This is a genomic window from Anaeromyxobacter dehalogenans 2CP-1, assembly GCF_000022145.1.
Classification (GTDB): Bacteria; Myxococcota; Myxococcia; order Myxococcales; family Anaeromyxobacteraceae; genus Anaeromyxobacter; species Anaeromyxobacter dehalogenans.
On sequence record NC_011891.1, the window covers coordinates 4,828,681 to 5,029,329 of the forward strand.

General features: G+C 73.9%; 179 protein-coding genes (1 of these 179 only partly in view). 56 read left to right on the forward strand and 123 right to left on the reverse strand.

Going from position 1 to position 200,649, the window contains the following annotated elements; genetic code table 11:
- The 8 genes from A2CP1_RS21835 to A2CP1_RS21870 all read right to left on the reverse strand — a co-directional run.
- Positions 1-436 carry the beginning of a potassium transporter gene (locus A2CP1_RS21835; RefSeq protein ID WP_015935350.1) on the reverse strand. Its footprint begins 482 nt before the window's first position, so 436 of the gene's 918 nt are visible here — the first part of the coding sequence; it begins with the start codon at positions 434-436; its stop codon lies beyond the left edge, outside the window.
- A gap of 64 nt (positions 437-500) precedes the next feature.
- Positions 501-1,520, reverse strand: a complete 1,020-nt coding sequence (mtnA, locus tag A2CP1_RS21840) for an S-methyl-5-thioribose-1-phosphate isomerase (protein ID WP_015935351.1) — start codon at positions 1,518-1,520, stop codon at positions 501-503.
- Positions 1,517-1,732 carry a hypothetical protein gene (locus tag A2CP1_RS21845; RefSeq protein ID WP_015935352.1) on the reverse strand — a complete coding sequence of 72 codons (216 nt, stop codon included), beginning with the start codon at positions 1,730-1,732 and terminating at the stop codon, positions 1,517-1,519. The genes mtnA and A2CP1_RS21845 overlap by 4 nt, the downstream gene beginning before the upstream one ends.
- A 2-nt stretch (positions 1,733-1,734) precedes the next feature.
- A complete protein-coding gene (gene gatB, locus A2CP1_RS21850) occupies positions 1,735-3,189 on the reverse strand; it encodes an Asp-tRNA(Asn)/Glu-tRNA(Gln) amidotransferase subunit GatB (RefSeq protein ID WP_015935353.1) in 1,455 nt (484 codons plus the stop codon).
- Between the two features lies 1 nt (position 3,190).
- Positions 3,191-4,669, reverse strand: coding sequence for an Asp-tRNA(Asn)/Glu-tRNA(Gln) amidotransferase subunit GatA (gene gatA, locus A2CP1_RS21855; RefSeq protein ID WP_015935354.1), 1,479 nt, complete (start codon positions 4,667-4,669; stop codon positions 3,191-3,193).
- Positions 4,666-4,959 carry an Asp-tRNA(Asn)/Glu-tRNA(Gln) amidotransferase subunit GatC gene (gatC, locus tag A2CP1_RS21860; protein WP_015935355.1) on the reverse strand — a complete coding sequence of 98 codons (294 nt, stop codon included), beginning with the start codon at positions 4,957-4,959 and terminating at the stop codon, positions 4,666-4,668. Before gatC ends, gatA begins: the two co-directional genes overlap by 4 nt.
- A gap of 7 nt (positions 4,960-4,966) precedes the next feature.
- Positions 4,967-5,302 (reverse strand): TFIIB-type zinc ribbon-containing protein, encoded by a 336-nt coding sequence (locus tag A2CP1_RS21865; RefSeq protein ID WP_012528276.1) that lies wholly within the window; start codon positions 5,300-5,302, stop codon positions 4,967-4,969.
- Positions 5,303-5,304: 2 nt separating this feature from the next.
- The gene (locus A2CP1_RS21870; protein ID WP_015935356.1) at positions 5,305-6,465 is read right to left on the reverse strand and encodes a tetratricopeptide repeat protein; all 1,161 of its coding nucleotides are present in this window, start codon (positions 6,463-6,465) and stop codon (positions 5,305-5,307) included.
- A gap of 157 nt (positions 6,466-6,622) precedes the next feature.
- Between A2CP1_RS21870 and A2CP1_RS21875 the strand changes: the two genes are divergently transcribed.
- Positions 6,623-9,418, forward strand: a complete 2,796-nt coding sequence (locus A2CP1_RS21875) for a DNA translocase FtsK (protein ID WP_015935357.1) — start codon at positions 6,623-6,625, stop codon at positions 9,416-9,418.
- Positions 9,419-9,714: 296 nt separating this feature from the next.
- Positions 9,715-10,335 carry a YiaD family glycine zipper/OmpA-like lipoprotein gene (locus tag A2CP1_RS21880; protein ID WP_015935358.1) on the forward strand — a complete coding sequence of 207 codons (621 nt, stop codon included), beginning with the start codon at positions 9,715-9,717 and terminating at the stop codon, positions 10,333-10,335.
- A 385-nt stretch (positions 10,336-10,720) separates the two neighbouring features.
- Here A2CP1_RS21880 and plsY read toward each other — a convergent pair whose 3' ends face one another.
- Genes plsY through A2CP1_RS21915 form a run of 7 tightly spaced genes read right to left on the reverse strand, consistent with a single transcriptional unit; the run spans position 10,721 to position 15,503 of the window.
- Positions 10,721-11,326: a glycerol-3-phosphate 1-O-acyltransferase PlsY gene (gene plsY / locus A2CP1_RS21885; protein ID WP_015935360.1), complete on the reverse strand. Its 606-nt coding sequence runs from the start codon at positions 11,324-11,326 to the stop codon at positions 10,721-10,723.
- On the reverse strand, positions 11,323-11,724 hold the full coding sequence (locus tag A2CP1_RS21890) for a DUF2752 domain-containing protein (protein ID WP_015935361.1): 402 nt from the start codon (positions 11,722-11,724) through the stop codon (positions 11,323-11,325). Before A2CP1_RS21890 ends, plsY begins: the two co-directional genes overlap by 4 nt.
- Positions 11,725-11,731: 7 nt before the next feature.
- The gene (locus A2CP1_RS21895) at positions 11,732-12,808 is read right to left on the reverse strand and encodes a YIP1 family protein (RefSeq protein WP_015935362.1); all 1,077 of its coding nucleotides are present in this window, start codon (positions 12,806-12,808) and stop codon (positions 11,732-11,734) included.
- Between the two features lie 48 nt (positions 12,809-12,856).
- Positions 12,857-13,156, reverse strand: a complete 300-nt coding sequence (gene nuoK, locus A2CP1_RS21900; protein WP_012528283.1) for an NADH-quinone oxidoreductase subunit NuoK — start codon at positions 13,154-13,156, stop codon at positions 12,857-12,859.
- Positions 13,156-13,662, reverse strand: a complete 507-nt coding sequence (locus A2CP1_RS21905; RefSeq protein WP_015935363.1) for an NADH-quinone oxidoreductase subunit J family protein — start codon at positions 13,660-13,662, stop codon at positions 13,156-13,158. The genes nuoK and A2CP1_RS21905 overlap by 1 nt, the downstream gene beginning before the upstream one ends.
- Positions 13,663-13,665: 3 nt before the next feature.
- Positions 13,666-14,991, reverse strand: a complete 1,326-nt coding sequence (gene nuoF / locus A2CP1_RS21910; protein ID WP_012528285.1) for an NADH-quinone oxidoreductase subunit NuoF — start codon at positions 14,989-14,991, stop codon at positions 13,666-13,668.
- Positions 14,988-15,503, reverse strand: a complete 516-nt coding sequence (locus tag A2CP1_RS21915) for a complex I 24 kDa subunit family protein (protein WP_011423246.1) — start codon at positions 15,501-15,503, stop codon at positions 14,988-14,990. Before A2CP1_RS21915 ends, nuoF begins: the two co-directional genes overlap by 4 nt.
- Positions 15,504-15,600: 97 nt before the next feature.
- On the opposite strand from A2CP1_RS21915, the gene A2CP1_RS21920 reads away from it, so the two are divergent.
- Positions 15,601-16,347 carry a TIGR02266 family protein gene (locus A2CP1_RS21920; protein ID WP_015935364.1) on the forward strand — a complete coding sequence of 249 codons (747 nt, stop codon included), beginning with the start codon at positions 15,601-15,603 and terminating at the stop codon, positions 16,345-16,347.
- Between the two features lie 176 nt (positions 16,348-16,523).
- Here the strand turns inward: A2CP1_RS21920 and A2CP1_RS21925 are convergent, their stop codons facing one another.
- The 3 genes from A2CP1_RS21925 to A2CP1_RS21935 all read right to left on the reverse strand — a co-directional run bounded on the left by A2CP1_RS21925 (position 16,524) and on the right by A2CP1_RS21935 (position 18,647).
- The gene (locus A2CP1_RS21925; protein ID WP_015935365.1) at positions 16,524-16,955 is read right to left on the reverse strand and encodes a GNAT family N-acetyltransferase; all 432 of its coding nucleotides are present in this window, start codon (positions 16,953-16,955) and stop codon (positions 16,524-16,526) included.
- 99 nt (positions 16,956-17,054) lie between these two features.
- Positions 17,055-17,342 carry an HU family DNA-binding protein gene (locus A2CP1_RS21930; RefSeq protein ID WP_011423249.1) on the reverse strand — a complete coding sequence of 96 codons (288 nt, stop codon included), beginning with the start codon at positions 17,340-17,342 and terminating at the stop codon, positions 17,055-17,057.
- Between the two features lie 186 nt (positions 17,343-17,528).
- The gene (locus A2CP1_RS21935) at positions 17,529-18,647 is read right to left on the reverse strand and encodes a hypothetical protein (protein ID WP_015935366.1); all 1,119 of its coding nucleotides are present in this window, start codon (positions 18,645-18,647) and stop codon (positions 17,529-17,531) included.
- A gap of 821 nt (positions 18,648-19,468) precedes the next feature.
- Between A2CP1_RS21935 and A2CP1_RS21940 the strand changes: the two genes are divergently transcribed.
- Positions 19,469-20,269: a PilZ domain-containing protein gene (locus tag A2CP1_RS21940; RefSeq protein ID WP_015935367.1), complete on the forward strand. Its 801-nt coding sequence runs from the start codon at positions 19,469-19,471 to the stop codon at positions 20,267-20,269.
- Between the two features lie 184 nt (positions 20,270-20,453).
- Here the strand turns inward: A2CP1_RS21940 and purF are convergent, their stop codons facing one another.
- Positions 20,454-21,911 (reverse strand): amidophosphoribosyltransferase, encoded by a 1,458-nt coding sequence (purF, locus tag A2CP1_RS21945; RefSeq protein ID WP_015935368.1) that lies wholly within the window; start codon positions 21,909-21,911, stop codon positions 20,454-20,456.
- Between the two features lie 33 nt (positions 21,912-21,944).
- Between purF and A2CP1_RS21950 the strand changes: the two genes are divergently transcribed.
- Complete coding sequence (locus tag A2CP1_RS21950; RefSeq protein WP_015935369.1) at positions 21,945-23,303, forward strand: neutral/alkaline non-lysosomal ceramidase N-terminal domain-containing protein; 1,359 nt, start codon at positions 21,945-21,947, stop codon at positions 23,301-23,303.
- Positions 23,304-23,307: 4 nt separating this feature from the next.
- On the opposite strand, the gene A2CP1_RS21955 is transcribed toward A2CP1_RS21950, so the two are convergent.
- The 4 genes from A2CP1_RS21955 to A2CP1_RS21970 form a co-directional block, all read right to left on the reverse strand.
- The gene (locus A2CP1_RS21955; RefSeq protein WP_012528292.1) at positions 23,308-23,760 is read right to left on the reverse strand and encodes an acyl-CoA thioesterase; all 453 of its coding nucleotides are present in this window, start codon (positions 23,758-23,760) and stop codon (positions 23,308-23,310) included.
- A 94-nt stretch (positions 23,761-23,854) separates the two neighbouring features.
- Positions 23,855-25,729: a PEGA domain-containing protein gene (locus A2CP1_RS21960; protein ID WP_015935370.1), complete on the reverse strand. Its 1,875-nt coding sequence runs from the start codon at positions 25,727-25,729 to the stop codon at positions 23,855-23,857.
- On the reverse strand, positions 25,726-27,276 hold the full coding sequence (locus A2CP1_RS21965; RefSeq protein ID WP_015935371.1) for a PQQ-binding-like beta-propeller repeat protein: 1,551 nt from the start codon (positions 27,274-27,276) through the stop codon (positions 25,726-25,728). The genes A2CP1_RS21960 and A2CP1_RS21965 overlap by 4 nt, the downstream gene beginning before the upstream one ends.
- A 10-nt stretch (positions 27,277-27,286) precedes the next feature.
- Positions 27,287-27,940: a hypothetical protein gene (locus A2CP1_RS21970; RefSeq protein ID WP_015935372.1), complete on the reverse strand. Its 654-nt coding sequence runs from the start codon at positions 27,938-27,940 to the stop codon at positions 27,287-27,289.
- A 313-nt stretch (positions 27,941-28,253) separates the two neighbouring features.
- Here A2CP1_RS21970 and A2CP1_RS21975 point away from each other — a divergent pair, with 313 nt between their 5' ends.
- Positions 28,254-30,119, forward strand: a complete 1,866-nt coding sequence (locus A2CP1_RS21975; RefSeq protein ID WP_015935373.1) for a hypothetical protein — start codon at positions 28,254-28,256, stop codon at positions 30,117-30,119.
- On the opposite strand, the gene A2CP1_RS21980 is transcribed toward A2CP1_RS21975, so the two are convergent.
- The 4 genes from A2CP1_RS21980 to A2CP1_RS21995 form a co-directional block, all read right to left on the reverse strand.
- The gene (locus A2CP1_RS21980) at positions 30,113-31,576 is read right to left on the reverse strand and encodes a response regulator (RefSeq protein WP_015935374.1); all 1,464 of its coding nucleotides are present in this window, start codon (positions 31,574-31,576) and stop codon (positions 30,113-30,115) included. The two genes, A2CP1_RS21975 and A2CP1_RS21980, sit on opposite strands and share 7 nt — an antisense overlap.
- Positions 31,577-31,662: 86 nt before the next feature.
- Entirely contained in the window at positions 31,663-33,942 is a 2,280-nt protein-coding gene (purL, locus tag A2CP1_RS21985) for a phosphoribosylformylglycinamidine synthase subunit PurL (RefSeq protein WP_015935375.1), read from the reverse strand.
- A gap of 129 nt (positions 33,943-34,071) precedes the next feature.
- The gene (locus tag A2CP1_RS21990) at positions 34,072-34,875 is read right to left on the reverse strand and encodes a ribonuclease H-like domain-containing protein (protein ID WP_015935376.1); all 804 of its coding nucleotides are present in this window, start codon (positions 34,873-34,875) and stop codon (positions 34,072-34,074) included.
- Positions 34,876-34,992: 117 nt separating this feature from the next.
- Positions 34,993-36,861: an IGHMBP2 family helicase gene (locus A2CP1_RS21995; RefSeq protein ID WP_015935377.1), complete on the reverse strand. Its 1,869-nt coding sequence runs from the start codon at positions 36,859-36,861 to the stop codon at positions 34,993-34,995.
- 24 nt (positions 36,862-36,885) lie between these two features.
- Here A2CP1_RS21995 and arsC point away from each other — a divergent pair, with 24 nt between their 5' ends.
- Together arsC and A2CP1_RS22005 are read left to right on the forward strand one after the other, a co-directional pair.
- Complete coding sequence (gene arsC, locus A2CP1_RS22000; protein ID WP_012528301.1) at positions 36,886-37,245, forward strand: arsenate reductase (glutaredoxin); 360 nt, start codon at positions 36,886-36,888, stop codon at positions 37,243-37,245.
- Between the two features lie 209 nt (positions 37,246-37,454).
- Entirely contained in the window at positions 37,455-39,518 is a 2,064-nt protein-coding gene (locus tag A2CP1_RS22005; RefSeq protein WP_015935378.1) for an ATP-binding protein, read from the forward strand.
- 278 nt (positions 39,519-39,796) lie between these two features.
- Here the strand turns inward: A2CP1_RS22005 and A2CP1_RS22010 are convergent, their stop codons facing one another.
- The gene (locus tag A2CP1_RS22010; protein WP_015935379.1) at positions 39,797-40,630 is read right to left on the reverse strand and encodes a phosphatase PAP2 family protein; all 834 of its coding nucleotides are present in this window, start codon (positions 40,628-40,630) and stop codon (positions 39,797-39,799) included.
- Between the two features lie 25 nt (positions 40,631-40,655).
- On the opposite strand from A2CP1_RS22010, the gene A2CP1_RS22015 reads away from it, so the two are divergent.
- Entirely contained in the window at positions 40,656-40,970 is a 315-nt protein-coding gene (locus A2CP1_RS22015) for a Smr/MutS family protein (protein ID WP_015935380.1), read from the forward strand.
- Here A2CP1_RS22015 and A2CP1_RS22020 read toward each other — a convergent pair.
- Positions 40,958-42,178, reverse strand: a complete 1,221-nt coding sequence (locus A2CP1_RS22020) for an alanyl-tRNA editing protein (RefSeq protein ID WP_015935381.1) — start codon at positions 42,176-42,178, stop codon at positions 40,958-40,960. The genes A2CP1_RS22015 and A2CP1_RS22020 overlap by 13 nt on opposite strands.
- A gap of 110 nt (positions 42,179-42,288) precedes the next feature.
- On the opposite strand from A2CP1_RS22020, the gene A2CP1_RS22025 reads away from it, so the two are divergent.
- Positions 42,289-42,693 (forward strand): HPF/RaiA family ribosome-associated protein, encoded by a 405-nt coding sequence (locus A2CP1_RS22025; protein WP_015935382.1) that lies wholly within the window; start codon positions 42,289-42,291, stop codon positions 42,691-42,693.
- A 106-nt stretch (positions 42,694-42,799) separates the two neighbouring features.
- Here A2CP1_RS22025 and A2CP1_RS22030 read toward each other — a convergent pair whose 3' ends face one another.
- The 5 genes from A2CP1_RS22030 to A2CP1_RS22050 are packed head-to-tail and all read right to left on the reverse strand — an operon-like array spanning position 42,800 to position 49,852.
- Complete coding sequence (locus tag A2CP1_RS22030) at positions 42,800-44,716, reverse strand: hybrid sensor histidine kinase/response regulator (protein WP_012528307.1); 1,917 nt, start codon at positions 44,714-44,716, stop codon at positions 42,800-42,802.
- On the reverse strand, positions 44,680-46,632 hold the full coding sequence (locus tag A2CP1_RS22035; protein ID WP_245529903.1) for an Ig-like domain-containing protein: 1,953 nt from the start codon (positions 46,630-46,632) through the stop codon (positions 44,680-44,682). Before A2CP1_RS22035 ends, A2CP1_RS22030 begins: the two co-directional genes overlap by 37 nt.
- A gap of 16 nt (positions 46,633-46,648) precedes the next feature.
- Positions 46,649-47,266: a hypothetical protein gene (locus tag A2CP1_RS22040; protein WP_015935385.1), complete on the reverse strand. Its 618-nt coding sequence runs from the start codon at positions 47,264-47,266 to the stop codon at positions 46,649-46,651.
- The gene (locus tag A2CP1_RS22045) at positions 47,263-48,000 is read right to left on the reverse strand and encodes a sensor histidine kinase (RefSeq protein WP_015935386.1); all 738 of its coding nucleotides are present in this window, start codon (positions 47,998-48,000) and stop codon (positions 47,263-47,265) included. Before A2CP1_RS22045 ends, A2CP1_RS22040 begins: the two co-directional genes overlap by 4 nt.
- 10 nt (positions 48,001-48,010) lie before the next feature.
- A complete protein-coding gene (locus tag A2CP1_RS22050; protein ID WP_245529904.1) occupies positions 48,011-49,852 on the reverse strand; it encodes a sensor histidine kinase in 1,842 nt (613 codons plus the stop codon).
- Positions 49,853-50,149: 297 nt separating this feature from the next.
- Between A2CP1_RS22050 and A2CP1_RS22055 the strand changes: the two genes are divergently transcribed.
- Together A2CP1_RS22055 and A2CP1_RS22060 are read left to right on the forward strand one after the other, a co-directional pair.
- Entirely contained in the window at positions 50,150-50,785 is a 636-nt protein-coding gene (locus A2CP1_RS22055; RefSeq protein WP_015935388.1) for a DUF47 domain-containing protein, read from the forward strand.
- Between the two features lie 37 nt (positions 50,786-50,822).
- Positions 50,823-51,881 (forward strand): inorganic phosphate transporter, encoded by a 1,059-nt coding sequence (locus tag A2CP1_RS22060; RefSeq protein WP_015935389.1) that lies wholly within the window; start codon positions 50,823-50,825, stop codon positions 51,879-51,881.
- A gap of 3 nt (positions 51,882-51,884) precedes the next feature.
- On the opposite strand, the gene A2CP1_RS22065 is transcribed toward A2CP1_RS22060, so the two are convergent.
- On the reverse strand, positions 51,885-52,901 hold the full coding sequence (locus A2CP1_RS22065) for a radical SAM protein (protein ID WP_015935390.1): 1,017 nt from the start codon (positions 52,899-52,901) through the stop codon (positions 51,885-51,887).
- Positions 52,902-52,929: 28 nt separating this feature from the next.
- Here A2CP1_RS22065 and A2CP1_RS22070 point away from each other — a divergent pair, with 28 nt between their 5' ends.
- Positions 52,930-53,424 (forward strand): hypothetical protein, encoded by a 495-nt coding sequence (locus A2CP1_RS22070; protein WP_015935391.1) that lies wholly within the window; start codon positions 52,930-52,932, stop codon positions 53,422-53,424.
- Here the strand turns inward: A2CP1_RS22070 and A2CP1_RS22075 are convergent.
- Positions 53,366-53,998 (reverse strand): DNA-3-methyladenine glycosylase, encoded by a 633-nt coding sequence (locus A2CP1_RS22075; RefSeq protein WP_015935392.1) that lies wholly within the window; start codon positions 53,996-53,998, stop codon positions 53,366-53,368. The two genes, A2CP1_RS22070 and A2CP1_RS22075, sit on opposite strands and share 59 nt — an antisense overlap.
- 166 nt (positions 53,999-54,164) lie before the next feature.
- Here A2CP1_RS22075 and A2CP1_RS22080 point away from each other — a divergent pair, with 166 nt between their 5' ends.
- From A2CP1_RS22080 to A2CP1_RS22105, 6 genes are all read left to right on the forward strand, one after another.
- Positions 54,165-54,800, forward strand: a complete 636-nt coding sequence (locus A2CP1_RS22080; protein ID WP_015935393.1) for a hypothetical protein — start codon at positions 54,165-54,167, stop codon at positions 54,798-54,800.
- Positions 54,790-55,581 (forward strand): hypothetical protein, encoded by a 792-nt coding sequence (locus tag A2CP1_RS22085; protein WP_015935394.1) that lies wholly within the window; start codon positions 54,790-54,792, stop codon positions 55,579-55,581. The genes A2CP1_RS22080 and A2CP1_RS22085 overlap by 11 nt, the downstream gene beginning before the upstream one ends.
- A gap of 12 nt (positions 55,582-55,593) precedes the next feature.
- Complete coding sequence (gene pyk, locus A2CP1_RS22090) at positions 55,594-57,063, forward strand: pyruvate kinase (RefSeq protein WP_015935395.1); 1,470 nt, start codon at positions 55,594-55,596, stop codon at positions 57,061-57,063.
- Between the two features lie 58 nt (positions 57,064-57,121).
- A complete protein-coding gene (locus A2CP1_RS22095) occupies positions 57,122-58,306 on the forward strand; it encodes a M24 family metallopeptidase (protein WP_015935396.1) in 1,185 nt (394 codons plus the stop codon).
- 34 nt (positions 58,307-58,340) lie between these two features.
- Entirely contained in the window at positions 58,341-59,834 is a 1,494-nt protein-coding gene (locus A2CP1_RS22100; RefSeq protein ID WP_015935397.1) for an MBL fold metallo-hydrolase, read from the forward strand.
- Positions 59,835-59,991: 157 nt separating this feature from the next.
- On the forward strand, positions 59,992-60,516 hold the full coding sequence (locus tag A2CP1_RS22105) for a hypothetical protein (RefSeq protein ID WP_245529906.1): 525 nt from the start codon (positions 59,992-59,994) through the stop codon (positions 60,514-60,516).
- A 226-nt stretch (positions 60,517-60,742) separates the two neighbouring features.
- Here A2CP1_RS22105 and A2CP1_RS22110 read toward each other — a convergent pair whose 3' ends face one another.
- The 3 genes from A2CP1_RS22110 to A2CP1_RS22120 all read right to left on the reverse strand — a co-directional run bounded on the left by A2CP1_RS22110 (position 60,743) and on the right by A2CP1_RS22120 (position 63,369).
- Positions 60,743-61,294 carry a hypothetical protein gene (locus A2CP1_RS22110; protein WP_015935399.1) on the reverse strand — a complete coding sequence of 184 codons (552 nt, stop codon included), beginning with the start codon at positions 61,292-61,294 and terminating at the stop codon, positions 60,743-60,745.
- Between the two features lie 141 nt (positions 61,295-61,435).
- Positions 61,436-61,963: a toxin-antitoxin system YwqK family antitoxin gene (locus A2CP1_RS22115; protein ID WP_015935400.1), complete on the reverse strand. Its 528-nt coding sequence runs from the start codon at positions 61,961-61,963 to the stop codon at positions 61,436-61,438.
- Positions 61,960-63,369, reverse strand: coding sequence for a sigma-54-dependent transcriptional regulator (locus A2CP1_RS22120; RefSeq protein ID WP_012528325.1), 1,410 nt, complete (start codon positions 63,367-63,369; stop codon positions 61,960-61,962). The genes A2CP1_RS22115 and A2CP1_RS22120 overlap by 4 nt, the downstream gene beginning before the upstream one ends.
- 193 nt (positions 63,370-63,562) lie before the next feature.
- Between A2CP1_RS22120 and ftsH the strand changes: the two genes are divergently transcribed.
- The 5 genes from ftsH to A2CP1_RS22145 all read left to right on the forward strand — a co-directional run bounded on the left by ftsH (position 63,563) and on the right by A2CP1_RS22145 (position 69,976).
- Entirely contained in the window at positions 63,563-65,419 is a 1,857-nt protein-coding gene (gene ftsH / locus A2CP1_RS22125) for an ATP-dependent zinc metalloprotease FtsH (RefSeq protein WP_015935401.1), read from the forward strand.
- A gap of 102 nt (positions 65,420-65,521) precedes the next feature.
- Positions 65,522-66,916: a phospholipase D-like domain-containing protein gene (locus tag A2CP1_RS22130; RefSeq protein WP_015935402.1), complete on the forward strand. Its 1,395-nt coding sequence runs from the start codon at positions 65,522-65,524 to the stop codon at positions 66,914-66,916.
- A 251-nt stretch (positions 66,917-67,167) separates the two neighbouring features.
- On the forward strand, positions 67,168-68,001 hold the full coding sequence (locus tag A2CP1_RS22135) for a PilZ domain-containing protein (RefSeq protein ID WP_012528328.1): 834 nt from the start codon (positions 67,168-67,170) through the stop codon (positions 67,999-68,001).
- Between the two features lie 147 nt (positions 68,002-68,148).
- Positions 68,149-69,468 carry a DUF2157 domain-containing protein gene (locus tag A2CP1_RS22140; protein ID WP_015935403.1) on the forward strand — a complete coding sequence of 440 codons (1,320 nt, stop codon included), beginning with the start codon at positions 68,149-68,151 and terminating at the stop codon, positions 69,466-69,468.
- Positions 69,458-69,976 (forward strand): GDYXXLXY domain-containing protein, encoded by a 519-nt coding sequence (locus A2CP1_RS22145; RefSeq protein WP_015935404.1) that lies wholly within the window; start codon positions 69,458-69,460, stop codon positions 69,974-69,976. Before A2CP1_RS22140 ends, A2CP1_RS22145 begins: the two co-directional genes overlap by 11 nt.
- Here the strand turns inward: A2CP1_RS22145 and A2CP1_RS22150 are convergent.
- Entirely contained in the window at positions 69,973-71,388 is a 1,416-nt protein-coding gene (locus A2CP1_RS22150) for a sensor histidine kinase (protein WP_015935405.1), read from the reverse strand. The genes A2CP1_RS22145 and A2CP1_RS22150 overlap by 4 nt on opposite strands.
- Positions 71,389-71,476: 88 nt before the next feature.
- On the reverse strand, positions 71,477-72,550 hold the full coding sequence (locus tag A2CP1_RS22155) for an alpha/beta fold hydrolase (RefSeq protein WP_015935406.1): 1,074 nt from the start codon (positions 72,548-72,550) through the stop codon (positions 71,477-71,479).
- 357 nt (positions 72,551-72,907) lie between these two features.
- Here A2CP1_RS22155 and A2CP1_RS22160 point away from each other — a divergent pair, with 357 nt between their 5' ends.
- From A2CP1_RS22160 to A2CP1_RS22170, 3 genes are all read left to right on the forward strand, one after another.
- Entirely contained in the window at positions 72,908-73,246 is a 339-nt protein-coding gene (locus A2CP1_RS22160) for a P-II family nitrogen regulator (RefSeq protein WP_011423294.1), read from the forward strand.
- Positions 73,247-73,350: 104 nt separating this feature from the next.
- Positions 73,351-74,409 (forward strand): two-component system sensor histidine kinase NtrB, encoded by a 1,059-nt coding sequence (locus A2CP1_RS22165; protein WP_245529909.1) that lies wholly within the window; start codon positions 73,351-73,353, stop codon positions 74,407-74,409.
- Between the two features lie 121 nt (positions 74,410-74,530).
- Positions 74,531-75,982 carry a sigma-54-dependent transcriptional regulator gene (locus A2CP1_RS22170; RefSeq protein WP_015935408.1) on the forward strand — a complete coding sequence of 484 codons (1,452 nt, stop codon included), beginning with the start codon at positions 74,531-74,533 and terminating at the stop codon, positions 75,980-75,982.
- A gap of 60 nt (positions 75,983-76,042) precedes the next feature.
- Here the strand turns inward: A2CP1_RS22170 and A2CP1_RS22175 are convergent, their stop codons facing one another.
- The gene (locus A2CP1_RS22175; RefSeq protein WP_015935409.1) at positions 76,043-76,600 is read right to left on the reverse strand and encodes a hypothetical protein; all 558 of its coding nucleotides are present in this window, start codon (positions 76,598-76,600) and stop codon (positions 76,043-76,045) included.
- A gap of 253 nt (positions 76,601-76,853) precedes the next feature.
- Between A2CP1_RS22175 and glnA the strand changes: the two genes are divergently transcribed.
- The 4 genes from glnA to A2CP1_RS22195 all read left to right on the forward strand — a co-directional run bounded on the left by glnA (position 76,854) and on the right by A2CP1_RS22195 (position 81,317).
- The gene (glnA, locus tag A2CP1_RS22180; protein WP_015935410.1) at positions 76,854-78,278 is read left to right on the forward strand and encodes a type I glutamate--ammonia ligase; all 1,425 of its coding nucleotides are present in this window, start codon (positions 76,854-76,856) and stop codon (positions 78,276-78,278) included.
- A gap of 86 nt (positions 78,279-78,364) precedes the next feature.
- On the forward strand, positions 78,365-78,685 hold the full coding sequence (gene sugE, locus A2CP1_RS22185; protein WP_015935411.1) for a quaternary ammonium compound efflux SMR transporter SugE: 321 nt from the start codon (positions 78,365-78,367) through the stop codon (positions 78,683-78,685).
- A gap of 130 nt (positions 78,686-78,815) precedes the next feature.
- Complete coding sequence (locus tag A2CP1_RS22190) at positions 78,816-80,075, forward strand: MDR family MFS transporter (protein ID WP_015935412.1); 1,260 nt, start codon at positions 78,816-78,818, stop codon at positions 80,073-80,075.
- A gap of 114 nt (positions 80,076-80,189) precedes the next feature.
- Positions 80,190-81,317, forward strand: coding sequence for a DUF2332 family protein (locus A2CP1_RS22195; protein WP_015935413.1), 1,128 nt, complete (start codon positions 80,190-80,192; stop codon positions 81,315-81,317).
- A 6-nt stretch (positions 81,318-81,323) separates the two neighbouring features.
- Here A2CP1_RS22195 and A2CP1_RS22200 read toward each other — a convergent pair whose 3' ends face one another.
- From A2CP1_RS22200 to A2CP1_RS22220, 5 genes are read right to left on the reverse strand one after another with little or no spacing between them, the layout of a single operon-like run.
- Positions 81,324-82,040 carry an ABC transporter ATP-binding protein gene (locus tag A2CP1_RS22200; protein ID WP_012528341.1) on the reverse strand — a complete coding sequence of 239 codons (717 nt, stop codon included), beginning with the start codon at positions 82,038-82,040 and terminating at the stop codon, positions 81,324-81,326.
- A complete protein-coding gene (locus tag A2CP1_RS22205) occupies positions 82,037-82,849 on the reverse strand; it encodes an ABC transporter ATP-binding protein (protein ID WP_015935414.1) in 813 nt (270 codons plus the stop codon). Before A2CP1_RS22205 ends, A2CP1_RS22200 begins: the two co-directional genes overlap by 4 nt.
- Positions 82,846-83,904, reverse strand: coding sequence for a branched-chain amino acid ABC transporter permease (locus tag A2CP1_RS22210; RefSeq protein WP_015935415.1), 1,059 nt, complete (start codon positions 83,902-83,904; stop codon positions 82,846-82,848). Before A2CP1_RS22210 ends, A2CP1_RS22205 begins: the two co-directional genes overlap by 4 nt.
- Positions 83,904-84,836 carry a branched-chain amino acid ABC transporter permease gene (locus tag A2CP1_RS22215; RefSeq protein WP_012528344.1) on the reverse strand — a complete coding sequence of 311 codons (933 nt, stop codon included), beginning with the start codon at positions 84,834-84,836 and terminating at the stop codon, positions 83,904-83,906. Before A2CP1_RS22215 ends, A2CP1_RS22210 begins: the two co-directional genes overlap by 1 nt.
- Positions 84,837-84,863: 27 nt before the next feature.
- Positions 84,864-86,078: an ABC transporter substrate-binding protein gene (locus A2CP1_RS22220; RefSeq protein WP_015935416.1), complete on the reverse strand. Its 1,215-nt coding sequence runs from the start codon at positions 86,076-86,078 to the stop codon at positions 84,864-84,866.
- Between the two features lie 186 nt (positions 86,079-86,264).
- On the opposite strand from A2CP1_RS22220, the gene A2CP1_RS22225 reads away from it, so the two are divergent.
- Both A2CP1_RS22225 and A2CP1_RS22230 read left to right on the forward strand, forming a co-directional pair.
- Positions 86,265-87,620 (forward strand): response regulator, encoded by a 1,356-nt coding sequence (locus A2CP1_RS22225; RefSeq protein WP_015935417.1) that lies wholly within the window; start codon positions 86,265-86,267, stop codon positions 87,618-87,620.
- 129 nt (positions 87,621-87,749) lie between these two features.
- Positions 87,750-88,829 (forward strand): alpha/beta hydrolase family protein, encoded by a 1,080-nt coding sequence (locus A2CP1_RS22230; protein WP_015935418.1) that lies wholly within the window; start codon positions 87,750-87,752, stop codon positions 88,827-88,829.
- Here A2CP1_RS22230 and A2CP1_RS22235 read toward each other — a convergent pair.
- From A2CP1_RS22235 to A2CP1_RS22265, 7 genes are all read right to left on the reverse strand, one after another.
- Complete coding sequence (locus A2CP1_RS22235; RefSeq protein WP_015935419.1) at positions 88,723-89,031, reverse strand: hypothetical protein; 309 nt, start codon at positions 89,029-89,031, stop codon at positions 88,723-88,725. The genes A2CP1_RS22230 and A2CP1_RS22235 overlap by 107 nt on opposite strands.
- Positions 89,032-89,217: 186 nt before the next feature.
- Positions 89,218-90,315, reverse strand: coding sequence for a beta-N-acetylhexosaminidase (nagZ, locus tag A2CP1_RS22240; protein ID WP_015935420.1), 1,098 nt, complete (start codon positions 90,313-90,315; stop codon positions 89,218-89,220).
- 26 nt (positions 90,316-90,341) lie between these two features.
- Positions 90,342-92,495, reverse strand: a complete 2,154-nt coding sequence (locus A2CP1_RS22245; protein WP_015935421.1) for a BatA domain-containing protein — start codon at positions 92,493-92,495, stop codon at positions 90,342-90,344.
- The gene (locus A2CP1_RS22250; RefSeq protein ID WP_015935422.1) at positions 92,492-93,400 is read right to left on the reverse strand and encodes a DUF58 domain-containing protein; all 909 of its coding nucleotides are present in this window, start codon (positions 93,398-93,400) and stop codon (positions 92,492-92,494) included. The genes A2CP1_RS22245 and A2CP1_RS22250 overlap by 4 nt, the downstream gene beginning before the upstream one ends.
- Entirely contained in the window at positions 93,400-94,425 is a 1,026-nt protein-coding gene (locus tag A2CP1_RS22255; RefSeq protein WP_015935423.1) for an AAA family ATPase, read from the reverse strand. Before A2CP1_RS22255 ends, A2CP1_RS22250 begins: the two co-directional genes overlap by 1 nt.
- Positions 94,422-96,062, reverse strand: coding sequence for a peptidase MA family metallohydrolase (locus A2CP1_RS22260; RefSeq protein WP_015935424.1), 1,641 nt, complete (start codon positions 96,060-96,062; stop codon positions 94,422-94,424). The genes A2CP1_RS22255 and A2CP1_RS22260 overlap by 4 nt, the downstream gene beginning before the upstream one ends.
- Positions 96,059-99,274, reverse strand: coding sequence for a DUF4175 family protein (locus A2CP1_RS22265; RefSeq protein WP_015935425.1), 3,216 nt, complete (start codon positions 99,272-99,274; stop codon positions 96,059-96,061). The genes A2CP1_RS22260 and A2CP1_RS22265 overlap by 4 nt, the downstream gene beginning before the upstream one ends.
- Positions 99,275-99,480: 206 nt before the next feature.
- Here A2CP1_RS22265 and A2CP1_RS22270 point away from each other — a divergent pair, with 206 nt between their 5' ends.
- Genes A2CP1_RS22270 through A2CP1_RS22280 form a run of 3 tightly spaced genes read left to right on the forward strand, consistent with a single transcriptional unit; the run spans position 99,481 to position 101,034 of the window.
- Positions 99,481-100,110, forward strand: coding sequence for a sigma-70 family RNA polymerase sigma factor (locus A2CP1_RS22270; protein ID WP_015935426.1), 630 nt, complete (start codon positions 99,481-99,483; stop codon positions 100,108-100,110).
- A gap of 31 nt (positions 100,111-100,141) precedes the next feature.
- Positions 100,142-100,585, forward strand: coding sequence for an anti-sigma factor family protein (locus A2CP1_RS22275; protein ID WP_232288317.1), 444 nt, complete (start codon positions 100,142-100,144; stop codon positions 100,583-100,585).
- Between the two features lie 17 nt (positions 100,586-100,602).
- On the forward strand, positions 100,603-101,034 hold the full coding sequence (locus A2CP1_RS22280) for a hypothetical protein (protein ID WP_015935428.1): 432 nt from the start codon (positions 100,603-100,605) through the stop codon (positions 101,032-101,034).
- A gap of 3 nt (positions 101,035-101,037) precedes the next feature.
- Here the strand turns inward: A2CP1_RS22280 and A2CP1_RS22285 are convergent, their stop codons facing one another.
- The 9 genes from A2CP1_RS22285 to A2CP1_RS22325 all read right to left on the reverse strand — a co-directional run bounded on the left by A2CP1_RS22285 (position 101,038) and on the right by A2CP1_RS22325 (position 111,951).
- Positions 101,038-103,281: a polysaccharide biosynthesis tyrosine autokinase gene (locus tag A2CP1_RS22285; protein WP_015935429.1), complete on the reverse strand. Its 2,244-nt coding sequence runs from the start codon at positions 103,279-103,281 to the stop codon at positions 101,038-101,040.
- Positions 103,281-104,375: a polysaccharide export protein gene (locus A2CP1_RS22290; RefSeq protein WP_245529911.1), complete on the reverse strand. Its 1,095-nt coding sequence runs from the start codon at positions 104,373-104,375 to the stop codon at positions 103,281-103,283. Before A2CP1_RS22290 ends, A2CP1_RS22285 begins: the two co-directional genes overlap by 1 nt.
- Entirely contained in the window at positions 104,372-104,818 is a 447-nt protein-coding gene (locus A2CP1_RS22295; protein WP_015935431.1) for a low molecular weight protein-tyrosine-phosphatase, read from the reverse strand. The genes A2CP1_RS22290 and A2CP1_RS22295 overlap by 4 nt, the downstream gene beginning before the upstream one ends.
- 126 nt (positions 104,819-104,944) lie before the next feature.
- Positions 104,945-106,825: a polysaccharide biosynthesis protein gene (locus A2CP1_RS22300; protein ID WP_015935432.1), complete on the reverse strand. Its 1,881-nt coding sequence runs from the start codon at positions 106,823-106,825 to the stop codon at positions 104,945-104,947.
- A 353-nt stretch (positions 106,826-107,178) separates the two neighbouring features.
- On the reverse strand, positions 107,179-107,790 hold the full coding sequence (locus A2CP1_RS22305; protein ID WP_245529913.1) for a PglD-related sugar-binding protein: 612 nt from the start codon (positions 107,788-107,790) through the stop codon (positions 107,179-107,181).
- Complete coding sequence (locus A2CP1_RS22310; protein ID WP_015935434.1) at positions 107,787-108,842, reverse strand: MraY family glycosyltransferase; 1,056 nt, start codon at positions 108,840-108,842, stop codon at positions 107,787-107,789. The genes A2CP1_RS22305 and A2CP1_RS22310 overlap by 4 nt, the downstream gene beginning before the upstream one ends.
- Positions 108,839-109,810 carry an NAD-dependent epimerase/dehydratase family protein gene (locus A2CP1_RS22315; protein WP_015935435.1) on the reverse strand — a complete coding sequence of 324 codons (972 nt, stop codon included), beginning with the start codon at positions 109,808-109,810 and terminating at the stop codon, positions 108,839-108,841. The genes A2CP1_RS22310 and A2CP1_RS22315 overlap by 4 nt, the downstream gene beginning before the upstream one ends.
- The gene (locus A2CP1_RS22320; protein WP_015935436.1) at positions 109,807-110,781 is read right to left on the reverse strand and encodes an NAD-dependent epimerase; all 975 of its coding nucleotides are present in this window, start codon (positions 110,779-110,781) and stop codon (positions 109,807-109,809) included. The genes A2CP1_RS22315 and A2CP1_RS22320 overlap by 4 nt, the downstream gene beginning before the upstream one ends.
- Positions 110,782-110,787: 6 nt before the next feature.
- The gene (locus A2CP1_RS22325) at positions 110,788-111,951 is read right to left on the reverse strand and encodes a glycosyltransferase family 4 protein (RefSeq protein WP_015935437.1); all 1,164 of its coding nucleotides are present in this window, start codon (positions 111,949-111,951) and stop codon (positions 110,788-110,790) included.
- 186 nt (positions 111,952-112,137) lie between these two features.
- Here A2CP1_RS22325 and A2CP1_RS24010 point away from each other — a divergent pair, with 186 nt between their 5' ends.
- Positions 112,138-113,295 (forward strand): glycosyltransferase, encoded by a 1,158-nt coding sequence (locus tag A2CP1_RS24010; protein WP_015935438.1) that lies wholly within the window; start codon positions 112,138-112,140, stop codon positions 113,293-113,295.
- Positions 113,270-114,379: a glycosyltransferase gene (locus A2CP1_RS23115; protein WP_015935439.1), complete on the forward strand. Its 1,110-nt coding sequence runs from the start codon at positions 113,270-113,272 to the stop codon at positions 114,377-114,379. The genes A2CP1_RS24010 and A2CP1_RS23115 overlap by 26 nt, the downstream gene beginning before the upstream one ends.
- Before the next feature lie 59 nt (positions 114,380-114,438).
- On the opposite strand, the gene A2CP1_RS22330 is transcribed toward A2CP1_RS23115, so the two are convergent.
- On the reverse strand, positions 114,439-115,431 hold the full coding sequence (locus A2CP1_RS22330; RefSeq protein ID WP_041450577.1) for an O-antigen ligase family protein: 993 nt from the start codon (positions 115,429-115,431) through the stop codon (positions 114,439-114,441).
- 860 nt (positions 115,432-116,291) lie between these two features.
- Between A2CP1_RS22330 and A2CP1_RS23540 the strand changes: the two genes are divergently transcribed.
- Positions 116,292-116,747: a hypothetical protein gene (locus A2CP1_RS23540; protein WP_168165131.1), complete on the forward strand. Its 456-nt coding sequence runs from the start codon at positions 116,292-116,294 to the stop codon at positions 116,745-116,747.
- Here the strand turns inward: A2CP1_RS23540 and A2CP1_RS23125 are convergent.
- The 4 genes from A2CP1_RS23125 to rfbA all read right to left on the reverse strand — a co-directional run bounded on the left by A2CP1_RS23125 (position 116,737) and on the right by rfbA (position 120,760).
- Positions 116,737-117,984, reverse strand: a complete 1,248-nt coding sequence (locus A2CP1_RS23125) for an oligosaccharide flippase family protein (RefSeq protein ID WP_081444569.1) — start codon at positions 117,982-117,984, stop codon at positions 116,737-116,739. The genes A2CP1_RS23540 and A2CP1_RS23125 overlap by 11 nt on opposite strands.
- Before the next feature lie 318 nt (positions 117,985-118,302).
- Positions 118,303-119,313, reverse strand: a complete 1,011-nt coding sequence (gene rfbB / locus A2CP1_RS22335; RefSeq protein ID WP_015935443.1) for a dTDP-glucose 4,6-dehydratase — start codon at positions 119,311-119,313, stop codon at positions 118,303-118,305.
- Complete coding sequence (gene rfbC, locus A2CP1_RS22340; protein WP_015935444.1) at positions 119,310-119,876, reverse strand: dTDP-4-dehydrorhamnose 3,5-epimerase; 567 nt, start codon at positions 119,874-119,876, stop codon at positions 119,310-119,312. Before rfbC ends, rfbB begins: the two co-directional genes overlap by 4 nt.
- Entirely contained in the window at positions 119,876-120,760 is an 885-nt protein-coding gene (gene rfbA / locus A2CP1_RS22345) for a glucose-1-phosphate thymidylyltransferase RfbA (protein ID WP_015935445.1), read from the reverse strand. Before rfbA ends, rfbC begins: the two co-directional genes overlap by 1 nt.
- Before the next feature lie 163 nt (positions 120,761-120,923).
- On the opposite strand from rfbA, the gene A2CP1_RS22350 reads away from it, so the two are divergent.
- From A2CP1_RS22350 to A2CP1_RS23345, 5 genes are all read left to right on the forward strand, one after another.
- Complete coding sequence (locus A2CP1_RS22350; RefSeq protein ID WP_015935446.1) at positions 120,924-121,820, forward strand: SDR family oxidoreductase; 897 nt, start codon at positions 120,924-120,926, stop codon at positions 121,818-121,820.
- Positions 121,821-121,926: 106 nt separating this feature from the next.
- Positions 121,927-122,877 (forward strand): GDP-L-fucose synthase family protein, encoded by a 951-nt coding sequence (locus A2CP1_RS22355; protein ID WP_015935447.1) that lies wholly within the window; start codon positions 121,927-121,929, stop codon positions 122,875-122,877.
- Positions 122,874-123,896: a GDP-mannose 4,6-dehydratase gene (gene gmd / locus A2CP1_RS22360; protein ID WP_015935448.1), complete on the forward strand. Its 1,023-nt coding sequence runs from the start codon at positions 122,874-122,876 to the stop codon at positions 123,894-123,896. Before A2CP1_RS22355 ends, gmd begins: the two co-directional genes overlap by 4 nt.
- A gap of 66 nt (positions 123,897-123,962) precedes the next feature.
- A complete protein-coding gene (locus A2CP1_RS23340; protein WP_150106375.1) occupies positions 123,963-124,223 on the forward strand; it encodes a hypothetical protein in 261 nt (86 codons plus the stop codon).
- A gap of 6 nt (positions 124,224-124,229) precedes the next feature.
- Positions 124,230-124,571 (forward strand): hypothetical protein, encoded by a 342-nt coding sequence (locus A2CP1_RS23345; RefSeq protein ID WP_150106376.1) that lies wholly within the window; start codon positions 124,230-124,232, stop codon positions 124,569-124,571.
- 470 nt (positions 124,572-125,041) lie between these two features.
- Here A2CP1_RS23345 and A2CP1_RS22370 read toward each other — a convergent pair whose 3' ends face one another.
- Positions 125,042-126,367 (reverse strand): nucleotide sugar dehydrogenase, encoded by a 1,326-nt coding sequence (locus A2CP1_RS22370; protein ID WP_015935451.1) that lies wholly within the window; start codon positions 126,365-126,367, stop codon positions 125,042-125,044.
- A gap of 317 nt (positions 126,368-126,684) precedes the next feature.
- On the opposite strand from A2CP1_RS22370, the gene A2CP1_RS22375 reads away from it, so the two are divergent.
- Positions 126,685-128,340: an HNH endonuclease gene (locus A2CP1_RS22375; protein WP_245529917.1), complete on the forward strand. Its 1,656-nt coding sequence runs from the start codon at positions 126,685-126,687 to the stop codon at positions 128,338-128,340.
- A 132-nt stretch (positions 128,341-128,472) separates the two neighbouring features.
- On the forward strand, positions 128,473-130,056 hold the full coding sequence (locus tag A2CP1_RS22380; protein WP_015935453.1) for a glycosyltransferase: 1,584 nt from the start codon (positions 128,473-128,475) through the stop codon (positions 130,054-130,056).
- Here the strand turns inward: A2CP1_RS22380 and A2CP1_RS22385 are convergent.
- The 3 genes from A2CP1_RS22385 to wecB all read right to left on the reverse strand — a co-directional run bounded on the left by A2CP1_RS22385 (position 130,040) and on the right by wecB (position 134,191).
- A complete protein-coding gene (locus A2CP1_RS22385) occupies positions 130,040-131,596 on the reverse strand; it encodes a capsule assembly Wzi family protein (RefSeq protein ID WP_015935454.1) in 1,557 nt (518 codons plus the stop codon). The two genes, A2CP1_RS22380 and A2CP1_RS22385, sit on opposite strands and share 17 nt — an antisense overlap.
- Before the next feature lie 163 nt (positions 131,597-131,759).
- Positions 131,760-133,052, reverse strand: coding sequence for a glycosyltransferase family 4 protein (locus A2CP1_RS22390; protein ID WP_015935455.1), 1,293 nt, complete (start codon positions 133,050-133,052; stop codon positions 131,760-131,762).
- Complete coding sequence (gene wecB / locus A2CP1_RS22395; RefSeq protein WP_015935456.1) at positions 133,049-134,191, reverse strand: non-hydrolyzing UDP-N-acetylglucosamine 2-epimerase; 1,143 nt, start codon at positions 134,189-134,191, stop codon at positions 133,049-133,051. Before wecB ends, A2CP1_RS22390 begins: the two co-directional genes overlap by 4 nt.
- A 131-nt stretch (positions 134,192-134,322) precedes the next feature.
- On the opposite strand from wecB, the gene A2CP1_RS22400 reads away from it, so the two are divergent.
- Positions 134,323-135,210 carry an NAD-dependent epimerase/dehydratase family protein gene (locus tag A2CP1_RS22400; RefSeq protein ID WP_015935457.1) on the forward strand — a complete coding sequence of 296 codons (888 nt, stop codon included), beginning with the start codon at positions 134,323-134,325 and terminating at the stop codon, positions 135,208-135,210.
- 127 nt (positions 135,211-135,337) lie between these two features.
- Here A2CP1_RS22400 and A2CP1_RS22405 read toward each other — a convergent pair whose 3' ends face one another.
- On the reverse strand, positions 135,338-136,591 hold the full coding sequence (locus A2CP1_RS22405; RefSeq protein WP_015935458.1) for a baeRF10 domain-containing protein: 1,254 nt from the start codon (positions 136,589-136,591) through the stop codon (positions 135,338-135,340).
- Between A2CP1_RS22405 and A2CP1_RS22410 the strand changes: the two genes are divergently transcribed.
- Together A2CP1_RS22410 and A2CP1_RS22415 are read left to right on the forward strand one after the other, a co-directional pair.
- Positions 136,590-137,606 (forward strand): nucleotidyltransferase family protein, encoded by a 1,017-nt coding sequence (locus tag A2CP1_RS22410; protein ID WP_245529919.1) that lies wholly within the window; start codon positions 136,590-136,592, stop codon positions 137,604-137,606. The genes A2CP1_RS22405 and A2CP1_RS22410 overlap by 2 nt on opposite strands.
- A gap of 60 nt (positions 137,607-137,666) precedes the next feature.
- Complete coding sequence (locus A2CP1_RS22415; protein WP_015935460.1) at positions 137,667-138,977, forward strand: UDP-glucose dehydrogenase family protein; 1,311 nt, start codon at positions 137,667-137,669, stop codon at positions 138,975-138,977.
- A 116-nt stretch (positions 138,978-139,093) separates the two neighbouring features.
- Here A2CP1_RS22415 and A2CP1_RS22420 read toward each other — a convergent pair whose 3' ends face one another.
- From A2CP1_RS22420 to A2CP1_RS22440, 5 genes are all read right to left on the reverse strand, one after another.
- Positions 139,094-139,789 (reverse strand): LON peptidase substrate-binding domain-containing protein, encoded by a 696-nt coding sequence (locus tag A2CP1_RS22420; RefSeq protein WP_015935461.1) that lies wholly within the window; start codon positions 139,787-139,789, stop codon positions 139,094-139,096.
- A 1-nt stretch (position 139,790) separates the two neighbouring features.
- The gene (locus A2CP1_RS22425) at positions 139,791-142,238 is read right to left on the reverse strand and encodes a sodium-translocating pyrophosphatase (protein ID WP_015935462.1); all 2,448 of its coding nucleotides are present in this window, start codon (positions 142,236-142,238) and stop codon (positions 139,791-139,793) included.
- A gap of 198 nt (positions 142,239-142,436) precedes the next feature.
- Positions 142,437-143,021 (reverse strand): ExbD/TolR family protein, encoded by a 585-nt coding sequence (locus A2CP1_RS22430; protein WP_015935463.1) that lies wholly within the window; start codon positions 143,019-143,021, stop codon positions 142,437-142,439.
- A gap of 15 nt (positions 143,022-143,036) precedes the next feature.
- Positions 143,037-143,525, reverse strand: a complete 489-nt coding sequence (locus tag A2CP1_RS22435; RefSeq protein WP_011423354.1) for an ExbD/TolR family protein — start codon at positions 143,523-143,525, stop codon at positions 143,037-143,039.
- 3 nt (positions 143,526-143,528) lie between these two features.
- The gene (locus A2CP1_RS22440) at positions 143,529-144,203 is read right to left on the reverse strand and encodes a MotA/TolQ/ExbB proton channel family protein (RefSeq protein WP_011423355.1); all 675 of its coding nucleotides are present in this window, start codon (positions 144,201-144,203) and stop codon (positions 143,529-143,531) included.
- 262 nt (positions 144,204-144,465) lie between these two features.
- On the opposite strand from A2CP1_RS22440, the gene A2CP1_RS22445 reads away from it, so the two are divergent.
- Positions 144,466-146,127 carry a type 1 glutamine amidotransferase family protein gene (locus tag A2CP1_RS22445; RefSeq protein WP_015935464.1) on the forward strand — a complete coding sequence of 554 codons (1,662 nt, stop codon included), beginning with the start codon at positions 144,466-144,468 and terminating at the stop codon, positions 146,125-146,127.
- 64 nt (positions 146,128-146,191) lie between these two features.
- Here A2CP1_RS22445 and A2CP1_RS22450 read toward each other — a convergent pair whose 3' ends face one another.
- The 20 genes from A2CP1_RS22450 to A2CP1_RS22545 form a co-directional block, all read right to left on the reverse strand.
- The gene (locus tag A2CP1_RS22450; RefSeq protein WP_245529923.1) at positions 146,192-147,844 is read right to left on the reverse strand and encodes a two-component system sensor histidine kinase NtrB; all 1,653 of its coding nucleotides are present in this window, start codon (positions 147,842-147,844) and stop codon (positions 146,192-146,194) included.
- Positions 147,845-148,007: 163 nt separating this feature from the next.
- Positions 148,008-149,195: a nickel pincer cofactor biosynthesis protein LarC gene (larC, locus tag A2CP1_RS22455; RefSeq protein WP_015935466.1), complete on the reverse strand. Its 1,188-nt coding sequence runs from the start codon at positions 149,193-149,195 to the stop codon at positions 148,008-148,010.
- Positions 149,196-149,208: 13 nt separating this feature from the next.
- Positions 149,209-149,952: a nickel pincer cofactor biosynthesis protein LarB gene (gene larB, locus A2CP1_RS22460; RefSeq protein ID WP_015935467.1), complete on the reverse strand. Its 744-nt coding sequence runs from the start codon at positions 149,950-149,952 to the stop codon at positions 149,209-149,211.
- 9 nt (positions 149,953-149,961) lie between these two features.
- Positions 149,962-150,582 (reverse strand): chemotaxis protein CheC, encoded by a 621-nt coding sequence (locus tag A2CP1_RS22465; protein ID WP_015935468.1) that lies wholly within the window; start codon positions 150,580-150,582, stop codon positions 149,962-149,964.
- On the reverse strand, positions 150,579-152,633 hold the full coding sequence (locus tag A2CP1_RS22470; protein ID WP_015935469.1) for a chemotaxis protein CheA: 2,055 nt from the start codon (positions 152,631-152,633) through the stop codon (positions 150,579-150,581). Before A2CP1_RS22470 ends, A2CP1_RS22465 begins: the two co-directional genes overlap by 4 nt.
- A 25-nt stretch (positions 152,634-152,658) precedes the next feature.
- Positions 152,659-153,027 carry a response regulator gene (locus A2CP1_RS22475; RefSeq protein WP_011423362.1) on the reverse strand — a complete coding sequence of 123 codons (369 nt, stop codon included), beginning with the start codon at positions 153,025-153,027 and terminating at the stop codon, positions 152,659-152,661.
- Between the two features lie 90 nt (positions 153,028-153,117).
- A complete protein-coding gene (locus A2CP1_RS22480; RefSeq protein WP_012528402.1) occupies positions 153,118-153,531 on the reverse strand; it encodes a chemotaxis protein CheW in 414 nt (137 codons plus the stop codon).
- An 11-nt stretch (positions 153,532-153,542) separates the two neighbouring features.
- Entirely contained in the window at positions 153,543-154,931 is a 1,389-nt protein-coding gene (locus A2CP1_RS22485) for a methyl-accepting chemotaxis protein (protein WP_041450579.1), read from the reverse strand.
- 88 nt (positions 154,932-155,019) lie between these two features.
- Positions 155,020-156,009, reverse strand: coding sequence for a thiamine-phosphate kinase (thiL, locus tag A2CP1_RS22490; RefSeq protein ID WP_015935471.1), 990 nt, complete (start codon positions 156,007-156,009; stop codon positions 155,020-155,022).
- 6 nt (positions 156,010-156,015) lie between these two features.
- Entirely contained in the window at positions 156,016-157,401 is a 1,386-nt protein-coding gene (locus A2CP1_RS22495; RefSeq protein ID WP_015935472.1) for a sensor histidine kinase, read from the reverse strand.
- A complete protein-coding gene (locus A2CP1_RS22500) occupies positions 157,398-158,090 on the reverse strand; it encodes a GTP-binding protein (protein WP_015935473.1) in 693 nt (230 codons plus the stop codon). The genes A2CP1_RS22495 and A2CP1_RS22500 overlap by 4 nt, the downstream gene beginning before the upstream one ends.
- A 150-nt stretch (positions 158,091-158,240) precedes the next feature.
- Entirely contained in the window at positions 158,241-160,292 is a 2,052-nt protein-coding gene (gene yoaA, locus A2CP1_RS22505; protein ID WP_483458060.1) for a DNA repair helicase YoaA, read from the reverse strand.
- Entirely contained in the window at positions 160,244-160,705 is a 462-nt protein-coding gene (locus tag A2CP1_RS22510; RefSeq protein ID WP_015935475.1) for a hypothetical protein, read from the reverse strand. Before A2CP1_RS22510 ends, yoaA begins: the two co-directional genes overlap by 49 nt.
- A 54-nt stretch (positions 160,706-160,759) precedes the next feature.
- Positions 160,760-161,707 (reverse strand): site-2 protease family protein, encoded by a 948-nt coding sequence (locus A2CP1_RS22515; protein ID WP_015935476.1) that lies wholly within the window; start codon positions 161,705-161,707, stop codon positions 160,760-160,762.
- Between the two features lie 96 nt (positions 161,708-161,803).
- Positions 161,804-163,864 carry an ABC transporter substrate-binding protein gene (locus tag A2CP1_RS22520; protein WP_015935477.1) on the reverse strand — a complete coding sequence of 687 codons (2,061 nt, stop codon included), beginning with the start codon at positions 163,862-163,864 and terminating at the stop codon, positions 161,804-161,806.
- A 125-nt stretch (positions 163,865-163,989) separates the two neighbouring features.
- Positions 163,990-165,114, reverse strand: a complete 1,125-nt coding sequence (gene dnaJ / locus A2CP1_RS22525) for a molecular chaperone DnaJ (protein ID WP_015935478.1) — start codon at positions 165,112-165,114, stop codon at positions 163,990-163,992.
- Between the two features lie 121 nt (positions 165,115-165,235).
- On the reverse strand, positions 165,236-167,065 hold the full coding sequence (dnaK, locus tag A2CP1_RS22530; RefSeq protein ID WP_015935479.1) for a molecular chaperone DnaK: 1,830 nt from the start codon (positions 167,063-167,065) through the stop codon (positions 165,236-165,238).
- 36 nt (positions 167,066-167,101) lie between these two features.
- Positions 167,102-167,836, reverse strand: a complete 735-nt coding sequence (locus A2CP1_RS22535) for a nucleotide exchange factor GrpE (protein ID WP_015935480.1) — start codon at positions 167,834-167,836, stop codon at positions 167,102-167,104.
- A 144-nt stretch (positions 167,837-167,980) separates the two neighbouring features.
- On the reverse strand, positions 167,981-169,042 hold the full coding sequence (gene hrcA / locus A2CP1_RS22540) for a heat-inducible transcriptional repressor HrcA (RefSeq protein ID WP_012528413.1): 1,062 nt from the start codon (positions 169,040-169,042) through the stop codon (positions 167,981-167,983).
- Between the two features lie 14 nt (positions 169,043-169,056).
- On the reverse strand, positions 169,057-169,764 hold the full coding sequence (locus A2CP1_RS22545) for a tetratricopeptide repeat protein (protein WP_015935481.1): 708 nt from the start codon (positions 169,762-169,764) through the stop codon (positions 169,057-169,059).
- Positions 169,765-170,140: 376 nt separating this feature from the next.
- On the opposite strand from A2CP1_RS22545, the gene mfd reads away from it, so the two are divergent.
- From mfd to pdxA, 5 genes are all read left to right on the forward strand, one after another.
- A complete protein-coding gene (gene mfd / locus A2CP1_RS22550) occupies positions 170,141-173,842 on the forward strand; it encodes a transcription-repair coupling factor (protein ID WP_015935482.1) in 3,702 nt (1,233 codons plus the stop codon).
- Positions 173,843-174,045: 203 nt separating this feature from the next.
- Complete coding sequence (locus tag A2CP1_RS22555) at positions 174,046-175,110, forward strand: peptidylprolyl isomerase (protein WP_015935483.1); 1,065 nt, start codon at positions 174,046-174,048, stop codon at positions 175,108-175,110.
- A gap of 1 nt (position 175,111) precedes the next feature.
- The gene (locus A2CP1_RS22560) at positions 175,112-176,065 is read left to right on the forward strand and encodes a peptidylprolyl isomerase (RefSeq protein WP_015935484.1); all 954 of its coding nucleotides are present in this window, start codon (positions 175,112-175,114) and stop codon (positions 176,063-176,065) included.
- Positions 176,062-177,078 (forward strand): peptidylprolyl isomerase, encoded by a 1,017-nt coding sequence (locus A2CP1_RS22565; RefSeq protein ID WP_015935485.1) that lies wholly within the window; start codon positions 176,062-176,064, stop codon positions 177,076-177,078. Before A2CP1_RS22560 ends, A2CP1_RS22565 begins: the two co-directional genes overlap by 4 nt.
- Positions 177,075-178,091 carry a 4-hydroxythreonine-4-phosphate dehydrogenase PdxA gene (gene pdxA / locus A2CP1_RS22570; RefSeq protein WP_015935486.1) on the forward strand — a complete coding sequence of 339 codons (1,017 nt, stop codon included), beginning with the start codon at positions 177,075-177,077 and terminating at the stop codon, positions 178,089-178,091. The genes A2CP1_RS22565 and pdxA overlap by 4 nt, the downstream gene beginning before the upstream one ends.
- A 152-nt stretch (positions 178,092-178,243) precedes the next feature.
- On the opposite strand, the gene ychF is transcribed toward pdxA, so the two are convergent.
- From ychF to atpH, 15 genes are all read right to left on the reverse strand, one after another.
- Entirely contained in the window at positions 178,244-179,356 is a 1,113-nt protein-coding gene (gene ychF / locus A2CP1_RS22575) for a redox-regulated ATPase YchF (RefSeq protein WP_015935487.1), read from the reverse strand.
- Between the two features lie 92 nt (positions 179,357-179,448).
- Positions 179,449-179,988: a F0F1 ATP synthase subunit B gene (atpF, locus tag A2CP1_RS22580; protein ID WP_015935488.1), complete on the reverse strand. Its 540-nt coding sequence runs from the start codon at positions 179,986-179,988 to the stop codon at positions 179,449-179,451.
- Positions 179,989-180,034: 46 nt separating this feature from the next.
- Positions 180,035-180,265 carry an ATP synthase F0 subunit C gene (gene atpE / locus A2CP1_RS22585; RefSeq protein ID WP_015935489.1) on the reverse strand — a complete coding sequence of 77 codons (231 nt, stop codon included), beginning with the start codon at positions 180,263-180,265 and terminating at the stop codon, positions 180,035-180,037.
- 72 nt (positions 180,266-180,337) lie between these two features.
- On the reverse strand, positions 180,338-181,492 hold the full coding sequence (locus A2CP1_RS22590) for a F0F1 ATP synthase subunit A (protein ID WP_015935490.1): 1,155 nt from the start codon (positions 181,490-181,492) through the stop codon (positions 180,338-180,340).
- Positions 181,489-181,854: a hypothetical protein gene (locus tag A2CP1_RS22595; RefSeq protein ID WP_015935491.1), complete on the reverse strand. Its 366-nt coding sequence runs from the start codon at positions 181,852-181,854 to the stop codon at positions 181,489-181,491. Before A2CP1_RS22595 ends, A2CP1_RS22590 begins: the two co-directional genes overlap by 4 nt.
- Position 181,855: 1 nt before the next feature.
- Positions 181,856-182,128, reverse strand: coding sequence for an AtpZ/AtpI family protein (locus A2CP1_RS22600; RefSeq protein WP_015935492.1), 273 nt, complete (start codon positions 182,126-182,128; stop codon positions 181,856-181,858).
- A 132-nt stretch (positions 182,129-182,260) separates the two neighbouring features.
- Positions 182,261-183,415, reverse strand: a complete 1,155-nt coding sequence (locus A2CP1_RS22605; protein WP_015935493.1) for an aminotransferase class V-fold PLP-dependent enzyme — start codon at positions 183,413-183,415, stop codon at positions 182,261-182,263.
- 2 nt (positions 183,416-183,417) lie between these two features.
- Complete coding sequence (gene hemL, locus A2CP1_RS22610; RefSeq protein WP_015935494.1) at positions 183,418-184,710, reverse strand: glutamate-1-semialdehyde 2,1-aminomutase; 1,293 nt, start codon at positions 184,708-184,710, stop codon at positions 183,418-183,420.
- Complete coding sequence (locus A2CP1_RS22615; protein WP_015935495.1) at positions 184,707-185,582, reverse strand: tetratricopeptide repeat protein; 876 nt, start codon at positions 185,580-185,582, stop codon at positions 184,707-184,709. The genes hemL and A2CP1_RS22615 overlap by 4 nt, the downstream gene beginning before the upstream one ends.
- Positions 185,579-188,302 carry a DNA gyrase subunit A gene (gene gyrA / locus A2CP1_RS22620; RefSeq protein ID WP_015935496.1) on the reverse strand — a complete coding sequence of 908 codons (2,724 nt, stop codon included), beginning with the start codon at positions 188,300-188,302 and terminating at the stop codon, positions 185,579-185,581. Before gyrA ends, A2CP1_RS22615 begins: the two co-directional genes overlap by 4 nt.
- Positions 188,303-188,558: 256 nt before the next feature.
- Positions 188,559-188,957, reverse strand: coding sequence for a F0F1 ATP synthase subunit epsilon (locus A2CP1_RS22625; RefSeq protein WP_015935497.1), 399 nt, complete (start codon positions 188,955-188,957; stop codon positions 188,559-188,561).
- A 3-nt stretch (positions 188,958-188,960) separates the two neighbouring features.
- Positions 188,961-190,409: a F0F1 ATP synthase subunit beta gene (atpD, locus tag A2CP1_RS22630; RefSeq protein ID WP_012528429.1), complete on the reverse strand. Its 1,449-nt coding sequence runs from the start codon at positions 190,407-190,409 to the stop codon at positions 188,961-188,963.
- Positions 190,410-190,428: 19 nt separating this feature from the next.
- The gene (gene atpG, locus A2CP1_RS22635; RefSeq protein WP_015935498.1) at positions 190,429-191,301 is read right to left on the reverse strand and encodes an ATP synthase F1 subunit gamma; all 873 of its coding nucleotides are present in this window, start codon (positions 191,299-191,301) and stop codon (positions 190,429-190,431) included.
- Positions 191,302-191,324: 23 nt separating this feature from the next.
- Positions 191,325-192,857 carry a F0F1 ATP synthase subunit alpha gene (gene atpA / locus A2CP1_RS22640; protein ID WP_015935499.1) on the reverse strand — a complete coding sequence of 511 codons (1,533 nt, stop codon included), beginning with the start codon at positions 192,855-192,857 and terminating at the stop codon, positions 191,325-191,327.
- Positions 192,858-192,900: 43 nt separating this feature from the next.
- The gene (gene atpH / locus A2CP1_RS22645; RefSeq protein ID WP_015935500.1) at positions 192,901-193,440 is read right to left on the reverse strand and encodes an ATP synthase F1 subunit delta; all 540 of its coding nucleotides are present in this window, start codon (positions 193,438-193,440) and stop codon (positions 192,901-192,903) included.
- A 147-nt stretch (positions 193,441-193,587) separates the two neighbouring features.
- On the opposite strand from atpH, the gene A2CP1_RS22650 reads away from it, so the two are divergent.
- A complete protein-coding gene (locus A2CP1_RS22650; protein WP_015935501.1) occupies positions 193,588-194,025 on the forward strand; it encodes an Hsp20/alpha crystallin family protein in 438 nt (145 codons plus the stop codon).
- A 247-nt stretch (positions 194,026-194,272) separates the two neighbouring features.
- On the opposite strand, the gene A2CP1_RS22655 is transcribed toward A2CP1_RS22650, so the two are convergent.
- The 10 genes from A2CP1_RS22655 to rpmH all read right to left on the reverse strand — a co-directional run bounded on the left by A2CP1_RS22655 (position 194,273) and on the right by rpmH (position 200,607).
- A complete protein-coding gene (locus A2CP1_RS22655) occupies positions 194,273-194,695 on the reverse strand; it encodes a bactofilin family protein (protein ID WP_012528434.1) in 423 nt (140 codons plus the stop codon).
- 185 nt (positions 194,696-194,880) lie between these two features.
- Positions 194,881-195,777 carry a ParB/RepB/Spo0J family partition protein gene (locus tag A2CP1_RS22660; protein ID WP_015935502.1) on the reverse strand — a complete coding sequence of 299 codons (897 nt, stop codon included), beginning with the start codon at positions 195,775-195,777 and terminating at the stop codon, positions 194,881-194,883.
- Positions 195,774-196,553 carry a ParA family protein gene (locus A2CP1_RS22665; RefSeq protein WP_012528436.1) on the reverse strand — a complete coding sequence of 260 codons (780 nt, stop codon included), beginning with the start codon at positions 196,551-196,553 and terminating at the stop codon, positions 195,774-195,776. Before A2CP1_RS22665 ends, A2CP1_RS22660 begins: the two co-directional genes overlap by 4 nt.
- Before the next feature lie 276 nt (positions 196,554-196,829).
- Positions 196,830-197,477, reverse strand: a complete 648-nt coding sequence (rsmG, locus tag A2CP1_RS22670) for a 16S rRNA (guanine(527)-N(7))-methyltransferase RsmG (protein ID WP_015935503.1) — start codon at positions 197,475-197,477, stop codon at positions 196,830-196,832.
- Positions 197,478-197,485: 8 nt separating this feature from the next.
- Positions 197,486-197,704, reverse strand: coding sequence for a hypothetical protein (locus A2CP1_RS22675; protein WP_015935504.1), 219 nt, complete (start codon positions 197,702-197,704; stop codon positions 197,486-197,488).
- 3 nt (positions 197,705-197,707) lie between these two features.
- On the reverse strand, positions 197,708-198,217 hold the full coding sequence (locus tag A2CP1_RS22680) for a Jag family protein (RefSeq protein WP_015935505.1): 510 nt from the start codon (positions 198,215-198,217) through the stop codon (positions 197,708-197,710).
- Positions 198,218-198,227: 10 nt separating this feature from the next.
- On the reverse strand, positions 198,228-199,868 hold the full coding sequence (yidC, locus tag A2CP1_RS22685; RefSeq protein ID WP_015935506.1) for a membrane protein insertase YidC: 1,641 nt from the start codon (positions 199,866-199,868) through the stop codon (positions 198,228-198,230).
- Between the two features lie 3 nt (positions 199,869-199,871).
- Complete coding sequence (yidD, locus tag A2CP1_RS22690; RefSeq protein ID WP_012528441.1) at positions 199,872-200,102, reverse strand: membrane protein insertion efficiency factor YidD; 231 nt, start codon at positions 200,100-200,102, stop codon at positions 199,872-199,874.
- Positions 200,099-200,449 (reverse strand): ribonuclease P protein component, encoded by a 351-nt coding sequence (gene rnpA, locus A2CP1_RS22695; protein WP_015935507.1) that lies wholly within the window; start codon positions 200,447-200,449, stop codon positions 200,099-200,101. The genes yidD and rnpA overlap by 4 nt, the downstream gene beginning before the upstream one ends.
- An 8-nt stretch (positions 200,450-200,457) precedes the next feature.
- Positions 200,458-200,607: a 50S ribosomal protein L34 gene (gene rpmH, locus A2CP1_RS23130; protein WP_011423406.1), complete on the reverse strand. Its 150-nt coding sequence runs from the start codon at positions 200,605-200,607 to the stop codon at positions 200,458-200,460.
- Positions 200,608-200,649 lie beyond the last annotated feature (42 nt).

Below are 200,649 nucleotides of genomic sequence, written 5' to 3' on the forward strand. Positions count from 1 at the left end.
GCGGGCCGATCACGGCCACCTCGCTGAACAGCACCCGGGCGCGGAGCAGCGAGAACTTCGCGAGGACGATGCCCGCGCCGATCACGAGCTCCGCCCAGCGCACGAACCCCTCGGCGCCCGTCACCAGCCCGGCCGCGAGCGCCCGGGGCGCGAGCGCCGCCCGCACCTCGTCGGCCGAGGCGCCGCGCGCGAGCGCCACCAGCGCCGCCACCGCGGAGCCGCGCGCCGCCGGCCCGGCGTCGCCGAGCGCGTAGTGCGCCGCCTCGAACCCCGCTGCGGTGACGAAGTACACGAGCGCGTACACGGCGCAGAGGCGCGCCCAGGAGCCGGTGACGAGCCGGTGGTACAGGTCGGCGAGCGGGCGGCGCCGCAGGCCGATCGCGACCAGGCCGCGGGTGGCCTGCCCGAACACGCGGGTGTGGGTGAGGTCCGCCATGCGGCCGCGGATCGTAGACGCAGGGTGCAAGGCGCGGCTAGGCGCCGGACCGCCTACCCCGGCGCTACCGCGTGCTGGCCAGCGCCGCCAGCCCGGCCGCGTGCGGCGCGCGCACCACGCCGCGCTCGGTCACGATGGCGGTGACGAGCGCCGCGGGCGTGACGTCGAAGGCCGGGTAGCGCGCCGGGACCCCGACCGGCGCGATGCGCTGGCCGGCCAGCATGACCACCTCGTCGGCGCCGCGCTCCTCGATGGGGATGTCCGCGCCGGTGGGCGTGGCGAGGTCCACGGTGGACCACGGGGCGGCCACGTAGAAGGGCAGCCGGTGGTGCGCCGCGAGCACCGCCAGCGCGTAGGTGCCGATCTTGTTCGCCACGTCGCCGTTCGCGGCGATGCGGTCGGCGCCCACCACCACGCAGCCGATCTCGCCGCGCGCCATGAGCCAGCCGGCCATGCCGTCGGTGAGCAGCGTCACCGGGATGCCGTCGCGGTGCAGCTCCCAGGCGGTGAGCCGGGCGCCCTGCAGGAACGGGCGCGTCTCGTCGGCGAACACCGAGATGGCGTTCCCGGACTCGACCGCCGCGCGCACCACCCCGAGCGCGGTGCCGTAGCCGGCGGTGGCGAGCGCGCCGGCGTTGCAGTGGGTGAGCACCCGGGCGCGGGCGGGCACGAGCGGCGCGCCGAGCGCGCCGATGCGGCGGCAGGCCGCCTCGTCCTCGTCGCGGATGGCGTGCGCCTCGGCGAGCACGTCCGCGGCCGGCGCGCCGAGCCGCGCCGACATGCGCCGCACCGCCCAGGCCAGGTTCACCGCGGTGGGCCGGGCGCGGGCGAGCAGGTCCGCCGCGGCGCGCAGCCGCTCCGGGCCGGCGCCCCGCCGCGCCTCCACGGCCAGTGCGTAGGCCGCCGCCACGCCGATGGCGGGCGCGCCGCGCACGGTGAGGTCCTTGATCGCGGCCGCCACCGCGTCGGCGGTGGAGAGCTCGAGCCAGCGCTCCTCGGCCGGCAGCGCCTTCTGGTCGAGCAGGCGCACCAGATCGCGGGCGTCGTCGTACAGCACCGGCCGCAGGGGTTCACGTACCGTCATCGCTCTCCCTTGCCCAGCCCGGCGAAGAGCCGCAGCGCGAAGTACCCGGCCGCGCAGGCGGCCACGCCGGCCGCCGGCCAGCGCCCCTGCGCGCCCAGCACCCCGGCCACCACCGCCGAGCCCGCCAGCGCCACGCCCAGGAAGATCCGGCTCGGGCCGCCGGTCGCGCCGGCGCCGGCCGGCCCCGCACCCCACCCTGCCCAGCGCGCCACGATCAGTCCCCCAGCTTCCTGCGCAGCAGCGCGTTCACCACCGCCGGGTTGCCCTTGCCGCGCATCTCCTTCATGACCTGCCCGACGAAGAAGCCGAGGAGGTTCTTGCGGCCGCCGCGGTACTTCTCCGCCTCGCCCGGGTTCGCGGCGAGCACCTTGTCCACCGCGGCCTCGATGGCGCCCTCGTCGGACACCTGCGCGAGCCCCTTCGCCTTCACCACCGCGTCGGGCTCGGCGCCGGTGCGGAAGACCTCCTCCACCACCTGCTTCGCGCCCGGGCCGCCGATGGTGCCGGCGTCGACGAGGCGCAGCACCGCGGCGAGCCGCGCCGGCGTCATCTTCCAGGCGGCGGGCGCCTCGCCGGTCTCGTTCGCCAGCCGCGCCAGCTCCCCGGTCACCCAGTTCGCGACCTTCTTCGCCGCCTCCGGGCCGGCGCCGTACGCCCCGAGCGCCGCGTCGAACCAGGCCGCCACCGCGGCGTCCGCCACCAGGTTGCCGGCGTCGTAGGCGGAGAGCCCCAGCCTGCGCTGGTAGCGCTCGGCCCGAGCGCGCGGCAGCTCCGGCAGCTCGCCGCGGATCCGCTCCACCAGCGCCGCCTCGACGATCACCGGCGGCAGGTCCGGCTCCGGGAAGTAGCGGTAGTCGTGCGCCTCCTCCTTCGAGCGCATCGAGCGGGTCTCGCCGCGGTCCGGGTCGAACAGCCGCGTCTCCTGCACCACCGGCTCGCCCGCCTCGATCAGCTCCACCTGGCGGCGCGCCTCGAACTCGATCGCCTGCTTCAGGAAGCGGAACGAGTTCATGTTCTTGATCTCGCAGCGCGTGCCGAGCTCGGAGGCGCCCTTGCGCATCACCGACACGTTCGCGTCGCAGCGGAGCGACCCCTCCTGCATGTTCCCGTCGTTCACCCCGAGCGCCATCAGGATCGCGCGCAGCGCCTTCAGGTACTCGACGGCCTCCTCGGCGGAGCGCAGGTCCGGGCGCGAGACGATCTCGACGAGCGGCACGCCGGCGCGGTTCAGGTCCACGCCGGAGGCGCCGTCCGCGGACACGTCGTGCACGTTCTTGCCGGCGTCCTCCTCCATGTGGATCCGGACCAGCCGCGCGGTGTGGTCGCGGCCCTCGAGCGTGAACGTCACCTCGCCGCCCTCGCAGATGGGCAGCTCGTACTGCGAGATCTGGTAGCCCTTCGGGAGGTCCGGGTAGAAGTAGTTCTTCCGCGCGAACACGCTCTTCGGGCGGATCTCGCAGCCGAGCGCGAGACCGGTCCGCACCGCCATCTCCACCACCGCGCGGTTCAGCGCCGGGAGCGCGCCGGGGAGGCCCAGGCACACCGGGCAGGTGTGCGCGTTCGGCGCGCCGCCGAACGCGGTGGAGCAGCCGCAGAAGATCTTGCTCCGGGTGAGGAGCTGCGCGTGGACCTCGAGCCCGATCACCACCTGGAAGTCGGAGAGGGGCATCTCAGGGCTCCGGGGGCGCGGGCAGCGGCCCGAGCTCGCGCTCGAGCGCGCGCGCCGCGCGGAACAGGGTCGCCTCGTCGAACGGGCGCCCCACCAGCTGCAGCCCCACCGGCAGGCCGCTCGCAGCCTCCAGGCCGCACGGCACCGAGAGCCCGGGCAGCGCCGCCAGGTTGCAGGTGATGGTGAAGATGTCGGCCAGGTACATCCGGAGCGGGTCGCCGGTGCGCTCGCCCAGCTTGAACGCGACCGACGGGGTGACCGGGCCGGCGATGACGTCGCAGCCGCGGAACGCCTCGTCGAAGTCGCGGCGGATGAGCGTGCGGACCTTCTGCGCGCGCAGGTAGTAGGCGTCGTAGTAGCCGGAGCTGAGCGCGTACGTGCCGAGCATGATGCGGCGCTTGGGCTCGGCGCCCAGGCCGCGCTCGCGGCTCTCCGCGTACATCTCCTTCAGCCCCTTCGCGTCCGCGGCGCGCAGGCCGAAGCGCACGCCGTCGTAGCGGGCCAGGTTGGAGGAGGCCTCCGCCGGCGCGATGAGGTAGTAGGCGCCGATGCCGTACTTCGAGTGCGGCAAGGAGACGTCCACCAGCGTGGCGCCCAGGCGGCGGTAGGTGTCGAGCGCGGCGCGGACGGCGGCCTCGACGCCGGCGTCGAGCCCACCCGAGAGCCACTCGCGCGGCACGCCCACGCGCAGCCCGCGCGCGCCGTCCTCGAGCGGCGCGAGGTAGTCGTCCACCGGGCGGGTGGACGAGGTCATGTCGCGCGGGTCGTGGCCGGCGATGGTGCGCAGGACCAGCGCCGCGTCGCCCACCTCGCGGGCGAGCGGGCCCACCTGGTCGAGCGACGAGGCGAACGCCACCACGCCGTAGCGCGAGACGCGGCCGTAGGTCGGCTTCACCCCGACCACGCCGCAGAACGCGGCCGGCTCGCGGATGGAGCCGCCGGTGTCGGTGCCGAGCGAGGCGTGCACCTGCCCCGCCGCCACCGACGCGGCGCTGCCGCCGGAGCTGCCGCCCGGCGTGCGGGAGAGGTCCCACGGGTTGTGGCAGGGCTTGTACGCGCTGTTCTCGTTGGACGAGCCCATGGCGAACTCGTCCATGTTGAGCTTGCCGACGATCACCGCGCCGGCGGCCTCGAGCCGCTCCACCACGGTGGCGTCGTAGGGCGGCAGCCAGCCCTCGAGGATGCGCGAGCCCGCGGTGGTGGGGACGCCCTTCGTGACGAAGAGGTCCTTCACCGCCACCGGCACGCCGTCCAGCTCGGAGCGGCGCTCGCCGCGCGCGGCGCGGGCGTCGGCCGCCCTCGCGGCGGCGCGCGCGCGATCCGCGCTCACCGCCAGGAACGCGCCCAGCTTGCCGTCCGTCGCCTGGATGCGCGCCAGCGAGGCCTCGACCAGCTCGGAGGACGAGATCGCCTTCGCGGCGACGCCCGCCCCCGCCTCGCGCAGCCCGAGGCGGCAGAGCTCGTGCGCCGGCGTGCTCATTCGATGATCCTCGGCACCTTGAAGGCGGTGCCCTCGCGCGCCGGGGCGGCGGCGGTCGCCTCCTCCGGCGTCAGCGACGGGAGCACCGCGTCCTCGCGCCGCGCCGGCAGCTCGCCGGCGGCGAGCGCGTGGGTCATCGGCTCGACCGCCGTGACGTCGAGCTCCTCGAGCTGGCGGACGTGGTCGAGGATGGCCGAGAGCTGCCCGGCGAAGGTGCGCTCCTCCTCCTCGGACAGCCTCAGCCGCGCCAGCACGGCGATGCGCCGGACCTCCTCGAGCGACAGCGCCATCTGCCGCCTACGCCTTCGACTCCGGCTTGAACCAGTTCAGGATCGCGCTCATCACGCCGCGCGACTCCGGCTTCTCGAGGTGCTCGAGCTCGCCCTTGTCGAGGAAGATGCCGCTGCACGAGAAGCACACGTCCACGTCCACGCCGCGGAGCTTCATCTCCTGCATCTGCATGCCGCACTTCGGGCAGTGCATGAAGTGGAGGTCCTTCAGGCGCTTCCGCTCCGACTCCTCCGTCTCCTTCTTGAGCTGGAGCGCGAGCTTCCGCTTCTTCTCGGCGTCCTCGCGGACGAAGTACTCGTCCTCGGTGGTGGACGGCTTCCCCGGCGTTCCCTTGTCGGACATGGTCATCTCCTCAGTGCGTCGATGGCGTTCCGGGCGACCGCGGCCTCCTCGCCGTCGGGATGATGCGCGAGGTACCGCTCGTAGTACCTGATGGCTTCCGCGTCGTTCCCCTGCCACCGGTATGTCTCGGCGAGCCCGAGGGTGGCGTCCGGATTCTCCGGCTCCACCCGCAGCGCCGCCTGGAAGGCCGCCTCGGCGGAAGGGTAGCGGGCGAGATCGAGATAGCACAAACCCTGCCCGGTCAGGGCCGCCACGTTGTCGGGATCCGCGGCGAGCACGCCGCGGTAGAGCTCGAGCGCCCGCGCGATCTGGCCGCGGCTCCGCAGGCGGCCGGCCTGCGCGAGCGCGTCGGCGCCCGCGGGCGGCCTCGCGGCGGCGCCCGCCTGCTCCGGCGCGGCCGCGGGCGGCGCGGCGTCCGGCGAGGGCGCGGCGCCGGGCGCCTCCGCCGGCGCGGGCGCGGGAGCGCCGGTGGGCGGCGGTGCGCCCGGGGCGATGGCGCCGGTGGGCGAGGGCTCGCCGGGGGATCCGGCCGCGGGCGACGGCGAGGTGGGCGCGGCCTCGGGCGCGACCGCGGACGGCGGGGCCGGCTCTGCGCCGGGCTGCGGTCCGGGCGCGGCCGGCTCGGCCTCCGTCGGCGGCGAGGCGGCGTCGCCGCCGAACAGGTCCACCTGGGCGCGCATCCGGTCGAGGAGCACCTTCGCCCCGAGCCCGAGCCCGCCGGCGAGCACCAGCGCCAGGATCAGCTGCGGCGCCCGGCTCCGCCGCAGGCTGGTGGAGGGCGGGCTCCCCGGATCGAACGTGCCGGCGCCGAACGCGGCGGGCGGCTCGATGCGGGCCGCGGTGGGCGGGACGACCGGGCGCGGGACGTCCGGCGGCGCAGGAGGGGCCGCCGCGGGCGAGGCGGCGCGCGCGCCGGGTGTCGCGGGCGCGGCCGGGGGCGCCGGCGGGGCGGGGGCGGCGGGAGGTCCGGCCCGGGGCGGCGGCGCGAGCGGCCTCGCGCCGAGCGCGTGCTCCGGGCGGAGCGGGGTGGTGACGAACACCACCTTCCGTCTCACCTCGAAGAGGTACCCGCAGTTGGTGCACTGAAGGGCCACGCCGGCGGCCGTCACCTGCTCGTCCTCGAGCACGTAGGCCGCCCTGCAGCGCTCGCAGCGGATGTCCATCGGTCCCCGGAGAAAACCTCGCGCTTCCGCAGGATTCTACGCGAGCGCCCCCCGCCCCGCCGAAAAATTGACCCCCCGGTACCCCCCGATATCCTCCCGGAGGCAGGCCCTCGTCCGCGCGAGCGGCGTGTTCCACCCTCGAGGTCCCGTCGTCGCCATGGGCAAGCCCAAAGCCAATCGCCGTGTCTCCCCGAAGGAAAAGGGAAAGCGCGGCGACCCGCCCGCCGAGCGCGCGAAGGGCGGCGCCGCCCCGCGCACCGGCATGGCGCGCGACGTCGGCGCGGTGGTCCTGTTCGCCGCCGCGCTCGGCAGCGGCCTCTCGCTCGCGACCTACTCCTCGCTCGACGCGGCGCTGATCGCGCACGGCATCGCGCCCGCCAACCTGGTCGGCCCGGTCGGCCACCGGACCGCGTCCGCGCTGTACGGCGTGCTGGGCCTCTCGGCCCTGGTGCTCCCGTTCGGCCTGGGCGCCGCGGCCTGGCGCCTCTTCCGCGGCGCGCCCCCGCGCATCACGCTCGTGTCGGCCGGCGCGTACACCGTGCTCACGCTCTCGGTGGCGACGCTCGGGCACCTGGCGCTCGCCGGCAGCGTCTCGCTCCCGTTCCCGCCCGGCGGCGCGGTGGGCGCCGCGCTCGCGCGGCCGAGCGTCCACGCGTTCTCGCTGTGGGGCAGCGTCATCCTGGTGGGCGCCACCGCCACGGTGGCGGCCATCGTGGCCTGCGACCTGAAGGTGCAGACGGTGGGCGCCGCGCTCTGGCGCGCGCTCGCCGCCACCGCCGGCTTCCTCTCGCGCCGCCTCGCCACCGCGGTCGACGAGCACCGCGTCGCCGTCGCCGAGCTGCGCGCCGAGGAGGCCGCCGAGCGCGAGCGCCGGCTCGCGGCCGAGCAGCTCGCCGAGACGGCCGAGATCGAGGCGAACGGCGAGGAGGCGCACGAGGAGGCCCGCGCCGTGGCCGGCGCGCTCGCGCTCGAGCAGCTCCGCCGCGACACGTTCGAGGATCCGGCCTGGGTGGAGGGGCTCGCCCCCGCGCCCGAGCCGCGCGAGGAGGCCGAGGGCGCCGGAGAGGGCGAGCCGGCCGCCGAGGAGCCGCCGCGCCGCCGCCGCAAGGCGCGCGAGCCGGAGAAGGCGGTCGACGTGCGGGCCGAGCTCGAGGACCCCGCCGCGCTGCCGGTCCCGGCGCGCGCCGAGAAGCCGGAGATCGTGGTCTCGCAGGCGATGCTGGAGCGCGCCCGCAAGAAGGAGAAGAAGAAGGAGGCGCCCGCCTTCGCGTTCCAGAAGGCCGGCGACGTGTTCCAGCTCCCGGCCACCGACCTGCTCGACGTCCACGACGAGAAGGCGAAGGACCTCGACACGGCCGGCCTGACGCGCACGGCCGAGGTGATCGTCGCGACGCTCGCCCAGCACGGCGTGGACGGGACCATCAAGCACATCCGGCCCGGGCCGGTGGTGACGCTCTACGAGTTCTCCCCGGTCGCGGGCGTGAAGCTCGCGCGGATCGAGAACCTCGACAAGGAGCTCACCATGGCGCTCAGCGCCACCCGGATCCGCATCATCGCGCCGATCCCGGGCAAGGGCGTGGTGGGCATCGAGGTCCCGAACCGCGACCGCGCCACCGTGTGGCTGCGCGACATCCTCGAGTCGGAGTCGTTCGCCTCGGCGGGCGGCTTCCTGCCGCTCGGCCTCGGCAAGAACATCGAGGGCATCCCGTACTGCGTGGACCTGCAGCGGATGCCGCACCTGCTCATCGCCGGCACCACCGGCTCGGGCAAGTCGGTCGGCCTCAACACCATGATCCTGTCGATGCTCTTCCGCCAGACGCCGGCGGAGGTCCGCATGATCATGGTGGACCCGAAGATGACCGAGCTGTCCACCTACGAGGACATCCCGCACCTGCTGCTGCCGGTGGTCACCGACCCGCAGAAGGCGGCGCGCGCGCTGCAGTGGGCCGTGGACGAGATGGAGCGGCGCACGCAGATCCTCGCCGACACCGGCTCGAAGGACCTCAAGTCGTACAACGGCAAGGTGGAGAAGCTGCGCACCGAGGGCCGCACCTTCGAGGACCGCGACGAGGCCGCGCCGCCCCGCAAGCTGGTGGTGGTGGACGTGGCCGCGGGCGAGTCGGAGGACGAGGTCTCGGCTCGCGCCGCGAGCGACGCGGCCGCCGGCGGCGGGTGGCACCCGCTGCCCGGCGAGGCGGTGGCGGGCTCGCCCGAGTTCGAGGACCCCACCGCGCCGCCGCCCGCCGACCCGGTGGCCGCGCGCGACGAGAAGAAGCTGCCGCAGAAGCTGCCGTACATCGTGGTGGTGATCGACGAGCTGGCCGACCTCATGATGACCGCGCCGCGCGAGGTGGAGATCTCGCTCGCGCGCCTCGCGCAGAAGGCCCGCGCCACCGGCATCCACCTCATCGTCGCCACGCAGCGCCCGTCCACCGACGTGGTCACGGGCATGATCAAGAACAACTTCCCCGCGCGCATCACGTTCCGGCTCGCCTCGCGCCACGACTCGCAGACCATCATCAACGGCCCCGGCGCCGAGACGCTGCTCGGCGACGGCGACATGCTGGTGCTCACCGCCACCGCGCCGGTGACCCGCGTGCAGGGCGCGTTCGTCTCCGAGGAGGAGCTGCACCGGGTGGTCGGCTTCCTGAAGGAGCAGGGCAAGCCGGTCTACGACGAGTCGATCCTGAAGGCGCGCGAGGGCGCCGGCCCGGGCGGCTACGATCCCGACGAGGACGACCCGGTGTACGACCAGGCCATCGACCTCGTCTCGCGCATGGAGGAGGTCTCGGTCTCGAAGCTCCAGCGCGAGATGCGCCTCGGCTACAACAAGGCCGCGAAGATCATCGAGCGCATGGAGCGCGAGGGCATCGTCGGCCCGCCGAACGGCGTGAAGCCGCGCCAGGTGCTGATCCGCCCCGCCGGCGAGACCAGCGCGATCCCGAACGTCTGATCCCGCGCGCCCGCGGCGCATCGCCCGTCCGTTCTCGCGCGCACGCACCGGCGCACGTTCTCCTACATCGGTGCCGGTGGATTTCCCTTCCGCGATGCCCGGAGGGGAAGTCCCGGTGGTGGCGCGGTGTTCCCCTGCGGCGCGGCGATCCCGCGCGGGCGCCGGAGGTTGTCCGGCTCCCCGGGTCCGCGGTACACCCGCAGCGGGGGCGCGCGTCCGCGCTCCGCCGCCGGGCCCACGGCATCGAAGGCGCCGGGACCGGCGCGACACGACTTTCATCCGGAAGGAAGGACCGCATGAACAAGACCTCTCTTCGCCTCACCGCGGCCGTGACCGCGGTCCTGCTGTTCGCCGGTTGCCAGACGGCCGGCAAGCGCACCGCCATCGGCGCCGGCGCGGGCGGCCTCGCGGGCGCGGGCGTGGGCGCCCTCCTCGGCGGCAAGAAGGGCGCGCTCATCGGCGCCGGCGTCGGCGCGCTCGCCGGCGGCTCGGTGGGCCTGTACCTCGACAAGCAGCACAAGGAGCTGGAGAAGATCGCCGAGACCAAGCGGACCGAGAACGGCCTGCTGGTCGAGATGAAGGGCGACATCCTGTTCGACTCCGGCAGCTCCGCGCTGAAGCCGGAGGCGATCTCCAAGCTCGAGCAGATGGGCGACGTCCTCGCCAAGTACGGCGACGACCGGATCCGCATCGAGGGCTACACCGACGCGACCGGCTCGAAGTCGATGAACGAGGAGCTGTCGCTCCGCCGCGCCGACGCGGTGAAGCGCGTGCTCGTCGGCCGCGGCGTGCAGGAGAAGCAGATCACCGCGCTCGGCATGGGTCCGGTGCGGCCGGTGGCGGACAACGGCACGTCGGCGGGCCGCGCGCAGAACCGGCGCGTGGAGCTGCATATCGACGTGCCGAACGCGACTTGATCGTAACGAGGGCTGCGCCCTCGCCCCACGGAGCGCAGCTCCGTGGGGCCCCACTCCTGCTTCGCGGGGCCCGTGACCGCTCGCGCCCGCTTTCGCGGGCTCGCGAGCGGTCCCCGCGGGGAGGGGCGTTGCCCCTCCCCAGCTGCGCTGGGGCCCCTCCCTGATCGGAGACCCCATGAGCCCTTCGACCGGGCCCCGGTGGCGCGAGCTCGGCGCGGCGATCGTGCTCGCGGCGGCTTGCGCGGGGCTCGTGCGGATCTTCTTCTTCACGCACTGAGGGCGGTCGCACCGCGGCGCTCACCCTGAGCGTAGGCGGGCCGCAGGGCCGCCGGAGTCGAAGGGCCGGAGTCGAAGGGCCGGAGTCGAAGGGCCGGAGTCGAAGGCCCTAGACCTTCTTCTCCTCGCCGCGCACCAGCCTGCGGATGTTCTCGCGGTGGCGCACGAAGATGAGGAGCGCGATCGCGAGGCCGGCCCAGGACACCGGGTGGCGGGGGCCGTAGGTCGCGAAGCCGCCGGCGGCGCAGAGGGCGGTGCCGGTGAGCGAGCCCACCGACGAGATCCGCGTCAGGCCGTAGGCGACGGCGTAGCCGACGAGCCCGGCCAGCGCGGCCCAGGGGGCCAGCACCGCGAAGATGCCGAGGCCGGTCGCGACGCCCTTGCCGCCCTTGAAGCCGAGCCACACCGGGAACAGGTGGCCGACGAACGCGGCCACCGCCACGGCGGTCACCCAGAACTCGGCGTGCGGCGTGCCCCCGAGCACGCGGCGCGCCACGAGGATCGGCACGATGGCCTTGGCGGCGTCCAGAACGAGCACCAGCACGCCCATCTTCTTGCCGCCGGCGCGCGCAACGTTGGTCGCGCCGATGTTGCCGGAGCCGACCGTGCGCACGTCCACGCCCAGCACGAGGCGCCCCAGCACCACGCCGAACGGGATCGAGCCGGCCAGGTAGCCGGCCGCGACCAGCAGGGCGCCCAGGAGGTCGGGGCTCACGCGGCGCCTCCGCGGGCGACGAGCCACGCCCAGTTCGCGAGCAGCGCCACCACGCCGAGCGCGACGGCGGCGCGGGCGGCGCGGGGGGATGGGACCGGCAGCGGCCAGCCCGCGGCGGCGCGGACCAGGTCGGCCGCGGAGAGCAGCCAGATCCCGCCCGCCAGCGCGGCGCCGAGCGGGCTCGCGCCGAGCGCGGCGGCGAGGTCGCCGTGGGCGAGGTGCACGAACGCGTGGGTCATGCCGCAGGTGGCGCAGGGGATGCCGGCCAGGCCCTTCAGCGGGCAGGTGTACTGGAAGGAGAGCACCGGGACGAAGCGTGCCACGAGGAACGTGAGCGCGCCGACGAGCGCGAACACCTCCGCGTGCCCGAACCGCGCCGTGCGCCGCCAGCCGATCACGCCCGCCTCACAGGTCGATCGCCGGGCCGTGGCCGAGCTCGGAGAGCCCGCCGAGCGTGCCGCCCAGCAGCATGCCGAGCGGCCCGAGGCAGCAGCAGACGCACAGGAGCAGCGCCGGCGTCAGCACCGCCGCGGCGGCGCGGCCGGTGCCGCAGCGCTGGGCCTCGGAGAGGCCGATCACCACCGCCACCAGCCACCAGATCGGCGCGATCAGGCCGCCGCAGCCCGGCACCGCCAGGAGCGCGAACACGCCGAACGTGTAGCCGACGGTGGTGAGCGTGGCCGGGAAGCCGCGGTGGGCGCCGCCGAACAGGACCAGCAGCAGGTGGATCGCGCCGGCCGTGACGTAGAGCGCGACGAGCCCGAGCAGCGGCGCGAGCAGCACCTCGCCGAGCACGATGGCGCCGGTCCCGCGCTGCACGAAGCTGCGGAGGAGCTCGGCCTGGCCCGGCGGCATGCGGCCGGCGAGCTGCTCCATCACCGCCACCATCTGCTGCCCGGAGAGCCAGTTGAAGACCGACTGGACCGCGACGCCGAACGCGTACGAGATCACCGCGAACAGCACGGCGCTGCCGGGCTGGTCCACCCGCACGTGCCGGAAGAAGCGCGCCGGCTCGATCGCCGCGAGCTTCCAGGTCTCGAAGTACGAGGAGAGGAAGCCGCGCTGCGCCCGCTCGGCGAACGGGGCCGCCAGCACCGGGCCGGCGGGCACGGGCGGGGGAGGCGGCGGCGGACCCCAGCCACCCGGCGCGCCGGAGGGCGGCGGCGGACCCCACGGCGGCGGGGCGCCGTGGCCGCCGGGCGGGGGCGGAGGGGGCGGCGGCAGCTCGCCGCCGGACGGCGGAGGCGGCGGGGCGCCCCACACCGGGCCGCCCGGCTCCGAGGGGCCGGAGACGGGCGCGGGGGCGGGCGGCGAGGTGGGCTCGGCCTCGGGCGGCGCGGCCGGCGGGGGCGGCTCGACGGCGGCCGGCGGCGGCGCGTTCGGATCGGCGAGGAGCAGCTCCGCGCCGCAGTGCGGGCAGGTCTGCCGGCCGAAGCGGTCGGTGGTGAACGTCGCCTGGCAGCGGGCGCAGCGTGCGAGCATGGCGCGGAGCTTACCGCGTCCGCCCGTGCCCGCCCGCGGGAAAGCGCGCTACTCCGAGAGGACCCGGACCTCGTCCACGTTGATGGCGCCGCGGCTGCGGTAGATGGCGATGACCACCGCCAGGCCGACCGCCGCCTCGGCCGCCGCGACCGCGATCACGAAGAACGCGATGGCGTGACCGGCGAGGTCCCCGCTCCGGCGCGCGAACGCGAGGAACGTGAGGTTGGCCGCGTTCAGCATCAGCTCCACGCTCATCATCAGGATGAGCGCGTTGCGCTTGGTGAGCACGCCGAGCAGGCCGATGCCGAACAGGATCGCGGCGAGCCAGAGGTAGTACTCGACCGGCATTAGATCCGCTCCTTGGCCACGACCACCGCGCCCACGATCGCCACGAGCAGCAGGAGGCTGGTGACCTCGAACGGCAGCAGGAACTGGGTGTACAGCACCCGGCCGACCGCCTTCACGGTGCCGAAGTCGGCGGTGAGCGTGGCGAGCTCGCTGGTGCGCGCCTGCGCGATGGCCGAGGCGAGCACCGCCACCAGCAGCACCACGCCGAGCGCGCCGATGAGCTGCATGGCGCGCCGCGGCTCCTTGATCAGGTGCTCGTCGCCGAGCGACAGCAGCATGATCACGAACAGGAACAGCACCATCACCGCGCCCGCGTACACCAGGATCTGCATGAACGCGATGAGGTGCGCGACGAGGAGGACGTAGATCCCGGCCAGGAAGAAGAACGCGGCGACGAGGTTCATCGCGGCGTACACCGGGCTGCGGGACATGATCACGCCGATCGCGGTGGCGACCAGCGGGATGGCGAACACCCAGAAGGTGACCTGCTCTGCCGTGACGCTCATCGCCTAGTACCTCACCGCCCCGACGAGGGCATCGCGCGAGGACTGGTCGAGGCCCCAGCCGCTCTCGCCCATGGGGCAGCGGTGCGCCTCGACGTGCCGCAGGAACTCCGGCTTGAACTTCTTCAGGAACGACTGGACCGGCATGGCGGCCGCGTCGCCGAGCGCGCAGATGGTGTTCCCGGCGATGTTGCCGGCCACCTGCTCGAGCTTCTCCACGTCGGCCGCCGTCGCGTGCCCGTGCTCGATCTTCTCGAGGATGCCCTCCATCCACGAGGTGCCCTCGCGGCAGGGGGTGCACTGGCCGCAGCTCTCCTCGGCGTAGAACTTCGCGATGCGGGCCAGCGCGCGGACCAGGCACACCGACTCGTCGAACACGATCACGCCGCCCGAGCCGGACATCGACCCGGCCGCCTTCACCGCGTCGAACTCGAGCGAGATGTCGATCTCGTGCGCGGCGAGCACCGGCGCGGAGGAGCCGCCCGGGATGACCGCCTTCAGCTTGCGGCCGCCGACGATCCCGCCCGCGTCCTCCATGATCAGCTTCTTCAGGTTGTAGTGGACCGGCTTCTCGTAGACGCCGGGCCGGTTCACGTGGCCCGAGACGCCGAACAGGCGCGTGCCGCCCGACTTGCCCACGCCGAGCGCGGCGAACGCCGCGCCGCCGTTCGCGACGATCCAGGGGACGTTCGCGATCGTCTCGACGTTGTTGATGATGGTCGGCTTGCCCCACAGGCCCACCACCGCCGGGAACGGCGGCTTGAGGCGCGGGTAGCCCTTCTTGCCCTCGAGCGACTCGAGCAGCGCGGACTCCTCGCCGCAGATGTACGCGCCGGCGCCGCGGTGCACGTGGATGTCGAGCGGGAAGTCCTGCTTGCCGAGCAGGCGCGGACCGAGGATGCCGGCGTCGCGCGCCTCCTGGATGGCCTGCTCGAGGATGCGCGCCTGCTTCGCGAACTCGCCGCGGATGTAGACGTAGGCGAGGTGGATGTCGAGCGCGTAGCAGGTGAGCGCGATCCCCTCGATCAGCATGTGCGGATCGTGCTCGATGATGTAGCGGTCCTTGAACGTGCCGGGCTCGGACTCGTCCGCGTTCACGGTCAGGTACCGGGGGCGGACGTCCTTCGGCAGGAACGTCCACTTGAGGCCGGTCGCGAAGCCCGCGCCGCCGCGGCCGCGCAGGTTCGACTTCTTCACCTCGTCCACGATGGCGGCCGGGTCGGCGCCCATGGCCTTGTCGAGCGCGCCGTAGCCGCCGTCGGCCCGGTACGAGGCGAGCGAGGCGGAGTCCGGCTTGCCCCAGCGCTTCGAGAGGATGAGCGTCTCGCTCACTTGAGCCCTCCGACGATCTGGTCGACCTTCTGGATGGTGAGCCGCTCGTGCATCTCCTCGTCCACCAGCATGGCCGGGGCCGTGCCGCAGGAGCCGAGGCACTCCACCTCGCGCAGCGTGATGCGGCCGTCGCGGGTGCTCTGCCCGTTCGCGAGCTCGAGCTTCTTCTTCAGGTGCTCGAAGATGCGCTCGCCGCCGGTCAGGCAGCAGGAGACGTTGGTGCAGACCTCGACCACGTGCCGGGCCGGGGGCTCGGTGTGGAACATCACGTAGAAGGTCGCGACCTCTTCGGCCCGCGCCGGCGACGTCCCGAGCCGCTCCGCGGCCAGGCGCTGTACCGCCGGGGACAGGTAGCCGAAGATCTCCTGCCCCAGTCGGAGGGCGGGAATCATGGCGGCAGCCTTCCGATCGGGCGGGTACCGGTTCAGGATCCCCGCCAGCTCCCGGTCGAAATGCTCGACCTTCTCGCGGGGCAGTTCTTCGACCGCACCAACCGACGCAGGGTTCGTCATAAGGGTCCGGGAAGTCTGGGCGAAAACCGGGGCAGGCTAGTGAGGACATGTAAGATTGTCAAGGAGATCCGCAGCGATATACTCGACTGCTCAAGTCATGACCGAGGGACGGGAGCAGCGCCGCGACCCACGCGTTCCACTCGTCCTTAGGGTCGAGTATCCGGGCGTTCCGAGCGCCGTCCGCGACGCCACCGAGAACCTGTCCGCCGGGGGCCTGTTCATCCGGACCGAGCGGGAGCTCGACCCAGGCACGCGGATTCCCCTGCAGATCTCCTTCCCGGGGCTCCTCGCCCCCTTCGAGGTCGAGGTCGAGGTGGTCCGCCGCCGGCCGCCCGGCGAGGCGGGCCCCGCCGGCGTGGCGGTGCAGATCCCGCCGGACCGGGCCGCCGATCGGCAGAAGCTGGCCCAGCTCGCCGAGACGGCGCGGAGCGCGCGCGGCCGGACCCGGGGCGGCTACCGGGTCCTGGTGGTGGAGGACAACCCGCACGTCGTCGAGATGTACGAGTACGCGCTCCGCCGGCTGCGCAGCGGGAGCGACGCGCTCGACGTCTCGGTCGAGTTCGCCACCAACGGCCAGCAGGCGCTGGAGCGGCTCGCGGCGCCGCCGGCGGTGGACCTGGTGCTCACCGACCTGTTCATGCCGGTGATGGACGGCTTCGCGCTCATCGAGCGGATCCGCGCCGACCCGCGGCTCTCCGAGCTGCCGATCATGGTGATCAGCGCCGGCGCCGCCGACGCGCGCACGCGCGCCATCGACCTGGGCGTGGACGTGTACCTGCAGAAGCCGGTGCAGTTCGTGGACGTGATGAGCACGGTCCGCACGCTGCTGCACGTGCGCGGCTAGCGCTCATCCCGACCCTTCGACTCCGCCCGCTCATCCCGACCCTTCGACTCCGCCCGCTCATCCCGACCCTTCGACTCCGCCCGCTCATCCCGACCCTTCGACTCCGGCGTGCCTGCGGCACGCCTACGCTCAGGGTGAGCGCTGCGGCCGTCAGGCCGCGCGGAGTCGAGGGACGCTCACAGCCGCTTGCGCATCACCACGTGCTCGATCCCCGCCTCCAGGAACGGCGCGCCCTCCGGGACGTACCCGTGGCGGCGGTAGAACGCCTCCACGTAGCGCTGCGCGTGCAGCTCGATCTCGGCGAGCCCCTCGGCCCGCGCCTGCGCCTCGAGCGCCTGGAGCAGCAGCGCGCCCACGCCGTCGCGGCGGCGATCCCGGGCCACCGCCATGCGCCCCACCCGCCCCACCCCGCCCGCCTGCCGGACCAGCCGCCCGGTGCCGACGCAGCGGCCGCCGTCGAGCGCGACCACGTGGAACGCGGTCGCGTCCTCGGCGTCGTGCTCGAGCTCGATGGGCACGCCCTGCTCGGCCACGAACACCTCGTCGCGGAGCGCGAGGGCGAGCCGGCGCAGCGGCTCGGTGTCGGCGGGGACGACGGAGATCGGCATGGCGGGCTCCTCGGGCGCGTTCACGGACGGGCGATTCACCAAAAGGAAACGCCCGCCGGAAGGCTCCGGCGGGCGCGTTTGCATCGGTGTGCCGGAAGGCTACTTCTTGGCCTTCTTGTTGAAGATGTCCTTCAGCGCCTTGGCGGGCGTGAGCTTGATGGCGGTGCGGGCCGGGATCTTGATCTGCTCGCCCGTGGCCGGGTTGCGGCCGATGCGGGCCTTGCGGTCCACGAGCTTCACCGCGCCGAGCCCGCCGAGCGGGATCTTCCCCTCGGCCTTCAGCCGCTTCGTCACCACCTCCTCGACCGCCTCGAACACCGCGCGCACCTGCGCCTTCGAGACCTGCGAGCCCTCGGCCACCGCCTGGAAGAACTGAGCCTGCGTCATGTAGGGGATCCCTCCGTTCGCACCGCCGCAAGGTTTTCGAGGCGGCGAATGGCTTCGGAGATATCGCTTCCGGATCCACACGTCAACTTCATCGCGGCGCGGATCGCCTGGAAAATGGGCCGATCGTGACGATCCGGACCCCGCCGACCCCCGCCCGGAAGGCGGCCGGGAGGGGAGCACCGGGAGTCATGTGAGGGCGGCCACGATCTCGAAGACGATGAGCAGGATGATGGCGAGCTCCAGGAGCTCCGACCGGCTGGTGTCGGCGGCGTCGCCGATGAGGTCGTTCACCTCCGCCAGGAGCCGCTGCTTGCGAAGGACCGACTCCTGCCACGCCGGCAGCCGGAAGCGCCGGACCGCCGACTGGTACAGGCGGGCCAGGTAGAAGTCCCCCACGATTTTCACCGCGTTTTCGAGCCTTTCGATCATCTCCGAGAGCTCGAGCAGCAGCGCGGCGGTGCGCCGCTGGAGCTTGCGGTAGCGGCGCGTGAACACGTTCGCGACCGGGCTGCCCCCCGCCTCGATCTCGTCGTAGATGCGGTGCAGCTCGGTGTCGAGGAGCGCGTCGTAGTAGCGCAGCTCGAGCAGGTGGGCGGTCGCGAACTCGAGCAGGTCGGGGATGTCCTCGACCCCCGAAGGCTCGGAGACGAACGCGCTGTTCCAGTGCACCACCGCCAGGTCGTCCTGCAGGTAGGAGAACCGGTGGGACAGGACCTCCTGCCGCTCGGCCGCCGAGAGCGGCACGGCGCTGGTCTCGCCGAGCAGCAGCTCGGGCACGTGCCCCCCCGAGAGGAGGTCGCTGGCGGAGATCGGCCCCTCCTCGAAGCGGCGCACCAGGAACACCTGGTAGCTCTCCAGCCCCTCCCACGCGTGCGGGCGCTCCAGCGACGACCCGAGCGCGCGCGCCACCGCCTCCGCCTCGCGCCGCGCCGCCGTGTCGAGCGCGGGCGAGGGCTCCACGAACAGCCCCTCGGCGAGCGGCACCAGCGCGCCCAGGCTCGTGCCGGGCGCGATGGGGAGCCGGTAGCGGATCGAGACCACCCCGTAGTCGAACACGTGCGCGCTCGCCTCGGCCGGCCGCGTCCCCTCGGGCAAGGGGAGGTCGCGCGCCCCGAGCGCGAGCTGGAGCGGCGGCCGCGGGAACTCGAGCGCGGAGGCGGACTGGGCGCCCTCCAGGCGGAGGCGGCCCGCCGGCGCCGACGCGGCGCGCTCGGCCGCCACGAGGTCCACCGCGTCCGCCACGTCGAACAGCCGGTAGACCAGCACCTCGCCGTCCGCCACCCGGGGCCCGTCCAGCGTGCGCATGCGTGGACTGTAGACGCCCGGCCGCGATTCGGGAACGCCGGCGAGCGGGGCCTGCGTCAGCGAGGCTGCGTCAGCGGGGCCGCCTCCAGCGGGCCCTGTCCTGGAGGCGGGCCGCCAGGTCGGCGGTTCCGGGCGCTCGCGGCGGCCTGACGTGGATGGGAGGCGTGACGGCGGAGCGTTTTCGCCCAGAAGCTCGAAGCCGCCAGTACGGACCCCCGTCCGCAGCGCATACGCCCTCGCCCGCGACCGCGACTGTCAGCGCAGGCGCAGCCCACGACGACGCCCTCTCGCGCGCGTATCCAGCCGGCGTGCGCGGCGAGCGTGTCTGAGGCCGCGCGTCGCGCCAGCGATAGCCGAGCCCGGCCGGTGTGGTCGCGTCGCGAGGCACACGATGGCGTCGCCGAGCCGGGCACACGAGGACCGAGCAGCGCAGGCGTGCCCGTAGGCACGTCGAGCAGCGCAGGGACGAGTCTGCCCGGCGCAGGCAGCCAGCGTGCGCCGCAGCAGCGATCCAGGCCGGCCGGTCTCGGCGCAGCGCGGCCGAGTTCGCGAGCGCGCCCAGGTGCATCGGACGCGATCCGCGCGCGTCCTACGACCGTAGCCCCGCGCCGAGCATTCCTTCTCCACGTCGCGGGAGCGGGCGAGGGCGGGAGCGCCCACGAGGACCCGCACCCACGGCCCCCCCGGCTTCGAGTCGCGCCGCTTCGAGAGGCTCGGGGTGGGCAACCACGCGTACCCCGTCCCAATGGCCAGGGCCCCGTCATGACCGTTGCGGCCTGGCGGGGTTCGTCGTTGATGGTGCGCGCCCCCTCCGGACACCCGTGAACCTCGACGCCGTCATCCACAACCCGCGCGCCACGCCGCGCGTCCCCGCGCGCTGCGAGGTGCGGGTGCGCCAGCGGCTCTGGCGCTGGTCGGCCGAGACCGCCGACCTCGGGCCGGGCGGGTGCCAGCTCGTGTCGGGACGGCCCGTGCCGCCGGGGCGCTCGCTCCGCGTGACGCTCGCGTTCCCGGCGCTCCGCTGCGAGGTGCGCACCGCCGCGCGGGTGGTGTGGTCCCGGCCCAGCGCGCCGGGACGCCTCGGCCTCGTCTTCGAGGGCGCGCCCTCGCACCGCGCCTGGTTCCAGGCGCTGGCCATCGCCGACCCGGCCGTCTCGGCCGCGGCCCGGCGCACGCCGGACCGGCTCCCGCTCGAGGCGCGCGTGTTCCTCGGCGACCCGCCGCCGGCGATGGGCTTCACGCCGGACGAGCTGGCGCTGCTGCGGCGGGTGGGCTCCGGGGTGGCGGTGCGCGGCCTGCTCGCGTCGCTGGGCGGCACGCCGTCGGAGCGGATCGTCGGGGCGCTGTTCGGCCTGGTGACGCGGGGGCTCCTCGTGCTCGAGGCGGCCGCGTCCCCCGGCCCGGAGCGCTGGCGCGCCGCGCTCGCCGCGGCCGAGGCGGCCGCCGGGGTGCCCGCGCTGGCGCGCCCGTCGGCGGCGCAGCGGCTCTACGAGGAGGGGATGGAGCACCTCGCGGCGGGCCGGACCGCGCTCGCGCTCCGCCGCTTCGAGGAGGCGCGCGCGCACGCGCCCGCCGACCGCGAGATCGCGGCCATGGCGGCGCGGCTCGCGCGCTGGCGCTGATGGCGCCTCCCGTTCGCGGGGGGCCCGTCGCGAGGCACACGATGGCCTCGCCGAGCCGGGCACACGAGGACCGAGCCGCGCAGGCGTGCCCGTCGGCACGTCGAGCAGCGCAGGGACGAGTCTGCCCGGCGCAGGCAGCCAGCGTGCGCCGCAGCAGGGCTCCGCGCGAATGGGCGGCGCCGTGCTACTGGCCGACCAGCCGGAGCGGCGGCGGCGCGGTGCGCTTCGGGAACTGGATCAGGTACTCGCCGGTGAAGCAGGCGTCGCAGAACCCGGACCGCTCCGCGCCCATCGACGCGTACATGCCGTCGAGCGAGAGGTAGCCGAGCGTGTCGGCGGTGACGTAGGTCGCGATCTCCTCGACGGAGTGCGTGCTCGCGACCAGCTCCTGCCGCGACGGCGTGTCGATGCCGTAGTAGCAGGGCCAGGCGGTGGGGGGCGAGCTGATGCGCAGGTGCACCTCGCGCGCGCCCGCGGACCGCAGCATCTTGACGATCTTCCGGCTGGTGGTGCCGCGCACCACCGAGTCGTCCACCACCACCACGCGCTTGCCGCTCAGCACGTCCTTCAGGGCGTTCAGCTTCAGCTTCACGCCGAAGTGGCGGATGGACTGCTGCGGCTCGATGAACGTCCGGCCCACGTAGTGCGACCGGACCAGGCCCATCGCGAACGGGATGCCGCTCTCCTCGGCGTAGCCGATGGCGGCGGGCACCCCGGAGTCCGGGACCGGGATGACGAGGTCGGCGTTGACGGCGTGCTCGCGCGCGAGCTGGCGGCCGAAGCCGTGGCGGACCGCGTACACCGACCTGCCGAACAGCACCGTGTCCGGCCGCGCGAAGTAGATGTGCTCGAAGACGCAGCGCCCGAGCCGCGCCTGCGGGCGCTGGTCCGGGAAGAGCCGCTCGCTGCGCAGCCCGCTCCCGTCCACGATCACGAGCTCGCCCGGCTCGACCTCGCGCACGTACTCGGCCTCGATGAGGTCGAGCGCGGTGGTCTCGCTCGCGAGCACCCAGCTCCCCTTCAGCCGCCCGAGCACGAGCGGGCGGAAGCCCATCGGGTCCCGCGCGCCTACCATCACCTTGGGGGTGAGGAACAGGATCGAGTACGCGCCCGAGACCCGCCCCAGCGCCTGCCGGACCGCGCCGACGAGCTGCTCGGCCGAGCCGGGCGCGCCGGAGGCCCGGGCGCGCGCGATGAGGTGGACGATCACCTCGGAGTCGGTGGACGCGGTGAAGATCGAGCCCTGCGCCTCCAGCTCGGCGCGCAGCGCCTCGGCGTTCACCAGGTTGCCGTTGTGCGCGAGCGCCACCGGGCCGCCGGCGTACTGGACCGCGAGCGGCTGGGCGTTCTTGAGGTGGGAGGCGCCGGTGGTCGAGTAGCGGACGTGGCCGATGGCGGCCCCGCCTTTGAGGGTGGAGAGGACGTCCGCGTCGAAGATGTCCGCGACCAGGCCCATGTCGCGGTGCGTGTGGAGGGTCTCGCCGTCGCTCGAGACGATCCCGGCGGATTCCTGCCCGCGGTGCTGCAGCGCGTGCAGGCCGAGGTAGGTGAAGTTGGCGGCCTCTTCGGACTGGCCGACCGCCCAGATCCCGAAGACGCCGCACTCGTCCTTCATCTTGTCGTAGACGGCGTCGTACCCCATGAGGCGCGGGAGTATAACGATCCGCGCTTGAAAATGCCTCCCGCCAGACGACTCCTCCTCGCGGCCGCGTTCCTGCTTGGAATTCCCGCCGCGATCCTCGCGATCGCCTCCCTGCCGTGGCACGGCGATCGGCCCGCCGAGGCGGCCCGGGTCACGGCCGCGCGGCGCTGCCAGGGGCCGCTGTCGGCCGGCGCCGCCGCGACGACGTTCGACCTGCCGCCGGGCGTTCCCATCGGCGGCTTCGCCCGGCTGCGCTACCGCAGCGAGGGGGTCCGCGACCCGGTGGGCGCACGCGCGCTCGTCCTGTCGGTCGGCGATTGCCGGTACGCGCTCGCCTCGGCGGAGATCCTGCTCGTGCCCGAGTCGCTGGAGGTGGCGGTGCGCGCCCGGCTGGGCGACGTCCCGCTCGACGGGCTGCTCGTCGGCGCCACGCACACGCACTCCGGCCCCGGCGGCTACTGGGATCACGTGTTCGGCGAGCACATCGCCACCGGCCCGTTCGATCCGGCGCTCCGCGATCGCATCGCCGGCGGCATCGCGCAGGCGATCCGCGCGGCGGCGGCGGCGTCGGGCCCGGCGCGGCTCTCGGTGGGCGAGGGGCGCGCCGAGACGCTCGCCTACAACCGGACCGAGGGGCCGGTCGAGGCCCGGCTCACCGTGGTGCGGATCGACCGGCCGGACGGCGCGCCCGTCTCCGAGCTGGCGATCTTCGCCGCGCACCCCACCACGCTCGGACGCGCGAACCTCCTCATCTCGGGCGACTGGCCGGGCCGCTACCTCGCCGCCACCGGCCACGGGGTGCGCCTCTTCTTCCAGGGCGCGCTCGGCGATCAGGCGGCGACGCCGGTGAACGGCCCGGAGGGCACGCCCACCGATCGCTACGGCGACGCGTTCGCGCGCGCGGTGGACGGGCTCGCCTACTCCGCGCCGGATCCCGCCCCCGCGGTCGCCTTCGCCACCGCGGACGTCCCGCTGCCGGCGCCGGATCCCGGGGCCGTGCCGCCGCTGCTGCGCCGCGCCGCGAGCAACGCGTCCTGGGAAACCATGCCGGCGCGCGCCGAGGTGGAGGCGCTGCGGCTCGGGGGGCTCGTGCTGGTGGCCGTGCCCGGCGAGCCGGTATCGGAGATCGGCGAGGGCTGGCGCCGCGCCGCCGGGCCGGGCGCGCAGATCGTCTCGCTCGTGAACGGCTACGTCGGGTACGTGGAGACGCCGCGGATGATCGCCGCGGACCGCGGGGAGACCCCGCGGACCTACTACGGCCCGTCGCTCGCGGCCCGGCTCGAGCCGGCGGTGGCGGCCGCGGCGGCGGCGGTGCGGGCGGAGCCGCCGGCGCACCCGCCCGATGGGGCGGCGGGCCGCGGGCGCACGCCGGCCGCGGCGGGCCGGCGCTGAGGACCTACTCCCGCGGCTTCAGCGGCGCGAGCTCCTCCCACGTCGGGCCCTGCGGCACCTTCCGCATCGCCTCGGTGAGCGCGTCCGGCGGCACCACCAGCCGGCGGGACTCCATGCCCATCCAGGCGCCGCTCAGCACGATGCGCGCCGCGGTCTTCCCTCCGGGCCGCCAGAACTCGTGGGCGAGCTTCCAGCGCGCGCCGTCGGAGGAGAGGCCGAGGCCGGTGAGGTCCACCTCGACCGAGTCGCCCAGGCGCAGCTCGCGCGCGTAGTCGATCTCCTCGCGCAGCAGCACCGGGCCGATCCCGAGCTCCTCGAAGCGCGAGAACGGCCAGCCCTGGTCGGCGAGCCAGCTCATGCGCGTGTCGATGGCGTACTCGCTGTAGGCGGTGTTGCGCATGTGACCGTTCGCGTCGCAGTCGGCCCAGCGAACGATGAAGATCTTCGTGTAGCGCATCCGGTCTCTCGGCTCGGGTTGGGTAGCCGATTGTTTACCCCCGCGCCGGGCTCGACGCGGGGACCCGCTTGGGATGGATCGCAGGATCGCCGCCTCAGAAGCGCACCGACAGCCCGCCGCTCGCGTCGGCGTGCCGGTCCCGGTCCCCGTCCCCGTCCCATGACAGCCAGCCCAGCACGCCGGCGGTGGCCGCGAACGCCGCCGCGACGCCGGCGGACACGAACGCGTTCCGCCGCGCCGAATCGCCGCCGCTGCGCAGGTCGCGGTAGCGGCCGGGATCCGAGCCGGGCAGGAGCTGGCCGTCGGCACCGAGCATGTCCCGCGCGTCGGCGTAGCGCCCGGAGGCGGCGAGGCCCTGCTGCACCGCGACCGCCGCCAGCCCCAGCGCGAGCGCGCCCGAGCCGATGGCCGCCGGACGCATCCAGCGAGGCGCGACCCCGGGCCGCGAGCCTGCTCCCAGCGCGCGGCCCGCAGGATCCAGCGCCGGCAGCGCCGCGCGCGGGGCGGGGGCGAGGATCGACCGCACCGGCGCGGGCGCGTTGGCCGCCGCCAGCATCTGCGTCGGCGCGGGCGTCTGCGCGACCGGCGGAGCGGACGTCGGCGCGGGCGTCTGCGCGACCGGCGGAGCGGAGGTCGGCGCGGGCGTGGCCGAGGCATGGGCCGTAGCGGCGGTGGCGGCGGCAGCGGCGGTGGGTGGCAGGACGGCGGGCGAGATCGGCGCGGGCGCCGCGCCGGTGGCCCGCGCCGCCGGCGGACGGACCGCCGGGAGCGTGGCGGCGGACGCCGGTGCCGCTGCCCCCGTGGCCACTGCTGGCGTGGGGGCGGACGCCAGCGCGGCGACCACGGCCGGGGGCGACGCCGCGGGGACGGGCCGGAGCTCGGCGACCGGCGGCAGGGGCGGCCGGATCTCGCGCGGCCCCTGCTGCGTCAGGTTCTGCACGTCGCGCGAGGACTGGCCCGTGAGCAGGAACGACGCGAGCGCGCCGACCTGCACCGAGGGAAGGCCGCCCGCCACCAGCCGGACGCTGCCCTCGCGCAGCAGCGCGCCCCGGCGCACGTCGAAGATGGAGCCGACCAGGAACTGCGCCTGGCCCTCCTGCGCGCGGCTCACCGTCAGCAGGCGATCGACGCCGAGCCAGGCGCCGGCGCGCACGATGCCGTACCCGCGCGCCTCCGGCGCGAGCGCCAGCCCCGGGCCGGCGTTCACCCGCAGCGCCTCCGCCAGCGCGAAGTCGAGCACCACGCTCCGGTCCTCCGACTCGAGGTCCACGGTGAAGCTCGGCACCCGCAGCGCGCCCGCGCCGCCGCCGACGCGGTAGCTCCCGGCCGGCAGCGTCAGCGTGAGCGGCGTGGTGCCCATGGCGCGGCCGTTCACGTACACGGTGCCGGACCGCCCCTCCGAGGCGACGTGCAGGCGCCGTCGCGGCAGCGCGCGCACCCGCGCCTTCACCTCCTCGAAGCGACGGCGGAAGCCGGGCGAGTACTGGTCCGGATCCGGCTGCAGCGCCGGGTCGGTGCGGGCGAGCGCGAGGAAGGCGCGCTCCATCTCGCGCTCCTGCCCGAGGCTCAGCGACGCGTGGGCGAGGCGGAGCATGGCGCGCTTCCACTGGAAGAAGGCCTCCTCGCCCTCGGGCACCGCCTCCAGGTCGTCCACGATGGCGCGCAGCGTGCGGACCGAGCTGTCGAACTCGCCGTTCTGGTAGACCGCCAGCGCGCCGCCGTAGGCGCGGTCCAGCTCGGAGAGCGTGGCGTCCGAGCCCTGGCCGAGCAGGCGCCGCCGCATGGTGGCCACCTCCTCCACCCCGCCGACCCGGTCGCGGCACGCCGCGCGGAGCTGGTGCGCGAGCTCGGTGAGCTCGGCGTCCGGTCCGGCCGGCGCGTCCGCCACCGCCATCACCCCGAGCCGCTCGACCGCGCCCGCGCCGGAGGCGGCCAGCGCGCAGGCGGCGGCGAGGAGCGCGCGCCTCACGGCAGCGCCCCCGCGTTGCCGGTGTTGCGCGGGTCGTGGAACGCCTTCGGCCACGGCGCGGCGCGATCGAGCTGGCCGTCCACGATCACCGCGTAGAGCTTGCCGTCGGCCCCGGCCACGTAGGCGGTGGAGGTGGCCGCGCCGGGGGCGCCGTGGATGTTGGCGGGCTGGAGGGCCTGGCCGGTGGCGGACAGCTTCACGCTCCAGGCGATCTTCCCGTCGTCCGCGTTCACGGCGTAGAGCCGGCCGGTCGAGGTCGGGACGAGGAGCGCGGGCCGGGTGCCCGCGAGCGCGAGCGGGACGGCCGGCACGCCGTTCAGCGGCTCGCTCTCTGCCCACGGCGGGGCCGACGCGGTGGAGAAGCGCTGGAGCATGCCCGCGCCGCTGCCGACCACGACGCTGCCGTCGGCGAGGACGATGGGGCCGGAGCTGCCGACGGGGACGGTCGCAATCGTGGTGGTGGTTGCGTCTGCGGCAGTCCGGTTGAGGGCGCCGTTTTGCGCGACCGTCCACAGAGCGTCGGTCTCATCCACCGCAAGTGGTTGAACAACCGCATCACCCACGCGCGGCGGGAGAGGGCTGTCGATTCCGGTCCACTCTGAGCGAAGCACGCCGCTCGCTGGCAGTCCGAACTTGAGCAGGGTCCCGGACGATGCGGCGATCACGGATCCAGCCGCGGTGACCACAACGGGAGCGGCGACAGGGCCGAGAGCACTCGTCTGGTTACAGAACCCGGACGTGTCTGCGACGATAACGACGCCCGCTTGCGACCCTGCGACTGCCCGCGCCCCAACGAGCGTGGGTGGACCCGCGATCGGTTCACCTGGCGAGCAATCCGCAGGGCTAACTCCAACGTCGAGCACGTAGAGGCTACCGCCCTGCGTTCCGATCCATGTAGCGCTCCCTTCAACAGAAGGGACTCCAGCCGACCCTCCCGCGAGTTGCACAGGCTCGCCCACCGGCAGGCCTGCGCCGTCGAATCGGTAGACCATTCCGTTGCTGGCACCCAGGACGACGGTTCCGCTGCCGTCGACTGCGGGAGAGCTGAGTGCCACCGTCGCTCCGCTATCCGCAGCTTGGGCCCACCGAAGCCTCGTCACGGTTTGCGCCGCGGCGTCCACGGGAACGCTCGCGTTCCTCGCCCCGTCGCGCGCCGTCACCGTCGCGACCACGGCGCGCTCGAACGCCGGGAACGGGAACTCCTCGAGCGGCACCTGCGCCACCCAGCGCGCGCCGGCGCGGGTCATCGGGACCGCGCGCGACGGATCGAGATCGAGCGCGACGGTCACCTCGCCCACCTCGTGATCGTCGGCGACGGTGGCCTCCACCCGCAGCGTCCCGTCGCGCAGGCAGGGTGGCCCGCAGGTCACCGCCACGCCGGAGACCGCCGGCGGCTGCGCGTCCGGCCAGCACACCGCGCCGTCCGGCGTGGCCGCGCAGGTCTCGCCCGCCGGGCAGTCGGCGCTCCGCGCGCAGCCCGATCGATCCTCCTTCACGCCACTGCACCCCGCGGCGAGCAGCGCCGCCAGCGCCAGCATCCGGTTCATGTCCACCCTCCTAGAAGACGAATCGCCAGGTGAGCCCCGCCGCGAGCGCCGCGCCGCCCGCGCCCAGTGCGGCCGCGCTCCAGCGCCGCCGGCTGCGCCAGTCGGCGCGCGCGCGCGTGTACGCCGCCGGATCCCCGGCCGCATCGGCCCGGTCCGCCGCGCTCGAGGCCGACACGGCGAGCGCCACGCCCGCGATCAGCGAGGCCGCCCCCGCGCCGGCGAGGCTCCAGGCCGCGATCCGGCCCGCGCCCGGCCCCGGCTCGGGCGGCAGCGCCTGGAGCAGCCCGTCCAGCGCGGTGCGCAGCGGCCTCACCGCATCCTTCCCCGGCGGCACGTCCACCCGGCGCTGGGCGCGAGCCTCCTCGGTGGTGGCGTCGGTCAGCACCAGCACGAACCGGCTCCCGTCGGAGCGGCCCTCGGCGCGCGCCACCACCGCGTGCGCCAGCCCGGCCCGCCGCGCCGCGCGCGCGCCCTCCGGCGCGCCGTCGCACGCGACGCCGTAGTCGAGCCAGCGCCCCGCCCGCGCGCGGGCCGCCTCGCCGACGGCGTCGGCGCGCGCCAGCGCCGGATCCCCGTCCACCACCGGCCGGCACAGCAGCAGGCGCTCACCGCCCGAGGCGACCGCTGCCGCGATCACCATGCCCACCACGCCCGAGAGCGCCATCGACACCTCCGCACGAGCCATCACGTTGAGTGCGCCACGCACTATCAGCACAGGCGCGTCGATGGTTGCAAGCGGCGTGCAGCGTCCCCGACGCGTGTGGATCCGCGTGACCCACCCCGCTCCGGGCGCGCCGGATGGTCCGCGCCGCGGACCGCCCACCCGAGACGCGGACTCGACCCACGGTCCGGGGTCCGGGATCACTCGCGAAAGGCGGATCTGCTCCCTGGTACGACACTCGCAGTGCGCCCTCGCCGCTTGAAACCGGATCGCGTGTTCGTACGATCCGTGAACTCGCCATCCAGGAGGACGGTCGATGCGCAGCGCAGGGATCGTGGAGCGGCTCGGGATCATCATCTTCGTCATCGCAGCGGGTGCGGGCTGCTCGGGCGGCGGGGCCACGCCGCGCGCGTGCCAGGCGGACGACGGCTGCGGCGCCGCGGCGCGCTGCGTGGCGGGCGCCTGCGTCGGGAACGCGCCGCCGGTCGCGGCCATCGCCTCGGCGGGCGCGCCGGAGGCGTTCGCGCTCGTCGAGCTGGACGGCGGCGGGAGCGCCGATCCGGACGCGCCGCGCGACGGGATCGTGTCGCACGCCTGGACGATCTCGGCGGTGGACGCGCCCTGCGCGCCGCCCGCCGTGGCCGGCACCGGACCGCTGGCCCGGGTGCGCTTCGGCTGCGCCGGCCGGTACGCGGTCGAGCTGGTGGTGCGCGATCAGCTGGGGGCCGAGAGCGCGCCGGCGCGGCTCGAGCTCGACGTGGCGCCGTACGCGGGCACGCCGCCGGTCACCGCCGGCCCGGACGTGGCGCTCGGACACCTGTGCCAGGGCGAGCCGCTGCGCTGCGCGCCCGACGGGCCGGTCGCGTTGACCGCCACGCTGTCCGCTGCCGCCGCGCAGGGGCCCGTCCGCTGGCGGTGGACGGTGGAGCCGCCCGCCGGCCGCGCCCTCGGCGCCGACCGCCGCGTCACGTTCAGCCCCGGGTCCGACGCCGCGGCGCCGGGCGTGGCGATCGAGACCGACGGCGGCGCGATCTCCGGCGACTGGGTGTTCCGGGTGGAGGCCTCCGACGACGCGGGCGTGCTCGGCACCGGAGCTACGCGGGTGAGCGTCGGGAACCGTGCGCCGGCGATCGCCGCCACGCCGCCCCCCGAGGCACCGCACACCTACGAACCCGCCGGCCCGCGCCTCGTGGCCGCCGGACGGATCCCCATCTCGGTGACCGACCCGGACGGCGATCCGCTCGAGCCGCGCACCGTGACCTGGCACCACGCCGGCGACGGCGACGCCGGCGCCTTCGAGGGCGACGACCTCGGCGACGCGCTCACCTTCCGGGTGGCCGTCCCCTACGCCTCGCCGGCCGACGCCGCCTACCTGACCGGCGGCGCCGGGCTGGAGCGGACCATCGTGGTGACGGTGGCCGACGCGAACGGCGAGCCGGCGCGGGCCGAGCTGCCGGTGACCGTGGGGAACCGCCCGCCCGCGGTGACGTCGGCCCCGTCGAGCGGGGTCGGGATCGACCATGCGTTCGACGCCGTCGCCCGGCGCTACCGCGCCACGCAGGAGGTGTGGCGGGTGGTCGATCCGGACGGCGACCCCATCTGGCCCACCGGCGGCACCGGGGACGCGGCCTGCGACCGGCTCACGCTCCTCTCCGACGGGTCCACGATCATCGAGTGCAGCGGCGCGTACCAGAACCCGTACGACCTCGCGGCCTTCGTCGGGACGCGCACCCTCTCGCCGTCCATCGCGGATCCCTGGACCCCGACCGCGCTGCCCCCGGCGCAGCTCTCCATCGGCACGCGCCCGCCCACCGCCACCTCCTCCACGGTCACGCAGCTCGTCACCTGCTCCCGCCCGCCCGACGACACGTTCTGCTGCCGCTGGTCCGGGTCCATCTGCGTGCAGTACCCGCTCGTCATCCCGGCGCGGACCTACACGGTGACGCCGCAGGTCTCGGACGCGGACGGCGATCCGCTGGAGGTGGTGTTCTCGACCGGCGTGACCCCGACGCACGTGGTGTGCGAGGGCGGCGTGTGCGAGCGCGCCACGGCCCTCGCCCCGGAGGTCGCCACCTGCACGGGGACGCAGGAGACCGTCACGCAGGAGTTCTCGGTGACCGACGGCGTGGCGTGGCCCACCACCCCCACCGCGACCTTCACGTTCGTGCGGACCTGTCAGTGACCGGGCGCGCCGCCGGGATCGGCCCGGCGGCGCTCCACCACCGCGTCGGCCGCCTGGGCGATCCGCTCCACGCCGAGCGCCTTCTCCAGGACCGCGTCGGCGCCGGCGGTCGCGAGCCGCGGCTCCAGGCCTTCCTCGAGCCGGCCGGTGACCGCCACGATGGCGAGGTCCGCCTCGCCGCCCACGGTGCGGATCCGGCGCACCAGCTCGGCGCCGTCCATGCCGGGCATGCGCACGTCGGTGACGAGGAGGTCGAGCGCCAGCACCTCCTCGGCGAGCACCCGCAGCCCCTCGGTCGCGTCGGCCGCCGTGAGCACCTCGAACCCGCGGCCGGTGAGCGCGTCGGCGAGCATGCGGCGGAGCAGGGCGTCGTCGTCCACCACCAGCGCCCGGCGCGGCCGGCCGGAGAGCTGCGCCACGGCCGCGGAGAGGATCGCGTCCGCCTCGGCGTCGAGGGTGAACCGCACGCCCATGCCGCTCGCGCTCGCGAACACCACGCGCGCCGGGGTGGACAGCTCGACCCCGTTCGGCAGCGCCAGGCGCAGCACGAGCTGCGCGCCCACCTCGGCCGGCCGGGCGGTGCGCACGAACGCGCCGCCCTGCGAGAGGTTCTCGATCCAGTCGGACGCGAGCTCGCTCGCGGTCGCGTACTCGATGCGCGCCTGTGCGGCGGGGTCGGGCGGCGGCAGCGCGACGACGGTCACCGGGCCGTTCACCGCGAACCGGGCGGTGGCGCGGGTGCCGGCCCCGACCTCGCTGGCGCCGGCCGCCTTGCGCGCCAGGGCTTCGCGGAGCGCCGGCGGCGCGTCCTCGAGGTGCAGGGTGTAGCCGGCCGGCGCGCCGGGCCGCGCCTGCGCCGGGCCGCGGACGTCCATCACGGTCGCGCGCGCCTCCACCGGCCTCGCCACCCCGGGCAGCCGGAGCGCCAGGGCGAGCACGTCGCCGGGCGGTGGCGCGATGGGCGCCGCGACGAACAGGGTCCCGGCCTTCGGATCGCACTGCACGCCCTGCCAGCCCGGTCCGCCGACGTCCATGCACAGCACCGGGCGCGCGACGGCGCTCCGGTGCCGGCCGGCCGGCGCGCCCGCGTCGCCGAAGAACCGCCCGGCCGCGTCGAGCAGGTCGGCCGGGAGGACGCCCTCGGCGACGAGGTCGCACGCCTCCACCTGCGCGCGCAGCCGCTCGCGCTCGTCGTCCGACGCCTCGGCGGGCGCGAGGAGCCGCCCGCCGGCCCGCGCGGTCCAGAACGCGAGCCGCGCCCGCGCCGCGGCCGTGGCCGCCTCGCCGCGGGCGGCCACCGCCACCGCGAGGAAGCGGGTCGACGCGTCGAATGCGAATTCGCAGCGGTCGAGCCCGACCCCCAGCACGTGCGGCAGGGCGAGCACGAGCCGCTCCGCCGCGAGCAGGCGGTCGCCCTCGGCCCGGACGAAGATGCAGGCGAGCTCGACGGTGTCCATGGGGCGCGTCCAGTCCTTACTCGAGGTGGAAGGCGTGCGCCGCCCACGAGATGGGGGCGCCGGCCGGCGCCCCTCCGAGGCGTGCGCTAGGCCGGCGCGGTCGTCCCGGCGTGCGCCGCGTCGCGGCGGAGGACGGCGGGGATGCCGTCGCGCCACGCGCGGGCCAGGTCCTCGACGGGGACCGAGAGCGCGCCCTGGATCTCCAGCCGGTCGCCGCCCACCGCCCCGAGGCGGATGACCGGCGCGCCGCACTGTTGCGCGAGGTCGACGAAGCGGGCGGCGTTCTCCTTGGGCAGCGACACGAGGATGCGGCTCGCGTCCTCGCCGAACAGCACGAAGTCCTTGCGGACCGGGAACGGGATGCGCACCGCGCAGCCGATCCAGGCCGGCTTCGAGCCGTCCGCCGGGACCTCGTGCATCATGCAGCTCTCGGCGAGCGCCACCGCCAGCCCGCCCTCGGAGCAGTCGTGCGCCGAGGAGAGCAGCCCGGCCCGGACGGCGCGCCGGACGGTCTCCTGCACCGCCTTCTCGCGCGCGAGGTCGAGCGCCGGCGGGCGGCCGGCCTCCTTGCCGTGCTCGGCGGACAGGTACTCCGACCCGCCCACCTCGCCCTGGAGGCTGCCCACCAGCGCGATGACGTCGCCGGCGTCGCGGAACGTCGAGTGGCAGGTGCGCTCCACCGGCTCCACCAGGCCCACCATGCCGACGGTGGGCGTGGGCAGGATGCCCTGGCCCTCGGTCTCGTTGTAGAGCGAGACGTTGCCGGAGACGACCGGGGTGCCGAACGCGCGGCAGGCGTCGCCGATGCCGCGCACGCACTCGGCGAACTGCCACATGATCTCGGGCTTCTCGGGGTTGCCGAAGTTCAGGCAGTCGGTGATGGCGATGGGCTCGCCGCCCACGCAGGCGATGTTTCGGGCGCACTCGGCCACCGCGTGCATGGCGCCAAGGTACGGGTCGAGGAAGCAGAACCGGCCGTTCACGCCGACCGAGAGCGCGATGCCCTTGTGCGCGTGCGCGTCGTGCGAGACCGCGAGCCGCACCACCGCGGCGTCGCCGCCGGGCCGCACCGCGCCGACCAGCCGGACCATGTGGTCGTACTGGCGGTAGACCCACTCCTTCGACGCGATGGTCGGCCGGGCGAGCAGCCGGAGCAGCGCCGCGCCGAGGTCGGCCGGCTCGGGCAGGGCGGCCGCGTCGAACGCGTGCAGCGCCGGCAGCGCCGGGTGCGGGGCCATGGGGCGGTGGTACTTCGGCGCGCCCTCGGTGAGCGGGTCCACCGGCAGGTCGGCCACCACCGCGCCGCGCCAGTGCGCGCGCCAGCGGCCGCTGGCGGTCACCCGCCCGATCACCGCCACGTCGAGGTCCCACTTCTCGCAGATGCTCCGGACCAGCTCCTCCTTGCCCTCGGCCGCCACGAGCAGCATGCGCTCCTGCGACTCGGAGAGGAGGATCTCGTACGGCGTCATCCCCTCCTCGCGGAGCGGCACCTGGTCGAGGAACAGGTCGAGCCCGTTCCCGCCGCGGCCGGCCATCTCCACCGACGAGCTGGTGAGGCCGGCGGCGCCCATGTCCTGGATGCCGACCACCGCGTCGGTCTGGAACAGCTCGAGGCAGGCCTCGAGCAGCAGCTTCTCCATGAAGGGATCGCCGACCTGCACGGTCGGGCGCTTCTCCTCGGTGGAGGCGTCGAACTCGGCCGAGGCCATGGTGGCGCCGTGGATGCCGTCGCGGCCGGTCTTCGCGCCGACGTACATCACCGGGTTGCCGACGCCGGCGGCGGTGCCGCGGAAGATCTTGTCGGCCGGGAGGATGCCGAGCGTGAACGCGTTCACCAGGCAGTTGCCGTTGTACGAGGGGTGGAACGCCACCTCCCCGCCCACCGTGGGCACGCCCATGCAGTTGCCGTAGCCGCCGATGCCGGCCACCACGCCCTCCAGCAGGTAGGCGGTCCTCGGGTGGCTCGGGTCGCCGAAGCGGAGCGCGTTCAGCGAGGCGATGGGGCGGGCGCCCATCGTGAACACGTCGCGGAGGATGCCCCCCACGCCGGTGGCCGCGCCCTGGTACGGCTCGATGTAGCTCGGGTGGTTGTGGCTCTCCATCTTGAACGCGGCGGCGAGGCCGTCGCCGAGGTCCACCACGCCCGCGTTCTCGCCCGGTCCCTGCAGCACGCGCGGGCCGCTGGTCGGGAAGGTCTTCAGGTGGACCCGCGAGGACTTGTAGGAGCAGTGCTCGCTCCACATGACCGAGAACACGCCCAGCTCGGTGAGCGTCGGGGTGCGCCCGAGGTGCTCGAGGATGCGCTGGTACTCCTCCGGCTTGAGGCCGTGCTGCGCGACGATCTCGGGGGTGATCGGCTCGGTCATGAGGCCGCGGATTCTAGCGGCGGCGGCCCGGGAGATCGAGGCTCGTCGTCCGGCCGGGCGCCGGGCGGGCGGACGGCCGCGCGCCGGGGCCCCCCGGGCGCCCCCCGGGCGCGTCACGCCGCGCGATGCCTAGAGCGCGAGGAGGAGCTTCGTCAGGTCGTAGCGGACGTCGCCGCGCTCCGACACCGGCACCGGAGCGGCGGGGAGCCGCAGCCGCTCCACCAGCCGGTTGTAGCCGAGGCCCATCAGCGTCCGGAGGTTCACGGCGTCGTGCAGGTTGTACTCGGCGAACAGGCGGAGCGCGTCGGCGTCGCCCCGCTCCTGCCAGGCGCGCCAGAGCCGCACCGCGTCGAGCCCGGAGAGGCCGTGGAGGTGCGCCGGGCGCCCGACGCCGGTCTCCTCCTCGAGCCGCTTCAGGCCGCCCTGGTGCCCGAGCCGGCGCCAGAGGTGGCAGAGGTCCACGTGCGCCCGCGGCGGGCGCCAGCCGGGGAACGCGCGCCGGAGCACCGGCTCGTCGAAGGCGAGCCCGTTGTAGGTGACGAGCACCTTCCAGCCGCGCGCCGCCTCCGGGAACGCGTCGAGGTCGCGGCCGTCCAGGAACAGGCGCGGCCCGGAGGCGTCGAGCACGCCCACGCAGGTGAGCCGCTCTCCGTCGGTCTCCACGTCGAGGAACGCGGCGTCCTCGGCGAACGCGGGGTAGAGCCGCCAGCGCTCGGCGCGCGGGATCATGGCCGCGAGCGCGTCGGCGTCGCCGGCCTCCAGCGCGGCCTCGGCGCGGACCACCGCCTCGCGCAGCCGCGCGTCGATCCTGGGCGAGAGCGCCACCGCGGGCGCGGCGGGCAGGTCGGCCCAGCGCCGGATGCCGGCGTTCCAGAGCTTCCCCTCGAGGTAGGGGCCGATGCCGGGCGCGAGCCGGAAGGTGCTGCGGATCATGCGGAGGCGGAGCTTACGCGCGGAGGCGCCGGGCACGCAAAGCGCCGGGACGGCGTCCCTCCGCTCGCGGTTCGACGGGGTTCACCACGGGCGCAGTCCGGGCGACCCTGGCCGCGGTCACCGCTCCCAGGCGCTCCGCCACGCGCCGGCGCGCTCGGCGTGCTCGAGGAAGCTCCGGTAGAACGGGTGGCGCGACACGGTGCTCCCGTCGCCCACGACCACCAGCTTCGCCCGCGCGCGGGTGAGCGCGACGTTCATCCGGCGCACGTCGGCGAGGAAGCCCACCTCGCCCGCCTCGTTGGAGCGCACCAGCGAGACCACCACCGCCTCCTTCTCGCGCCCCTGGAAGCCGTCCACGGTGTCCACCTCCAGGCCCGCCTCCACCTCGTCGGCGAGGAGCTGCCGGAGGCGCTGCACCTGCCCGTCGTACGGCGAGATCACCGCCACGTCGGCGGGGGCGAGCCCGGCCGCGAGCAGGCGCCGGACCTCGGCGGCGGCCAGCTCCGCCTCGCCGGTGTTCTGCTTCGAGTCGGAGCCCTCCGGCGTCTCCTCCTCGAAGCCGCGCCCGGAGGTGTCCACCAGCTCGAGCGGCGCGTCGTCGATGGCGCGGCCGGCCGCGGCCGGGTGGGCGCGGAGCGCGCCGCCGTAGAGCGCCTCGGAGGGGAACGCCATGATCCGCGCGTTCATGCGGTGCTGCTCGGCGAGCATCACCCGCGCCCGGTCCCCGTGCGCCTCGACCAGCCGCTCGAACAGCGACACCCCCAGCCCGCCCGCCTGCGCCGCCGCGGAGAGCACGGTGGGCGGCAGCTGCAGGTGGTCGCCGGCCAGCACCGCGCGGTCGGCGCGCAGGAGCGCCAGGTACGCGGCCGGCTCCACGGCCTGGGTGGCCTCGTCCACCACCGCGAGCGCGAAGCGGCGGCCGGCGAGCGCCGGCGCGTCGAGCGAGGTCAGCGTGGCGAGCACCACCTGCGCCCGCTCCAGCACCTCCGCCTCCGCCCGCGCCTCGAGCCGGCGCGCCTCCGCCAGCAGCGCGCGCGCCTCGCGCTCCTGCTCGCGCGAGGCGCTGAAGCGGCCCGGGCCGCGCTTCTGCCGGCGCTTGCGCGCGTCGCGGCGCAGCGCGAGCGCCTGGTCCACCAGGCCTTGCGCGATCCGCGCCGCCTCGTGCGCCTCCACCCGCGCCTCGAGCGTGTGCTCGAGCAGGCCCGGGAGCACGCGCGCCGGGTGGCCCACCCGCACGCAGGCGAGGCCGGCGGCGGCAAGCCGCTCCACCAGGTTGTCCACCGCGAGGTTGGAGGGCGCGGCCGCGAGCACGCTCTCGCCGCGGGCGGCGGCGCGGCGGATCACCTCCACGAGCACGGTCGTCTTGCCCGTGCCGGGCGGCCCGTGCACGAGCGCGAGGTCCTCGGCGCGGTCGGCGAGGTCGAGCGCCGCCTGCTGCTCGGGGTTGAGCCGCGCCTCCAGCACCGGGCCGCGAGGCGCCCGCAGGAAGCGCGGCGGGGCGCCGGAGCCGGGCGCGAGCACCGCGTGCCAGCGCTTCCCGGCGCGGTCGTCGCGGAGGCGGCGCAGGCCGCCGGAGAGGCGCTCCCAGGTGACCGGGGACGGCTCGAGCTCCAGCACCACCCGGCCGTCGGTGACCCAGTCCGGCGGCGGCTCGTCGAACGCCACCGCCACCGCGGTGCGCGTGCGCCGGGCCACCACGCCCTGCGGGGCGTCCGGCGGCGTGTCGCGGCGCTGCGCCACCGACACGAGGCTCCCCGCGCCGATCCGCCCGCCCGGCAGCGGGCGCCCGCCGCGCCCGAACGTCACCAGCGCGCGACCGGCCAGCGCGCCCTCGTCCTGCGCCTCCACGTCGGCGATGGCCAGCCCGCGCGCCTCGCGCTCGGCGAGCGAGAGCCGGCCCTTCGCCTCCGCGAAGCGGGCGCGCTCCTCCTCGCGCTCGGCGGCGAGCAGCGCGGCGAGGCGGTCGAGGTGGTGCGTGAGGTCCAAGCCTCCCGTATAGTCGGCGGCGCGATGTCCGGCGAGTACGTCCTCTGGTTCGACCCGCGCTGCTCCGCCAGCCGCCGCGCGCTCTCGCTCCTGCGCGAGCGCGGGGTGGAGCCGGCGCTGCGGCGGCCGCTCGAGGAACCCCCGTCCGCGGACGAGCTCGCGGCGCTGCTCCGGGCGCTCGGCCTGCCCGCGCGCGCGGTGGCCCGCCGCGACGAGGACGAGTACCAGGTGCTGCGCCTGTCGGACCGCACCCCGGAGGCCGAGCTGGTCGAGGCGCTCGCCGCCCATCCCCGCATGCTGGAGCGGCCGATCCTGGTCGCCGGCGCGCGCGCCGTGCTGGCCCGCCCGCCCGAGCGCGTGCTGGAGCTGCTCGGACCCCCCTGAACGCACCCGGTCGTACCTGTAGACCCTTACGGGGCCTTCGGCTTCAGGGTATATGGCCAACCAGGGAGCCATCCCCGGCTGGCGATCCGGCGGGGAGGCGCGGCAGCCCCGGGTCCGTGTCGCCCCGGGTGCCGCTCGGATGCCCGCGGCGCGGGGCGCGCGCCGACGAGCCGGATCGCGCGACGCCACGGGCCCGAGAGGTTGCGGCGATGAGCGGGCGAGGCGAGGTTCGCGAGCGGATCCCGGGCGAGCGGTCCGGACCGGCGGACGGGGACGCGGTCCGCCGACGCGCGCCGCTCGAGGCGGCGGTCGCGGCGCTCGCCGAGCTCGCCATGAACGCCGAGGGGACCGGGCCGCTGCTCACGGCCGCCTGCGCCATCGCGCGGGACGCGCTCGGCGTCGATGCGGCCGCGTTCCTGCAGCCGGACGACGCCGCCGCCGGCGCGCTGGTGGTCCGCGCCGCGGTGGGGCTCCCGCCCGACGCCGCGGGCGCGCGGGTGGGCGGCACGCCGCCGGACGAGAGCGCGGCGGTGACCGGCGGTCACGGCGGCCGGCCGCCGCTGCTCGACCTCCCCGGCATCGAGGCCTCCGCAGAGGTGACGTTGCCCGGGCGCGAGCGCCTGCTCGGCGTGATCGGTGCCTACGCCCGGCGCCCGCGGGCCTTCCACGCGGACGAGCTGCGCTTCCTCGAGACGAGCGCCAGCGTGCTCGCGGCGGCGCTGGCGCGCGACCTCGCCGAGGCCGAGGTGCTGGACCGCGAGCGCCAGCTGCGGGCGGTGTTCGACGCCGCGCTGGACGCGATGCTGTGCGTGGACGCGTCGGGCCGGGTCCGCGACGCGAACGCGGCCGCGGCCGCGCTGTTCGGGGGCGGGCGCGCGAGCCTGGTCGGCCGCAGCCTGACGGACCTCACCGAGGCGCCGGCGCCCGGCGCCCCGGCGCTCGCCGACGTCCTCCGCGGCGAGCGGGTGAGCGGCGCCGCCGAGGTGGTGCACGCGGGTGGGCTCCGCCGCTCGGTCGAGTTCACCGGCGTGCCGGACATCCAGCCGGGCCGGCACCTGATCGCGCTCCGCGACGTGAGCGAGCGCAAGCAGCTCCACGCCCGCCTCGCGCTCGCCGACCGCATGGTGTCGGTGGGCACGCTGGCCGCCGGGGTGGCGCACGAGCTCAACAACCCGCTCGCGTACGTGATCGCCAACCTCTCGTACCTGGACGAGCAGCTCACGGTCCTCGCCCCGCGCGTGGCCGCGGCGGGGAGCTCGCGCGAGCCGGACCTCGCGAGCGCGCTCCTCGACGCCGTCCACGACGCGCGCGACGGCGCCGAGCGGATGCGGATCATCGTCCGGGACCTGAAGACGTTTTCGCGCCCGGACGAGGAGCACGCCGGCCCCGTGTCGCTCGGGCCGCTGCTCGACTCCTGCGTGAGCGTGGCCTGGAACGAGATCCGGCACCGGGCGCGCCTGCTGCGCGCGCCGACGGACGTGCCGCCGATCCAGGGGTGCCAGGCGCGGCTCGGGCAGGTGTTCCTCAACCTGCTCGTGAACGCCGCGCAGGCGATCCCGGAGGGCCACGTGGACGAGCACCAGATCCAGGTCTCCGCCCGCGCGCTGCCCGGCGGCCAGGTGGCGGTGGAGGTGTCCGACACCGGCTCGGGCATCGCGCCGGAGCACCTGCCGCGCATCTTCGACCCGTTCTTCACCACCAAGCCGCCGGGCGTGGGCACCGGGCTCGGGCTGTCGATCTGCCAGAGCATCGTCTCGGCGATGGGCGGCGAGATCCAGGTGGAGACGATGCTGGGGCGGGGCACCACCTTCCGCGTGATCCTGCCGGCGTCCGGGCCGGACGAGGCCGGCGCGTCGGGAGTGGGGACCGCGCACCTGGCGCCGCGGGTGCGCGCGCGGATCCTGGTCGTGGACGACGAGCCGCTGGTGGGGACGGTGATCCAGCGGGCGCTCCAGGGCGAGCACGAGGTGACGGTCACGTCGAGCGCGCGCGCCGCGCTGGCGCGGGTGGCGGCGGGGGAGCGGTTCGACCTGGTCCTCTCCGACCTGCTCATGCCGGAGATGACCGGGATGGAGCTGTACCGCGCGCTGCGCGAGCGCGCACCGGAGCTGGCGAGCCGCGTGGTGTTCCTCACCGGCGGCGCCTTCACCCCCGCCGCCCGCACCTTCCTGGAGCAGGAGCCGGTGGAGTGCGTGGAGAAGCCGTTCGAGCTGGAGACGATCCGGGCGCTGCTGGCGCGCCGGCTCGGCGCCCGCCGGGCCGACGCCTGCTGACGCTTCTCCGCGCGCCGCAGGCGCGCCCGCGGGGACCTCGCGCGTGCCCGCGCAGGCGGGCACGCGAGGTCACGGGCCCCGCGAAGCAGGGGTGGGCCCCCGACGGCTCCGCCGGCGGGGCGGGGCGGCACGCCCCGCTGGATCGCCAAGCCGTTCGAGCTGGAGACGATCCGGGCGCTGCTGGCGCGCCGGCTCGGCGCCCGCCGGGCCGACGCCTGCTGACGGCTTCTCCGCGCGCCGCAGGCGCGCCCGCGGGGACCTCGCGCGCTGCTCCGCGCTCACCACACCACCAGCAGGCCCATCGGGATGGGGACGACCCGCGCGCCCGCCGGTGACGGGCCGCCGCCCTGCGCCGGCCGGTCCTCCCGGCCGTGCAGGAGCAGCGGCGCGGCGACGCCCACCCCGCCGCCCACCGCGGCGCCGACCAGCACGTCGGTGAGCCAGTGCTTGTCGCCGGCCATGCGCAGGTAGCCGACGCCGGTGGCGAGCGTCATCCCCACCGCCCAGACCCAGGGCGTGCTCCGGTAGCCGCGCAGCGTGGACACAGTGCCGGCGGCGGAGGCGATCGAGAACGCCAGCGCCGAGTGGCCCGAGTAGAAGGACAGGTTGTCGTCGGGCTCGCCCTCGCGGCCCGCCGCGGCCCAGTTCCCGTAGCGGACGAACGGGCGCTGGCGCCCCACCGCCAGCTTCACCACCTGGTTCACCGCCATGGAGAGCGAGGCCGCCTCGGCCACATAGAGCAGGTCGCGCCAGCCCTCCCCGCCGTCGCCGGCGGACCGCGCCGCGAGGAGCTGGTGGGCGGTGACGGCCGCCGGCATCAGCGCGAACGCGAGCACGTCCGACCCGCGCGCGGCGAGCGCGGCGTCGGAGAGCACCAGCCGGTCGCGCGCCCAGACGTCGAGCGCGTTCGCCTTGCAGAAGCGGCACCCGGAGGGCGCGAGCTCCGGCTTCAGCACCTCACCGAGCAGCCAGACGCCCGCGGCCGCGCCGGTGACCGCGAGATCGGTCCGGTCGTCGCCGCGCAGCGGGTGGGGGCCGGCGGCGCGGGCCGGGGTCGCGAGGAGCGCGGCCGCCAGCAGGGCGGCGGCGGCGGGCGGGGAGGCGCGGCGCATCGCCGGACAGTATCATCCGCCCGCCATGGCGCGAGCGCCCGATCCCCCCTCCGGCGGCGACGATCCCTTCTCCGAGCCGGTGCCGCTGCCCATCGACGGCACGCTCGACCTGCACGCGTTCCCGCCCGCCGAGGTGGGGACGCTCGTGCCGGAGTGGATCGGCGCCTGCCGCGAGGCGGGCCTCACCGAGCTGCGCATCGTGCACGGCAAGGGCATCGGGGCGCTGCGCCGCACGGTGGAGGCGCTGCTGGCGCGCGATCCGCGGGTGAAGGCGTTCCGCCCCGCCGGCGAGGACCGTGGCGGCTGGGGCGCGACGCTGGTCACGCTTCACGCATCGTGACGGGCGGCCGCGGCGAGCGCCTCCTCCAGCGCCCCGGCGTCCGGGCCGCTGCCCTGCGCCAGGTCCGGCGCGCCGCCGCCCTTGCCGCCCAGGCGCGCCGCCGCCTCGCGGACCCGCGCGCCCATGTCGACGCCGGTGACGCCCGGCCCGGTGTCGCGGGGGCGCGCGAACGCGAGGTGGGCCCGCCCCTCCTCCTCCGCGCCGAGGAACGCCGCGCGACCGCGCGCGGCCAGCCCCGCGGCCACCGCGCGCAGGTACCCGGCCGCGCCCGGCGCGGGCGGTGCCAGCACCGCCCGCACCGCGCCGGCGGGCTGCGCCGCCGCGAGCCGGTCCGCCTCGCCCTCGGCGAGCGCGGCGGCGAGCCGGTCGAGGTCCTTGCGGCGCTGCGCCGACTCCGCGGCGAGCCGCGCGGTCGCGGCCGGCACCTCCGCCGGCGCGCAGCGCAGCGACGCGGCCGCGGCGGCGAGCCGCCCGCGCGCCTCGGCGAGCGCGCGCACCGCCCGCGCGCCGCACACGAACTCGACGCGCGTGCCGGCGCCCCACTTCTGCGCCCCGAGCACCGCCACGGCGCCCACCGCGCCGGTGCGGCGCGGGTGCGTCCCGCCGCAGGGCGAGGCGTCCACCACCTCGCCGCGCGCGAGGTCGCCCACCACCACGATGCGCGCGCCCTTCTCCGGCGCCTTGCGCAGCGGCAGCGCCGCCAGCTCCGCCGGCGCGAAGTCGCGCGCGGTGACCGGCAGGTCGCGGAACACGAGGTCGTTGGCGCGCGCCTCGGCGGCGCGCAGCCGCGCCTCGCCCAGGCCGGCCGGGGGCGCGTCGAGGTCGATGGTGCAGGTCTCGGCGCCGAGGTGGAACGACACGGTGTGCGCGCCGGCGGTGGCCTCGAACGCGGCCGAGAGCAGGTGCTGGCCGTGGTGCTGCTGGAGGTGGTCCCGGCGGCGGGCCGCGTCCACCTCGCCCGGCACCGGGGCGCCCGCGTCCGGCGGCGTGCCCTCCAGCGCGTGCAGGACCTCGCCGTCCACCTCCTGCACGTCCACCACCGCGGCGCCGCCCAGCCGCCCGCGATCCGCCGGCTGGCCGCCGCCCTCCGGGTAGAACGCGGTCCGGTCGAGCACGAGCGCGGGCCGCCCGGCCAGCGTGCGCACGGCCACCACCCGCGCCTCGAAGGTGAGCCGGTCCGGATCGTCGAGGTACAGCCGCTCGGTCATGGTCGCTCCCGGTGCCCCGCCGGCGCGCCGGGCGCCGGGGCGGGCGAGCATATCCCCGCGGCCCGGCGCGCGGCGTGCCCTCCCGACCCGCGCGCCCCATCGTGAAGGGCATGAAGCTCGTCATCCACGCCCATCACCTCACCCTGCCGCCCGACCTGGGCGCGTTCCTCCGCAAGCACGTGACCCGCCCGCTCGCCCGCCTCCAGGACGACTCCGCGGCGGAGCTGGCCGTCCACCTCGGCGACGCGCGCCGCAAGAAGGGCGGCGTGGACCAGGAGTGCCGGCTCTCGTTCCGGATGCCGGGCACCCGGACGCTGCACGTGGAGAGCGTGCAGGAGGACGTGCACGTGGCCCTGCTCGACGCCGCGGAGCGGCTGAAGCGCCTCGTGAAGCGCGAGCTGGAGAAGATGCGCTCCCGCACCGGCCACCCGATGCACCGGCCGCTCGGCCGCAGCTACCGCCTGAGCGCGAGCCGCCGGGGCGTCACGCCGGACGGCGATCCGGCGGGGTTGTAGGGTCCCTCGACTGCGCGCGGCCTCACGGCCGCGCTACGCTCGGGATGAGCGCGTTCCGCTCACCCTGAGCGTAGGACGGACCGGAGGTCCGTCCGGAGTCGAAGGGTCACGCCGCCACGCGCGGCGGCCCGAGCAGCCGGCGCAGGTGCGCGAGCAGCGCCTCGCTGGTGAACGGCTTCTGGATGAGCTCCACGTCGCCGTCCACCAGCCGGTCCTGCACCAGCACGTCGTCGGTGTGGCCGGTCATGAACAGCACCTTCATCCCGGGCTGCCCCGGCGTGAGCGCCTCGGCCAGCTCCGCGCCGGTCATGCGCGGCATGACGAGGTCGGTGAGCAGCACGTCCACCCGGCCGCCGCGGGCGCGCGCCGCCTCCAGCGCCTCGGCGCCGTTCCGCCCGGAGATGACCTGGTAGCCGCTGCCGGAGAGCACGCGGCCGAGCAGCGTCCGGAGCGCGTCCTCGTCCTCGGCCAGCACCACCGTCTCGCCCAGCCCGCGCGGCGCCGCCACCGGCACCGCGACCGCCACCCGCGCCGCCGCCTCGTCGGCGGCCGGCAGGTACACGGTGAAGGACGTGCCCGCGCCCGGGCGCGACTCCACCCGGATGGCGCCGCCGGCCTGCCGCACGATGCCGTAGACCGTGGCGAGCCCGAGCCCGGTGCCGGTCTCCTTGGTGGTGAAGAACGGCTCGAAGATGCGCGCCCGCACCTCCTCCGTCATGCCCATGCCGGAGTCGCGCACCGTGAGCGTCACGTAGCGCCCGGCGGGCAGCGAGAGCTCGCGCAGCGCCTGCGGCACCTCCACGTTCGCGGTGGCGATGTGCAGCGGCCCGCCGTCGGGCATCGCGTCGCGCGCGTTCACCGCCAGGTTGAGCAGCACCTGCGCGAGCTGGTCGGCGTCGGCGAGCACCGGCCACGGCTGCTCCTGGAGCGTGGTGGTGACCTCGATCCGCTCGCCGATGGCGCGCCCGAGGAGCTTGCCGAGGTCCTGCACCACCTTGTTGAGCGACAGCACCTCCGGCCGGAGCAGCTTCTTGCGGGAGAGCGTGAGGAGCTGCCGGGTGACGCCCACCGCGCGGTGCGCCGCCTCGATGATCCCGTCGGCGCACTCGCGCAGGCGCGGATCGGTGGTCGGCAGGTCCCGCACCAGCAGCTCGGAGTAGCCGAGCACCACCGCGAGCACGTTGGAGAAGTCGTGGGCGACGCCGCCGGCGAGCCGGCCCACCGCCTCCATCTTCTGCGCCTGGCGGAGGTTCTGCTCCAGCTCGCGGCGCTCCGCCTCGGCGCGCTCCCGCTCCGACATGTCGCGCACCGACACCACGCGCAGCCCGCGGTCGTGCAGGCGCAGCGCGTCCACCGTCACCTCGACCGGGAAGGCCGTCCCATCGGCGCGCCGGTGCCGCCCCGGGGCGGCGTGGATCCCCGCCGCCGGGCCGCCCTCGCCGCCGCCCTCCTCGAGCAGGTCGGCGTAGCGCAGGTCGCGGAGCGCGTCGCGATCGCGGCCGTAGAGCCGCTCGGCGGCCGGGTTCGCGTCCTCCAGCCGGCCCGACTCCGCGTCCACCAGCAGGATGGCGTCGGAGGAGGTCTCGAACACGCCGCGGTGCAGCGCCTCGCTCTCCACCAGGCGCGCCACCAGCTCGCGCTGCGAGCGCTTCATCCGCACCTTCTCGACCGCGTTCTCGACCTTGAGGTTGAGCGCGTCGTAATCGGAGACCGGCTTCGTCACGTAGTCGAACGCGCCGATCTGCACCGCCTGGATGGCGGAGTCGAGGGAGGCGTAGCCGGTGACCAGGATCACCTCGACGTCGGGCTTGGCCGCCTTGAGCTGGCGGGCCACGTCGAGCCCCGAGCCGTCGCCCAGGTTCTTGTCCACCAGCGCCACGTCGATGTCGCCGGGCTCCGCCGCGCGCGCCAGCGCCTCGCGCGCCGAGCCGGCGAGGAGCAGGGTGCGCCCCTCGCCTTCCAGGAACCGCCGGAACACGTCGAGGATCACGGGCTCGTCGTCGACGATGAGGATCGTCGCCATGTCGCCTCCGGGAGATCGAAGCGGACCCCGGCCGAGAGGCCCGCCGCCGCGAGCGCGCCGAGCGGCGAGCGCCCGGCGGCCAGCAGCGACGCCTCCAAGAATGGGGTCGCGAAGCGGAACGGCCAGCCCACGCCCAGGGTGGCGTGGAGCGCGGGGGCGGCGCCGGCGTCGCGGGCGGCACCGTCGGGATCGACGCGGCCGAGGAGCGCGCCCGCGGCCAGGCTCCCCCACAGCTCCGGCCCGCGGCGCAGCTCCCGGCGGACCGTGGCGCCGCCGAGGAGCGTCAGGCCCCGCGCCGGCGCGTCGGCGCTGAGCCGAATCGGCTCGCCCCTGGAGCCGGTGGCCCGCAGGTCGCGGTGGTCGTCGAACCCGAGCACGCCGGCCTCCAGCCGCCAGGCGAGCACGTAGGTCGGGGGCAACAGGCCCCGCATCGGCAGCTCCGTCGCGAGCCCCGCGCTCGCGGCGGTGAAGCGCCCCCGCAGGTCCCACAGGACGCCCGCGGTGGGGAGGATCGCCGGCCCGCGGGGGGGGACCAGCAGGAGCTCGGCGGTGGCCCGCGCCTGGCCCACCTGGGCGAGCACGGTCTCGCCGGTCCGCGCCGGGACGGCGGGCGCGCGGTACCGCACCCGCCAGGTCCCCTCGCCGTCCGGCTCCACGCCCAGGATCGACCCGCGCCGCGCCGAGACGGCCGGCACCGCGCGGACCGGGTTGTCGTAGCGATCGAGCACCGTGACCCGGAGCGCGGCGTCGTGGCCGTCGGCGAGCAGCACCGCGTCGTCGGGCGAGAAGCGGGCCCGGGCGGGCGGGCCGGGCTGCAGCGGCAGCGCGCGCGACCCCGAGATCCCGGCCGCGGGCGCGCGGGCGATGATGACCACCTCGCCGCGGCCGCCGAAGCCGGGGCGGACCCGCAGCCGCGCCGCGACCGCGCCGACCCCGGCCGGCGCCGGCGCGGAGAGGGTGCCGCCCGCCGCCGCCAGCTCCACCGGCGCGTCCACCGCGTTGCCGGCGGCGTCGAGCACGCGGGCGGTGACGCCCACCTCCTCGACCGAGCCCGCCACCACCGCCTCGCGATCGAACGTCACCGCCACCGTGGCGGGCGGCCCGGCGACGGCGTCGAGCCGGATCACCGCGCGCGAGGCGGGCGAGCCGGGGAGCCGCACCACCAGCCGGTCCTCGCCCACCGCGCCGGCCGGCAGGGTCCAGATCGCCTCGAACGCGCCCGGCTCGCGGGCCACCGCGCTCACGCTGCCGCGCGAGGCCTCGAACGCCGGCACGTCGCCGCGGCGCGCCGCCCCGTGGGGCGCGACCACGTAGGCGAGCACGCGCACGTGCTCGGCCTGGTCGGCGTGCACCGCGACGTGGTCCGCGACCGCGTGCACGAGCGAGGTCTCCGGCACGTGCAGGTCCACCGGCCGGAAGCCGTGGTGGGCCTCGCGCACGCCGGGCGGGACCACCACCGGGATGACCGCCAGGCCGTCGGGGCCTGCGCGCCGCGGCCCGAAGGTCCGGTCGCCGATGCGCAGCGAGATCTCCTGCCCGGGCTGCGATCGGACCCGCGCGTCCCCCTGCCCGGAGAGCGGCAGCGCCAGCCACCCGTCCACCGGGCCGCGCGCGGTCCGGCCGGTGGCGGCGACGATCGCGACCAGGGGGTAGCGCTCGGCGGGCGGGCGGTAGCGCGCGGCGAAGCCGCCGCCCGCGAGCCGGCGGAGCCCCTCCACCCGGCCGGCGTTGGTGGAGATCGAGAGCTCCTCCACCTCGGCGGGCGCGTGGATGCGCAGCTCGGCGGCGCCGTCGCGCCCGAGCAGCAGGCGCGGCGGATCGGCCACGATGCGCAGCGCGCCGCCCGAGCCGGGCGGCGGCTCGTCCAGCGCGGCGGCGCCGGCCGGACCGAACGCCGCCAGCAGGGCGACGGCCACGAGGGCGCGGGTCGGGCTAGGGCGGCGGCGGCGGCGGCGCATTCCAGTCCATCTCGAGCGACTCGATGTTGCCCGCCCTGGTCGCGGTGGGCGGGCAGCGGCCGTCGGGGGCGGGGGCGGCGCCGGGCCGGCACTCCGGCGCGGCGGCGGGCTCCGGCCGCTCCTGGGCGCGGCGTGCGGCCGCGCGCGCGAGGACGCCCGGCGCCACCTCGGCGGACGGGCGCGCCTTGGCGCGGAACGCCTCCGCGGTGGCCGCGGCGGGCGCCGCCTTGGGCGCGGCCACGGCCGCCGTAGCGGCGGGCGCGGCGGAAGGGGTCGGGACGGGGGCGGCGGCTGGCGCCGGGGTGGCGGGCGCGGGGTCGACCGCGGAGGTCGGGGCGCCGCGGGCGGCCGGGGCCGGGGCTGGACGCGGCGGGCGGCGCGCGGCGGCGGCCGGCGCGGGCGAAGGCGGCGGTGCCGCCGGCGCGGCGACGGTGAGGACCGCCGGGCTCGCCGGCGACCCGGCCGTCACCGCCTCGGCCTCGGGCGCAGGCGGGGCCGCGTGGCGGCGCCCGGACAGGACCGCGCCCGCGCTGGCCGCGGCCACCCCGGACGCGAGCGCCAGCCAGGCGGCGAGGCGCGCGGCGCGGATCACGGCGTCCCCTCCGCCGGCGCGGCCGGGATGGAGACGCAGAACTCGGTCACCGCCCACGGGAGCCGGGCCGGATCGGCGGCGTCCACCAGCGTCACCGCGCCGCCGAAGCGGCTCATCAAGCGGCGCGAGATGTGGAGCCCGAGGCCGGTGCCGTGCCCGGGCGCCTTGGTGGTGAAGCGCGGCTCGAAGATGCGCTCGCGGAGCTCGGCCGGGATGCCCGTCCCCGCATCCGACACGCGCACCTCGATGCCCTCGCCCGCCGCCGCGATCACCCGCACCTCCACCCGCCCCGGGCCCACACCATCCACCGCGTCGAGCGCGTTGGCGATGAGGTTCGTCGCCGCGTGCACCAGCGCGCCCGGCGCCCCGAAGCCGTCGGGCAGGCCCGCCGCAGGCGCGAACGCGAAGCGCGCGCCGAGCGGGCGGACGCGCAGCGCCAGCAGGTCCACCGCGCGCGCGACCACCGGCGCGACCGCGAAGCGCACCGGCTCGGCGTCGCCGGCGCGGAACAGCTCGTCGTAGCCGTTCACGACCTCGCCCATGCGCGCGAGCTGGCTGCGCAGGATCCGCCACGCCTCCTGCTGCGCCAGCCCCGGGCCGGCGGCGCGCTCGAGCAGCGTGGCGGCCGCGTCCGCGCCCATGAGCGGCTGCCGCAGCTCGTGGAGCAGCGCGGGCGCGAGCAGCTCGGCGTCGAGCAGGGCGAGTCCGGCGGGGTCGTCGTGCTTCCTCTTCATGCGCGCTCCGTCAGGCGAGGTGCGCGGCCGTGGCCGCCGGGAGCAGCACCGTGATGGCCGCCCCCGCCCCCTCCTCGCTCTCCACCACGATGCGCCCGTGGTGGGCCTCCACGATGCTGTGCGACACCGACAGCCCCAGGCCGACGCGGCCCGGGTGCTCCTTGGTGGTGAAGAACGGGTCGAAGATCCGCTCGCGGATGGTGACCGGGATGCCCTTGCCGGTGTCGGCGATGCGCAGCCGCAGCGCCTCGCCGTCCACCGTGCCGAGCGACACCTCCAGCGAGCCGCCGCGCGGCATGGCGTTGATGGCGTTCTCCACCAGGTGCGCCACCACCTGCTGGATCTGCACCGGGTCGCCCTGCGCGTCGGGGAGCCGCTCGTCGAAGCGGGTGGTGAGCTCGATGCCGGCGGCGCGCAGGCGGTCCTCGTAGAGCGCCAGCGCGGCGCGCACCGGGGCCACCAGCGAGAAGCGCCGGCCCTGCATCGACCGCTCCTGGTCGGCGAAGCTGCGCAGGTCCTCCACCACCCGCGCCACGCGCGCGGTCTGCTCCTGCGCCCGCCCGATCATCTCGGCGTGCGCGCTGCCCGCCGGCAGCTCGCGCTTCAGGATGGCGAGGTAGCCCACGATGGCGGTCATGGGGTTGTTGAGCTCGTGCGCCAGGCCCGCGCCGAGCGAGCCGAGCGCGGCCAGGCGGCGGGTGCGGAGGATCTGGTCCTGCGCGGTCTTCAGCTCGGCGGTGCGCTCCTCGACGCGCGACTGCAGCTCGCGGTTCCAGCCGCGGATCTCCTCGTCGCGCCGCCGCAGCTCCCCGGTCATGCGGCCGAAGGCGCGGCCCAGGTCGGCGATCTCGTCCCGGCCCTTCTCCGACACCGGGGCCGAGAAGTCGCCGGCGGCGATGGCGGCCGCGGCGCGCGAGAGCCGCTCCACCGGCCGCGTCACCATCCGCGCCAGCACCGCGCCCACCAGCAGCGCCAGCACGAGCGCCACCGCGGACCAGCCCACCGTGTAGAAGCGCAGCCGCTCCGCCGCGCTGAACGCGACCGCCATGGGCTGCGCCACCACCGCGCCCCAGCCCAGCGAGCCGAGCGGCGCGAACGCGGACAGCCAGCGCTCGCCGTCCTGCCGCCGCACCAGCCGCGACCAGGCCAGGCCCTTCCCGAACCCGACCTCGGACAGCCGGCGCTCCTCGTCGGTGAGCGGCCCGGCCTGCACCCCCGCGATGAGCGCGCCCTGGCCGTCCACCAGGTACGCGAGCCCGCCGGCGCCGGACAGCTCGGCGATGCGGTGCTCCACGTCGCGGAGCAGGATCTCCGCCGCGAGCGTCCGGTCCTTGCCGATGCGGAGCGCCACCGCGATGCGGGCCGGGCCGCGCTCGCCGCGGTACGGGGCCGAGAGCGTGGTCGCCCCGGCCTTCGCGGGCGCTCGCGGGATCTGCCGGGCGAAGCGATCGAGGTCGCGGTCGTCCACCGGCTCGCGGCCGGCCAGCGCCGGATCGCGCTCCGGCCGCCGCTCGAACACCGGCCCGGCCACCGGCGTGTTCGCGTCGTCGACGAGCACCAGGATCGAGACGAACGGGAGCTGCCGGTACGGGATGTCGAGCACCGCCGACAGCTCGCCGCGCGAGAACTCGTCGAAGGGCATCGCCGAGACCGCGAGGCGCAGGCTCTCGACCGAGTTCCCGACGAACCGCTCGGTGAACAGCGCCAGGTCCTCGGCGGCCTGGACCTGCATGCGGCCGACGGTGCGCTGCAGCTCGTCGCGGCTCACGGTGTACGAGACGAGCCCGAGCAGCGCGACCGGGAGGACCCCGACCGCCAGGAGCACGAGCCCGATCTTCGCGCCGAACCGCATGCGGTGCCCGGAGTCCTTGCCGAGGGAGCCGTCGAGATCCGCCCCGGGGAACGGCGGTTGCCCGGCCGTCCCTCGCAGGAGGGGGAATATGGTCGCCACCTGGGGAGGTGGACAAGCCTCGCAGGTGGCGGAATGTCCCACAAACCCGGGACGGAGCGAAGGAAAGTCAGGCCGCGGCGGGCGCGCGATCCCCAGATGGGCGCGCTCTCTCAGTGGAATTCCGTGCGTTCAGAGTCGTTTGACTGCCCCGCGGGAATCGGTATGGTGCGCGCGCTTGCCCTCCCAGGGAGACCCTCGATGACGATGCTCGAGAAGCTGATGCCGAAGTCGGACGACTTCTTCTCCGACTTCGAGGCGCAGGCGGCGACCGTGGTCGAAGGGGCGAAGCTGCTGAAGCTGCTGCTCGAGGACTTCACCGACGTCCCGAGAAAGTGCCAGGCGATCAAGGACGTCGAGCACAAGGCCGACGACATCACGCACCGCGCCTTCGCCCGGCTCCACACGCAGTTCATCACCCCGTTCGACCGGGCCGAGATCCACCGGCTGCTGTCCCGCATCGACGACGTGCTCGACCTCGCCGACGCCGCCGCCGAGCGCCTCGGCCTCTACGACATCGACCAGGTGCTCCCCGAGGCGCGGGACCTCGCCGCGGTGCTGGTGGCCCAGGCGCTGAAGATGGAGGAGGCGGTGAAGGGGCTCCGGAACATGAAGAGGGACCCGGGCACCATCCTCGAGGCCTGCAAGGAGATGAACGTCCTCGAGAACCAGGCCGACCACCTCACCCGGACCACCATGGCGAAGCTGTTCAAGCGCGGGAACGACCCGCTCACGGTCATCAAGTGGAAGGAGATCATCGATCTCATCGAGACCGCGACCGACCGGGCCGAGGACGTGGCGAACGTGATCGAGGGCGTGGTGCTGGAGCACGCCTAGACGATCCCACCCTCCCCGCCGCGCCCGGTCCGCCGCCATGCTCATCCTCGTCATCCTCCTCGTCCTGGTCGCGCTCGCCTTCGACTTCATCAACGGGTTCCACGACGCCGCGAACTCCATCGCGACCGTGGTCTCGACCCGGGTGCTCTCGCCGCTCGTCGCGGTGGCCTGGGCGGCGTTCTTCAACTTCATCTCCGCCATGCCGGTGCTGTGGGGCGCGGAGCTGAAGGTGGCCGCCACCATGGGCAAGGGCATCGTCCACTTCGAGCAGCTCAAGGCGGGCGGCATCTCGCTCGTGCTCATGGTGGTGTTCGCCGCGCTGATGGGCGCGATCGTCTGGAACCTGCTGACCTGGTGGTGGGGGCTGCCCTCGTCCTCCTCGCACGCGCTCGCCGGCGGCATGATCGGCGCGAGCCTGCCGCCGCTCGGCTTCGCCGGCCTCATCCCCTCCGGCATCCTCAAGATCGTCGCGTTCATCGTGCTCTCGCCGCTCATCGGCATGGTGCTCGGCTCGCTCATGATGGTGGCGACGGCCTGGATCGTGCGGAAGAACACGCCGGCGCGCGTGGATCGCTGGTTCCGGCGCCTGCAGCTCGTCTCGGCCGCGATCTTCAGCTACAGCCACGGCACGAACGACGCCCAGAAGGTGATGGGCATCATCTCGGTCATCCTCTACGGCACCATCTGGGCGGACCGCGCCGCGATGACGCCGGGGCACTTCCCGGTGCCGTTCTGGGTGGTGCTCTCCTGCCACGCGGCCATCGGCCTCGGGACCATGTTCGGCGGCTGGCGCATCGTCCGCACCATGGGCCACAACCTCACCAAGCTGCAGCCCATCGGCGGCTTCTGCGCCGAGACCGGCGGCGGCGTGACCATCCTCGCGCTCGCCCACTTCGGCATCCCGGTCTCCACCACGCACACCATCACCGGGGCGATCGTGGGCGTGGGCTCGACGAAGGGCACGCGCGCGGTGCGCTGGGGCGTGGCCGGCCGGATCATCTGGGCCTGGGTGTTCACCATCCCGGCCGCGGCGATCGTCGCCGGCGTCATCTTCCTGGTGACGCGCGCGATCGTGGGCGTGGTCGGCGTCGGCTGACGATCAGTCGCCGCGCCGCCGCGAGGCCAGCATCCCGCAGGCGGCGTGCTCGTCCTGGCCGCCGGAGTAGCGGCGCACGACGGGCGTGCCGGGCAGCTCGCGGGCGAGCGCGTCGCGGAACGCGTTCCACTCGTCCTCGTCCGGCGGGCAATAGCGGCCCGAGGCGTCGTTCACGGCGATGGGGTTGAGGCGCACCGGGATCCCGGCGAGCAGCTGGCCCAGCGCCGCCGCGTCCTCCTCGCCCACGTTCACGCCCGAGATCATGACGTACTCGAGCGTCACCCGGCCGCGCAGCGCCGCGTGCTCGCGGATCGCCTCGACCAGCTCGTCGAGCGGGAAGCCCTGCTCCACCGGCATGAGCGCGCGCCGCTTCCAGGGCATGGCGGCGTTGAGCGAGATGCACAGGCGGAACTTGTGCCCCTCGGCGGTGTAGCGGCGGATCATCGGGACCACGCCGGCGGTGGAGATGGAGATGCGCCTCGCGTCGATGCGCGCGCCGGCCGGATCGCAGAGCGCGTAGGCGGCGGTCAGCACCTCGTCGTAGTTCAGGAACGGCTCGCCCTGCCCCATGAACACCACCCCGGTGATGGGCCGCTCCGAGTCGGCCCGCACCGCGAGGAGCTGCGCGACCATCTCCCAGGAGCGGAGCGAGCGGTCCAGGCCGAGCTTCGCGGTGGCGCAGAACGCGCAGCCGAGCGCGCAGCCCGCCTGCGAGGACAGGCACACCACGTGGTGCGTGTCGAACAGCGGGATGCGCACGGTCTCGACGCGCAGGCCGTCGGGCAGCTCGAAGAGGTACTTTCGGAAGCCGTCGCGCGCGTCCACCGCCTCGAGGAGGCGCAGCTCGCCCGGCGTGGCGAGCGCGTCCACCTCGTCCAGCACCGAGCGGCGGACGTTGCGCGCGTCGCGGAGCGGGGCGCCGCGCCCGATGACCGCGCCGGTGATGCGGCGCGCGTCCTCGAGCGAGATGCCGGCACGGCGCGCCAGCGTTCGGCTGTCCTGGCCGGCGAGGTGGAGCACGGCGGCGAGATAGCATAAGTTCGCGCCGATGAGAGCACTCGCCGCCGCCGCACTCCTGTTCCTCGCGGGGTGCGTCACGTACAGCCAGCCGCCGGAGAACGCTCCGCCCCCCGCGCCGGAGGGCGAGGCGCCGCCCGAGGCCTCGCCCCCTCCGCCGCCGCCGCCGCCCGCGCCCTCGCAGGCCGAGCCCGCGCCGCAGCCGACGCCGCCGCGCGCACCGCAGGCTGCGCCCCCGACGGCAACCCCGCCCGCACCCCAGGCGGCGCCGCCCGCGCAGCGCCCGGGCTACCTGGGCCGCGACCAGGCGATCGACGCCGCGTTCCGCGTGGCGCGCGAGCGCAGGCTCCAGGTGGACACGGTGAAGCACGCGTTCCTCGACGAGCCCGCCGCGCGCTGGCACGTGGACGTGGCGGGGCCCCGCGACTTCGCGCGGGTGGTGCTGGACGCGCGCGACGGCCGCCTGCTCAAGGGCCGCTTCCGCGCGGGCGCCGCGGACGCGGGGCCGGAGCAGCGGGCGCCCTAGCCGCGCGCGCCGCGGCGGCGCCGGGCGGCGGCCGGCTCACCCACGGGCTGCCGCGCAGCGCGAAGCGCCAGGGGCGCGCCGCCCAGGCGCCGGCGTAGCCCACGTTCACGCGCGGGCCGGTCACCACCGCCTCGCTCGGCGGCGGCGCGTCCTCGACGAACAGGTCGTCGCCGGCGAGGTCTCGGCCGTTGTCGTGCTCGCGCCGGATGGCGAGCGCGCGGCACAGGTTCCCGGGCCCGCGGGTAGAGTGCAGGCACCCGTCGATCGGCTCGGCCGCGCGGAGCAGCACCGCCGACGGGAACCCCTCCGGCCCGGTCACCACGTTCATGCAGTGGGACGTTCCGTAGATCAGGTACACGTACGCGCGGCCGGGCGGCCCGAACATGATGGCGGCGCGCGGCGTGGGGCCGGCCCGGGCGTGCGACGCCCGGTCGTCGGGCCCGTGGTACGCCTCGGTCTCCACGATGCGCGCGGCGCGACGCACGCCGCCATCGAGGTGCACGAGCACCTTCCCCAGCAGCGCCCTCGCCACGGTGCGCGTGTCGCGCGCGTAGAACGCCTGCGGCAGCTTCATGCGGACCGCGGACGCTACCTCGCGGGAGCGTCCCGCGCCAGGCGGCCGGGCCGGCCTGGTCCGCGCCGCAGCAGCGACCCGGATCAGGCGGTCCCGGCCGGAACCCCACAGGGAGGGCGGACGCCCGCTTCGCCGGCCCGCCGAGTGTGCCAACCTTCGGGCGGACGTGCGCCCGCTCACCGTCATCGCCCTGCTGCTCGCGCTGCCGTGCGCCGCGCTCGCCGCCCCAGCCGCGGCGAAGGACGACGACTTCGAGCCCGACGAGCCGCTGCGATCGCTCGCGCTCGGGCCGCTGCCGCGCGCCCGCGCCATGGTCTCCGGCGACGTGGGCTGGCTGCGGAGCGGCATCGGCATCGGCGTGGGCCTCGGCGCGGCGCTCGACCTCGTGCTCCGCATCGACGCCATGCCGCTGTACGAGAAGGGGTTCGGCGGCCAGCGGGAGCTGCAGGGCGGCCTGCGCTTCTCGCCCATCGCCGAGGAGGACCTGCGCCTCACGGTCCAGGTCACCGGCGGGCAGGTGTTCATCTCCAAGCCGGCCGAGCTGGTGTCGTTCACCACGGTCCGGGGCGAGATCCTGCTCGGCGCCACCTTCGACCTGCTCAGCCCCTACGCGCGGCTCGGGGTCCGGACGCTGAGCCGCAGCGTCGAGGGCGCGGACGCGTGGCAGCGCGAGGAGGAGATCGGGCTCGGGGTGGAGCGGGTGCTCGGGCGCTTCGTGGTCGGCGCCGAGGGCTACGTCCTCGCCCGGCCGCACCGCTCGGGCATGGGCCAGTGGAGGCTGCGGGTGGGCTATGCGCTCTAGCGGATGCGAGCGCGGGTCCCGGCGGCGGGCCGCCCTCGCGGCGGCGCTCGCGCTCGCGGCGCTCGCCGGCTGCGCCACCCGCGACGTCGAGACCACGCCGTTCCGGATCCGCGCGGAGGGCCCGGACGGCGCCTCGCTGGTGGACGCGCGCTCCGGCGCCGGGTTCATCGTGGTGACCGGCCCGGCCAGCCTGCCGTCGCCCACCACGCTCCGGGTCGACCAGGCGGTGGTGGACGACGCGAGCGGCACGCGCACGCTCGACTCGGTCACGTTCAGCTTCGATCCGGCCGCGCTGCCCGACCTGGCCTTCCCCCCGCGCCTGGCCGGGCTGACCGTGACGGTGGAGCTGAACGTCGATCCGCACGGCGCCGGCCCCGTGCGCGAGCCGCTCACCATCCCCGCGCTCCGGATCGCGAGCGGGGACACGGCGCGGAGCTACGAGTTCCTCGTCGGCGAGTCCGCCTACACGCTCGCGGACGGCATGCCCGGCGTGCCCGCGCTGCTCGGCCCGTACGTCGGCACCGAGGACATCCCCTTCTTCGAGGTGCGCCCGAACTGGACCGAGTCCGAGCCGGCGAAGTGCGGCATGGTGTACGACGCCGACATGCTGCGCGTGACGCAGTCCATACCCGTGGTGACGCTGGCGGCCGGGCGGAGGGCCCAGGTGTACGTCGGGCTCCGGGCCGAGCCCTGGAACGTGGTGCACGTCCAGTCGTGGCACCGGCGCGGCACCTGCGCCGGGCAAGCGGGATCGTGGACGCAGTTCGCGGCCTGGCGTTAAAACACTCCTTCCATGCGCCGCGCCAAGATCGTCGCCACCCTCGGACCCGCGTCCGGCGAGCCGGACGTGCTCGCCAGGCTCCTCGAGCAGGGGGTGGACGTCGCCCGCCTGAACTTCTCCCACGGCCGGCACGAGGACCACGCGCGGATGCTCGACAAGATCCGCGCCGCCTCGCGCCACCTCGGCAAGGCCGTGGCCGTGCTGCAGGACCTGCAGGGCCCGAAGATCCGCACCGGCCCGCTGAAGGCCGGGAAGGCGGGCGTGCAGGTGGAGGCCGGGCAGGAGATCGTCATCACCACCGAGGGCGAGCTGGCGGGCGACGCGCACCTCGTCTCCACCACCTACCCGCACCTCGCCGAGGACGTGCGCGCCGGCGACCGCCTGCTGGTGGACGACGGCCTGCTCGAGTTCCGGGTGCTCGCCACCGACGGCGTGCGCGTGCGGGCCGAGGTGGTGGAGGGCGGCTGGCTCGGCGAGCACAAGGGGATCAACCTGCCCGGCGTGGCGCTCCGCACCGAGGCCATGTCCGAGAAGGACCGGGCCGACGTGGCGTTCGGCATCTCCCACGGCGTGGACTACGTCGCGCTGTCGTTCGTGCGCACGCCCCAGGACATCGGCCTCTGCCGCGAGGAGATGGAGCGCGCCGGCCGGGTGGTGCCCATCATCGCGAAGATCGAGAAGCCCGAGGCCATCGACAACCTCGACGCCATCATCGCCGCCGCCGACGGGGTGATGGTGGCCCGCGGCGATCTCGGCGTGGAGATCCTGCCGGAGCGCGTGCCGCTGCTGCAGAAGGAGATCTGCTCGAAGGCGAACGCCTCCGGCAAGCCGGTCATCATCGCCACCCAGATGCTGAACTCGATGATGGAGCACCCGCGCCCCACCCGCGCCGAGGCGTCCGACGTGGCGAACGGGATCTGGGACGGTGCCGACGCGGTGATGCTCTCCGGCGAGACCGCCAGCGGCCGCTTCCCGCTCGCGGCGGTGCAGATGATGGACCGCATCGTGCGCGAGGCGGAGGCGGGCTCGCCGGCCGCGCTCCACGCGCGCGTCCCGCCGCCGGCGCGCCCGGCGCCGTTCAACCTGGTGACCGCGTCGGCCGCCTGCGAGGCCGCCGAGGCCGCCGGGGCGGTCGCGATCTGCTGCTTCACGCTGCGCGGCGAGACCGCGCGGCTGCTCGCGCACTTCCGCCCGCGGGTGCCGATCGTCGCGTTCTCGCCGGACCAGTCCATCCGCCGGCGCCTGGCGCTGTACTGGGGCGTGCTGCCGAAGGTGATGGAGCCGGTGAAGAACGCCGACCTCATGGCCGAGATCGTCTCCGACCGGCTCCTCGAGGAGAAGCTGGTGAAGCCGGGCGACCGGGTGGTGCTGGTGCACGGCTCGCCGCTCGGCCTGCCCGGCCAGACGAACTCCATCCGCCTGCACGAGATCACCCACCCGTCCGATCGCGGGCCCACCCAGCGCTACCGCGTCCCGGTGTAGCGCCGCCGGCCCCATCCGGCCCGCCGCCCCGGCGGCGTCCCCCTCGCAGGAGAACCGCATGGACATCCCCGCCCTGCAGCGCGCGCTGGCCGAGTCGAAGCTCGACGGCTGGCTGCTCTACGACTTCCACGGCCAGAACCCGACCGCGGTGAGCGCCCTCGACCTCGCCGGCCACATGCTCACCCGGCGCTGGTTCTACCTCGTGCCGCGCGCCGGCGAGCCGGTGGCGCTCGTGCACCAGATCGAGCTCGGCTCCTTCCCGCGCCACGTGCCCGGGGCGCGGCGCGGCTACTCGTCATGGCAGTCGCTCCGCGGCGAGCTGAGCGCGCTGCTGGGCGGGCTGGGGCCGCGGGCGCGCATCGCCATGGAGTACTGCCCGGAGGGCGCCATCCCGACCCTGTCGCGGGTGGACGGCGGCACGCTCGAGCTGGTGCGCGGCTACGGCGTCGAGGTGGTGAGCTCCGCCGAGCTGGTGCAGCGCTTCCTGTGCCGCTGGGACGACGCGCAGGTGGAGAGCCACCGGCGGGCGCTCGCGGCCATCGACGCGGCCAAGGACGAGGCGTTCCAGCGGATCGGCGCCGCGCAGCGGAAGGGCGAGCGGATCCTCGAGACCGACGTGCAGCGGTTCCTGATGGAGCGCTTCGCCGCCGCGGACCTCGAGACCGACCACCCGCCCATCGTGGCGGTGAACGGCCACGCGGGCGACCCGCACTACGTGCCCTCCGAGGCCACCCCCACGCCGGTCGAGCGCGGCGACCTCGTGCTCATCGACCTGTGGGCCCGCGGCAAGGGTCCGCGCGACGTCTACGCGGACATCACCTGGGTCGGCTACTGCGGGGAGAAGCCGCCGCCGAAGGTGCAGGAGGTCTTCGACGTGGTCTCCGGCGCGCGCGACGTGGGCCTCGCCACGGTGGAGCAGGCGTTCCGCGACGGGCGCACGCTGCAGGGCTGGGAGGTCGATCGCGCGGTGCGCGACTTCATCTGGTCGAAGGGCTACGGCGAGCGCTTCGTGCACCGCACCGGCCACTCCATCGGCACGAACGTCCACGGCGACGGCGTCAACCTCGACGACCTCGAGACGCACGACACCCGGACGCTCATCCCGGGCCTGGCGTTCTCCATCGAGCCGGGCGTCTACCTGCCGGACGAGGGGCTGGGCGTCCGCTGCGAGATCGACGTGTTCCTCGCCCCCGAGGGCCCCAAGGTGTTCGCGAAGATCCAGCGCGAGCTGGTCCGGATCTGATCGCGCCGCGCCCCGCGCGGCCGGAGGGCCGGCGATGTCGATGACGTTCCCCGGGCTGCCCCCGCCGCCGCCGCCGCCCGAGCCGGTGCTGGCGACGGCGGTGGTGCTCCACCGCGACGGGCCGCGCGGGCGCGAGGCGTTCCTGGTCCGGCGCGGGCGCGACCTCCGCTTCGCGGGCGGCTGGCACGCGTTCCCGGGCGGCCGGCTCGACCCGGAGGACGCGCGCGTGCCGGTGGAGGGCGCGCAGGGCGAGGACGCGCGCCTAGTCGCCTGCGCCGCGCGCGAGCTGTTCGAGGAGACCGGCGTGCTCGCCGCCCGCGGGCGCGAGCGGGTGCCGGCGGCGGCGCGCGAGGCGGCCCGGCGCGCGCTCCTCGACGGGACGCTCGCGTTCGGCGACTTCCTCGCCGCGCACGGGCTCGGGCTCGAGGCGGCGGCGTTCACGCCGGCCGGCCGCTGGGTGACGCCCGAGCACCTGCCGCTCCGCTACGACGCCCGGCTGTTCCTGCTGCCGCTCCCGCCCGGCGAGGCGCCGGTGGTCTGGCCGGGCGAGCTCGCCGACGGCGCCATGGTCCCGGCCGCCGACGCGCTCGGCGCCTGGGGCCGCGGCCAGATGCTGCTCCACCCGCCCAACCTGCACGCGCTGCGCGTGCTCGACCGCCCCGGGCCGATCGACCTCGCCGCCCTGCGCGACCCGCCGCACCGCGACGGACCCATCTGCCGCCGCATCGAGTTCCAGCAGGGCTTCTTCCTCGCCGCGCTGCGCACGCCCACGTTGCCGCCCGCCACGCACACCAACGCGTGGCTGCTCCCGGCGGAGGGCGGCCTCGCGGTGGTGGACCCCGGCGCGCCGGATCCCGCCGAGCAGGCGGTGCTGTTCGGGCTGCTCGACGCGCTCGCCGCCGAGCGGCTCCCGCCGCGCGAGATCTGGCTCACCCACGCGCACCCGGATCACGTCGGCGCGGTGGCGGCGCTCTCGGCGCGGTACGGGCTGCCGGTGCGGGCGCACCCGCTCGCGGCGGGCCGCGCCGGCGCGCCGGTGGAGCCGCTCGGCGAGGGCGACCGGATCGGCGACGGCGGCCGCTTCCGGGTGCTGGAGACGCCCGGCCACGCGCGCGAGCACCTCGCCTTCCTCGACGAGCGGAGCGGGGCGCTCGTGTGCGGCGACCTGGTGAGCACGCTCTCCACCATCGTGATCGACCCGCCCGAGGGCGACATGGCCGAGTACGAGCGGCAGCTCGCGCGGGTGGAGGCGCTCGGGCCGCGCACGATCTACCCGGCGCACGGGCCGCCCGCGCCGGACGCGGTGGGGAAGCTCGCCGCGTACCGGGGCCACCGGCGGGAGCGCGAGGCGCTGGTGGTGGCGGCGCTCGCGGCGGGCGGGACGCTCGCCGAGATCACCGCGCGGGCGTACGCGGACACGCCCGCGCCGCTCCACCCGGTCGCGGCGCGGAGCTGCCTCGCGGTGCTGGAGAAGCTGCGGGGGGCCTCCCGCGCGGAGGAGGCAGGCGGGGTGTGGCGGGCGCGGTGACGGCCGGCCGGGCGCGCCACAGGGGACCCGTCGGATTTCCGAGCGGAAGTCCGCAGAAAGCCGGTATCGGCTGTGTCGCTCCAGACACCAACAGCCGGCAAGGCGTTGAATTCCCTGTCCCCCGTCGAGGGCACATCCGTTGCACAACGCGCCCTCCATGCCTGATCGCGCGAACAAGCTCGCCCGGCTCGCCCTCCTCCTTGCGGGCGCCTTCCTCTTCGGCGGTGCCTCCGCCGAGGTAGCCGTTCGCACGCACCAGGCGGTCGAGCAGCTCAAGGCCGAGCGCGAGATCGGCGCCGCGGGGCAGCTCGTGGCGCTCGAGCTCACCGGCGCCCAGGGCGAGGTGGTGGCGCGCCCGCGCCTGATCGCGCCGCGCGGGAAGGCCGCCGAGCTGGTGCTGCACGATCCCGCCCACCCCGGCGAGATCCGGCTGTCGTTCCGCGTCGAGGCGGACCGCGATCCCACCGGCGACATCGCGCTCGACTACGAGCTGTCGGTCCCCTCGCGCGCGGTGACCGCCCGCGGCAAGATCTCGCTCACCCCGGGCGTGGAGCAGTCGATCCAGCTCGGCGGCGGCGTCCTCGTCGCGACCTGGCTCGCGCTCCCGGTCCCCTCCGCCGGCTTCGACGCCTACCTCGAGTCCGAGGCCGCGGCGCGGCGGGCGGCTGGACGGACGAGCTAGCTGGTTCCCTCGACTGCTCCCTGAACTCCGCGCGGGCCTGCGCGTCCCTCGACTCCGCGCGGCCTGCGCGTCCCTCGACTCCGCGCCGCTGCGCGGCGCTACGCTCGGGATGAGCGATCCTTCATCCGCTCACCCTGAGCGTAGGCGACCCGAAGGGTCGCCGGAGTCGAAGGGTCACCCTGAGCGTAGGCCGCGCCAGAGGCACGGCCGGGGTCGAAGGGCTCCGCTACCTCTCGGCAGCGGCCGCCTCGGCCTCGAGCGCGGCGGCCTCGGCGCGGATGCGGGCGAGGTGATCCACGAGCCGCAGGCGCTGCACCTCGAGGGCGCGCAGCCGGGCGTGGTCCTCGGCGAACGTCGAGGGCTGGGCCGGCGCGCGCGACACCGACGCGCCGCGGGCCACCACCGCGCGCTGCTGGGCGGGGCCGTGCGCGGGCTGGGCGAGCGCGCGGCGCACCTCACCGATGCGCAGGTCCAGCGAGCGCAGCGCGAGGACCACGCGGTCCGCCTCGTCGTGCAGCGCGTCGGCGCGCTCGCGCAGCTCGCCGGCCGGCGCCGCGGCGGGCGGGAGCGCGGCGCGCCCCTCCTGCCGGTCGATCGCGTCCGCGAGCTCCTGCGCGCGGACCAGCAGGCGGCCGAGCTCGCGGCCGACGTCCTCGCCCGCCAGGTGGCGCATCTTGAGCTGCTCGATCCGGGTCGCGATCGCGTCCAGCTCGGCGCGCGCCTCCAGGGCGGGCGTGGCGGTGCCGAGCGTGATGACGAGCGTCAGTTCCGCGAGCATGGTGCGCCCGTCACATGGAGCAACTGCCGTGCCGCGCACGGGACGCGTCCTTACGCGGGCTTGCGACCGTCGGGGCCGCGGAAGGGACGCATTTCCGGGCGGGAACCCTCGGAAAACCGAGCCCTCCGGCACGCGCGCCGGTCACGGGGTGTGCGTCTGCTCGCCGTAGTCCACCGCGCCGAGCTCGCGGCCCGCCTCGTCGTAGCTGGTCCAGCGCCCGCACTGCGCCCCGCCGCAGTGGCGCCCCGCCGCCCTCCGCGCCCCGCCCGGCCAGAACGACGCGAACGCGCCGTCCTGCACCCCGGCGCGCCACCCCGAGGTCTCCTCCACCTGGCCGGACTCGTACCAGATCGTCCAGCGGCCGTGCTTCGCGCCGTGCGCCCAGGCGCCCTCGCGGGCCCGCCGACCGTTGCGGTGGTACTCGACGAACGGGCCGTCGCGCTCGCCCTCGCGGTAGGCGCCCTCGGTCCAGGGCGCGCCGTCGTCGTACCAGGTGCGCGCCGGCCCCTCGCGGCGGTCGTTGCCGGCGGCGTCCTTGCCGGCGCACCACGCCTCGAACCCCTCCGGCGGCGCCGCGCCGCGCGGCTCGGTGCCGGGGGGACAGTCGAGCGGGGCGCCCGCGAGGAGCGCGAGCGCGGCCGCGAGCGCCCAGACGAGCCCGGCCGTCACGCCCCCTCCTCGCCGCGCTCGCCCTGCTTCACGATCCCGTACTTCTCGAGCTTGTAGTAGAGCGCCGACGGCTTGATGCCGAGCAGCCGCGCCGTCTCCGCCTTCACGCCCTTCGCCTTCTCGTAGGCGGCGAGGATGAGCTGCTGCTCCAGGTCCTCGAGGATGTCGGTGAGGCTCCGGTCGCCGCTCGGCACCGGCAGCCCGGTCGGCGCGGGCGCGTGCCGGATCCCCTCGGGCAGGTCCTGCGGCCGCACCGCGTCGCCGTCGGCGAACACCAGCGCCTGCTCCACCACGTTCTCCAGCTCGCGCACGTTGCCGGGCCACGGGTGGCGGCGCAGCAGCTCGAGGGCCTCGGGCGCGAACGAGGTGACGCGCCGCCCGATGCGCGGCGCCAGCCGGGCGAGGAACGCGTGCGCCAGCTCGTCCACGTCCCCGGGCCGCTCGCGGAGCGGCGGGAGCTGGATGGGCACCACGTTCAGCCGGTAGTAGAGGTCCTCGCGGAAGCGCCCCTCCGCCACCATGCGCGTGAGGTCGCGGTTGGTGGCGGAGATCACCCGCACGTCGGTCTCCACCGTCTCCTCGCCGCCGACGCGCTCGAAGCAGCGCTCCTGCAGCACGCGCAGGAGCTTCACCTGCACCGACGGCGGGATCTCGCCCACCTCGTCGAGGAACAGCGTGCCCTCGTGCGCCAGCTCGAAGCGCCCGAGCTTTCGTCGGATGGCGCCGGTGAACGCGCCGCGCTCGTGGCCGAACAGCTCGGACTCGAGCAGGCCCTCCGGGATGGCCGCGCAGGAGATGGACACGAACGGCTTCTCGCGCCGCAGGCTGGCGTCGTGGATGGCGCGCGCCACCAGCTCCTTGCCGGTGCCGGACTCGCCCAGCACCAGCACGGTCGCGTCGGTGGGCGCCACCTTGCGGATCTGGTCGTGCACCCGCCGCATGGGCTCTGAGCTGCCCACCAGCCCGTGCGGCTCGCGCTCGCGCACGCGGTCCTGGTCGAGCACCTCGGCGCGGGCCCGCGCGGTCTGCGCGCCGCGCCGCTCGCGGGCGATCTCGATCGCCTTCTCCACCCGGGCGCGCAGCGCCTCGGTGCTGAACGGCTTCTCCAGGAAGTCGATGGCGCCCTCGCGCATCGCGTCCACCGCGGTGGCGATGGTGCCGTGGGCGGAGATCACCACCACCGTCGCGTCGGGGTCCTCGGCGCGGAGGCGGCGGACCACCTCGATGCCGTCCACCGGCACCATTCGCAGGTCGGTGACCACCACGTCCGCGGCGCGCTTGCGGTAGGCGGCGATCGCCTCGGCGCCGCCGCGCACCGCCAGGACGTCGTGGCCGAGGCGGGCGAGCGTGATGACCATGCCCTCCCGAAGCGCGTCGTGATCGTCGGCCACCAGGATCCTTGCCATCGCGGGGGCAGTCTAATCCGGATCCCCGCCCGCGCGACCGCGCCGCATCCCCCGGACGCAGGGCGGGCGCGGGCGGGCGGGCGCCGGCCGCTCGTTTTTTGGCGTGGATGCTGCGACATTTCGCATTTGTCAGCGGGTGGGCGGTGGTTACGGATCAGGGAATGGCGGCCGGCAGGCCGCCCGGGTGATCCCAATGAACAAGAAGACCGCCGGCTTCAACGTCGCCTACATCTTCCTCGCCGCGCTCGGCGTCCTCATGGTGCAGGACTGGTGGGCCCGCTCGCAGGCGGTCGCCACCCTCCCCTACAGCCAGTTCCAGCAGCTCGTCCGCGAGGACAAGGTGGCGAAGGTCACCGTCTCGCAGGACCAGGTGGCGGGCGAGCTGAAGGAGCCGCTCAACGGCAAGACGCGCTTCGTCGCGATCCGCGTGGACTCGGACATGGCGAAGGAGCTGGACCAGCACGGCGTCACCTACGCCGGCCGCTACGACAGCGACTTCGTGGCGATGCTCCTGTCCTGGGTGGTGCCCATCGCGCTGTTCTTCGGCGTGTGGCTGCTGCTCAGCCGGCGCATGGCGAAGCAGCTCGGCGCGGGCGGGCCGGGCGGTGGGCTCATGTCGATCGGCAAGTCGAAGGCGAAGGTCTACGTCGAGACCGACACGAAGACGACGTTCGCCGACGTGGCCGGGGTGGACGAGGCCAAGGAGGAGCTGAAGGAGATCGTCACCTTCCTCAAGGACCCGAAGTCCTACGGCCGGCTCGGCGCGCGCATGCCGAAGGGCGTGCTGCTGGTGGGCCCCCCGGGCACCGGCAAGACGCTGCTCGCGAAGGCGGTGGCGGGCGAGGCGAGCGTGCCGTTCTTCTCCATCTCCGGCTCGGAGTTCGTGGAGATGTTCGTGGGCGTGGGCGCCGCCCGCGTGCGCGACCTGTTCGAGCAGGCCCGCGCCAAGGCGCCGGCCATCATCTTCATCGACGAGCTGGACGCGCTCGGGCGCGCCCGCGCCAGCATGCCGGGCATGAGCGGCGGCCACGACGAGAAGGAGCAGACGCTGAACCAGCTGCTGGTGGAGCTGGACGGCTTCGACCCCTCCGCCGGCATCGTGCTGCTCGCCGCCACCAACCGGCCCGAGATCCTCGACCCGGCGCTGCTCCGCGCCGGCCGCTTCGACCGGCAGATGCTGGTGGACCGGCCGGACCGGGTGGGCCGCCTCGCGATCCTGAAGGTCCACACGCAGCGGGTGGTGCTCGACGACGGCGTGAAGCTGGAGGAGGTGGCGGCGCTCACCCCGGGCTTCACCGGCGCCGACCTCGCGAACCTGGTGAACGAGGCCGCGCTGGTGGCCACCCGGCGCCAGGCCGACAAGATCTCGATGGAGGACTTCAACGTCGCCGTCGAGCGGATCGTGGCCGGCCTCGAGAAGAAGAACCGGCTGCTCAACCCGCGCGAGCGCGAGGTGGTGGCGCACCACGAGATGGGCCACGCGCTGGTGGCGGCCGGCCTCGCCGGCACCGACCCGGTGCACAAGATCTCGATCATCCCGCGCGGCATCGGCGCGCTCGGCTACACGATCCAGCGGCCCACCGAGGACCGCTACCTCATGACGCGCGAGGAGCTGCAGAGCAAGATGGCGGTGCTGCTGGGCGGCCGCGCCGCCGAGCGCCTCGTGTTCGACCACCTCTCCACCGGCGCCTCCGACGACCTCTCCAAGGCCACCGAGATCGCGCGCAGCATGGTCACCCGCTACGGCATGGGCGAGGCGCTCGGGCCGGTGACGTACGAGACCGAGCCGAACGGCTACCTGGGCGAGCTCGGGACCCGCCGCCTCTACTCCGAGGCGACCGCCCGCGAGATCGACGTGGCGGTGCGCGAGCTGGTGGAGGGCGCCTTCCAGCGCGCCAGCGCCATACTCACCGACAACCGGGCGCTGCTCGACCTGGGCGCGGCCGAGCTGCTCGCCCGCGAGACGCTGGCCGGCGACGAGCTCCAGGCGCTGCTCGGGCGCGTGGCCGGCGACGGGCCGCGCGTCGCCGCGGCCAGCGCGGCGGGGTAGCTCCGGGCCGGGCCGGGCGGCCGGCACGCCATCCCGCACCTCGACGGCCCGTCCGTTCGATGCTTCACTGATCCGGTGTTCCGGGACGCGTGGAGCGCCGCCGTGCTGGTCGTCGCGACGGGCCTGTCGCTGGTCGCGACCGGCCACGCCGTGCTGCACAAGCGCGACGTCCGCGCGGCGCTGGGGTGGGTGGGGCTCATCTGGCTCGCGCCCATCGCCGGCGCGCTCGCGTACCTGCTGTTCGGCGTGAACCGCATCCGCCGCCGGGCGCAGGCCATCGGCCTGCCCGGCGTGCGGAGCCGCGACGAGGACCGGCCGCCGCCCCCGCAGCTCCCGTCCGGCGCCGCGCACCTCGCGCCGCTGGTGGCGCTCGCCGACGCGGTGGTGCGCCGCCCGCTCGTCGCCGGGAACGCCTTCACGTTGCTGCCGGGCGGCGGCGTCGCCTACCCGGCCATGCTCGAGGCCATCGACGCGGCCCGGCGCTCGGTCACGTTCTGCACGTACATCTTCGACGCGGGGCTGGCCGGCGACGCGTTCGCCGACGCGCTGGCCCGCGCGCACGCGCGCGGCGTGAAGGTGCGCGTGCTCGTGGACGCCATCGGCGTCCGCTACGGCTGGCCGCCCATCCACCAGCGCCTGCGCCGCCTGGGCGTGCGCACCGAGCTGTTCCTGCCGCGCCTCACCCCGGCCTGGCTGCCGTTCGTGAACCTGCGCAACCACCGCAAGATCCTGGTGGTGGACGGCCGGCTCGGCTTCACCGGCGGGATGAACGTGCGCGACGGGTTCCTGCCCCGGCCCGGCGGCCCGCCGCCGTTCATGGACCTGCAGGTGCGCATCGAGGGCCCGGTGGTGTCGCACCTCCAGTCGGCGTTCGCCGAGGACTGGCTGTTCACGACGGGCGAGCCGCTGGAGGGCAACGCGTTCTTCCCGCCGCTCGCCGCCGCCGGGCCGGTGCTGGCGCGCGGCGTGGCCGACGGGCCGGACGAGGACTTCGAGGCCATCCGCTGGCTGCTGCTCGGCGCGCTCTCGGTGGCGCGCCGGCGGGTGCGCGTCGTCACGCCCTACTTCCTGCCCGACCCGCCGCTCATCACGGCGCTCAACGTGGCGGCCATGCGCGGGGTCGAGGTGGACGTGGTGCTGCCGGAGCGCGGGAACCTGCCGCTGGTGCAGTGGGCGCAGGCCGCGCAGCTCTGGCAGGTGCTGGACCGCGGCTGCCGGGTGTGGTGCTCGCCGCCGCCGTTCGACCACACCAAGGCCATGGTGGTGGACGGGGCGTGGTCGCTCGTCGGCTCGGCGAACTGGGATCCGCGCAGCCTGCGCCTCAACTTCGAGCTGGACGTGGAGGCCTGGGACCCCGAGCTGGCGGCGCGGGTGGACCGGCTGGTGGAGGAACGGCTCGCGGCGGCGCGGCCGCTCACGCTCGCCGACGTGGACCGGCGCCCGCTGCCGGTGAAGCTGCGCGACGGCGTGGCGCGGCTGCTCTCGCCGTACCTGTGACCGCCGCGGCCGCCGGCGCCCGACCGGCGAGCGGTGCTCACGCGATTCACCCACTGTCAAGCGGGGCGGAAGCGACCGGGGAGGATCGGGGCGGGCGCGCGCGCCGGCGCCCCCTGCGTCCACGAAGTTGCGATGCCACCGCGCGGCGTGGCATGAGGGGTGTGGCTGGTCGGATGGGTCGTCGGGTGGTCGTGGGGCAGCGGGTGGGGGCGGGTGGGTGCAGCGTGCGTCGTGGAGAGGTGTCCAGCCGGATGCGAGGGTTCCCGCAGGCAGACCATCGTCGGGACCCGCGCCTGGCGGTGAGCGCGCCCGCCGTGCTCGCCGCGAGCGACGGCCGCTGGGACGTCATCGCCGAGGACTTCGCCGCCGGCGGCTGCCGCGTGGTGTCGCCGGTGCCGCTCCGGCTCGGCACCGCCGCCTACCTGACGCTGCAGCTCCCCTCCGGCGCCGGCCACGTGGCCGCCACCGCCACCGTCGCCTGGAACACCGCCGCGCCGCCGTGGCGGATGGGCTTCGCGTTCGCGCGCTCGGGCGGCGAGGAGCGCGCGCGCCAGGTCCGGACGCTGCTCGACGCGAACCCGCGGCTCGGCCGCCGCCCGCCGCCGCTCCGTCCGAGCGCGCGGCTGCGGCTCGGCACGCCGCCCGACCCGTGCCCGGTGTTCACGCGCGACGAGCGGGTGGTGCTGCGGGCCGCCCGCGACGCGCTGGCGGCGCGCGAGCTGTTCGGCCGCCACGCGGTCCGCGCGGTCGAGCTCCGCCGCGCGCTGCAGGGGCTCATGCTGCACGGCTGGGTGCAGACCGGCGCGCCGCGCGCCACCGACCGGCGCTGGTCGGCGGTGCTGGCGGAGGCGATCTCCACCGGGGGTGGACGCGCCACCCGCGACCGCCCCGCCGACGGCGCCGGCTACCGCCCGCTGCGCGGCCGCCGGGCCCAGGCGTTCGTGGACCTGGCCCGCGCCGAGAGCGCCGAGGGGCACGACGCGTCCGCGGTGGAGTGGCTGCAGGCCGCGCTGGCCGCGTCCCCCGAGGACCCGTTCATCCTCGCCGCGCTCGACGCGCTCACCGTGGGTCACGCCCGCGGCTGAGGGAGGACGTCACGGGCTGCGCCCCGCCCCTCGGAGCGGAGCTGCGGACCCCTGACTCGCGGGCGCGGCCGAACGCCGCGCGGACCCGTCCCCCTCCCCCGCCCTGGGCTCCGCCGCCTCTGGTAGGCTCCTCCGGAAGGAGGGGTCATGGAGCACGCATCGCGCCGGTTCCGCGAGGAGCTTCGCCGGGAGCTCCCGCGCTGGCAGCAGGACGGGCTGGTCTCGCCCGACGCGGCCGCGGCGCTCTGGTCGCGCTACCGGCTGGCCGAGGCCGAGCCGGCGTCCGGGCCGGGCCTCCTGCCGGTGTACGCGCTGGGCGCGCTGCTGGTGGGCGCGGGCGTGGTGTCGCTGGTGGCCTGGCACTGGGAGGAGATGGGCCCGGCGCTCCAGCTCGCGGTCATCGGCGCGGCCATGGTGGCGAGCCACGCCGGCGGCGTGGCGCTGTGGCGCGGCCGCGCGCCGCGGCTCGGGCACGCGCTCACCCTGCTCGGCACCGTGATCTTCGGCGCGAACGTGGGGCTGGTGGCGCAGATCTTCCACGTGAGCGGCGTGTGGTGGGGCGGGTTCGCCGCGTTCGCGGCGGGCGCGCTCGCCGCAGGCGTCGCCTACCCCAGCCTGCCGCACCTGCTGCTCGGCGCGATCCTCGCGCTGTGGGTGGCGGGGCCCGGCCTCGCCCACGATCACCCCGGGCCCGGCCTCGCCGCCGTCTGGGTGCTCTCGCCCGCGCTGGTGGCGCTGGCCTGGCGCGAGCGGTCGCGCGCGCTCGCGGTGGTGGCGGCGCTCGGGCTCGCGGTCGTCTCCGGGGCCGGGCTGTTCGGCGCGCGCCTGGACCGCGGCTGGGTGCTGGTGGTGCTGTGCCTGGCGGCCGCGCTCTGCGCGACCCCGCTCGCCGCCGCCCCGCTCGCCTCGCGCTCCGACACCGGCGCGCGGCTCTCGGGGGCGCTGCGGGTCACCGGGCGGCTGCTGTTCTACGCCGCCGCCGCGGTGCTCTCCTTCACCGAGCTCGCCCACGAGCTGCGCTTCCGCGGCGCGGTGCCCGGACTCATCCTGGCGGCCGCCGCGCCCGCCGCCGCGTTCGCGGTCGCGGCGCTCGCCATCGGGCTCCGCCGCCCGGAGGTGGACCCGCTCGCGCGCGGCGAGGCGATGCTGGTGGGCGCGACCGTCGTCGCGCTCGCCGCCGGCCTGTCGCTCGAGACCGGCACCGGCACCGCGCTCGTCGCGAACCTGGCCATCGCGTTCCTCGCGGCGGGGCGCATCGTGCGCGGGCTCTCCGGCCTGCGCCGCGCGCCGTTCTGGGAGGGGATGGCGGTCGCGGGCGCGCTCACGCTCGTCCGCTTCATCTCCATCGACACCGGCCTCTGGCTGAAGGGCGCCGGCTTCATCGCCTGCGGCGCGGCGGTGCTGCTCGGCGGCATCGCGTTCGAGCGCCGGCGCGCCCGCGCCGCGGAGGTGACCCATGCTGCGTGACCGCTCGCCGGGCTGGGGCCGCCTCGCCCTGGTCCTCGCCGTCCAGCTCGCCATCCTCGCGGCCATCCCGTTCCGCCAGGCGCGGGCCCGGCTCGCCGGCGAGGACGTGGTGCTGGAGAGCATGCCGGTCGATCCGCTCGACCCGCTGTCCGGCTACTACGTCGCGCTCGCCTGGCGCGCCGAGCGCGACGCCGGCGCGTGGCAGGGCCCGGGCGACGGCGCCTGGCTGGTGATCCGCCGGGGCGCGCCGGCCTGGGTGGGCGAGGCGTGCCTGGGCGAGCGCCCGCCGCCGGAGCCGGACCGGCTCGCCATCCGCGCCGAGCGCGCCGGCGACGGGTGCCGCATCCCCGCGGCGCAGCGCTTCTACATCCCCGAGGCGCGGCGCGCCGAGGTCGAGGCGGCCATGCGCGAGACCGGCCGCAAGGCGCTGGTGGACGCGCGCGTGGACGCGGCCGGCAACGTGGTGCTGCTCCGCCTGCGCGCCGGCACCACGGTCGTCGGCCGCTAGCGCGGCTCGGGCGGCTCCGGCGGCGCCAGCGGGACGGCCAGCCGCGCCACCGTGCCGCCGCCCTCGCGGTCGGCGAGCGCGAGCGCGCCGCCGTGCGCGTCCGCGACCTTCTTCGCGAGCGCGAGGCCGAGCCCGGTGCCCTTCTCCTTGGTGGTGAAGAACGGCCGGAACAGGCTGGCCCGCGCCTGCGGCCCCAGCCCCGCGCCGCGATCCCGCACCTCGAACACCGCCTCGCCGCCCACCGCGCGCACCGACAGCTCCACCTCGGTCGCGGCCGGCGACGCCTCGACCGCGTTCCGCACCAGGTTCACGAGCGCGCGCCGGAGCTGCTCGCGGTCGGCCCGCGCCTCGCCCGAGCCCTTCACGCCGAGCGACACCTGCCGCGCCGCCGCGAGCGGCGCCGCGATCTCCGCCACCTCCGCCAGCAGCGCCCCGAGCTCGACCGCCTCGCGCACCGGCGGGCGCGTCCGGGCGTAGTCGAGGAACTCCTCGACCACCTTCGAGAGCGCCGCCAGCTCGGAGCGGATGCGGGCCACGTGCGCCGCCTCGGGCCGGCCCTCCAGCTCCTCCGAGAGGATCCCGGCGAACAGGTCGAGCGCGCCGAGCGGGTTCCGGACCTCGTGCGCGATCCCGGCGAGCAGCGTCTCGCGCTCCTCGTCGCGGGCGCGCAGCGCCTTGCGCATCTCCTCGAGCGTGTCGCGCAGCATGCCCAGCTCGTCGCGGCGGCGCCGCGGCCAGAGCGGGGTGTCGAGGTCGCCGCGCCCGATGCGCCGCGCGCCGTCGGCGAGGCGGGTGAGCGGCCGCGTCACCGAGAGCGAGGCGCCCGCGGCCACCAGCGCCCCCAGCACCGCGCCGGCCACCGCCAGGGTGGCGAGCAGCCGGCGGAAGCGGCGGAAGGTGGCGAACGAGGCGGCGGTGCCGTCGGCGCCCACCACCGCCACCACCTTGTCCGACGCGTCGCGGAGCGGCGCGTAGCCGCTCTTGTAGAGCAGGCCGTCCGAGCCCTCGAACATCACCTGGCTCGCCACCGGCCGGCCCGCCGCCGCCTGCGCGATCTCCAGCCGGTCGCGCTCCAGCGCCGCCACCGGCTCGCCGATGCGGGTGCGGCCGTCGGAGTCCGCCAGCGCGGTGCGGTCCGGCCGGATCACGTACAGGCGCGTGCCGGTGCTGCGGGCGAGCACGTCGAGGCGCGCGCGCACGTGGCCGTAGGTCCGGGTCCGCTCCTCGCCCGGCTCGAGCCGCGCCACCCGCTCGGCCGGCAGGGCCGAGGCCGCCGCCTGCGCCGCCGCGGTGAGGCGCGCCGAGAGCTCGTCCTCGAGCGCGCGGCGCGCCAGCCGATCGGCGAGCAGCGCCATGGCGGCGAGCGAGACGAGCGCGGGGAGCGCGGCGGCGAGGGCGAAGCGGAGGCGCACGGAGGGGATGTTACAACGTGGGCTGCCGCGCGAGGTCCCCGCGGGCGCGCCCGGTGGCGCGCGACGTGGCCTGCGCCCTCGCGCTGCCCTACCCGCGCTCCTCGAGCGCCGCGGCGAGGCCGGCCGGGCGGGAGTGCGCGAGCAGGAACTCGCGGACCACCGGGAACACCTGCTCCGGCGCGCCGCGCCCGAGCAGCAGGTCGGTGTGCCCGTAGTCGCGCTCGAACACCACGTAGCGCTTCGGGCCGCCCCAGCGCCGGTAGGCGGCCTGCACCACCGCCGGCGGCGCGAGCCCGTCGCGCTCGGCGGCCACGAACAGCGCCGGCTGCGCGCACCGCTCCAGGCCGGCGCGGTAGTCCACCTCGCCGTCCATCGACCGGAACGAGTCCTCGCGGATGAACGCCGCGAACTGCTCCAGCACCCCCGCCTCCAGGTTCTCGAGCCCGTTCGCGAGCAGCCGGCGGTACACGGGCCGCTCCACGTTGCGCATGTTGATGGCGAGGTCGGCCCAGGCCGGGTGCCAGTGGCCCGAGAGCGGCGCGAGCATCCGCGCCGCCACCCGGGTGAAGCGGCCGAGCACGGTGAAGCGCAGCAGCACGAGCTTCTTCAGCCGCTCCTGCACGTCGAAGTGCGCCGGCGCCCCCAGCGCGACGATCCCGGCGACGCGCTCGGGGTAGCGCTGGCAGGCGGCGAGCCCCATGAGCGCGCCCTGGCTGTGGCCGACCCAGAGCACCTGCTCGGCGCCGGTGACGGCGCGGATGGCGTCGAGCGCGGCGGGGACGTCCTCGCGCAGGTACGTGTCGAGGTTCCAGCGGCGCGGCGCGCCCGGGCCGCGCCGGGAGGCGCCGTGGCCGCGGTGGTCGAGCGAGAAGCAGTCGAACCCCGCGCGCGCCAGGTGCGCGGCCAGCGCGTAGCGCTCCACGCCGAACTCGAACGCCTGCCGGTTCATGGCGATGCCGTGCACGAGCAGCACCGGGGGCAGCCGCGCCGCCACCCGCGGCCGGCAGCGGCCCAGGCCGAGCGTCCAGCCGTCGCGGGTGGGGACGGACAGCAGCTCGTCCTCGACCGGCGGCACGGCCAGGCGCCAGGACCAGAACGCGTAGTGGAGGAGGGTCGCGGCGAGCAGGATCCCGGCGGCCGCGATCACGGCGGGGAGGGACATGGGCGGCGCATTCTACGGCGGCCGCGCGCGGCGCGGGCGGCGGCGGGCCGGCGATGCGACCCGGAGCCGCCGCCGGGGCGCGGCCGGACGCCTCGCCCCCTCGCGAGCGTGGCCCAGCCGTTGCACTCGCCGGACGGTGGAACCGACGGACGGTGCACCGGGCGCAACCCGGCGCAGCAGCCGGGCGGGCACCGCGAAGGGAAGCGAGGCGGGGGTCCGGTCGTGACCGGATCGAAGGCAGGAAGGGCCCCGGGACCGGGCAGGGAAGCCGCGCGCCGCAGGGGCGCGGTCTCCTTGACCGGCCGAGCCGACGGGGCGTAGCGTCGATCACCCATTTCCTACATGTCGAGGTGCGCCGTGAAGAAGGTCGAGGCCATCATCAAGCCGTTCAAGCTGGACGAGGTGAAGCAGGCCCTCTCCGAGGTCGGGGTCGCCGGCCTCACCGCCACCGAGGTGAAGGGCTTCGGCCGTCAGAAGGGTCACACCGAGCTCTACCGCGGCGCCGAGTACGTGGTGGACTTCCTGCCCAAGGTGAAGGTCGAGGTCGTGGTGGCGGACAGCCTCGTCGGCCGGGTGGTCGAGGTCATCGAGCGCGCCGCCAAGACCGGCCGCATCGGCGACGGCAAGATCTTCGTGCTGCCGGTGGAGGAGGTCATCCGGATCCGCACCGGCGAGCGCGGGGAGGAGGCGCTCTAGCGCCTCGTCGTCCGCGCGTGCGGACGCCCTCCCGCGTCCGCCGCCGGACGGCCCCATCGCCCGCCGCCCGCATGCGCGCGGCGGCGGACCGGTCCACCGCACCCGTGTCCCGCACCGTCCAGCCCGCCCAGCTCTCCGCCGCGCTCTCCCGCGCCGCGATCGACTCCCTCGCCGACGCGGTCGTGATCGTCGGCGCGGACGGCGGGGTGCTGCACCTCAACCCCGCCGCCGAGGAGCTGTTCGGCCGCTCGCGCGAGCGGACGGTGGAGCTGCCGGTGCGGGCGCTCCCGGGCGGCGCCCAGCTCGAGAAGGTGGCCGAGCGGACGGTGCGGACGCACGAGGGCCAGGCGAGCGAGTTTCCTTCGCCGCAGGACCGCGCGCTCCAGGTCTCGGTCACCGCCACCCCGCTCCTCGACGGCGCGGTGTGCGCCGGGGCGGTGCTGGTGCTGCGGGTGCCGCGCTCCGCCGAGCGCGCGCTCGACTTCGAGGCGCTCGCGGCCGGCCTCGCCCACGAGATCAAGAACCCGCTGGCCGGGCTGCAGGGCTCGGCCGAGCTGCTCGCCCGCGAGGCCGAGGGGCCGGCCCGCGAGTACGCCGCGGTGATCGCGCGCGAGGCGAAGCGCGTGGACGGGCTGGTGCGCGAGCTCCTCGACCTCGCCCGCCCGGCGGCGCTGCAGCAGGGGCCGGTCGCGCTCCACGACGTGCTCGGCGACGCGCTGGTGCTGGCGCGCGGCATCCCCGGCGCCGACCGGATCGCGTTCGTGGAGCGCTACGACCCGTCGCTCCCGCCGGTGCTGGGCGACGAGGAGAAGCTGATGCAGGTGGTGCTGAACCTCGTCCGCAACGCGGTGGACGCGGTCGCCTCCACCGCCGCGCCGCGGGTGACCATCGAGACCTCGGTGTCCCCGCTGCGCCTCCGCGTGGCGAGCGGCCGCACCCGCCCGCTGGCGCGCATCTCGATCCAGGACGAGGGCCCGGGGATCCCCGAGGCCATGCTGCAGCGGCTGTTCACGCCCTTCGCGACCTCGAAGCCGCACGGCACCGGCCTCGGGCTCGCCATCTCGCGGCGCATCGTGGAGGCGCACGGCGGGCGCATCGAGGTGCGCAACCGGGCCGGCGGCGGGGCCGAGGCGAACGTGTACCTGCCCCTCGACGTCCCCTAGCCCGTCCGGCGTAGCGCCGGCGCCGCGGGCCCCGCGCTTGCCGGCGCGAGTTGGCCCCGCGCTTGCTATGAGGTACCGGGATCGGCGGATCATCACGGGATCCCACAGCCAGGAGCGAGCGTTGCGAAAGGTCCTCATCGTCGACGACGAGCCCTCGGTCCGCTTCGTGCTCGCGCGGACCTGCGAGCGCGCCGGCGTGCCCTACGAGGAGGCGGGGAGCGCCGAGGAGGCGCGCACGAAGCTCCGCGCGTCCGGCGGCGGCAAGGACGGCGTCGGGCTGGTGCTGCTCGACGTGCGCCTCCCCGGCGACGACGGGTTCAAGCTGCTCGGCGAGATCGGCGGGCGGGTGGACTCGCCGTTCATCGTGGTGATGACCGCCGAGGACACCATGCGCTCGGCGGTGGAGGCGATGAAGCGCGGCGCCGCCGACTACCTCGGCAAGCCGTTCGACCTCGAGCGCGTGGAGCGGATCGTGCGCGACCTCTCGGCCGCGCCGCCGCCGGGCCACGCCGACGACCCCGCCGCGCAGGCGGAGGAGCGGGGCGAGGCGGGCGCCGAGGCGCGGCGGCTGCGCGAGGGCGGCGTGGCGCTGCCGGAGACGCTCATCGGCCGCTCCGCCGCCATGGTCGAGGTCTACAAGGAGATCGGGCGGGTGGCGCGCACGGAGATGACCGTGCTGCTCATGGGCGAGTCCGGCACCGGCAAGGAGCTGGTGGCGCGCGCCATCCACGCGAACTCCACCCGCGCGCGCGGCCCGTTCGTCACCGTGAACATGGCCGCCATCCCGCGCGATCTCATCGAGAGCGAGCTGTACGGCCACGAGAAGGGCTCCTTCACCGGCGCGGTGGAGCGGCGGCCCGGCAAGTTCGAGCTGGCGAGCGGCGGCACCCTGTTCCTGGACGAGATCGGCGAGATGCCGATCGAGCTGCAGGCGAAGCTGCTGCGCGTGCTGCAGGAGCGCGAGATCGATCGCGTCGGCGGCACGCGCCCGCTCGCGGTCGACGTGCGCATCGTCGCCGCCACCAACGCGGACCTGGCGCGCTCGGTCGAGGAGGGGCGGTTCCGCCGCGACCTGTACTACCGGCTCGCGGTGGTGCCCATCCGCCTGCCGCCGCTCCGCGAGCGCGAGGGCGACGTGATCCTGCTCGCGCGCCACTTCGTCGCGAAGTTCGGCGAGCAGCTGAAGGGGCGGCCGGTCCAGCTCGGCAAGGACGCCGAGGCGGTGCTGCTCGCGCACCCGTGGCCCGGCAACGTCCGCGAGCTGCAGAACGTGCTGCAGCGCGCGCTGCTGAAGCTCACCGGGAACCGGGTGGGCGCGCGCGACGTCGCCACCCTGGTGCCGGCCGCGGCCGCCAGCGAGCGCGCGCTCACCGGCCTCGTGGAGGGGCTGCTCGACGCCGAGCCTCCGGAGGGCGGGCGCTACCAGGCGGCCATCGCGGCCATCGAGGTGCCGCTCATCGCGGCCGCCCTGGCGCGGACCCACGGCAACCAGCTGCGGGCGGCGGAGCTGCTCGGGATGAACCGGAACACGCTGCGCGAGCGCATGCGCGCGCTCGGGATGAAGCCGCGCTAGCGGGCCCACGCCTGCCCGGAACCCGGGCAACCCGGTGCCAGGAAACCGGGCACCCCGCCGCTACATCGCCTCGACCAGGATCGACGCCTGGCGGGTGCCCTCGGGCAGCCCGGCGAGCGCCCGCGCGGTGCGCAGGCCGCTCGCGCCCTCGCGCGCCACCGCGCCCGCCGCCGCGAGCACGCGCGCGTAGTCGAGCCCGTCGTCCGGCGCGCACACCGCGAAGAAGCGCTGCGGGCCGGGCGCCGGCGACGCCTGCACCTGGATGTCGAGCGCGCCGTGCGACTCCGGCGCCGCGACGATCGGGTGGATCCGCTGGACGCGGCCGGCCGCGTCCACCGCCACCACCCACAGCGGGCAGGGGGTGCCGAGCTCGAGCTCGAGGTAGAGGCTCGCTCCGGCGCGGACGGTGGCGCCATCGGGCAGCGGCCGCGCGGCGCCGGGCCGGCCACCCCAGGCCGAGAGGGCGAGCGCGGGCGTCTGCGGCGCCGTGGAGCGGAGCACGGCCACCATGGCGAGCGCCGCGAGCACGAAGGGCACGCCTGGCAGCGCCGCCGACAGCAGGCGGCGCGCGTCGCGGCGCGGGGGCGGGCTGACGCTGGCGTGATCTGCTGCGTTCACGGCGTTTCCTCGTCCCGACCGTCCGCCGGGACGCCGAGCGTACATGGGGTCGGTCACGCGGCACCACGCCGCGCGGGCTTCTGCCGCATCATACACCCATCGAGGTGCCTGGAAATCGAGCAGCGGCTGGCCGGGTTTGAGTCACGACCCGCCAAAGATCCGCGGATCTGGGCGCGTCAGCGGCTCGCCGGCGTGGCATGAGCCGTGCTAACTGGGCCGGCCAACAACCCCGCAGGCCGTGGAGATCCTCGCGATGGCGAAACTCACCCCGAAGGCGGTCCTGGACCTGGCCAAGGAACGCAAGGCCACGTACGTGGACCTCAAGTTCATGGACTTCGTCGGGATCTGGCAGCACTTCTCGATCCCGCTCTACGAGCTCAGCGAGGAAGTGTTCGAGGCCGGCCTCGGCTTCGACGGCTCCTCGATCCGCGGCTGGCAGGCGATCCACGCCTCCGACATGCTCGTGGTCCCCGACGCGGACACGGCCGCGATCGATCCGTTCATGGCGGAGCCGACGCTCTCGCTCATCTGCAACGTGGTCGATCCCATCACGAAGGAGCCGTACTCGCGCGACCCGCGCAACATCGCCATCAAGGCCGAGAAGTACCTCAAGTCCACCGGCCTCGGCGACACCGCGTTCTTCGGCCCCGAGCCCGAGTTCTTCGTGTTCGACGAGGTCCGCTACGACCACGGCGTGAACCACGCGTTCTACAAGCTCGACTCGGTCGAGGGGCAGTGGAACACCGGCCGCGAGGAGCCGGGTGGCAACCTCGGCTACAAGCCCCGCTACAAGGAGGGCTACTTCCCGGTCGGCCCCACCGACTCGCAGCAGGACCTGCGCACCGAGATGTGCCGGGTGATGGAGTCGGTCGGCATCCACGTGGAGCGGCAGCACCACGAGGTCGCCACCGCCGGCCAGGCGGAGATCGACATCCGCTTCGACTCGCTGGTGAAGTGCGCCGACAACCTCCAGTGGTTCAAGTACATCATCAAGAACGTGGCGCGCCGGCACGGCAAGACCGTGACCTTCATGCCGAAGCCGCTCTACGGCGACAACGGCTCCGGCATGCACGTGCACCAGTCGATCTGGAAGGCCGGCAAGCCGCTGTTCGCGGGCGACGGCTACGCGGGCCTGTCCGAGATGGCGATGTACTACATCGGCGGCATCCTCAAGCACGGGCCGGCGCTGGCCGCGCTCTGCAACCCCTCCACGAACAGCTACAAGCGGCTCGTGCCCGGGTTCGAGGCGCCGGTGAACCTGGCCTACTCGGCCCGCAACCGCTCCGCGTCGATCCGCATCCCGATGTACTCGCCGTCGCCCAAGGCGAAGCGCATCGAGTTCCGCTCGCCCGACCCGGCCTGCAACGGCTACCTGGCGTTCGCGGCCATGCTGATGGCCGGCCTCGACGGCATCGAGAACAAGATCAACCCCGGCCAGCCGCTCGACAAGGACATCTACGGCATGTCGCCGGAGGAGCTGAAGGACATCCCGAAGATGCCGGGCTCGCTCGACGAGGCGCTCGAGTGCCTCCGCAAGGATCACAAGTTCCTGCTGAAGGGCGACGTCTTCACCGAGGACGTGATCGAGACCTGGATCCAGTACAAGTACGACAAGGAGATCACCCCGGTCCGCATGCGCCCGAGCCCGATGGAGTTCGCGCTGTACTTCGACATCTAGGCGCGACCGAGGTCCCGCAGCACCGGGCGGCCGTCCGCGAGGGCGGCCGCCCTTCGATTATGTTGGGGGGCAGGAGGAGCGCGCTCGTGCCCTGGATCTACCTCGTCGTCGCCGGCCTGCTCGAGACGGGCTGGGCCATCGGCCTCAAGTACACCGACGGCTTCCGCCGCCCGGTGCCCTCGGTGCTGACCGCGCTCGCCATCGTCGCGAGCATGTGGCTGCTCGGGCTCGCCGCGCGCGACCTGCCCATCGGCACCGCCTACGCGGTGTGGGTGGGCATCGGCGCCACCGGGGCCGCCATCCTCGGGGTGGTGCTGCTCGGCGAGCCGCTCAGCGCGGCGCGGGCCGCGTTCCTCGGGCTGCTGGTGGTCTCGATCGTGGGCCTGAAGCTCACCGCCGCGTCCTGAGGCGATCCGCTCACGTCGATCCGCTCGGGGTTCGGCGGGCTCACCCCGAGCCTGTCGAAGGGCGCGCCTCCCCCGCGCAGGAACGCGCCGTGGCGGCCCGTCGGTCCGTTTGATACATGCACGGAGCGTCGTGATCCCCCCGCCCGCCAGCCTGCGCGCCGCCCTCGGCGGCCTGCCCCGCACCTTCTGGATGGTGTGGACGGGCATGCTGGTGAACCGGCTCGCCAGCTTCGTGGCGCCGTTCCTGGCGCTGTTCCTGGTGCGCGAGCGCGGCTTCGACGCGGCCGAGGCGGGCCGGATCGTGGCGGTCTACGGGCTGGGCGTCATGGTGGCCGGGCCGCTGGGCGGCACGCTCGCCGACCGGCTCGGGCGCCGCCCCACCATGCTGCTCGGCCTCGTCACCGGCGCGCTCTCGGTGGCCGCGCTCGCCCTCACGCGCGACCCGCTCGCGCTCGGCGCGCTCGCGTTCGTGAACGGCGCCACCGGCGAGATCTACCGGCCGGCCATGAACGCGGTGGTGGCGGACGTGGTCCCGCCCGCCGACCGCACCCGCGCCTACGGGCTCGTGTACTGGGCCATCAACATGGGCTGGTCCGTCGGCCTGTCGGTGGCGGGGCTGTTCGCGGAGCGGCACCTCTCCTGGCTGTTCTTCCTGGACGCGACCACCTCGCTCGCGTTCGCGGGCGTGCTCGCGTTCACCGTGCCGGAGACCCGCCCCGCCGACGTCGAGCCCGCGCCCGCGCTGGCCGGGCTCGCGCAGGTGTTCCGCGACCGGGTGTTCGTGGTCTTCATGGTGCTCGCGCTCGGCGGGCTCATGGTGTTCACGCAGTTCCAGCTCGCGGCGCCGCTCGACATGGCCGCGCACGGGGTCGGCCCGTCCGGCTTCGCCTGGCTCATGGCGCTGAACGGGGTGGGCGTGGTGGTGCTCCAGCCGCTGCTCGGGGCGCGCCTGCGCCGGTACGAGCCCTCGCGCGCGCTCGCCGCCTCGGCGCTGCTGTTCGGGATCGGCTTCGGCGTGAACGCGCTCGGCGGCAGCGTGCCGCTGTACGTCCTCGGCGTCATGCTCTGGACGCTCGGCGAGGTGGTCGGGTTCCCGGTCGCGAACGCGGTGGTGGCCGACCTCTCGCCGGCCGCGCTGCGCGGGCGCTACCAGGGCGCCTACTCGATGAGCTGGGGGGTCGCGTTCACGCTCTCGCCGCTCATCGGCGGCGAGGTGATGAGCCGCTTCGGCGCGCGCACGCTCTGGATCGGCACGCTCGTGCTCGGGGCCATCCTCGCCGCCGGCCACCTCGCCGCCGCCCCCGCCCGCCGGCGCCGGCTCGCGGCAGACCGGCCGGTCGCCCAGGGTGGCGCCGCGCTCGACCGCGCGACCGCCGCGCAGCAGGGCTGAGCCTCCCCCGCCGCGCCGTCCACCCGGCGGCCGGCGTCCCTTCCCCGGGGCCGCCGCGGGCCGCGGCCTCGCGGCGTCCGCAGCTTGGGTCCGGGATCGACCGGAGGACGGGCCATGCCGCGCACCGGCATCGACGGGCTGGCGGAGGAGCTCTCCCGCGCGCGCGCGGCGATGCGAGCGCGCTCGCCGGCGGACGCGCGGGCGCTGGAGCTGCTCGTCGACGTGCTCGCCGGCCGCGCCGGGCGTGCCCTCGCGGCTGCCTGGGACGAGCGACGGTTCCAGGGGCCCTGCGAGCGAGCGGGCCTCCTCCTCGCGGCGCTGCGGGCGGAGGCGCGGGCGGCCGGGCCCGGCCACCCGCTCTGGCCCGGGCTCGGGGCGGAGACGCCGCGGCCCGCGGCGCTCGATGCGGCGGCGCTGGAGGCGGTGCTCGCCCGGCCGGACGACCGGCTGGTGGACGCGCTCGCGCGGCGGAGCGCCCGCGAGGAGGATCCGGCGCGCGCGATCGCCTGGCGCTGGCCGGCGGCGCTCGCCGGCGCGGGCGGGGGCGGGCGGCCGGTGGCGCTCGCCGAGCTCGGGTCGGTGGCCGGGCTGGGCCTCGTCGCCGACGACCTCGCGGCCCCGTGGACGTTCCCGGACGGCGGGCCGGTGCCGGTGGCGGCCGGCGTGCGCGCGGTGGGGCGGCTCGGCCTGGATCCGGCGCCGCTCGACGCCGCCCGGGACGAGGACGCGGCCTGGCTGCGCGCCTGCGTCCCCGCCGGCGACCGCGCCGCGATGGCCCGGCTCGACGCGGCCATCGCCGCCCTCCGGGCCGCGCGGCCGCGGCCCGACGCGCCGGTGCTGACGCCGGTGGCGCTCGCGTCGGCGCCGGAGCGGCTGGCGCTCCTGTCCGCCACCGCGCCGGGCGCGCTGGTGATCGCGTGGCAGGCCCTGCTCCGGCCCCGGCTCGGGCGCGAGGAGCGGGCCGAGCTCCACGCCGGCATGCGCGCCTGGCTCGCGACGCACCGGCCCGGCTCGGCGCTGTGGGTCGAGCTGGAGCGGGCGCCGGGCGCGCACGCCCTCGGCCCGGGCCGCGCGGCGCTCCTCACCGCGCACGCGCGGGCGCCCGACGGCGGGCTCCGCTCCGTCCGCCTGGCGCGCTGCGCGCTCGAGCCGTCGGTGGTGGTGCCCGAGCCCGGCGCGGCCGACGCGCTCGCGGCGCTCCTCGCCGCGCCGGCCGCGGGGACGGCGGCGGCGGCGCCCTGAGCCGCGTCACTCCCCGAGGTAGGCCTTCCGCACCTCGGGCGAGGCGAGCAGCTCCGCGCCGGTGCCCTGCATCACGATGTTGCCGGTCTCGAGCACGTAGGCGCGGTGGGCGAGCTGGAGCGCCTTGTGCGCGTTCTGCTCCACGAGCAGCAGCGCCACGCCCTCGCGGTTCACCTCGCGCAGCACGGTGAAGATCTTCTCGACCACCTGCGGCGCGAGCCCGAGCGACGGCTCGTCGAGCAGCATGAGGCGCGGCTTGCTCATGAGCGCGCGGGCCACCGCCAGCATCTGCTGCTCGCCGCCGGAGAGCGTGCCGCACACCTGCGTGCGCCGTTCCGCCAGGATGGGGAAGAGCGCGTAGGCGCGCTCGGCGTCGCGCAGGATGCCGGGCCGATCGCGGCGGAGGTACGCGCCCAGCTCCAGGTTCTCGCGGACGGTCAGGTTGAGGAAGATGCCGCGCCCCTCCGGCGCGTGCGCCATGCCGCGCGCCACGAGCGCATGCGAGGGCAGGCGGGTCACGTCCTCGCCGCGGAAGCGCACCGCGCCGGCGGAGGCGCGGAGCATGCGGGAGACGGCGCGGAGCGTGGTGGTCTTGCCGGCGCCGTTCGCGCCGATGAGCGCCACCACCTGGCCGTCCGGCACCTCGAGCGAGAGGCCGCGCAGCGCCTCGATGGCGCCGTAGTGCACCCGCAGCCCCTCCACCTGCAGGATGGGCCCGCTCACGGGTGCGCCCCCGGCCCGGCGGGCCGCTCGATGTGCTTCTCCTCGAGGTACGCGTCGCCCAGGTACGCCTCGATCACCTTCGGGTCCTTCCGGATCGCCTCGGGCTTCCCCTCGGCGATGGTGACGCCGTGGTCGAGCACCAGCACGCGCTCGGAGACGCCCATCACGAGCCGCATGTCGTGCTCGATCACCAGGATGGCGAGGCCGAAGCGGTCGCGGAGGTCGCGGATGAGCGCCATGAGCTCGAGCTTCTCGGCCGCGTTCATGCCCGCCGCCGGCTCGTCCAGGCACAGCACCTTCGGCCCGGTGGCGAGCGCGCGCGCGATCTCGAGGCGCCGCTGCTCGCCGTAGGGCAGGTTGCGGGCGATCTCGTCGCGGCGGTGCGAGAGCCCCATCACCTCGAGGTAGCGCTCGGCGCGCTCCAGGATCCGGGCCTCCTCCGCGCGGTGGCGCGCGGTGAGCAGCAGCGCGTCGAAGAAGCCGGTGCGCGCGCCGGCGTGGCAGGCGATGCGCACGTTGTCGAGCGCCGACAGCTCGCGGAACAGCCGGATGTTCTGGAACGTGCGGGCGATGCCGCGGGCGCAGATCTGGTGGGGCCGGAGCCCGTTCACCACCTGCCCCGCCACCACCACCTCGCCCTCGCTGGGCCGGTACACGCCGGTGATGGCGTTGAAGGCGGTGGTCTTGCCGGCGCCGTTCGGCCCGATGAGCCCGACCAGCTCGCCGGGCGCGAGCGAGAGGCTGAAGGACGAGAGCGCCTTCAGGCCGCCGAAGCGCATGGTGACCGACTTCACGTGGAGCGGGATCACGGCCGGCCCCCGTGCGTGGAGTCGTCGCGCACCGCGGTGGGCGAGGCGCCCTCCGGGCCGGTGGAGGCGCGCCCGCCGAACGGGCGCGGCCGCGGCAGGCGGCGGAACGGCGCGAGGTCCCACAGCTCGCGGGTGCCGAAGATGCCCTGCGGGCGGAGCAGCATGAGCACGATGAGCCCGGCCGCGTACGCGACCATGCGGTACTGCTGGAACTCGCGCAGGCCCTCGAGCGCCACCGTGAGCACCACCGCCGCCACCACCGAGCCGGTGATGGAGCCGAGGCCGCCCAGCACCACCATCACCACCACCTCGATCGAGCGCACGAACGTGAACATGCGCGGGGTGGTGAGCAGGATGGCGTGCGCGATGAGCCCGCCGGCGAGGCCGGCGTAGGCGGACGAGATCACGAACGCGCGCACCTTGTAGCCGGTGGTGTCCACGCCCATGGCCTCGGCGGCCACCTCGTCCTCGCGGATGGCGAACAGCGCGCGCCCCTGCGTCGAGACCGCGAGGCGCCGCGCCATCACCACCGTGGCGATGGCGGAGACGCCCACCCAGGCGATGTTCGTGTACGGCGGCAGGCCGGAGAGGCCGGTGGCCTGGCCCAGGAACTTCATGTTCTCGATGAGCGAGCGGATGATCTCGCCGAAGCCGAGCGTGACGATGGCGAGGTAGTCGCCGCGCAGGCGCAAGGACGGCATGCCCACCAGGAACCCGGCCGCCGCCGCGGTGGCCATCGAGGCCGCGAGCGCCAGCGCGAACACGAGCTGGTCGGAGACCGCCTCCGGCAGGAAGGCGACCTGCACGCCGGAGAACGCGAGCGTGATCTTGGCCGCGGTGTAGGCGCCCACCGCCATGAAGCCGGCGTGGCCCAGGCTGAACTGCCCGGTGAAGCCGTTCACCACGTTGAGCGAGACCGCCAGGATCACGTTCACGCCCACGTTCACGAGGATGAGCGTGTAGTCGGGCGGCGAGAGCGCCTGGACGCCGAGCAGGATGGGCAGGCCCACCAGGAACGGCAGGACGGAGCGGAGGACGGCCCGGGCGCGCGCCACTAGACCTTCTCCACCGTGGCGCGCCCGAACAGCCCCTCGGGCCGGACCAGCAGCACCAGGATGAGCACCGTGAACGCGATGGCGTCGCGGTACTGCGAGCTGGTGTAGCCCGCCACGTACTCCTCGGTGAGCCCGAGCACGAGCCCGCCCACCATGGCGCCCGGCACCGAGCCGATGCCGCCGAGCACCGCCGCCACGAACGCCTTCAGGCCGCTCATCAGGCCGAACAGCGGCTCGATCTTCGGCCGCGAGGAAGCGTTGATGATGCCGGCCGCGGCGGCGAGCGCGCTGCCCAGCACGAACGTCCAGGAGATGATCCGGTTCACCGGGATGCCCATGAGGCCGGCGACCTGCGGGTCGAAGGAGGCGGCGCGCATCGCCATGCCGAAGCGGGTCCGGTAGACGATGAGCTGCAGGCCGATCATGAGCAGCAGCGCCACCAGCAGGCCGAGCAGGTCGATGCGCGGCACGGTGACGCCGAGGAAGGTGAGCGGCTCGCCCAGCTCGAGGAGCGCCGGGAAGAAGCGCGGGCTCGGGCCGGGCGGGAACTCCACCGGCGAGCGCACGATGGGCGAGAGCTGGAACCCGTACTCGAGCAGGAACGACACGCCGATGGCGGTGATGAGCGCGGTGAGCCGCGCGCGGTTGCGGAGCGGGCGGTACGCGAAGCGCTCGATGACGTAGCCGAGCGCGCCGCAGATCGCCATCGCGCCCAGGGTGACGAGCGCGGCGCCCACCATCCCCGGCGCGCGATCGGTGCCGGTGACGCTGCCCAGGTAGTACCCGGCGAACGCGCCCACCATGTACACGTCGCCGTGGGCGAAGTTGATGAGCTTCAGGACGCCGTAGACCATCGTGTAGCCCAGCGCGATCAGGGCGTAGATGGTCCCGAGCGACAGGCCGTTGACGAGGTGCTGCAGGAACTCGGTCACGCCGGATCGGTCTCCGCGGCCTGGCCGCTACTTCGTGGCCTGCGGCTGGTCCGGCTGCACGGTCGCCACGTAGTGGCCGGCGCTCCCCTTGATCTCGAGGACCACCGCCGGCTTCACCGCGTCGTGGTCGGCGTCGATCGAGATGACGCCGGTGACGCCGGGGTAGTCGCGCGTCGCGGCGAGCGCGTCGCGGATGGCCTCGCCCGAGAGGTCCTTCGCACGGCCCATGGCGTCGGCGGCGATGCGGGCCGCGTCGTAGCCCTGGGCGGCGAGCGAGTCGGGCACGCTGCCGAAGCGCTCCTTGTAGCGCTTCACGAAGTCCTGGATGCGCGGCGCGGGATCCTCTGGCGAGTAGTGGTTCGAGAAGTACGAGCCCTCGAGCGCCTTCCCGCCGATCTCGTAGAGGCGGGCCGAGTCCCAGCCGTCGCCGCCCATGAGCGGCTGCTTCATGCCCAGCTCGCGCGCCTGGCGGGCGATGAGCGCCACGTCGGTGTAGTAGCCGGGGACGTAGATGGCCTCGGGGCTCTTGCCCTTGATGGTGGTGAGCTGCGCCTTGAAGTCCTGGTCGCCGGCCTTGTAGCTCTGGTCGTCCACGACGGTGCCGCCGAGCTCCTTGAACTTCGCCAGGAAGTAGTCGGCGAGGCCCATGGAGTAGTCGTTGCCCACGTCGCGCAGCACCGCCACGCGAGAGATCTTCAGGTGGTCGCGGGCGAACTTCGCCATCACCGTCCCCTGGAACGGGTCGATGAAGCACACGCGGAACACGAACGGCCGCACCCGGCCGTTCTCCTTGGTGACGCGCGGGTTCGTGGACGACGGCGTGATCATCGGGACGTGGTTCGCGTCGGCGATGGGCGCCATGGCGAGCGAGCGGGTGGAGGCGACCTCGCCGAGCAGCACCGAGACGCGGTCCTGGAGGACGAGCCGCGTGGCGGCGATGGCGGACTCCTCCGGCTTTCCCTGGTTGTCGTAGGTCTTGAGCGCGAGCGGCTTGCCCTTCACGCCGCCCTTCGCGTTGACCTCCTCGATGGCGAGCTGGATGCCCTTGTCGGTCGAGTCGCCGAAGGTGGCCTCCGAGCCGGTGAGCGAGCCGACGTGGCCGAGGAGGATCCGGTCGCCGGTCGCGGCCGCCCCGGCCCCGCCGGGCCCGGGGGCGGCGGCGCCCTCCGGCTTCTTCTTCTCGCAGGCGAGGACGGCAAGGGCGACGACGACGAGGGGAAGCGCGCGGGGGAAGCGCAGCATCAGGCCTCCGAAGTGGCAGAGAAAGCACGATTTTTTAGCACACGACCGCGGCCTGGGCCACGTTTGCGCAGTTCCACCCGCGCACCGGTCGGGGCTGACCGCACGGACGGTCCACCTGGTGTGTCCCGTGTTCACACGACGCGGTCGTTGATCGGTGGCCTGACCCGCCGGTATGGTGCCGACCTGATGGCGGCGCCGACGATCCTGCTCGTGGACGACAACCAGGAGCTGCTCACGCTCCTCGCCCGCCTGGTCGAGTCGGAGGGCTGGACCCCCGTGACGGTGACCCGGGGCCGCGCCGCGATCGACCGGCTGGCGCCGGTGCCGCCCGCCGCCGCGGTCGTGGACGTGCTGCTCCCCGACATGATGGGCTACGACGTCGCCCACGCGCTCCGGAACGCGAAGGTGCCGTTCGTGTTCATGACCGGCGTCTTCAAGGGCGGCCGGGCGGCCACCGACGCGAGCGCGCAGCACGGCGCCGCCGGCTACTTCGAGAAGCCGTTCGACGCCCGCAAGCTCATGGACGCGCTCCGCGCCCTGCTGCCGCCGCCGAGCGACACGCCCGCGCCCATGCGCATCCCGCCGCGCGCCGGCGCGACGCCGCCGCCGGTCCGCCGTGCGCCCGCGGTCCCCGAGCCCGACTTCGACGTGGAGGTGGCGGTCGAGAACGACGAGCCGGTGGCGGCGATGGAGCTGACCGGCCGGGTGGTGGTGACCGAGGACGGCAAGGGCCCGGCGGTGCTGCGCGGCGAGGCGGTCAAGGCCGCGCCGGTGGTGCCGCCGCCGCGGCCGCGCGCGCCGGTCCCCACGCCGCGCCCGGCGGCGACGCCGGTCCCGGACCTCTCGCGCACCGAGGGCCGGCTCGAGGACAACCTCCCGCACCTCGTCACCGCGTTCCACCTGGCCCAGCAGACCGGCGCGCTCACGCTGCAGAAGGGCAAGGTGAAGAAGACGCTCTTCTTCGACGCGGGCCGGCCCTGCTTCGCCATCTCCAACCTGGTCACCGACCGCTTCGGCACGTTCCTGGTGCGGGTGGGCAAGCTCTCGTCCGCGCAGCTCGAGCAGGTGCGCGCCGAGGCCGAGCGCAGCCGCCGGCGCAGCGGCGAGATCATGGTCGAGCTGGGGCTCCTGCAGGAGACCGAGCGGCTCTACTACCTCGCACAGCAGGTGAAGTCGATCGCGTACTCGGTGTTCGCCTGGGAGGAGGGCGCGTACCGGCTGCACTTCACCGACCGCGCGGCGCACGAGGCGGTGCGCATCGAGCTGCCGCCCGCCAGCCTGATCAGCCGCGGCGTGAAGAAGCTGTACCGCCCCGAGCGGCTGTTCCGGCTGCTCCAGCCGGAGGACCGCCTCATCCCCTCCGCGCAGCCCGCGTACGGGCTGCACGAGGTGGAGCTCGACCGCTGGGAGGCCGAGCTGCTGCCCAGGGTGGACGGCACCCGCACGCTCGCCGAGCTGGTGCACCTCGCGCACCGGCCGGCGCACGCGGTGTACGCCTTCCTGTACGGGCTCGTGGCGCTGCAGATCCTCGACCGGGCCTGACCGGACCCGCTCCGCCCAGCGCGAACCATCGAACGGGGGAGCGGACGCTCGGGGCGTGGGCGCGCGCACGAGCCGTGTACCGACTCGCCGTCTGCGGTCGCAGGTCGCACCTTTCACGAGGAGCGATCCTTGCACGTCCTCGACGTCCTCTTCGGGCTGACCGCCGCCGGGCCGCACTTCTTCGCGGACGGCTGGGGCGATCGGCGCCTGGTCGCGAAGCTCCGCCCGTTGCCCCTCGCCCGGCGGGCCCCGGCGCGCATCGACGTCTCGCTGGGGCCGCCGCGGGGCGCCCACGGCGGCACGCTCCGCGACGGCTGCTTCCGGAGCCCCGAGTCGCGCCTGCCCGGCTGCGCCCGCGCGGCGCGCATCCAGGTGCTGCTGCCGGCCGGCCCGCTGCGCGGCGTGGCGGTGCACCTCGCGGCCTCCGGCGACCAGGGCTTCGCGATGCGGCTCCGCTTCGCCGCGCCGCTCCTCGCGCAGGGGATCGGCGCGGTCGTGCTCGAGAACGCGTTCTACGGCGCGCGCCGCCCGGAGCGCCAGGCGCGCCACGCGGTGCGCTCGGTCTCCGACCTCTACCTGATGGGCGCGGCGACGTTCCAGGAGGGCCGGGCGCTCCTCGCCTGGGCGCGCGAGGCGCTGGGCGCACCGCGGGTGGGCGTCACCGGCTACAGCATGGGCGGGCAGCTCGCCGCCATGGTGGGCGCGTCGATGCCGTTCCCGGTGGCGACCGTGCCGCTCGCGCCCTCGTGCTCGCCGGACTCGGTGCTCCTCTCCGGCGTGCTGCGCGACGTGCCGGACTGGGCGGCGCTGGCCGGCCGCGCGGCGGATCGCGAGGCGGCCCGGCGGAAGCTGTGCGCCGGCCTCTCGCGCTTCTCGGTGTGCGCGCTGCCGCCGCCCGTCGCGCCGGGCGCCGCCATCGTGGTCGGCACCGCCGCGGACGGCGTGGTGCCGCCGGCGGAGATGGCCCGCATCGCCGCGCACTGGGGCTGCGAGCTGCGCTGGCTGCCGGCGGGCCACGTCTCGGCGGTGCTGCGCCACCAGGGCGCGATGCGCGAGGCGATCCTGGACGCGTTCCTGCGCCTGGAGGCGGCGGAGCGCGAGCTCAGCCCGGCCGCGCCGGGAAGCGCCGGTAGCGCCCGGCGTGCCAGCAGTCGAGCCAGGTCGCGGCGGGCCGGACCGAGAGGCCGGGCGCCGTCGCGGTTGCGGTAGGCGCGAAGCGCGCCGCGTCGTCCGGCGCGGCGCCGAGCTCGATGGCCCCGTCGCCGAGCCGCGCCCAGGCGTCGCCCTCGCAGCGCGGGCAGCGGAGCGTGAGCAGCGGCGCGTCGGGCAGCGCGAGCGTGCCTGCGTCGAGGATCTCGTCGGCGGTGAGCGGCGCGCGGCAGCTCGGGCAGGCGGCGGTGGGCGCGGGCACGCGAGGAACGAAATCTAGTCGAGGCAGGGACCTGCGAACAAGCGGGGCGCGTACCCCGTGCGCGGCACAGCCGCGCCCGCGGGGACCTCGCGCGTGCCCGCGGAGGCGGGCGCGTGAGGTCACGGGACCCGCGGAGCCGGGTGGGGCCCCGCGGAGCTCCGCTCCGTGGGGCGGGGCGCAGCCCCGTCAGACGGTCGGGTCGCGGCCGACCTCGAGCGCCGGGACGTTCTCGACCAGCGCCAGGTGCTCCGGCGTGCGCAGCCGCTCCCGCACCCGGGCCGGGTCCGGCGGCGGACCCGCGTACGCGAGCAGCCGACCCACCCGGCCCCGGGCCTCGGCGACCCGGTCCCCGGGGATGCGACCCGTCTCCACCGCGGCGCGCACCAGGTCGATGGCCCGGTGCTGTACCGCGGGCGAGTGGCAGACGAGCAGCGCGTCCACCCCGGCCGCCACCGCCCCGGGCGCCGACTCCTCGAGCGGGAAGTGCCCGGCCACCGCCTGCATCTCCAGGTCGTCGGAGATGGCGCAGCCGTCGAAGCCGACCTCCTCGCGCAGCAGGCGCATCACCGCCGGCGAGAGCGTGGCCGGGCGATCGCGGTCGAGCGCCTCGAACACCACGTGGGCGGTCATGACCGAGGCCACCCCGGCGCGCGCCAGCGCGCGGAACGGCGCGAGCTCCACCGCCCGGAGCCGCTCCAGCGCGTGCGGGAGGCGGGGCAGGTCGGTGTGCGAGTCCTGGCTCGTGTCGCCGTGCCCGGGGAAGTGCTTGGCGCAGGCGGCCACCCCGGCCGACTGGAGCCCGAGCGCGATGGCGGCGCCGAGGCGGCCGACCGTCTCCGGATCGCGGGACAGGCTGCGGTCGCCGATGACCGGGTTGGCGGGGTTGGTGTCCACGTCCACCACCGGCGCGTAGTCCTGGTCGATGCCGACCGCCCGCAGCTCGCGGCCGAGCAGCGCGCCCACCTCGCGCGCCAGCCCGGCGTCGCCGACCTCGCCCACCGCGCGCATGGGCGGCAGCTCGGTGAAGCCGTGGCGCGCCCGCAGCCGCGCCACCCGCCCGCCCTCCTGGTCCACCGCCACGAGCAGCGGCCGCCCTGCGGCGCGCTTCAGCTCGGCGGTGAGCGCCGCGACCTGCTCGGCGCTCTCCACGTTGCGCGCGAACAGCACCACGCCGTGGACGCCGCGGCGGATGAGCTCGAGCACCTCGGGCGAGGCGGTCTTGCCGTCGAAGCCGACGCAGAACAGGCCGGCGACCTGGGCGTCGAGGGAGGTCGGGGTGGGCACGGGCGGATCCTAGCCGAGGCGGCGGCTCACGCCAGCAACAGCCCCTCCAGGAAGAACGCCGCCACCCCCAGGGCGAGGAGGATGGACCAGAGCGGGAGCTGCCGCACGCCCGCGCGGCGCGCGTCGCCGTCCACCCGGGCGTGCGCCGCGCCGCCGAACCAGGCGGTCAGCTCGGAGGGCTCGAGGCGGCGGGTGTCCGACTCGCGCGGATCGAACGCCACCGCGAAGGCGAGCCGCGGCTCGACCCGCTGCTGCCCGCCCGCCGCGATCTTCACCTGCCACAGCCCGGGCTCGGCCGGCGACAGCTCCACCACGCCCGGCTTCTCCTCGGTGAGCCCCTCGCGCTCCAGCTCGGCGCGGGACCGCTCGCGGCCGTCCGGCCCGATGAGCGCCACGAGCGCCTCGCCCTGGCCGAGCCGGAGCTTCCGCCGCGCGCCCACCACGCTGGGCGGCTCGCGCCGCTCCTCCAGCGCGCCGGCGAGGTAGCCGGCGAAGCGCTGCATGGCGGGCAGGAAGCTGGTGCGGATGGGCCAGTCGGTCCAGTCGCGGTCGGCGCTGGAGGTGAAGAGCAGGACGCGCCCGCGGCCGCGCCGGGCCTCGACCAGCGCCGGCGCGCCGTCTTCGAACGTCATGAGCACCTGCGGGGCGGCGCCGCGGGCCCCCGGCTTCGCCAGCATGTAGCGGGCGGTCCGCACCCCGAGCAGCCCCTCGCGCGCGTCGCCGGTGAAGATCGAGAGCGCCGGGTGATCCCAGGCCACCTCGGCGAAGCGGGCCGCGCGCAGCGCGCCCGCCGGATCGCCGCGCGCGCCGGCGGTCTTCTCCACGTGGAGCGGCATGGGGAGCAGCGGCCCCAGCTCGCGGCCGTACAGCTCCGGATCCACCTGGTCGCCGAGCGACACGAACAGCCCGCCGCCCGCCTCGACGAAGCGCGAGAGCTCCGCGGCCCTGCCCCCGAGCGTCCGGACGTTGAGCAGGAACACCACGTCGAACCTCGACAGGTCGGCGCGCGGGAACGCCTCCGCGTCCACCAGCGTCGGCCGCACCGGCGAGGCGGGCGAGGCGAGCGCCGACTCCACGAAGTACGCCTCGTCGCGGTACTTCACCGGCGAGGGCGCGCCGTCCACCACCAGCGCCCGCACCTCGCGCGGCACCACCACCGTGAGCGCGCGGGCGTCGTCGTCGGGCAGCCCGTCCTCGGGCAGGCTCACCTGCACCACCGCCGGCCCGCCCTCGGCGAACGCGTGCAGGAGCGACTTGCGGGTGGCGCCGCCCGCCGGCACCTCGGTGAAGGCGCGGATGGGCGTCTTCGCGGCGGGCCCGGTGCCGACGGTGAGCAGGAGCGGCGCGTCCTTCAGCGGCGCGGCGGCGTGGTTCGCGAGCAGCGCGGTCACCCGGTAGCCGCGCGGGCCGGCGGCGGGATCCGGCTCGGCCTCGAGCCCCACCACCGCGTGGTTGGGGAGCCCGGCGCCGCGCGCGGCGTCGAGCACGCTCACCTCCGGGCGCACCGCGCCCTGCGGCCCCTCCACCGCGGGCGCGGGCCCGTCGAGGCGCCAGGCCGAGGCGGCGAGGTCGGTCGCGACCACCAGGCGCTTCGGCAGCCCCTCCTGCGCCTTCGCCGAGGCGAGCGCGCGGAGCGCCGCGCCCACGCAGGCGCTGAGGTCGGAGTAGGCCGCGCTCGCCTGCGCCCGCTCCAGCACCCGGCGCACCGCGGCGCGATCGAACGAGGGCGCCTCCGCCTGCGGGGCGCCGGCCCCGCACACCACCGCGGTGGCCGGCTCCTCCGGCGAGAGCGAGGCGAGCGCGCCGAGCGCGTCGGCGCGGGCGCGATCGAACAGCGGGTGGCTGCCGAGCCGGTAGCGCATCGACCCGGAGGCGTCGAGCACGATGGCGGTGGCGCGCGGGCCCCGGGCCACCGCCTGGGCGGCCTCGCCGGGCTGCTCGGCCCGCGGGCGCGCGATGGCGGCGGCGATGGCGGCGAGGAGCAGCGTGCGCGCGGTGAAGAGCAGCACCTTCTTCAGGCGCAGCCGCCGCTGCGTCTCGCGGCGCGCGCGGAGCACGAAGTCGATGGCGGGGAAGGGCGTGGGCCGCGGGCGCCGGCGGAAGAACAGGTGCACGACGAGCGGGATGGCCGCGGCGAGCAGCCCCCAGATCAGCGCCGGGTTCCCGAAGCCGAGGTTCACGCCGCCGACCTCTCGCGCCGCGCCAGGAACGGCAGCAGCACCTCCTCGAGCGGCCGGTCGGTGCGGCAGAGAGCGTAGTCCACGTCGGCCTCGGCGGCGGTGCGCTTCACCTCCTCGAGCCAGCGCCCCAGCACGTCGAGGTAGCCCTTCCGCACGTCGCGCCCGTGCGCCTCCACCTGCCGCGCGTCCTCCATGGAGAGGAACAGCGTCGGGTCGTCGAACGGGAACTCCAGCTCGGCGCGGTCGAGCACGTGGAACAGCGTCACCTCGTGCTTGCGGCGCCCGAGCTGGGCGAGCTGGCGGAGCACCTGCGCGTCGGGGTCGAACAGGTCGGAGAACACCAGCACCGACGAGCGGCGCGGCGCGTGCTCGATGATCCAGGCCACCGCCGCGCCCAGGCGCGTCGTGCCCTCTGCCTTCGCCGCCTCGAGCGCGTCCAGCACCGGCACGAGGTGCCCGGCCGACGCGCGCGGCGGGATCGCGCCGGCCACCTGCCCCTGCACCAGCACCAGGCCGGCCGCGTCCTGCTGGCGCACGAGCAGGTACGCGAGCGACGCCGCCAGCGCGCTCGCGTACTCGAGCTTGGTCATGCCGGCGGGGTCGGAGCGGTAGCCCATCGAGCCGGAGGCGTCCACCACCAGGTAGGCGCGGAGGTTCGTCTCCTGCTCGAAGCGCTTCACGTAGTACTTGTCGAACTTCCCGTACGCCTTCCAGTCGATGTGCCGGATCTCGTCGCCCGGCGCGTACTCCTTGTGCTCGGCGAACTCGACCGACTGCCCGTGGTGCGGCGACTTGTGGAGCCCGGTGAGCACGCCCTCCGTGATGGCGCGCACCCGCAGCTTCAGCGTCCCGAGCCGGGCGAGGACGGCGGGGTCGAGGAGCGGGGGCCGGCGCGGATCCGCCACTACGCCTTCCCCTCCAGCAGCCGCTCGACGATCTTCTCGCTGGTGACGCCCTCGGACTCGGCGCGGAAGTTCGTGATCACGCGGTGCACGAGCACGTACTTCGCGAGCGCCCTCACGTCCTCCTCGCTCGCGGCCATGCGGCCGTCGAGGATGGCGCGGCTCTTCGCGCCGAGGATGAGGTACTGGCTGGCGCGCGGGCCGGCGCCCCAGGAGACGTTCTCCTTCACGAACGCCGGGGCGCCCGGCTCGTTCGGCCGGGTGCGGCGCACCAGCTCCACCGCGTACTGGATGACGTGGTCGGCGGCGGGGACGCGGAGCACGAGGTCCTGGAGCTCGCGGATCTTCGAGGGCGAGAGGATCCGGCGGAGCGCCGGGCGCTTCGCGACGGTGGTGGAGCGGACGATGTCCAGCTCCTCGGTCGCGCTCGGGTAGCCCACCGGCACGTAGAACATGAAGCGGTCGAGCTGCGCCTCGGGCAGCGGGTACGTCCCCTCCTGCTCGATCGGGTTCTGGGTCGCGAACACCAGGAACGGGAGATCGAGCGGGTAGGTCTCGCCGCCGGCGGTGACCCGGTACTCCTGCATCGCCTGGAGCAGCGCCGCCTGCGTCTTCGGCGGCGTGCGGTTGATCTCGTCGGCGAGCAGCAGGTTCGCGAAGATCGGCCCCTGCACGAAGCGGAACGCGCGGCGCCCGGTGGTGTGGTCCTCCTCCAGCACGTCGGTGCCGGTGATGTCGGAGGGCATCAGGTCGGGCGTGAACTGGATGCGGTTGAAGGAGAGGTCGAGCACCTCGGCCACGGTGGAGATGAGCAGCGTCTTCGCGAGGCCGGGCACCCCCACGAACAGGCAGTGCCCGCGCGCGAACAGCGCCACCAGCAGCGCGTCCACCACCTCGCGCTGCCCCACGATGCGCTTCTCGATCTCGCCGAGCAGCATGCGCCGCGCCTCGTGCAGCTCCTGCACGGCGCGCAGGTCGGACTCGGGTTGGCCGGGGAGGGGCGGCGGGGCGTTGGGGACGTCGGTCATGGGTGATCCTCCGGGCGTGCGCCCTGTGCGTCTCGGCCGCCCAGTATCCGCTCGAACCGCGCCTCGCGCGACGCGCCGCCGGGGTCGCCGAGCGCGGTCAGCACGCGGGCCAGGCCGCCGTGGATCTCGGGGTCGAAGGGATCCTGACGGTTCGCGACGAGCAGGCGGTCGCGCGCCGCCGCGAAGTCCTTCCGCTCGAACAGCAGGCGCGCGAGCTGCACGTTCAGCGCCGGGTAGTCGGGGTTCCAGTCGAGCGCGCCGCGGAGCACCTGCTCCGCCTCCTCGCCCTCGCCGGACATGGTGGCGGCGAGCGCGAGCTGCCCCGAGAGGATGGGGAAGCGTGCGCCCACGCGCGCATGCGCCTTCCCGTACTCGATGCGCGCCGCCGCCCAGCGCCCGCGCGCGCGGTAGATCTCGCCCAGCCGCGCGAAGCCGCGCGCCTCCGCGTCGGGGATCTCGGCCCACTCGGCCCAGGCGCCGCCGTGCTTCGGGTCGTCCTTGAAGCGGAGGCGCTTCAGCTCGTGCTCGCCGCCGCGCGGTAACGGGCGCGCGGCCATGTACCTCCGCCACTCCCCCAGGAACCGCTCGAACGGCATCCCGGTGGCCCGCGCCACCGCGTCGTCGGCCTCGACGCCCTCGCCCACCAGGCCGGTGACGCGCGCGAGCACCTCCGGCCCGGAGCGCTTCACCAGGTACTCCACCGCCAGCACCACCTGCGCGTACGCGAGCGCGGCCCGCTCCTGCGACGGCAGCTTCGCGAGCGAGGGGTGCATCTCCTGGAACGTGACGAGCGTGTTCCGCGCGAGCGCGTCCTTCACCAGGGCCGCCGAGATCGGGCTCAGCGGATCGACCCGCCCGCGCCAGGCGGACTCGAACCACTTCGCGAGCCCCTCCTGCAGCCAGATGGGCGCGCGGTTGCCGGTGCGCGCGGTGACGACGTCGTGCGTGTACTCGTGCGCGGCGGTGTCGAGCCAGTCGTAGCCCTTGAGCAGCGCCTTCGGCGACAGCAGCATGAGCTTGCCGAACTTCGCCACCGCCACGGTGCCGCTGGTGCGGATCTCCGCCTCGGTGAGCGTCGAGAGCTTCGCGAGCCCCTTCACGTCGCTCACGATCTCGACCGTGAGCCGGCGCGCCGGCGGCTCGCCGAGCGCCTTCGCGAGCGCGGCGCGCTGCCGCTCCAGCGCGTCCACCAGGTACGGCACCAGCACCTCGTCCTTGCCCTTCGGGTAGGACACGACGAAGTGCTCGCTCTCGGAGCGGGCGTGGTCCTTCGTGACCTCGCGCGCCGCCCGCGCCAGCTCCAGATACCCGCCCGCCTTGCCGGCGCCGGAGGCGGTGATGAGCGCGATGGCGTCGTCGTAGCGCTGGTCGAAGAAGCGCAGCACGCCGCCGGAGAGCTTCACCGCGTCGGGCGCGTCGTCGAACGGCTCGAGCGGCTCGAGCAGCGCGCGGGCCGCCGGCAGGTCCTCCTGGGCGAGGAGCTTCAGGGCCTTGAACGCGGTGCGCTCCGCGTCGCCCTCGCCCTTCCGCTCGCCCGGAGCGGCGGCGCGGCGATCGGGCCGCGCCGGCGTCGAAGGCGCCGCGTGGGCGAACGCCGGGACGGCCGCGAGCGCGATGGAGAGGACGAGCGCCCTCACTTGACCAGCTCCTCGTAGTAGCGCTGCACCTCGCCGCGGTACCGCTCCGGCGCGCCCTGCTTCATGGCGTCGAGCAGGTCCTTGCGAAACTCCTCCGGGACGCGGTGCGCCTCGGCGCCCGGGATCTTCACCTTCTCGCGCGAGGCCTCGCGGCCGTCGCCGTCCTGCTCGCCGCCGGACTCCGCGAACGGGAACGGGAAGCCCTGGCCCCCGCCCTGCCCGCCGCCCTTCTTGGCGGCCTCCTCGAGCCCCTTCTGCAGGCGCGAGAGCGCGTCCATGGCCAGCTCCTGCTGCCCGTGGCCGCGCTGCGGGTTGCGGGCCCCGAGCTCGGCGGCGGCCTCGCCCATGTGGCCGCGCGACTCGGACAGCTCCTGCTGCGCCGACGGCGGGAACACCGGCGCCTTCTGCGCGAGGTCGTAGAGCTGCGACTGGAGCCGCCCCGCCTTGCGCTCGAGCTGGTCCTGCTGCTGCGCGAGCTCGCCCAGCTTCCGCTGCTCCTCCTGGCCCAGCACCTGGCGCGGGTCCGGGAACATGCGCTGCAGCTTCTCGCGGATCTCGCGCACCTTCGGCACCGCGTCCATGGCGTGCTTGCGCGCGTCGGCCACCTGCTCCGGCTCGCGGCCGGTGAGCGGCGCCCCGCGATCGCCCAGCGCCGCGTCCTCGTCCAGCTCCATGGCGAGCCGCTCCACCGACGGCTGCGCCCGCGTCACCGCCTCGGCCGCGCCCTCCAGCTCGCGCATCCCGAGCGCGCGCTCCAGGTCCTTCAGCGCCTCGCGCGACAGCTCGAACTCCGGCTCCGCCCGCATGGTGACGCCGGGCTCGGCGCGGTCGAGGTCCTGCCGCGCCTTGCCGGCCAGCTCGGCGAGCCGCCTCAGGTCACCCTCGGCGCCCTTCATGCGGTCGGCGATCTTCTGCCGGTAGCGCCGGCGCACCTGGTCGGTCTCCGCGGCGGTGCGCCGCTGCTCCGACTGCACCTGCTCGAGCTGCTCCTTGAACGCGAGCATCTCCTTCATGAGCTGCTGCGCCTTCTCGTCCGGGCGGCCCGCGGTGCGCTCGAGGCCGGCCAGCATCTGGTCCATGGCGCCCGCCATCTGGTCGAGCGCCTTCATGGCGCCCTCGACGTCGCCCTGCGCGAGCTTCTTCTCGACCTCGTCGAGCCCGCCCACCAGGTCCTGCGACTTCGCCAGCTCCGCGAGCGCCTCCTCGTTCATGTGCTCGTCGTTGAAGCCCTTCGACAGCTCGGCCATGCGCGCGAGCAGGTCCTTCACCCGGTCCTTCATGCGCGAGATCTGGGCGAGCACCTCCTTCTTCGCCGCCTCGCTGGGCGAGGCCCGGTACTTCTCGAGCAGGCCGGCGAGGTCGCGGCGCCGCTGCGAGAGGTCCTTCGCGAGGCGCACCAGGTCCTGGGCGCGCTGCTTGTCGAGGAGCTGCTCGAGGTACAGGACGCCCTTCTCCATCGTCGCGTCGAGCGCCGCGTCGGCGGAGGTCATGTTCCGCACCAGCGACGCGTCCGGCCTCACCCGCACCCGGATCGCCTGGAGGATGGCGGCGCGCAGGGCGGCGACGCGCTGCTCGGCCACGCGCACGTTGCCGGACACGTTCTGCAGCGCCGCCGCGACCTCGCGGGCGCCGGCGGGATCGCGGCGCAGCTCGCGGGCGGCGTCGCGCAGCGTCTCGGTGAGGCGCCGCGTCCGCGCGTCGAGCTGCTGGGCCACCGGCAGCCGCTCCGCCGTCGCGAGCGGGCCGTCGGCCAGCGTCTCCAGCCGATCGCCGAGCAGCGCCACCAGCTCCTCGAACGCCTGGCGCGCGCGCTCCAGCACCGCGCGGCGGTGCTCGGCCTCCGAGTAGACCTTCACGACCTGGTGCTCGGAGGCGGCGGTCTTCGGGCCCGAGACCGTGTCGCCGTCCGCCGCCTCGATCCAGTACTCGAGCGCCTCGCCCTCGGCGAGCCGCTCCGGGGCGAGCGCGAGCTGCTGCGTGCCACCGTCGCGGCGCAGCCCGTCGCCCTTGCGCAGCACGCGGCGCTGCGGCTCGCCCGCGGGCGGCTTCACCACCAGCGTCACCTCGGACAGGCCCACGTCGTCCTCGGCCTGCCACTCGATCGCCACCACCGCGTTCGCGTCCACCTCCTGCTCGCGCTCCGGCGCGGTGATGCGCACCTGCGGCGGCAGGTCCACCTCGACGGCGATGGGGATGGGCGGGCCCTCGGCCACCAGCCGGCCCTTCGCGTCCAGGTAGCGGAAGCGGTAGCTCCCGCCCTGATCGACCACGAAGCGGCCGGAGAGGTCGCGGCCGCCGGCGACGACGGCGAGGGCGCGGCGCTTCACGATCGGTGAGTCCGGGGCGGGCTGGGCCTGCGCCGGCGGCGGCGCCTGCGCCGGGGTCTCGGAGGATCCGGTCCCCTCGGCGGCGGCCGCGCCCGCGGGCGGGCTCGCCGGCACCAGCCCCTCCTGCTCGATGGCGATCTCCGCCGCGACCACCGGCCGGTCGGCCCGGGTCTTCAGCTCCACCTCGGTGCCGCGCGGCGCGCGCACCTCGCCGCCGGTGCCCGACAGCGTGCGCGGATCGCGCCTCATGTAGGCCGGGTAGCGGTAGGTCAGCTCGATGTCGCCGGTGATCGGGTCCGCCTGCACCGCCGGCGCGCCGGGCGGATCGCCCCCGATCACGCGTCCGTAGGCGGCGCGAAACCCGGGCCCCAGCCCGGCGAGCCCCAGCAGGTGGAGCCCCAGCGCGACCACGAGCGTCCACCCCGCCTGCCGGGCGGCGCGGTCCGGGATGGCCCGGGCGAGGTCGAGCCCGCGGGCCCGCTCGGCGGTGCGGTCGAGGTGCGCGTCGAGCAGCTCGACCGACAGCTCGCCGGACGCGGCCAGGAGCGGGCGGGCGCGGGCCAGCTCCACCGAGGAGAGGAGCGCGGAGCGGAGCGCCGGCTCGCCGGCCGCCACGGTGCGGGCGGCGGCCTCGTCGTCGCGGGCCCCGCGGAGGAGGGCCCAGCCCGCGGCGATCGCGGCCCCGAGCACGGCCAGCGCGGCCCCGCCCAGCGCCACCAGGCGGAAGCCGGTCCGGGCGCCCGCGGAGAGGGCGATCGCGCCGGCGAGCAGGCACAGCAGCGCCGCGGCGCCGCCCCCGGCCGCCGCCGTGAGGAGGACGACCCGGACCTGCCGCCGTCGCGCCCCCTGGAGGACGCGGGCGATATCTGCGTAGGCGCCGGCCATGTGCCCCTGTCGAACCGTGGTAGCCACCGCACATTCCGGCGGTGCCCGGAAGGATAACGCGGGGGAACGCGCCCGGTGAGCCGATCCGCTCCGCCCGGGCGGCCGATCGGCGCGGGCCGTCGGCGTCTAGACCCTCCCCCGGCGGCGCACGTGCTAGCCTGCCGCACCGTCCCGTGAATTTCCCACCCGGACGCCCCGTCCCTCCGATGGAAGCCGACGACCACGCGCTGGTCACGAGAGCCAAGGCCGGTGACGCCACCGCGTTCCGCGCGCTCGTCGTCCGCTACCAGAGGAAGGTCTACGCCGTGGCGCTGGGCATCGTGAAAGATCCGGACCTGGCCTGGGACGTCGCCCAGGAAGCCTTCGTCCGCGTCCACGGCCACCTCGGCGACTTCAAGGGCGATTCGGCCTTCTCGACCTGGGTGTTCCGCATCACCACCCACCTCTCGATCGACGCGGTGAGGCGGGAGCGGCACGCGCAGCGGCAGGACGTGGACGACGTGCAGGAGACGGATCTGGAGGAGGGCGGCGAGGGCATCCTCTCGACCGCGCTCGGGAACGACCCGCGGCAGAACGCGCTCCGGCGCGAGCTGGCCGGCAAGATCCAGGACGCGCTGGCGACGCTCCCGGAGAAGCACCGCACGATCCTGGTACTGCGCGAGGTCGAGGGTCTGTCGTACGAAGAGCTGGCGGAGCGGCTCGGGATCCACAAGGGCACGGTCATGAGCCGGCTGTTCCACGCGCGGAAGAAGATGCAGGCCGCGCTCCGCGAGTACGCGGGGATCGCGGCGGCGGACGGAGCCGAGGGCGGAGAGGACGGGCAGGGCGATGCGTAGGGCCACGAGCGATTGCGTCCGGTACGCGCCGATGATCGGCGCCCGCGAGGGCGAGCTCTCCACCGAGGAGGCGCGCGCGCTCGCGGCGCACCTCGAGGCCTGCGACGCCTGCGGGGCCCGCGCGCTCGATCTCGCCGCCACCGAGGGGCTCGTCTCCGAGGCGCTGCTCGCCCGCGCCGCCGAGCGCGACTTCGCGCCGTTCGTGGATCAGGTGATGGCGCGCATCGGCCACGAGGCGCCCGCCCCCCGCGGCGTCCTGTCCTGGCTGCGCCGGCACTGGCGCGGCACCGCCGCGGCGCTCACGCCGGCGGTGGCGGCGGTGGCCGTGTTCCTGTACGTTCGCTGGGAAGGCAGCCAGCCGGGCGAGATGGCGCTCCTCGAGTTCTCCAGCGAGGGCAACATCTCGACCGTCATCCAGACGTCCGACGGCCCGGTGGTGCTGCTCGACGACGACGACGAGGGATCCGGCTCCTAGAGCCGCCCGGAGAGGTCATGACCCGCCGCTCGTTCCTCCTCGCCCTGCTCGCCCTGGTCACCCTCGCCCCCGCCGGCTCCCGGGCCGACGTGCCCGTGCACGTCCGGCTCATCAAGGGCTCGCGCAAGGGCCCGCCGCACATCGACCCGCGCCTCGCGAACCTGAAGCGGCAGCTCTCGCCGCTCGCGTACGTGCGCTGGGAGCAGACCTCCGAGCAGGAGGTCTCGCTCACCCGCGGCAAGACCGAGTTCGTGAGCCTGCCCGACGGCGATCACGTGGGCGTCACGCTGCAGGAGCAGCGCGGCAACACCGTGACCCTCGAGGTCGCGCTCGCCTCGCGCAACACGCAGTCCCGCCTCACCGTCGAGCGCGGCCAGCGCATCGTCCACCAGGTGACCGGTGAGCGCAGCGGCGCCGCGTTCTTCCTGACGGTGATCGCGGGGCCGTAGCCCCTACTTGTACGAATACTGGTAGTGATACGCGCTGCGCCGGCCCAGGCCGCGGTCGAGGCGCACGTCGTTCATCACGATGCCGTGGACGCGCGCGCCGGCGCGGGTGAGCGCGCGCAGGCCGGCCTGGATCTCGCGGATCGGGTGCTTGCCCGCCTTCACCACGAACAGGTTCACGCCCGCCTGGCGCGCGATGAGCGCGCCGTCGGCCACCGCGAGGATGGGCGGGGTGTCCACCACCACGAGGTCCCACGTCGCCGACAGCTCGGCGAGCAGCCGCTGGAAGCGCTCCGAGCCGAGCAGCTCCGCCGGGTTGGGCGGGATGGTGCCGGTGGTGAGGAGCCGGATGTTCTCGTGCTCGGTCGTGCGGAGGGCGCCCGCGAGCGTGTGGGCGCCGCTCAGGACGTCGGTGAGCCCCGGCGCGCGCTCGCCGCCCAGGAAGCGGTGCAGGTGGCCGCGGCGGAGGTCGGCGTCCACCACCACCACGCGCTTGCCGGCCTCGGCCAGCAGGACCGCGAGGTTCGCGGTGACGAACGACTTGCCGATGCCCGGCGCCGGGCCGCCCACCGTGACGACGTTGGAGCTCGCCTCGAGCAGCGCGAACTGCACGCTGGTGCGGAGGCTGCGGAGCGCCTCGACCGCGAGATCGTTCGGATCGGTGCGGGCGAGCACCGGGTGCTTGCCGGCGTGCCCCGCCGCGCGGGTGGCGATCCCCTCCGCATCGCTGTGCGGCACCGAGGCGTGGACGCCCACCCCGGTGGCCCGCTCCAGCGCGTCCGGATCCTCGACGCCCTGGTCGAGCGCCTTGCGGACGAACGCGAGCGCCACCCCGCCGGCCAGGCCGAGGAGCAGCGCCAGCGCCACCACCGCGCCGCGCTTCGGCGCGACCGGCTTCAGGGGCACGAGCGCGGCGTCGAGGATGCGCACGTTGCCGACCGTGCCCTCCTTCACGACCTTCAGCTCCTGCGCCTTGTTGAGGAGCGTGAGGTACAGCTCGTTCGCGACCTTCACGTCGCGCAGGCGGCGGGCCGACTCCAGCTCCGCCTCCGGCAGCTTGCGCATGCGCGCCTCGAGGTTCCGGCGCTCCTCGTCGAGGCGGCCCATCTTCTGGCGGGCGGCGATGAGCAGCGGGTGGTCCTCGGTGAAGCGCTGGCGCAGGGCGGCGATCTCGAGCTGCAGCTCGGAGGCGGCCTTCTCGATGTCCACCGCGCGGGTGAGCGCGGCCTGCGTCTCCATGGAGACGTCGACGCTGCCCTTCGCCGAGCGGTAGGACTCGAGGTCGCGCTCGGCCACGTCGAGCTTGCCGCGCAGCTCGGGGAGCTGCGTCTCCAGGAACTCGAGCGTCTTCTCGGCCTCGGCGCTCTTGCGCTCCACGTTCTGGCGCAGGTAGGCGCTCGAGAGCGCGTCGAGGATGGCCGCGGCGCGGGCCGGGTCCTCGTCCTCCAGCGCGAGCTGGATGACGCCGGTCTTCTTGCCCTTCTCCGAGATGCGCAGGTCCTCCTGCAGGTCGGCGATGGCCGCGTCGCGCGGCCGGTGCGAGACCCGGAACTGCGTGCCCGGGCGCGCCACCAGCTCCGCCACGAACAGCTCGGTGCGCCGCCCCGAGGCGGCCGCGCCCGCCGCGCCCTCGACCAGCAGCTCGCCGTCCGGATCGAGCAGCGCGAAGCGCCCGCCCTCGCGGGCCTCCAGCGTGAGCGGCTCGCCCTCCAGCTCCTCCGGCACCGCCAGCCGGCCCAGCGTGAGCTTCTCGCCGCCCCAGCCGAAGCGCCCGAACCCGGGCAGCGCCGAGGCCGGCGCGTCGCCCCTGTGCCGGCGCGCCAGGAAGCGGCCCACCACCGGGAAGCGGCGCGGCTCGGCCGAGATCTCGAGCTTCAGCGCGTCCACCACCGAGCCGACCAGCGAGCGCGAGCGGAGGATCTCCATCTCGGTCTCGGCCGGCGAGGCCTCGCTGAAGAGCGCCGAGAGGTCGCCCAGCCCTCCGGTGCCGCCCTTCTTGTCCTCCACCTGCACGAGCGCGTCGGAGCGGTACACCGGCGTGGCGAGGAGCGCGTAGGCGACGCCGCACACGAGCGCGACCGCGGCCGCGCCGGCGATGAGCCAGCGCCCCTGCACCAGCACGTCGAGGTACTCGGCGAGGCTGACCTCGTCGCCGTCGCCGCCGTCGCCCGCGTAGGCCGGCTCGGGCGGCGGCGCGGGGCGCTTGTCGGGGACCATCTCCAGGGCCGGGCCTCCGGGCTTCGGGGTCATCAGTACACTCCGGTCCGGTTGCCGACGTCCACCGTCTGCCAGATGCCCTGTACCGTCGGGAGGATCTGCGTCATGACGCGGTTCCAGTCGGTGAGCTTGTACTGCGAGACGAAGACGACGTCGTAGGGCTCGAGCTGGAACTGCACCGCGAGCAGGAGCGCGTCGGCGCTGGAGGCGTCGAGCTTGAAGACGCGCGGCGCCTCGTAGCGGCCGCGGAGCACGTAGACCTCGCCCGGGTTCGAGGTGAGCGGGTCGAAGCCCTCCGAGTCGCCGATCGCCTCGGCGAGGCTCATGCGCCCCTTCGCCATCAGCTTGGAGGAGGGCTTCCGCACCTCGCCCAGCACGAAGACCTTGTTCTGCTCGCGGCTCGGCACGTTGAGGATGTCGCCGTCCTGCAAGAGCCAGTTCTGCGTGACGTCGCCCTCCTCGTAGAGCGCCTGGAGGTCGAGCGCGTAGGTCCTGCCGGCGCGGGTGAGCGTGACGCCGCGGGTCCAGGCGTCCTTGGTGAGCCCCTTCGCCGAGGCGATGGCGTCCTGCACGCGCACCGGCACGTCGGTGACCGGGAGCGTCGAGGGCTGCACCACCTCGCCGGTGACCTGGAAGCGCTTGCCGCGGAACGCCGCCACGCGCACGTCGAGCTGCGGGTTCGCCACGTACTTGCGGAGCCGCTCGGTGAGGAGCGCCCGGATCTCCGGCAGCGTCTTCCCCGCCACCTCGACCACGCCCACGTGCGGGTAGAACATGGTGCCGTCGGCGTTCACGGGGTTGCCGGTCTGCTCCGGCGGGCGGTACTCGCCGGCCGGGATGGTCAGCTCCGGGTGATCCCAGACGATGATGGAGAGGACGTCGTAGGGAGCCACCCGGTACTGGTAGCCCGCGAGCGTCTCGGCGAGCGGGTCCGCCGCGCGGGCGCCGGCCGCGCGAGCGCGCGCCCCCGCCTGCTCGACCAGCAAGGCCGGCGTGATGGGCAGCACCTTCACGTCGGCGCCCTTCTCGCCGCGCCCCTCCAGCGCCGACTCCCTCATGTGCAGGCCCGGGGAGATGTGCGAGCAGCCGGACAGCGCGACCGCGATCAGCAGGACGCTGCGTCTCACGAGACCTTCCACACCTTCTCCTCGAAGTCGTCGAGCCCGCGCTCGATGAGCGCGAGCGCGCGCTCGAAGGCCGGACGGCCCTGGCGGTAGGGATCCGGCACGTCGAACCCGCCGAAGCGGCCCAGGCGCTGGACCCGCCCGCGCGCGCCCGGGGCGATGGCCTCCACCTCGCGCTTGTGGCCTTCCTCCATCACGAGCACGAGGTCGAAGCCCGAGATGAGCGCCGGGGTGAGCTGCCGGGCCCGGTGCGTCGAGAGGTCGATCCCGCGCGCCGACATGAGCTCGCGCGCCGCCTCGTCCGCCGGGCGCCCGACCAGCGCCGCCACCCCCGCCGACTCGACGCGCGCGCCGGTCCGCCCCTCGAACCGGGCGCGCAGGAGCGCCTCGGCCATCGGGCTGCGGCAGATGTTGCCGACGCAAACCATGAGTACGCGGTCGAGCATGGGGCAAGTCGCGGGAAGGCGAAGTGAATACCGCGATCCGCCCCGGCCCGTCGAGGGCGCGCGCGCCCCACACGCCCAGGGGGAGCATCTCGGACGGTGAGTCCTGGTGCCTTTGGTGGGGGCGCGCTACGCGGTGGCGGCGCGCGGCGCGATCGGGCGGTCGGTCGATGACGCCACGGCGGCGGGGCGGTCGGCGGGCGTGGGCACCGCCGCGACCGGCTGCTTGAACTCGGGGACGATCTCGGCGAAGCGCTTCCGCACGTCGGCCGGGTGATCCACCGACGCGGCCAGGTCGTGGAGCTGGCGCTGGACCTGCTCCCACGCGTGCGGGCGGAAGCGGCCCACGAAGATCTTCGGGTGGCCCGTCCTGTCGGCGCTCTCGGAGTCCACCGACAGCTCCTCGAACAGCTTCTCGCCCGGGCGCATGCCGCTGAAGACGATCTCGATGTCCTCGCCCGGGGTGAGGCCGGAGAGCGTGATGAGCTCGCGCGCCAGGTCCGCGATCTTCACCGGCTCGCCCATGTCGAGGATGAAGATCTCGCCCCCGTTGCCCATGGCCCCGGCCTCCAGCACGAGCTGGCTCGCCTCCGGGATGGTCATGAAGTAGCGGGTCATCTCCGGGTGCGTGACCGTGACCGGGCCGCCGGCCGCGATCTGCTCCTTGAAGATGGGCACCACGCTGCCCGCCGAGCCGAGCACGTTCCCGAAGCGGACCGTGACGAAGCGGGTCTTCGAGCGCTGCGAGAGCGCCTGGACGTAGATCTCCGCCACGCGCTTGGAGGCGCCCATCACCGAGGTCGGGTTCACCGCCTTGTCGGTGGAGATCATCACGAACCGCTCCACGCCGTAGCGGTCCGCCATGTCGGCGAGCGTCTTCGTGCCGAAGACGTTGTTCTTCACCGCCTCGCCCGGGTTCCACTCCATCATCGGCACGTGCTTGTGCGCGGCCGCGTGGAAGACGATGGCCGGCCGGCGGCGCTCGAACACCGCGGCCATGCGCTGCGCGTCGCTCACGTCGCCGATGCAGGGCACCAGCTCGAGCTTCGGGAAGCGCGCCAGCAGCTCGCGGTGGATGTGGAACAGGTTGTTCTCGGCGCGCTCCACCAGCACCAGCGCGGACGGGCCGAACCGGCACACCTGGCGGCAGATCTCCGAGCCGATGGAGCCGCCCGCGCCCGACACCATCACCACCCGGCCCGCGATGGTCGCGGAGATGGACGCCATGTCGAGCTTCACCGGATCCCGACCGAGCAGGTCCTCGATGTCCACGTCGCGGAGCTGGCTCACCGCCACGCGGCCGTCGATGAGCTGGTCCACGCCCGGCATGGTCTTGAAGCGGACGCCGGCGTGCTTGCAGAGGTCCACGATGCGGCGCATCTGCGCGCCGCTCGCGGACGGCACCGCGATGATGGCCTCGTCCACGCGCAGGTCGCGCGCGACGTGCGGGATGTCCTCGATGGTGCCCACCACGCGGACGCCGTGGATCTGCTCGCCACGCTTCGCCCGGTCGTCGTCGACGAGGCCCACCGGCTCGTAGCGGGCCCCGTGGCGCTTCTGGATCTCGCGGAGCAGCATCTCGCCGGCGTCGCCCGCGCCGATGACGAGCACGCGCATGCGGCTCAGCCCCGGCTCGGCGACGACGAAGCGCCGGGCGTAGAGGAACCGCGCCAGGAACCGGGTGCCGCCGATCACGATGACGGCGGTGAGCCACTCGATCGCGACGACGGACCGCGAGAAGCCCTGGAACCCGATGTGGAGGAACGCCAGGTAGGCGACGCTGGAGAGGCTGGTCCAGCGGATGATGCCGACGAGGTCACGTGCGCCGGTGTAGCGCCACAGCCCGCGGAACAGGCCGCCCAGGTAGAACGCGGCGAGCCGGAAGATGAGCAGGAAGGGCAGCGAGACGGCGAGGATCTGCGCGTGCTCAGGCTTGATCCGAAAGTCGAAGCGCAGCGCGTACGCGCCCAGCAGCGACGCCGTCCACAGCGCAACGTGGACGCAGATCATGACCGTACGACGTACGCCGACGTCCGCGGCGACCGGCAACCCCCGAGTTTTCACGATGGTGTCCAAGTAACAGATTGCGTGACTGCGTTCCATACCCGGGGTGCACGACACGCCCCCGCCCAGGGCCTCGCCTGAAGCGGAACGGCCTCGGGATCGTTCGTGACGCGAGCGTGCGAGCAGCCGCTTCGCAGGGTGGGAATCCGTGCGAAGCGCGCGCCGATGTCGCAGATCGATTGCGAACGGAGCGTACGAGATTCACGACGCGATTGAGGTCCTGCGCACCCGGCGCTCCGCGTGAAGTCGTGGGCAGAGACACGGTTGCTCGTCGTGGCTGCGGCGAGCACGGTCCCCATTCAGTGGTAGGGCGCGATCAACGGGTTCGCCGCGTCTCCCACCATGCAGACTCCCGGAGCGACCACGCCGCCTGGCTCCACCCGTGCGCGAACCACCACCGCACCCGCACCGACGACGGCCAGGGCGCCGACCCGGGCCGCACCGGATAGCGTCGCGCTCGACGAGAGGTGCGCGAACGGTTCCAGCACGCAGTCGTGCTCCACGACAGCAGCGGTGTTCACGATCGCGCCGGCGTCCACCACCGCCCCGGCATTTACCACCGCGCGCGCCAGGACCACCGCACCCTGGCCCACGTGCGCGGAGCGCGCCACCGTCGCCGCCGGATGGACGATGGTCGCGATCTGGAACCCAGCCGCCACGAGGCGGTCCCGCGCACGCTGGCGGCGCTCGTTGTCGCCGATCGCCAGCGCCACCGGAGCTTCACCGAACTCCGGACGCCGCGCCACGACCTCGGCCCAGGGCAGGACCGGTGCGTCCATCACCGCCTGCCCGGGCGTCGCGCCGTCGTCGATGAAGGCGAGGAGCTGCAGCCCCGCGCACATTCCTGCGTCGGCGACCACCTTCCCGTGGCCGCCGGCGCCCATGACGAGAAATGGACGTTCGTCTTTCACGCTCGCGCCTCTGGCCGGGGGGCCGCGGCGGCACTCCGGCGCTCCAGGCCCAGAACGACCCCGACGAGTGCGAGGAACACGAGCACGGCGCCACCGACCAGCCCGACGCGCATGGCGAGCGGCTTCGCCCCATCGAACCGAGTCGCCAGCACTCCGACGATCAACATGCCAGCGTAGGCGGTGAGCGTGATCGCCCGATGGTGAACGCCGCAGGTCAGCGGCCGCTGGTACCAGTGCGAGCGATGCGCCTGGTAGAAGCGCTCGCCACGAGCCAGCCGCCGAACGAGCGTCGTGGTCGCGTCGAGAATGAACAGGGCGAGGGCGAGCCCGACCACTTCCACGGGGAGCCTGCCGCCGTCGGCGACGAGCGGCAGGGACGCGAAGAAGAAGCCAAGCGCGGTGGACCCGACGTCCCCCATGAAGATGGACGCGGGCGGGAAGTTGAAGACGAGGAAACCGGCGGCGGCAGCCCCCATGAGCACGGCGAGCCCGCCGACGGCCGGAACGCCCATCCCGAAGGCCGCGACCGCGATCGCTGCGCTCGCGAGCACGGCCTGACCGCCAGCGAGTCCGTCGATCCCGTCCATGAAGTTGTAGAGGTTCGTCAGCCAGACAATCCAGAGCACCGACAGGACCGGCGCGAGCGGGCGAGCCGCCTCGGGCAGAAGCGACCACGCCACCCGCCCGCCATCCGCGGCCCCGAAGACGACCGCGCACGCGAGGACGACCTGGGCGCCGAAGCGCGTCCGGGCTCGCAGCGGGTGCAGATCATCCACGAGCCCGACGATTGCAACGAGCGCCGTGAGCGCCACGACGGCGATGACCCGTGCTCCGAGCTCTTCCACGACTGCGAGGGTGAGGGCCGCGGGAACGAACGCGGCCATGATGCCCATGCCGCCGAGCCGGGGCGTGGGTCGCACGTGCGCGCTCCGCTCGTTCGGTGCGTCGAGGAGATTCCGCCGGAGCGCGACCTGCTTCACCAACCAGGTCACCGCGACGGCGGCGACGAAGGTGAGGCACGCGAGCCCGAATTGCCAGGACATCATGTTCATTCCCCGCCACCTCGATCCAGGAACCAGCGAGCCGTGTCAGCGAGCCCCACCGAAACCGGAACCGGGGCGCGCCACCCGAGCTCCGCCTGGATCTTCGAGAGATCGACCGTGAGCGAACCGATCAACCGCCGAGCTGCGGCACCGAACCTCGGGAGGCGTCGCGCCAGCCAGAGCGCGCCCGGGGGCGCAGGGAAGAGGCGCGAGGGTCGTCCGAGCGCCCCGGCCAGCGTACGGAGCATCTCCGGGGTGGACAGGTCCTCGCCGTCGCTCACGAGATAGGTACGTCCGGCCGCGCGCGCGTCCGCCGCGCACGCCAGCAGCGCGTCCGCGAGATTCTCGACGTAGATCATGCTCCGCCGGTTTCGCACGTTCGCAAGCGGCAGCGGGATCCCGCGATCGACTGCTTTCAGCATCGCGCGGAAGTTGGCCCGTACCCCCGGCCCGTAGACCAGGGGAGGCCGAACGACGACGACGCCGAGGCCCGTCGCGGTGGCCACTGCATCGACGGCGCGCTCCGCCTCCAGCTTGCTGTGCCCGTATGGCTCGCCCGGCGCAGGCGCGTCGCTCTCCCGGTACGCCTCATCGCGTTCCTCGCCGTGCACCTTCACGGTGCTTACCAGCACGAAGCGGTGCACCCCGGCTGCCGCGGCGGCCTGCGCGAGACGCTCGGTTCCGAGCACGTTCACCCTGCGGAATTCCGAGAGTGGATCTCCGGACCGGTCGCGCATGACGTGCACCCGCGCTGCCAGGTGGATGATCGCATCGACCCCGTGGACGGCGGTCGTCCAGTCCGCCGATCCCAGATCCGCCACCACGTGCTCGTGCGCGTGCGGTGGTCTGGGCGACGAGGGGCTCCGCACCGCCGCGCGGACGCACCATCCGCGCTCCGCGGCGTTCCGGAGCACCGCCCGCCCAACGAACCCGCTCGCGCCGGTGACCAGTAGCCTCATCGCAGCCTGGCGGCTCATCGGATCGCGTAGAACTCGCGGTACCACTCCACGAGCTGGCGCAGGCCGTCCTCGAGCGATGTCCGCGGGCGGAAGTCGATGTCGTGCTCCAGATCGGACACGTCCGCGAAAGTCGCCGGCACGTCGCCGGCCTGCATCGGCAGCATCTGCTTCTCCGCCTCGCGCCCGAGGAGCCGCTCGAGCGTACCGATGAAGTGCATCAGGTCCACCGGCGTGCTGTTCCCGATGTTGTACACGCGCGCGCGCACCCCAGCCCCGGGCGGCGGACGCTCGTATACGCGCAGGACGCCCTCGACGATGTCGTCCACGTACGTGAAGTCGCGCTTCATGTTGCCGTGGTTGAACACCTTGATCGGCCTCCCTTCCAGGATGGCCTTCGTGAAGAGCATCGGTGCCATGTCCGGGCGGCCCCAGGGCCCGTACACGGTGAAGAAGCGCAACCCCGTCGCCGGAATCCCGAACAGGTGGCTGTAGGTGTGGGCCATCAGCTCGTTCGCCTTCTTCGTCGCGGCGTACAGGCTGACCGGGTGATCGACGTTGTCGCCCACCGAGAACGGCACCTTGGTGTTCCCGCCATACACGGAGCTGGAGGAGGCGTAGACGAGGTGCTGCACGGCGTGATGGCGACAGCCCTCCAGCACGTTGAGGAAGCCCGTGATGTTCGCATCCACGTAGGCATGCGGGTTCTCGAGCGAGTACCGCACGCCGGGCTGCGCCGCGAGGTGGATGACTCCGTCGGGCCTTACCTCGGCGAAGAGCCGCTCCGCCGCGGCCCTGTCCGCGAGATCCATCCGCTCGAACCGGAAACCCGGGATCCCAGTCAGCCGCGCGAGGCGCGCTTCCTTCAGGGCCACGTCGTAGTAGGGAACGAGGTTGTCGATCCCGACGACCTGTCTGCCCGCGGCCAGAAGACGCTTCGCGACGAAATGACCGATGAAACCGGCCGCGCCGGTCACGAGAATGCCTGCCATCCCGGATCACCCCACCACGCGTCGGTCGACCGACGCGGCGCTCGTTGCCGGAGCGGTACCGTACAGCTCCAGCGTGGACCGCACGACGAAGTCGATTGCGAACTCACTCTCCGCAAGACGCCGCGATTCGGCACCCAGCTCTCGCCGAAGCTCGGCGCTCGCAACGAGCTTCTCGACCGCGGCGGCGACTGCCCCGCCATCTCGCGGCGGGACCAAGAATCCGTTCACCCCGTCGCGAACGATCTCGCGGCACCCGGGCGTATCGGTCGTCACGATGGGCCGCCCGCAGGCCGCCGCCTCGATGAGCACCTTCGGAACGCCCTCGCGGTAGACGGAGGGCAGAACGACGAGGGCGCTCTGGGCGAAGACCTGCGGCATGTCCGACCGCCGGCCCCACCACTCGACGATCCCGCGCTCGTGCCACTCCCGCAGTCGTTCCGCCGGGACGGCGGCAGGGTTCTCGTCGGTGTCACCGACGAGCGCGAACCGCGCGGGCGATCCCTTCGCCTTCAGGAGCTGCGCCGCCTCGACGAACTCGGCGACGCCCTTGTCCCAGAGCATCCGCGACGCAAACACGACGAGCGGCGGGCCGGACGGTTCGGGGTGAGGTGCATACTGCCGCATGTCCACGCCCGAGCCGCGGATCAGGACCGCCTGCTCCGGGCGGATGACGCCTGCGCGGACGAACTCCGCCTGATCGTCCGGGTTCTGAAAGATCACGCGGACCCGCTGGCTGCGAAGCACCGGCCGGAAGATCGCGAGCGCAGCGGCTCGGATGACCGCACCGCGCGCGCCTTCCTGGCTGAACAGGTACCCCAGCCCGGTGACCGCGTTCACGACCCGCGGCACACGGGTGAGGCGCGCGGCGATGGACCCGTAGAGCACGGCCTTGAGCGCGACGTGGTGGACGACCGAGGGCCGGATGCGGCGATAGAGGGCCACGAGCGCGGCGATCGAGCGGAGCTCGGTCCACACGGCCAGGCTGCGGCGCCCGAGCGGGAATGCGTGATGCTCGAAGCCTTCGGCGCGGATGCGGGGGACGCCTACGACGGAATCCGGCGTGGCGACGTGAACCTCAAAGCCCGCGGCACGCGCCGCCATGGCAATAGGCAAGCGGTGCGACAGGAAGAAGTCGGCGGAGTTGACGACGAACAGGACGCGCGCAGGCATGTGTGTGGTGCGACGTGACACTTGGCGGGGAGGGTGCAATCGTATAACACACGCGGAGTTGTACTCGCCATCCTCCGCAACGCACGCGGGTCCCGGCTCCGCCCACCTGCGTGCTTCACCCTGGCGCTCGCCCGCCCGCTTCCCGATCGATACGCGCGCGGGACGCCGCCCGCAGGACTCGCCTCGATGCTAACGATTCTTCACCTAATCACAGGCCTACGTCGAGGTGGCGCTGAGGCGATGCTCCTCAAGTTGCTCAGCGCTTCGGATCGTTCCTCCTTTCAGCACGTCGTCGTATCACTGACTTCCGGCGGGCCATTAGCGACCGAAATTGGTGCTCTAGGGGTTAGGGTCGAATCGCTGGACATGACGCCAGGCATCCCCAGCTTGCGAGCACTGTCGAGCCTCCGCTCCATAATGCGCAAAGAGCGCCCGCACGTGCTTCAAAGCTGGATGTACCACGCGGATCTTCTCGCCGGACTGGCGTCAATCGGGTATCCGCGCATTCCCGTAGTATGGGGCATACACCACAGCACGCTCGATGTTGCCGCCACAAAGCCTCTCACGCGCCTGACTCAACGCGCCTGCGCTCTTTCCTCCCGGTTCATGCCGAGCCGAATCGTGTGCTGCTCGGAGTCGGCACGTGCGGCACATGTCATGGCGGGGTACAGTCCCTCGAAGATGCTAGTGATCCCGAACGGCTTCGATCTCGGTCGGTTCCATAGAGACACGGCGGCTCGGGCTGCATTTCGTGCTTCCCTAGAGATTCCACAATCCGCACATCTCGTCGGCGTAGTCGCGCGCTGGGATCCGAACAAGGACCATCGCTCGTTTGTGGCGGCGGCGACCGAGGTCGCCAACCGCTTACCAACTGCCACATTTGCATTATGCGGCGATGGAATCACCTGGGACAACGCACCGCTCTCATCCATGATCGACGCAACACGCCAGCGCGGTCGCTTCATTCTGCTTGGCGCCCGCTCCGACATGCCGCAGCTGATGGCCTCGCTTGACGTCCTCTGCCTATCGTCAACCAGCGAAGGCTTTCCCAACGTTATTGGCGAGGCCATGGCCGCTGAGACGCCCTGCGTGGTTACGGACTGCGGCGACTGCGCAGCAATCGTTGGCGACGCCGGCCGCGTAGTCGCTCCCCGCGACCCAAAGGCCCTTGCAGGCGCCTTACTTGAGTTGCTCAGTCTCGACGTGGACGTGCGGCGCCGCCTCGGAGTACGGGCACGAGAGCGCATTGCCACATTGTTTAGTCTAAGGTCCGTTGCTCAGCGTTATGAGAACGTCTACCGGGAGGTCGTTGCAACCGATGTCCAGAAGACTTCGCATTGTTGAGATTACGCCAACACTCGGGGTGGGCGGCGCCGAGCGCGTCGTAGTGCATCTCGCTCGCCACCTGGACCGAGCGCAGTTCGAAGTATCAGTCGTTTCACTATATGACCGCCTTGGAACGCACCTGGAGCGCGAACTCGACGCCGAAGGCGTTCCGACAGCCTACTTGGGCAAGGCTCGCGGCTTTGACGCTCGTATGTACTCGCGCCTTTGGTCAACTTTCCGACGCCTTAAACCCGACGTCGTGCACACGCACAACAACTCGCTTCGATATGTTTATCCGCTCAGAGTTCTTGGCGCGGCGCCACGAATTGTTCACACAGTACACAACCTTGCCGAGCATGAGGTCGACGCCCCAGGACGACTGCTTCAGCGAGTTGCCTTCCGGTATGGGGTCGAGCCAGTAGCGATTGGCGAGGCCGTGGCGACCAGCATTCAGCGCCTATATGGACTCAGACCACGATGGTCGATCCCCAACGGCATCCCAGTCGAACACTATCGTCGTTCCGGTGATGTTCGTGAGCGAACCCGTGATGCGCTGAGTATCTCGCCGGACGCGCGGGTGGTTATCAGCGTCGCCCGTTTCTCGCGCCAGAAGAACACCCAGGCACTCATCGAGGCCTTCGCCAGCTCCGGCTTACCCGCGAAAGGCGGACATTTGCTACTTGTCGGGGACGGAGCAGAGCGGTCTGCACTTGAGCTCGCCGTGCAGCGACTTGGTCTCGGCCCCAAGGTACGCTTTCTTGGAGTTCGCTCCGACGTCCCAGACCTTCTCGCAGCCGCCGATATCTTCGCTATCAGTTCATCGTGGGAAGGCAATCCCCTGAGCGTCCTTGAGGCCATGTCCGCTGGGCTCCCCGTTCTTGCCTTTTCCGTCGGGTGTCTGCCTGAACTCGTGACGGCCGACTGCGGCATTCTCGTACCCGGGTCCTCAAGCGAAGGTCTCGGCGCAGCGCTCAAGCGCATGGTGGAAAGCCCGAGCATGCTCCCGACGCTTGCAGCCGGGGCTCTGCGCCGGGCTCATGAGCATTTCGATGTGCGCGTTATGAGTGCAGCCTACGAGAGAGTGTTTCGCGAGTCCTTGTAGAGTCATCCGCGCCTCACCTGCGCGCTTGGGACACTCCTCGTCCGGTCGACTGCTTACTGTCAGACCCCTGTAGGCCGGTTCCGCGTCGCTCGGCACAGCGCGAAGGCTCCGAACAAATAGGTCCACCACACCAGATTCGCAAATGGTGATTTGAAGATCAGCAGATCCGTTATCGCCACGACGCCGGACCCTGCGATTCCGTTCAGCAGCAGCAACGGACCGCCGGCGGCAGCCGCCTGTCGGCGCGCCCTGGAGATGGCTCCAGCCAGAACTATCAAAGTCATTAGGCCGGGCAGCCCAAGTTCGAGCACAAGCAGCAGCGGTGTCGAGTGTGGATGATAGAGGACCAATCCGGCGGGCCTGGACTGCATGTAGTCTTCCCATCCGAAAGCTGACGTGCCATCCGCATCTGGCAAATACCATCTCCAGTAAGCCGCGTATCCCAACCCCGTGAGGTTCGCGTATAGAGGCGCCTCAAGCAGCGCCCTGCCCGCCGTGGCGTACGTGATCGCGCGGCGTTCGTCCTCTAGGCTCGCGATTCTTTCCGTGGATGCTCTCGAGAAGACGATCAGCGCAGCCGAGATGCCGACTGCGGCAAGTACCGCAATGAAGGCGAGCCGCGCTCTGCCTCGAAGGGCAAAAACGCTCAGCAGAACGAATACGCCCACAGCAAGGAGCGCGGACCTAGAGCCCATTGCGAAGATGGCCACGAAGAGCACCGCCGCCGCGACGCCATGTCGGATGCGTTGCCGGCCGCCGACCAACTGTTGAACGGCGTATGCCAGCGCGGGAAGAAGTACGAATCCCCCGATAGATGACCCAAACAACGGCCCGCGTAACCGATGCAGACCAAAGAGCGGATCCACACCGCTGTTTGCCTCGGACCTCAATCCCAACTGCAGAAACGATTCGGCCGCGTAGAGCCCCGCAATGGCTGCCACCAACATGGTCAGATAAGACAGCAGAACGGGAACACCGGTCGCTTCAAGTGCGTTCACAGTATAGAAGGCGCACCACATCACAGCTGCGGCAATCAAGAGCGTGTACGCCATTGCCGGAACGTCAGGCCCTGACGCGTCGCTCCATATGAGCAGCGATGCCGCAGCGTACACAAAGAGCGCAGAGAAGGCGATCGGAGTCCAGTTGCGTCTTGCGCCTTGGCGCCGGCGGCGCAACAGCGCGCTTCCCCACATCACTCCGACCAGAGCGATGAATCCAAGTTCCATTGCGGCCACTGGCGTTCCCAGAACGTCAATCCAGGGCCTGACTCTCGTGGGCGTGACACCCGCGGCAAGCACAACGCCCAAGAGCAGCACACTTTCGGGATAGATCGGTCGGCGCGGCGGAGCAAGTGAGCGCGACGCAGTGGCGCTATTCGTGAGCATCTTGACCGAAGGGTATATGATTTCGGGATGACATGCGGGCAAGCGGGCGGCCTGCCGCTACCAGGCTGGCTTGCCGATGGCTGTGGTTGCGCCTTGGGAGGTCAAGAATGACCGCGTGTTTCCTTTCCGCTCTCCTCGTCGCTTGGTTCGGGACCCCGCCCTCTGATCATTCGACATCGGCTGAGGCGAGCGTACAGTCGTTTGGGGCGCGAGGCGACGGAGTGGCTGACGACTCCGATGCACTCCAAGCCGCGTTCGACTCTGGACCAAGCGTTCTTCCGCGTCCATCTGCGTATTACCGCATCACCCGGACGTTGAGGGTTAGTTCGTCCGTTCGCGGCGTTGGGATGCCCGAACTTCGGATGGTCGGAGCGGATGGTTCGCCTGCGAAAACGCTTCTCGCGGTAATCGGGTACGCGGGACCCATGCCTCTCACGGTAACTGGACTTCATCTAAACGGCGGATGGGACGGCGTGGGAACCGCGGGAGAGTGGAGCCACACCATTTCGATACTTGGCTCCCGGAACGTGGTGATCGAGGGCAACGAGCTCGACAGCCCGTACGGCGACAACGTCTACCTAGGCAAGCTTCCCGTACCACCGCACACTAACAGCGCACGCATCACGATCCGCCGCAATGCAGCGCGGTCTCCGCGTCGATGCAACATCGCCGTTGTCGCCGCACAGGAAGTCGTTATCGAGGACAACTATCTTGAAAAGACCAATGGCTACGTGGCGGCGATCGATCTTGAGCCGAATAACGATCCCCGCGATAGGGTCAGCAGTGTTCTGATCATCAACAACAAGGTGTTCGCCCCCAAATCGCCGTTCGTATACGCGTACACGACCTCCGGCTATCCGTTCAGCATTCGGGGCGTCACTGTAGACGGCAACTCCGGCAAAGCGCGTGCGGCATACGCCGTTGGTAAGCCTCAAACACGGGTCGAACTTCAGGTCGTTCGCAACAACCACATCACCCCTTAGACACCCTGCTTCCGATTAGGCGCGGCGCACCCCAGGCGAACGTCCCTAGCGCTACGGCTTGGCTAATGAATCCGGACGTCACCGCTCCTCTCCAGCCGAAATGAGGGTCGAGAGCGATGTTCAGCCCCAAGCTGAGTGCGAGGGTACCGACCTGGACCGCCGAACGGACCTTCTGGTTGCCGGATCCTGTGAGCGCGTCAGCGAACGGGTACGCAAGACTCTGGACAAGCAATAGCGGAGTCATGCCTCTCAGTGCACCTGCGGTCTCGCCGAAGCCTCCGCCGAGCAATTGCGCAATGGGATCGGCAAACAGCCAGAGTACTGCTCCCGCTACGATGCTGTACGCGACAATGGGCATCGCGAGTTTCAGAGCAACGGCTCTTGCATGGCCGATTCCTCGCTCGCCTGCAGAGAAGAATTTTGGGTAGATCGCGCCTAGCAGCGCGGTGACAGGTACGAACCCTACGTTAACAACTCTTTGAGCCGCGGCGTACACGCCAACGGCTTCGAATGAACTCACGCGCGCGAGCACGGTTTTATCAAGGTCGCCGTAGGCACTTTGTGCCGACAGTGCTACGGCGAAATGAACACCGTCTCTCAGTCGCTCCCGGAGCATCCCCCACTCGCAACGCGGACGCCCCCACCGCACGATCAGCCATGCAAGGCAACAAGCACCTACGATTAGACTTTGCCCGAAGTACAAGACCGCCCACATGGAAACGGTCCCGTTCATGCGATAGAGAATCGCAACACCGGCGAGTTGGACGGCTCCTTGCCCGGCCTCCATCACGGCAATCAATTTCGGACGGCCGCACGCTACGCATACGGCGCGGAATACTGTTGCTAGCCTGGCTCCCACAAAAGCGGCGCCTCCCAGTGCAAGGCCTACGGCCCAGGGCGCACCTGGCAAAATGAGGAGCAGGAGCAGGAGGAGCGCTCCGAATGCAAGCGGGGTAGTCAGGGCCGCGACGAGTAGCGCGTCCCCAACTGCTCGGGACACCGCAGTCCCCCGAGCGATGTCACGGACTACAAGGGAATACGCGCCAAGCTCGACAAAAGGTGCCAGGAGCGTGCACAACGCCAAGATCGCCGCAAACGAGCCAAATCCCGTCGCGCCCAGTACGCGCGCCAGGATCACAAAGACGATGGCTTGCAACCCTATCCGGAGTCCAGACCCCACAAGCATCCACCCGACTCGCCGCATTGTGTCACGCATGGTGCCAGTGGTCAGTCGCATTGTTCCTGAGTACGAGCGCTGGAAGAGCGTTTCGCGATTGTGACGCGGTTCGGCTGGTGTTTCGTGACGCACGCTTCGCTTCCGGTTCCGTTCATGTGACCCGACTCGTCGGGTCTGTGAGCACGACGGATTGACCACCGTGCAAATAGAGCAGGGCGTCTGCTCCGACTAGGGGCGCCTCCACAACTGCGGCAGATCGGTGGCGTGGGTTGTATGTTGCTAATCGCATGGGAGGGCCCGCGCGCTCATCGCCAGCGCGCCGATTCGTCTACACTGGGATCCTGCCGCTGAGCTTAGCCGGGGCGCGCTCGCAGCCGCCTACCCCCGCCCGTACTGCGTCTCGTAATACTTCAGGTACTCCCCCGAGATGATCCGCTCCCACCACGGGCGGTGCTCCCGGTACCAGCGCACCGTCTCGCCGAGCGCGTCCTCGAAGCGATGGCGCGGCGCCCAGCCGAGCTTCGTCCGCGCCTTGGTGGCGTCGATGGCGTAGCGGCGGTCGTGGCCGAGCCGATCCTTCACGTAGGTGATGAGCGTCTCGGGCTTGCCCACGTGGCGCAGCACCTGCTTCACGATGTCGATATTGTGCCGCTCGCTCGAGGCGCCGAAGTTGTAGACCTCGCCGTCGTGGCCGTGCTCGAGCGCGGCGAGCAGGCCGCGGCAGTGGTCCTCGACGTGGATCCAGTCGCGCACGTTCATCCCGTCGCCGTACACGGGCAGCGGGAGGTCCCGGAGCGCGTTCGCGATCATGAGCGGGATGAGCTTCTCGGGGAACTGGTAGGGCCCGTAGTTGTTGGAGCAGCGGGTCACCACCACGGGCAGCTTGAACGTGTGCGCGTAGGCGAGCGCGAGGAGGTCGCTCGACGCCTTCGAGGCCGAGTAGGGCGAGGACGGGTCGAGCGGCGTCGTCTCGGTGAAGTAGCCGGTGGGGCCGAGCGAGCCGTACACCTCGTCGGTGGAGACGTGCAGGAAGCGCTTCACGCCGTGCTGGCGCGCGGCCTCGAGCAGCACCTGGGTGCCGCGCACGTTCGTGTCGATGAACACGGCCGGCGCGAGGATCGACCGGTCGACGTGGCTCTCGGCGGCGAGGTGCATCACCACGTCGATGCGCTCGGTCCGGAAGATCTCGGCCACCAGCTCGCCGTTCCCGATGTCGCCGCGGACGAAGCGGTACTGCGAGCTGCCCTCCACGGCGGCGAGGTTCTCGGCGTTGCCGGCGTAGGTGAGCTTGTCGAGGTTGACGACCCGCCAGCCGGGCCGCTCGGCGAGGAGCAGCCGGACCAGGTTCGAGCCGATGAAGCCGCAGCCGCCGGTGAGGAGGACGTTCATCGCGGGTGCTCCGGGCCCTCGAACACGGCCGCCTCCCGGAACGGCCGCCCGGCGGCATCCTTGGCCGACACGAGCGGGCGCACGCCGCCGGTGGGCCAGTCGATGCCGAGGGCCGGGTCGTCCCAGCGGATGCAGTGCTCGTGCTCGGGGTGCCAGTAGTCGGTGATCTTGTAGACGAACTCGGCCTCGTCGGAGCGCACGAGGAAGCCGTGCGCGAAGCCCTCGGGGATCCAGAGCTGGCGCTTGTTCTCTGCGGAGAGGATCTCGCCGGCCCAGCGCCCGAAGGTGGGCGAGCCGCGGCGGAGGTCCACCGCCACGTCGAACACCTCGCCGCGCGTGACGCGCACGAGCTTCCCCTGCGGGTTGGGGAGCTGGTAGTGCAGGCCGCGCAGCACGCCGCGCGCGGAGAGGCTGTGGTTGTCCTGCACGAACTCGACGTGCCGGCCGACGGCGGCGTCGAACGCCTTCTGGTTGAAGCTCTCGAAGAAGTACCCGCGCGCGTCGCCGAAGACGCGCGGCTCCACGACCAGCAGGCCGGGCAGTGCGGTGGCGCGGGCCTCCATCAGAACACCCGGGTCCCGAGCAGGCTCCGCACGTATTGACCGTACGTGGACTTGCCGAGGGCCGCCGCGCGCGCCTCGAGCTGGGCGTCGTCGATCCAGCCCTGCCGCCAGGCGACCTCCTCCGGGCAGGCGATCTTGAGCCCCTGCCGCTTCTCGATGGTGGCGATGAACTGCCCGGCGTCGAGGAGCGAGTCGTGCGTGCCGGTGTCGAGCCACGCGTAGCCGCGGCCCATGATCTCGACCGAGAGCTGGCCGCGCTCGAGGTACAGGCGGTTGAGGTCGGTGATCTCGAGCTCGCCGCGGGCGGAGGGCCGGATGCTGGAGGCCAGCTCGACCACGTTGTGGTCGTAGAAGTACAGGCCGGTGACGGCGTAGCGCGACTTCGGCTTCGCGGGCTTCTCCTCGATGCTCACCGCGCGGCGCTCGGCGTCGAACTCCACCACGCCGTAGCGCTCGGGGTCGGTCACGGCGTACGCGAACACGGTGGCGCCGTCGGCGCGCGCGTCGGCGGCGCGCAGGATGTTCTGCAGGTCGTGCCCGTAGAAGATGTTGTCGCCGAGCACCAGCGCCGACGGCCCGCCGCGCACGAAGTCGGCGCCGAGGACGAACGCCTGCGCCAGGCCCTCGGGCCTGGGCTGCACCTTGTACTCGAGCCGGAGCCCCCACTGGCTGCCGTCGCCGAGCAGCTCCTGGAACCGCGGGGTGTCCTGGGGCGTCGAGATGACGAGGATGTCCTGGATCCCGGCCAGCATGAGCGCGCTGAGCGGGTAGTACACCATCGGCTTGTCGTAGACCGGCAGGAGCTGCTTCGAGATCGCGAGCGTGGCCGGGTAGAGCCGCGTACCGGCTCCGCCCGCGAGGATGATTCCCTTGCGACTGGTCATGCGGCGGTCTTCCCCCGAGTGCGACCGGACGCCGCCTGGAGGCGCCACGGACGGCCAACCCTACCACCAGGGGGAGCGCCTTTCATGCCCGGGAGGCATGGTGCCCGCGCCGGGTCGGACGGCGCTCGTTTGCCGCAGCGCGGTTCGGCGGTAGGCTCGCCGCGTGCGGATCGCGATCACCGGGGCAAACGGACTGCTGGGCGGCGCCGCGGTCGGGCTGGCGGCGGCGGCGGGACACGACGTGCTGGGGATCGGGCGCGGTCCGTGCCGGCTGCCCCCGGGCGGCCTCGGCTGGGCGGACGCGGATCTCGCCGATGGGCGCTCGGTCGAGAGCGCGCTGCTGGCGTTCCGGGCCGAGGCGGTGCTCCACGCGGGCGCCATGACCGACGTGGACGGCTGCGAGCGCGAGCCGGAGGCGGCCTGGCGCGCGAACGTGGGCGGCACCGAGCAGGTGGCGCGCGCCTGCCGGGCGCTCGGGGCGCGGCTGGTGGCGGTCTCGACCGACTACGTGTTCGACGGCACGCGGGGTGGCTACGGCGAGGACGACCTGCCGAACCCGCGCGGCGCCTACGCGCGCACCAAGCGCTGCGGCGAGGAGGCGGCGCTGGTGATCGCGCCGGACGCGGCGGTGGCGCGGGTGGCGGTGGTGTACAGCGGCCGCCGGGGCGCGAAGCCGACGTTCGCCACGCAGGTGGTGGAGAAGCTCTCGCGCGGCGAGGCGGTGAAGGCGTTCTCCGACCAGGTGGTCTCGCCGACGCTCGCCGAGAGCGCGGCGGAGATGACGCTCGAGCTGCTCCTCGAGCACGGCTACCGCGGCGTGCTCCACACCGCCGGCGCGACCGCGCTCGACCGGGTGGACTTCGCCCGCCGCGTGGCGGCGCGCTTCGGCCTCTCGGGCGAGATCGTCCCGGTGAAGACGGCCGACGTGAAGCTGCTCGCGCCGCGACCGCTCCGGAGCGGCCTCGACGTCTCGCGGGCGGCGGCGCTGCTGCGGTCGCGGCCGCTCCCCATCGACGTCGCGCTGGACCGCTTCCACGCGCAGTGGGCGGCGCGGGGGTAGCAGGCAGCCGGCCCGGCCGCAGGTCCCCGGCGCCGGCTGGCGGCGAAGCGCGGGCGGCGGGTGCCGCAATTGACGCGAGCCGCCCCGCCCCCTACGCTCCGCCCCCATGAAATTCGACTGGTCCTCCGAGCGCGTGGTCGTCACCGGCGGCGCGGGGTTCCTCGGCGGCTTCGTCCAGGAAGCGCTGCGGCGGCGCGGCGCGAAGGACGTCTTCGTGCCCCGCTCGAAGGACTACGACCTCGTCCAGATGGAGGGGGTCCGCGCGCTCTACCGCGACGCCCGGCCGACGATGGTCCTGCACCTCGCCGCGCGGGTGGGCGGCATCGGGGCGAACCGCGACAACCCGGGCAAGTTCTTCTACGACAACCTCATGATGGGCGTTCAGCTCATCGAGGTGGGCCGCCAGGTCGGCCTCAAGAAGCTCGTCGCGCTCGGCACCATCTGCGCGTACCCGAAGTTCTGCCCGGTGCCGTTCAAGGAAGAAGACCTCTGGAACGGCTATCCGGAGGAGACGAACGCGCCCTACGGCCTCGCCAAGAAGATGCTGCTCGTGCAGAGCGAGGCGTACCGGCAGCAGTACGGGTTCCACTCGGTGGTCCTGTTCCCGGTGAACCTGTACGGCCCGCACGACAACTTCGACCTGCGCACCTCGCACGTCATCCCGGCGCTCGTCCGGAAGTGCGTCGAGGCGCGCGAGCGCGGCGACAAGCAGATCGTCGTGTGGGGCGACGGCTCGGCCTCGCGCGAGTTCCTGCACGCGCGCGACGCGGCCGAGGGCATCCTCGACGCGGCCGAGCGCTACGACAGGTCCGAGGCGGTGAACCTGGGCGCGGGGTTCGAGATCAAGATCCGCGACCTCGTGCCGCTCGTGGCCCGGCTGTGCCGCTTCGAGGGCGAGCTCGTCTGGGACACCACCAAGCCGAACGGCCAGCCGCGGCGCATGCTCGACACGTCGAAGGCCCTGCGCGAGTTCGGCTGGAAGGCGCGCATCGGGTTCGAGGACGGGCTGCGCGAGACGGTGGAGTGGTTCGAGGCCAACCGAGGGAGCATCCCGTGAAGAAGGCGTTCATCACCGGCATCACCGGCCAGGACGGCAGCTACCTCGCGGAGCTGCTGCTCGAGAAGGGCTACGAGGTCCACGGCATGGTCCGCCGCTCCTCGTCCTTCAACACGCAGCGGATCGACCACATCTACCAGGACCCGCACACCCCGGGCTGCCGGCTGTTCCTGCACTACGGCGACCTCAACGACAGCTCGTCGCTCAACCTCTTGCTGAAGAAGCTCCGCCCGGACGAGATCTACAACCTGGGCGCGCAGAGCCACGTGCGCGTGTCGTTCGACGTGCCGGAGTACACCGGCGAGGTCACGGGCCTGGGCGCGACGCGCCTGCTCGAGGCGGTGCGCGAGCTGAACCTCGCCGACACCCGCATCTACCAGGCGTCCTCCTCCGAGATGTTCGGCGCCTCGCCGCCGCCGCAGAACGAGGCGACGCCGTTCTACCCGCGCAGCCCCTACGGCTGCGCCAAGGTCTACGCCTACTGGATCGGCGTGAACTACCGCGAGGCGTACGGGCTCCACGTCTCGAACGGCATCCTCTTCAACCACGAGTCGCCGCGTCGCGGCGAGACCTTCGTCACGCGCAAGGTCACCCGCGCCGCCTCGCGCATCAAGGTGGGCCTCCAGCAGAAGCTCTACCTCGGCAACCTCGACGCGAAGCGCGACTGGGGCTACGCGAAGGACTACGTCGAGGCGATGTGGCTGATGCTCCAGCAGCCGAGGGGCGACGACTACGTGGTCGCCACCGGCGAGGCGCACTCGGTCCGCGAGCTGTGCGAGGCGGCCTTCGGGCACGTGGGGCTCGACTACCGCCAGCACGTCGAGATCGACCCGCGGTACTACCGCCCGACCGAGGTGGACCACCTCCTCGGCGACGCCTCCAAGGCGACGCGCCAGCTCGGCTGGAAGCCGCGGACGAGCTTCGCCGAGCTGATCCGGCTGATGATGGAGTCGGACGTGGCGCTGGCCGAGCGCGAGCTGCGCGCCGGCGCGGGGCCGGCGGTGTCGCGGCACGGGTAGCGCGGAGCTGGACGAGCGGAGGCGGTCGAACCCGGCGCCTTGCGCTGCGGATCAGGGCAGCGCGTCATGATGACGGGCGCGACGGCGCTCGAGGTACCGTCTCATCTGTGGGTAACGAACCGTCCGGAACTGCGCCGGAAGGCGATCATCGACGACGATCGCCGTGAAGGCGTCGAGCTGGAAGCGCGCGAAGGCGGCTCGCGCGACCTGGCCCTTCGCAAAGCGGAAGACGCGCTCGTTCAGCTTCCGGACGGCATCGATGTGGCCGGCGCTCAGCAGGTCGAGGAGGAAGCCTCGGGCGCATCGTACGGACATGCGCGCCTGTAGCAGACCGTGTTCGCCTTGGTACTTCTCGTACTCGACGGTGTTGCTGAGGCGGCTCTCCATGCAGACGACCGGGTGTATGACCCTGAACTGCAGACCCTGACGTCGGAGTTCGGGATCGAGCGCGGAGACGCGGAGGGCCGTCCGCTGGAGATCCGCCGTATCGACGCCGCAGATCTTCTCGAGGAAGTCGATGAGGCGCTCGTGACCGCGATGGTCGGTGAAGCGAATGACCGCGTAGTTCGCGGCTGGGTGATCGACCTCGGCAACCATGAGCTGTCCGCCCAGCTTCTCGGCGAGAGTCTGCGGTTCGGGCGGTCGCCCGACGAAATCGATGTCAGGCGCTCGTGAGGGGGATGTTCGCGCGGAGAACGTCGTCGCGATCGCCGTAGTACTCGGCCCAGAAATTGAGGGCCTGCCCACCCACCAGAACGGTTTCCTGAGAGACCCCCGCTCGGAGGAGCAGGGGCTCGACATCTTCTCTGTAGGCGAGGGGCGGGGCGCTACCAGAGCCGCTTCGCGCTATCGAAGTCGACGCTCCACTGCCGTCCGTGGAAGAGGCTATTGTCGCGCGAGAGGTCCTCGCGAGACTTGCGCCCCGAGGCGAGGTCCCGCGCGTCCGCTGCCCGCGACGCCTGCTTTTCACGATCGATCTCCCGCATCAGCGGGGACTCGGGCGGCGAAATCGATGGTTTACTCGCGGGCTTCATGACGGTTTCCCGTCTGGAAACTAGCGCAGGCGGAACGTCGCTTCAAGCAACCGGCGTCGGGCCCGCGGGTATCGTGTATGGCCTTTTCTCTCCGGTGTCCCCCACCGGCGCCTACGCCTTCACCACCCGCGGCCCGCCGCTCCCCTGCACGAGCGCGGGGATCATGTTGCGCGTGTCCACCACCAGGCGCACGCCGCGGAAGAGCTTCGGATCCTTGAACAGCTCGTGCGCGGTCGCGACCACCACCGCGTCGTAGGACGCGAACGTGGCGGCGTCGAGCGGCACGGAGGCGAGGCCGAGGTCGTGCTTGCGGGTCCGGTGCGTCTTCGGGAAGTACGGGTCGCAGTAGTCCACCACCGCGCCGCCCTCGCGGAGCAGCTCGATGATCTCGTACGAGGGCGACTCGCGGTCGTCGTCGATGTTGGCCTTGTAGGCGAGCCCGAGCACCAGCACCCGCGAGCCCTTCACCGACTTGTGGTCGCCGTTCAGCGCATCGGCGACCTTCTGCACCACGTAGCGCGGCATCCGGGTGTTGATCTCGCCCGCGAGCTCGATGAAGCGCGCCCACTCACCGTGCTCGGCGGCCTTCCACGAAAGGTAGAACGGGTCGAGCGGGATGCAGTGCCCGCCGAGCCCGGGGCCCGGGTAGAACGGCATGAAGCCGAACGGCTTCGTGGACGCGGCGCGGATCACCTCCCACACGTCGATGTCCATCCGGTCGAAGATCACCTTCAGCTCGTTCACGAGCGCGATGTTCACCGACCGGAACACGTTCTCGAGCAGCTTGCACGACTCGGCCACCCGCGCGCTCGACACCGGCACCACGTTCTCGAGCGCGGCGCCGTACAGCGCGGCGGCGGCGCGGGTGGACGCCTCGTCCACGCCGCCGACGACCTTCGGGATGGTCTTGGTGCTGAAGTCCTTGCGGCCGGGGTCCTCGCGCTCGGGGGAGAACGCGAGCAGGAAGTCGTCGCCGAAGCGGAGCCCGCTCTTCTCCAGCAGGGGCTTCACCTCCTCGTCGGTGGTCCCCGGGTACGTCGTCGACTCGAGCACCACGAGCTGCCCGGGGCGGAGCTGCTTCGCGATCTTCTCGGCGGTCGAGTGGATGTACGAGTTGTCGGGCTCGCGGTGCGGCCCGAGCGGCGTGGGGACGCAGATGAGGATGGCGTCGCACTCGCGCAGCCGCTCGAAGTCGGTGGTGGCGGTGTACTGCCCGCTCTCCACCGCCGCCTTCACGCGGTCGGGCCCGATGTGCTTGATGTACGACTCGCCCCGCGAGATGGCGGCGATCTTGGCGGGATCGACGTCCAGGCCGAGCACCGGGAAGCCGGCCTCCCGGAACACCAGCGCCAGCGGAAGACCGACGTAGCCCTGGCCGATGACGCCCACGCGCGCGGTGCGCGCGGCGATCCGCGCGTCGAGTTCCTTGATCGGCACGATTTCCCCCTGCGACCGGCCCGGCGGGCCGTGCTGCGTGTCTGCCGGGCGCCCGCCTGCCGGGGCGCCACGGACGGCCGAACCTACCACCGCGGGCGGGGGGTTTCATGCCGGGGGGCCATGGTGCCCCGCGGAGGGGCCGCGGCGTCCGTTTGCCGCAGCGGCGGGCAGGGGCGTCAGCGCCGCTTGCGCGGGGGGCGTGCCAAACGGGCGTCGCCCCGCGCCTGCGCCTCCGCCCCCTGCGGCGAGCCGCCCCCGGCTGCGGCGCTGGGCGAGACATACGCTCAGTGTCAGACACTCACGGTATGGATGCGTGCGTGGACGCCGCCGCTCGCCAGCCCCCGGGCCCTCCGCCACCCGGCCTCGACCTCCAGGCCCTGTCGGCCCAGGCGTGGGCGCTCGAGCTGCCGACCCCGCGCGAGCGCCGCTCGGTGCTGCGCCACGACGCGGCGGAGCTCATCGATGGCCTGTTGGTTCGCGTCGCCCGCGGCCAGGGCGCGCTCGACGTGGCGATCGGCGACGGCCTGGCGGCGCTCTCCCGCGGCCCGGGTCCGCTCGCGCTTGGGTTCTCGAGCGTGGGCGACTACGCGCGCGAGCGGCTCGGCATCGCCCCGAGCACGGCGCAGAAGCTGGCGGGCCTGTCCCGTGGGCTGCGCGACCGGCCGCTCCTGCGCGAGGCGGTGTGGCGCGGCGAGGTGAGCCCGCGCAAGGCCCAGACCATCCTGAAGGTCGCCCGGGGCGCCGACGAGGCGGCCTGGGTGGCCCGGGCGCGCACGGAGACGGTCCGTGCGCTGGCGGCGGCGGCCCGCGGCGCCGGGGCGGGCGGGCCGGAGGAGCCGGAGCGGCTCCTGCGCATCGACCTGCCGCTGACCCCGCGCGGCCGCCCCTGGTTCGACCAGGCGCTCGCGCTGGCGGGCCGGATGCTCGGCGCCAGCGCGCCGCGCTGGGCCCGCGTCGAGATCATGTGCCAGGAGTTCCTCTCGTCGCACCCGGAGCCGCTCGGACCGGACGGCCGGGTGCAGGGCGCGGACGAGGCGGAGGAGGACTGGCCGGGCGGCGCCCGCAGCGAGTGGCTCGCGGCGGCCATGGAGGCGCTCGAGGCGGAGACGGCGCGCTGGTCCTACCTCGAGGTGCTCGACCCGGTCGCGGCGCCGCCCTCGCCGGACGAGGACGGGGCCGATCCGAACGTCCTCGACGCGCGCCTCCGCGCGCTGGCCGGGCAGCGCGACCGCTGGGACGCGCTGCTCGGCCACCTGGGCCTGCTCATGATGAGCCTGCGCCTCTGGCGCGAGGCGGGCTTCGCCTCCTTCTCCCACTACTGCGCCGAGCGCCTGGGCATGTCGGCCCGCGCGGTGGAGCAGCGCGCGGCGCTGGAGCGGCGGCTGTACGAGCTGCCGGCGCTCCGCGAGGCGATGGCGGCGGGGCGCATCTCCTACGAGAAGGCCCGGGTCATCGCCGCGGCGGCGGACGCCGACACGGTCCACGACTGGATCGCGCGCGCCGGGTCCACCCCCTGCGTCGCGCTCCGCCGCGAGGCGGACGCGCGGGAGGACGCGCGCGCGCAGATGTGCGCGCGCGGCGACCTGCCGGTGCGCATGCCTCGCCGGGTGCTCTCGCTCCTCGAGGCGGTCATCCGCGCCGCCCGGGACGCGGCGGGGACCCGGCTGGACGACGAGATCTGCCTCGAATGGATGGCGCTGCACTTCCTCCAGACGTGGCTCGACGCCGTCCCGCCGCCGCGGACGCGTCACCAGCGCGTGCTCGAGCGCGACGGCGGGCTCTGCACGATGCCGGGCTGCTCCCGGAGCGCGGTCCATGCGCACCACCTCCAGCTCCGCTCCCGGGGCGGCTCCGACGATCCCTCCAACCTCACCTCGCTCTGCCTGGCCCACCACCTCGGCGGCGTGCACGGTGGGTTCATCGAGCTGTCGGGGACGGCACCGCAGGGGCTGCGCGTGCGGCTCACGAGCTGACCGCGCGCGCCGTGCCGCCCCTGGGCGGCGCCCCTCGCCGGCCCGCCCTCGGTGGTACGACCCGGCGACGGCTCGCCTGCTCCCCGCCCGCGAGTACCCCGGGTCGCCCGCGTCTGCTAGAACCGCACCGCGATGACCTCCCTCTCCGTCCTCGTCCCCGTCTACAACGAGCAGCACCTCGTCTCGACCTCGCTCGCCCGGCTCGAGATCCTGGAAGGCTCGCCGCACCTCGAGCGCGTCCAGGTGGTGGTGGTGGACGACTGCTCGCGCGACGCCACCGGCGAGGTCCTGCGCGCCTTCGCCGCTGCGCGCGGCGTGCAGTGGCTGGAGAACGGCCCCATCGAGAACGGCGTGGAGCTGTGCGGGCACGGCCGGCAGGGCAAGTTCCACTGGGTGTTCCTCCGCCACGTCATGAACGGCGGGAAGGGCCGCGCCATCCGCACCGCGCTCGCCGAGGCGGATTGCGAGCTGTCGGTGATCCACGACGCGGACCTCGAGTACCACCCGCGCGACCTCGTCCGGATCGTGAAGGTGTTCGTGGAGGAGGAGGCGGACGCGGTGTTCGGCTCGCGCTTCGCCGGCGGCGAGGCGCGACGCGCGCTGCTGTTCCGCCACGAGCTGGGCAACCGGCTGCTCACGTTCCTCACCAACTGGGTGACCAACGTGAACCTGACCGACATGGAGACCTGCTACAAGGCGGTCCGCACCGACCTCCTGAAGTCGATCCCCATCGTCTCGAACGACTTCCGGCTCGAGCCCGAGCTGACCATCAAGCTCGCGAAGCGCGAGGCGCGCATCTTCGAGATCCCCATCAGCTACTCGGGGCGCACCTACCAGGAGGGCAAGAAGATCAACTGGCGGGACGGCGTGAAGGCGCTGTGGGCCATCACCCGCTTCTGGCTCTCCGACCACGTGTACCAGGAGGACGCGTACGGCTCGCAGATCCTGGGGCGGCTCGCCCGCGCGCCGCGCTTCAACGCCTGGATGGCGGACGTGATCCGGCCGTTCTGCGGGCAGCGCGTGCTCGAGATCGGCAGCGGGACCGGCAACCTCACCCGGCGCCTGGTCCCGCGCAACACCTACGTCGCCTCGGACATCAACCCGCTCTACCTCCAGACGCTCCGCGGCCTCACCGTCGATCGCCCCTACCTCGACGTCACGCTCACCGACGTCACCCGGGGCGAGTCGTTCCCGCGGGTGGAGGGCGGCTTCGACACGGTGGTGTGCCTCAACATCATCGAGCACGTGGACGACGATCTCGGCGCGCTCCGGAACGTCCGCGCGGCGCTCGCCGAGACCGGCCGCGCCATCGTGCTCGTGCCTCGCGGCCCGGACCTGTTCGGCACGCTCGACGAGGTGCTGGGGCACAAGCGGCGCTACACCGAGAACGCGCTGGTGGAGCTCGCCACCCAGGCCGGCTTCGAGGTGCAGGAGCTGCTCCACTTCAACCGGGTGGGCACGCCGGCCTGGTGGCTGAACGGGAAGCTCCTGAAGCGCCGCTCCTTCGGCCTGCTGCAGATCAAGGCGCTCAACCTGCTCACGCCGCTGTTCCGGGTGATCGACCGCGCGCTGCCGTTCGCGCCGCTCTCGATCATCGCGGTGCTGCGGCCCACCTCGGCGCGCCCCGCCGCGGCCGGCGCGGGCCCGGACGCCGCCGCCGGGACGGACGGCGAGCCGGGCGGCCCGATCGATCCGGACGTCAGCGCGTCGGCATGATGGGCAGCGCGAGCTGCACGAGCAGGCGCAGGTTGGGCTCGTTGCGGGGCAGGAACGCCCGCGACCAGCGGTAGGACGCGCTCGCGTCCCACGACACCTCGAACGGCCCGGCGAGCAGGAGCTGCCGCGCGCCGGCGGTCACCTCGACGTCGTGCGTGTAGCGATCGTCGCGCAGCGGCTCGATGTTCGCCCAGTAGTACGCGTTGTCGCGGCGCACGCGCTCGAGGTACCCGCCGATCCGGCCGCCCCGCCCGAACACGTCCACGGCCAGCGTCTGGCTGTCCGAGCCGGGGCCGATGGACGCGCCGAGGAGCTGGCCCTCGTTCGTCCAGGAGAGATCGCGCGCGTGCGTGTACCAGGTCGGCATGCCGCGCAGGCTGTCGGTCGGCCGCACCTGCTGCAGCGCGGTGGCCTCGAGCTGGAGGCGCACGGTGCGCCCGCCGGCGGTGAAGAGCTTCTGCAGCCCGAGCAGCCAGGCGGCGGTCTCGTCCGGCTCGCGGACGTACTGGTAGAACGAGCCCTCGTGGTCCTCGCGGCCGAACTCGCCGTAGAGCTCGAGGCGCGACTCGGGGAACACCCAGCGCGCGAACAGCGAGGCGAGCTGGTTGTCGTTCGGGTTGTTGCCGGTGGGATCGTCGTACCAGCCCTTCAGGTCGTTCTTGCGCGGGCTCTGGAACATCGCGAACCAGTCCCGCGTCTGCAGCTCGTCCCACACCTGCACGAAGTGGCGCGAGAGGCCCACCGTCAGGCCCGGCACCCAGCGCGGCGTGTAGTCCACCACCAGGCCGCTCACCATCGGGTGCGTCGGGTGCGTGACGTAGGTCGAGCGCGACAGGCGCCCCCAGTACACCAGCACCTCGGCGGTGCCGATGCCGATGTTCGCCGGGCGCGAGGTCCCCACGAACGCGTGCGGGAAGCCGGGCGCGGCGTTCGTCATGGTGAGCGAGTTGCGGAGGCCGGGCCCGAGCCAGAGGTTCTCGGTGGAGATCCCCACCGCCACGTTCCACGCGTCCGCGCGAAGGTAGCTCTGACCCAGGCTCCAGTCGGAGAACGGCCCCGCCCCGAAGCGCTGCGGGTAGTCGATGCCGTCGCCGTAGAACGGGTTCCGGTAGGCGAGGTCTCCGGCCTGGCCGTTCTGACGCATGGTGAACCAGCGGTTCTGCGACCAGGACACCGCCGGCGCGAGCGCCCCGGAGAACGGGCCCCAGCGGAACGCCGCGCCGCCGGAGAGCATCGAGGAGGTCCCGCGGCCGGCCCAGAGCAGGCCGTCGTTGCCGGTGCCCCCGGCGGCGGTGCCGCCGCCGGACGGATAGTGCGAGCTCCAGGCGGCGTCGAGCCGGAGCGGCACGAGGCGGATGCCGTCCGCCCCGGCGCCGGCCTCGAGCGCAGCGGTGTCCCAGGGGAGCGCGCCCTCCGCGCAGCGCGCCTCCACCCGCGCGCCGCCGCGGCGGATGGCGCGCGGCGAGAGCGGGACCGCGCCGGACAGCTCGCCCAGCCGGAGCAGCTCGTCGGCGGGCGTGCCGATCCCGTCCACCGCCATCAGGACCGGGGTGCAGGCGGTGCCGTCCGCTCGTGGTGAGCCCGTCGAACCACGAGCGGGATGCGCGGTCAGGAGGGCGACGGCAAGGGCGAGGACGGGCGCGCGGGCGGTTCGCATCGGGCCGTCACTCTAGGCGAAGGCTACCCGTGAGTCACTCCGGCGATCAGAGGACGCCGGGCGCGGGCGCCACGCGGCGAGGGGGCGGCCGCGGCGCAGGATCGGCGACCACCTCGGCCATCACCCGGCACATCCGCTCGGACCACACCGGCATCGAGAACGACGCCGCCGCCACGCGGTAGCCGGCGAGGCCGAGCCGGCGCGCCTCCGCGGGACGCTCCAGCAGGCGGGCCACCGCGTCGCGGAACGCGGCCGGGGTCGCCGGCGCGATGACGCCGGTCGCGCCGGGGACCACGAGGTTGCCGAGGCCGCCCACGTCGGTCGAGACCACCGCGGCGCCGGCGCACATCGCCTCGATGGCGGAGAGGCTCGTCCCCTCCGACCACTCGCTCGGCACCACCGCGAGGTGCGCGCGGCGGTGCTCCTCGACCATCTCGGCGTGCGGCCGCTCCAGCACCGCGACGTTCGGGTAGCGCCCGGCGAGCGCGCGGAGCCACGGCTCCCCGGGCCCGCGGCCGACGCAGCGGAACTCGACCTGCGGGAAGCGCGGGGCGAGGTCGGCGAGCGCGTCCGCCCACAGGAACGTGCCGCGCTTCATCACGAAGCGGCGCGCGAACAGGACGGTGACCGGGCGGCCGTGGCGCCACTTCTCGAGCACGTCGGCGCGCGGGAGCAGCGTCCCGAAGTTCGGCACGTAGGTGATCCGGCCCGCCCAGTCGAGCTGCGGGAACATGTAGCGCGTGACGTTCGCGACGTTCGTGTCCACCGAGACGGTGCGGGTGGTCCGCGTGACCAGGCGGTAGTGCTGCCGGCGCCGCCGGTGCCAGACCCACAGCTTCCGCGCGTCCCGGACCCAGGTCATGGGCCAGCGGAGCGGGTGGCGCTCGAACGCGCCGTCGTGGACGATCCCGTGGTGGAGGAAGACGCTGGGCTGGTCCTCGGGGCCGGGGACGAAGTCCTCGATGAACAGGATCGTCACCACCGGCCGGCCCCGCGCCTCCTCCCGCGCGGCCCGCAGCAGCGCCGGGAGCTCGCGCGGGCGCCGCCAGGTGCGCAGCGACAGGCCGGGGCGCACCTCGCGCGGCGCGAGCGGCACGCGGCTGCGCTGCAGGTGGAGCACGTCGCCGCCGAGCGCCCGCGCCACCTCGGTGAGCGTGAGCGCGTAGGTCTCGGTCCCGCCGGTGTTGATCTTCCCGCTCGCCGGATCGACGAGCAGGTAGTCCACGATGGCGATCCGCAGGCCGCGCAAGGACGGGAACGCCTCGGCGAGGCCGGTGGTCCAGGCCGCCGTGCCCGGACCGGCGGCGGGCGCGCGCAGCTCGGCGGAGCCGGGGCTCATGGGCGCGGGTCCGCGGGCCCGAGCAGCGCGTCGGCGATGCGCTGGCTGGAGCGCCCGTCGCCGTAGACGTCCACCTTGCGCGCCATGGCGCGGTAGGTGCCCTCGTCCTTCAGCAGCCGCTCCGACCACTCCAGGATCGCGCCGCGGTCGGTCCCGACGAGGCGCGACACGCCCGCGTCGATGCTCTCGCGCCGCTCGGTCACGTCGCGCATCACCAGCACCGGCCGGCCCAGCGCGGCGGCCTCCTCCTGGATGCCGCCGGAGTCGGTGAGGATGAAGCGGCTCCGCCGGGCCAGCCAGACCAGCGTCGGATAGGGGACCGGATCGACGAGGCGCACGCCGGGCGCGTCGCGGAGCAGCTCGAACACCGGCTCGCGCACGTTCGGGTTGAGGTGCACCGGGTAGACCACCTGCACCGCGTTCCGCTCGGCCAGCTCGCGGATGGCGAGGCACAGGTCGCGGAAGGGCGCGCCGAAGCTCTCGCGCCGGTGGCCGGTGACGAGCACGAGCGGCCGCGCCGGATCGAGCCACTCGTAGCCGCGCGCCACCTCCTGCTCGACCGCGGGATCGTCGAGCTTCGCGACTGCGAGGTGCAGCGCGTCCACCACCGTGTTGCCCACCACCTGGATCGCGCCCGGCGCGTGCCCCTCGGCGACCAGGTTGTCGCGCGCCTGGGCGGTGGGGCAGAAGTGCAGGTCGGTGACCGCGGCCGTCATCACGCGGTTCACCTCCTCCGGGTAGGGCTTGAAGCGGTCGTGGCTGCGGAGGCCCGCCTCGACGTGCGCGACCTTGACGCGCCGGTGGAACGAGGCGAGCGCCGCCGCGAAGGCGGTGGTGGTGTCGCCCTGCACCACGGTCCAGTCGGGCGCGAACGCCTCCAGCACCCGGTCCACGCCCGCGAGCGCGCGCGAGGCGATGCCGTTCAGCGTCTGGCCAGGCTGCATGATGGCGAGGTCCTCGTCCACCACCACGCCGAAGAAGGACAGCACGGCGTCCACCATCTCGCGGTGCTGGCCGGTGAGGCAGACGCGCACCTCGGCGCCGGGCCGGGCGCGGAGCGCCTCGATCACCGGCGCGAGCTTGATGGCCTCGGGGCGGGTCCCGAAGACGACCAGGATCTTCTGGGGGGGGCCGTTCACGTGGGCATCTTCTCGCGCCCGGCGTCCGGGGGCCAAGGGATTCCTGGCGCCGGGCGGGCGCGCGTCTCGCCGCCTCGACCGTTTGCGCGAGGCCGGCGCGCCCGTTAGTCCTTCCGCCCGGAGGAGACACCATGAAGATCTTCGTCACCGGCGCGACCGGGTACATCGGCAGCGCCATCGTGTCCGCGCTCACCCGCGGAGGGCATCAGGTCACCGGCCTCTCGAGGTCGGAGGAGAAGGACGCCGAGCTTCGCCGGCGCGGGGCCACCCCGGCCCGGGGCGCCCTCGGCCACGTGGGCGCGCTCGCCCGCGAGCTCGCGGCGCAGGACGCGGTGGTGCACGCCGCGGTGGACTACGGCCTGGGACCGCCGGCCGACGCCGAGGCGGTCGAGGCGATGATCACCGCGGCCCGCGCGGCGGGCCGGCCGTTCTCGATCGTGTACACCTCCGGCGTCTGGGTGCTGGGCGACACCGGCGGCATCGCCGACGAGCGCGCCCCCACCGATCATCCGGCGGCGGCCACGGCCTGGCGACCGGCGCACGAGCAGCGCGTGCTGGGCGCGGCCGGCGATCGCATCGCCGCGGCGGTGATCCGCCCGGGCATGGTCTACGGCGGCCGGCGCGGGCTCATCACCCCGTGGTTCGACCAGGCGACGCGCGAGGGCGCTGCCACGGTCGTCGCCCCCGGCACGCAGCGCTGGTCGTTCGTGCACGTGGAGGACCTGGCGGAGCTGTACCGGCTGGTGGTCGAGCGGCGCGGGCAGGGCGTGTTCCACGGGGTGGACGGGCGGCCGACGCCGGTCGCCGAGGCCGCCGCCGCGTACAGCCGCGCCGCGGGGAAGGGTGCGGTGCGCGAGCTGCCGCTCGCCGAGGCCCGCAAGGGCATGGGCCCGATGGCGGACGCGCTCGCCATGGACCAGCAGGTGGTGACGGCCCGCGCCGGCGAGGTGGGGTGGACGCTCCGCCACGCCGACCTCGTGTCCACCGCCGCGGACATGTACCGGGAGTGGAAGGGGTAGAGGCCTTCGCACCCTTCTACTCCGTCCGCTCATCCCGACCCTTCGACTCCGGCGAGCCTGCGGCTCGCCTACGCTCAGGGTGAGCGGGAGTTCCAGCTCGTCCCGGCCGGAGTCGAGGGACGGGCTGCTACGGCTGGCTCGCGCCGGGCGCGGTCGGCCAGGGCGGGCTCGCGCCGCGCAGCCCGGTGGCGGCGGTCTGGCGGAGGAACGCGCCCACCCCGCGGTAGCCGTGCAGCCGGTTCGCGTGCGCCACCACCTCGACCTCGCCGCCGCCCGCGAGCGCCCGCGCCACCAGCGCCTCGCCGAGCTGCTGCACGGTGTGCAGGTCGCCGCCGCAGTACGGGCACAGGTCGGCGCCGTGCGACGCCCCGAGCGCGGTGCAGCGGTCGCACTGCCAGCCGGCGCGCTGGAAGTCCTCCTCCAGCACCAGCCGGTGCACCCGGCCCTCGTTCACCGCCTGGACCACGTCCTCCGGCCCCACCACGCCCAGCCCCCCGCGCAGCGCCTCCCCCACCAGCGCCTCGATCACGCGCCGCTCGGCCTCGCGCTCGTGCACGGCCACCGCCTCGGCCGCCCCCGCGACCACGCCGTCGCGCCGGGCCCCGTCGGCGGACTCCCACTCGCGCGGGCGCGGCAGGCGCGCGATCACCCGCGCGCGGAGCCGCTCCGGCAGCGCGCGCTCGAACGCGGCCACGTTGCCGGCCGTGCCCACCAGCACGAGGTGCGCGCCCGGCGTCCGCGCGAGCAGCGCCTGCACCTCCTCGGCGGCGGCCCGGCGGTTCTTCCGGATGAACGTGTCCTGGTGCCGCGCGTCCTTCTCCTGCCGCTCGAAGTGCTGCCCGGGCCGCGCCGCGCCCGGGTCGAACGTGTCCTTCTCGCGCCGGGGCACGAAGCCGCGCAGGCTCGACTCCACCGCCAGGTCGCCGAGGCGCACCTCGTACACGTCGGCGCCCGCCTGGTTCGGCACCACCACCACGGCGGGCTCGAAGTCGTCGGCGAGGCGGGCGAGCTGGGTGAGGTGCGGGATGCCGTCGGTGCACAGCTCGGGCGTGAACGTGCGCCGGAAGGACATGGGCCGCCAGAGCGCGAGCGCCTCGCACGCGAACAGCGCCAGGCCGTGCTTCTCCGGCGCCTCCTCCTGCGAGGTGAGCCGCGCGACGTGGTCCAGCACGCGGTGCAGGGTCCGGTCGAGCGCGGGCCGGTCGGGCGTGCCGGGGGGATAGTGCGCCAGCGTCTGCCGCACGCGCTCGTGGACGAACAGGCGCACCCGCTCGCGCTGCTGCTCGTCGGCCCAGTGGACGTCCAGGTACAGGCTGACGATGGGCTCGCCCACGCTGCGCATCCGGGCGAGATCGGTGAGCGTCCCGTCGAGCTCGGTCATGTCCGTCCTCCGTGCGGTGAACCTGCGCACCCAGGCCGCCCCCGGCGCGCCGGGCGGATTGCCGCCGGGCGCCCGCCGGGTTACATCGGGCGGCGCCGTGGCCCTCCTCGACGCCCTGCGCGCGCTCACCTCCTTCTCCCCGCCGGCGGTCCTGCCCGACTGCGAGCCCGGCCTGCTCGGCGACGTGCTCGTGGCGCACGGGCTCGCGCCGCTCGCCTCCTTCCAGCTCGAGCACACCCGGCTCGGCGCCTCGGCGCCGGAGGGGCTGCGCGAGCGCCTGCTCGCCCAGTACCAGGGCGTGGCGAACGACAACGTGCTGAAGATGGTGACGCTGCGCGGGCTGCTCCGGCCGGCCGACGGCGTGCCGGTGGTGCTGCTCGACGCCGCCGCCTACATCGACTGGCTCTACCCGCACCTCGCGTTCCGGCCCGTGGGCGACCTGCGCGTCGCGCTCGCCGCCGGGGACGCGCAGCGCTTCGCCGACGCGATCCGAGGCGGCATGCAGCTCGAGCGCACCGAGCACGGCGGCCGCACCGCGATCTTCGGGGACGGGCGGCTCACCGTCGCCGCGCAGGAGGGGCTGTTCTCCGGCGCGCCGGCCGATCCGCTGCTGTTCCAGCGCAGCACCCCCTACCTGGCGTTCGGCGCGGCGGCCGCCCGCCCGTCGGCGGAGGACGCGCTCCTCGGCACGGTCGGCGAGCAGGCGCTCCTCGGCCTGCGCGCCCCGCTCATCACGTACGTCGACGTGCGCGAGCTGCTCCGGCTCGGCCTCGACCGCGAGTACGTGCTCGCCCGGGCGCGCGCGCTCGGGCTCGCCCGCGCGCTCCACGGCGTGAGCCGGCTCGCGGCGCTGTTCTTCCCGGACGTCGCCGACGCGGCCGCGGCGGTGCGCCCGGAGCTGGGGGCCGCCGAGCGGCTCGCGGTGGAGCGGGTGGTGGAGGCCGCCAGCGACCCCGCCCGGCTGCGGCAGCTCCGCGGCGAGGACGCCGCGGCGCGCCTCGTGGTCGCGCCGTGATCGGCCCGGGCGGGGCGTGCTAGATTGCGCCCCTCTGCTTTCCGTGAGGGACCGCTCGCAATGAACATCACCGTCGTCGGCACCGGCTACGTGGGCCTCGTCACCGGCACCTGCTTCGCGGAGTCGGGCCACCGGGTCACCTGCCTCGACCTCGACGCCGCCAAGATCGAGACGCTCCGCGGCGGCGGGATCCCCATCTACGAGCCCGGCCTCGAGGAGCTGGTGCGCCGCAACGTGAAGGAGCGGCGCCTGTCCTTCACCACCTCCTACCCGGAGGCCATGAAGGACGCCGACGTGGCGTTCATCGCGGTGGGCACCCCGCCCGGCGAGAACGGCGACGCCGACCTGTCGTACGTGCTCGCCGCCGCCCGCGAGATCGGCCGGCACCTCACCCGCTACACGGTGGTGGTGGACAAGAGCACGGTGCCGGTGGGCAGCGCCGACAAGGTGGCCGAGGCGCTCCGCGAGGTGACCACGCAGCCGTTCGACGTGGTCTCCAACCCCGAGTTCCTGAAGGAAGGGGCCGCCATCGACGACTTCATGCGGCCGGACCGGGTGGTGGTGGGCGTCGCCTCCGAGCGCGCCCGCGCGGTGATGGCCGAGCTGTACGCGCCGTTCGTCCGCGCCGAGCAGCCGGTGCTGTTCATGGACCTGCGCTCGGCCGAGCTGACCAAGTACGCGGCGAACGCGATGCTGGCGACGCGCATCTCGTTCATGAACGAGATCGCCACGCTGTGCGAGAAGCTGGGCGCGGACGTGGACCAGGTCCGCCGCGGCATCGGCTCCGACCGGCGCATCGGCCACCCGTTCCTGTTCCCCGGGGTGGGCTTCGGCGGCTCCTGCTTCCCGAAGGACGTGCGCGCGGTGATGAGCATGGCGCGCCACCTGGGCCTCGACTTCGACCTGCTCCGCGCGGTGGAGCGCGTGAACGAGCGGCAGAAGCGCTGGCTGGTGGAGAAGGCGCACAAGCACTTCGGCACGCTGGCCGGGCGCACCTTCGGCGTGTGGGGGCTCGCGTTCAAGCCGCGCACCGACGACATGCGCGAGGCGCCGGCCATCACCGTGATCGAGGGCCTGCTCGCGGCCGGCGCCCGGGTCCGCGCCCACGATCCGGTGGCCGCCCAGGTGGCGGACGGCATCTTCCGCGGCCGCGGCGTGACGCTGGTGGACGAGCCGTACGCCGCCGCCGAGGGCGCCGACGCGCTCCTGCTCGTGACCGAGTGGAACGAGTTCCGCCAGCCCGACCTGGCGCGCCTGAAGCAGCTCATGGCGCAGCCGGTGCTGTTCGACGGCCGGAACGTGTGGGACGCCGCCAAGGTCCGCGCGGCCGGGTTCACCTACTACGGCGTGGGGCGGGCGGCGGAGTCGTAGGTCCCTCGACTCCGGCCGTGCCTCGCTCGGGATGAGCGATCCGCTCACCCTGAGCGTAGGCGAGCCGGAGGCTCGCCGGAGTCGAAGGGTCGGGATGAGCGGCCGGAGTCGAAGGGTCAGTTCTCCGGCCGCTGCCCCTTCGACAGCAGCAGCACCACCCCCGCGACCTCCTCGACCACGAGCTCGAGGCGGCGCTCGACCTCGAGCGTCTCCAGCACGCGCTGGCGGGCGTGCGGCTCGGACACCGCCGCGGCGGCCACCAGGTCGGCGATGGCGGAGGCGTCGCGCATCTGCGCCACCGCCTCGGCCAGCGCCGGGGCGCCGGACTCGGGCGGGAGCCGGGTCGACAGCTCGAGCACGAGCTGCCGGAGCGAGGCGACGTCCGGCTCGAGCGCCTCGGGCCCCTCGTCCGGCCAGACGTCGTCGAGGACCTCGGCGCGGAACTCGCGGTAGGGCTTCTCGTTCGCGAGCTCCTGGATCAGCCGCACGCGGGCGACGCCGCGCACCACCAGGTCGTAGCGCCCGTCGTCGTAGCGGTCCTCCTGCTCGATGACGCAGGCGCCCGCCACCGGGAACAGCGGCGGGTGGAGCTGCTGCGCCGCCTCCATCGTGGTGAGCCCCGGGACCGCCAGGATGCGGTCCCCGCGCAGCGCGTCCGCCACGAGCGCGCGGTAGCGCGGCTCGAAGATGTGAAACGGCGTGGGCGTCCCCGGGAGGACGACCACGCCGTGGAGGGGAAACACCTTGAGGGCGGCGCACGCCTTCTCGAGCGCCGCCCTCGGTGACGGCGGAGCGATCCGCTCCGCGCACATGCTAGTGCGCCGGGCTGGCCGCGCCGGCCGTCTCGGTGGACTTCACGCCCGTCTCGATGCGCATCCGGTAGAAGGACCGCCAGACGAACACGAGCGCGACCGCCAGGAACACCGCCGCCAGGCCCACGCGCGCCGAGGTCTCCATCTGGATGGCGAGCTCGACGGCCAGCAGGCCGAACAGCGTGGTGAACTTGATGATGGGGTTCATGGCCACCGAGGAGGTGTCCTTGAACGGATCGCCGACGGTGTCGCCCACCACCGTCGCGTCGTGCAGCGGCGTGCCCTTGGCCTTCAGCTCCACCTCGACCACCTTCTTGGCGTTGTCCCAGGCGCCGCCGGCGTTCGCCATGAAGATCGCCTGGAACAGGCCGAAGATCGCGATGGAGACGAGGTAGCCGATGAAGAAGAACTCGTCGGCGAACGCGAAGGCCAGGGTGGCGAAGAACACCACCAGGAAGATGTTGAACATGCCCTTCTGCGCGTACTGCGTGCAGATCTCGACGACCTTCTTCGAGTCCTCGACGCTCGCCTTCTCGACGCCCTCGAGGCGGATGTTCTGCTTGATGAACTCGACCGCGCGGTAGGCGCCGGTGGAGACGGCCTGGGTGGACGCGCCCGAGAACCAGTAGATCACCGCGCCGCCCATGATGAGGCCGAGCAGGAACAGCGGGTTCAGGATGGAGAGCTTGGAGATGAGCTCGGGCTTCAGGCCCTGGGTGAGCACCACGATGATCGAGAAGATCATGGTGGTGGCGCCCACCACCGCGGTGCCGATGAGCACCGGCTTGGCGGTCGCCTTGAAGGTGTTGCCGGCGCCGTCGTTCTCCTCGAGGTAGCCCTTGGCCTTCTCGAAGTCGAGGTCGAAGCCGAAGTCCTTCTTCACCTCGGCCTTCACGTTCGGCACGTTCTCGATGAGCGAGAGCTCGTAGACCGACTGCGCGTTGTCGGTCACCGGGCCGTAGGAGTCGACCGCGATGGTGACCGGGCCCATGCCGAGGAAGCCGAAGGCGATGAGGCCGAAGGCGAACACCGCCGGCGCCATCATGATGCCGCCGTTGACGACGTCGAGGCCGCCCAGCGTGGAGATGTAGTAGCCCGCGCCCATCAGCGCGATGATGACGAGGCCCATCCAGAACGCGGAGAAGTTGCCGGCGGTGAGGCCGGAGAGGACGTTCAGCGAGGCGCCGCCCTCCTTCGACGCGGTGACGACCTCGCGCACGTGGCCGGAGCTGGTGGAGGTGAAGACCTTGATCACCTCGGGGATGATCGCGCCGGCGAGCGTGCCGCAGGTGATGATGGCGGAGAGCTTCCACCAGAGCGTGCCGTCCCCGAGCTCGGCGATGAGGAGCCGGGAGACCACGAAGGTGGCCACCACCGAGACGGCCGAGGTCAGCCACACCAGCGAGGTGAGCGGCGCCTCGAAGTTCATGTGCGCGGCGTCGCCGTACTTGGCCTTCGCCACCGCCTCGTTGATCCAGTACGAGACCACCGACGCGACGATCATCATGATGCGCATCGCGAAGATCCAGATGAGCAGCTGGACCTGGTGGCTCGGGTCGGTCACCGCGAGCAGGATGAAGGTGATGAGCGCGACGCCGGTGACGCCGTAGGTCTCGAAGCCGTCGGCCGACGGGCCCACCGAGTCGCCCGCGTTGTCGCCGGTGCAGTCGGCGATCACGCCGGGGTTGCGGGCGTCGTCCTCCTTGATCTTGAAGACGATCTTCATCAGGTCGGAGCCGATGTCGGCGATCTTGGTGAAGATGCCGCCGGCGATGCGGAGCGCCGAGGCGCCCAGCGACTCGCCGATCGCGAAGCCGATGAAGCACGGGCCGGCGAGGTCCGAGGGGATGAAGATCAGGATCGCCAGCATGATGAGCAGCTCGACGCTGATGAGCATCGTGCCGATCGACATGCCCGCCTTGAGCGGGATGGCGTAGGTGGGGAACGGCTTGCCGCCCAGCGCGGCGAAGGCGGAGCGGCTGTTCGCGTAGGTGTTCACGCGGATGCCGAACCAGGCGACGCCCGCCGAGCCCAGGATGCCGATGAGGCTCATCACCAGGATCAGCGCCACCCGGGCCGCGCCCATCCCGCGGGCGCCGTCGGGCCCGGTGGTGAGGAAGCCGAAGTAGGCGATGATGATCACCGCGATGAACGCCCACAGGATCGCGATGAACTTGCCCTGCGTGACCAGGTAGGTCTTCGCGGTCTCGTAGATGAGCTCGGAGATCTCCCGCATCGACTTGTGGACCGGGAGCGCCTTCAGCTGCTTCGCGACCACGAGGCCGAACGCCAGGCCGAGGACGCAGACCACGATGCCGGCGAGCAGCAGCGTCTGGCCGGACATCCCCAGGAAGCGCTCCGCGCCGTTGAGGTTCGGCAGGATGAGGTTTGCCTCACCGTGGCCGCTCGCTCCGAGCGAGAGGGAGGTGAGGATGCTGGAAAGGTTCATGGCGGGGACGGCTCCGACGTTGGGAGTACCCGTGAAAACTCGGCTCGTTGCGCGATGTTGCGCGGCCGGCGGGAATCCGGGACGGCGGATACTACCGATCCGGCCCGGATCTTGGCAAGTACGCGTTCCCCCGGGCCGGGCCCCGGGGGGCCGGGCGGCGCCCCGCCAGCGGGGGGCGCACGCTCGCCCGCCCCGCGCCTACCCCTCGCCCGGCCCGCCCGGCGCGGTCGCCGCGACGGCGGTGCCGGCGTCCAGGGCGGCGAAGTTCACGCTGAAGTAGCCGGCCACGCCGCAGGAGAACAGGACGCGCTTCACGATCCGGAACGGCACGCCCTTGTCCGCCTGGATGTTCACCGCCCCCTCCCACTTCTTCTCGGGGTCGTTCTGGTGGATGAAGTCCCAGCGCTTCTTCTCGTCGCGCAGGCGCTCCTCCAGGGCGGGGATGTTGAGGTAGCCGCCCTCGCTGTCCAGCTCGCGGACGTCGGCCACCTTCACGCCGGTCACCACCACCTGCTCGGCGCTGATCGCCACCACCGGCGCGATCTCGATGATCTGCCCGTGGCGCGCGTCGGGCAGCTTGATGTCCTTCTGCATGTACAGCACCTCGCCCGTGGACGAGAACTGCTGCAGGAGGAAGATGACGAGCATCGTCATCATGTCCACCATGGGCACGACGTTCAGCTCGGCGTTGGTGGCCTTGTGCGCGCGGGCGAACTTGCCGCCGAGGATCTTCGACTTCTCGAACCGCTTCGCGGGCCGCTTCCCGGGGATGACGATGGGCATGGTCGCGCCTGGCTCTCAGACCCCGGTGACGGACACGGACACGAGCCCCTGGCCCATGCACGTGTCGATGACCTGCACGAGGTCGCCGTAGCTCACGGTGTCCTCCGCCGAGACGGTCACCGCCGCGGCGTCCGGGTGCTCGCTGCGAAGCTGCTTCAGCCGGTCGTCGAGCGCCTTGTAGTCCTGGCGCGCGGCGCCGCCGGCGCGGTCCATGGGGATCTCCACGTTGAGGCCGGCCGAGGTGGTGAGGCTCATGCCGCGCTCGCTCACCGCCAGCGTCACCATGAGCGCCTTCTGCTGCTCGGTGGTGGGCGGCTCGGGCGCGCCCGCGCCGAACTGCTGCACCTGCAGGCGCGAGATCTGCGTCCACACCGCGGTGTAGAGCAGGAACGTGATGCAGCAGGAGAGGAGGTCGATGGCGGGGACGACGTTGATGACCGCGTCGAGCGCCTTCTTCTTGCGCTTGCCGCCGCCGCCCGCCTCCGGGATCGCGCCGCCGCCCATGCGCTACTCCTCCGACGGGACCGTCGCCGGCAGCTTCATCTTGTCGCGGTTCGCGACGATGAGGTTCAGCACCGAGACCGAGGTCTCGTTGATGTCGTCGAGCATCTGCTGCGACTTGCCCTGCAGCACCGAGTAGGCCACCAGCGCCGGGATGGCGGTGAGGAGGCCGAACGCGGTGCAGTTCATGGCCTCGGAGATGGAGTTCGCGAGGATGGTGGCCTTGTCGGCCGGGCTGGCGTTGGCGACCGCGCCGAACGCGCCGATGAGGCCGACGATGGTGCCGAGCAGGCCGAGCAGCGTGGCCACGTTGCCGAGCATGGCGAGGTAGCCGGTGCGCTTCTCGATCTTGGGCGACTCGCGCAGCGTCGCCTCGTCCATGGCGGCCTGCACGTCGGCCTCGCCCTTCGGGACGTTGATGAGGCCGGCCTTGATCACCGAGACGAGCGGGGTCTTCTTCTGCGACGCGCAGAAGCTGATCGCCCGGTCGAGGTCGCCGCGGTAGATGTGCTCCTTCAGCCCGCGGAGGAAGCCCTCCTTGTCCACCGAGGCCTGGAAGTAGAGCGCGAGCGCGCGGTCCACCACGAGGCCCACCACCACGATCAGCGAGGCGAGGATCGGGTGCATCATCCACCCGCCCTCGTGATAGTGCTTCGCGAGCGCTCCGAACATTTCGCCCATTGCGGTCTCTGTGCCTCCGAGGGTGGGCCGCGCGGACGTCCCACGAACATGCGCTTGCCCGGACGTGGTCTCCGTACCACGCGTTTTTCGAGGGCGTCAACGCGACGGGGTACGCCCCACGCGTACCCTCGTCGCCGGATGTCGCGCGCCAATTCCGCCGATCACCGCGCGGCCTCGCTCGATGGTGCGACCGCACGCGCCCGGGGGCAATTGCCCGCCGGCGAGCCGCGTCGTACCCTCACGCCTCCGGACGCACCTCCTCATGCCGCTCGACGACGCCTTCGCTCCGTATCGCCTCGCGCCGGGCGCGCTCCCGGAGGAGGCCGCGCGCGCCGCGGAGGCGCTCTCCGCCGAGCCCCTGCTCGCAGCGCCCGCCGAGCCGCTCCCGGCGCCGCTCGTGAACCGCGCGCTGGCCGACATCCCGGCCGGACGCGCCGCCACCGCCAGCGAGGCCTGCCGCGCCGCCGACGGCAACCCGGCCGGCCTCTCCGGGCCGCTCCGGGCCTGCCTCTCCTCGGACCGCCAGCAGGCGCGCGTGGCCGAGGCCGCCCGCGCCGCGCTGGACGCGGGCTTCGCCGGCGTGTGCCTCGATCGGCCCGACGCGCCGCTCGCGCTCGGGCTGCTCGGCGCCGGCTTCTGCGTGGACTGCCAGCGCGCGGTGGGGCGCGAGCTGGTGCGCGAGTACGGCGACCACTTCCAGCCGGTGGACTACCTCGCCCTGGCGCGCGAGGCGGTGGCCCAGGCGCCGGGCGCGGTCACCTTCGACCACCTCCCCTTCGGGCGAGACTTCTGGAGGGTGCGCAACCGCGCGCTCGCGCTGGCGCTGCGCGGGTACGCCCGTTCGGCGCGCGACGCGGCTCGCGCGGCGGGGCGCGCCTTCGAGGTGGTGGCCCAGTTCGAGGCGCTCGGCCCGGCCCAGCTCGCGGCGGCGCGCCTGGTGGACGCGACCATCTTCCCGGCGCCGGTCGCGAGCGGCGCCGGCCTGGTCCGGCTGCTCCGCGCCGCGGCGGGGCGCCGGCCGGTGGCGATCGCCACCCAGCGCGGCGACGGCGCGCCGGCGGCGCTGGTCCGGCTCGCCGCGGTGGCCGCGGCCTGCGGCGTGGAGCTCTCCGGCCTCGAGCCCGGCGGCGCGGCCGGCAAGGAGGTGGCCGCGATCCGCCGGCTGGCGCGCCAGCTCGCGGTGCGCGCCGGGCGGCCGCCGTCGCTCGCGGTCCCGGTGGCGGAGCTGGCGGTGCTCTACTCGCCCGAGGCCGACCTGTGGACGGGCGGCCGGCACCGGCGCTCGGTGGAGCGGGCCGGCGACGCGCTCGCGGCGCTGCACGCGCAGGCGCCGGTGGTGATGCGCGTCCAGGACGCGCCGCCGGGCGCGGTGCTGGTGCTCGCCGACGCCGGCGCGCTCTCCGCGCTGGAGGCCTCGCAGGCGCGCCGCCGGCTGGAGGCGGGCGGCACGGTGCTCGCGTTCGGCGCGCCCGCCGCGGTGGACGAGGGCGGGCGGCAGACCGGCGCGTTCCTGCCCGCGGGCAAGCCGGGCGGCGTGCGCGTCGGCTCCGGCACGCTGGTGGAGCTGCCGCCGCTCGCGCCGGAGAAGGGCCCGGGCGGCGCGCCCGACCCGGCGGTGCTGGAGCGGACGCTCGCGTCGCTCCTCGGGCGCGGCCGCCGCGCCGCGCGGGTGGCCGGGCGCGCGCCGGTGCTGGTGGTGCTGAGCCGGACCGGCGAGGCGCTCGACGTGCACCTCGTCGCGGCGGAGCGCGCGCAGGGCGCGACGCTGTTCCTGGGCGAGCACGTGGCCGGCGGCGTCCGCCGCGGCCGCTTCGTCTCCTCCGACGGCTCGGACGTGCGCATCCCGCTCAACCCGTCCGGCTACTCGATCTCGACCGTGCTGCCGAGCTTCAAGGGCTACGCGGTGCTGTCGCTGAGCGCGTAGCGCGATCCGCTCGCGCGCCCCGAGCGCAGGCGGGCCGCGGGCACCCCCCGGAGCCGGGGGGCGGCTACCCGCGCGGCGGCCGCGGCAGGCGCGGGTGCGTGGGCGTGTCGCCGGGCGGGCGCTGGCGCGCGTCGGCCGGGCCGACCGGGCGCAGCTCGGTGGCGGTGGCGGCGCGGGCCGGCAGGCGGACGGTCACGGTGGTGCCGCGGCCGGCCGCCGTGGAGAGGCTGACGCTGCCGCCGTGGCGCTCCACGATCCCCTGCACGATGGGCAGGCCGAGCCCGATGCCCACGCCGGCGCGGGTGGTGAAGAACGGCTCGAAGGCGCGCGCCGCCACCTCCGGCGGCATGCCCGCGCCCGCGTCGGCGACCGTGAGCACCACCTCGCCGTCCTCGCGCGAGAGCGCCACCCGCACCTCGGCGCCGGACGGCACCGCCTGGGCGGCGTTCGTCACCAGCGCGAGCACCACCTGCACCAGGCTGGGCCGGTTGCCCTCCACCACGTACGGCCCCTCGCCGCCGTCGCGCACCAGCGCCGCGCCCGATTCCTTGAGCGCGGTCTTCGCCATGCGCCCCGCCTCCTCCACCGCCGGCACGAGGTCCACCGCCTCGGTGCGGGCGCCGGTGGGGCGGGCGTAGGTGATGAGGTCGCGGGCGAGGCGCTGGATGCGCTGGCCCGCGTCCTTGATGGCGCGGAGCTTCTCGACGTCGGAGGGATCCTGCGCGCGGGCGGTGAAGCGCTCGAGCAGCACGTCCGAGTACATGGTCACCGCGGTGAGCGGGTTGTTCAGCTCGTGGACCACGCCCGCCACGAGGCGGCCGATGGCGGCCAGGCGCTCGGCGTGCTCGGCGGCGGCCTGCATGGAGCGGAGCAGGGTGAGGTCCTGGCCGATGAGGATGACGCCCTCGACCTCGCCGCTCGCGCCGGCGATGGGCGCGGTGTTCACCGCCACCCGCACCTCGCCGCCGTCGCGCCGGATGAGCCGCGTCTCGACCCCGTCCACCCGCTCGCCGCCGAGGCTGCGCGCCAGCAGCGCGGCGAGGCGCGGGCGCTCGTCGTCGGGCGCGCGCAGGAGCGCCTCGCCCCCCAGCACCTCGCCGGCGGCGAGCCCGGAGAGCTTCGCCAGGGCGGCGTTCCAGACGATCACCGAGCGGTCGCGGTCCACCGCCCAGATGAGCGCGTTCGCGTGCTCGATCAGCTCCTCGAGGTAGGTCTTGAGGTAGGTGAGCTCGTCGATGGAGCGGACGTTGCGCACGCCCAGCGCGGCGTGGCCGGCCACCCGGCGCAGCAGCGGGCGGTCCTCGGCCGGCGCCCCGGGGCCGCCGCGCGCGTACTCGAGCGAGAGCACGCCGTAGAGCGCGCCCGAGACCGCGAGCGGCACCGAGGTCGCCTCCTCGTAGCCCTCGAACAGCGGCTCCTCCCGCTCGACCACCCGGACGCCGCCGGCGCCGAGGGCGGCCGCCGAGAGCCCGGCCTCCTCCACCGCGCCGCGCCCGAGCACCAGCCGGCCGGGGCGGTCGGGGCGGAGGCGCCCGCTCGCGTAGAAGGTGGTGAGCGCGAGCGTGCGCGGGTCCACCAGCCGGATCGAGAACGCGCGGCCCGGGAACACGGCGTCGAGCGCGCGGGCCAGGGCGCCGCTGATCTGGTCCTCGGCGCGCGCCTCGGCGAGCTCGCGCGAGAGCGTCAGCAGCACCGCGTCGGACGGAGCGGGCGCCACCGGGGCCCGGGCCGGCCGGCGCCTCGGGCCCGGCTTCGGTCGCGGCCTCGGCCGCGCGCTCGGCGCGCGCGCGCGCTTCGCCGCCTTCCGCCCCGGCCTCCTGCGCGTCCCCGCCATGCTCCCCCCCCGCGCGCCACTGTAGCGCGACTGTAGCACGCGCCCGCTACCGTCGCCGGGAACGGTACGCCACCAGCGCGGCCGCCATCACCTCGCGCACGGCCACGCCCGCGGCGCGGGCGCACGCGGCGCAGTCCTCGTACTCCGGGTGCGCGCCGAGCTCCCGGCCGCCGAGCCGCGCCACCTTCACCCGCACGCTGCCGTAGGCGGTCTCGACCGGCTCGAGCGCGCGCTCCAGCGCGTCGCGCTCCACCGGGTGCCGGCGCACGCCGAGCGTGGTCGTCTCGGCGAAGAGCGCGCCGGTCACCGCGGCACGGCGCGCCTCGTCGCAGAGCGCGCCGAGCAGGACGCCGGGGCGCCCCTTCTTCATGGTGAGCGGCGCCGCCCAGGCGTCGAGCGCGCCCGCCTCGAGCGCCGCCTCGATGGCGCGCGCCACGAGCTGCCCCGGGCAGTCGTCCAGGTTCGCCTCCAGCACCCAGAGCGCGTCCGGCCCGGGCCCGCCCGCACCGGCGCCGGGCGCCGGCTCGGCCAGCGTGGCGCGCAGCACGTTCGGGCGATCCGGCCAGGCGCGCGTGCCGACGCCGTAGCCCACCCGCACCGGCACGTGGGCGGGGAGCGGGCCCACCTCGGCGAGCACCGCGAGCAGCGCCGCGCCGGTGGGCGTGACCGCCTCGCCGGGCGGGCCGCCCGGGCGCACCGGCTTCCCCTTCAGGAGCTCCAGCACCGCGGGCGGCGGCACCGGCATGGTCCCGTGCGCGGTGCGGACGAGGCCGCGCCCCAGCTCCGGCGGCGCCGAGCGCACCGCCGGCCAGCCGAGCAGGTCGAGCGCCACCGCCGCGCCGCACACGTCCACGATCGAGTCCACCGCGCCGACCTCGTGGAAGTGCACCTCCGAGATCGGGACGCCGTGCACGCGCGCCTCGGCCTCGCCGATGCGCTCGAACAGCGCGCGCGCCGCCTCGCGCGCCCGCGGCGGGAGCCCGCTCGCCGCCACCAGCCCCAGGATCTCCGCGAGGCCGCGGGAGGCGGGCTGCTCGCCCTCCACCACCACGTCCACGTGCGTGCCCTGGATGCCGTGCTCGGCCTTCCTCGTCACCACGAGGCGCCAGCCCGGGACGCCGAGCGACTCGAGCGCGCGGGCGAGCGCGGCCGCGTCCACCCCGAGGTCGATCGCGGCGGCCAGGAACATGTCGCCGGCGATGCCGCCCACCGGCTCGAGGAGGAGGAGCGCCATGCGGAGCCTCGCTTCACCCGCGGGCGACGAGGCCCGCCACGAACGCCGCGCCGAAGCCGTTGTCCACGTTCACCACGGTGACGTTCGGCGCGCAGGAGTTCAGCATGGTGAACAGCGGCGCGAGCCCGCCCAGCGAGGCGCCGTAGCCGACCGAGGTCGGCACGCCGATCACCGGCCGGCCCACCAGGCCGCCCACCACCGAGGGGAGCGCGCCCTCCATGCCGGCCGCGACGATCACCGCGCGCGCGCGCTCGAGGTCGTCGCGCCGCGCCAGCAGCCGGTGGATGCCGGCGACGCCCACGTCGTAGACGCGGATGGGCTCGACGCCCATCACCTCCAGCGTCACCGCCGCCTCCTCGCACACCGGGATGTCCGAGGTGCCGGCGCAGCACACCGCCACCGGCCCGCGCGCCGGCAGGTCCATCCTCCCCTTGCGCAGCGTGCGCGAGACCGGGTCGTAGACGCTGCCCTTCACCGCGCGCCGCGCCGGGCCGGCCTTCGCCGGGGAGAGGCGGGTGACGAGGAGCGGGCCGCGCGCGGCGAGCGTGCGCGCGATGGCCGCCACCTGCGCCGCGGTCTTCGACTCGGCCAGCACCACCTCCGGCATCCCCACCCGCAGGGTCCGGTGCGTGTCGAGCGTGGCGAGGTCGCCCAGGCGCTCGAACGGCGCGCCCTTCAGGGCGGCCACCGCCTCGTCGAGCGAGGCCTGGCCGCGCTTCACGCGGGCGAGGAGCGCGCGCAGGGTCTTCTCGTCCATGCGCGCTGTCTATCGCAGATCGAGATGCGAGAGGAGCTTCGCGACGCGCGCCGGCTCGGGCATCACCAGGATGAGCCCCTCCAGGGCGGGCTCGCCCGCGACCGACGGCCCGTCCGCGCCGGTGGAGAGGACGAACCGGGTGGCGAGCGCGATGGAGCCGGCGTGCGTGACGAGCCGCTCCACGCACTCGCGGCCGCTGCCGCGCGCGAGCGCCGGCACCGAGAGCAGGAGCTTCTCCCCCACCAGCGCGGCCACCGCCGACACGAACGCGCTCCCCACGATGTTGCCGGACTCGAGGAGCGCGCTCTCCGCCATGCCCGACCAGGCGCCGCCGGGCGGGAACCCGAGCACCGCCGCGAGCGCCTCGGCGTCGCGCTCGGGGAGCGCCAGCAGGAGGTCGCCGGTGAGCGGCCCCTCCAGCTTCACGCCCACCGCGACGAGGTCCTGCCCCAGGCCGCCCAGGAACGCGGCGATGGCGCCGGTCTCGGCGCCCACCCAGGCCTCGGGCACGTCCATGTGGATGGGGCGCCGGGCGAGGCGGCCGAGCGCGGTGATGGCCTGGCCGCAGCCGATGCTGGCGAGCTCCTGGAGCGCGTCCAGCTCGCGCGGGCCGAAGCCGGGGCCGCTCACGCGATCAACCTCTGGACGTCGAGGATGAAGACCGGCCGCCCGGTGCCGAGCACGGTCACCGCGGACAGGCCGGGCACCGCCTCGAGCGGGCTGCCGAGCGGCTTCAGCACCGCCTCGTGCTGGCCGAGGAGCGCGTCCACCGCGAGGCCCACCCGGCCCGGCTCGCCTCCCTCGGCCACCACCACCGCGCGCACGTCGCCGGGGGCCGCCGGGAAGCCGAGCAGCCGGGAGAGATCGCGGACCGGGACGAGCTCGCCGTCGTACGGCAGCACCGGCTCGCCGCGGCTGCGATCGAGCCGCGACAGCTCCACCTGCGCGGCGCCGTGCACCTTGGCGATGGGGAGCCCCAGCACCTCCTCGCCCACGCGGACGAGGAGCACCGGCTGCACCGCCACGGTGAGCGGCAGGCGGAAGGTGACGCGCGCGCCCAGGCCCGGCGCGCTCTCCACCTCGAGCGTGCCCCCGAGCGCCTCGACGGTCCGCTTCACCGCGTCCATGCCCACGCCGCGGCCGGAGAGCTCGGTGACCCGCTCGGCGGTGGACACGCCCGGCAGGCAGCAGAGCATGAGCGCCTCGCGGTCGGAGAGCGCCGCGGCCTGCTCCGGCGCGAGCACCCCGCGCGCCACCGCGGCCTGGCGCAGCCGCTCCGGGTCGAGCCCGCGCCCGTCGTCGGCGAGCTCCAGGATCACGCGGTCGCGCTCGCGGCGGGCGGTGAGCGTGAGCCGGCCGGTGGCGGGCTTGCCGGCGAGCAGGCGCAGGTGGGACGGCTCGATGCCGTGGTCCACCGCGTTGCGGAGCACGTGCTGGAGCGGATCCGACAGCTCCTCCAGGATGGCGCGGTCGATCTCGATCTCCGCGCCCCGCACGTCGAGCTCCACCTGCTTGTTCACCGCGCGGGCGAGGTCGCGGGCGACGCGCGGGAGCCGCTCGGTGACGAGCGCGAGCGGGGTCATCCGCACCGTCATCACCTTGTCGTGCAGGTCCTTCACGATGGCGTGCAGCCGGTCCACGCCCTCGTCGAGCGGCGCGCGCGCGTCGCGCGGCAGCCCGCGGCCCACCTCGCGGATGCGGGCGGTGGCGAGGATGAGCTCGCCCACCGCGTCGAGGAAGCCGTCCAGGATCTCGGTCTTCACCCGCACGGTGCGGGCCGGCTCGCTCGGCGCGTCGCGGGCAGGCGCCGGCGGCGGGGCGGCCGGGGCCGCGGGCGCGGCCGGCGCGGCGGCCGCCTCGCGGACCGCCACCGCGGCGAGGTCGGAGATCTGCGCGAGCGCCCGCTCCAGCGCGGCGACCGGCTCCGGCGTGTGCAGCTCCACCTCGAGCCGCTTCCCGGGGATGCGGCCCGCCTTCAGGTCCTCGACGGTGGGGGCCGAGCGGGCCACCGCGCCGAGCGCGGCGAGCTTCTTCACCACCAGGAACGCGCGCACCGCCGGCACCGGGCAGCCGGGTGCGATGTCCACCTCCACCTGCACCCGCCGGTGCGCGCGTGGCGCCGCCGGCCCGGTGGGCGCGGGGCCCGCGGCGGGATCCACCGCCGGCTGCGGCGCCGCGGGTGCGGGTGCGGGCCGCGGGGCCGGGGCCGGGGCCGGGGGCGCCGCGGCGGGCGGCTCGGCGAAGGGATCGCCCTGCGGCGCCCCGGCCGGCGCGGCGGGCTCGCCCGCGCGGCACCGGCGCGCCGCCTCCGCCACCCGCGCCACCAGGGCCGCGTCGGGCTCCGGCTTCTCGCCGCGCCCGGCCGCCTGCACCATGGCGGCGAGCGCGTCGCCGGCGGCGAGCAGCACGTCCACCGCGCCGGCGTCGAGCCGGCCCGGCTCGCCGCGGAACACGTCCACCAGGTCCTCGGCCTTGTGGGCGAGCGTGGCGATTCCGTCGAACGCCATGGCGGCGCTCATGCCCTTCACGCTGTGTGCGTGCCGGAACAGGTTGTCGATGGTGGCCTTGACGGCGCGCCCCTCGCGCACCGCCCGCTCGATCTCGACCAGGTCGCGCCCGTAGCCGGCGAGGTGCTCGCCCGACTCGGCCACGTAGAGGGAGAGGTACTTCTGGAGGTCCACGGCGTGCCCGCCCCCGGGCCCGCGATCAGGCGTCGCCCATCACCTTCTTGACGACCGACAGCACGTCCTCGGCCTTGAACGGCTTCACGATGAAGTCGCTCGCGCCGGCCTCGATCGCCTCCATCACCAGCGACTCCTGGCCCAGCGCGCTGCACATCACGATCACCGCCCGCGCGTCGTGCTTGATGATCTCGCGGGTGGCCTCGATGCCGCTCTTGAACGGCATCACGATGTCCATGGTGGTGAGGTCGGGCTTCAGCTCCTTGTACTTCTCCACCGCCTCGAGGCCGTTCGCGGCCTCGCCCACGACCTCGAACCCGGACCCGGAGAAGATGTCCTTGATCATGTTCCGCATGAAGATCGCGTCGTCGACGATCAGGACTCGCTTCGCCATGGACTCAGGGCCCTCCCGGGAATCCGGGGACGTTACCATCGGTCTTGCGCGCCGGACAAGGCGCCGCCCGCCTGCACACCTCGCCGCACGTCACCTCCCGCCGAACAGCGCGGAGGCCTGCTCGGCCAGCGCCTCGGCGCCGAGCACCGTCACCGCCCCGGTGCGCGCCTCGGCGAGCCCGCGCACCAGCCCGCCGCCCGCCTCCGGCGGCGCGAGCGGCTCGACCCCGAGCACCCCGCCGATGAGCAGGCCCAGCGTGCGCTTTCCGTGGTCCAGGATGAGCACCATCCCGGCCCCGTCGCGGAGCGGCTGGGCCGGCAGCCCCACCAGCGCGGCGAGGTCCACCACCGCCACCACCCGGCCGCGCAGGTTCATGACGCCGCGCACCGCCTCGGAGGCGCGCGGCACCCGCGCGAAGGGGGGCTGCGGCAGCACCACCTCGCGCACCGCCGCGAGCGGCAGGGCGTAGCGCTCGCCGGCGACGCGGAAGACGACGTGGCGCACGCCTGGCGACCTCAGCCCAGCCGGAACCGCGAGACCACCGTCTGCAGCTCGACCGAGAGGTTGGTGAGCTCCTGCGCGGCGCTCGCCATCTGCGACACGGCCGCGATCTGCTCGGCGGTGACCTTGCGGACCTGCTCGGTGGCGCTCGCGTTCGACGAGGCCACGTCGGAGATGTGGTCCATGGCCTGGACCATGTCGGCCGAGCCGTTCAGCTGCTCGCGCGCGTCCTGCGAGATGACCCGGACCTTCTCGGCGCCGCTCGCCGCGATGGTGGCGATGTCCGAGAGCGTGCGGATGATCGCGTTCAGGTCCTCGCGCCCGTCGCCCAGCTCGGCGACCGACTCCTTCATGGTCTCGACCACCTTCGCGGCGCGGCCGGAGATGTCGGTCGCGAGCGACGAGATCTGCTCGGCCGAGCGGCCGGCCGCCTCGGCGAGCTTGCGCACCTCCTCGGCCACCACCGCGAACCCGCGCCCGTACTCGCCGGCGCGCGCCGCCTCGATGGTCGCGTTCAGCGCGAGCAGGTTGGTCTGGTTGGCCACCTGGGTGATGGCCTCCGCGATCTTGGAGATCTCCTTGGTGCGCTCGCCGAACGCGAACACCTGCTCGCTGGCGGCCTCGATGCGGGCGAACACCTTCTTCACCTTCTCGCCGGCGAGCCGGGCCGCCTCGCCGCCGGACGCGGCCGAGGTGCTCGTCTCCACCGAGGCGCGGGCCGCCTCCTCGGCGCTGCGGGCGGTGCGCTCGATGGAGGCGGCGATCTCGCCGATCACCTTCGAGGTCCGCTCCACCAGGTCGGACTGCTGCCCGGCGCCCACCGCGATCTTCTCCATCGACGAGGCCACCTCGTCGGTGGAGGCGTTCACGTCCTCGGCGCTCGTCTGCAGGTCGTTGGCGCTGTCCGAGACCGACTGCGCGGTCCGCTGGATCCGCGAGACGAGGTCCCGCAGGTTCTCCTGCATGGTGCGGATGGCCTCGGTGAGGTCGTCGATCTCGTCGTGGAACGCCTTCTGCTCCTCCGAGACCACCGCGCGCGAGAGGTCGCCGCGGCTGATCTCCACCGCGCTCGCCTTCAGCCGGCCGACGCGCGCGACGCGCGCGATGGCGAGCGTGAGCCCCTGCCCGAGCGCGAGCGTCAGCACGAGGATGATGACGACGCCCGCGGCGCGGCTCGCCACCCAGGCCTGCACGAGCGGCACCGCGAACAGCAGCACGCCGCCCACGATGAAGTAGGAGACGAGGATCTTCGTCTGGAGCGAGACGGTCAGGCCGGCGGCGGCCGGCGCGGGGCGCAGCGGCGGCTCGGCGGCCCGGCCGCGCACCGCCACCAAGTGCGGCGCGTCCTGCCAGCGGGCGCTCGGGCGGGTGGACTGGAGTCGCTCGTCTCTCGCTCGGGCCACGATGCCTCTCTCGTCTCGCCGCTCGGGGAAGGGGTCGCCCCGCGGGGCGGTGACCGGCGGGCCGATCCTAGACCCGCGGGAGGTGATGTCAAAGAGGGCGCGGTGCGCGGAGGTGGTCGTGGCCGGAAGGCGCCGGGCGCTCGGCGCCGTCGGCGCCGAGGATGCGCACGCCCGACCCTCGCTCGACCCGCCCGATCACCGCCAGCGGAACCCGCGCCCGCGCGGCGGCGCGGAGCGCCCTCGCCAGGCGGGCGGGCGGCAGCGCGGCCACCAGCTCGTAGTCCTCGCCGCCCCCGAGCGCCGGCCCGAGCGGATCGGGGAGCGAGCGAGCGACGCGCCGGTAGGCCGCCGAGGTCGGGACCGCCGCCGCGTCGAGCACCGCCGCCACGCCGGACTCGTCGCAGAGGTGGCCGAGGTCCTGGACCAGGCCGTCGGAGACGTCGATGGCGGCCCGCGCCACCCCGGCGAGCGCCCGCCCCAGCGCGAGGCGCGGCGCGGGCCGGCGCTGCCGCCGGACCAGCGCGGCGGGCGCGCCGGGCGCGAGGCCCAGCGCGGCGTCGCCGAACGTGCCGGAGGCGACGAGGAGGTCGCCGGGCCGGGCGCCGGAGCGCAGCAGCGCCCGGCCGCGCCGGACCGCGCCGACCGCGGTCACGGTCACCGACAGCTCGGAGGCGCGCGAGACGTTCCCGCCCACCACCGCGATCCGGTGCGCGCGGGCGCAGGCACCCAGGCCGCGCGCCACGCCCTCGAGCCGCTCGGGCGGCGTGCCGCGCGGGAACGCCAGGGCGACGAGCGCCCAGAGCGGGCGCGCGCCCATCGAGGCGAGGTCGGAGAGGTTCACCGCGAGCGCCTTCCAGCCCACGTCCTCCGCGGTGAAGCGCGCGTCGAAGTGGACGCCCTCCACCACCGCGTCCACGGTGGCGGCGAGGTCCTCGCCGGGCGGCGGCGCGAGCAGCGCCGTGTCGTCGCCGGGGCCGAGGCGCACGCCCGCGCCGGCGAGCGGCAGCGCGCGGGTGAAGCGCTCGATGAGCTCGAACTCGCCCGGGGGCGGGCGCGGCGCGGCGGCGCGGCGCGGCACGGCGCGCTAGCGCCCCACCGCCGGGGACGGCCCCACCGGCGTGAGCGCCGGCGCCGGCGCCGCGCGGATGGGCAGCAGCACGGTGAACACCGAGCCGGTGCCGGCCGCGGAGCGGACGCGGATCTCGCCGCCGTGCGCCTCCACGAAGCTCTTCACGATGGCGAGCCCCAGGCCCGCGCCGCCGTACTCGCGCGTCGAGGAGCCGTCCACCTGGTAGAAGACGTCGAACACCTTGCCGAGGTGCTCCTCGGGGATGCCGATGCCGCTGTCCACCACGTGGATGGCGAGCCGCTCGGCCGGGAGGACCTCGGCGCTCACGGTGATGCTGCCGCCGGGCGGCGTGAACTTCACCGCGTTCGAGCAGAGGTTCACCAGGCACTGGCGGAGCTTGTCGCGGTCGGCGTGGATCCGCGGCAGCGGCGTCGTGTCGCAGGACACCTTCAGCCCCTTCTTGCGCGCGATGGGGAGCAGCGTCGCCACCGCGTCGCGCATGAGCTGGACCGCGTCCACCTCGGAGAGCACGAGCCGCACCCGGCCCGCCTCGATCTTGGAGATGTCGAGGATCGAGGTGATGAGCTGGAGCAGGTTCTCGCCCTTCTCCATGATGATGCCGAGGTACTCGCGCTGCTCGGCGGTGAGCGGGCCGCCGAGGCCCTCCAGCATCATCTCGGAGTACCCGATGACGCTGGTGAGCGGCGTCCGCAGCTCGTGGCTCATGGTGGCGAGGAAGTTCGACTTCAGCCGGTCGAGCTCCTTCAGCTTCGCGTAGCTGTCCTCGAGCTTCTGGTTCTTGTCCTGCAGCTCGCGGTAGCTGTCGGTGACCGCCTCGATGTGCAGCTTCGCCGCGATGAGGTTCTTGTGGCCGGTGAACACCATCACGTCGAGGAGGTCCATGAAGTGCTTCAGGATCTTCTCGGCGGTGGGCACCGACACGCGGCGGATCTTGGCGAGGTAGCCGGTGGCCTGCGCGACGTCGAAGTCCTCGGCGATGCCGGTCAGCGCCGCCGGCAGCGCGGCCAGGTCGTCGGGCACGAACGGGCCGAACACCACCCGGCCGATGAGGTCGCCCTCGTACATGATCGGGTGGACGAGGTAGCGGCAGCCGGAGAAGCACGCGAAGGTGACCGGGGCCGGCTCCTCCGGCACGGCCTCCGCCTTCACCCGCCCCACCGTCTCGATGCACTGCTCGCGGCCGGCCGGCTTCGACCAGATGTAGCCGCAGAAGTCGGCGTTGCCGACCTTCACGTCCACCAGCTTGTTGCCGGCCTCGTCGAACACCTTCAGGCCGATCCGGTACAGGTCGGAGAAGGAGTGGCAGACCTCCGCGAAGGCGCGGAGGTCGAGCAGGTCGGACAGCGGGATCCGCTGGTTGAGGAACGACGCGCCGATCATGGCACCGTCGCCTCGGGCGGCAGCCGCGCGCCGCGCAGGTCCACGTGCGAGAAGATCTGGCCCAGGAACTCCTTCTCCGGGATCTGCCAGACCGCCTCCAGGCCGAAGGCCCGGTCCAGGCTGCGGTAGCAGCGCTGCAGCACGAGGTAGAGCGTCTCCACCACCCCGTCGCCGCGGATGGCCGTCGCCGGCACGAACGGCGGCTGGATCACCCTGCGCAGGTCGTCGAGCTCGTGGTCGGCGCGCGCGTCGGGCAGGTCGCGCTTGTTGAGCTGGACGACGATGGGCAGGGTCCGGTAGTCGAGCCCGTTCGCCTCCAGGTTCGCGAGCATGTTGTTCCAGTACGCGAGCGTCGAGCCGGCCTCGCTGCGGCGCGAGTCGGCCACGAACGCCACCGCGTCGGTGCCCTGGAGCACGATGCGCCGGGTGGACTCGTGCATCACCTGCCCCGGCACCGTGTACAGCTTCAGCTTCACCTTCACGCCGGCCCGGGTGCGGAAGAACACCGGCATCATGTCGAAGAACAGCGTGCGATCGTCCTTGGTGTCGAGCGTCATCAGACGCCCGCGGACCTTGGGGTCGATCTTCTGGAAGAGCGACTGGAGGTTGGTCGTCTTCCCGGAGAGCGCGGGGCCGTAATAGACGACCTTGACCGCGATCTCCCGGCTGTCTTGGTTGAACTGGACCATGCGCGTGGGGGCGCGCCGCACCGACGGCGGCCGCGGCGGCCATCCTAGCCCAACGGCGCCCCGGCCGAACCTTTCCGCCGCCCGCTCGCCCGCTTCGGGAGCCCCGGGCCGGCGGGACCCTGTCCCCTCGCCCGGGGGAACCGTCTCCCGCTACCCGCCCAGCCACCAGCGCCGGGCGTCCTCCACCGTCCGCAGCAGCGGGCAGCGCGGCAGGGTGGCGAGGAAGGCGCGGCCGTAGCCCTTCGTGACCAGCCGCCGATCGAGCACCGCCACCAGGCCCCGGTCCTCGCGCGTCCGCACCAGCCGCCCGAAGCCCTGGCGCAGCGCCAGCGCGGCGGCCGGGACCTGCAGCTCGGAGAAGCCGTCGCGCCCCTCCTCCTCGAGCGCGCGGAGCCGCGCCGACATGACCGGATCGCCCGGGGGCGCGAACGGGAGCCGGTCGATGATGACGAGCGAGAGCGCCTCGCCCGGCACGTCCACGCCCTCCCAGAAGCTGGCGGTCGCGAACAGCACGCTCGGCTCGGAGCGGAACTCGTCGAGCAGCCGCGACTTGGGCCGGTCGCCCTGCCGCAGCACCTGGTACGGCAGGTCGCGGCAGGCCTCGTGGAACGCGTTCATGTTCCGGTTCGAGGTGCAGAGCACGAAGGCGCGGCCGCCGGTGACGGCGGTGAGCGCGCGGATCGACTCCGCCGCGGCGCGCACGAACCCGGGGTCGTTCGGCTCGGGCAGCCCCTCCGGCGAGACCAGCGCCGCCTGCCGGGCGTAGTCGAACGGCCCCTCGAAGCGGCGCTCCTCGACCTCCAGCTCCGGGAGCAGGCCGACCTGCCGGCGGAAGAAGTCGAAGCGGCCCTGCGCGGCGAGGGTCGCGCTCGTGAACACGGCGGTGTCGGTGCGCTGGTACAGCCGCTCGCGCAGCTCCTCGGCGACGTCGATGGGCGCCGCCCGCAGGAACACGCCGCGCCCGCGCACCTCGCCGAAGTACACGCGCGACGGCTCCTTCATGGCGGTGACCGCGGCCACCTCGACCCGCAGCTCGCCGGCGCGCCGCGCGATCTGCGAGAGCGCCGGCGTGACCGCGTCGCCGAGCAGCTCGCGGAGCCCGGCCAGCGACTCGTCGAGGCGCTGGAGGTCGCGCTGCGCCGCGTCCATCACCGCCGGGGTGAGCGCGGCCTTCACGCCCTCCTCCTCGTCGCGCCGGGCCGGGCGCCGCCGGGGCGGGGGCCCGAAGCCGCGGCCGCGCGCGGGCGTCCCGCCCTGGCGCAGCCCGTCCGCGACCGCCTGGAAGAACCGCTCGCCCGCCTTGCGCAGCTCGCCGGTGGTCTCGCGCATCATCGAGGCGAGGTCGGGCCGGTCCGCCACCGCGCGGAGCGCGTCGCGCGACAGCTCCTCCACCCGGTAGGACGAGACCTGCAGCCCGAAGTACTCGGTGGCGACGTCCTCCACCGCGTGCGCCTCGTCGAAGATCACGACGTCGTGCTCGGGCAGGATCTCCACCCCGGCGCGCGAGGTGCGCATGGCGAGGTCGGCGAAGAACAGGTGGTGGTTGACGAGCAGGACGTCGGCCTGCGCCGCGAGCGCGCGGGCGCGGGTGACGAAGCACTCCTCGTAGCGGGCGCACTCGCGGCCCAGGCAGTTCTCGCTGGTGGCGGAGAGGTCCTTCCAGGTGTGGAACTGGTCGGGCAGGTCGATCTCGCTCCGGTCGCCGGTCTCGGTGCGGCGCGCCCACGCCTCGATGCGCGGCCAGAGCGCCGCCTCCTCGCGCGCCGGGAACGTGGCGGCGCGGGCGAACTCCTCGCCGCGGGCCAGGCAGAAGTAGTTGGACCGGCCCTTCAGGTAGGCGGCGCCGAACTCGAGCCCGCAGGCGTCGCGGAGCAGCGGGATGTCCTTCTGCCAGAGCTGCTCCTGCAGCGTCTTCGTCGCTGTGGAGACGATCACCCGCCGGCCCGAGAGCACCGCCGGCACGAGGTACGCGAGCGTCTTGCCGGTGCCGGTGCCGGCCTCGGCCACGAGGTAGCCGCGGCGCTCGATGGCGCGCTCCACCGCGCGCGCCATCTCGAGCTGGTCCTCGCGGTGCTCGTAGCCGGGGAGCGCCGCGGCCAGGCGTCCGCCGGGGCCGAGGATGGCGTCCAGCGAGGGGTGGGCGGGCAGGGGGATCAGGACGGGCTCCCGGTGAGCAGGACGGCGAGGCGGAAGGCGGCCCAGGCGGCCGCGGCGCCGAGGGCGACGAGCGCGGCGACGACGAGGCGGCGGTGGAGCTTGCCGGCCTGGCGCGGCACGGTGCGCGGCAGCGACGCGAGGCCCTGGACGGTGGCGCGCTTCACCACCTCGTCGCGCAGGCGCGCGGCGGTGGGGTCGCCGGGGCGCTCCGCGAGCACCGCGCGGTAGCGCCCGCCGGCGACGGCCAGCCCCTCGAGATCGGCGAAGCGCGCCAGGTACGCGCGGTGCGCGCCCTCGTCGTCCCAGGCCGCGACCACCCGGGCCCAGGCCTCGGCCTCGGCCTCGTCGGGGGCGGCGGCCGGCGCTGCTGCGGCGGCGGGCGCCTCGGCGGGCGCGGGCTCCGGCGCGGGGCCGGGCGCCGCCGGTGCGTCCGGGCGCGGGGTCTCGGGGGTGGACATCGGGGGCGCGAGTCTAGCCGAAAGGCCCGCCGGCCGGAGCAGCCGGCCGGGCCGCTAGAGCGAGATGGGGACCGGGACGAAGGTGACGACGAACAGGAGCAGCGTCGCGACCGCCAGGACGCGCCGTCCGGGCGACAGCGGCTCGTCGCGGAGCGGGGGCGGGTGGCGCGCGCCGATGAGGAACCGGGTCAGCAGCCACCAGAACAGCCAGTTCCAGGACAGCGTCAGGCCCGCGACGAGCAGCCCCGCCGACACCACCTCGGAGCCCGCGCGCGCGCCGCGCCGGCCGAGCAGCGCGTAGAGCACGTGGCCGCCGTCGAGCTGGCCCATGGGCACGAGGTTGAGGCTGGTGACGAGCAGGCCGAGCCAGGCGGCGAAGCCCACCGGGTGCACGAACACCTCGTGGCCGGCGGGCAGCGTCCCCCACACCAGCCGCTGCGCGGCCCAGGTCACCAGGCTGTCGCCGTAGACGCGCACGCCGGTGTCGGGGCCGAACAGCTCGCGGCCGTCCATCCAGGCGCGGAGCGCGTCGAGCGGCGAGGCCACCGTCGAGCCCGCCACGCCGGCGGCCACCTGGTGGACCTCGGAGTGCGCGAGCCCCCACACCAGCAGCGGCACCGCCACCAGGAACCCGGCGATGGGGCCGGCCGCGCCGATCTCCAGCGTGGCCTGGCGCGAGGGGAGCGCCGAGCGGATGCGGATCACCGCGCCGAGCGTGCCGGCGCCGAACGGCACCGGGATGAAGTAGGGCAGCGTCGTGTCCACCCGGTGCCGGCGCGCCAGCACGTAGTGGCCCATCTCGTGGGTGAAGAGGATCGCCACGAGCGCGCCCGCGAACGGCAGCCCGCCCTCGAGCACGCGCCCGAGCGTCGGGCCAAGCGGCGCGAGCGGCGAGAGGGTGAAGCCGGCCCACAGCGTGGTGGCCAGGGTGGCGAGGAACAGCGCCAGGTTGGCCGCGGGGAAGCGGCTCCGCGGCCGCGGTCGGAGCACGAGCTCGTCCATCCGGAAGGTAAGCTAATGGCCGCCCGCGGCGCGGGCCAAGGTTCGGCGCGCCCGGGCGCCGCGGGTCGCGCCGGCGCCGGCTCGCCCAGGGTTCGCCTAGGGTTGCCCGGGGCCCGGGCCGGCCAGCTCCTCGGGCGTGAGCTCGCGGAGCCCGTCCCTGTCGACGGTGAGGAAGAACAGCGGCTTCTCGGGCGTGCGCCGCGGGCCCATGGTGATGTCGCCGGTGGCGCCGACGTAGCCCTTCACCGCCGCGAGCGCGTCGCGCATCTGGTCGCGGGTCTGCGCCTTGCCGAGCTGCGCGCGCGCCATGCCGGCCGCGTCGAACGCGCTCGCCTCGAGGATGGTGGGCACCTGGCCGGCGTGGCGCCGCTCGAACGCCTCCACGAACGCCTTGGTGGCCGGGCGCGACGAGCCGGCGTAGAAGCCGTCCACGAAGATGGCGCAGCGGACGTAGCGCCCGGCGCCGCCCGGCGCGGTGTCGAACAGCGACGGGTCGCTCGACCAGCCGTTCGCGCCGAGGAGCTGCACCGGCCGCAGGTCGGCGCGCCCGGTGGTCCTGCGGATTCGCTCCACGTCGTCGGGCAGGCAGGTCTGGGTGACCACGTCCTCCACCGCCAGCGCCGGCGCGATGAGCTTCACGCTCCGGGCGAAGTCCGGGATGAAGATCGCGTCGAAGTCCACCACCGGCGCGAGGCGGTCGCGGGCCTTCTCGAGCGCCTTCTTGCGCCGGAACGGGTCTTTCTCGGCCTTCGCGATGTCGCGCTGCTGCTCCTGCCAGTCGCTGCGCTCCTCGAGGTGGAGCTTGCCGACCATGTCCTTCACGAGCGGCGTGAAGGTGGTGCGGTCCGGCGCGTAGGTCTCCGCCCCGCGGATCTCGCCGCCGCGCCCCTCCACCTCGTCCCAGAACGCGTTCGCGAGCTCGGTGCCGTAGGTGATCGACGGGTACATCACCGCGAAGCGCCGCATGCCGCGCCGGCCCATGGCGAAGTCGGCGAGCGCCTTCGCCTGCGCCGACGCGGTGAGCATGTTCTGGAACACGTGGGGCCCGGCGTCGGTGAGCCCCTCCTGCTTCGAGAGCGAGATGAAGGGGAGCTGCAGCTCCTCGGCGGTGGCCGCGGCCCGCTCGGCCTCGGCGTTCGTCACGCCGCCCACCACCGCGATGGCGCCCTCCTCGAGCGCCAGCGCCTCGAGCGCCTGCGCCGCGCCGTCGGGCTCGCCGCGCGTGTCGCGCACCGCGACGCGCACCCCGCCCCCCTCGGCGGCGAGCTGCACCGCCCGCACGATGGCGACGCCCCACGGCTGGTAGTCGCCGGACAGCGGGACCGCCACGCCGATCACGTTCGGGCGGACGAAGGTGAGCCGGGCGATGCGGTCCACGATGGCGCGCGCGTCCTTCGCGTACGGGCCGGCCGGCCAGCGCAGGAACACCTCGCGCGCCGCCTCCTGCGCGCGCGGGTAGTCGCGCAGGTGCAGGTGGATGCGGGCCGCCTTCATGGCGAGCGGCTCCTGCAGCGGCGCCTCGCGGGGCAGCTCCCGGCGGAGCCGCTCCACGTCCGGGAGCGCGAGCCGGTCCACCGCGTCGGCGCCGCGGGCCAGCACCGCGCGCCGCTCCTCGCCCTGGGTGAGCTCCGCGAGCTCGCCCAGCCAGCGCACCGCGTCCGGCCAGGCCCCGGCCGCCTCCGCCGCGGCCGCGGCGCGCGCCGCCGCCTCCGGCCGGCGCGACGGCTCGAGCTGCGGGTAGATCGACGCGAGCGTGCGCAGGCCGTCGGCGGCGTGGCCGCGCTGCACGTCGGCGAGCGCGAGCCCGTACTTCGCCTCGGTGGCGCGGGAGTGGAGCGGGTACTCGGAGACGAGCGTGCCGTAGGCCTGCGCGGCGCGGTCGGCCTTGCCGGCCGCGAGCAGGAGGTCGCCGGCCTGGTGCAGCGCGTCCGCCGCCGAGGGCACGCCGCGGAACCGCTGCGCGAACGCGAGCAGCCGGTCCGCGCCCGGCTCCGGCGGCAGCGCGGCCACCTCCTGGCGCACCCGGGCCAGCTCGACGCGGGCGACCTCGTCCGCCTGGGCGACCGGCATCTCCTGCCCGTTCACGACCACCCGCTTCGGGCAGCCGGCGAGCGACAGGACGAGCAGCAGCAGGAACCGGCGGCCGAGGACGCGCATGGCTTCGGGATCTACTGCGGAACGCGCGAGCGTGGAAGAAAGTCCTGGGAGTGACGCGCCCGAGCGCGGACCCGCGTGAGCGGGCGCGCGAGGTCACGGGACCCGCGAAGCAGGGTGGGGCCCCGTCACCGAAGGATGTCGCCGACCTTCTCCCAGAAGGTCCGGGCCTGCGGGTTCGTCTCCTCGCCGGAGAGCGCCGCGAACCGCTCCAGCAGGTCGCGCTGCTCCTTGGTGAGGTGGGTGGGCGTCTCCACCAGCACGCGCACGTGCTGGTCGCCGCGGCCGCTGCCCTGCAGCGACGGGATGCCCTTTCCCTTCAGCCGGAACATCTTGCCGCTCTGCGTGCCCGCCGGGACCCGCAGCTTGGTGGGCCCGTCGAGGGTCGGGACGTCGATCTGCGCGCCGAGCGCCGCCTGCGTGAAGGAGATGGGGATCTCGCAGAGGACCTCGGTCTCCTCGCGCTTGAAGATGGGGTGCTCGCGGACCTGCACGACCACGTACAGGTCGCCCGGGATCCCGCCCGGCGTCGGGGCCGGCTCGCCCTCCCCGGAGAGCTTCAGGCGCGTGCCGGTGTCCACGCCGGCCGGCACCTTCACCTCCACGGTGGCCTGCTCGCGGGTGGCGCCCGCGCCGCCGCAGCTCTGGCACTTGTCCACCACGACGCGCCCCGTGCCCTGGCAGTGGTGGCAGGTGCGGGCGATGGAGAAGAAGCCCTGCGTCAGCCGGATCTCGCCGGCGCCGCCGCAGGTCGGGCAGGTGCGCGGGCTGGTGCCGGGCTTCGCGCCGGAGCCCTTGCAGGCCTCGCAGGTGCGCGGGCGCGGGATGGTGACGCGCGCGGTGGTGCCGAAGGCGGCGTCCTCGAAGGCGAGCTCGAGGTGGTAGCGCAGGTCGGAGCCGCGGGCGCGGCCGCGCTGCCGCCGGCCGGGGCCGCCCCCGAACATCTCGCCGAAGATGTCGCCGAAGATGTCGTTGATGCTGGCCGCGCCGCCGAAGCCGAAGTCCTCGAAGCCCTGGCCGTTCGCGTGGCCGAAGCGGTCGTAGCGGGCCCGCTTGTCGGGATCCGACAGGACCGAGTAGGCCTCGGAGGCCTCCTTGAAGCGCTCCTCTGCCTCCTTCGAGCCCTCGTTCTTGTCCGGGTGGTACTTGTGGGCGAGCTTGCGGTAGGCGGTCTTGAGGGTCTGCTCGTCCGCGTCCCTCCCCACGCCGAGGACTTCGTAGTAATCGCGTTTTTCCACTGTGTTCCCGGCCATTTGTGTGAGGAGGTCCCGTGGGCCGTGCGCAATATAACGCACGGGAGGGCGCTGACAATTCGCGCTCGGACGGCCGGCGCCGCGCGGCGGGCGGCCGTGCGGGCGATCGCCCGGCGGGTCGCTAGCTGGTGCTGCCGCCCTGCTGCGCGTAGATGGCGTCGGCGATCCGGTACGCCGAGCCCTCCAGGCGCGTCAGCGCGTCCTTGATCGCCGCGGGGTCCACGCCCGGCAGCACGGCCTTCAGCGCCTCGAGGTCGGCGCGGATCTCGGCGAGGTCCTCCGCCTTCAGCGCCGAGGCGTACTCCTCCAGGCTCTTCTCGGTCGTGTAGATGAGCCCCTCGGCGTTGTTCTTGAGGTCCGCCAGCTCCTTCTTCACCCGGTCGTCGGCCTTGTTCGCGTCGGCGTCGCGGATCATCCGCTGGATCTCCTCCTCGGAGAGGCCCGAGGAGGCGGTGATCCGGATCTGCTGCTGCTTGCCGGTGCCGAGGTCCTTCGCCGACACGTGCACGATGCCGTTCGCGTCGATGTCGAACGTGACCTCGATCTGCGGCACGCCGCGCGGCGCCGGGGGAATGCCCACCAGCTCGAAGCGCGCCAGCGTCTTGTCGTCGGCCGCCATCTCGCGCTCGCCCTGGAGCACGTGGACCGAGACGAGCGGCTGGTTGTCCACCGCGGTGGAGAACACCTGCGACTTCTTGCAGGGCACGGTGGTGTTCTTGTCGATGATCTTGGTGAACACGCCGCCGGCGGTCTCGACGCCGAGCGACAGCGGCGTCACGTCGAGCAGCAGGACGTCCTTCACCTCGCCCTTCAGCACGCCGCCCTGGATGGCGGCGCCCACGGCCACCACCTCGTCCGGGTTGACGCCCTTGTGCGGCTCCTTGCCGAAGAAGCGGCGCACCACCTCCTGCACCTTCGGCATGCGCGTCATGCCGCCGACCAGGATCACCGTGTCGATCTGGCCCACCCCGACGCCGGCGTCCTTGAGCGCGGTCTTGCACGGCCCGATGGTCTTCTCGACCAGGTCGCCGACCAGCTCCTCCAGCGTGGCGCGGTCGATGGTCTCGGCGAGGTGCTTCGGCCCGGTCGCGTCGGCGGTGATGAACGGGAGGTTCACCTCGGTCTCGCCGGCGCTGGACAGCTCGTGCTTGGCGCGCTCGGCGGCCTCCTTCAGCCGCTGCAGCGCCATGCGGTCGCGGCGCAGGTCGATGCCGTTCTGCTCCTGGAACCGCTTCGACAGCCAGTCCATGAGCCGCTGGTCGAAGTCCTCGCCGCCCAGGAACGTGTCGCCGTTCGTGGCCTTCACCTCGAACACGCCCTGGTTCAGCTCCAGGATGGTGATGTCGAAGGTGCCGCCGCCGAGGTCGTACACCGCCACCCGCTCCGACTTGCCCGCCTGCTGCTTGTCGATGCCGTAGGCGAGCGCGGCCGCGGTCGGCTCGTTGATGATGCGCAGCACGTTCAGGCCGGCGATGCGGCCCGCGTCCTTGGTGGCCTGACGCTGGGCGTCGTTGAAGTAGGCCGGGCAGGTGACGATCGCCTCGGTGACCGGCTCGCCCAGGTAGTCCTCGGCGGTCTGCCGCATCCGCCCGAGCACCATCGCCGAGACCTCGGCCGGCGAGTAGCCCTTGCCGCCCACGTCCACCCAGGCGTCGCCGTTCTCGGCGGGCACGATGCGGTAGGGCACCAGCCCCGCCGACCGCTGCACCTCGGGGTCCTCGAACTTGCGGCCGATGAGCCGCTTCACCACGTAGACGGTGGACTCGGGGTTCGTGATCGCCTGCCGCTTCGCGATCTGGCCGACCAGCCGCTCTCCACCGTCGGTGAACGCGACCATGGACGGCGTGGTGCGCGATCCCTCGCTGTTCGGGATCACCACCACCTCGCCGCCCTCCATCACCGAAACGCAGCTGTTGGTGGTCCCGAGGTCGATGCCGATGACCTTGCTCATCTGGTGGGCTCCGGCTTCCGTCGTGCGGGGCGGCCGCTACTCCGGGCCGGCCTCGCCGTCCGCCGGCGGCGGCGCGGCCGGCGGGGGCGCGACGGCGACCCCGACCATGGCGGGCCGGACCAGCCGGTCGTTGAGGGTGAACCCGCGCGCGTGCTCGAGCACCACCGTGCCCGGCGCCGCGTCCGCGGTGGGGACCTGCATGAGCGCCTCGTGCACCGCCGGGTCGAACGGCTGGCCCATGGCGGAGAAGCCCTTCACGCCGTGCTTCGCGAGCGCCTGCTCCAGGGTCGAGCGCACCATCCGCACGCCCTTCGCGACCACGTCGTCCTCCGGCGCCGCGGCGAGCGCGCGATCGAGGCCGTCCAGCGCCGGGAGCAGGTCCTTCAGGATCCGCTCGTTCCCGAACTTCTGGACCTCGTCGCGCTCGCGGGCCGCCCGCTTCTTCGCGTTCTCGAGGTCGGCGGCGGCGCGGAGCAGCCGGTCGTGCTCGTCCTTCAGCCGCTCCAGCGTCTCGCGCGCCTTCGTCTGCGAGAGGTCGAGCTGGGCCTCGAGGAGCTGCACCCGGGCGGCGAGCGCCGCCGGATCGCCCGGCGCGGCGCTGGCGTCCTCGGCCCCGGGCGTGATCTCGACGCCGGGCTCGCCCGCCGCGGCGGGCTGGCCGGCGGAGGCCTCCTCGCCGTGCGAGATGCGCTCCACCGAGCGGAGCGCCTCCTCGACCGCGTTCGCGGGGATGTCCGCCTGGAACGCGCCTTTTTCGTGGCTCTCTGCCATCGCCTCTTTCGCCGTGATCGAGCGGAGTTGCGGCCCGGAGGGCCCCCGGACCGGGAGCCCGCATCATGGCACGCGGGCGCCGCCGCGAACAAGGCGATCCGCCCGCAGCCGGGGCGCGCCGCGACGGCCCCGGCGGGGGTTTGCTCAGCCGCCCTCGGACAGGGCCGCGAGCGCGCGGGAGATCTGCCGCGCGGTGAGGTCCACGAGCGGGATGACCCGCGCGTAGTTCATGCGCGTCGGACCCACCACCGCCAGCGTGCCGAGCACGCGGTCCCCGCGGCCGTAGGGCGCGGCCACCACCGACACGTCCGGCACGGTCGCGAACTCGCTCTCCGCGCCGATGAAGATCTGGACCTCCTGCGCGGTGAGCACGCGGTCCAGCACGCGCAGGATCCGGTCCTTCTCGGCGAAGCCGCGCAGGAGCGCGCGGGCCTTCTGCACGTCGGAGAACTCGGGCGCGTCGAGGAAGCTCGACTCGCCCTCCATCACCACCTTCTCCACCCCGGTCCCGGCGAACGACTGCTCGGCCAGCACGAGCGCCTTCTGCAGCAGGTCGTGCAGCGCGCTCTGGTCGGCGCGCATGTCGGTGAGGATGGCCGCGCGCAGCGCCGCCAGCTCCGCGGCGTCGGCGCGGGCGTGCAGCTTCTCGTTCAGGTAGGCCGCGGCCCGCTCCAGCTCCGCCGGCTCCATGGCGAATTCGAGCTGCACCAGCTTGTTCGTGACGATCCCGGCCTCGGACACGAACACCACCAGCACCCGGTTCTCGCGCAGGCGCACGAACTCGAGCTGGCGCACCGGGTCGGCCTGCGGCCGCGGCGTCGTGACCACGCCCGCGTGGTGCGAGAGCGAGTGGAGCAGGTCGGCGGTGCCCTCGATGAGCGAGGACACGTCCGGCGCGGCCTGGGCCAGCCGCTCGATCCGGTCGCGGTCGGCCACGCTGGGCGGCCGCACCTTCAGCATGGTGTCCACGAAGAGCCGGTAGCCGCGCTCGGTGGGGATCCGGCCCGAGGACGCGTGCGGCTTCTCGAGGAAGCCGAGCGCCTCGAGGTCCGCCATCACGCTCCGCACCGTGGCCGGCGACCACTCCAGCTCATGGCGCGAGAGCAGCGGCTGGCTCGCGACCGGCTCCCCGGTGTGGATGTAGTCCTGGACCAGCGCGCGGAGGATCTCGCGCTCCCGCCTGTCCAGCTCGTCCGCCGAGGCCATCGCCGTGTCCGCGTCTACTCGCCCGCGAGGTGCCGCTGCGCCGCCCCGGCCAGCACCGGGAACCGCCCCTGCGACAGCTCCCGCCAGCGGGCCGCCGCGCCGGCCGGGTCGCCCGCCTGCTCGGCGAGCAGGGCCTCGAGGTGCACGCGCTCCTCGGCGTAGACGTAAGCGAAGCCGGCCCGCGCCGCACCGCCCGCGTCGAGCCTGAGCGCCTCGCGGAGCGCCGCGCGGGCGCCCGCCAGGTCGCCGCGCGCGTCGGCCAGGATGGCGAGCGCGTACCACGGCCCCGGGCGAGCCGGATCGAGGTCGCGAGCGGTCTCGAGGTGCGCCTGCGCCGCGGGCAGGTAGCCCTCGAGCGCGTACAGCTCGCCGAGGTTGACCAGGGCGGCCTGCTGCTCGGGCGGGCTGCCGGTGGACACCACCTCGTCGAGCAGCCGGCGGGCCGCGTCGGGGTGGCCTTCCACGAGGTAGGAGACGGCGAGGTCGTTCAGCGCGCCGAGCTGGTCGGGGCTCGCGTCGAGGGCCGCCTCGAAGGACGCGCGCGCCGCGGCCACCTCGCCGGCGCGCAGCCGCTCCGCGCCGCCCGACGCCGCCGTCGCGAGCGTCGACACGAGCGGCGCCGCGTCCTCGCTCGGGCGCGGCTCCTCCGCCCCGCCGCAGGCGGCGAGCAGCAGGGCGACGAGCGCCGCGGAGGATGCGAGGCGTGGATGCGGGTACCGCACGGGGTCCCTCTGCCAGCAGTCGAGGATCGCGTCCGAGTGTACCGGCCGCCTCCGGGTGGATCAAGGAACGGCCGCGTCCCGCGAGCGCGCGTCCTGCCGCGGGCTTACACTATTTCCGCGGTGGGCGCCGGGCGCGACGAGGATCGGCGCGGGCGCACCTCCGAAGTCCCCGGCCGGTGACGCGGCCCCGCGACCTCGGGGGTGCGGGCGCGGCGAAGGTCGATCGCAGCCCGGCGCCTCCGCTTCCTGCCGCAGACGGGCGGCGCCGCGTCCGCCCCATCCCACCCCGCGCCGGCCCGCCGCGCCGCGCCCGTCGCCGTTCGTCGTGACAGCACCCGCCCGCGCCCCTAAGATGCCGCCCGCTCCGAGCCCCACCATGACCGCAGCATCAGGAGAGACCCCGGGCGCGAGCGCGCGCGATCGCGTGCGCCGCGCCCTCGAGGAGAAGCGCCGCGCCGACGTCACCGGCCTGGTCGGGGCCGCGCGCGGCCTCCTCATCCGCGACCTGCTCGCCCCGGGTCCGGGCCGCGCCCGCTCGGTGCTGGCGGTGGCGGCGGACGAGGAGGAGGCGGACGCGCTCGCGCGCGACCTCGCCTTCTTCCTGGGCGAGGGGGCCGTGCTCCGCGTCCCCGCCGACGCGGTGCTCCCCTACGACGACCTCTCACCCGACCGCGGCGTGGAGATGGAGCGGCTCGCCGCGCTGGCGCGCCTGCACCTCGCCCCGGAGCAGGCGAAGGCGGTGGTGGTCTCGGCCCGCGCGCTGGCGCGGCGCACCGTGCCGCGCCGGGTGTTCGAGGCCGGCTCGGATCTGCTCGGCAAGGGCGTCGAGGTGGATCGCGAGGCGCTCGCCGCGAAGCTCGTGCTGCTCGGCTTCGCCCGCACGCCGCTCGTGGAGGACCCGGGCACGTTCGCGGTGCGCGGCGGCATCGTGGACCTGTGGAGCCCCGCCGACCCGAAGCCGGTCCGGCTCGAGTTCTTCGGCGACGAGATCGAGAGCTGCCGCGCGTTCGACCCGTCCACCCAGCGCAGCGAGGGCGACGTGGAGGAGGTGCTGCTCTGCCCCTCGCGCGAGGCGCTCTTCACCGAGGAGGGCAAGGAGGCCGCCAAGACCGCGGTGCGCGAGGCCGCCGAGCGGGTGAACCGGCCCACCTCGCGCGTGCGCGAGGTGCTCGACGCCATCGACGCCGGCACGCCGTTCTTCGGCCTCGAGGCGCTCCTGCCCGGCTTCCACCCGGGCGGCCTCGGCACGCTGTTCGACTACCTGCCGGCCGGCGCCGCGGTCTACGTGGACGGGGTGGCCGCGGTGGAGGACGCGCTCGCGGAGCTCGACGAGGCGCTGGCCCGCGAGCACGCCGCCGCGCTGAAGCGCGAGGAGCTGGTGCTGCCGCCGGCGGCGCACTTCCTCCCCGGCGCCGAGGCCCGCGCGCGCGCGCTGGCGCTGCCGACGGTGGTCCGGCACCGGGTCTGGCTCGGCACCGAGGAGCCCATCCGCTACGCGCTCGAGGAGACCGCCGGCATCCGCGGGGAGATCGAGGGCGCGCACGGCGAGGAGGGCGCGCTCGCCCCGCTCACCCGGCGCCTGGAGGACTGGCGCAAGCGCGGGATCGCGGCGGTGGTGGCGGCCGGGACCGCCTCGGCCTCCGAGCGGCTCCGCCGCCTGCTCGAGGACCGGCGCCAGCAGTCGCGCGTCCACACCGGCCCGCCCGGCGCGCCCCGCGAGATCTACGACCCGGCGGTGCACGTGCACGTCTTCGCCGGCGAGATCTCGGCCGGCTTCGTGGACGCCGGCGCCGGCCTGGCGGTCGTCTCCGACGAGGAGATCTTCGGCCGCCGCGTGCGCAAGAAGGCGCGCCGCGCCGCGGAGGAGAACGCGTTCGCCGCGGCGTTCCGCGAGCTGAACGAGGGCGACCTGGTGGTGCACGTCGAGCACGGCATCGCCCGCTACCTCGGCCTCACCAAGATGCAGATCCGCGGGGTGGAGGGCGACTTCCTCGTCCTCGCCTACGACGGCGCCGACCGGCTCTACCTGCCGGTCGCGAAGCTGCGGCAGGTGCAGAAGTTCACCGGCGCGTCGCCCGAGACGATCCGGCTCGACAAGCTGGGCGGCAGCTCCTTCGCGCTCCGCAAGGCGCGCGTGAAGGAGCAGCTCCTCAAGATGGCCGCCGAGCTGCTCGACATCTACGCCGCCAGGGCTGCCCACCCGGGCTTCGCGTACCCGGAGCCGGACCAGCTGTTCCGCGAGTTCGAGGCGGAGTTTCCCTGGGAGGAGACGCCCGACCAGGCGAAGGCCATCGAGGACGTGGTCCGCGACATGCGCAAGGGCCGCCAGGGCCCGGCCGCGGCAGCGCCCATGGACCGGCTGGTCTGCGGCGACGTGGGCTACGGCAAGACCGAGGTGGCGATGCGCGCCGCCATGCTGGCGGTGCTGGCGAAGAAGCAGGTGGCGGTGCTCGTCCCCACCACCGTGCTCGCGGCGCAGCACGAGCGCACCTTCCGCGAGCGGTTCAAGGGCTATCCGGTGCGCATCGAGGCGGTCTCGCGCATGCGCACCTCCGACGAGGTGAAGCACGCGCTGAAGGCCGCCGCCGACGGCAAGGTGGACATCCTCGTCGGCACGCACCGGCTGCTCGCCGCCGACGTCTCGTTCAAGGACCTGGGCCTGGTGGTGGTGGACGAGGAGCAGCGCTTCGGGGTCGCGCACAAGGAGCGCCTGAAGAAGCTGCGCAGGCTCGTCGACGTGCTCACGCTCACCGCCACGCCCATCCCCCGCACCCTGCACATGAGCCTCGCCGGCGTGCGCGACCTCTCCATCATCGCGACGCCGCCCGAGGACCGCCGCGCCATCCGCACGTTCGTGATGAAGTTCGACCCGGCCGCGGTGAAGGAGGCGATCGAGACCGAGCTGAAGCGCGGCGGGCAGGTGTTCTTCGTCCACAACCGCGTCCGCTCGATCCACGCCATGCAGCGCTTCCTGAACGAGCTCGTGCCGAAGGCGCGGGTGGGCGTCGCGCACGGCCAGATGGGCGAGGGGAAGCTCGAGCACGTCATGACGCAGTTCGTGGACAAGGAGCTCGACGTGCTCCTCGCCACCAGCATCATCGAGTCCGGCCTCGACATCCCCAGCGCGAACACCATCATCGTGAACCGCGCGGATCACTTCGGCCTGGCGCAGCTCTACCAGATCCGCGGCCGCGTCGGCCGGAGCCGCGAGCGCGCCTACGCGTACCTGCTCGTGCCGGCGCGGCGCCCGGTCACGAAGGACGCGCAGAAGCGGCTCGAGGTGCTGCAGCGCTTCAGCGAGCTCGGCGCGGGCTTCAAGATCGCGAGCCACGACCTCGAGCTCCGCGGCGCCGGCAACCTGCTCGGCAAGGACCAGTCCGGCCAGATCGAGGCGGTGGGCTTCGAGCTGTACCAGGAGCTGCTCGACGAGGCGGTGCGCGAGCTGAAGGGCGAGGCGCCGCGCGAGGAGATCGACCCGGACGTGCAGCTCCCGGTGCCGGCGTTCATCCCCGACCCGTACATGCCGGACGTCCACCAGCGGCTGTTCTTCTACAAGCGGCTGGCGCAGGCCTCCACCGACGAGGACCTCGACGAGGTCCGCGCCGAGATGGTGGACCGCTGCGGCGACCCGCCGGACGAGGTGGACGCGCTGTTCGAGGTGATGGCGGTGAAGGTCCGGCTGCGCGCGCTGCGCATCCGCGCGCTCGAGACCGGGCCCGGGCGGCTCGTGCTCACGCTGGGCGAGTCGGCCGCGCTCGACCCGTTCCAGCTCGCGAAGCACGTGCAGGCCTCGGCCGGCGCGCTCCGGCTCACCCCGGACATGAAGCTCGTGGCGCAGCTCGGCGGGCCGCCCGCCGCGAAGGCGGCCGCGGCGCGCCCGGCGAAGGGCGCCGCCGTCCGGCAGAGCCCGCGCCAGGCTGCGGCACAGCGCCGCGTCGCGGCCGACGCCGCCCGCAGGGCCCAGCCGCCGCCGGCCGCGCCGCCGTCGCCGGCGATGCAGGCCGCGAACGGCCGCGAGCTGCTGCAGGCCGTGCGCGTGGTGCTCGCCGGGCTGGCGCGCTGCGCGCGCCCGGAGTGAGGGTCCGGCGGGCTCCAAGCAGGCGGGGGCACGCCGGATTTCCGGGTGGCCGGGCGGGCCGGCGCGTCCTTGATCGCCGCCCCGTTCCGTGCTCTTTTCTGCGGCTCGGAAAGCGCGCGCTCCGCTGCTCGCCGGGGGGAACACGGCAGGCGCCCCGCGCGTTCGCACCCACGGTCCTTTTCCCACCTCAAGGAGCATCGACCATGCTGCGTCGCATCGTCCTCCTCGGCCTCGTCGCGCTGGCGGCCACCGCCTGCCAGCCCGGGTCGAAGGACTCGAAGAAGTCCGGCCCCGCCGTCGCCACCGGCAACGGCTTCACCATCACCGCCGGCGAGCTGAAGGCGCGCCTCGACGAGCAGTCGCCGTTCATCCGCGCCCGCTACTCCACGCTCGAGCGCAAGAAGGAGTTCCTCGACAACCTGATCCGGTTCGAGGTGCTGGCGCGCGAGGCCGAGCGGCAGGGCCTGGCGAACGACCCCGACGTCCAGCTCACGCTGAAGAAGGTGATGGTCCAGAAGCTCGTCCAGAAGAACTTCCAGGACGCGAACGGCGCCGCCGCCGAGGCGCTGCCGGAGGCCGACCTGCAGAAGTACTACGACGAGCACAAGGCCGAGTACTACCGGCCGCGCCGCGTGCGCCTCGCCGCCATCGTGTGGAACGCGCCCGCCGGCAGCCCCGAGCGCGCCGCGAAGGTCGCGCTGGCGAAGAAGGCGCTCGCGAAGCTGAAGGCGGAGGAGAAGAAGAACACGCTCGCCTTCGCGCAGCTCGTGAACGAGTTCTCCGAGGACGCGGTCAGCAAGGCCACCGCCGGCGACCTCGGCTTCAAGTCGCGCGAGGACCTCGAGAAGGCGTACTCGAAGGAGTTCGCCGACGTCACCTTCAACCTGCAGCCCGGCGCGACCAGCGGCGTCCTCGAGACCGCGAACGCCGTCTACCTGGTGAAGGGCACCGGCGAGCAGGACGAGCTGAACCGGACGTTCGAGCAGGTGAAGGCGCAGATCCAGACCAAGCTCTATCGCGAGAAGAAGACCAAGGAGTTCGACGGGTGGCTGAAGAAGCTGCGCGACGACGCCAAGGTCAGCATCGACGAGAAGGCGCTCGAGGCGGTGGAGGTCTCGGCCGCCGCGCCGGCCGGCATGGGCGGCATGCCCGGCATGCCGGGGATGCCCGGCGGCCACGGCCCCATGGGCGCCGGCCCCCGCCCCATGGGCGCGCCCGCGCCCGCGCCGGCCGCCGCGCCGGCCCCGGCCCCCGCCCCGGCGAAGTGACGTGCGCCCGGCCCTCGCGCCCATCCTGATCGCGACCGCGCTCGCCGCCGGCTGCGGCCGCTGCGGCGGCGCGCGCTCCGGCGAGCGCCCCGCGCCCGGCGCGGTGGCGGTCGTGAACGGGGAGCCCATCGCCCCCGACGCGGTCGCGCGCGAGCTGCGCGACGCGCAGGCGGGCGCGGAGGGCCAGGGCCAGGCCACTGGCGACGTGCTGCGGCGGCGCGTGCTCGACGACCTCGTCGATCGCGCGCTGCTCCTGCAGCAGGCGCGTGCCCGCTCGATCGTCGTCGGCCAGGACCAGGTCGAGCGGGCCTTCCTCCGCCTCCGGGCGGAGTACCCCGGCACCCACTTCGACGACCTGCTCGCGCAGGAGCGGCTCAGCCAGGCCGAGCTGAAGGCCCGCCTCAAGGACCAGCTCACGGTGGAGCGCCTGTTCGAGCAGGAGGTGTTCCCGCAGGTCCAGGTGGTGGACGCCGAGGTCGAGCGTTACTACGCGGAGCACGGCGCCGAGTTCCAGGAGCCGGAGCGGGTGCACGTGCTCCAGATCGTCGTCGCGAGCCGCGAGGAGGCCGCCCAGGTGCGCGAGAAGCTCCGCCGCAACCCGCAGACGTTCGCCGAGGTGGCGCGCCGGTCCTCCATCGCCCCCGAGGGCAAGAGCGGCGGCGACCTCGGCCTCATCGGGCGCGGCGCCGGGTTCCCGGAGGTGTTCGACACCTGCTTCTCGCTGCCGGTGAACGTGATCTCCGACGTCACCCCGTCCCCGTACGGCTTCCACCTGTTCAAGGTGGTGGAGAAGAAGCCGGCGCAACGGCGCACGCTGGAGCAGGCGCGCGCCGAGATCGCCGAGAAGCTCGGCCGCGAGAAGCGGGCCGGGGCGCAGGCGGAGTACCTCGAGGCCCTCCGCAAGCGCGCCCAGATCGACATCGACGAGAAGGCCCTCGCCGCGGTGACCCCTTGAACCTCTCCCTCGCGCTCCTCGCCGTCACCCTCTCGAACGCCGCGCCCGCCGCCCCGGCCGCGACGCCGCCTCCGGCTGCCGCGGCCCAGCCGCGCCGCGTGCTCGACCGCGTGGCGGCCATCGTCAACGGCGACGTGGTGACGCTGCAGGAGCTGGAGCAGCGCGCCGCCGCGCTCGGGCTGGCCGCCGCCGACGCGCTCCCCGCCGGCCCGGCGCGCGACAAGGCCCGCGCCGACGCGCTCCGGCGCGCGTTCGACCAGGTGGTCTCCGACAAGCTCTTCGCCGAGAAGGCGAAGGAGCTGGAGATCGAGGTCACCGAGAAGCAGGTGGACGACGCCATCGAGGGCGTGAAGAAGCAGAACGGCTTCACCGACGCCCAGCTCGAGTCCGCCCTCGCCTCCGAGGGCTACTCCATGACCGACTACCGGGCCCGCATCCGGCGCGAGCTGCAGAACTTCTCGCTGCTCCAGTACAAGGTGGCGGGCAAGATCAAGACCTCCGAGGAGGACCTGCGGAACTACTACCAGTCCCACCCCCAGGAGTTCGACGGCGAGGACGAGGTGCGGGTCCGACACATCTTCATCCCGTTCGCCGAGGGCGGCGGTGCGCAGGCCGAGGCGCAGGCGCGCGCCGAGGGTCGGCGGGTGCTGCAGCGGCTGAAGACCGGCGAGGACTTCGGCGCGGTCGCGAAGGCCGTCTCGCGCGGCCCGTCCGCCGAGGAGGGCGGCGAGCTGGGCTGGCTGAAGCGCGGCACCATCCACCGGACGCTCGAGGACGCCGCGTTCGCGCTGAAGACCGGCGAGATGTCCGGGCTGGTGGAGGCGGGCCCCGGCGTGCACATCCTCAAGGTCGAGGAGCGGCGGCGCGGCGGCGGCAAGAGCTTCGAGCAGGCGCGCGACGAGATCCGGCAGCGGCTCGGCGAGGAGCAGGCCGAGAACTACCGGCAGCAGTACGTGGCCGAGCTCCGGCGCGACGCGCTCATCGACGTGAAGCTGCCCGAGCTGCGGCCGTGAGCCCCGCGGCCCGCCCGCGCGCCGGCCGCCCCCGCATCGCCATCTCGCTGGGCGATCCCTCCGGCGTCGGACCGGAGGTGACCGCCGGCGCGCTGCGCGCGCTGCGCGGCGAGCTCGTCCCGCTGGTGTTCGGCGACCGCCGGGTGCTCTCCCGCGCGCTCGGCGGCCTGGGCCTGCCGGTGGTCGAGCCCGGCGCGCCGCTGCCGCCCGGCGGCGCGCTCGTCGCCACCACCGCGCTCCCCGCCGCCCAGCTCCGGCCCGGCCGCCCCGCGCCGGAGGCGGGCGCGGCCCAGCTCGCCTACGTGGCGGCCGCGTTCCGCGCGGTGCGCGAGGGCGCGGCGGCGGCGCTCTGCACCGCGCCGGTGTCGAAGGCGCAGGTGGCGCGGGCGCTGCCCGGGTTCGTGGGGCACACGGAGTGGCTGGAGGCCGCCTGCGGCGCGCGCCGCTCGGTGATGATGCTGGCCGGCGACCGGCTCCGCATCGCGCTCGTCACGAACCACGTGGCCTTCTCGCGGCTGCGGCGCGCGCTCACCGTCCCCCGCATCGTCGACACGCTCGCCATCACCCACCGCGCGCTCCGCGAGGACCTGGGCATCGCCCGGCCGCGCCTCGCGCTCGCCGCGCTCAACCCGCACGCCGGCGAGGAGGGCGCCTTCGGCGACGAGGAGTCGCGGCTGCTCGCGCCCGCGCTCGAGGCCGCCCGCGCCGCGGGCGCGCCCGCCGTCGGCCCGTTCCCGGCGGACTCCGTGTTCTTCCGCGCCGCGCTGGGCGAGTTCGACGCGGTGGTCGCGCTCTACCACGACCAGGGGCTCATCCCGGTGAAGCTGCTCGACGCGGTGGGCGGGGATCCGGCGGTGAACGTGACGCTGGGGCTGCCCATCGTCCGCACCAGCCCGGACCACGGCGTCGCCTACGACATCGCGGGCAAGGGCAAGGCGAGCGCCGCCTCGATGATCGCGGCGCTGCGGCTGGCCGTGCGGATCGCGAACGTCCGCGCGCGGGCGGCGCGGTAGCGAGCAGAGCGTTGCGCGGCGAAGCCGCGCCCGCGGGGACCTCGCGCGTGCCCGCGCAGGCGGGCGCGCGAGGTCACGGGCCCGCGCAGCAGGGTGGGGCCCCGCGGAGCTCCGCTCCGTGGGGCGGGGCGCAGCCCCGTCAGATCACCCCGTCAGACGTTGAACCTGAAGTGCATCACGTCGCCGTCCTGGACGACGTAGTCCTTCCCCTCGATGCGCAGCTTGCCCTTCTCGCGGCACGCGGCCTCGGTCTTCAGCTCGAGGAGGTCCTCGATGCGGATGACCTCGGCCTTGATGAAGCCCTTCTCGAAGTCGGTGTGGATGACGCCCGCCGCCTGCGGCGCGCGCGAGCCCTGCCGCACCGTCCAGGCGCGGCACTCGTCCTCGCCGGAGGTGAAGTAGGTCATGAGGCCGAGCAGCCGGTAGCCGGCGTGCACGAGGCGGTGCAGGCCGGGCTCCTCGAGGCCGAGCGAGGCGAGGTACTCGGCGCGCTCCGGCGGCGCCAGCTCCACCAGCTCGGACTCCACCTTGCCGGAGATCTCCACCATGGGCGCGCCCTCGGCGTCCGCGAGCGCCTTCACCGCCAGGATGCTCGGGTCGGTGGCCTCCTTGCCGAGCTGCGACTCGTCCACGTTCGCGATGTACAGCACCGGCTTCGAGGTGAGCAGGAACAGGTCCTTCACCGCGGCGCGGTCGTCATCGGAGAGCGGCTGCGCGCGCACCGGCGTGCCCGCCTCCAGCCCCGCCTTCACCCGGTCGAGCGCCGCCACCTCGAGCTTCGCCAGCTCGCCGGCCTTGCCGGCGGCCTTGGTGTTCTTGAGCGCGCGCTCGCGCTTCTTCTCGACCGAGTCGAGGTCCTTCAGCATGAGCTCGGTCTCGACCACGTCGCGGTCGCCGCGCGGGTCCACCTTGCCGGCCACGTGCACGACGTCGGGGTCCTCGAAGCAGCGCAGCACGTGGGCGATCGCGTCCACCTCGCGGATGTTCGCGAGGAACTGGTTGCCGAGCCCCTCGCCCTTGGACGCGCCGGCGACGAGGCCGGCGATGTCCACGAACTCGAGCGTGGTCGGGGTGGTCTTCTTCGGCTTGAACAGGGCCGAGAGCGCGTCGAGGCGCGCGTCCGGCACCGGCACCACCCCCACGTTCGGCTCGATGGTGCAGAACGGGTAGTTGGCGGCCGCCGCCTGCGCGGCGCCGAGCAGCGCGTTGAAGAGGGTGGACTTCCCGACGTTGGGGAGGCCGACGATGCCGATGGAGAGGCCCATGTCCTGCTCTCTCTATCCCGCAAGAAACGAAAACGCTCCGGCGGACGCGGGGGCCCGCCGGAGCGCGATGCGAGCTCGGGAACCGGCGCGGCCTAGGCCGCGCGGTTCGCCGGGAGCTGCGCGATGTACTCCTCGACGAGCGCCCGCTGGGCCTTCTCGTCGAGGTTCGCCTTCACCAGCCGCGAGGCGGCGTCGATGGCGAGATCCACCACCTGCGCCTTGAGCTCGGCCTTGGCCTTCACCAGCTCCTCGGCGATCTGGCGGCGCGCCTCGGCCACCAGGTCGTCCGCCTCCTTGCGCGCCTTGGCGGTGAGCTCCTGGCGGAGCACCTCCACCTCCTGCTGGTTGCGGCGCGCCAGCTCGGCGGCCTCGCGCTGGGCCTTCGCGAGCGACTCCTTCTGCGCGGCGAGCAGCCGCTCCGCCTCGGCCCGCTCCTTCTTGGCCGAGTCGATGGCCTCGCGGATCGAGCGCTCGCGCTCGGCCAGCATCTTGACGATCGGCCCCCACGCGAACTTCGCGAGCACCGCGAGCATCACGAGGAACGTGATGGCGGTCCAGAGCGTGAGGCCGGGGTTGATGTCGGCGATGCCGCCGGCGGCGAGCACCGGGACCGGCGAGAGGAAGGAGGCCATGGCAGTCACTCCCAGGGGACGCTGGGCTCCGCGGATCGCGGAGCGGTTACTTGGCGAGGGCGAGGAGGAGGCAGACCACGATGGCGAACAGCGTCGCGCCTTCGATGAGGGCGGCGGCGATGATCATCGAGGTCCGGATGTCACCGGCGGCGGTCGGCTGGCGGGCCGAGCCCTCCATGGCGGCGGCGGCGAGCTTGCCGATGCCGAGGCCGGCGCCGAGGACGGCGAGGCCGGCGCCGAAGCCGGCGGACAGGTACGCGAGGGCGAAAGAGGTCATGGCTGCGTTCTCCGATGCTGCGTGGGCGGTGTTGCCGGGCCGCTCGTTTCCCGGGGCGCTTACCGCGCTCGACTACCCATGGCCGGGGGACGCCCCCGCCACGTGTGAACCGTGCTCCGAGCCCATGCCGGGCCCGGCGTGACCGTGCTCCTCCGCGTGCCCGTGGTCGTCGCCGTGGTGGACCAGGCCGGCGCCGATGAACAGCGAGGAGAGCATGGTGAAGATGTAGGCCTGCACGAACGCCACGAAGAGCTCGAGCAGGAAGATGCCGAGGGCCATCGGCACCGAGCCGAACGCCACCCAGGGCGTGCCCAGCGCGAAGATGAGGCCGAGCAGCGCCAGGATCACGAAGTGGCCCGCCACCATGTTGGCGAAGAGACGGACGGTGAGGGCGAAGGGCTTCGTGAACAGGCCCAGGAACTCGACCGGGATCATGATGATCCACAGCGGCGCGAGCGACTTCGGCACGCCGCCGGTGAGGTGGGCGAGGTAGCCGCCCACGCCCATGGCGCGGATGGCGGCGTACTGCGTGATGAGGAACGTGAAGAGCGCGAGCGCGACCGTGACCGAGAGGTTCGCGGTGGCGGTGGCCGAGAACGGGATGAGGCCGAACAGGTTCAGGAACAGGATGAAGAAGAAGGCGGTGACGAGGTACGGGACGAAGCGGTCCGCGTCCCGCTCGCCGATGTTCTTCACGGCGATCTCGTTCCGGACGAACGCGACCAGCACCTCGATGAAGTTGTAGAGGCCGCGCGGCACCAGGCTCTTCTTGCGGACCGCGGCGAGCACCACCACGAGCAGCAGCGCCGAGGCGAACCACATCATCATGACGTGCTTGGTGGGCGTCATGTCGAGCGCGCCGAACCTGAGCGCGTCGCCGAACGTCTCGCGGAGATCCCACTCGCAGTTCCAGGCGAGGGCGCCGTGGCAGAAGCCGGGGTGCTCGATCACGTAGCCGTCGGTGACATGGTGCATCATCACCGCGCCCAGGCTCTCGTCGTGGCCACCCTCGTGACCGGCGGCGTCGCCGTGCTCGCCGGCGGCGGCGGCATGCGCCTCGACGGCGGCGCCGTGCTCGCCCGCCGGGGCGGCGTGGGCGTCGGGGGCGGCGGCCTCGGGGGCCGGCGCGCCGTGCTGCTCGACCGGGGCGGCGGCCGGCGCGGGCGCGGCGTCGTGCTGGGCGAGCGAGAGGCTGAGGGCGAGCGTGACGAGCGTGGCGGCGGTCATGCGGTCGTTCCCGTTCCTCGGTTGAGCGAGTGGACGAAGGCGCCTTCGATGGCGCTGAAGACGAAGTAGGGCACGAAGAAGGCGACGACGAAGGCGTAGATGCTCTCGCCCGCGCGCGCGATGGCGACCGTCCCGAGCGCGACGAGGAGGATGCGGACGAGGAACGCGGAGGCCATCACCGCGAGCGCCCGCTGCACCGGCTTCGACCCGCGCGCGAACCGCGCCATCGCGACGATGGACGCGAGCGCGGTCAGGCCGGAGATCGAGGCGCCCACCAGCGCGCCACGGCGGTACGCCCCGGAGGCGAGCGCGAGCGCGACGAACGCGGCGGCGAAGGCGGCGGTGACGAGCGGGTGCTTCAACTCAACGGTCCTTCTTCCCCGATCCGAGTACGGTCCTGAAGAAGCTGACGAACCCGCCCACCATCCCGAGCAGCGAGCCGAGGAGCAGGAACCACGGCGTCTCGTTCCCCAGCTTCCCGTCCAGCCAGTGGCCGGCCCAGGCGAACAGCCCGATGGAGGCGACCAGCGTGGTGGAGGCGCCCATGTACGGCGCCGCCTTGCGATAGCCCTCCGCAAGGTTCGAGAGCCCCTTCGTCTCCGGATCCCGGCGCTCTCGATCGCTCGGTCCCGGCACTGCGCGCCTCCGCCCCTCGTCCCCGGAATCACCGGAGGTTACCGACGTTTCGGCGAGCCGAAGGGCACGCCCGTATAGCAGGCGGGACCGGCGGCGTCAATGGCCGCGACCCCCGCCCGGAGCCATCCCGCGTCACATCGCCGGCGGGAGGGCCGCCGCCAGGCGGTCCACGTCGTCGGGGGTGCTGTAAAGGTGCGGCGCGACGCGGATCCTGCCGCCCCTGAGCGAGGTCCAGACCCGCGCCGCGCGGAGCGCGTCCTGGCCGGCCTCGGTGGCGGCCGCGCCGGCCATGGCCCGCAGGCACACGAGGTGGCTGCGCGCCTCGGGCGCGAGCGGGCTCGCCGCCTCCCACCCCGGGGGCAGGGCCGCGAGCAGCCGATCGCCGAGCGCCCGGGCGTGGGCCTGGATCCGGGCCGGCCCGGCCTCGAGCACGAGGCGCAGCGACTCGGCCAGCGGAAGCAGGTTGTTGAAGCTCGCGGTCTGGTGGGCGTCGTAGCGCCGGGCGCCGGGCTTCAGCTCCGGCGCGGTGGGCAGGTGCTCGAAGTCCTCCGAGCCCTTCACCGCCCACCAGTTGAGGTCGCCCACCGCCAGCCGATCCAGCGCGGCGGAGGAGAACAGGCCGAGCGCGGTGCCGTAGGGTCCGAGCAGGAACTTGTAGGCGGCGGCCGCGTAGACGTCCACGCCCGAGCCGCCGAAGTCGAACGGCAGGGCGCCCGCCGCCTGGCTGCCATCCACCACCGTGAGCGCGCCGGCCCTGCGCGCCGCCTCCACCACCGGTCCGGGATCGATGCGGCCGCCGTGCAGGTACGAGACGTGGGCGAACGCCACCACCCGCGTCCGCGGACCGATCTCGGCGGCGAGCCGCGCGGCCGAGACCGCGCCGCTCGCGTGGTCCGGCTCGACCACCCGCACCCGCACGCCGCGCCGGGCGAGCCAGCGCCAGGGGAAGTCGTTCGAAGGGTACTCGTGGCGGGCCACGAGGAGCTCGTCGCCCTCGGCGAGCTCGAGCCCGCGCGCCACCGCGTTCACGATCTGCCCGGCGCCGGTCGCGATGGCGACGGCCTCCTCGCGGGCGCCGAGCAGGCGGGCCGCGAGCGCGCGGACCTCGTCCACCGCGCTCACGTAGGTGCGCGGGCCGATGCGCCAGGGCTGCTCCTTCAGCTTGAGCGCCTCGCGCCCGGCGCGCGAGGCGGAGAGCGGGAGCGGGCCCTGGTTCGCGGCGTCGAGGTAGGCGATCCCCTCGAACGCCGCGAAGCGATCGGAGAGGAGCGGGTCGAGCTCCCCCAACGTCAGGCCACCTTCGCCGCCTCGGCGAAGGCCAGGCGCGCCGCGGCCACGGTGCGCGCCACGTCGTCGTCGGTGTGGGCGGTCGAGAGGAACGCCGCCTCGAACTGCGAGGGCGGCAGGTAGGCGCCGTGCTCGAGCATGGCGTGGAAGAACGCGCCGAACCGGCGGGTGTTGCAGGCGCGCGCGCTCGCGGCATCGAACACCGGCCTGTCCGAGAAGAAGACGGTCAGCATCGAGCCCACCCGGTTCACCTGCACGGGCACGTTCGCCTCGGCGGCCGCGGCCTGGAGGCCCTCGGCGAGCGCGGCGGAGAGCGCCTCCAGCTTCCGGTAGGCCGCCTCGGTCATGAGCTTCAGCGCGGCGTGCCCGGCGGCCATGGCCATCGGGTTCCCGGAGAGCGTGCCCGCCTGGTAGATGGGCCCGGCGGGCGCCACCCGGTCCATCACGTCGCGACGGCCGCCGAACGCGCCCACCGGCAGGCCGGCGCCGATCACCTTGCCGAAGGTGACGAGGTCGGGCCGCAGGCCGTACAGCCCGCAGGCGCCGCCGGAGGAGAGGCGGAAGCCGGTCATCACCTCGTCCACGATGTAGAGCGCGCCGTGCTTCCTGCAGAGGTCGTGGACGCCCTGGAGGAAGCCGGGGCGGGGGACGAGCACGCCCATGTTCCCGACCACCGGCTCGAGGATCACCGCGGCGATGGACGCACCCTTCGCCTCGAACACCTTCTCGAGCGCGGGGAGGTCGTTGTACGGCGCCGTCAGCGTGTGACGGGCCACGTCCGCCGGCACGCCGGGCGAGTCGGGGAGGCCGAGCGTCTCGACGCCCGAGCCGGCCTTCACCAGCAGCGGATCGCCCGCGCCGTGGTAGCAGCCGTCGAACTTCACGATGTCGTCGCGCCCGGTGAAGCCGCGCGCCACCCGGATGGCCGAGGTGGTGGCCTCGGTGCCGGAGGACACGAAGCGCATCTTCTCCACCCACGGCATCCGCTCGCGCACCAGCTCGGCGAGCAGGATCTCGCGCGGCGACGGCGCGCCGAAGGAGGAGCCCTCCTTCATCGCGTCCTGCACCTCGCGCATCACCTCGGGGTGGCAGTGCCCGACGATCATCGGGCCCCAGGACAGCACGTAGTCGACGTAGTCGTTCCCGTCGACGTCGAAGATGTGCGAGCCCTTCGCGCGCGAGATGAAGCGCGGCGTGCCGCCCACGCCCTTGAACGCGCGCACCGGGCTGTTCACGCCCCCCGGGAACAGGTCGTTCGCCTTCTCGAACAGCTTCTGCGACAGCTCGGTCTTCATGGTCCCTCCCGCGGGGCGGACTTCGCCGACCCCTTGTCGAACGCCGCGGCGCGGTCGCCGGGCCGGGCCGTTCCCGCCCGCGCGCGCCGCTCGCGCACCGCCTCGATGTTGGTCCGGATCGCGTCCGGGTTCGGGTGCCCCGGCAGCGCGAGCGCGTACAGCTCGAGCGCGCGGTCGAGGTCGCCGGACTGCGCGTGGATCTGCGCCTGCGCCTCGAGCGCGCGCGCCTTCACGTCCGGGCGCGAGCGCCGGTCCACCAGCGCCTGGAACGCGCCCAGCGCCTCCTCGTCCCGCCGCTCCAGCGCCCAGGACTGCCCGGTGAGCAGCTGCGCCTCGTCGGCCAGCTCGTGGGTGGGCCACTTCTCGCGCAGGATGCGCGCCTCGGTGCGCGCCTGCTCCCAGCGCTTCAGCGCCAGGTACTCGTGCGCCACCTCGAGCTGGTACCGCGGCGCGTCCGGCGAGTCGGAGCCGGCCACGTCGGCGTACTGGGTGATGGCGGCGAGGTGGTCGCCGTAGCGGTCGCGGAAGATGTCGCCGAGCCGGCCGCGCGCCTCGTGCGCCTCCGGGCCGCCCGGGTGGAGCGAGATGATGCGGCGGTAGTAGGCGAGGGCGCTCGGGTAGTCGCCCAGCTCGAGGTACGAGACGTCGCCCGCGAACTTGAGCGCCTTCCAGCGCACCTCGGCGTCGGCGTTCCCGAGCTGCCCCTCGCCCAGGTCGGCGAGGAGCTGCTGGTAGCCGGCGAGCGCGCCGCGCGGATCGCCGGCGTGGCGGCGCGCGGTGGCCGCCTCGAGCTTGCGCTCGGCGGAGCCGCAGCCGAGGAGCAGCGCCGCGGCGAGCGCGCCGGCGGCCCAGCGGGACCGGGCGGAGCTCACCCCTGCTCCTCCGGCCCTTCCCCGCCCTCGCCGCCCTCGCCCGAGGGGTCGCCGGCGTCGCCGCCGTCCTCCGGCGCGGTCTCGACCGGCGCGGCGCCCTCCGGCTCCTCGCGCACGCCCGCCTCCTCGGCCTCGGGGGTGGTCTCGGCCACGCGGGCCACGCCCACCACCTGCTCCTCCTTCGACTCGAGCGTGATGAGCCGGACGCCCTGCGTGTTCCGGCCGATGACGCTGATGCCGCGCGCCGGCATGCGGATGAGCATGCCGCCGTTCGTGATGAGCATCACCTCCTCGGCGTCGCCGACCGGGGCCGCCGCGACCACCGGGCCGTTCCGCTCGGTGGTCTTGATGGTGATGAGCCCCTTCCCGCCGCGGGTCTGCACCCGGTACTCGGCAAGCTCGGTGCGCTTGCCGTAGCCGTTCGCGGTGACGGTGAGGACGGTGTGCGCCTGCTCGCCCTCTGCGGCCGCCGGGATGGCCGCGCCGGCGACCACCTCGTCGCCGGCCTCGAGCGTGATGCCCTTCACGCCGTAGGCGGTGCGGCCCATGGGCCGGACGTCGGACTCCTCGAAGCGGATGGCCATGCCGCGCGCGGTGGAGAGCAGGATGTGGCTGCGGTCGTCGGTGAGGCGCGCCGCGATGAGCTCGTCGCCCTCCTCGATGCCGAGCGCGATGATCCCGGCCGCGCGCGGGCGCGCGAACTGCTCGAGGCGGGTCTTCTTGATGAGCCCCTTGCGCGTGACCATGAACACGAACGCGGGCGTGCCGGGCGGCGTCGCCTCCTCCGCCTTCTCGACCTCGGCGCCCTCGCCCTCGGCCGCCTCGTCGGCGGCGCCGGGCGGCTCGGGCAGCCGCCGCACCGGCAGGATCGCCGCGACCTTCTCGCCGGGCGCGAGCTGCACCAGGTTCACGATGGGCTTGCCCTTGGCCGTCCGGCCGGCGGGCGGGATCTCGTGGACCTTCAGCCAGTACACCTTCCCCTTGTCGGAGAAGACGAGCAGGTAGCTGTGCGTCGAGGCGACGAACAGGCTCTCGAGGAAGTCCTCGTCGCGGGTGGCGGCGCCGGTCTTGCCGCGCCCGCCGCGCTTCTGCGCGCGGTACAGCGACACCGGGTTCCGCTTCACGTAGCCGAGGTGCGAGACGGTCACGACCATCTCCTCCTCGGCGATGAGGTCCTCGGTGGAGAGGTCGGAGGCCTCGCCCTGGATCTCGGTGCGGCGCTCGTCGGCGAAGAGCTGCTTCACCTCCTTCAGCTCCCCGACGATGACGTCCATCAGCACCTTCTCGGACGCGAGGATCTCCTTCAGGCGCGTGATGAGCTTCTGCACCTCGGCCAGCTCGTCCAGGATCTTCTGGCGCTCCAGGCCGGTGAGGCGCTGGAGCTGCATCTCCAGGATGGCCTTCGCCTGGAGCTCGGACAGCGCGAACCGCGCCATCATCTCGTCGCGGGCGGCGTCGCGGTCCTTCGCCTTCTTGATGAGCTCGATGATCTCGTCGATGTGGTCGAGCGCGATCTGGTAGCCGAGCAGGATGTGCTCGCGCTCGCGCGCCTTGCGCAGCTCGTAGCGGGTCCGCCGCGTGACCACGTCACGGCGGTGCGCCACGAAGCGCTCCAGCATCTCCTTCAGCGTCAGGATGCGCGGCTGCCCGCCGTCGATGGCGAGCATGATCACGCCGAAGCCCATCTGCATCTGCGTGTGCGCGTACAGGTTGTTCAGCACCACCTGCGCCATCGCGTCGCGCTTCAGCTCGATGACGATGCGCATGCCCTCGCGCGAGGACTCGTCGCGCAGGTCGCTGATGCCCTCGATCCGCTTCTCGCGCACCAGCTCGGCGATGTGCTCGACCAGCTTCGCCTTGTTCACCTGGTACGGGATCTCGGTGACGACGATGGTCTCGCGCTCGGTCTTCGGGTGGATCTCGACCACCGTGCGCGCGCGCACCTGGATCGTGCCGCGGCCCTTCTCGTAGGCGGCGCGGATGCCGTCCCGGCCGTGGATGAACCCGGCGGTGGGGAAGTCCGGCCCCGGGATGAAGCGCATCAGGTCGAGGACGGTGGCCTTCGGGTTCTCGATGAGGTGGACGGCCGCGTCGATCACCTCGCCCATGTTGTGGGGCGGGATGTTGGTGGCCATGCCCACCGCGATGCCGGCCGACCCGTTCACCAGCAGGTTGGGGAAGCGGGTGGGGAGGACGCGCGGCTCGAGGATCGACTCGTCGAAGTTCGGCCCCCAGTCGACCGTCTCCTTGTCGATGTCGGCGAGCAGGTGGTCGGAGAGCCGCTCCAGGCGGCACTCGGTGTAGCGGTAGGCCGCGGCGGGATCGCCGTCCACCGAGCCGAAGTTGCCCTGGCCGTCGATGAGCGGGTAGCGCAGGTTCCAGTCCTGCGCGAGGCGCACCAGCGCGTCGTAGACCGAGGCGTCGCCGTGCGGGTGGTACTTCTTCAGCACCTCGCCCACGACGCCGGCGCACTTGGAGTAGCGCTTGTTGTGGTGCAGCCCCTCGGTGTGCATCGCGTAGAGCACGCGGCGGTGCACCGGCTTCAGGCCGTCGCGCACGTCGGGCAGCGCGCGGCCGATGATCACCGACATCGAGTAGTCGAGATACGACTTGCGCATCTCCTGCTCGATGTTGACCTGCGGGCCCCCGGGCGGCGGCGCCGGAGGCGGGGGAGGCGCGGGCGCGTCGGGAGGGGTCGGGGGCAGGGTGTCTTCGGGCATCGGCGGGCTCGCGGCCAGGCGGCGGCGGAGCGCGTGGGGCCGCTCCGCTGGAAGGGGTGCTTTTATCCGATTCCCCTTGGAGATTCAATGCGTTTGCCGCGCTGCGGCGGGGCGGGCGCGGCGCCGCGGCCGCGAGGCGGCGGATTCACGTACCGTGCGGCTCGGGCGGGGCGGCGCGCGCCGGAAGCGGCCCTGAAACGGCGACGGGGAAGGCGCCGGAGCGCCTTCCCCGCCGTGGGAAGCCTGTTCGCGTCGCCTAGCGGCCCGCGACCGTGAGCCGGGCCGCGGCGCGGCGCACGCGCGCGGACTCGGCCGAGTGGCTCTCGTCCTGCTCGGTGAGCTGGAGCAGCCGGTTCTGCGCGTCCTCGAAGGCCTTGCGGGCGCGGTCCACGTCGATCTCGCCGGCCGCCTCGGCGGTGTCGGCGAGCACGATGACGCGGTTGTCGGCGACCTGCAGGAACCCGCCGCCGACGGCGTAGTGGTGCTCCCGCCCGCCCTCGACGTAGGTGAGCCGGCCGGGCTCGAGCGCGGTCATGAAGGGCTCGTGGTTCAGCCGGACGCCGAACCCGCCCTGCACGCCGGGCGCGCGGACCTCGTCCACCTGGACCGAGAGGACCCGCTTCTCCGGGGTGACGATGTCGAGCGTGAGCGCCATCGGTTACCCCGCGGTGAGCTTCTTGGCCTTCTCCACCGCCTCCTCGATCCCGCCGACCATGTAGAACGCCTGCTCCGGCAGGTCGTCGTGCTTGCCGTCGACGATCTCCTTGAAGCCGCGGATCGTGTCGGGGAGCTCGACGTACTTGCCCGGGTTGCCGGTGAACTGCTGGGCGACGGTGAAGGGCTGGGAGAGGAAGCGCTGGATCTTGCGGGCGCGCGCCACGGTGAGCTTGTCGTCCTCGGAGAGCTCGTCCATGCCGAGGATGGCGATGATGTCCTGCAGGTCCTTGTAGCGCTGCAGGGTCTCCTGGACCGCGCGGGCCACGGCGTAGTGCTCCTGGCCGACCACGTTCGGATCGAGGATTCGCGAGGTGGAGTCGAGCGGGTCCACCGCGGGGTAGATGCCGATCTCGGTGAGCTTGCGGTTCAGCACCGTGGTGGCGTCGAGGTGCGCGAACGCGGTCGCCGGCGCCGGGTCGGTGAGGTCGTCGGCGGGCACGTAGATGGCCTGCACCGAGGTGATGGCGCCCTTCTGCGTGGAGGTGATGCGCTCCTGCAGCTCGCCCATCTCGGTGGAGAGCGTGGGCTGGTAACCCACGGCCGACGGGATGCGGCCGAGGAGCGCGGACACCTCGGAGCCGGCCTGAGTGAACCGGAAGATGTTGTCGATGAAGAGCAGCATGTCGCGGTTCTCGACGTCGCGGAAGTACTCCGCCACGGTGAGCGCCGAGAGGGCGACGCGGGCGCGGGCGCCGGGCGGCTCGTTCATCTGCCCGTACACCAGCACGCACTGGCTCTTCGACAGGTCGTCCTTGTTGATGACGCCCGCCTCGATCATCTCGTGGTAGAGGTCGTTGCCCTCGCGGGTCCGCTCCCCCACGCCGCCGAACACCGAGAAGCCGCCGCGCTTCTTCGCGACGTTGTTCACGAGCTCCATCAGCAGCACGGTCTTGCCCACGCCCGCGCCGCCGAACAGGCCGATCTTGCCGCCGCGGAGGTACGGGGCGAGCAGGTCGATGACCTTGATGCCGGTCTCGAACGCCTCGACCTTCACGTTGAGGTCGGTGAGCAGCGGGGCCGCGCGGTGGATGGGCAGCGTCCGGGTCGCGGCCACCGGGCCGCGCTCGTCCACCGGCTCGCCCACCACGTTCAGGATGCGGCCCAGCACCTCCTTGCCCACCGGCACGGCGATGGGGGCGCCGGTGTTCTTCACCGGCATGCCGCGCACCAGGCCGTCGGTGGAGTCCATCGCGATGCAGCGCGCGGTGTTCTCGCCGAGGTGCTGCGAGACCTCGATGACGAGGTTGTCCTGGCGGTCGTCCACGCCCGGGTTCGTCACCTTGAGCGCGGTGTAGATGTCGGGCAGCGCGCCGGGCGGGAACTCGACGTCCACCACCGGGCCGATGACCTGCGTGATCCTGCCGTTCTCAACGTTCGTAGCGGTGGCCATGTCTTCCTTTCGGGGACCGTTACTTGAGCGCCTCGGCGCCGCCCACGATCTCCATGAGCTCCTTCGTCACGTAGGCCTGGCGCGCCCGGTTGTACTGGAGGCTGAGCGACGCGATCATCTCCTCGGCGTTCTTGGTCGCCGACTCCATCGCGCTCATCCGCGCGCCGTGCTCCGACGCGGCGGACTCGAGCAGCGCGCGCCACACCTGCATCGCCACGTGGCGGGGCAGGAGCTCGGCGAGCAGCGCCTCGCGGGAGGGCTCGTACTTGAAGTCGATGCCGGTCGCGTCCGCGCCGGCGGCCGAGGTGTCGATGGGGAGCAGCTGCACCACCACCTGCTTCTGGGAGATGGCGCTCTTGAACTCGTTGTAGGCGAGGAACACCGCGTCCACCTCGCCGGCGAGGTAGCGCTCGGTGGCCTCGCGCGCGAGCGCCTCGGCCTTCTCGTAGGCGAGGTTCGCGTGGACGCCGGTGTAGTCCTTGCGGATGTCGAGCCGGCGGGCCTTGAAGTACTCGCGGCCCTTCTTCCCCACGGTGGAGAGCGCGATCCGCTCGAAGCGGTCGGCGTTCTCGGTGAGGAAGCGCTGGACGAAGCGGCAGATGTTGGAGTTGAAGCCGCCGGCCAGGCCGCGGTCGCTGGTGACGACCACCACCTCTGCGGTGCGCTGGGCGCGCGGGGCGAGCAGCGGGTGCGCCACCTGCTCCTCGGCGGCGGCGCGGGCCGCCAGCCGGGAGAGGGTCTGGTCCAGCAGGACCGCGTACGGGCGGGTCTTGAGGACGGCGTCCTGGGCGCGGCGCAGCTTCGCCGCGGACACCATCTTCATGGCCTTGGTGATCTGCCGCGTCGAGCGGACCGAGCCGATGCGGTTGCGGATGTCGCGAAGGGAAGGCACGGGAGCCTCGTCTCCTCGGGCGGCTAGCCCTCGATCTTGAAGATGCCGGCGAACTCCCGGAGCGCGGCGTCGAGGTCCTTGCGGATGCCGTCGTCGAGCGCCTTCTTCTCGGCGATCGCCTTGGCGATGCCGGGGTGGCGCGCGTCGAGGAACTCGATGAGCTCGCGCATGTAGCGGACCACCTGCTCGGTCGGGACCGCGCGGATCCAGTTCTGGCCGTCGGTGTCCTTCTGCGTGCCGGCGTAGATCTGGATGACCTGCTTCTCGACCGAGAGCGGCGCGTACTGGCCCTGCTTCAGCAGCTCGACCAGGCGCTCGCCGCGGGCCAGCGTCTCCTGGGTGGCCTTGTCGAGGTCGGAGCCGAACTGCGCGAACGCGGCCAGCTCGCGGTACTGGGCGAGGTCGAGCTTCAGCGAGCCGGCCACCTGCTTCATGGCCTTGATCTGCGCGGAGCCGCCGACGCGGGACACCGAGATGCCGACGTTAATCGCCGGCCGGACGCCCTGGTAGAACAGGTTCGACTCGAGGAAGATCTGGCCGTCGGTGATGGAGATGACGTTCGTCGGGATGTACGCCGACACGTCGCCGGCCTGCGTCTCGATGATGGGGAGCGCGGTCAGCGAGCCGGCGCCCTCCTTGTCGGAGAGCTTGGCGGCGCGCTCGAGCAGACGGCTGTGGAGGTAGAACACGTCGCCCGGATACGCCTCGCGGCCCGGCGGGCGGCGGAGGAGCAGCGAGAGCTGACGGTACGCGACGGCCTGCTTCGACAGGTCGTCGTAGATGATGAGCGCGTGGCGGCCGGAGTCGCGGAAGTACTCCGCCATGGTCACGCCGGTGTACGGCGCGAGGTACTGCATCGGGGCGGGGTCGGAGGCGCTGGCGGAGATGACCGTCGTGTACTCCATCGCGCCGTACTTCTTGAGCGTGTCGACCACGCGCGCGACGGTGGACTGCTTCTGGCCGATGGCGACGTAGAAGCAATAGAGGTTGTTGCCCTTGTTGTTGAGGATGGTGTCGATCGCCACGGCGGTCTTGCCGGTCTGGCGATCCCCCAGGATGAGCTCGCGCTGGCCGCGGCCGATGGGCACGAGCGCGTCGATCGCCTTCAGGCCGGTCTGCATCGGCTCGTGCACCGACTTGCGCTTCACGATGCCGGGGGCCTTGATCTCGATCTTGCGGTGGTGCTTCGCGTTCAGCGGCCCGCGCCCGTCGATCGGGTTGCCGAGGCCGTCCACCACGCGCCCGAGCAGCTCCTCGCCCACCGGCACCTCGGCGATGAGGCCGGTCCGCTTGACCGGGTCGCCCTCGCGGATGTGCTCGTACGGCCCCATGATGGCGGCACCGACGTTGTCCTCCTCGAGGTTGAGGACCAGGCCGCGGATCCCGCCCGGGAACTCGAGGAGCTCGCCGGCGGCGGCGCCGGCAAGGCCGTAGATGCGGGCGACGCCGTCCGCCTGGCTCAGGATCGAGCCGGTCTCGGCGACCTCGACCTTCTTCCCGTAATCCTTGATCTGCTCGCGGATGATGCGGCTGATCTCGTCGGCGCGGATTTCCATCGGATCGGTTCTCCGGGGCGATGCTGTGTGGGGAGCGAGTTCGTTACTGCTTCAAGGTCTTGCGGAGGTCCTCGAGCTGGGTCCGCACGGATCCGTCGTAGACCAGGCTGCCGACCTGGGCGATCACGCCGCCGAGGAGCGACGGGTCCACCGCGCGGTCGAGCAGGACCTTCGCGTTCGTGGCCTTCGAGAGCCGGTCGGCGATGGCCTGGGCGGCCGAGGCGTCGAGGGGCACCGCCGAGGTGACCCGGGCGCGGAGGCGGCCGAGGTGCTGATCGGCGAGCGAGCGGAAGGTGTCCACCACCGCCGCCAGGTAGGCGAGGCGGTTCCGGTCGCCGAGCAGGAAGAGGAGGTTGGCCGGCTCGCGCTCGAGCTTCAGCGCAGAGGCCAGCTTCTCCACGATGGCCCGGCGCTGCTCCTTCGAGTAGACCGGGTTGGACAGGACGTCGCGCAGATCGGGGGAGCCTTCGACGGCGTTCTTCAGCACCTGGAGCGCGTCGTTCCAGGGCTCGACGCGACCCTGCTCGACGGCGAGGCTGAAGAGCGCCCGGGCGTACCGGCGGGCGATGGAACCCATGAGCATAAGAGGACGCGCTGCGTAGCATGTCGCAGGCGCCCCGGTCAAGTACGTCCCGGCTTTACCCCGTGGACTTTCGCGGGGTTCGGGCCTCGATTGACACCCGCACCCGTCGACTTACGTTCCCCGCGCCTGAAAAGGAGGTCAAAAATCATGGCGATGCTGACCAGATTCGAGCCCTTCCGAGACCTGGCGAGGCTGCAGGACGAGATGGGCCGCATGTTCGGTGATGACCGCCTGTTCCGCGCCGGCGAGTCGGTGGGCTGGACGCCCGCGTGCGACATCTACGAGGACGAGGAGGCAGTGGCGCTCCGCTTCGAGCTGGCTGGGGTGGATCCGAAGGACGTCGAGGTCCGCTTCGAGAACGGCGTGCTGACGCTGCGGGGCGAGCGGAAGCTCGAGCACGAGGAGAAGCGCGAGAACTACCACCGCGTCGAGCTCGGCTACGGCACCTTCACCCGCTCCTTCACGCTCCCGAGCACCGTGGACGCGGAGCACATCCGCGCCGAGGCGAGGAACGGGGTGCTGGCGGTGACGCTGCCGAAGCGCGCCGAGGCGAAGCCGCGCGCGATCCAGGTGAAGATCACCTGAGCGATCTCACGGGGCTGGGGGTTCTCCGCGAGGGCTGCGCCCTCGCCCCGCCGGCGAGCCGTCGGGGCCCCACTCCTGCTGCGCGGGGCCCGTGACCTCGCGCGCCCGCCTCCGCGGGCGCGGCTTCGCCGCGCGGACGGGCCTGCGCCCCGCGATGCGCGGGATCGCACACCGCCCTCGGCAAACGAAAAGCGGGCCCCGTCTCCGGAGCCCGCTTTCCTTTTTGCCCACGACGTGACGCGTCGCGTTACGGCTTGACGGCGGCGACGGCCGGGGCCGGGGCGGGCTTCGACGCGGTCTTGTCGAGCGCCTCCATCTTCGACTGACCCTCGAAGATGACGCCCTTCTCGACCATGAGCGACGGGGCCTCGATGTTGCCCCGCATCTTGGCGGGATGGTGCAGCTCGACCGCGTTCTTCGCGCGGACGTTGCCGTTGATCTCGCCGTGGACGATCACCGTGCCACAGGTGATCTCGGCGGACACCTTGGCGCCCTCGCCAACCACCAGCACGTCGTTGGTGACGATGGTGCCGGTGAACTTGCCGTCGATGCGGACGGTGCCTTCGAAGGTGAGCTTCCCTTCGAACTCCGAGCCGCGGCCCAGCAGGGCGTTGAGATCGCCGGACGCGGCCGGGATGGAGGTGAGTTCTTCGCGCTTCAGCATGGCCATGGAATGCGGCTCCTCGTTCCTCGATGGCTTCGTGGGCGTGTCTTCAGCCGGGCCGGACGCACCGTCAGACGGCGCGTCCTCCCTCAGCTTGCTCCAGAAGGACATCCTTCCTCACAGTGGTACTGGATCGGCCGTCGCCGGCCCAGGCTCGACGTCCCTTGAACCGGGGACGTCGAACCCTACTGTTACGCTCCGATCTTTGCCAGTATTCCGTCGAGTTCGTCGAGGGAGGTGTATTCAACCTCGAGCTTCCCGGCGACCGCAGACTTGGGGACGACGCGGCACCGCGCGCCCAGCCGGCGCTGCAGCCGGTGCGCAAGGTCGCGGATCGCCGGGCTGTCGGCGGGCGCATCGCTGGGCCCCGCCTTCGGCGGCTTCTTGGAGAGGCTCCGTACGAGCGCCTCGGTGGCGCGCACCGACAGCCCCTCGCGGATGGCCCGCTGCGCGATCTTCCGGATCGCCTCGCCGTCCTCGAGGCCGAGCAGGGCGCGGGCGTGGCCCATGTCGAGCTGGCCACCCCGGACCGACTCGCGCACGTCCTCCGGCAGCTTCAGCAGCCGGAGCGCGTTCGCGACGGTGGAGCGCTCCTTGCCGACGCGGGTCGCGATGGCTTCCTGCGTGAGCCCGTGGTCCGCCTGCAGGACCTCGTAGGCCTCCGCCTCCTCGATCGCGTTCAGGTCGGCGCGCTGCAGGTTCTCGACGAGCGCGAGCTCGAACGCCTCGCGATCGGTCGCCTCGCGGAGGACCGCCGGGACCTCCTTCAGCCCGGCGCGCTGGGCGGCGCGCCAGCGGCGCTCGCCGGCCAGGATCCGGTACCGTCCGCCGTCCTTGCGCACCAGGATCGGCTCGACGATCCCGTGCTGGCGGATGGAGGCCGCCAGCTCCTCGAGCTTCGCGTCCTCGAACCGCTTGCGAGGCTGCTCCGGGTTTCGCTCGATGGCCTCGACCGGGAGCGTGAGGAGCGTCCGGCCCGGGATGGCGGGCGCGGGCGCCGCCGCCGCGCTGGGCGGGGGCGGGGCGTTGGACAGCAGGGCGGCCATGCCGCGCCCGAGGGCGGGGCGGCGCTTCTCGGCGATGCTCACGCGAGACCTCCCTCCGCGCCGAAGCGGGCAGCGACCTCGCGCGCGAGCTCGAGGTAGCTCTGACACCCCTTCGACGTGACGTCGTAGAGCAGGATGGGCTTCCCGTGGCTGGGCGCCTCGGAGAGCCGCACGTTCCGCGGGATCACGGTCTGGAACACCTGGCTCGCGAAGGTCTTCCGGATCTCGTCCGCGACCTGGTTCGCGAGGTTGTTGGGCGAGAACATGGTGAGGACGATCCCGTCCACGGTCAGGCCCGGGTTCGCGGCGGCGCGCACGAGCTCGATCGTCTTCAGCACGTCGGCGAGCCCCTCGAGCGCGTAGTACTCGCACTGGAGCGGGATGATGACGCCCTGTGCGGCCACCAGGCCGTTCAGCGTGAGCAGACCGAGCGACGGCGGGCAGTCGATGACCACGTACTCGTAGCTCGGCGCGAGCGTGTCCACGGCGCGCTTCAGGCGCGACTCGCGCGCGTCCAGCTCCGCCAGCTCCAGCTCGGCGCCGACCAGGTGACGCGAGGCAGGGACGAGGTCGAGGAACTTGAGCTCGGTCTTGCGGACCGCCTCCGACAGCGGCTGGTCGTCGAGCAGCACCTCGTAGATGGACTTCTCCGACTCGTCGCGGCGGATGCCGAGCGCGCTGCCGGCGTTCCCCTGCGGGTCCACGTCCACGAGCAGCGTCCGGTGCTCCGCGGCCGCGAGCGACGCGGCCAGGTTGACGGCGGTGGTGGTCTTGCCGACCCCGCCCTTCTGATTCGCGATGGTGAGGATGCGGCCCATTCGTCCTGCTTCCAGGGGGGCGATGCCCCCAGCCGACGTCTCGTCCAAGAAGAGTTCCCTCGGTTGCGGTTCCGGTGTCCCGGTTCGGGACGGTGCCGAGGGACCATGCCCCAGCCCTCTGACACCGGGGCGTTCCACGTGGAACGTTCGCGCCGGGGGGGCATCCGGCGGGGCGCTGTTCCACGTGGAACACACCGGGGCCCGGCGTCGCCGCCGTTCCACGTGGAACATCGAGTCCTGCCGGGGAAGTCCGGCGAACGCCGCTGCTCGGCCCCGCTAGCGCTGCTGCCAGCGGGCGACCGCCCGGGCGGCGTGCGAGACGGGCAGCTCGTACACGTCCAGGCCGACGAGCGTCAGCCCCTCGGCCGCGCCGGCGGCCTCGAGCCCGGCGCGATCCACCTCGCGGCCGAGCATCGCGAACAGCGTGCCGCCCTCCGCCAGGTACCGCGCGCCGACCGGCACCCAGCGGTCGGGCTCGGCGAGCGCCCGCGACACCACCGCGTCCGCGCGCGGCAACCCCTCGCGCTCCGGCTCGCCCTCCGCACGCACCGCGACCCCGCGGACCGGCAGGTCGAGCTCCGCGGACACGGCCTTCACGAACGCGATCTTCTTCGCCACGCCGTCGCAGCAGGTGACCGACAGATCGCGGCGCGCGCACGCGAGCGGGATGCCCGGCAGCCCGGCCCCGCTCCCCACGTCGAGCAGCGTCCCGGCACCGGTCAGGAACGGGAGGAGCACCAGGCTGTCCACCAGGTGCTTCTCGGCGAGCTCCGCCGGCGCGGTGATGGCGGTGAGGTTGACCTTCCGGTTCCAGGCGAGGAGGCGATCCGCGTAGCGCTCGAGGAGCGCCCGCGCCGCTTCGTCCACTGGCAGCCCGAGCGCCTCGATCCCGCTCGCCAGCGCCTCGTGGAAGGCCGAATCCATGGCGGCGGCTAGGCCTTCCGGCCCCGCCGGCCGATGGCCGCGTCCACCTCGGCGAGGTGCTCGCCGAGGAACGCCTCGACGTCGGCGTCCTCGAGCCCGAGATCGCGCAGGACGCCCTCGTAGACGAACTTGAAGCCGTCCCGGTACTGCTCGTCCTGCAGCGCGAAGGAGCGCCGCAGCACCGCCGCGGAGAAGAGCTTCTCCTCTCGGGTCTTCTCCTTCGCCAAGGGCTACCCCTGCGCCCCGCGCTTCGCGGGGATGACGAGCAGCTGGCGGAAGATCCCCTCGCCCTCGCTGCGCGTCGAGACCTCTCCGCTCGCGACCAGCGCGAGGTGGATCTGCCGCCGCTCGCGCGGGCTGATGGGCGCGATGGCCAGCACCTGACCCATCCGCACCGCGGCCGCGGCCAGCCGCGCCGCCATGGCCTCGACCGCCGGGTCGCCTTCCTCGCGGAAGCCGCCCACGTCGAGGTTCACCCACTTGCGACCCTCCGCCCGCGGGTTCGCCACCCGGTTCACGAGGACCTGCGCCGCCTCCACCAGCGCGGACGAGAGCTCGAGCGCATTGCCCGCGGCGGGCGTGAGGGCGACGCCGATGGCCTCCGGCGTCTCCTTCACCTCGATCGCCACCTCGCCGCCCATGCGCCGGAACAGCTCCTCAAGGAACGACCGGGCGGCGGCCACCTTCTCCGGCGCCTCGCGCGGCGGCGGCGCGCCCTCCCTCGGCTGCCTCTCGTCCATGGCTCCTCCGCTACTTCCCGGCGGCCGGCGCGGGCGCCGCCTGCTGGTGCTTCATCATGAGCTGCTGCTGCACGATCGAGAGCAGGTTGTTGACGAAGATGTAGAGCGTCAGCCCGCCCGGGACGAACAGCATGATGACCGTGAAGAACCCAGGGAAGAAGTAGAGCATCATCTTCGCCTGGGCGTTGTCGGCCGGCTGCGGCGACAGCTTCTGCATCACGAAGCTCGAGATGCCCATGGCGATGGGGAGGATGAAGTACGGGTCGTGCGCGGTGAGGTCCTTCATCCACAGGAACGGCTCGCGGTACAGCTCGACCGAGGTCTGCAGCGCCGCGTAGAGCGCGAACCACACCGGCATCTGCAGCAGCATCGGCAGGCACCCGCCGAGCGGGTTCACCTTGTGCTTCTGGTAGAGCTGCATCACCGCGAGGTTCATCTTCTCGCGGTCGTCGCCGAACTTCGCCTTCAGCTTCTCGATCTCCGGCTGCAGCTTCCGCATCTCGTTCATCGACTGCATCGACTTGTACGTGAGCGGGAACAGCACCAGGCGGACGAGCACCGTCAGCAGGATGATGGCGACGCCCCAGTTCCGGACGATCGCCTCGAGCCAGCGCATCACGTAGAGCAGGCCGCGCGCGAACAGCGCGAAGAACTTCGCGACCGCCCCGTAGTCGATGGCGCTCTCGAAGCCGCGCCCGTAGCCGCGCAGCGTGTCGAGGTCCTTCGGGCCCGCGTACACGGTGAGCGACAGCTTGCGCGCGCCGCCCTCCACCGGCACCGCCACCGCCGCGAGCCCTGCGCCCTTCACCGGCCCGCGCACGAACGTGCAGGTGCCGATCGGCTCGGCCGGCAGCACCGCCGCCACGAAGTAGTGCTGGTCCACGCCGGCCCAGGAGACCTGGCCCTCGAGCTTCTCCGGCGCGCCCTCCTTGGCGAGGTCGAACCGCTCGGTGGTGGTGCCCGCGCGGCAGACCGGCCGCACGAAGTCGAGCGGCGGGCCGGAGAAGATGCCGCCGCTCTTCGTGTCGGGCGGCATGAACGCGGGGTAGAGCACGCCCACGGTGCCGCTGCCGGCGCCGCCGCTCAGCTCCACGTCGAGCGCGAGCTCGTAGGGCTTGCCGGTCACGCGGAACGTCTTCCGCGCGGCGAGATTGCCGACGCGGCCCTCGAACGTCACCGACGACGCGTCGTTCGCCACGATCCGCATGGGCGCGCGCGCCCCCGGATCGGCCGCCACGTCCACCGCGCCGCCCAGCTCGGGCGAGGCCGAGAGCGAGAGCGGGTAGGGCTGGCCGCTGGTCACGTGGACCAGGTCGATCTGCACCTCGCGGTCCTTCTCCTGCTTGCGGAACTTGTCGCCCTCGAGCCGGAGGCTCTTCAGCGCGCCGCCGTAGGTGGTGAGCGTCGCCTCGAAGCCCTTCCCGGCGAGCGTCACCGTCTCCTCCGGCGCGTCCGGGGGCGGCGCGGGCACCGCAGGCGCGGCGGCCCCCGGGGCGGGCGACGCGGGGGCGGCCGGCTTCGCGACCTCCGCGGCCGGCGGGTGGGCGGGCTTCGGCGGCGCCTTCTTGGTCGGGAAGATCACCTGCCAGAGGATCAGGATGCCGACCGACAGCACGGTCGCGAGGAGGATTCGGCGATTGTCAGGACCCAAGGTCTACCTCTTAGGGGTCAGTTCCGGCACCGGGTCGACACCCCCGGCGTGGAACGGGTGGCAACGGCAAAGGCGGCGCACGGTCAGCCACGAGCCTCGCAGCGCGCCGTGGCGCTGGAGGGCGGTGACCGCGTATGCGGAGCAGGACGGGTAGAAGCGGCAGGCGGGCGGCAGGAGCGGCGAGACGAGCCGCTGGTAGATGCGGACGAGCAGCACCAGGGCCGCCCGGATCACGGGCTGCCTCCCGGCGCCGAGCGGAGCGCGCGGCCGGCCGCGGCGAGCGCACGGCGCGCGCCGTCCACGCCCATCTGCAACGCGGCGGGGCGGGCGATGACGACCAGATCGACGGGGGGGAGCTCGGGGCGGATCTCACGCCAGGCCTCTCGGACCCAGCGCTTCACGCGGTTCCGCTCGACGGCGTTTCCAACCTTCGAGGACACCGTGATCCCGATCCTCGGCCGGGGCGATCCGGAGACGAGCGCGAGAACGAGCACGTCTCCGGAGTACAGCCGCCTGCCGTGCTGCTGGACCTGGACGAACTCTCGGCGACGCCGCAGCCGCGCCGCCTTCGGCAGCCTCACCTCGGCCGCTACTTCTTCGGCGCGCGCGTGGTGAGGCGCTTGCGGCCCTTGGCGCGCCGGCTCTTCAGGACGTTTCGTCCGCCGGGGGTCTTGGAACGCTTGAGGAAACCGTGGGTGCGGTTCCTCCGCTGCTTCTTCGGTTGATAAGTCCGCTTCATGGCGCGGCAAACTCCCCGATCGCTCGCGCGATGTCAAGGTTT

Excerpts from the sequence above, each read along its gene's own strand:
- A2CP1_RS22105 (WP_245529906.1), top strand. The coding sequence starts at position 59,992 with ATGCCTGATCGCGCGAACAAGCTCGCCCGGCTCGCCCTCCTCCTTGCG.
- A2CP1_RS22010 (WP_015935379.1), bottom strand. The coding sequence starts at position 40,630 with ATGCGCCGCGCCTCCCCGCCCGCCGCCGCCGCCCTGCTGGCGGCCGCG.
- A2CP1_RS22355 (WP_015935447.1), top strand. The coding sequence starts at position 121,927 with ATGAAATTCGACTGGTCCTCCGAGCGCGTGGTCGTCACCGGCGGCGCG.
- A2CP1_RS23340 (WP_150106375.1), top strand. The coding sequence starts at position 123,963 with ATGATGACGGGCGCGACGGCGCTCGAGGTACCGTCTCATCTGTGGGTA.
- arsC (WP_012528301.1), top strand. The coding sequence starts at position 36,886 with ATGTCCGGCGAGTACGTCCTCTGGTTCGACCCGCGCTGCTCCGCCAGC.
- A2CP1_RS22495 (WP_015935472.1), bottom strand. The coding sequence starts at position 157,401 with ATGATCGGCGCGTCGTTCCTCAACCAGCGGATCCCGCTGTCCGACCTG.
- purF (WP_015935368.1), bottom strand. The coding sequence starts at position 21,911 with ATGGGGTACGACGCCGTCTACGACAAGATGAAGGACGAGTGCGGCGTC.
- rpmH (WP_011423406.1), bottom strand. The coding sequence starts at position 200,607 with ATGAAGCGGACTTATCAACCGAAGAAGCAGCGGAGGAACCGCACCCAC.
- A2CP1_RS21975 (WP_015935373.1), top strand. The coding sequence starts at position 28,254 with ATGCGCAGCGCAGGGATCGTGGAGCGGCTCGGGATCATCATCTTCGTC.
- A2CP1_RS22515 (WP_015935476.1), bottom strand. The coding sequence starts at position 161,707 with ATGGACGAGCTCGTGCTCCGACCGCGGCCGCGGAGCCGCTTCCCCGCG.
- A2CP1_RS22280 (WP_015935428.1), top strand. The coding sequence starts at position 100,603 with ATGACCCGCCGCTCGTTCCTCCTCGCCCTGCTCGCCCTGGTCACCCTC.
- A2CP1_RS22275 (WP_232288317.1), top strand. The coding sequence starts at position 100,142 with ATGATCGGCGCCCGCGAGGGCGAGCTCTCCACCGAGGAGGCGCGCGCG.
- A2CP1_RS22255 (WP_015935423.1), bottom strand. The coding sequence starts at position 94,425 with ATGACCGACGTCCCCAACGCCCCGCCGCCCCTCCCCGGCCAACCCGAG.
- mfd (WP_015935482.1), top strand. The coding sequence starts at position 170,141 with ATGACCGCAGCATCAGGAGAGACCCCGGGCGCGAGCGCGCGCGATCGC.
- A2CP1_RS22075 (WP_015935392.1), bottom strand. The coding sequence starts at position 53,998 with ATGAAGCTGCCGCAGGCGTTCTACGCGCGCGACACGCGCACCGTGGCG.
- A2CP1_RS22475 (WP_011423362.1), bottom strand. The coding sequence starts at position 153,027 with ATGGCGAAGCGAGTCCTGATCGTCGACGACGCGATCTTCATGCGGAAC.
- A2CP1_RS22060 (WP_015935389.1), top strand. The coding sequence starts at position 50,823 with ATGCTCATCCTCGTCATCCTCCTCGTCCTGGTCGCGCTCGCCTTCGAC.
- A2CP1_RS21935 (WP_015935366.1), bottom strand. The coding sequence starts at position 18,647 with ATGCGCACGCTGGACGGGCCCCGGGTGGCGGACGGCGAGGTGCTGGTC.
- atpD (WP_012528429.1), bottom strand. The coding sequence starts at position 190,409 with ATGGCCACCGCTACGAACGTTGAGAACGGCAGGATCACGCAGGTCATC.
- A2CP1_RS21925 (WP_015935365.1), bottom strand. The coding sequence starts at position 16,955 with ATGCCGATCTCCGTCGTCCCCGCCGACACCGAGCCGCTGCGCCGGCTC.
- dnaJ (WP_015935478.1), bottom strand. The coding sequence starts at position 165,114 with ATGGCCGGGAACACAGTGGAAAAACGCGATTACTACGAAGTCCTCGGC.
- A2CP1_RS21875 (WP_015935357.1), top strand. The coding sequence starts at position 6,623 with ATGGGCAAGCCCAAAGCCAATCGCCGTGTCTCCCCGAAGGAAAAGGGA.
- A2CP1_RS22415 (WP_015935460.1), top strand. The coding sequence starts at position 137,667 with ATGAACATCACCGTCGTCGGCACCGGCTACGTGGGCCTCGTCACCGGC.
- A2CP1_RS21915 (WP_011423246.1), bottom strand. The coding sequence starts at position 15,503 with ATGACGAACCCTGCGTCGGTTGGTGCGGTCGAAGAACTGCCCCGCGAG.
- A2CP1_RS22265 (WP_015935425.1), bottom strand. The coding sequence starts at position 99,274 with ATGGCCGGCGCCTACGCAGATATCGCCCGCGTCCTCCAGGGGGCGCGA.
- A2CP1_RS22285 (WP_015935429.1), bottom strand. The coding sequence starts at position 103,281 with ATGACCCCGAAGCCCGGAGGCCCGGCCCTGGAGATGGTCCCCGACAAG.
- gyrA (WP_015935496.1), bottom strand. The coding sequence starts at position 188,302 with ATGCCCGAAGACACCCTGCCCCCGACCCCTCCCGACGCGCCCGCGCCT.
- A2CP1_RS22320 (WP_015935436.1), bottom strand. The coding sequence starts at position 110,781 with ATGGCAGGCATTCTCGTGACCGGCGCGGCCGGTTTCATCGGTCATTTC.
- A2CP1_RS23125 (WP_081444569.1), bottom strand. The coding sequence starts at position 117,984 with ATGCGACTGACCACTGGCACCATGCGTGACACAATGCGGCGAGTCGGG.
- A2CP1_RS22225 (WP_015935417.1), top strand. The coding sequence starts at position 86,265 with ATGGCGGCGCCGACGATCCTGCTCGTGGACGACAACCAGGAGCTGCTC.
- A2CP1_RS21955 (WP_012528292.1), bottom strand. The coding sequence starts at position 23,760 with ATGCGCTACACGAAGATCTTCATCGTTCGCTGGGCCGACTGCGACGCG.
- gatB (WP_015935353.1), bottom strand. The coding sequence starts at position 3,189 with ATGCCCCTCTCCGACTTCCAGGTGGTGATCGGGCTCGAGGTCCACGCG.
- A2CP1_RS22050 (WP_245529904.1), bottom strand. The coding sequence starts at position 49,852 with ATGCGGTTCGGCGCGAAGATCGGGCTCGTGCTCCTGGCGGTCGGGGTC.
- A2CP1_RS22665 (WP_012528436.1), bottom strand. The coding sequence starts at position 196,553 with ATGGGCCGCATCCTCACCATCGCGAATCAGAAGGGCGGGGTCGGCAAG.
- larB (WP_015935467.1), bottom strand. The coding sequence starts at position 149,952 with ATGGACGAGAAGACCCTGCGCGCGCTCCTCGCCCGCGTGAAGCGCGGC.
- A2CP1_RS22440 (WP_011423355.1), bottom strand. The coding sequence starts at position 144,203 with ATGGGCGAAATGTTCGGAGCGCTCGCGAAGCACTATCACGAGGGCGGG.
- A2CP1_RS21920 (WP_015935364.1), top strand. The coding sequence starts at position 15,601 with ATGACCGAGGGACGGGAGCAGCGCCGCGACCCACGCGTTCCACTCGTC.
- A2CP1_RS22310 (WP_015935434.1), bottom strand. The coding sequence starts at position 108,842 with ATGAACATGATGTCCTGGCAATTCGGGCTCGCGTGCCTCACCTTCGTC.
- hrcA (WP_012528413.1), bottom strand. The coding sequence starts at position 169,042 with ATGGCCTCGGCGGACGAGCTGGACAGGCGGGAGCGCGAGATCCTCCGC.
- atpF (WP_015935488.1), bottom strand. The coding sequence starts at position 179,988 with ATGGCCTCCTTCCTCTCGCCGGTCCCGGTGCTCGCCGCCGGCGGCATC.
- A2CP1_RS22270 (WP_015935426.1), top strand. The coding sequence starts at position 99,481 with ATGGAAGCCGACGACCACGCGCTGGTCACGAGAGCCAAGGCCGGTGAC.
- A2CP1_RS22025 (WP_015935382.1), top strand. The coding sequence starts at position 42,289 with ATGAAGCTCGTCATCCACGCCCATCACCTCACCCTGCCGCCCGACCTG.
- A2CP1_RS22120 (WP_012528325.1), bottom strand. The coding sequence starts at position 63,369 with ATGGCAAGGATCCTGGTGGCCGACGATCACGACGCGCTTCGGGAGGGC.
- A2CP1_RS22020 (WP_015935381.1), bottom strand. The coding sequence starts at position 42,178 with ATGACCGAGCGGCTGTACCTCGACGATCCGGACCGGCTCACCTTCGAG.
- A2CP1_RS22300 (WP_015935432.1), bottom strand. The coding sequence starts at position 106,825 with ATGATCTGCGTCCACGTTGCGCTGTGGACGGCGTCGCTGCTGGGCGCG.
- A2CP1_RS23115 (WP_015935439.1), top strand. The coding sequence starts at position 113,270 with ATGTCCAGAAGACTTCGCATTGTTGAGATTACGCCAACACTCGGGGTG.
- A2CP1_RS21905 (WP_015935363.1), bottom strand. The coding sequence starts at position 13,662 with ATGAGCGTCACGGCAGAGCAGGTCACCTTCTGGGTGTTCGCCATCCCG.
- A2CP1_RS22015 (WP_015935380.1), top strand. The coding sequence starts at position 40,656 with ATGGCGCGAGCGCCCGATCCCCCCTCCGGCGGCGACGATCCCTTCTCC.
- atpA (WP_015935499.1), bottom strand. The coding sequence starts at position 192,857 with ATGGAAATCCGCGCCGACGAGATCAGCCGCATCATCCGCGAGCAGATC.
- A2CP1_RS22315 (WP_015935435.1), bottom strand. The coding sequence starts at position 109,810 with ATGAGCCGCCAGGCTGCGATGAGGCTACTGGTCACCGGCGCGAGCGGG.
- A2CP1_RS22625 (WP_015935497.1), bottom strand. The coding sequence starts at position 188,957 with ATGGCGCTCACGCTCGACATCGTCACCCCGGAGAAGCGGGTCCTCTCG.
- A2CP1_RS22295 (WP_015935431.1), bottom strand. The coding sequence starts at position 104,818 with ATGCTCGACCGCGTACTCATGGTTTGCGTCGGCAACATCTGCCGCAGC.
- A2CP1_RS22400 (WP_015935457.1), top strand. The coding sequence starts at position 134,323 with ATGAAGATCTTCGTCACCGGCGCGACCGGGTACATCGGCAGCGCCATC.
- A2CP1_RS22005 (WP_015935378.1), top strand. The coding sequence starts at position 37,455 with ATGAGCGGGCGAGGCGAGGTTCGCGAGCGGATCCCGGGCGAGCGGTCC.
- A2CP1_RS22145 (WP_015935404.1), top strand. The coding sequence starts at position 69,458 with ATGCTGCGTGACCGCTCGCCGGGCTGGGGCCGCCTCGCCCTGGTCCTC.
- A2CP1_RS22385 (WP_015935454.1), bottom strand. The coding sequence starts at position 131,596 with ATGGCGGTGGACGGGATCGGCACGCCCGCCGACGAGCTGCTCCGGCTG.
- A2CP1_RS22510 (WP_015935475.1), bottom strand. The coding sequence starts at position 160,705 with ATGTCCACCCCCGAGACCCCGCGCCCGGACGCACCGGCGGCGCCCGGC.
- A2CP1_RS22045 (WP_015935386.1), bottom strand. The coding sequence starts at position 48,000 with ATGAAGAGGAAGCACGACGACCCCGCCGGACTCGCCCTGCTCGACGCC.
- A2CP1_RS22030 (WP_012528307.1), bottom strand. The coding sequence starts at position 44,716 with ATGGCGACGATCCTCATCGTCGACGACGAGCCCGTGATCCTCGACGTG.
- A2CP1_RS21950 (WP_015935369.1), top strand. The coding sequence starts at position 21,945 with ATGCCTCCCGCCAGACGACTCCTCCTCGCGGCCGCGTTCCTGCTTGGA.
- A2CP1_RS22155 (WP_015935406.1), bottom strand. The coding sequence starts at position 72,550 with ATGTCCCTCCCCGCCGTGATCGCGGCCGCCGGGATCCTGCTCGCCGCG.
- A2CP1_RS22330 (WP_041450577.1), bottom strand. The coding sequence starts at position 115,431 with ATGGCGTACACGCTCTTGATTGCCGCAGCTGTGATGTGGTGCGCCTTC.
- gatA (WP_015935354.1), bottom strand. The coding sequence starts at position 4,669 with ATGAGCACGCCGGCGCACGAGCTCTGCCGCCTCGGGCTGCGCGAGGCG.
- A2CP1_RS22135 (WP_012528328.1), top strand. The coding sequence starts at position 67,168 with ATGCGAGGGTTCCCGCAGGCAGACCATCGTCGGGACCCGCGCCTGGCG.
- A2CP1_RS22555 (WP_015935483.1), top strand. The coding sequence starts at position 174,046 with ATGCTGCGTCGCATCGTCCTCCTCGGCCTCGTCGCGCTGGCGGCCACC.
- A2CP1_RS21965 (WP_015935371.1), bottom strand. The coding sequence starts at position 27,276 with ATGAACCGGATGCTGGCGCTGGCGGCGCTGCTCGCCGCGGGGTGCAGT.
- A2CP1_RS22085 (WP_015935394.1), top strand. The coding sequence starts at position 54,790 with ATGCGCTCTAGCGGATGCGAGCGCGGGTCCCGGCGGCGGGCCGCCCTC.
- atpH (WP_015935500.1), bottom strand. The coding sequence starts at position 193,440 with ATGCTCATGGGTTCCATCGCCCGCCGGTACGCCCGGGCGCTCTTCAGC.
- atpE (WP_015935489.1), bottom strand. The coding sequence starts at position 180,265 with ATGACCTCTTTCGCCCTCGCGTACCTGTCCGCCGGCTTCGGCGCCGGC.
- A2CP1_RS22650 (WP_015935501.1), top strand. The coding sequence starts at position 193,588 with ATGGCGATGCTGACCAGATTCGAGCCCTTCCGAGACCTGGCGAGGCTG.
- A2CP1_RS21895 (WP_015935362.1), bottom strand. The coding sequence starts at position 12,808 with ATGCTCGCACGCTGCGCCCGCTGCCAGGCGACGTTCACCACCGACCGC.
- A2CP1_RS21870 (WP_015935356.1), bottom strand. The coding sequence starts at position 6,465 with ATGGACATCCGCTGCGAGCGCTGCAGGGCGGCCTACGTGCTCGAGGAC.
- A2CP1_RS22425 (WP_015935462.1), bottom strand. The coding sequence starts at position 142,238 with ATGAACCTTTCCAGCATCCTCACCTCCCTCTCGCTCGGAGCGAGCGGC.
- A2CP1_RS21970 (WP_015935372.1), bottom strand. The coding sequence starts at position 27,940 with ATGGCGCTCTCGGGCGTGGTGGGCATGGTGATCGCGGCAGCGGTCGCC.
- A2CP1_RS22420 (WP_015935461.1), bottom strand. The coding sequence starts at position 139,789 with ATGTGCGCGGAGCGGATCGCTCCGCCGTCACCGAGGGCGGCGCTCGAG.
- larC (WP_015935466.1), bottom strand. The coding sequence starts at position 149,195 with ATGGCGCTCCTCCTCCTCGAGCCGGTGGGCGGCATCGCCGGCGACATG.
- A2CP1_RS22220 (WP_015935416.1), bottom strand. The coding sequence starts at position 86,078 with ATGCTGCGCTTCCCCCGCGCGCTTCCCCTCGTCGTCGTCGCCCTTGCC.
- A2CP1_RS21980 (WP_015935374.1), bottom strand. The coding sequence starts at position 31,576 with ATGGACACCGTCGAGCTCGCCTGCATCTTCGTCCGGGCCGAGGGCGAC.
- A2CP1_RS22445 (WP_015935464.1), top strand. The coding sequence starts at position 144,466 with ATGCCGCTCGACGACGCCTTCGCTCCGTATCGCCTCGCGCCGGGCGCG.
- ftsH (WP_015935401.1), top strand. The coding sequence starts at position 63,563 with ATGAACAAGAAGACCGCCGGCTTCAACGTCGCCTACATCTTCCTCGCC.
- A2CP1_RS22680 (WP_015935505.1), bottom strand. The coding sequence starts at position 198,217 with ATGGACGAGAGGCAGCCGAGGGAGGGCGCGCCGCCGCCGCGCGAGGCG.
- A2CP1_RS22410 (WP_245529919.1), top strand. The coding sequence starts at position 136,590 with ATGTCCGTCCTCCGTGCGGTGAACCTGCGCACCCAGGCCGCCCCCGGC.
- A2CP1_RS22500 (WP_015935473.1), bottom strand. The coding sequence starts at position 158,090 with ATGGTCCAGTTCAACCAAGACAGCCGGGAGATCGCGGTCAAGGTCGTC.
- A2CP1_RS21865 (WP_012528276.1), bottom strand. The coding sequence starts at position 5,302 with ATGTCCGACAAGGGAACGCCGGGGAAGCCGTCCACCACCGAGGACGAG.
- rfbA (WP_015935445.1), bottom strand. The coding sequence starts at position 120,760 with ATGACCAGTCGCAAGGGAATCATCCTCGCGGGCGGAGCCGGTACGCGG.
- glnA (WP_015935410.1), top strand. The coding sequence starts at position 76,854 with ATGGCGAAACTCACCCCGAAGGCGGTCCTGGACCTGGCCAAGGAACGC.
- mtnA (WP_015935351.1), bottom strand. The coding sequence starts at position 1,520 with ATGACGGTACGTGAACCCCTGCGGCCGGTGCTGTACGACGACGCCCGC.
- A2CP1_RS21880 (WP_015935358.1), top strand. The coding sequence starts at position 9,715 with ATGAACAAGACCTCTCTTCGCCTCACCGCGGCCGTGACCGCGGTCCTG.
- A2CP1_RS22390 (WP_015935455.1), bottom strand. The coding sequence starts at position 133,052 with ATGAGCCCCGGCTCCGCCGAGCTGCGCGCGCCCGCCGCCGGTCCGGGC.
- A2CP1_RS22325 (WP_015935437.1), bottom strand. The coding sequence starts at position 111,951 with ATGCCTGCGCGCGTCCTGTTCGTCGTCAACTCCGCCGACTTCTTCCTG.
- pyk (WP_015935395.1), top strand. The coding sequence starts at position 55,594 with ATGCGCCGCGCCAAGATCGTCGCCACCCTCGGACCCGCGTCCGGCGAG.
- nuoK (WP_012528283.1), bottom strand. The coding sequence starts at position 13,156 with ATGCCGGTCGAGTACTACCTCTGGCTCGCCGCGATCCTGTTCGGCATC.
- A2CP1_RS22380 (WP_015935453.1), top strand. The coding sequence starts at position 128,473 with ATGACCTCCCTCTCCGTCCTCGTCCCCGTCTACAACGAGCAGCACCTC.
- A2CP1_RS22110 (WP_015935399.1), bottom strand. The coding sequence starts at position 61,294 with ATGCTCGCGGAACTGACGCTCGTCATCACGCTCGGCACCGCCACGCCC.
- A2CP1_RS22100 (WP_015935397.1), top strand. The coding sequence starts at position 58,341 with ATGTCGATGACGTTCCCCGGGCTGCCCCCGCCGCCGCCGCCGCCCGAG.
- A2CP1_RS22405 (WP_015935458.1), bottom strand. The coding sequence starts at position 136,591 with ATGACCGAGCTCGACGGGACGCTCACCGATCTCGCCCGGATGCGCAGC.
- purL (WP_015935375.1), bottom strand. The coding sequence starts at position 33,942 with ATGACCGAGCCGATCACCCCCGAGATCGTCGCGCAGCACGGCCTCAAG.
- rfbB (WP_015935443.1), bottom strand. The coding sequence starts at position 119,313 with ATGAACGTCCTCCTCACCGGCGGCTGCGGCTTCATCGGCTCGAACCTG.
- A2CP1_RS22095 (WP_015935396.1), top strand. The coding sequence starts at position 57,122 with ATGGACATCCCCGCCCTGCAGCGCGCGCTGGCCGAGTCGAAGCTCGAC.
- A2CP1_RS22430 (WP_015935463.1), bottom strand. The coding sequence starts at position 143,021 with ATGCCCATCGTCATCCCCGGGAAGCGGCCCGCGAAGCGGTTCGAGAAG.
- A2CP1_RS22520 (WP_015935477.1), bottom strand. The coding sequence starts at position 163,864 with ATGCGCGTCCTCGGCCGCCGGTTCCTGCTGCTGCTCGTCCTGTCGCTC.
- dnaK (WP_015935479.1), bottom strand. The coding sequence starts at position 167,065 with ATGAGCAAGGTCATCGGCATCGACCTCGGGACCACCAACAGCTGCGTT.
- A2CP1_RS22195 (WP_015935413.1), top strand. The coding sequence starts at position 80,190 with ATGCCGCGCACCGGCATCGACGGGCTGGCGGAGGAGCTCTCCCGCGCG.
- hemL (WP_015935494.1), bottom strand. The coding sequence starts at position 184,710 with ATGAAGACCGAGCTGTCGCAGAAGCTGTTCGAGAAGGCGAACGACCTG.
- A2CP1_RS22055 (WP_015935388.1), top strand. The coding sequence starts at position 50,150 with ATGACGATGCTCGAGAAGCTGATGCCGAAGTCGGACGACTTCTTCTCC.
- A2CP1_RS21930 (WP_011423249.1), bottom strand. The coding sequence starts at position 17,342 with ATGACGCAGGCTCAGTTCTTCCAGGCGGTGGCCGAGGGCTCGCAGGTC.
- ychF (WP_015935487.1), bottom strand. The coding sequence starts at position 179,356 with ATGGGCCTCTCCATCGGCATCGTCGGCCTCCCCAACGTCGGGAAGTCC.
- A2CP1_RS22590 (WP_015935490.1), bottom strand. The coding sequence starts at position 181,492 with ATGACCGCCGCCACGCTCGTCACGCTCGCCCTCAGCCTCTCGCTCGCC.
- A2CP1_RS22535 (WP_015935480.1), bottom strand. The coding sequence starts at position 167,836 with ATGGCAGAGAGCCACGAAAAAGGCGCGTTCCAGGCGGACATCCCCGCG.
- gatC (WP_015935355.1), bottom strand. The coding sequence starts at position 4,959 with ATGGCGCTGTCGCTCGAGGAGGTCCGGCGCATCGCCGTGCTGGCGCGG.
- A2CP1_RS24010 (WP_015935438.1), top strand. The coding sequence starts at position 112,138 with ATGCTAACGATTCTTCACCTAATCACAGGCCTACGTCGAGGTGGCGCT.
- A2CP1_RS22655 (WP_012528434.1), bottom strand. The coding sequence starts at position 194,695 with ATGGCCATGCTGAAGCGCGAAGAACTCACCTCCATCCCGGCCGCGTCC.
- rfbC (WP_015935444.1), bottom strand. The coding sequence starts at position 119,876 with ATGGAGGCCCGCGCCACCGCACTGCCCGGCCTGCTGGTCGTGGAGCCG.
- A2CP1_RS21990 (WP_015935376.1), bottom strand. The coding sequence starts at position 34,875 with ATGATCCGCAGCACCTTCCGGCTCGCGCCCGGCATCGGCCCCTACCTC.
- rsmG (WP_015935503.1), bottom strand. The coding sequence starts at position 197,477 with ATGGATTCGGCCTTCCACGAGGCGCTGGCGAGCGGGATCGAGGCGCTC.
- A2CP1_RS22070 (WP_015935391.1), top strand. The coding sequence starts at position 52,930 with ATGAGAGCACTCGCCGCCGCCGCACTCCTGTTCCTCGCGGGGTGCGTC.
- A2CP1_RS22140 (WP_015935403.1), top strand. The coding sequence starts at position 68,149 with ATGGAGCACGCATCGCGCCGGTTCCGCGAGGAGCTTCGCCGGGAGCTC.
- A2CP1_RS22435 (WP_011423354.1), bottom strand. The coding sequence starts at position 143,525 with ATGGGCGGCGGCGCGATCCCGGAGGCGGGCGGCGGCGGCAAGCGCAAG.